Genomic DNA, 224,287 nt, shown 5'->3' on the forward strand with positions numbered 1-224,287 from the left:
CGATCTTTTGGCAACAGCATACACAAAACCGCCGCCGGGAAAAGCGCCGCGATGCGCCGCCTCGCATGGCTGCTGGCATGGGCGGATTCCCGCCTGCCCCGGCGGGGCTTGCGGCCCGCCCGTCCGCCGCGTTATCAGATATGCCCAACAGCCCAAGACAAAGGACAGACAATGGCAGGTTCCGTCAACAAGGTGATCCTGATCGGCAATCTGGGTCAGGACCCTGAAATCCGCAGCTTCCAGAATGGCGGCAAGGTGGCGAATCTGCGCGTGGCCACCTCCGAGACCTGGAAAGACCGCAACACCGGCGAACGCCGCGAACGCACCGAATGGCACCGCGTGGCCATCATGTCCGAAGGGCTGGTGAATGTGGTCGAGCGATTCCTGAAAAAAGGCAGCAAGGTCTATCTGGAAGGCCAGCTTGAAACCCGCAAATGGCAGGACCAGTCCGGTCAGGACCGTTATACGACCGAAATCGTGCTGCGCGGTTTCAACAGCGCGCTGGTCATGCTTGATGGCCGAGGCGAAGGTGGCGGCGGCAGCGGGTCGCGCGGCGGCCAGTCTGGCGGCTATGGCGACAATTTCGGCGGCGGCGATTACGGCAGCCCCTCGGGCGGTCAGCAAAGCGGCGCAAGCCGCGCCGATTTCGACGACGATATCCCGTTCTGATCACCGCAATCTGATCACTGCAAAAGGGGCGCCCGGTGCGCCCCTTTTCACCCTGACGGGCCTCTTCGTTGCGCAAATACCCCGGGGTCCGGGGCAGCGCCCCGGATCAGCCCAGCAGACGCCCTTTCAGGGAATTGGGCGCGCTTTCCAAAATCTCGACCCGCACCAGATCACCGATCTGTGCCTGTGGCGCCTCGACAAACACCGAATGCAGGTAATCCGACTTGCCGACCATCTGCCCCGGCAGGCGGCCCGGTTTTTCGAACAACACCCCCAGACGGCGCCCGACCATGCTTTCCTGCGCCGCGCGCTGCTGACGCGACAGCAGCGCCTGCAATTCCTGTAACCGCGCATCGGCCACGGCATCCGCAACCCCGTCACGATCCGCCGCCGGGGTGCCCGGACGCGGCGAATATTTGAAACTGAACGCGGTGCCAAAGCCCACCTGTTCAATCAGGCGCAGCGTATCGGCATGGTCGGCATCGGTTTCGCCCGGAAAGCCGACGATGAAATCGCTGGTCAGCAAAATGTCAGGCCGCGCCGCCCTGATGCGGTCGATCAGCCGCAGGTAATCGGCGGCGGTATGCTTGCGGTTCATTGCCTTCAGAATGCGGTCCGACCCCGATTGCACCGGCAGATGCAGATAGGGCATCAGCTTGGGCTCGTCACCATGCGCGGCAATCAGGTCATCGGCCATGTCATTGGGGTGACTGGTGGTATAGCGAATGCGGTCCAGCCCCTCGATCGCCGCCAGCTGCCGGATCAGGCGGCCAAAGCCCCATTCGCCGCCTTCCGGTCCCTGCCCGTGCCAGCCATTGACGTTCTGCCCCAGCAAGGTGATCTCGCGCACGCCGCGCGCCACCAGATCGCGGGCCTCGCGCAGAATGCGGTCGACGGGGCGGCTGACCTCGGCGCCGCGGGTATAGGGCACGACGCAAAAGGCGCAGAACTTGTCACAGCCCTCTTGCACGGTCAGAAACGCGGCGGGGGCGCGGCGGGTGGCCTTGGACTGGGGCAGATGCTCGAACTTGTCATCGGCGGGGAATTCGGTCAGCACCTTCGGGCCGTCACCGCGCGCCATCGCCGGCAACCGGTGATACACCTGTGGCCCCACCACCAGATCGACCAGCGGCATCCGGTTGACGATTTCCTGACCCTCGGCCTGCGCCACGCAACCGGCCACGGCGATTTTCAGATCCGGCTTTTCGGCCTTCAGCGGTTTCAGCCGGCCAAGGTCGGAATACAGCTTTTCCGCCGCTTTCTCTCGGATGTGACAGGTGTTCAGCAACACCATATCGGCCTGCGCCTGATCATCGGTCAGCACATACCCTTCGGCGCCCATGGCCTCGGCCATGCGCTCGCTGTCATAGACGTTCATCTGGCAACCATAGGTCTTGATGAACAGCTTTTTCGGGCCGCTTGCATCCGTCATCTTGCGCCTTTCCGGGTGGGTTGGCGGGGCTTTTAACGCAAAGCGGATGCAAAGCAAAGCCACCCTGCCCTTCATCCTGGCCCAAATATCCCGGGGGTCCGGGGGCTGCCCCTGGGGGGGATCGGAATAAATTGGAATGGTGAGCCCTCGATGAATTTGAATGGGTGATCGGGCTCATCATGCGAAGCGCCGTAAATGTGGGCGATCCTGACTGGCGGCGATTTTGGCGCTGATCGCAAGAGCGGAACAAATTGCGTTTGAATATCGCCGCTCGATGGCCGCGATCTGCCAAACCTGGACGCAATGCGTCACCATTCGTGCATAGAGGCCACGACGCGACCGATGATATCGACCTCCTCGGTTGGGCCGATGTCCACCGCGCGCACCTGGCGTGGCGGGTAAATCGTGTTGTTGCTGATCAAGGCAATCGTCTCTCGGTCGATGCGCTGCATGTTCTTCACCACCAACTCCTCGCCCAGGCGCAAAACATAGGTGTTGCCATCGGTGGGATCGGTCTGGGCGCGGTCGATCAAGATCAGATCGCCAGCGGAAAGACGGGGTTCCATGCTGTCGCCGCGCACTTCGATCACGTTGAGCATCTTGTGATCCAGGTGCCGCCGCTTGATCCATTTCAGGCTGAATGCATAGTAGCTGACATCGAGATAATCGCCCGCGATAGCCCCTGGGCCAGCCGATGCGGAAACAGTGTATCTCGGAATTGGAACAAATTGGGAGACCGTTTCGGCCTCATCCGGGTTGCTCGACCCCACCCCAAAAAACCAATTTGGCTCGATCCCAAATGTGCCTATTAGAGACGAGACGAACGAGAAAGATGGCTCTTTGCGCCCCGTCTCGATGCTCGCAAGGTAACTTCGACTGACCTCCATCTGATCGGCAAACTCTTGTTGTGAAAGGTTTTTGTTTGACCTGATGAGCCGCACGCGCTCACCGAATTCAGAAATTGTTTTCATAGGGCACACTTTTGGCTTGACTTGTTTTCTTGGGTAACAATACATTGTTGCTATAGGGCACAACAAGATGTTGCTACAGGAGACAATATGCCAGTCAAAAACAAAATGTTCCAGCCCGGACTTGTCCTTTATGAGGTTGTCCTTGGGGCTTTCAAGGCGAGCGGCACACCCTTCGAGCAGTGGTGCAAAGCCAATGATATCAGCGGAAACACGGCGCGGAACGCCCTCAAGGGCGTTTATACTGGCCCGACCGGGCAGGAGGTTCTTGATCGCCTGATCGAAGGCGCTGGTGCCGATGTGGTCGAGGTGGCCTACCGGGCGCGCATCGCCCGCCATGCTGAGCAGCTCAAGGGCGCGGCGGCATGATCGGGCGGCAAAAGCAATTCGAGGTGGCGCAGCGCGCCGCCGCCGAGGAGGCCCTGCGCGGCCTGTCCGACAAGGACAAGGTGCATTTCGCGCTCAAGCTGATCCTTGACACCACGGACGGGCAAGCGGCTGGCGCGCTGTCTTTCGCGGCCAACCGGATCACCGAGCACGCACATATCCTCATGCGCGAAGCCTTTGAGCGGGAGTGCGGATGATGCGCGTGATCCCGGATCATATCGAGAATGCCTCATTCGAGGCCCATATGGCGGCGGCGGAAAAGATCGCGGCGGCGCTGGGCGTCGAGCGGGCCAAGCCGGGCGATGTGGCCCTGGCATTGGCGCATGCCTATGGCGAGGCGCTTGGCCTCTACGCCATGACGGGTGCCGCGAGCGATCAGCTTGAGGCGCTGGGCCGTGCGGCCTTGCGCGCCACGCAAGGCATGGTGTCGCGCATCCAGGCAAGCGATTGCGAGGGATCGGCATGAGCGCGCCCCAGGTGACAGTGGCCCGAGAGGGATCTGGCTGGATCGTCCGTAAAGACGGGGAAAAGGTCTATGGAGCCGTGAGCGCGCGCTGGCGCGCCGAGGAGGCCCGTGACCGGATCGAGCGTGAGGCGCGCCGCAAGCGCCACCCCTGCATCACCTGTGGCGACATTTTCACAAGCGACGGGCCGGGCAACCGCATGTGCGGGAAGTGCCGGGCCAATTCAACCGCGATCTTCGATGGGGCGGTGTGATGGCTGGGAAGGTGCGGGTTCATCCGAGGGCATATGAGCTTTTGGCTCACAACGTCCACGCGCGCGTTGATAACACGATGCGGGATGTGATCGGCATCAAGCCGACGAATGAGATGGTTGCCGAGGTTCTCGCCGATGCGCTGGGATATGCGCTGGCGATGTGTGCCCTGGATCGTATCGACCAGGCGAGCCTCGATCAAATCTCAGCCCGCACCCCGGAATACTACCGAAAAACACTCGCACCATTCTTCGAGCGGATGGGGGGATGAAATGGGGCAGGTTTTGAGGAAAGAGCAAGATTTTTCGGCGAGAACCGACCTTGCGTTAGCGATGCAGGACAATGTGCCTAACGCAAAGGCAAACGCAACACTAACGCAAGACGATTTGTGGATTTCGAGCGCGGCTCTTTCGGAGTTGGCTGGATGCCCCCTGAGGACCGCGCAGCATGCCCTAAAGGTCCGCAAATTTGATGGCGATGAGGTAACCGTCAAAACGGTCTCCTCGAATGTTGGGCGTGGCGGCAAGATGCTGTTGGTCTTGGTCGATAGCCTTTCCGATGATTTGCGCGAGCGGTGGTATGCCCAGCATGGGATCAAGCTGCATGAGAAGGTGGACCCGGAAACGGGCGAGGTGCGCCATGTCCCAGATGAGAATTTCCAACACGATGCGGATTTCGAGGAGCGGCACCGCCTGGCCGAATGGCGGCGCGATCTGATCAAGCCCGTCACCCGCCTCCCTAAAGGATCGGCGGATCGCGCGGCGCTGATCAAAGAGCTGGCCGAGGTGACCCACCGTTTCCCCAATGGTGAGCGCAAGGCAGTTACGCCCCAGACCCTCTATAACTGGGTGAAGGCCTATGAGAGCGATGGCACCTATGGCCTTATGCGCAAGCGCCGCTCTGACACCGGGGCCAAGCGCACGGGCATCACGCGCGCCTGGGATGGCTTCTTTGCCCCGCATATTGATGAGACCACGCATAATGATGTGGCCGATGAGATCACCCGCTATATCCGCTCGCTCTGGGGTGCCGGTGAGCGTGGCTGGCGCTCGATCTCGGAGAAATCTACCACCAAGCTGATCGAGCTTTCGCGCGATCTGCGCGTGGTGGCCTTTGATGCGCTGGAGCTGGGGCGGTGTGGTGACACGGCACGGGCGGGCACACAATTCGGGCTTTGCCACATCAATCGCCGCATGATCAAGAAGCACCGCGAATACAAGATCATCGCGGTGCAGGCCAAGGATAACGCGACCTTCCAGGATCGCTACATGCCCTCGGTGCGCCGCGACTATGGCAACCTCTTGCCGCGCGAGATCGTGGTGGGTGACGTTCACCCAGTCGATATCATGATGCGCCGCCCCGATGGCACGGTGGTCTATCCCAAGGCGATTGCCTGGTATGATGTGGCCACCAATGAGATGCACATGACCTTTGTGCTCCTGGAGCCCAAGGAAGGCATCCGGCGCGAGCATGTGGCCCAGAGCTTCCAGGCGATGGTGGAGGAATGGGGCCTGCCTCAGATGCTCTATCTCGACAACGGGAGCGAGTATTCCTGGGATGCCATGATCGGCGGATTCACCCAGCTCTCGAAGCTGACCGGCGGCGGGATCAAGGTGTTCGATCTGGATGGCAACCCCGAGGTTGCGGCCCGCGTGGCCGAGGGCCGTGAGGCGGTTGCGCGGTCGCGTCCCTATAACGCGAAGGGCAAGCCGGGTATCGAGGGTGCATTCGGTAACCTGGAGCAAGTCTTTTTCGCAACGATCCCCGGCTGGACCGCTGGCGACCGGATGGCCAAGAAAACCCATGCAAAGGGCAAGGACCCGATTGCCTTCCCAGGCGATGCGCGGGCCTTCCTGGATGAGGCCGGGCGGGCGCTGGATTGGTATCATAAGCGGCCCCAGCACGGGAAGCTCAAGGGCCAGAGCCCTAATGAGGCGCTGCGCGGGTTTATCGATCAGGGCTGGGGCAAGACCGTGCTTTCGCGCCCTGAGGTGCTGGCGCTGGCCTTTGCCGAGGTGGTGGAGCGGGTGCCGGATCGTGGCCGGGTGAGCTACACCCCACGGCGCGGCGAGACGCTCTATTTCTACCACGATGATCTCTTGGGGATTGATCGCCGGATCATCCTGCGCGTGCCCGCCTTCAACCCTGAATTCGTGTTCTGTTTCGACGGCGATGAGCTGATCTGCCAGGCTTTCCCCGAGCGTGCCTTTGGCGTGTTCGATCCGCGTGGGGCCGAGGAGGTCAACCGCCGTGGCAAGGCTTTCCGCCGCCAGATCGCCGAGAAGAAACGCCATGTCGCACTCCTCAGCCTGACCGAGGAGACCGAGCGTCACATCGCCCACATGCCTGATGCACCCGAGGCCCCCGTCGCGGCGGTAGTGGATGCCGGGATCATCGACCGGATGGCCCGCCTGGCGGGCGAGGAGCGCAAGCAGGCGCTCGCCGAGGCCGAGGATTGCAAGAAGCGCCAGGCGGCGCAGCAATGGAAAACCGGCCCGGTGAAGGCCTTGGAAAACTTCAAGTTTGCGGAGGAAGAGCATGACGATTGAATTTGTGGAAACGGCAATGGCGGGCCAGGCGCGCCAGATGTGCGAGGCGGTGATCGCCGCGCCGCGCTATAGCCGCCTTGGTCAACTCACGGGCGATCCTGGCACCGGCAAGACCGCCGCCACCAACTGGCTGGCCAAGGAGATGGGCGCGATCCGCGTGGAAGCCTGGGCCGGGATGAAGGAAAAGACCCTCCTCCAGGAGCTTGCCTATCAGTTCAACAAGGCCGGGCATTCCATCGATGAGAGCGGCACCTCGAACACGCTGATCCAGCGGCTCATCCGGCTCGCGCCAGAAGGCCAGCTCATCATTGTGGATGAGGCTAATCACCTGAAATGGCCCGCCCTGGAGATGCTGCGCTCGATCTCGGATATCGGCGGCGCGGGGCTTGTGATCGCGGGCACCGACCTTCTGGCCAAGAAGTTCACTCACCCGCAAATCCGGGTGTTTCTGGAGCAATTCCGCCAGCGCGTCGGCACCAAGAAGGTGGTGATGCAGCCGGTGACCGAACCCGCCGAGCTTGCCGCCTATGTGCTGGCCCCGCGTTTCGGCCAGATCACCAAGACCAGCGCCAAGGCCTTCCTGCGCAAGACGGGCGGCAACTGGCGTTTCGCGGTCGCGCTCTCGGATGCCTGCGCCCGCCTCATGGAAAACGAGGGGATCACCCAGCTCGATGAGCGGGTGGTTGAAACCGCCGCCGCCTGGATGGCGGGGCAAAGCTAGAGACCCGGTGACGGGCAGGAGGTCGAGCATGGAACAAGAAACCGCAATCGAGATCACGCCAGACACGGTGCTTGCCGTGCTGCGCACGCTGGAGGGCCGCGAGGCGGGCCTGCGCGTGGGTGAGCTGGTGGAGGTGATTACCGGCGAGGAGAGCACGCCCCAGCTTGAGCGGCACCTGCGCCATGTGGTCACCGAGCTGCGCATGCGCGGCCATCCCGCCTGCGCCACCCCCGATGATGGCTATTTCTGGGGCGTCACGCCCGAGGAGGTCTGGGACACGGTGCGCAACCTGACCCGGCGCTCGCTCACCGGCCTCACCCAGGCCAGCCGCATGACGGGCCGCACCGTCCAGGAGCTTGCCGGTCAACTGCAACTGGAGCTGGAGGAGGCTCAATATGAGTGAGGCCCCCTTCACCTATGACCTTTCGGCCAGCGGTGGCCCCGAGCGGATCACCATCGATGAGCTCACCCGCCTGGCGGTGCGCGCCAAGAGCAAGGTCAAAGCCTCGGCGCGCGGCTGGTCGATGCTGAGCCAGATCGAGGTGCTCGCCCTGGCCTGGTTTGCCGATCTGTTTCTGGAGGATGGCGAGCTTGGCCCGTCGCCCCCCGCAAAACCCGAACCCGCAGTGATTTCAAACGTCTGAAAAGGAGAAACCAATGGCGTCACGCAAGATGAAAACCCAGGGCACCAATGTGCCGGTGCCGCAAGACGATAGCGAGGCCCGCGAGGCGATCCGCGAGATCGGCGACCTCAACCGCGAGGTGCTACGCATCGAGGCTGAGATGAATGACAAGATCGCGGCCCTCCAGGAGGAATATGGTGCGCGGGTGGCCCCGCTGCGCGAGAGCGCCACGGCCAAGATCGAAGGGCTGCGCATGTTCGCCGAGGTCAACCGTGATCGGCTGACCCGTGGCGGCAAGGTCAAATTCCACAAGTTCGCAACCGGCGAGATTTCCTGGCGGCTGCGCCCGGCCAAGGTGACGATCCGGGGCAAGGATGCCGTGATCGAAGCGATCAAGGCCGCACGCCTGGGCAAGAAGTTCCTGCGCGTCAAAGAGGACATCAACAAGGAAGCCATGCTCGAAGATCGCGCCACGGCGGCGGCTCTCGCGGGTGTGACCATTGGCTCGGATGGGGAGGATTTCCTGGTGGAACCCTTCGAGACCGAGCTGAAAGAGGCCTCCTGAGGCCATCAACCAAGGCCCGAAAACGGGCGTTTTCAAAGAGGAAGAAACCATGACCAAAGCTGAATTGATCAAGGCACTTGCCGAGGAATGCACCACCGCCGCCGGGGCGGCTGAAAGCCTCCTGGATGGGCTGGCCCGCGTCACCTCGAAAGAGCTTGGCGAAGGCGGTGAGGTGACCATCCCCGGTATCGCCAAGCTGACCACCAAGGAGCGCGCCGCCCGCAAGGGCCGCAATCCCGGCACGGGCGAGGAGATCGATATCCCCGCCAAGACGGTGGTGAATGTGAAGGTGCTCAAGGCCCTGGCTGATCACGTCGCCTGATCGATGAGTTGGCGGCGGGTATGGCAGCACCCGCCGCCCGCCGCCGCGCTGAGCAGACACTCAACTCCTCCCGAGTGGGCGCGGCGGCATCAACCCAAGGAGATAGGAAAATGGCAGAGATCGAGATCAGGACAACGGGCGAGTTGATCGTCAATCTGGAGGTGGTTGGCCGCATTACCTGGGCCAAGCCGCTGATCGAAAGCGAGATTGCGGGCCTCTATGACGATCACGGGTATGGCTATGATGAGTGGGGTGATCCCTTCGATTGCTCCCCATGCGATGAAAAGGACGATCTCCTTAAGGACATCGAGGATGCCGTTGGTCGCGTGCAGAGGTTGCTCGGCGATGTGAGCGAGCGATTGGACGGGATGGGCCTTTCCGATGGGCTGACACGTCAACGGGTGATCGAAGCCCAGGGCGTTCTCAAAGGCCTGGAGTTCTCGGTATGACGCCCGCATTTGTCGCTCCAGATCAGATTGCCCAAGTAGCAGGGCTCACCGAAAAGCATGTGCGCCGCATGATCGCCCGCGCCCAGGGCGCAGGCCCCTACGTCTCGCAAGAGTGGTTTGGCAAGCGCCTGCGCATTGTCACCGGGGAATGCGGCCCCGAGGTCGAATTCACCACGCTCCCCGATCACATCCGCGAGGCTTTTGTGATGCTCGACCAAGAAGAGCTCCCGCTACCCCCCCTGTGACCATTTTAATTTTGAATGAGCCATCGCCCCCGATTTTGCACTGAGACCGAGACCGAAAATGACCAATTCCAAGACATCCCCCAAGCGCCGCAACAGCGATCTGGCCATGATCCACATCGCCGCCAAGCGGCTTTTCGGTGATGTCTCCAAGGGGGGCGATGGCCGGGACGCCTATGAGGACTGGCTGGAGCGCCTTTCTGGCAAGAGATCGGCGGGAAAACTCACCACGCCCGAGCGGATCGACCTGATCAAGCGGTTGCGCCGTGATGGCCTGATCCCCGAGCGCGAGCGCGGCGGGATCGGCCAGAGCAAAGATGGGGCCGAGCGCCCCACCTCGGCCCAGTGGGCCAAGCTCGGCGGGCTTGCGCGCTCGATGGGCTGGGAGAAGGGCCTGGAGGATGCGCGCCTGCGCTCTTTCGTGACCCGCACCGCCAAGGTGCATTCCACCCGCTTCATCACCCGCGCCCAGGCGAGCAAGGTGATCATGGGCTTGGAGGAATGGGTGCGCCAGCGCGAGGCCAACCTGGAAGGGGGCCGCGATGCAGTGTCCTAAATGCGGCGGGCGCGGCTATTGCTACGCGACCAAGCCCAACGGCACCGTCAAACAACGATACCGGCAATGCCGGATTTGCGGGCATCGCTTCTCCACCTGGGAAGAGATCGAAAACCGTGACCTGCGCGGATATGAAACGAAACCGCAGGAGCAAGACATATTCGCGGAAAATCCAGAAAAGGCAAAGGGTTGATGCGTGATGAGGTGACCGAGCGTGTAGCGGCACCCGCTGCACAAGCGCCCGCCGGGATCGGCCACAACGGTGGCCCAAGGGTGGAGCCTTTCGGGCTGCGCGCCGCCTGGTTGAGGTTCGCAAACGAGCTGGAGCTGCGCCGCCTGGCCAAGCTCCACATGAGGATCGAGCGCCGCAAGCGCGGCATCGAGGACCTGGTGGCCGAGCGCAGGCTGATCATGAACAGGTGTATCCGCCGGATGCGCCGCGCCGAGGGGAAGGATTGACGGGAATGCCCAAGTTGACCATAGCAGAGGAGGCCATCACCACGGTCCTGCGCCGCCGCCTGGCGCGCTCGGTGGTGATCAAGGATGCCAAGGCCTGGGAGGAGCTCTATGGCCAGCTCCAGACCGCCATGAGCAACGCCTGGAGCGATGCCATGCGGGAGGGGATCGCCAATGCCCTGGACCGCCTGCGCGATCTCGGCCCTGGCCGCTTCTCGCGGGAGGATGGTGCGGCGATCCTGCGCGTGCTTGAGGGATCGGTGGGGGCCGAGGCGATCCGCGCGGCCATGCGCGAGCCGGTGGTCAACCTGACCGATGCGCTTTTCCGGCTGGGCGGCGAGGAGGTTGGCCAGGCCACGGGAGTGGCCATCGCCTTTATGCGGCCCGATCTCGATGCGCTCGATATCCTGAAATCCGGCAACCTGTATTGGGTAGGCAATAGCTGGAACATCCACACCCAAAACCTCTTTGCCAAGGCGCTGGAGGACTATTTCACGGAAGGCATGACGCGCGAGGGCTTGACCCAGCGTTTCGCCGAGGACTTCGCGGGGCTCACGGAACGTGGCCAGGTGTATTGGGAGATGCTTGCCGATCACACCGCCACCAAAACCCGCGAGATGGGGCGCGTGTCTGGATATGAGCGTGCGGGGATCACGCGCGTCCAGGTGCGCGCCCAGCTCGATGATAAGACCACACGGATTTGCCGCCATATGCACGGGCGGATCATCGAGGTGGCCAAGATGCGCGCCCAGCGCGATGCCTATCTGGAGGCGGTGAGCCGCCGCAACGAGCCCGCCGCCCGCGCGGCCTGGGAGATGCACGGAGCTGGCACCGATTTCGCGGGCACGCCCACCTCGAAGCTGGGCAAGGGCACCGCCAGCCCGCCCTATCATTTCCGGTGCCGCACCATCACGGTGGCCTATTTCGGGAGCGGTGATAGCGATATTGACCGCTGGACCGTGGCCGCGTATGACCGCGAGCCCCTGAGCCGCAAGGATGTGGGTGCGCTGATCGAGCGCGCCAGATCGGCAAGCTGGCCGCATACCAAGGTGGTGCGCGGCCATTTCCGAAAGCACCAGGCCCGGCTTGGGATCGAGACCCAAGAGGCTTTCAGCGCCTCGGCCATCGATCTCATCCGGCGCGGGGATCGGGATGTATATCTCTCGGTGCGCAGGGGGGCGCTCAACGCCACCTTTGTGCGGCCCATGTCGAGCATCGACAAGGGGGCCGAGGGCTACATTGTGACCGCTGTGGACCTGGCCGAGAACAAGATCACCTCGCACCATTGGCGGCGCAATCTGGAGACCACCGGGGATGAGGTGCCCGCGCTGAAACAACCCGCAAGAGGACTGAGAAAATGGCTTACACGCTGACAGGCATTGACCCGCTGGGGCACGCAATCATCGCCACGGGCGCATCGATCAAGGATCGGGTGCTCTCCTGCTATGACACCATCGGCGATCCCGATTTCGATCTGTCGCGCGATGAGGTGCTGCACATCCGCTCGGCCCTGGAGCTGGCCCGCGATCAGCTTACGCCCGATCAGCAAGCCGAGCTTGATGAGATCGATGCCTATTGGCGCGCCAATGCCAAGGACTTCAACGCGGATTTCGGCGTGTTCCATTTCCAGGAGGACAAGCATGCGGCCCTCAAGGGCTTCATCGAGGATGAGCATGGAGAGGCCCCGCCGATCCCGCGCGGCCACTGGTGGTGGCGTCCCATCGAGGAAGGTGCAAACTGATCCACGTTGGAATCAGTTAGGAGGTAAATATGAAGTATTTGGCGATTTGCACTTGGATTGTTGGCGCAACGGCGGCGCAGGCAGACGATGCGGCAACGTGGATGTGCCTCTTTGAAAGGGTGCCGGTTGCGGTGGTGGAGCCATCCAACATGATTGCCGAGAAGAAGATGCGGGCACAGATCACCAACAACCTCGGATTTTCGCTCAACAAGGTGGCGGTTGATTTCTCGATGTCGTCGGAAACTTCGGGTGAGAGGCACGAGGAAAGCATAGTCTTTCCATTCCCGGCCCCGCTGATGCCAGGTGAGAGCCGTGAGGTCGTGGCGTATTTCGTGATGAACCCCGAAGAAGTTTCGGCCTTCAATCATCCTGACCTTTTCGCGCAGGCTGCGACAGCGAACGTCCTGGATGGCGCGGATCGACGCATGGTCCTGCGCGAGAATATCGGGCCATCGTTTCAGGTTTTCTGGCCTTTTCAGCCGAAATCGCCCGAAGTCTGCGAGTGATGCGTGGACCAAAATAAATTAGAATGACTTGACCCGAATTGCCTTTTGGCGCATCTCTGGGGTGTCGAAAGCGGGCCTTAAGCAGCTTGCAACGACCACTGACCTGTAGGCGGATGCGCCCCGTGAAGGCGACTTCATTGAGGACTTCCGGGGGCCGCGCGCGCATGTCCAGGGCGAAAGCCTAAAGGCGCGTGGGCATCGTCCTACAGCGATGTGCTTAACCCCCGGAGGGCTGATGCCCTCCCGCACTGTAGGAGAGCACCATGAACGCTTTGACGTTCCACGATACATCCATAACCATCATCGACCGAGGCGGCACACCCTGGATGCCCGGCCCGGAGATCGGCGCGGCGCTCGGATACGAAGACCCTGCTGCCTCGCTGCTGCGGGTCTACGCCCGAAACAAGACTGAATTCACACCGGAGATGACCTGCACGGTTAAATTGACCGCCCAGGGTCAGCGCCGCACCGTGCGCGTCTTCTCCCCGCGCGGAGCACTCCTGTTGGCGATGCACGCCAACACTGAGCGCGCGGTGGCCTTCCGCGCCTGGGTGCTCGATATCCTGGAAGGCAAGACGCCCTTGCCGGGGCGGGCGGATCGGCTGACGCAGATCACCGAGGCGCTTTTGGTGGCGCGGCCCCGGTGGGAGCGGCACCTGTTCTACGCCGCCAAGGACCTGACCCATGCCGAGATCGCGCGGATCGAGGGCATCTCGCCCTCGGCGGTCACGCTGGACGCGCGCGAGCTGCGCCGCCTCGGCCTTCTGGACCGGGTGGCCAAAGGCCCGCGCGCACCGGGCCGGATCGCGCAAGAGCGCCGCGCGCAACTTCTGGGCGATGGAGGTGCGGCATGAAGGATCACGAGAAACAGGACGCCGTGAACGAGGCGCGCGCCATGCTGGCGGGGTTGCTCGACCTCTTGGCCGACACCCGCCCGCGCACCGAGGTGCCCGCCGAGGGGCTTTATGCGCTCTTGTCCTGCATCGAGGCCAAGCTGAGATGCGCGGCTGAATAGCGGCGTGAATAATTTGCGGTGAGAATTGGAAAAGGCCCCTGACGCCGGGCCTTTTCACTTATCGGCTTTGCCATCGAGCTTGCGCTCGATCCGCTCCAGTGAGCGGGTGATCCGGTCCATGCTTTCCTCATGGTGCTTGTCCTGCATCTCCTGTTTCGTCTCCAGGATTGCCACGCGGCCCTTGAGGTGGAACCATTGCGCGACCAGGCCAATGGCCATGCCGCCCCAGGTGAGGATATCTTTGAGGCTCACCTCCATCACACCACCCCCTTGATCAGGCGGCGCGTAGCTGCGCGGATCGCGCCGATCCGCACGGCGGCGAACATGATGCCACGCCAGAGCTCGGGCATGCCCAGCACGCCGAGGGCCTCGAAAAACACGGCATCGCACTTGGCCCGCGTGTAGCGCCCGCTCTCCAGCATCCAATCATGCAGCGCCGCCGCCTGGATGTAATCTGGGTGCGCCATCGGCACGAGCATGCGGAACGGAAGCGGCACTGAGGCCCCATCGAATTGGAACCCATCCGGCACCTCGATCACATCTTGCGGGGCATCGAGGCTCCCGACCGCATAGCGGAAACCCTCTATCACCTCCCAGCGGGGGCGCTGGAAGCCAGGCGGGAGAAGCCGCACCAGGCCGGTTGCGGTGTTCGGCACGGCCATGATGATGAGACGATCTGTAAAGCTAGACATCACGCCCCTCCCTCATCGGCGCAGGGCGCGCAGGGCACCCACACCAGAGCCAACATAGAAGAGCCAGCGGATCATATCACCCGCCCATTCCTGCATTTGCGGGGTGGGCAGATCGGCCACCGACCAGGAGAAGCCAAAGACACTATCGAGAATGACCGCCGACCACCAAAGCGCCAGCGGCACAATGAAGAGACCCGCGAACACCCAGAACCACGGGAATGCCAGCTTGGCCTTGTTGTAATCGGCCATGATCTGGGCCTCTTTCACGGCCTCGCGCGCCAGCGCCACGGTGGTTTCGGACTTGAGCCGCTCGCGGTCGTTTTCGAGCTCGGCCCGCCGCTCCATGTGATCGAGGGCCTTCTCGACCACGCCGCCAAAACCGAGCTTGACCAGGAATGCGATAATACCAGCCATCACCGCACCCCATCCGCCCAGTGTTTCAGCCGCTCGCGGAACACCACGATCCCGGCGATCACGATCACCGCGCCGCCAATGATGATGGCGGTCTGGACGGCTTCCGACTGACCGCCAAACCAGCCCGCGCCCACCACGCCAGAAGCGCCAACCCATTGGGCGATCTGGGCAATGAGGGTTTTCGACTGGGCAGGCGTTTGCCGGGGTGGCGAGCCATCGCGCCGGTCATTGATCACGGGCGGCGCATCTTCGATCCCATAACCCTCGGCGAGGAGCGCCTCCTCATATTCGCGGGCGATCTCGGCGATGGCGGCGGCTTTGTCGGTGCCGTTGATGATGCGCCGAGCGCCACGGTAATTCGAGCTCTGGAGCGTGATGTAATCGGCCAGCTTCTTGCCTGTAAACCAGCCATCGCGCGCGCCGATCACCAGGATTTCAGCCGAGATTTCGGGCTCCATCACCTTATCGGGATCGGTGGTCAGATCGATGCCAAGCTCGGCACCGGCCTTGTGATAGTTGCGCTCCCAGGTAAGTTGGACAAAGCCCCGGCCATACCAGGGGAAATAGCGCAGGTTGTTCTTGCGCCAATCCTCGGAGAGCCAAAAGGCCTCGCGCACCGGCTCCATCGTGCGGGCGGTTTCCCAGTATGCCGTGGCCAGCACATAGGCGGCTTGGTTGCGCAACAGGCCATACCGCATGCAAGCCGTCACGATCAGCTTGGTGTGGCCGAGTTCAAAATCGACTTTCATGAGAAGCCTCCATTGAAAGGGCTGCGCCGGGATCGGCGCAGCGTTGAGGTTGGCGATCAGGCGGTGAGATCGCTCAGGATGAAGGCCTGGAGCCGCAGGATGTGAGACGCATGGTCTTTCATCTTGGTGGCCGCATTGCCGGTGAAAGCGTAGCGGCGCAGCCGCCAGGCAAGGAAATCGGTGGTGAGCTCGCCCTCGGACTGGCGGTCGAGCGCCTTGCCCACGCTGGCCTCGATCTTCTCGGGATCGGCATCGATGCCGAGCTTGCCGAGAAGGCGCTGCGCGAGGTCCTGGCCCTGGGCCACGGCGCAATCGAACGCGGCCACGGCGAGCGGTGCCGGGAGTTGATCGCAGCCCATGCCATCCCAGATCGCGCGCGCCTCGGCGGGCTCGGAGCTGGTGCCGGTGAGGCAAAACTGCGCCGCCTGATCGAAGATCGTGGCCTCGCCCTGGGCTTGGGTTTCCGGTGCGGCCTGCGCGGCGGCATCCGTAGCGGGGGACTTGGCATCCTCAGCCGGTGCCGTGGTTTCCTGCGCCTTGGCCTCATCGGCCTTGGTCGTGGTTTCGGTGGCCTTGGCCGAGGTTTTCGCGTCCTCGGTGGCCTTTTGGGTCTTGCTTTTTGCCATGATCGATATCCTTTCTTGGCTCATTCAAAAACAAAGTGTTCCGCCTATTGGCGGCGCACGCTCAGCCCACGGGCGCGCAGCGCCTGCGCGAGCTCATCGGCCACCTCCTGGCCAACCTCAGGCGCGAGAAAATCTAATCCCTCGCGCTCCAAGTCCTCGACGGCGCGCGCGAGCCAGGGATTGCCTTTGCGTGCCGGTTGATTGACGGATTTCACGGGGTGGCGGGCACCCTTCCAGGCCAGCGCCTTCTTGCGCTTTGGCTTGATCGTGATCGCGGGTCGCCCATCGTGAACGGCGCGCGCATAGGGCGTATTCGCCGAGAGGATCGCATCGGTGGTGCCCGATGGCTCGACAACATGCGCCTTGCGCAGATCGCCCTTGTCGAACGGCACGTTGCCCTGGCGCGTGGCGATCTCGCGCAGCTTCTCGGCGATCTGGAGCGTCCAGCGTTGCAGGGGCAGGCTCATCGCAGCACCTCCACCCCGAGGCCGCTTGCCCCGCCGCCCGGTTTCGCCCGGCCATCGGCGGCAAGCGCCACGGCCCAGAAGAGATCGCCATGCCCATCATCGCTGCGCTCGGCGTCATACTTGATCGAGGTGCCGCTGGTGAGCTTCTGGATCGAGTGAAGCTGCGCCAGAACATCGGGATCATTGGGCAACAGGAGGCGGCGCTCCTCGGCCAGCTTGAGCATGTTGAGCGCCAGCTTGGCCTTGCGCTGCGCGGAAAACCACACCCCCTCGAAACGCTCGGGCGCGGCCTTGTGGAGCTCCTCGGCGAGCTGCATGCCGAGGCCGGTCTTATCCACCTTCCAGCTCTCGATATCGAAGCGGCCATCGACCTCATGGATGCGCGCTTTCTGAGCATCGAATGGGAGGCCCTTGTGCATCTCATGGTGGATCAGCGCGTAGCGATCCTTCCACTTGGCGCGCTCATGCTCCTGGCCAACCAGGGCAATCGCGGTGCGGTCGTTGATCCGGCCCACGTCAACGCCGCCACGCAAGCGGGCAAAGTTGGCAGGGATGATCGCCTCGGTGGTGAGCGAGTGCAGGAGCTCCCAGGACAGGAGCGCCGAGCCGTTTTCGGCCCATTGGCATTCGTAAAACATCGCCCAGCTCTCGCTATCGAAGAGCATGCGCAGTTCATCGAGGCCACCTGGAAGGGGCATGCCTTGGGCGATGGCATCCTCGATGGTGATGGTCTTGCGCCACCAGTGATCGTGCTTGTTCTTGTGGTTGGTGGCGATCTCCCAGAAGAGCGAGCCGGGCAGGAAGGGCGTGGAGAATACCGTGACGCGGCCCCCGATGGCCGTGATCGAGGGGATCACCGCCGCCCAGAGCATGCGCTGATTGCGCACCCAGGCAAACTCATCGAGCCAGACATCGCCGGGCCAGCCCTGGGCGGTGCGGAAGTTGGTGGAGACCGCGACGATATCGGCCCCCATCACAGTGATTTTGTTGGCCTTGTCCTCCTCCAGGAGCACATCGAGGCGCGCCGCATGGTGGCGCACATAGCCGAGGATGATCTGCGCCTGGCGCTCGGAGGCCGAGACCACGATTTGCGGGCGTCCCGCCATCGCACCGAGAAGCACCGCCAGCCCAACCACATAGGAAAACCCGATCTGGCGGGCCTTGAGGATGATGCGGAAACGCTCTTCGCTTTCCAGGAATTCGACCTGGTAGCCATAGAGCCCATAATCGGGATCGAGCACGCGGGCGAGCGCCTCGGTCGATACGGCATTCGCCACGATGGGGCGCGGCTTGGGCTTGGGCGCGGCCTTCCTGAGCCGCTCCAGAGCCTTGGTAAGCATGGCCAAGCGTTGCGCCTGGGCGTTGCTGGGGTTCTTCGCCCGGCTCAGCCGAAAGATTTGTTCTTCCAGGCCGATGGTGGTTTCGCGCCGCTTGCGCAGCTCGCTCATCCACTCGCCGCGCTCGATCCAATGGCGCACCGTGCGTGGGCTGCATCCGATCCGGGCGGCGATTTCGGTGGAGCTGTCGCCCGCCAGGAATTCAAGATAGGCTTGCTCGCGCTGTGCCTCGGTGTATTTGGCAGGTCGCCCGCGCCCTCTGGATGCCCCTGAGCGACTCTGTGCTGGCCGCTGAATGGCCTTCTCGCCTTTTTTGGTGTCAGGGTAGCCGGAAGAGCCTTTCGGCCCTCTACGGCCCTCTCCTGCGCCGTTTTGATCCTTGGGGTGCTTCGCCATTGCCGCTCAGCCCCTCAGGAACGAGCCAGGAGCGCCGCAAGCGCCTGGATCGTGGTGGCGGGTGCCGAGCGGGCAATCGGCTCTCCTGCGCCCTCTGAGGGGCTTCCAGAGAGGTTGGCGAGGGCGGGCAGGAGCGCGCGGGCCTCTTCTTGGGTGACGATACCCGCCTGCACCAGCTCGGGCAGGTTCTCGGCATCGTCTTTGGGAGGGGTGAGGTCGAGCGGGCGGAATGCCACCTGACCCTCGGTGAGACCCGCATCGGGATCACCGGGAGCGAGACCCAGCTCCTTGAGGAGCGGGCGCAACTGGTCAAGCATCCGCCGCCGCTTGGGCTTGAGCGTGAGGTGCTCGAAAATGAAAAGCTGGCCAGAAACCTCGCCGCCGCCGCCGAGCTGACCCGCCGACATGATCCCGAGGATGCGCGGCGGGGTGCCGTGCGCCACGGGGATGCGGTCGCGGGCGGCATCGATCAGCTTGAGGAAATCGCCATCCTTCACATCCGCCGTGAGCTTGTCGATGGTGATCTCACCCTCTTCGCCGGATGTGAGGATGAGCGTGCGGTGGGCATTGTCCATGCCTTGGAAGTCGTTGCGGAAAAACTCGCGGATCGCCTCTTTCTGCGCGGCGCTCGGCGTCACGCCCTTGAAGGTGATGGCGTATTCCGGGATTGCGTTGTTCTTGAAAAACGAGGCGTTGTAGCGGGTGGCCGCATAGGCCAACTCCAGCATGCCCGCCGCGCCGATCCAGGTTGGCATCGCGTAGTGCCGCCCCTCGGGGCAAAGCTCCTTGAGATGCACGATCTCGCGGGCGTTGAAACGGATTTTTTGGGTGTCGCCATCGGCCCTGGGCACGCGCTGGAGAAAGCCCTCGCGCAGGCGGCTCATGGTCACCGCTGGCAGGCGGCGCAGCCCGATGATGCGCTCGCCATCGCTGGAGCGGATCACCTGGAGGAAGGCGTTGCCGTAGGTTTCGAGGTCAAGCCCGAGCTGGGTGAAAAGCTCAGTCGCGCCCGTATCGCAAAGCTCCTCGATCTTGGAAGCCTCGCCCAGGAGGCCACCGCCAAAGGCGCTCTCGGCCTTCACATGGATGGCCCGGCTATGTTCGGAGCTGGCGCGATAGAGCTTGGCCAGGGCGCGCGGCTCGATGGGCCAGAGATATTCGCCATCGAGCCCGGTATCGGCGCGCGCGCTTAGGAGCCCGTCGATGTCGGATTTCTGGACTGTAACGGTGACCGCCTCGGCGGCACTCTGGGGGGCTCTTTGGTGCTCATGCCCCAAGAGATACAGGGCAAAAATCTGGGGCGATATTCCCCTAAGCCTTTGAAAGTTTACTTATAAACCAGAAGGCCGCACCCCATCTTTCACCACCAGGATCGATCAGGCAAGAGTGATTTCAACACGTCACTCAACAGCCCTGGAGCCGATCCTTTGGCCAAGCTCAAAGACCTTTCCGTTAGCTTCCTTTCGCTGGTCAAAACCCCTGCGACCGGCAAGGGCCTGACCTTGAAATCCGCCAAGGCGGGCGAGCGCGCCGCGACCTTCGAGATCATCAAAACCGATGATGAGCTTATGCGCGCCTATGGCATCGTCTACGCCCCCGATCAGGAGGATGCGCATGGCGACACCGCCGATGCCGCCACGATCCGAAAGGCGCAGGCCGAATTCATGCGCGAGGGGCGGCTCCAGAACATCGACACCGAACATTCCTTCACCGCCGAGATGGCTTTCGTGGCCGAGAGCTGGCTGGTGCGCAAGGATGATGCCCTTTTCCCCGGTGAACCCGAGGGGGCCTGGGCCGTGGGCATCCAAATCGGCGATCCCGATCTCTGGAAGCAACTGAAATCCGGCGAGCTGACCGGTATCTCCCTGGCTGGGATCGCTCGCATGGAGCCTGAGCCGGATGATCCGGCCAACCCTCGGTATACCGAGAAAACCAAAGACGCCGCGCCTGGCTGGGTCGAGCGTTTGATCAAGGCGCTGACCGGCGCACACCCCCAAGAACCCATCGAGGAGACTGACATGGACAAAGAAGCAGTCCAGGAGATCGTGCGCGACACGCTCAAGAGCGAGCTGGGCGATGCGATCAAGGATGCCCTGAAATCCGCAGGCGTGGGCGGCACCGCCGATCCTGCGCCCGCACCGGCACCCGCCGCCGATCCGGCCCCTGCGCCTGAGGCGGATAGCGGTGAAACCGACATCGAAAAGGCCATCGCCAAGGGCTTCACCGCCCTGGAAGGCAAGATCGATGACAAGATCACCAAGGCCCTCGCCAAGGGCGTGACCGAAACCGACCCGAACACGGGCACCGCCGAGGAGAGCTTCGCATGATCATCACCCTGAAATCCGGCCAGCGCATGCAAGATTTCATTGCGCTCGCCAAGGGGCTCATCGAGCCCGAGGACCTGCGCAACGGTGGCGGGCTGAAAGCCCAGGAAGCCGCCAAGCTGATCACCATGCTTTTTGCTGACCCCTTCCTCACGAAGGTCACCACGATCCGCATGAGCCGCCTGACGCGCGATGTGGATGTGATGGATATCGCGCGCCGCCAGCTTGTGCGCGTGCCGCAAGGCCAGGAGCCCGTTGATGGCGATCTGACAGGTGCGGGCGAGTTCGGCTGCAAGCTGACCGCGCTCGATGTCCAGCTCTTCGCCTCGCTCACGCTCGATTTCCTGCGCGAGAACAAGGACAACCCCAACCTCCAGAAAGAGGTGGAGACCGGCTTCAACACCCGTCTAGGCAACGATATCGTCGATCTGGGCTTCAACGGCGTGGCCGATGATGCCGCTGGAGCGGATCGAGCGGCCAAGTTCATCCGGCTCAACAAGGGCTGGCTCCAGATCATGCGTGATGCCGCCAATACGCCTAAGGTCGATATCGATCCGGCGCTCAATGGCTGGATCGCCTCGCTCAAGACGATCATGGAGGCCGCAGATGATCGCGTGCGGGCAACCTCTTCCTTCATCATGAACGAAGCGGATGCCGATGCTTACGCTGAGGAAATCAACGCGCCGGTCACCGGCTCCGAGGTCCAGAGCAACAGCCCGGCCCGCCGTTTCCGGGGCAAGACCATCGAGACGCATCCGATGGTGCCGCAAGGCTCGGTCGCGTTCACGCCGATGGCCAACCTGGTCTATGGCCTGAACACCGATATCCGGCGTGATCGTGCGTATCACTCGCGCAAGCGGGCGCTCGAATACACCTTCGATATGGCTTTCGATTTCGAGGTTGCGGTGAAGCAATTTGCCGTGCTCGGCGAGTAAGCGAGGGCGCGGGCGTGAGCATCACACCGGATGAAATCAGGGCCTATGCCAACCTCCCTCAGGAGGTGCCGGAAACCCTGTTTTCCAAGCACATCGAGATTGCCCAGCGCGATCTCGCCCGTGCCACCGGCATCGATGCCGCGCCCGATGGCCTCGATGAGCAATGGGCCGAGGCGCTCACCGTGCGCGCCTTGGCCAGCGCCTTTCCCTGGCTCAACACCTTCGCGCTCGATGGCGCGGCCAAGGTGGGGCGGCTTGAGGGATCGGTCGAATACCGCTTCCTCGATGCCGATGAGGTTGAGGAGAAGGTCAAGAATTTGAACGCCCGTTTCGAGGAGCTGGTGAGCGTGCTCACCCCCGCCGATCCGGGTGAAACCCCGCCCGATGAGGCGAGCCTCGGCTCGCTCTCGATGATGTCAGTCTGAGGATCACCATGCGCCTGCGCACCCGCTTTGCCGCCGAGATGCAATCCCGCCTCATCGCCTCGCTTCCCGAGGTGGTTGAGACCGTTTGGGATGCCCAGGCGGTTGTGGTCGCGGTCGAGCAAATCAAGTTCACCTCGGCGGGTGGCATCGAGGGCGATTGGGAGCGCAAGGCCACGCTCACGGGTGTGGTGCGCGCCGAGCTGCGCGCCGATGAGATCGATGCGCTGGAGGTCGAGCCGCTGATTGCCAACCTGGTGGCCGCGCCCGTGCATTTCGGCTTTGATGCCGAGACGCCGCTGGAAGACCTCAGCGAAAAAGCCCGTTTCGTGCTGGCCGATTGGCGCGATGTGATCCGCGATACCCAGGTTGCGAGCGCCCTGCGCTTCACCGTCGAGGCCACGATTGCCGCCCATGCCGGGCCTGGCGTGCGCCCTGATCTCCTGATCAGCCAAGCGCCAGAAATCGGCCCCGATCACGCGGGTGCCTACACCTCGGTCACGGGGGATGCGGCATGAGCGATTTCGACACCAATGAGAATGACCGCCGCCTCGGCAACATCGCCCAGATGGGCGTGGTCGAGGAGGTCAACTATGCCAACCCGCCCAAGGCGCGCGTGCGGATCGGTGAGCTTCTCACCGGCTGGATGCGCATGGGCACCCGACGCGCGGGCGATGCGCATGAGAGCTGGGGCTATAGCGTTGGCGAGGAGGTGCTGGTGGTTTCGACCTCGGGCGAGTTTCGCAATGGCGCGATTGTCTGCGCCCTGGCCAATGGCAAAAACCCCGCCCAGGCGGCGGATGGTGTTTTCAAGACCGTCTATCCGGGCGGTGTCGAGATCACGATCAGCGGCGGCAACGTCGATATTACCGCGCCGGGCAATGTCACCGTCAATGGTGATGTGATCGCCGATGGGATCAGCCTCAAGACCCACATTCATCCCGAAAGCATTGGCAGTGTCACGGGAGCGCCGCAATGAGTTTCACCGGCCTCAACTTGACCAATGGGCGCGCCGTGAGCGGGCTCGATCATCTGCGCCAATCGGTGCGGGATATCCTGATCACGCCCATCGGATCGCGCGTCATGCGCCGCGATTACGGCTCGGGCCTGGCCGATCTGATCGACCAGAACCTCACGCCCCTCACGCTGGCCCAGATTTACGCGGCCTCGGTCGATGCGTTGCGCAAGTGGGAGCCCCGCCTGCGCGTCACCCGTGTCCAGGCTGAGGCCCTGCCCGAGGAAATGGAGGATGGTCGCCTCTCGATCACGGTGGATGGCATCTACCTGCCCGAGGGCCGCGAGATCACGCTCGATGGGGTGGTGCTATGAGCTTCACCGCGATCAATCTCACCCGGCTCCCCGCGCCCCAGATCATCGAGCAGCCGGATTTCGAGACGATCTTTGCCGCCCGCAAGGCCCGGCTGATCGAGCTTGCCCAAGAGTTTGGCGATGCCGCCTATGTGGCCGCACTCGCCGCCGCGCTGGAGCTGGAGAGCGAGCCCCTGGTGCATCTCCTACAGGAAGATAGCTACCGCGAGCTCCTCTTGCGCGCCGCTGTCCAGGATGCAGGCAAGGGCAACCTTCTGGCCTTTGCTGAGAGGGCCATGCTTGACCATCTCGCCGCCTTCTATGGCGTTGCGCGCCAGGTGATCCAGGAGGCGGATGCCAGCGTGAGCCCGCCTATCGAGGAGGTGCTGGAGGATGATGAGCGCCTGCGCGCCCGCGTCCAGCTCGCCCCCGAGGGCTTCACCACCGCAGGCTCCATCGGCTCCTATACCTTCTGGGCGCTTTCCGCGTCTCCCCTGGTCAAGGATGTGGCGGTGCTGGAGGGCATGCCGCCCGGCGAGGTCCATGTTGCCGTGCTTTCGACCGAAGGCGATGGCACTGCCGATGCAGCTCTGATCCAAGATGTGGCGGCTGCGCTCAATGCCGAAGATGTGCGCCCGCTGTGCGATACGGTGGTGGTGCAGAGCGCCGCTGTTGTGCCCTACCAGATCGAAGCTGCTTTGACCTTCTACAATGGTCCGGATGGCGCCGTGGTGCTCGCCGCTGCGCAGGCTGCGATTGAGACCTATGTGGCCGATCATCACCGCCTCGGGCACGATATCACGCTCTCGGGCATCTTTGCCGCCCTCCACCAGGAAGGGGTGCAAAAGGTCACCTTGGCCGCCCCGGCCACTGATCTTGTGATCGGCCAGGGCGAGGCCGGATATTGCACCGGCATCACCCTGGCCGATGGGGGCCGCGATGTTTGATTTTGCCACCCTTCTGCCGCCCAACGCGACCGACCAGACCCGCGCCCTTGAGGTGATCATGGCCGAGCGCGAGATCGGCCTAGAGAGGGCCATCGAGACGCTTTGGAACCCGTGGACCTGCCCCGAGCGACACCTGCCTTGGCTGGCCTGGGCGCTGTCGGTCGATGAGTGGGATGCAAGCTGGCCGGTTGAAACCAAGCGGGCGGTTATCGCCTCCTCGATCGAGGTGCATCGCAAGAAAGGCACCGTGTCCTCGATCCGCCGCGCTCTTGCCGCTGCGGGCTATGGCGGCGCGGTCATTCTGGAGGGCCGCTATTCCAACGCGCATGACGGATCGCTCCGCTTCGATGGCACGGAGGCTTACGGCGGGCCGGATCACTGGGCCGAGTTCCTGCCGCACAACGGAGCTTTCTCTTACGACGCGAGCGAAGACCACGGCGGGCCGGATCACTGGGCCGAGTATCGGGTGCGCCTGCCGCGTCCGATCAGCATTGCCCAATCAAAAACGCTGCGCCGTATCCTGGCCAACGTGGCCCCCGCGCGCTGCCGCCTGAAACGCCTCTATTTCACCGAGGTGGCTCACCTCTTTGACCGCGCCATCGCCCACGATGGCACCTATTCCTATGGAGCTGCATAATGGCTGACCTTCCCGAAAGCGCCGATTGGGTGGATGGCATCTACCAGATCGAAACCACCGATCCCGTGGTGGGTGGCCCGCCGAACCTCGCCCTTGGTCAGGGTATCTCGAATGTGCAGGCGCAACAGCTCGCGCAGCGCACTAGCTACCTCAAGAGCGCCATCAACGGCCTTGGAGGCGAGGCCGGTGGTGTCCCCGGTGCAGACCTAGACGCGCTCACCGGCTCCGGGGCCTATCGCATCGCCATCGGTGATAACGCGAGTCCGGCTTCCACATATGAGGGGGCTTTGCAACACGTCGAGGGCGCGAACGGGATCGCGTGGCAGGTCGCGTTCATGTCCAATGGGCGCAGCTATACACGCCACCGCACAGACGCCACGCCGACATGGACGGCGTGGGCGCTGGCGTGGAGCGAGGCGAGCGCAACGTTCAGCGCGGGGCTTTCTGGTTATCAGATTTTCCCGAGCGGGTTGATCATGCAGTGGGGCCAGCTTGGCACCTCTGGCGGAGTCGGGCAGGTCACCTTCCCTATCGCCTTCCCGAATGTTTGCCGGGTGGTGGTTGTGGGAGACAACGCAAACTCCACTGATCTCACCAATGTCCATATCTCGTCCCAGGGGGACCGGACCAATACCGGCGTCAAGCTTTACGCTCTCAAGCCCGATGGGTCACCGGTGGCATCGGTCGTTCAATACGTCGCAATCGGAGACTAAGAACATGAAAAAAGCGCATTACGACGAAGGCGGGCGCATCGTCGGTTTCTACGATCCTGCAATCCATGCCGACATCCCGGCTCCGGTCGTGGACATCCCGGACGATGCCTGGGCGGGGCATACTGGTGGCACGCAGGTTTACCATGTTGACCTGAGCGGTGCCGCGCCCGCTGTCGCGCCTTACATTCCGCCGCCACCCAGCCGCGAAGATCAGCGGCGGAGCGCGCTTGCAAAAATCGATGCCGAACATGCCCGCTATTTGCGCGCGCTGACGGGTGGCGCGACCATCGAGGAGCGTGACACCTGGAAGCCGAAAGAAGAGGCCTCCCGCGCTTTCGAGGCAGGCACCGCCACGCCTGGCCAAGCGGCCATGCTCGCCGCCGAGGCCGATGGCGGCGGCATCACAGAGGCCGAGCTGGCCGCGAAGATCATCGCCAAAGCAGACGCCTTTCTCGCGCTGATCGGTGTCGCCGCCGGTCTGCGAGCCAAGGCTCGCGCCGCCATCATGGCCGCAACCGATGAGGCCGTGCCTCTCGACCAGGTGAGCGGCCAGATCACCGCCGCCTTCACCCAGCTTGACGCGGATGCCAAAGCGGCGGTCGCGCAGTTCACCAACGAAACCCAAGACCCCAGCTCCTGAAAGGAGGCAAGACATGCCTGAGCAATTTCTCCACGGCGTCGAGGTTGTCGAGATCGACACCGGCACGCGCCCCATTCGCACCGTGCGCTCCTCGGTCATTGGCCTGGTGGGCACCGCCCCCGACGCCGATGCCGACAAGTTCCCGCTCAACAAGCCTGTTCTGATCGCAGGAAAACGCAGCGAAGCGGCTGGCCTGGGTGACGCTGGCACCCTCATGCCCGCCATCGATGATATCTTCGATCAGGCCGGGGCCATCGTGGTTGTCGTGCGCGTCGAAGAGGGCATCGATGATGCCGCAACGCTTTCCAACGTGATCGGCGGCACCGATGCGATCACCGGCCTGCCCGAGGGGCTCCAGGTGCTCCTTACCGCCGAGAGCGAGCTGGGCGTTGCCCCGCGCATCCTGGTGGTGCCCGAGTTCTCCCAGGAGCAAGCGGTGGTGGCCGATCTGATCTCGATTGCGACCAAGCTGCGCGCCGTGATCATCGCCGATGGCCCGAATTCCAACGATGCCGACGCCATCGCCTACCGCGACAATTTCGGCTCGGATCGCATCTACCTGGTCGATCCCTGGGTGAAGGTCTGGGATACCGTGACCTCCACCGAGATCATCCGCCCGGCCTCGGCCCGCGTGGCGGGTGTGATCGCCAAATCGGATGCCGAGCGCGGCTTCTGGCATTCGCCGTCCAACCGGCTGATCGATGGTATCCTGGGCACCGCCCGGCCCATCGATTTCACCCTGGGCGATGCGACCTCGCGCGCGAACATCCTCAATGAGAACGAGGTCACCACGATCATCCAGCGTGATGGCTATCGTCTCTGGGGCAATCGCACGCTCAGCGCCGATCCCAAGTGGGCTTTCCTCAAGCGCCGCCGGATCGCCGACATGATCAACGAAAGCATCATGCAGGCGCATTTCTGGGCAGTGGACCGCAATGCGGATCGCACCTATTTCGAGGATGTGATCGAAGGCGTAAACGCCTACGGGCGGCGCATGATCACCGTGGGTGCGCTGGTGGGCTTCAAATGCTGGGCCGATCCCGATCTCAACACCCCCGAGGCACTCGAAGCGGGCCAGGTCTATTTCGACTATGATTGGGTCGAAACGCCCACCGCCGAGCACATCACTTTCCGCTCCATGATCAACAACGGCTACCTCTCCGAGGTCCTGCCTAACGCGGCCTAAGGAGGGCTTTCACGATGCGTGATCTTCTGAAATTCATGAATGGCTTTGTCGATGGCTACGGTTATGCCGGTGTCATTTCGGCGGCTGAGGTGCCCAAGATCGAGGTGGCCACCCGCGAATTCAACGCGGCGGGTATGGCTGGCCCCATCGAGGTGCGTATGGCGCGCCTGGCCAATGCGCTGATGGCCAAGCTCACTTTCGAGGGCTTCGATCCGCACCTCTATGAGACCCTCGACATTACCGAGGGCGCTCTGATCCCGTTCACCATCAAGGGCTCGACCGAGGATGGCGACGGGGCCACCCACGCGCACAACATCAAGATGCGCGGTTTCCTCAAGGTCCTCGATGAGGGTGAGTGGAAGGATGGCGAGGGCGTGCCGCTCAAGCTCGATATGAGCCTGCGCTACTACAAGCGCGAGCGCGATGGGGTGGAGCTCTTCGAGATCGACCAGGAGAACATGGTATTCCGCGTGCGCGACAATGACCTCCTGGCGCAACACCGCACCAATATCGCGCGCTGAGGAGGGCTGAGACATGGCACATAGCGAAACCATCACCCTGCAATACCCCTTCACCTTCGAGGGCGAGGAGATCACCGAGATCACCATCCGCCGCCCGAAAATGCGCGACATGAAAAAGGCCCAGAAGCACAAGGACGACATGGAGAAATCCATTCACATGATCGCCGATCTGGCCGAGGTGTCGCCCAAGCTGGTGGAAGAGCTCGACACCGAGGACTTTGGCGCGGTGAGTGCCAAGGTGGGGGAGTTTATGGGCGCATCGGGGGAACAGACCCCGTAAGGCTGCGCCCGGTCGCCCTTTTCATGAGCCGCCATTTCCACTGGCAACCATCCGAGATCGATGAGTTGCCAGTGGAAGAGCTCCTCGAAACCTTCGAGGACGCCAAAACCTACCTTGAGAAAGAGCGAGAGAAGCGATGATCCCTACCGTTGGTGTCGATGTCCTGGTGAGCCTGGCCGACCGGCTCTCGGCACCGCTGAGGGATGCGGAAGCGACTATCGCACGCGCCTCGGAACGGATGAACCGCCGCCTCCAGCTCTCCATGAAGCTGGCGGGCGGTGGTGCCGCCGCAGCCGGGATCGCCTATGGCGCGCAACGCCTGGTCACCGGCTTCACCGATAGCATCCGAGAGGTCGAGCGCGCCAAGGGCGAGCTGGCCACGCTGGGCGTGCGCGATCTCGATGCCGTGGTGCAACGCGGCTATGAGATGCAGACCCAGCTTGCCGGGATCACGGCGGATGCCTTTGTGCGCGCCTCCTATGACATCAAGTCCGGGATCAGCTCGCTCACCGATCAGGGCGTGGCCGATATGACCGCCGCCGCCATGCTGGTGGCCAAGGCGACAAAGGGCCAGGCCGAGCAAATGACCTCGCTTTTTGCGACCTCATACGGGATCTTCAAAGACCAGTATGCGGCCATGAGCGATGCCGATTTCGGCAACATGTTCGGGGCTGCGCTTTCCGCCTCGGTGCAACAGTTCAAGACCGATGGCGCGGCGATGCAACAAGCCATCGAGACGGCTGGCGCGGGGGCGGTCAACCTCGGAATGCAAATGACCGAGCAGCTCACGCTCCTGGGCATGATGCAACAGCAAATGCAGGCCGGTGAGGCGGGCACAGCGCTGCGCGCTTTCGCGACCAATGCGGCTCGCGCGCATGAAAAATTCGGCGAGATGGCTGTCACCGCCGAGCGCCCGGTGCGCGTGCGCATCCTCGATGAGAATGGCCAACTTCGCGCGATGCCCGATATCCTGACCGATCTCAGGGCGCGCTATGGCGAGACCCTTGACGCCTTCGAGGCGGCTGAGATCAAGGATGCCTTTGGCACCGATGAAGCCATGAAAATGATCAACGCCCTCTATGGCCAGGAGGCGGCGGTGCGCGCCAATGCCGAGGCCCTGGGCGATGCGGCGGATCAGGGGGCCGCGTTCACCGAACAGATGGCCCGTGCCGCCGATAGCAACTGGGATGCGGCGATGGTGCTCCTTTCCCAGAAAATGGACGTGCTGCGCCAAAAGATCGGCGAGCGGCTTCTACCCGTGGTCGAGCGGCTCTTGCCGGTGATCGATGCGTTCATCGCCACCGCCTTTGACTGGATCGATGCCAACCCCGAGCTGGTCACCGGGATCGGTGCGGTGGTGGCGGGCCTGGGCGCGCTGGCGGCGATTGTGGCCCCCATCCTGATCGGCGCGGGCGCGCTGGTGAGCGGCTGGGCGATGATGAGCTATGGGGCAACGCGGCTCGGCCTTGCCGTGTTCAACGTGGGCAAATGGGTGGCCGGTGCGGGTCGCTGGCTTCTCTGGCTTGGTCGTCTGGTGCTGCCCCTGGTGGGCAAGGCGGTCATGTTCATCGGGCGCGCGCTGATCGCCAACCCCATCGGCGCGATCATCATGGGCATCGCGGGTGCAGCCTTCCTCATCTATAAATACTGGGAGCCGATTTCGGCCTTTTTCCAGGACCTTTGGGCGCAGGTTGTTGATGCCTTCGATGGCGCGGTGGACTGGATCACCAGTGCCGTGGATAGCGTGATCGGCTTTGACTGGGCCAGCCTTCTCACCCTCGATGGCCTGCGATCCGCCTGGAGCGCGGTCACCGGCTTCCTGGGCCGCGTGCTGGGCAACCTCTGGGATGCGCTCAGCCCGCTTGCCTGGTTTGGGATCGTGCGATCCGAGGACCTGGCAAACGCCTGGGCGGCGGTCACCAGCTTCATCACCGGCACCGCGCGCAAGCTCTGGGAGGGCATCACCAGCATCGAGTGGGGTAACCTTCTCACTCTCGATGGCCTGCGCGCGGCCTGGGCTGGCGTCGCTGGCTTTCTCGGCGGCGTGCTCGGCACGCTCTGGGATACGCTCAGCCCGCTATCCTGGGCCGGGATTGTCAAATCGGATGATCTTGCCGCCGCTTGGGCGGGGGTGACGGGTTTCATTACTGGCACCGCAAGCCAGGTTTGGGCGGGGATCACCGGGATCGATTGGGGCAACCTCCTCACGCTTGAGGGGCTGCGCACCGCTTGGAGCGGCGTCACCGGGTTCATCGGTGGTGTAGTGGGCGATCTCTGGGATGCACTCAGCCCGCTTTCATGGGCGGGCCTGGTCAATTCCGAGGACCTGAGCGCCGCATGGAACGCGGTGACGGGCTTTGTCTCGGGCACGGCGAGCAAGGTGTGGGATGGGATCACCAGCATCGAGTGGAGCGGTCTGGTCGATAGCGCAGCAATGTCGAGGGCTATCGATAGCCTGGTGGGTATTGTTGAGCGCGGCTGGGAGACCCTGGAGGGCATCTTTGATAGCATCATCGCCGCCGCCGCCGCCGTGGGCGAGAAGGTGGGCGAGGCCATCACGATTGCCATCGATGGTGCGCGCGCCGCGCTGGCCGCGCTGAGCGGTGATCGCGGTGTGGAGCGGATTTTCGGGCAGCTCGATGCCCTGGCCGAAAACGGCATCGGGCGAGACTTTGTGCAAGGTCAGGCGCTCACCGAGGCGCTGGAGGCTGAGCAAATCACCCTCGATGCTTACCGCCAGGCCCTCGCGGCGGTGGTCGAGGAAGGCGGGCGCTTTGCCGAGATCGCGCAACAGATGATCGATAAATCCGGCCAGCTCGACACCTTCAGCCTGCCCGAACCTCCCGCGCCGCAAATGCCGCCGATGGAGGATATCGATGCGGTATCGGCCAAGCTATCGGCGATCCAAGCCGCCGCCGCCGAGACCATCGCGGCGGTGCAATCCGCGATCAGCCAGATCGTGGGAATTGTCCAAGGCATCGATCTGACCACCGAGGGCGCGCGGATCGCGTCCTCCATCGCGGCGGGCATTCGCGCCCAGATCGGCGAGGTGCGCGCCGCCGCCGCCGCTATGAGCGCCGCGATCCGCAGCGCGCTCCCCGGCAACGCCAATGTCAACGTGGCCCTCTCGGGCGCGCCCGCGCCGGTCCAGGCGCGCGCCAGCGGCGGGTGGTATAAGCCCGGCTGGCTCTTGACCGGCGAGCAAGGCCCCGAGCTACGCTATGCCACCGAGGGCGGCTTCATCGCGCACAACCGCGCCCTGCGCGGCATGCTCGATATGGCCAGCCGCACCCGCGATCTGGTGAGTGGCATCGGCTTCGAGGGGCTGGGTACAAGCCCGGTGCCTGCGCTGGCCACCGTCGCGGCGGCGGCTGGACCCACCATGCAGCGCGGGCCGATCACGCTTTCGCCGCAATACAACATGCCCATGAGCTTCGAGAGGGGCGTGGATATGGATGAGGTGCGCAACACCGTGCGTCAGGAGCTCATCGCCGCCGAGGAGCGTGCGCAAGCCGATCTGAGGAGGCTCCTGCATGACTAAGGTGATGATGATGCTCGGGGCCTATCCCTTCATGCTGGACACCGCCGCCTATCAACAGCTCAAGCGCAGCTCGGAATATCGATGGAAAGAGCTTGACCGGATCGGGCGCAAGCCCGCCCAGCAATATGTAGGGCCTGGGGCCGATCAGATCACGCTCTCGGGTGAAATCCTGCCCCATTGGAAAGGCGGGCTTTATCAAGTGGACGCGATGCGCGCCCAGGCGGCGGGCGGCAAGCCTCTGGTGCTCCTGGAGGGCTATGGCGGTTTCGTGCTGGGCACCTGGGTGATCCTCAAGATCGAGGAAACCAAGAGCGAGCTCATGGGCGATGGGAGCCCGCGTGTGATCAACTTCTCCATGACGCTCAAGGAATATGGTGAGGATCAGGGTGGTATCGGTGGGCTCGGCCTCGCCTTGGCCGCGCTTTCAACATTGGCGAGGTTGGTATGAAATATCGCACCAAGGATGGCGATGTGCTCGATGCGATCTGCGCCAAGCATTATGGCGACACGCCGCACCAGGTGGAGGATGTGCTCGCCGCCAACCCCGGCCTTGCCGCCCTCGGCCCGGTGCTGCCCTCGGGGCTGATCATCAACTTGCCCGAGATCGAGGACACCGCGCAGGAGCGCCCCACAATCCGGCTATGGGATTGATCGCATGACACCTGATTTCAAAGTGATCGCCGCTGGCATCAACATCACACCCCAGATCAAGGATCGCCTCCTCAGTCTCACCGTGAGCGACGAGGCGGGCTTCAAGTCCGATCAGGTCGAGATCACCCTCGATGATCGGGATAACGCCATCGAGTTGCCCTTGCCTGGTGCGCCGCTGGTCGTGTTGATGGGGTATAAGGAGACATTCCTGGTGCCGATGGGCATCTACACCGCCGATGAGGTGGTGGCCAAAGGCCCGCCCGATACCGTCACGATCCGGGGTAAAGCCGCCAACCTGGGCGGATCGATCAAGGAGCAGAAAACCCGCAACTGGGATGAAAAGACCATCGAGGAGATCGTGAGCACCATCGCGGGCGAGCACGGGCTGGAGCCGAAGGTGGCCGAGGCCTATGCCGATTTCTTCTATGAGCACCTCGATCAGACCGATGAGAGCGATCTCAACTTCCTCATGCGGATCGCCAAGGAGCACGATGCGCTGGCCACGGTGAAGGGGCAGACACTCCTCTTTATAGGCAAGGGCGAGGGCAAGACCGCGAGCGGACTGCCCATGCTTCCCCTGCCCATCACCAGATCGGGCAAGCTCTCCTGGTCAATGACGCTTGCCACGCGCGGCGATTTCAGATCGGTCGAGGCCAACTGGCACAACGAAGAAACCGGGCAGAAAGAGAAGGTGACCGAGGGTGAAGGCTCGCCGATCAAGAAGCTGCGCCACACCTACGCCACCAAGGAAGAGGCCCAGCGCGCGGCCAAGGCCGAGCTCGACAAGATCAAGCGGGGCAACGACACCCTGAGCATGACGATGCCGGGTAACCCGCTGATCGCCGCCGAGGGTCAAATCCTCGCGCTCGGGTTTCGGATCGGGGTGGCGGGGCTATGGTCGATCACCAGCGCCAAGCACCAGATCGGGGGCGGTGGTTTCACCACATCGATTGAGACCGAGAAGCCCAAATCAGAGGTCAGCTAGACAAGCGAGCGGTTCAAAATTAAAACGATCACCAATCGAAAAAATTTTGGTCCGGTCCACCCCCCGTGACGCTGCGCTTCCCCGTTGAACACGGCGTCAGGGGCGTCTAGCCTGCCCGCATAACCGCACCCTGACAGGAGGTCATGCGATGAAAAACGAAAGCTGGTCCCAGCGCGCCGAAGAATATTCCATGTATGGGTTTACCGACCTGCCAAGCGTGCATCAGCGCGGCACGGTGGTCATCACCCATGGCGACGGCCCCTATATCGTCGATACCGACGGCAAACGGTATCTGGATGCCAATTCCGGGCTGTGGAACATGGTCGCCGGGTTCGACCACAAGGGTCTGGCAGATGCCGCCAAGGCGCAATATGACAAATTCCCCGGCTATCACGCGTTTTTCGGGCGCATGTCCGACCAGACGGTGCTGCTGTCGGAAAAGCTGATCGAGGTCAGTCCCTGGGATCGCGGCAAGGTATTTTACACCAATTCCGGGTCCGAGGCGAATGACACGCTGGTCAAGATGCTGTGGTTTCTGGCCCGGTCCGAGGGTCAGCCCCAGCGCCGCAAGATCCTGACCCGCGTCAATGCCTATCACGGTGTCACCGCGGTTTCGGCCAGCATGACCGGCAAACCCTATAACGAGGTTTTCGGCCTGCCCCTGCCGGGCTTTATCCACCTGACCTGCCCGCATTACTGGCGCTTTGGTCAGGACGGCGAGACCGAGGAACAGTTCACCCAGCGTCTGGCCCAAGAGCTTGAGGACACGATCACCCGCGAAGGCGCCGACACCATCGCCGCTTTCGTGGCCGAACCGGTCATGGGCGCGGGCGGGGTGATTCCCCCGTCCAAAGGGTATTTTCAGGCCATTCAGCCGATCCTGAAAAAACACGGTATCCCGCTGGTCTCGGACGAGGTGATCTGCGGCTTTGGGCGCACCGGCAACACCTGGGGCTGTGAAACCTATGGCTTTACGCCCGATGCGATCATCAGTTCCAAGGCGCTGACGGCGGGGTATTTCCCGATGGGTGCGGTGCTGCTGGGGCCGGATCTGTCCGACCGCATGGACCGCGCGGTCGAGGTGATCGAGGAATTCCCCCACGGCTTTACCGCCTCGGGGCATCCGGTCGGCTGCGCCATCGCGCTGAAGGCCATCGACGTGGTGATGAACGAGGGGCTGGCCGATAATGTCCGCCGCCTTGCCCCCCGGATGGAGGCCGGCCTGCGCGCCATCATGGAACGCAGCAACCATATCGGGGAATTGCGCGGCATCGGCTATATGTGGGCGCTTGAGGCCTGCCTTGACCCGGCCAGCAAAACCCCCTTCGACAGCAGCCTGTCGGTCAGCGAACGCATCGCCAATACCTGCACCGATCTGGGGCTGATCTGCCGCCCGCTGGGGCAGTCGGTGGTGCTGTGCCCGCCCTTCACCCTGACCGAGGCGCAGATGGACGAAATGTTCGACAAGCTGGAAACCGCCCTCAACAAGGTCTTTGCAGAGGTGGCATGACACCGCTGACGACCGGCCGGTCGCATTGACCCCGGCCGGTCGTCGCCTTAGCCGTAATGCCGGACCGGCGGCCCTGCCGCCGCGCGCCGGTTTTTAAAAATTTTTTATCAAGGGGATACACCACTTGAGCCGCCAGCACTCGACTGCCCGCCAGATCCTGCTGATTCTGGGAATGCATCGCAGCGGAACCTCGTTTCTGGCCGATTGCGCCGGGGCGCTGGGGTTTGCCCTGCCGCGCGACCGCGGCGGGCCCGCCCGCGACAATATTCATGGGCATTTCGAGCCGCAGGCACTGGTGGCGGTCAATGACCTGATCCTGTCCGGGCTTGGCAGCGGCTGGGACCGGCTGACGCCGATGCCACGGCTGGCGCCTGATGGCACGACCAAGACCCGGATGGCGCAGGCGCTGCGCGAATCTTACGGCGATGCCGACCGCATCGTGATGAAGGACCCGCGCCTGTCGCTGACCCTGCCGGTCTGGCAGCCGTGGTTCGACGAACGTGGCGACCGCCTGACCGCGCTGATCGCGCTGCGCGACCCGCGCGCGGTGGCCCGGTCGCTGGCGACCCGCGACGATTTCCTGCCCGATTACGCCATGGGCCTGTGGCTGTCGCATATGCTGGCCAGCCTTCAGGCAACGCAGGCGATGGACCGGCTGCTGGTGCCATTCCCCGACTGGATGCGCCAGCCCGCGCAGATGCTGGAACAGATCGCGGCGCTGACCGGGCTGCCCCTGCCCGCCGATGCCAGCCAGCAGGTCGCGGCGCGCTTTGACACCGACGCGGTCCATGCGCAGGGCGATGCCGATGGCCCGGCACCCGCAGGACCGCTGGGGGAACTGGCGATGACGGTGTATCGCGCGTTGCAGCGGGCTGGTGACAGCCTGCCGCCGCCCGCGCAACTGGCCGACTGGCAGGACCAGTTCCGCCAGCGCGCCGAGGCCGCCATCGGCGCCGAGGCCAGCCGCAAACTGGCCCTGGCCGATGCCCGCGCCGGTTTCGCCCGCCAGCAGGCCGAGCTGCGGCGCGAAACCAACCGTCTGGCCGAGGTCGTCGCCAGCCGCGACGATGACGCCCGCCACCTGCAAAACCAGATCGCCGCAACCGAGGCACAGCGCGATGCCCTGCAAAGCATGGCTGATGATCTGCGTGGGCAAAATGCCGATCTGATCCAGCATCTGTCCGGGGCCGAGGCGCAGCGGGATACGGCCATCAGCGCGCGCGATGCCCTGCAAACCGTGGCCGATGATCTGAACGACCAGAACAGTCGGCTGCAACAAACCCTGACCGACACGCAGGCACAGCACAGCGCACTGGCGCAGCAACTGACCGCGACCGAGGCGCAGCGGGACGAGATGACCGCCAAGGCCGACGATTTTCTGGCCGAATTCGAAACCGCGGTCCAGATTCTGGACCAGCGGCAGGCACAGCTTGACCAGATGGGTGAACATCTGGCGCAGCTTGAACAGCAAAACGATTTTCTGGCCGACAGGCTGCGGATTGAACGAATGACCATTCTGAAACCTCTTTATCGCCGCCTTTACGGCTTTGGCGGGCGGCAATTGCGCCGCGTCATGCCTGCCCCGCTGGTCGACCGCCTCAGGCGGCACCTGCCCGCGCCGGGCAGCATCCCGGCCCGGCTCAGCTTTACGCCGCCCGCCGTTTCCAGCGCGCCGCAGACCAGCTTTGCCGCCATTGCCCCGCGACAGGGCGACAAGCCCGATATTTTCGTGATGTCGATCATCAACTGGGATTTCCGCACCCAGCGGCCCCAGCATCTGGCCACCGAAATGGCCCGCGCCGGTCATCGCGTCTTTTACATCGAGATGGAGCGCGACCCCGGTCCCGGCACCGCACGCGAGGTCGCGCCGGGCGTTTATGTGCTGCGCCTGTCGGGGCGCGGGCTGCGTGACATTGCCAATTACAACGGCGTGGCGACCGCGCGGCAGGCGCGGATCTGGGTCGACGGATTCCACGATCTGGCCGACAGTATCGGCATCAGCCCGACCGCGCAGATCGTCGTCGAACACCCCTATTGGTGGCAATTCACCCGCCATCTGGCCCCGCGCTTTCAGATCGCCTTTGACTGTATGGACGATATCGCCGGGTTCTCGAACACCGAGCCGCATATCCTCGAGGCCGAGGCCGAACTGATCGCCAGGGCGGACAAGATGTTCGTCAGTTCGCAATATCTTCAGGACAAATACGGCCAAATCCGCGACGTGGTCATGGTGCGCAATGGCACCGATGTCAGCCATTTCCTGTCCGAGGATGACGGCACCCTGCCCGCCTTCCTGACCGGCAAACTGGCCGGGGACAAGATCCGCGTCGGCTATGTCGGGGCGATTGCCGAATGGTTCGACACCGATATGGTCGAACAGGTCGCCCGCGATAACCCCGATTTCGACATTCACCTGTGCGGGGCCGTCACCGCCGAGGCCCCGATGCGGCTGGACCGGGTCGACAATATTACCCTGCATGGGGAAATTCCCTATGGCGATGTGCCGGCCTTCCTGCGGGCGATGGATGTGCTGATCATCCCCTTCCAGCTGGTGCCGATCATCAAGGCCTGCGATCCGGTCAAGTTCTATGAATATGCCGCCGTGATGCGCCCGACCGTGGCCACCCCGATGCCGGAACTGGACCGTGCCGGCGATCTGGTGACACGCGCGGATGATGCGGCGGGCTTTGGCGCCGGCATTCGCGCCGCCGCGCAAAAGGCCCGCGACCCCGGCCATGGCGCGGCGCTGCGCCAATATGCGCTGGACAATGCCTGGTCCTTCCGCGCGGCGGATATGCTGACCGAACTGTGCCGCGAACCGCTGTTGTCGGTGGTCGTGCTGGCCTATGGCGCGGCCGATCTGACCATGGCAACGCTGCATTCGCTGCTGGGAAGGGGAAGCATCTATCCCAACCTCGAGGTCATCGTCTCGGATAACGGTTCAAGCGACGAAGCCATCGCGCAAATGCAGGATCTGGCCGCCCGCGACAGCCGGTTGCGGGTGATCCGTAATGACGACAATCTGGGGTTTGCGCGCGGAAACAATGTCGGCATCAAGGCGGCGCGGGGCGATTATGTGCTGTTGCTGAACAATGACACTTTCGTCGCCCCCGATGCGCTGTTGGCGATGGTGCGGCATCTGCAACGCAACCCCGAACTGGGGATTGTCGGGCCGATGACCAATAATATCGGCAACGAGGCCCGGATCGAGGTCGCCTATGCCGATATGGATCAGATGATCCACACCGCGCGGGCGCTGGCCACCGGCCATCGCGGCCAGTGGACGCCGATGCCGGTCGCGGCCTATTTCTGCGCCCTGTTCCGCAAGGCCGATCTGGACCGTATCGGCGATCTGCCGGTCGACTATGGCCGCGGCATGTTCGAGGATGACGACCACTGCGCCAGTTTCCGCGCCGCCGGGTTCGAGATCGCGCTGGCCGAAGACGCCTTTGTCCATCACCACCTGTCCGCGACCTTCAACGCCCTGCCCTCGGCGGAAAAACAGGCCCTGTTCGACCGCAACAAGGCTATTTTCGAAAGCCGCTGGGGGGCGTGGGTGCCGCATCGCTATCGCGACCGCCGCCCGCAAGCCAGCCTGCCCGACAAGTGACCGGCCTGACGCCCGGTCAATGACCCAAGCCAGCGAGGCCCTGCGCTATGACCAAGACCCGCCACGTCATCGTTCATTATCATATCTACAAGAATTCGGGGACGTCATTCGATCACGTTCTGGCCCACAGCTTCGGGGACCGGCATCAACTGTTTGACGGGCCGTTCCCGTTTTTTACCATCGGGCAGGACGAACTGGACACGATCATCCAGCGCCAGCCCCGGACACTGGCCTTCAGCTCGCACCAGATCGCGCTGCCGCAACCGACATCGCTGACCTATCGGCCCCTGGCGGCGGTGTTTCTGCGCAACCCGCTGCTGCGCATCGGCTCGATCTATCGGTTCAAGCGGCAAAGCGATGATGGCACCAGCACCTCGGATGCGGCGCGGCGGATGGATTTCGCGGAATGGATCGCGCATTGCTTTGCCTCGCCGCGCGAAATCGTGCATATTTCGAACGCGCAAACCCGGTTGCTGTCCCAGCCCTATGGCCGCCGCCCGCTGCGCCAGCGCAGCCCCGAGGGGATGGAATATGACCTCGACATGGCGCGGCGCAACCTCAGCAATGTGGAACTGTTGGGCCGGACCGAACAGTTCGAGGATGACGTCCGGCGCTTCAGCGATCTTCTGGCACCGTTAGGCCTGACGCTGCGCCTGCCCGACGATCTGCGCAAGAATGTCACCCAGGATGCGGACCTGCCGGTCGATGAACGCGTCGGGCGTCTGCTGGACCAGCTGGACCCGGCGCTGCGCCAGCAACTGATCAGCGCCAATTCCCAGGATCTGGCACTTTATGACCATGCCTGCCGGCTGATCGCAGCCAATCTGCCGGTCTGATCCCCGACCTGCCCCTTGGCCTGCCCCCGTGTGCCAGCCTACAGCGCGGGTTCTGGCCGCGCCTTACCCCCCGCCGCGCAGGGTCCAGCGGCGCTGACCGCTGCGGTCGCGGGCGGTGCTGATCAGCATCTGTCCGGGACGGTCGGGATCGGCGCGCAAAGCCACCGCCCCCGTCGCCCGCAAGGCCCGCGCATCCAGCAGATGACAAGGCGGCGCCGTCAGCGGCAGCACCTTGTCCGAGACCAGCACCACACCGGGCTGACACAATTCGACGGCCAATGCCTTGCCGCGGACACCGGTCAGATGGATCAGCCGCAGATCCGGTCCCAGATGCGCTGTGCGCTGATGGCGCGGCCCGTGCCAGCCCGGTCGCGCCGCCGCCTGCGCCTGATCTGCCGCGTCGCCATCCCCCTCAAGCCAGCGGGCCACGGCATAGCCCCCGCCCTTTGATTTGGAGGGCACCCGCAAACCGTCAGCGCCAAGCATGGCCACCGCATCGCCGGTGCCTGAAATCAGCACATGGGGGCGGTCATGTCCGGCCCAACCCAACAGCGCACAGGTCACCGCCAGCGCAGCCCCGGCGAATGCCGCGCGGCGCAGCGGGCCATTTGCCCGCCCCATGGTCAGCAGCAGCGGCACCAGCACCCCCAGCGCCAGCACTGGCACCACCCAGGCAGGCGGCGTGCGCACCATGCTGGTGGCACCATCCAGACCGGCAACGAAACCGGCCACCGCCAGCATCCAGCGCGTCCCCAGCCCCGCCACCCACAGCGCCGGTGCCGCCAGCCCCAGCGGCGCCAGCAGGGCCGCGATGACCCCGGCGGGCATGACAACGCTGCCCATGACCGGCACCGCCAGCAGGTTGGCCAGCAACCCGTAATGCGGCACCCGGCCAAAATGGGCGGCGGCAAAGGGCGCGGTCGCCAGCCCCGCCACCAGCGAGGTCAGCACCAGTATCGCCAGCGGGCGCAGCAGTGCCGGCAGGCGATGGCGCAGCGCCGGCCAGACCCGCGCCACGGTGATCAGCGCGATGGTTGCGGCAAAGCTCATCTGAAAGCCGGCCGAGACCAGCGTTTCGGGCGCAAATGCCAGAATCAGCACCGCCGCCAGGGCCACGCTGCGCAGCGAAATCGCCCGCCGGCCGGCGATAATGGCGCCAAGCATCACCGCCACCATGACAAACGCGCGATCCGTCGCCACCCCGCCACCCGACAGCCACAGATAGCCCGCCGCCGCGATCAGCGCGCCGATGGCCGCGCCATGATGGGCCGCCAGACGGCGTGGCGGCACATACCCGCCCCGGCGCAGCGCCAGCCCGGCCGCGACCAGAACCCAGCGCAGTCCCTGATAGGTAAACCCCGCCACCATCGCCATATGCAGCCCGGAAATCGACACGATATGATACAGGTTCGCGGCGCGCATGATCTGGTTGGTCACCTCAACAATGCCGCTGCGATCGCCGGTGAACAGCGCCGCCACCACCGCGCCGCTTTGCCCGCCAATGCTGTCGCGGATATGGGCCGCCGCCGCCATGCGCCAGCGATCCAGCACCGCCGCCGACCAGTCCGGCGCCGGGGCGACGGTCAGCACCGGCCCGCGGGTATAGCCAATGGCCCCCAGCCCCTGAAACCACGCATAGCGCCGAAAATCGAAGCCGCCGGGTTCCGAGGGGCCGGGTGGCGGCCCCAGATTTGCGGTCAGCATCACCCGCTGACCGGGCGGGGGCAATGCCTGCACCCCATGCGGCAGGCTGACCCGGACCAGATGCGGGCTGCGCTTGGGGTCCAGATCGCGCAGAACCACCTGATCCAGCACCAGCCGGATCTTGTCGCTTGCGGCGCGGTCAATCCCGGCCACCCGCCCCTCGACCGGGCCGTAATAGCGCCATTCCAGAACCGGTGCCGCCACCCGCGCCGCGCGCCAGCCCGCCAGCGCAAAGCCCGCGCCGCTCATCGCCACCGCCAGCGCAAAGGCCAGCATCAGGTCGGAAAAGCGCTGCCACCGCGCAGGCAGCCGCAGCCATAATAGCCCCGCCGCCAGCCCCGGCAGGGCCAGCCACAGCCCATCGCGCAGCCCCGGTTCGTAAGGCAGCGCCAGCCACAGCCCGATCCCCAGCCCCATCAGCACCGGCAGCCATAACAGCAAACCGGCCTGAAAGGCCGGGCGTGCAAACCCGCGCCGCCGCGCCACACCAGCCTGTCGTGCCGATGCCTGCCGGCCCATGCCCATCATCCGTGCGATTGCCACCGCTTGTCCTTGCGCCCTTGCTTGCGTATGCCTGCCTGACCATAGCGGCAGAGTCTTTCCAAAAGGTTAACGCCAGCCCGGCGCGCCGCGAAAAACCGATCTTTCTGCACAGGACCCGCCGATGTCTGACCCTGACCGCCCCACCCGTTCCGACACGCCCCGCCCGGACGGGGTCGTGACGCGGTTCGCGCCCTCGCCCACCGGTTATCTGCATATCGGCGGCGCGCGCACGGCGCTGTTCAACTGGCTGTTCGCGCGCGGTCGCGGCGGGAAATTCCTGCTGCGGATCGAGGATACCGACCGCGCCCGGTCCACCCCCGAGGCCACCGAGGCGATTCTGAAAGGGCTGGAATGGCTGGGTCTGGACTGGGATGGCGAACCGGTCAGCCAGTTCGCCCGCCGCGACCGCCACGCCGAGGTGGCCCGCCAGATGCTGGCCGATGGCAGCGCCTATAAGTGCTTTTCCACCCCTGAGGAGATCGAGACCTTCCGGGAAGCCGCCCGTGCCGAGGGACGCAGCACGCTGTTTGCCTCGCCCTGGCGCGACGCCGATCCGGCCAGCCTGCCTGATGCGCCCTTCGTCATTCGCCTGAAAGCCCCCCGCGATGGCGAGACGGTGATCGCGGATGCCGTGCAGGGGAATGTGCGGTTTCGCAACGATCAGCTGGACGATATGGTGCTGCTGCGCAGCGACGGCACGCCGACCTATATGCTGGCGGTGGTGGTCGATGATCACGATATGGGCGTCACCCATGTCATTCGCGGCGATGACCACCTGAACAATGCCGCGCGGCAGGTGCAGATCCTGCACGCGATGGGCTGGCCGGTGCCGGTTTACGCCCATATTCCGCTGATCCATGGCGAGGATGGCAAGAAACTGTCCAAGCGCCATGGCGCGGTCGGGCTGCATGATTATGCCGCGATGGGATACCCGGCCAGCGCAATGCGCAATTATCTGGCCCGCCTGGGCTGGAGCCATGGCGATGACGAGCTGTTTGACGACGCACAGGCGCAGGCGTGGTTCGGGCTGGAGGGGATCGGCAAGGCCCCGGCGCGGCTGGATTTCAAAAAGCTGGAACATGTCAGCAGCCACCATATCGGGGCCATGGCTGATGACGCGCTGTTGGCGGAACTGGCGGCCTTCCGCGCCGAGACCGGCCAGCCCGCGCTGACCCCGACCCAGACCGCGCGGCTGGCCCCGGCGCTGGCGGTGCTGAAGGAAAAGGCCCGCACCCTGCCCGCGCTGCTGGAACAGGCGCATTTCGCGCTGATCGACCGGCCGGTTCAGATTGATGAAAAAGCAGGCAAATCGCTGGATACTGTATCCCGTGGTATACTGAATGAATTGACGGAAAAGCTGGTTGGTGCTAACTGGACGCGACAAGAGCTGGAGGCGGCTGCGCAAGACGTGGCCGGGGCGCATGGTCTGGGACTTGGCAAGATCGCAGCACCGCTGCGCGCCGCGCTTGCGGGCCGAAGCTCGACCCCCAGTGTGTTCGACATGATGACGGCGCTTGGCCGCGAGGAAACCCTTGCGCGGCTGCGCGATCAGGCGGGCTGACCCCGCGACCCCAATCCCCCGGCAGACCGGGCAACAGGTGAGAAGGACATTTCATGGCCGACAAGACCGCAAAACTTTCCATCGACGGCAAAGACTATGACATGCCGGTGCTGTCCCCCACGGCGGGGCCGGATGTTGTCGACATTCGCAAACTGTATGCGCAGGCGGATGTGTTTACCTTCGACCCCGGCTTTACCTCGACCGCGTCCTGCGAATCGAAGATCACCTTCATCGACGGTGACAAGGGCGAGCTGTGGTATCGCGGCTATCCGATCGAGCAACTGGCCGAGAAATCGCATTACCTCGAAGTCTGCTATCTGCTGCTTTACGGTGAACTGCCGACCGCCGCGCAGATGGAAGATTTCGAAACCCGCGTGACCCGGCACACCATGGTGCATGAACAGATGCACAAATTTTTCAGCGGGTTCCGGCGCGATGCGCACCCGATGGCGACCATGGTCGGTGTGGTCGGGGCGATGTCGGCCTTTTATCACGATTCGGTCGATATCTCGGACCCGGTCCAGCGCGAGGTCGCCTCGATCCGGCTGATCGCCAAGCTGCCGACGATTGCGGCGATGGCGTATAAATATTCGGTCGGCCAGCCCTTCGTCTATCCGCGCAACGATCTGGATTACGCCTCGAACTTCCTGCATATGTGCTTCAGCGTCCCGGCCGAGCCATATCACGTCGATCCGGCGCTGGCCCGCGCGATGGACCGCATCTTTACCCTGCACGCCGATCACGAACAGAACGCCTCGACCAGCACTGTGCGTCTGGCCGGCTCGTCCGGGGCCAACCCGTTCGCCTGTATCGCCGCGGGCATCGCCTGTCTGTGGGGGCCTGCCCATGGCGGCGCCAACCAGGCCTGCCTGGAAATGCTGCGCGAGATCGGGTCGGTCGACCGCATCCCCGAATTCATCGCCCGCGCCAAGGACAAGAACGACCCGTTCCGCCTGATGGGCTTTGGCCACCGCGTTTACAAGAATTTCGACCCGCGCGCCAAGGTGATGAAGGAATCCGCCGACGAGGTGCTGGAGCTGTTGGGCGTGCATAACAACCCCACGCTGCAAGTCGCCAAGGAACTGGAAAAAATCGCGCTGGAAGATCCCTATTTCGTCGAGAAAAAGCTGTATCCCAACGTCGATTTCTATTCCGGCATCATTCTGGAAGCGATGGGCTTTCCGACCAGCATGTTCACCCCGATCTTTGCGCTGTCGCGCACCGTCGGCTGGATTTCGCAGTGGAAAGAAATGCTTGGCGATCCGCAAAACAAGATTGGCCGTCCGCGCCAGCTGTATATCGGGTCCAGGCGCCGCGACTATCTGGACGTCGAAAAGCGCTGAGAAAGGCGTTATGTCAGGGACAAGGGGGGCGCGTCTTCGCGCCCCTTTTTCCATCACTGCCCCGGATGCGGGCGCTCGCCAAGACAGAAGGACTGGATCATGAGCGAACAGAAACTGGCACTGGTCACCGGCGCTTCGCGCGGCTTGGGGGCGGCCATGGCCGAGGCGCTGGCGGCGCGGGGGTTTCACATTCTGGCCGTCGCCCGCACCTCGGGCGCGCTGGAGGAACTGGACGACCGCATCCGGCAGGCCGGTGGCAGTGCCACGCTGGCGCCGATGGATGTCACCAATCCCGAAGCGATGGTGCAGATGGCCAAATCGGTGGCCGAACGCTGGGGCGGGCTGGACCTGTGGGTTCACACCGCCATCCACGCCGCGCCGCTGACCCCGGTCGGGCATGTCGATGGCAAGGACTGGGAAAAATCGGTCAGCACCAATCTTGAGGCAACGCGAGGGCTGATCATGCTGCTGGACCCGCTGTTGCGGGCCAAATCGGGCCGGGCGATGTTTTTTGACGACCCGCGCGCCGGGCAGAAATTCTTCGCCAGCTATGGCGCGACCAAGGCCGGGCAGATGGCGCTGGCGCGCAGCTGGCAGGCCGAGGGCGCCAAGCTGGGACCGCAGGTCATTATCGCGGAACCCGCCGCCATGCCGACCGCAACGCGCGGGCGGTTTTTCCCCGGCGAGGACCGCAGCGCCCTGACCGATTGCCGTCACGAAGCCGCCCGTATTCTGACCGAAGCCGGGCTGTAAGCGGGCTGTAAATTCACATGCGCCGCGCTTGCGGGTGCGGCGCAAGGGGGCGCCGCCCCCTCGGGTCTGGCGACCCTCACCCCCGAGGTATTTCCGACAGGGGCGAGGGGAAACCGGGCTTATTTCCCCGATTTGCGCATATCCGGGTGCATTGAAGCCCCAAGGATATGTTCCGAGCGGTGAATGACATGGCCGGCGTGACCGACGATCAGCGGATCGGGCGGACAGGCGATTTCCGGGTCTTTGTCGGGATAGTCCAGCGAATTCAGGAAATGGCGCATACAGTTCAGCCGCGCGCGTTTCTTGTCATTCGACTTGACGATGGTCCAGGGCGCATCGGCGGTGTCGGTGTAAAAGAACATCGCCTCTTTCGCCTCGGTATAGTCGTCCCATTTATCAAGGCTGGCCAGGTCGATCGGTGACAGTTTCCAGCGTTTCAGCGGGTCGGTCTTGCGCGCCTCGAAGCGGCGGCGCTGTTCCTCGCGGGTGACCGAGAACCAGTATTTGTAAAGCCGGATGCCAGACCGCACCAGCATCTGTTCAACCTGCGGCGCCTGACGCATGAATTCCAGATATTCGGTGGGGGTGCAAAAGCCCATCACCCGTTCCACGCCGGCGCGGTTATACCAGCTGCGGTCGAAAAAGGTCATTTCGCCATTGGTTGGCAGATGCTCGATATAGCGCTGGAAATACCATTGGCCGCGTTCCTCTTCGCTGGGTTTGTTCAGCGCGACGACGCGGGCGAAACGCGGATTCAAATGTTCGGTATAGCGTTTGATCGTCCCGCCCTTGCCGGCGGCGTCGCGACCCTCGAACAGGATGACGAATTTCTGGCCGGTCTCCTGCGCCCATAACTGAACCTTCAGCAATTCGGCTTGCAGGCGGGCTTTCTCAAGCTCGTATCCGCGGCGGGCCATTTTGCGCGGATAGGGGTATTTGCCGCTTTCAAATGCCTGACGCACCTGATCGGCGGTCGGGTTGGGGAAATGTTTCAGGCCCGAAACCTCGGGCGGGGTCGCGCCGTCGGTCCTGGCGTCGGTCTTGTCAGTGGCGGGGTTTGCGGCACCGGCCTTGGCCGCAGGCGCAGAGGCATCCGCCGGTTTCTTTGCCGCAGCCGGCAGATCGGTCTGTTTGGCGATATCGTCCATGCGCATTTCCTTGTTTTTTCAGATCACTGCGTCAGTATGACACAATTGTGTCATTTGCGCATTGAGGCGGATCAAATTATCGCTGTTTTCCTGAACCGTCGCCGCGATTAAACTGGCCGCAACCGCTGTCAGGAAGGAAAAGCGATGCTGAAGATCCACGGTGTCACACGGTCGCGCGCCTCGCGTCTGGTCTGGTTGTGTCACGAAATCGGGCTGCCGTTTCAGCAGATCCCGGTCATTCAGGCCTATCGGCTGGCCGACCCGCTGGCCGCGGATGCACCGCTGAACACCCGCTCAGTGCGGTTTCTGGCGCTGTCTCCCGCCGGCGCCATCCCGGTGATCGAAGATGACGGTCTGGTGCTGTCGGAATCCATGGCCTGCACGCTGTATCTGGCGCGCAAGCACGGCGCGCCTTTCGGACCGCAAGATGCAGCCGAGGCCGCGCTGATGGATCAGTGGTCATTTTATGCCGCGACCTCGGTCGAGCCGGACGCCCTGACCATCCTGTTCTTGCATGAACGCGGTCAGGCTCAGAAAGGCGAGGATCAGGCGCTGGTCGCCAATGCCGCCGAACGTCTGGTCCGGCCCATGCAGGTGATCGAAGACCATCTGGCACAGCATGGCCATCCGGTCGGCGGGCGGTTCACCGTGGCCGATATCAACCTGGCCGAGGTGATCCGCTATGCCCAAGGCTATGCGCCGCTGATGACAGGTTTTCCCGCCACTCGCAGCTGGTTGCAGGATTGTCAGGCCCGGCCGGCATTCCAGAAAATGTGGATCACGCGTCTGGCCGAGCCAGAGTAACACCGCAAAAAAGGGGGCTTGCGGCCCCCTTTGCCGATGACTGGCACGGGCGCGGCAGGTCACATGCCGGAATACATGCCCTCATAGATTGGTTGCAGGGTCTCGACCTCGAACAGGCTGCTGACCGAGGTGCCGTTCCAGATATTCAGGATTGCCTGCGCAAACATCGGCGCGGTCGGCACGATACGGATATTGGGCGCATTGCGTACCGCGTCGGGCTGGTCGATGGAATCGGTGATGACCAGCGTTTTCATCACCGAATTGGTGATACGTTCCACCGCCGGACCCGACAGCACGCCATGGGTGATATAGGCGTGAACCTCGGTCGCGCCGTGATCGGACAGCAACTGCGCCGCCTTGCACAGCGTGCCGGCCGTGTCGCAAATGTCGTCCACGATGATGCAGGTCTTGCCCGATACATCACCGATCACCGTCATTTCCGCGATCTCGCCGGCCTTTTCGCGGCGCTTGTCGACGATGGCCATCGGCGCGCCGATCCGCTTGGCGATTTCACGCGCGCGGGCCACCCCGCCAACATCGGGCGAGACCACCATCACATCGTCCAGCCGGCCCTTGAAGTGATGCTGGATATCCAGCGAAAACACCGGCGCGGCATAAAGGTTATCAACCGGAATATCGAAAAAGCCCTGAATCTGTGTGGCGTGCAGATCAAGTGTCAGCACGCGGTCGACGCCCGCCTCGGTCAGCAGGTTGGCGACCAGCTTGGCGCTGATGGGGGTGCGGGCCTTGGCGCGGCGGTCCTGACGGGCATAGCCGAAATAAGGAATAACCGCCGTGATCCGCGCCGCCGAGGACCGGCGCAGCGCGTCGGTCATGATCAGCAGCTCCATCAGGTTGTCATTGGCCGGGTTCGAGGTCGACTGGACGATATACATATCCTCGCCGCGGACGTTTTCGTAAACCTCGACAAAGATTTCCTGATCGTTGAACCGTTCGACCCGCGCATCGACCAGCGCGACATTCATGCCGCGATGCATCGACATGCGTCGGGCGATGGAATTGGCCAGCGGCAGATTGGCATTGCCGGCAATCAGCTTGGGTTCGGTCATGGCGGGCATGGGGTGGTCCTTGCGTCGGATTCGGGCGATTGCACAGGCATTATCACCGCGTTAGCCTGCCCGCAAATCTTTGGGGACCGGTCATGGCGCATATCGACTATTATCTTGGCACAATCAGCCCATGGGCCTATCTGGCCGGGGCGCGTCTTGAGGAGATCGCCGCCCGGCATGGCGCCAGCATCACTTACAAGCCGCTGGATGCGCTGCAATTGTTCGACCGCACCGGCGGTGTGCGGCCCGCACAGCGCCACCCCGCGCGACAGGATTACCGGTTGCAGGAACTGGCGCGCTGGTCGGCGCATCTGGATATGGCCCTGAACCTGCGCCCGGCCTTTGCGCCGGTGAATATGGCGCCATCATCCTATGCGATCATCGCGGCGCAGGCCTCGGGCGGGGGGGATGTGGGCGCGCTGGTGCAGGGGTTTTTGCGCGCGGTCTGGGCCGAGGATCGCGATATTTCCGATGATGAGGTGATCCGCGATATTCTGTCCGCCACCGGGTTCGACCCGAAACTGGCCGATAGCGGGCTGTTCATCGGTGCCGAAACCTATGGCCGCAATCTGGAACAGGCGGTCGAGGCCGGGGTGTTCGGGGTGCCGTTTTATATTGTGCGCGACAGCGGCGAAAAATTCTGGGGACAGGACCGGCTGTCCTTTCTGGACGCCCATCTGGCCAGCCTGTAGGACCGCAGCATGAGCACCGATCTGAACATACGCCACTGGCCGGGCGACCCCGACCGCCCTGCCCTTGCGCTGCATTGCATGATGGGCACCGCCAGCTATTGGGGGCCGATCGCGGATCATCTGGGGGGGCGGGTCAGCCTGTCGGCCTTTGACTTTCCCGGCCATGGCCGCAGCCCCGACTGGCAGCCCGCGCCGGACGGGCCGGACTACCACACCGCCGCCACCCGCCTGACCGCGGCGCTGATTGACCGTCCACTGGACCTGATCGGCCACAGTTTCGGCGCCACCGTGGCCCTGCGCATTGCCGTGGCCGCCCCCGAGGCGGTGCGCAGCCTGACCCTGATCGAGCCGACCTTTTTCGCCGCCGCCCCCTCGCCCGAGGACGAGGCCCTGTCCGATCGCCTGCACGCGGCGCTGGATCGTGGCGACAATGAAGGCGCCGCCCGGATGTTTCTGGAAATCTGGGGCCAGATCCCGCTGGACCACCTGCCGCCGGTCATGCGCACCCGTGCCATTGCGCAGATGCCGCTGGTTTCGCTGACCCGTGATGTCATGGGCTATGACAGCGCCAATCTGCTGGGGCCGGGCCGGCTGGAGGCCGTGGACATGCCGGTGATGATGATCGCCGGGGCTGACAGCCCGCCCACGGTCGGACGCATTATTGACGCGCTGGCCGAACGCCTGCCCGATGTGGGGCGCGCCACGGTGCCGGATGCCGGCCACATGGTGCCAATCACCCACCCTGCCGAGGTCGCGGGCCTGATTGCGGTCAATCTGGACCGGTCCTAAAGATCCCAGTCGCCGTCGTGGATGGTTTCGCCAATGGCCAGCCAGTCCACACGGATGCGGGCGACGCGACTGTCGCCCCAGGTGCTGAACAGCAGGTCAAACCCCTGCGCGGTGACCTGTTCAACCGACAGATCGCCGCGCTGGTTGCAATCGCCCGCGCTGTCCCACATCGACACCCCGACATGCACAATGGGTGGCGACAAAAACGCTGTAGGAAAAACCACAGTCCTGCGGACCAGTCTTGGCCCGCTGCCTGCCCACATCGGGCCATCGGTCTCGAAATCGGAAAACAGGGTCTCGCGCCCGTTCTGGATACCGACAGCGCGATGCGAAAAGCGAAGCATGGGGGATGTCAGAAACTAGCCACAAACCGGAAATCAGACCGTGACTATGCGGCAATCCACCTGAATCCGTCAAGTGCTGCAAAAACAGGCATAAAATAAAAAGAAGCCCCGGAAAACTGCCGGGGCTTCTGTCAGGTTTTTCCGTCGATCAATCGGGCACCGAGGCCTGATTGGGGTCCAGCCCGATATGGGTGCCAAGGGCTTCCATATCGGCCAGCAGCTTGACGGCGGCTTCGACCGCGCCTTCGGCACCGGTCTTGTCCTGCGCGACCTTCTTCTGGCGATGGGCCTCGGTCATCATATCGTTAAAGACGTCCTGGGTCATTTCCGCGCGGGGATGGCCGCGCTCGGCCAGCAGGCTGACCGATTCCGCGTTGATCTCGGCGAAGCCGCCCGAGATTGCGAATTCGGTCGATTGACCCTGCGCGTCGACCACCACGACCAGACCCGGCCGCAGATTGACGATCTCGGCGGCATGGCCGGGCATGGCGGTCAGATCGCCTTCCGTGCCCGGCAGGCGCACCTCGCGCACCGGGACGGAGACAAGGCTCCGCTCCGGCGAGACGAGGTCGAACTGCATCGTGTCGGCCATATCGCCCCCTTACGCCGCGTCCGCGGCCAGCTTGGCGGCTTTGGCTTTCACCTCTTCGATGCCGCCGACCATATAGAAGGCCGCTTCGGGCAGGTGGTCATATTCACCAGCCACAACCGCCTTGAACGAGGCAATGGTGTCTTCCAGCGGCACCTGAACCCCGTCCGAGCCGGTGAACACCTTGGCCACGTCGAAGGGCTGGGACAGGAAACGCTGGATCTTGCGGGCGCGGGCCACGGTCAGCTTGTCCTCTTCCGACAGTTCGTCCATGCCAAGGATGGCGATGATGTCTTGCAGCGATTTGTATTTCTGCAAGATCCCCTGAACGTCGCGGGCAACCTGATAATGTTCCTCGCCCACAACACCGGGGTCGAGAATACGGCTGTTCGAGTCCAGCGGGTCCACAGCCGGATAGATCCCCAGCTCCGAGATGGCGCGCGACAGAACCGTCGTCGCGTCAAGGTGGGCAAAGGTCGTGGCCGGGGCCGGGTCGGTCAGGTCGTCGGCCGGAACGTAAACGGCCTGAATGGACGTGATCGAGCCATTCTTGGTCGAGGTAATGCGTTCCTGCATCGCGCCCATATCGGTGGCCAGCGTCGGCTGGTAACCCACGGCGGACGGGATACGACCCAGCAGCGCCGACACTTCCGAACCCGCCTGGGTAAAGCGGAAGATATTGTCGACAAAGAACAGAACGTCGGTCCCGGTCGAATCGCGGAACTGTTCGGCCAGCGTCAGACCGGTCAGGGCAACACGCATCCGCGCCCCCGGAGGTTCGTTCATCTGACCGTAAACAAGGGCCACCTGGCTTTCCGACAGGTTGTCCTCTTTGATAACGCCCGATTCCACCATTTCGTGATACAGGTCGTTGCCTTCGCGGGTCCGCTCACCCACACCGGCGAAGACCGAATAGCCCGAGTGCACCTTGGCGATGTTGTTGATCAGTTCCATGATCAGAACGGTTTTGCCGACGCCGGCACCCCCGAACAGACCGATTTTACCACCCTTGGAATAGGGCGCCAGCAGGTCGATAACCTTGATGCCGGTGACCAGAATTTCCGAGCTGGTGGCCTGCGCGGCGAAATCCGGCGCGGGCTGGTGGATGGCGCGGGTTTCGGTGCTTTCGACCGGGCCGCGTTCATCGACCGGTTCACCGACGACGTTCAGAATGCGCCCCAGCGTCGCGTCACCGACCGGCACGCTGATCGGCTTGCCGCTGTCGGTCACCGCGGTGCCACGGACCAGACCTTCGGTCGCGTCCATGGCGATGGTGCGCACGGTGTTTTCGCCAAGATGCTGCGCAACTTCCAGCACCAGTTTCTTGCCGTTGTTTTCGGTTTCCAGCGCGTTCAGAATCGCCGGAAGGTGGTCGTCGAACTGCACGTCGACAACGGCGCCGATCACCTGCGTGATTTTGCCTTTGGCCTCTGCCATGTGTCTACCCCTGCGTTAAGGTCAAAGCGCCTCGGCGCCCGAAATGATTTCAATAAGTTCCTTGGTGATCGCCGCCTGACGCGAGCGGTTATACTCGGTCGTGAGGCGGTCGATCATGTCGCCGGCATTGCGGGTGGCGTTGTCCATGGCGGACATGCGCGCGCCCTGCTCGCTGGCGGCGTTTTCCAACAGCGCCGCAAAGATCTGCGTGGCCACCGAACGCGGCAGCAGATCGGCCAGAATGGCCTCTTCGCCCGGCTCATAGTCGTAAAGCGACGAGGCACCAGCCCCCTCGCCTTCCGGGACCACGGCGGGGATGATCTGTTGCGCGGTCGGGATCTGGCTGATCACCGATTCAAAGCGGTTGAAGAAGATCGTCGCCACATCGAACCCGCCTTCCATAAAGCGGGTCAGGATGTCATCCGCGATCGAGCGCGCATTGTCGTAACCGATGCGCTTGACCTCGGACAGGTTGACATGGCTGACGAATGCCTGCGCGAAATCGCGCTTCAGCTGTTCGCGGCCCTTCTTGCCGACGGTCAGGATGGTGACCTCTTTGCCCTGACCGCGCAGGCGTTCGGCATGTTGCCGCGCCAGCTTGACGATCGAGCTGTTAAAGCCACCGGCCAGACCACGTTCCGCCGTCATCACGACCAGCAGGTGACGGTGATCGTCGCCCGTGCCGGCCAGCAGGCGCGGCGCGTTGTCCGAACCCGCCGCCGATGCCGTCAGCCCCGCCATCACCGCATTCATGCGTTCGGCATAGGGGCGCGCGGCCTCCGCCGCCTCTTGCGCGCGGCGCAATTTGGCGGCGGCGACCATTTGCATCGCCTTGGTGATCTTCCGCGTGTTCTTGACGCTTCCGATCCGGTTTTTCAGATCCTTAAGGCTCGGCATGTTTTGCCCCCCTTAAGCGTAGGTTTTGGCGTAGGCGTCCAGAACCGACTTCAGCTTGTCCTCGGCCTCGCCCTTGATCTTGGGGTCGTCCTTGGTCAGCCAGTCCAGCACATCCTGATGCTGGTTGCGCAGGAAGGCCAGCAGGCCCTGTTCCCATTTGCCGACCTGATTGACCGGGATCGCGTCCAGATAACCATGCGTCCCGGCATAGATCACCATGACGATTTCGGCATTGGTCAGCGGCGCATATTGCGGCTGTTTCATCAGCTCGGTCAGGCGGGCGCCACGGTTCAGCAGCTTTTGCGTCGCGGCATCAAGGTCCGAGCCGAACTGCGCAAAGGCGGCCATTTCGCGATACTGCGCCAGTTCCAGCTTGACCGGACCCGCAACCGATTTCATCGCGTTGGTTTGTGCCGATGACCCCACGCGCGACACCGACAGACCGGTGTTCACAGCCGGGCGGATACCCTGGAAGAACAGGTCGGTTTCCAGGAAGATCTGGCCATCGGTGATCGAAATCACGTTGGTCGGAATATAGGCCGACACGTCACCCGCCTGGGTTTCGATGATCGGCAGCGCGGTCAGCGACCCGGCACCGAAATCTTCGTTCAGCTTGGCCGACCGTTCCAGCAGGCGCGAATGCAGATAGAACACGTCACCCGGATAGGCTTCACGCCCGGGCGGACGGCGCAGCAGCAGCGACATCTGGCGGTAAGCCACGGCCTGTTTGGACAGGTCGTCATAGATGATCAGCGCATCTTTGCCGTTGTCGCGGAAATATTCGGCCATCGCCGTCGCGGCATAGGGGGCCAGATATTGCATCGGCGCCGGTTCCGAGGCGGTGGCGGCGATCACGGTCGTATAGGCCATGGCGCCGGTTTCTTCCAGCTTCTTCACCAGCTGCGCCACGGTCGAACGCTTTTGACCCACGGCGACATAGAAGCAGTGAAGGGTTTTCATCCCGTCATCTTCGCGACCGTTATAGTTCTGCTGGTTCAGGATGGTGTCCAGCGCAATCGCGGTCTTGCCGGTCTGGCGGTCACCGATGATCAGCTCGCGCTGGCCGCGGCCAACGGGGATCATGGCGTCAACCGATTTCAGACCGGTCGCCATCGGTTCATGCACCGATTTGCGCGGCATGATGCCGGGGGCCTTGACGTCGGCCACGCGGCGCTCGGTCGCGTTGATCGGGCCTTTGCCGTCGATCGGGTTCCCCAGCGCGTCAACGACGCGACCCAGCAGTTCCGGGCCGGCGGGCACGTCCACGATGGACCGGGTGCGCTTGACGGTGTCGCCTTCCTTGATGCTGCGGTCGTCACCGAAGATCACGACGCCGACATTGTCGGTTTCAAGGTTCAGCACCATCCCGCGGATACCGCCGGGGAATTCGACCATCTCACCGGCCTGAACGCTGTCGAGACCATAGACACGGGCAATACCGTCGCCAACCGACAGCACCTGACCGACCTCGGCCACCTCGGCCTCCTGGCCGAAATTCTTGATCTGATCCTTGAGGATCGCCGAAATTTCGGCTGCCTGGATTCCCATTATCCGACCTCTTTCATAGCATTCTGAAGGGACGCGAGCCGCGAACGGATCGAGCTGTCGATCATCTGCGAGCCCATTTTCACGATCATGCCGCCGATGAGGCTGTCATCGACGCGGGTGTTCAGTTTGACCGTCTTGCCGGATTTCTCGGCCAGCGTATTGGTCAGGCGCTGTTTCTGATCCGCCGTCAGTTCGACCGCGCTGGTCACATCCGCCGTCACCTCGCCGCGCTCATCGGCGATCAGGCCGCGCAGCTTTGCCACCAGTTGCGGCAGCGTGAACAGGCGGCGGTTCTGCGCCATCAGCGCCAGCGTATTGGCCAGCACCTGTGACAGCCCCATCTTGCCGGCAATCGCGGCGATGGCCTGACCCTGGGCATCACGGGACAAGACCGGTGACCCGATCATCGCACGCAGATCGGCGCTGTCATCCAGCGCACGGGCCAGATCGTCGACCTGTGCGGACAACGTATCCAGATCCCCGGATTCCTTGGCGATGTCGAAAACGGCTTGCGCGTAACGCCCGGCGATATTTGCGGAAATCGAAGCGGAGTTTGCCACGGTCATCCTTCCGGTTAGCGCGAAGCCCCGCTGGCGGGCCGTCCTGTCGGGGCGGTCAGTCGCGGGGCGGTTGGACGAAAGGGCGAACCCTTCCGAAATCTGTGCGGTGTCTAGCAGGTGATGACGGGCCTCGCAACCGCCTTGATCACGGAAATGAAAGCGCTGCGGCGCTTTGGGAACATTCTAGCGCTAACGCCGTGACGCCGGGGCAGATCGCGGCGCGGCGGCGCGCGGATCAGGGCTGTGGCGGCACCCGGATCACCGCGTCACGGCGCAGGGATTCGCCCCGCAGCGGCTGGGACGCGTGGGGGTTCAGATGGCCCGCCGCGCCGGGGCGCGCCAGCCCGCCAAGCACCGCCGCCGGGTTGGGCAGCGACATGCGCAGACCCGGCCCGACCGGGGCGCGCAGCTGTTTGCTGGCCTCGGTCAGGACCACCCCGGCCACCAGCACCTGAGAGATACGCGCGCCGGTGCGTTCCCACCACGCCGCCGTGCGCAGCCAGAACCGCCGGTCCGAGGGCGGCACATACAGCGCCGCGCCCTGCGCCTCGGTCACGAAACCGGCGCGGCGCAACTGGGTTTCCAGCTGGCCCGCGGTATAGCTGCGGCCATAGCCAAAGGGCGTGGTATCGGCCCGCGCCCACAGCCCCGCCCGGTTGGGCGCCATCACCACCAGCCGCCCGCCCGGTCCCAGCACCCGCCAGGCCTCGGCCAGCAGGGCGTCGGGGTGGTCCGCGACCTCCAGCCCGTGCAACAGCACCAGCCGGTCGACGCTGCCGGTGTCCAGCGGCCAGGCGGTTTCATCGCACAGCACCGCGTGATTGGGCGCCCCGGCTGGCCAGCCCATCACCCCTTGCGGCCCCGGCATCAGCCCGGTGACCCGCCGCGCATGGGCCAGATATGGCCGCAGCAGCGGCACCGGAAACCCAAAGCCCGCCACGGTCATCCCCGCCGTGCCCTCGGCCGGCCACAGCGCGGTCAGCCGCTCGCGCAGCGCCCGCTGAACCACCCGCCCCAGCGCCCGCTGGTAATAAAAGCGCCGCAGCTCGATCACGTCCTGATGCATGGCTTTCCCCTGCTTTGCCCCTGTGCGGCGAAAGGCACCGCCCGGCCGCTTGCACCCCCGCCCGCTTTGCGGCACCCCTTAGGGTAATGCGGCAACGGGAGGAATGCCAATGGCTCTGGAACTGGTTTCGGTGCGCTGCCTGTCAGATAACTATGCCTGGCTGATCCACGGCCCCGGCGGCACCGCGCTGATCGACGCGCCCGAGGCCGACCCGGTGCTGGCCGCGCTGGCGGAACGCGGCTGGTCGCTGGACCATATCGCGCTGACCCACCATCATCACGATCACGTTCAGGCCGCCCCCCGGCTGGTGGCCGCCACCGGCGCGCAGGTGATCGGGGCGGCGGCCGATGCCCACCGCCTGCCGCCGCTGGATCTGGCGGTGCGGCCGGGTGACAGCGTGGCGCTGGCCGGGCATCCGGCACAGGTGATCGACGTGTCGGGCCACACCATCGGGCATATTGCCTTTTACCTGCCGCAGGACGGGCTGGCGATGACTGGCGACAGCCTGATGGCCATGGGTTGTGGGCGCCTGTTCGAGGGCGACGCCGACACCATGTGGGCCAGCCTGTCGCGGCTGAACGCCCTGCCCGCCGATACCCTGATCTGTTCCGGGCATGATTACTGTGCGACAAACGCGGCCTTTGCGCTTTCGGTCGAAGCTGATAATCAGGCCATCAGCCAGCGCCTGCACAGCGGCCAGCCCTGTGCGCCTGCCACCCTTGCCCAGGAACGTCAGACCAACCCGTTTTTGCGCGTCGCCGCCCTGCGGCCCGCATTGGGCATGGCGGGCGCATCCGATGCCAGCGTTTTCGCCCGTCTGCGCCAGATGAAGGACGATTTCTGATGCCTTGAAATCCGCAGGCCCGGTGAACACCTATGACACAAACCGGATCGGGTTAACCAATTCTTCAGGAATTGGTGCCATAAAGACCCCAGTCCGCCCCGAAGGAGAAGATGCCCGTGCCGTCCTTTTCGACCTCTCTGGAACAGGCCATCCACGCCGCGCTTGCGCTGGCGAATGAACATCACCACGAACTGGCAACGCTGGAACACCTGCTGCTGGCCCTGACCGAGGAACCGGATGCGGTGCGCGTCATGCGCGCCTGCGATGTCGATCTGGCGGAATTGCGCCGGATGCTGGGTGATTTCATCGAGGATGATCTGTCCACGCTGGTCACCGATATCGACGGGCACGAGGCCGTGCCAACCGCCGCGTTCCAGCGGGTGATCCAGCGCGCGGCGATCCATGTCCAAAGCTCGGGCCGGTCCGAGGTGACGGGCGCGAATGTGCTGGTTGCGATCTTTGCCGAACGCGAATCGAACGCGGCGTTTTTCCTGAACGAACTGGACATGACGCGCTATGACGCGGTGAATTTCATCGCCCATGGCGTCGCCAAGAATGCCGATTTCAACGAAAACCGGGTTGTTGAAGGGACCGAGGCCGGCACCCACAGCACCGCCGAGGCGCCGCCCGAAAAGGGCGAATCGGCGCTGGCGAAATATTGCGTCGACCTTAACCAGAAGGCGGCCGAGGGTGATGTGGACCCGCTGATCGGCCGCACCGCCGAGGTTGAGCGCTGCATTCAGGTTCTGTGCCGCCGGCGCAAGAACAACCCGTTGCTGGTGGGCGACCCCGGCGTCGGTAAAACTGCCATTGCCGAAGGGCTGGCCCTGAAAATCACCCGTGGCGAAACCCCCGAGGTGCTGAAAGGCGCCACCATCTTTTCGCTGGATATGGGGGCGCTGCTGGCTGGCACCCGTTATCGCGGCGATTTCGAGGAACGGCTGAAAGCCGTGGTGAAAGAACTGGAAAGGCACCCCGACGCCATTTTGTTCATCGACGAAATCCACACCGTGATCGGGGCCGGGGCGACGTCGAGCGGGGCGATGGATGCCTCGAACCTGCTGAAACCGGCCTTGGCGGGCGGCAAGCTGCGCTGCATGGGGTCGACCACCTACAAGGAATTCCGTCAGCATTTCGAAAAGGACCGCGCCCTGTCGCGCCGGTTCCAGAAGATTGATGTGAACGAACCCTCGGTCCCCGATGCGATCAAGATCCTGATGGGGCTGAAACCGCATTTCGAGGCGCATCACGAATTGCGTTATACCAATGACGCGATCAGGACAGCGGTTGAACTGGCCGCGCGCTATGTCAACGATCGCAAGCTGCCCGACAGCGCCATCGACGTGATCGACGAGGCCGGGGCCGCACAGCATCTGCTGCCCGAAAGCCGTCGCCGCAAGACCATTTCCCCGCGCGAGATCGAGGATGTGGTCGCCAAGATTGCCCGCATCCCACCCAAGCAGGTCAGCAAGGACGACACCGAAATGCTGCGCGATCTGGACGCCACGCTGAAACGGGTGGTGTTCGGGCAGGATCAGGCGATTGACGCGCTGGCCTCCGCGATCAAACTGGCCCGCGCCGGTCTGCGCGAACCGGAAAAGCCCATCGGCAATTACCTGTTTGCCGGTCCCACCGGCGTCGGCAAGACCGAGGTCGCCAAACAACTGGCCGATACGCTGGGTGTGGAACTGCTGCGCTTTGACATGTCGGAATATATGGAAAAGCACGCGGTCAGCCGGCTGATCGGGGCGCCGCCCGGATATGTCGGCTTCGATCAGGGCGGGCTTTTGACCGATGGTGTCGACCAGCATCCGCATTGTGTCCTGCTGCTGGACGAGATCGAGAAAGCGCATCCCGATGTGTTCAATATCCTGTTGCAGGTGATGGATAACGGCAAGCTGACCGATCACAACGGCAAACAGGTCGATTTCCGCAATGTGATCCTGATCATGACCTCGAATGCCGGGGCTGCGGATCAGGCCCGCGCTGCCATCGGCTTTGGCCGCGACCGCCGCGAGGGCGAGGATACGGCCGCCATTGAGCGCACTTTCACCCCCGAATTCCGCAACCGTCTGGACGCGATCATCAGCTTTGCCCCGCTGTCGCGCGAGGTGATTGTTCAGGTGGTGGAAAAATTCGTCCTGCAACTGGAAGCACAGCTGATCGACCGCAATGTCCATATCGAGCTTTCACCCCAGGCCGCCGAATGGCTGGCCGGGCGCGGTTACGACGACAAGATGGGCGCCCGCCCGCTTGGCCGGGTCATTCAGGAGGTGATCAAGAAACCGCTGGCCGAGGAATTGCTGTTTGGGCGACTGACCAAAGGCGGCGTGGTGCGGGTGCGCATCGCAGACGACAAGCCGGTCTTTGACATCGAAGGCCCCGAGGCGCTGAAACTGTCGCGCAGTAAGCCACGCCTGCTGACCGCTGACTGACCCCGGATGCCCGCCTGCGCGAAGTCACCGCAGGCGGGCATTTACCACGGTGGACAGCACGGCGCGTGGTGGTGGGGTGCCACCAACGCAGTAATCAGTGCCGGGGGGTTGCGGCGCGGCAGGCCAGTTTCGTCCGGGTCAGGTTGGGCCGCATGGCTGGTGTCGTCGGCGCACGACATCTCGGCACTCTCTTTTAACCGACAGCGCGCTGGGGATACGCGCCCAAGGGCTGTGGCCCATCTGTTGAGGCGGTTTCAGACTGTCTTTTGCGGGCCTTCCTTGGGCGGGTCGTGCTGTGGGCGGCATTTCACGCACAACACCTGAATAACGCCGTGGGTGATCGGACTGATCTTGGACTGTTCTGCCCAAACTGGCTCTTGCGCTGCGGGGCTTGAACAGTCTGAGGACCAACGCCAACGCCAGACCTTACCCAAGATTGCGCGCCTTTAACCTGATATAACAGCCCAATCGCGGGCTTTCACAGCTTCGCCTGATTTTGATCCCACAGGGCGCGCGGTCAAAGGGTCAAGCGCGATTTATAGAGCATGGGCAGCTTTTCATGGCATAAATCGGATGCTTGCCGCTAATCGTCGGGGACAAGACAAGATAGGCTCAAGGATTGCGCATCCTTATCAGGACAAGGCAGTCGCGCGACGCAGTGACCGTGCAGCAATCATATTTCCCAATCTTTCTGCGCCGGAGAGCACATCCTTGATGTAAGTTCTGCGCAACCGTCAGAGAACTTCATGAAGACACAGCCTGCGGTCTGTAAAATATTACTACAGAACAGCACGCTAACACGAATGCTTAATCCAAAGAATTAACTTGACGAACGCCAGTCTTCACAGAAGGCTCCATCCCACCGCAGGTGCCAACCTGCACCTGTCGCCGCCCATGGCGGCACCGAAGCGGCCACCTAGCGGAACAGCACCAGGGCGCCGGGCGACCAAGCCAGACGCGTGGGTGCGCCGACCTCCAGCACGTCGCGGCCAAAGACATTGCGCATCGAAATCCGCACCGGCTTGTCCACCCCGTCCAGACGCACGTCGTAATAGGTCATGTCGCCGTAATACACCACCTCGTCAATGACGCCGGGGGTTTCGCGGTCCGGCGCGGGCTGGCCGGGCGCCAGCATGGTCAGGGCCTCGGGGCGAAAGCCCACGACCACGCCGCTGTCATCATCGGCGCGGCTGACCTGACCGCTGGGAATATCGACCTGCCCCAGCCCCGCCACCTGGGCGCGCAGACCATCGGGCGTTTCGCTGAGGACATTGGCCGGCAGAAAGTTCATCACCCCGATGAAGTCGGCCACCTTGCGGCTGTTGGGGCGGGAATACAGGGCCTCGGGGTAGTCAAGCTGCGCGATCTGGCCCTCGAACATTACCGCGATGCGGTCGGACATGACCAGCGCCTCTTCCTGATCATGGGTGACCAGAACGAAGGTGATGCCGACCTGACGTTGCAGCTTGATCAGTTCGACCTGCATCTGTTCGCGCATCTTGCGATCCAGCGCGGACAGCGGTTCGTCCAGCAACAGCACCTTGGGTTTCAGGATCAGCGCGCGCGCCAGCGCGACCCGCTGGCGCTGACCGCCCGACAGCGCATGGGCGGCGCGGTGACCGTAGCCTTTCAGCCCGACCATCGCCAGCGCCTGTTCCACGGCCTCGGCCTTTTCCGCCTTGGACCGCGGATCACGGCGCAGCCCGAAGCCGACATTTTCGGCCACGGTCAGATGCGGAAAGATCGCATAGGACTGAAACACCATATTGGTCGGGCGGCGGTTCGCGGAAACCCCGGCCATGTCCTTGCCGTCGATCAGCACCACGCCCGAGGAAATGGTTTCGAACCCGGCGATGGTGCGCAGCAGCGTTGTTTTTCCGCAGCCGGACGGTCCCAGCAGCGAAAAGAACTCGCCCTCGCGGATGGTGGCGTTGATGCCGCGTAGCGCGTGGTAATCGCCGTAATATTTATGAACATCACGCAGCCCGATCATCGGGCGGGCGGCGTCAAGCTCGGCCCAACGGGTGGCGGCTGGGGCTTTGCGGGGGGTGGTCACAGGAAGCCTCCGGTGTCTTTCTGGCCGGTGCGGGCGATACCGCGGCGGCGGGCATATTCAGCGATGGTCAGCAACAGGATCGACATCGCCACCAGAACCGTTCCCAGCGCCATGATGACGGGAATGGATTTGGGGAAACGCAACTGGCTGAAAATATAGGTGGGCAGGGTCGGTTCATTCCCGGCCAGGAAAAAGGCGATGATGAATTCATCCAGCGAAATCGTAAAGGAAATCAGCATCGAGGAGATAATCCCCGGCATGACCAGCGGCAGAACGACCAGCCGGAACGCCGACCATTTGCTTTCGCCAAGGTCATAGGCGGCCTCTTCCAGCGAACGGTCGAGGCTGCCAAAAGCGGTGGACAGAACGGTGATCGCATAGGGCATACACAGCAAAGTGTGGCCCAGAATGACCGTCAGCACCGACAGCCTGACACCAATCCCCAGCAGAACCGTCAGCAGCGAGACCGAGATGATGATCTCGGGCAGGACCAGCGGCAGCATGATCAGCCCCATGATCGGCCGCTTGCCGGGAAAGTCGAACCGGGTGCTGGCGCGCGCGGTAAAAATCCCCAGACAGGTTGCAAAGATGGCCGAGCTGAAAGCGATGATCAGCGAATTGGTCACCGCGCGGCGCAGCGTGGCATTGCCCGCCATCTGGCCGAACCATTCGGTGGTAAAACCTTTCAGCGGAAAGGCCACGATTGTGCCGTCATTGAAGGCAAAGATCGGCAACAGCAGGATCGGCGCATACAGAAACAGCAGATACGCCAGCGCATAGATTTTCAGCCCCCCGCCCCTCATTGCCGCACCTTCAGGAAACGACGGTTGAGGAAGACGAAGATCAGGCTGATCACCGCAACGATGGACAGGGCGGTGACCGCAATGGCCGACCCCAGCGGTTTGTTGTCGATATCCAGCATCTGCGCCTGAATCAGGTTGGCGATCATCGGGATCTTGCCGCCGCCGATCAGGGTGGGCGTGACGTAATCACCAATGGTCGGGATGAACACGATCAGCACCGCTGCCACCACCCCCGGCATGGCCAGCGGCAGCGTCACCCGCCAAAAGGTCATCGCCCGGCTTTCGCCAAGGTCGCGCCCGGCCTCCAGCAGCGAGCGGTCGATCTTTTCCAGCGCGACGAAGATCGGCAGGATGGCAAAGGGCGCATAGGCATGGGCCAGCGTCAGCACGATGGAATTGGTGTTATACAGCAGAAAGGTCAGCGGCTGTTCGATCACCCCCAGCGATTTCAGCCCGCTGTTAATGACGCCGTTATAGCCAAGGATCACCTTCCACAGAAACACCCGGATCAGATAGCTGGTCCAGAACGGAATGGTGATCAGAAACAGCCACAGGGCCTTGCGCTGGGGCGTAACCACGAAGGATAGGAAATAGGCCACCGGAAAGGCCAGCGCCACGGTCACCAGCGTGACCGCCATCGCCACCCCCAGTGAACGCAGCATCACCGTGCGAAAGATCGGGTCACGGGCCACGGCGGCATAGTTTTCCAGCGTAAATTCGCGGATGATCGTCAGATAGCCGTCCTTGAAAAAGGAAAAGGCCAGAATCGTCAGCAAGGGCGCGGCCAGCATCAGCACGGTATAGATCAGCGGCGGCGCGATCAGCGCCAGCCCCGACCGGGCCTCGGGTCCCAAACCTGTTGTGGCCATCCGCCCCTTCCCCGTGATGCCGTCTTGCGCGGCGATGATGGCACTGGCTGTGCCCTTTCGCCGCAGATTAGGCGCAGCGCGCCGATTTGGAAAGGCTGGTTCTGCGGCCCCGATCCTGATTTTTTTACCCGCCGCCCGGACAGCGCAATAGACAGCCCCGGATCGTCATGCCAATCTGCCCGCCATCGCGGGCGCGCGCGACCGTGCCCTGTCCAACGGAGGAGACAAAGACATGACAGATAACCGCAAGATGGACCGCCGGTCCTTTCTGACCCGCGCATCGGTGGGCGGGGCGTCGGCGGCGGCGGCAACCGCGCTGGCGGCACCGGCACTTGCACAGGAAAACCCCGGCGTGACCTGGCGCATGGCCTCGTCCTTCCCGAAATCGCTGGACACCATCTATGGCGGTGCCGAGGATCTGTCCAAGCGCGTCAGCGAGGCCACCGACGGCAAGTTCACCATTCAGGTCTTTGCCGGCGGCGAGATCGTCCCCGGTCTGGGCGCCATTGACGCAGCTGGTGACGGCACCGTCGAATCGGCGCATTCGGTGGGCTATTACAACTGGGGCAAGGACCCGGCCTTTGCCTGTGGTGCCGACCTGCCCTTCGCGTTAAGCGCACGCGCCAAGAACGCCTATAATTATTTCGGCGGCGGCATTGAAATCTATAATGAATTTCTGGACAAGTATAACCTTGTCTGCCGTCCGGGCGGCAATACCGGGGCGCAGATGGGCGGCTGGTTCCGCAAGGAAATCAACACGGTTGCCGACCTGAAGGGGCTGAAATTCCGCATTGCCGGTCTGGCCGGGCGGGTGATGGAAAAACTGGGTGTGGTCCCGCAACAGCTGGCCGGTGGCGACATCTATCCGGCGCTGGAAAAAGGCACCATCGACGGCACCGAATTCGTCGGTCCCTATGACGATGAAAAGCTGGGTTTCCAGAAGGTTGCGCCCTATTATTACTATCCCGGTTTCTGGGAGGGCGGCCCCTCGGTCGGGTTCTTCTTCAACAAGGCCAAGTATAACGAGCTGCCGGCCCATTATCAGGCGCTGCTGAACACCGCCTGCCAGTCGGTCGACCAGAACATGCTGGCCGAATATGACTATAAGAACCCCGCCGCGCTGAAACGTCTGGTCGGCACCGGCGCGCAGCTGCGCCCGTTCAGCCAGGAAATCATGTCGGCCGCTTTCGATGCCTCGAACGAGGTCTATGCCGAATTGTCGGCGGAAAACGAATGGTTCAAGAAAATGTACGAGGCCATGCTGGAATACCGCAATGACTGGTATCTGTATGCGCAGACCTCGGAATACACCTTTGACACATTCATGATGATCCAGCAGCGGGCCGGCAAGCTGGCACCGCAAAAGGGCTGACCGGCCTGACCGTCAACACCGCCGCTGCCCCCGCCGGGGCAGCGGTTTTTTCTTGCGCCGCCCTGCGTGCAGTTCCACAAAAAGGGGGCCGCGACCGGCCCGGCACCGGGCCTGATGACCCGCGAAGGAGGAGTTCAGGATCATGACCAAAACCACATTGCCACGCCGCAGTTTTCTGACAACAGCCGGTTTGGGCGGCCTTGGGGCCGCCACGCTGGCCGCCCCGGCGCTGGCACAGGCGCGACCCCAGATCCGCTGGCGAATGCAGTCGGCCTATCCCAAGACGCTGGATTCGCTGTGGAGCGGGACCGATTTCTTTGTCAAAACCATTGCCGATGCCACCGATGGCCGGATCGAGATCCAGCCCTTTGCCGCTGGCGAAATCGTCCCCGGTCCCAATGCCACCGACGCCGTAGTCGATGGCACGGTCGAGATGGCCTTTGGCCCGACCTATTACAGCTGGGGCAAGAACCCGGCCTTCGCTTTGGGGACGGCCTCGCCCTTTACGCTGTCGGCGCGGGCGATGATGGCCTATAACTGGGAGGCCGGGGGCAATGAGCGTTTCAACGACTTTCTGGCCAAGCACGGTGTCTATGCCCTGCCCGGCGGCAATACCGGGGCACAGATGGGTGGATGGTTCCGCAAGGAAATCAACACGCTGGACGATATGAAGGGCCTCAAGTTCCGGGTCGGCGGCTTTGCCGGCAAGGTGCTGGAACGGCTTGGCGTGGTGCCGCAACAGATCGCGGCGGGCGATATCTATCCCTCGCTGGAAAAGGGCACCATCGACGCGGCGGAATGGGTTGGGCCGTATGACGACCTCAAGCTGGGTCTGGTCAAGGTCGCGCCCTATTACTATTACCCCGGCTGGTGGGAAGGCGGATCGTCGGCGCATATTCAGTTTTCGCTGGATAAATGGAACGCGCTGGACGAGGCCGACCAGAACCTGATGGCCGCGGTGGCCCGCGCGACCGACAGCAAGGTGATGCAGTTCTATGACTCGCACAACCCTGCCGCCTTGCAGGAACTGGCCAATCAGGGCGCGCAGCTGCGGCCCTTCAGCCAGGAAATCCTGGATGCCTGCTATCAGACCTCGCAGCAGGTCTATGCCGAGATGTCCGAGGCGAACGAAGATTTCCGCAATATCTGGGACGGGATCACCGAATTCCGGCGCAGCAGCTATCTGTGGGCGCAACTGTCGGAATATACCTATGACACATTCATGATGATCCAGCAGCGCAACGGCAAGCTGTAAGACCCGCCGCGCGAAAGCGGTCATCTGAAAGGGGCGGCGCCATCGGCACCGCCCCTTTCGCATTCCTGTCCGGTCAGTTGCCGCCCAGACCCGGCGGCGGGCCGTCAAACCCCATCGCAGGGGCCGACGGCGCCGGGGCTGGCGTGGCAGGTGCCGACGATGCGGGGGCCGACGCGCCGCCGATCTGGGGCGGGCCGGACAGCGCATTGCCAAGCCCCGCATCCAGACCGCCCGCAGCCGGGGCCTGACCGCCCGCCGGGGCCGCGCCAAAGGGCGACAGGCCGCCGCCAAGGCTGCCGAAGCCGCCCGCATCGCCGCCAAAGCCGCCGGGGATCTCGATTTTGACCTCGGACATATCCACCGGCTTGCCCTTGTAATGCATGACCATGCCGGGGAAGGCCATGACCACCGCGATCATCGCGATCTGGATGAACACGAAGGGCACCGCCCCCCAATAGATCTGGCTGGTCTTGACCGGCTGCATGACCTGCCCGGTCACCTTGTCAACATAAGGCGCCTTGGGCGCGACCGAGCGCAGGAAGAACAGCGAGAACCCGAACGGCGGATGCATAAAGCTGGTCTGCATGTTCACGCCCAGAATGACACCAAACCAGATCAGGTCGATCCCCAGGCTTTCGGCAGCCGGGGCCAGCAGCGGAACGATGATAAAGGCCAGCTCGAAAAAGTCGAGGAAGAAGGCCAGAAAGAACACCAGCACCGATACCGCGATCAGGAAGCCATATTCCCCCCCCGGCAGCGAAGTCAGCAAATGTTCCACCCAGATATGCCCGTTGACCCCGTAAAAGGTCAGCGAAAACACCCGCGCCCCGATCAGGATGAACATCACAAAGGCCGACAGCCGGGTCGTTGCGGCCAGCGCCTGACGCACCACATCCAGCGACAGCCGCCCCTTGACCGCCGACAGGATCAGCGCGCCGACAGCGCCCATCGCCCCGCCCTCGGTCGGGGTGGCGACGCCAAGGAAGATTGTCCCCAGCACAAGGAAGATCAGCGCCAGCGGCGGGATCAGCACGATGATGACCTGCTGCGCCAGACGCGACATCAGGTTCAGCCGCAGCGATTTGTCCAGCAGCGCCACGACATAGATAAAGCTGACGCCCATCGCCGCGGCCAGAATGTCGGCATCCTTGCCATGGCTGGGATGCAGCCATTTCCACCCGGCATAAGCCACGCCAAAGCCCACCGCCAGCGCCACGAACAGCGAGGTCACGCCCGACCCCAGCGTGCGCGCCTCGGGCGGCAGCGCCGGCAGGCGTTCCGGCTTGAGGATGGTCATCACGAAGATATAGCCAAGATAGATCCCGGTCAGCACCAGACCGGGGATCAGCGCGCCCTTGTACATATCGCCCACAGACCGGCCCAACTGGTCGGCCAGCACGATCAGCACCAGCGAGGGCGGAATGATCTGCGCCAGCGTCCCCGAGGCCGCAATTGCCCCCGAGGCAATGCGCCGGTCATAGCCATAGCGCAGCATGATCGGCAGCGAGATCAGGCCCATCGCAATGACCGAGGCCGCCACCACACCCGTGGTCGCCGCCAGCAGCGCGCCGACGATGATCACCGCATAGGCCAGACCGCCGCGCACCGGGCCGAACAGCTGGCCGATCGTGTCCAGCAGATCCTCGGCCATGCCGGATTTTTCCAGCACGATGCCCATGAAGGTAAAGAAGGGAATGGCCAGCAATGTCTCGTTCGACATCACCCCCCACAGCCGTTCCGGCATGGCGTTCAGCAACGGCCATGACAGGTTGATGCTGCCGCCCGACAGCGGTGCCAGTTCGACCCCGATGATAAAGAACAAAAGCCCGTTCGCCGCCAGCGCAAAGGCCACCGGATAGCCGAACAGCAAGAACAGGATCAGCGAAACGAACATGATCGGCGCCATGTTCTGCGCGATAAGTTCCATGATCATGTGCGCGTCCCCCGGTTGCGGTCGGGTCCGTTATGGTCCAGCGGATGGTCGATGGCCTCGTCCGTGACCGGGTGGTCGGGGCTTGCGAAACCGGCCTCGGACAACAGCCCATCGTCCACATCCAGCGGCGTGTGCTGGCCGTGGAACGGGTGCGGGTCCTCGATCAGGCCGCGCATCACCGCGATTTTCTTGATGATTTCCGACAGCGCCTGCGCAGCCAGTTGCAAAAACCCGATCAGCAGCAGGATCTTGGCCGGCCACAGCATCAGCCCGCCGGCATTCATCGACATCTCGCCATTGCGGACCGACCGCGACACCCAGGGGATCAGGTAATAGATCATCAGCAAAACGAAGGGGGTCAGAAACAGCAGATGCCCGATCAGGTCGATCCAGTGCTGGACCCGCCGCGACCATGCCCCATACAGGATGTCGATGCGGATATGTTCGTTTTCTTTCAGCGTGTAAGCCGCCGCCAGCAGGAAGGCGCCGCCATACAGATACCATTGCAGTTCCAGCCACGCATTGGACGAGGTGTTCAGCGTCTTGCGGATGATCGCATTGCCAGCGCTGACCAGCACCGCAATCAGGATCAGCCAGGACACCGCCTTGCCAATGATGGTGTTGACGCGGTCGATGCCGCGCGACAGGGCCAGAAGGCCGCTCATTGTGTTTCCTCCCTTTATCTTGTGCGACAGGCGTTTCATGCTGCCGCATGATGGCCTTGCCGGGGACCGGGACCACGGCCCGCAACCCGACAGGCCAGATTTCGGGGTATCGGTCATTGAGGTTTGAGGGTCAAGGCGGTTGACGCGTCTCAGCCGGGTCACAGCCCTGCCATGGCTGACAAAAACGCGGTTTCCGCGGTCAGGCAGATGCAGCCCAGAACATCACCGGTCTGGCCGCCAAGCCGACGCCATGCCAGCCCCGCAACCGACAGCGCCGCCAAGGCTGCGGGAACCAGCGCCAGCAGCCCCGTCACACCGCATCCGGCCAGCACCCCGGTCAGGGCCAGCCCGACCGCCAGCAGCGCCGCCAGCGGCGGCACCGGTCCCGCCCCCTGCCCCAGCCCGTCATGCCGCGCCGGCGGCATCGCCATCAGCGCCAGCCCCATCAGCGCCCGCCCTGTCATCGCCGCCCCGATCAGCGCCGCCACCGGCACCGCGGTTCCGGCCAGCGCGGTCAGGCGAATGGCAAAAACCGCGATCAGCGCCACGGTGCCAAAGCTGCCGATGCGGGAATCGCGCATGATCGCCAGCCGCGCGGCGCGATCGCGACCGCCAAAGGAATCGGCGAAATCGGCGGTCGCGTCCTCGTGCAGCGCACCGGTCAGCGCGCTTAGGCCCGCCAGCGTCAGTGCCGCCGCCAGCAGCGGCGGCAACCCGGCCAGCAACGGCAGCGCCGCCGGCACAGCCACCGCCAGCCCCGCCAGCGGAAAGGCCCAGACCGCCGGTCCCAGCGTCAGAACCCGCGCCGGCAAGAACCGGCCAAGCGGCAGAACGGTCAGGAAAACCATTGCCAGAACAAGGTTTTGAAAGGCGTTTTTCAGAACCTGCATCAGCCCGCGTCGATGCCCGCCTCGGCAAAGCTGGCCATGCCATTGTGACAGGCCAGCGCCGCGCGCAGGATCAGCAGCGCCACCGCCGCCCCCGATCCTTCGCCAAGCCGCATATCCAGATCAAGCACCGGCTGTCGGCCAAGTGCTGCGACCAGCCTGTGATGCCCCGGCTCGGCGCTGCGATGGCCGATCAGGCAGTGATCCAGCGCCTGCGCATCGTCGCGCAACAGCACACTGGCCGCCGCCGTGCAGATAAACCCGTCCAGCAGCACCGGAATGCCCGCCTCGCGCGCGGCCTGAACCGCGCCACAGATCGCCGCCTGTTCGCGCCCGCCAAAGGCCATCAGCGTGCTCAGCGTGTCGCTGGGGGCGTGCCGCGCCAGCCCGGCCTCGACCGCAGCGATCTTGCGCAGCAGGGTGTCGTCGTCAGCCCCGGTTCCCGGCCCGACCCAGTCACCCGCGCGGCCCCCGAAACAGGCCGCCGCCAGGGCCGCCGCGACGGTGGAATTGCCAATCCCCATTTCGCCAAGCACCACCACATCGGCCCTGGGGTCGACCGCCTGCGCGCCGCGTGCCATGGCATCGCGCACCGCGTCTGCGGTCATCGCCGGGCCTTGGGTGAAATCGCCGGTGGGCTGGTCCAGATCCAGCGCGATCACCGACAGATCGGCCCCGGCCTGTGCGCAAAGCTGGTTAATCGCCGCCCCGCCTGCGGCGAAATTGGCGACCATCGCCGCTGTCACCTCGGGCGGATAGGGGTTGACCCCCTGCGCCACCACCCCGTGATTACCGGCAAAGATCAGCGCCTGCGCGGTGTCGATCCGGGGGCGGTCGCGGCCCTGCCAGCCGGCCATGAACACGGCCAGATCCTCGAGCCGCCCCAGCGATCCGGGGGGTTTGGTCAGGCTGTTCTGGCGGCTGCGGGCGGCCTCGGCGGCGGCGTGGTTGAACGTGGTCATGGAAATTCCCCTTTGGTCGGTTTGACCTGCAATGGCTGACCGGCAACCGCCAGCCAGACCTGATCGGCAATGGCCGCCACGCGCTGATTCATCCGGCCATGATCGTCGCGAAACCGGCGCGCCAGCGCATTGTCAGGCACGATCCCCTGCCCCAGTTCATTGCTGACCAGAATGACCGGCGCCTGCTGGTGCTGCAACGCGGCCAGCAGCCCCGGCAGGTCGGGCGGTTCGGGCAGGTGATTCGTCATCCACAGCGTCAGACAGTCGATCAGCCGCGCCGGGCCGCCGGGACGGTCGGTGGCGGCCAGCGCGGCGGGCAGGTCGCGCGGTGCCTCGTGCGTGTCCCAGCCGCTGCCGCGATCCTGACGGTGGGTTGCAATACGGGCGGCCATTTCCGCGTCCCATGGCTGCGCCGTGGCGATATAGACCGGCCGCCCCGGCCCCCCGTAATGGCAGGCCAGCCGTTCAGCGATTGCCGTCTTGCCCGAGCGTGCCCCCCCGGTCACCAGAATGATGCGCGTGTTGCGGTCCATGCCGGTTCATCCCACAGCGCGCGCCAAAGGAAAAGCCGCCCCGTGCCATTCCCCGCGATCAGGGTTAATCTGCCACGACCCACAGACCGGAGGTCCCCGATGCTGCGCGCCGCGCTGATTGCCCTTTTGCTGATCGCTGCCCCGGCCCGTGCCGCCGATCCGGTCAGCGCCGGTGATGATGTGTTGCGCATCGGGCTGCGCGGGCCGCTGTTGCAGCGCGATCCGCAACTGGCCAGTTCGCCGGATGAAGGGGTAGTGATACGGGCACTGTATCGCGGGCTGATGCGCGACGATGCGCGGGGCCTGCCGGTGCCCGATCTGGTGCAGGAAATCGACAGCGCCGCCGACGGGCTGACCCACCGCCTGCGGCTGGGGGCGGCGCACTGGTCCGATGGCCGCCCGGTCACCGCCACCGATGCCGTGGCCAGCCTGCGGCGGCTGGCCGACGCGGCGCTGGCCTCGCCGCACCGGCATCTTTTGGCGGATCTGGCGCTGGCGCAGGCCGGGGCGGTGCTGGCGGGCGATCTGCCGCCCGATGCGCTGGGGGTGCAGGCGCAGGGCGATGACCTGCTGGTGCTGACCACCACCCGGCCCGTGCCTGATCTGGCTGCGCTGCTGGCGCATCCGGCGCTGGCACCGCTGCCCGCCCATGCGCCGGGGGATTGGGGCGTAACCTCTGGCCCTTATCGGGTCGATGCCGGGGCGGCGGGGGTGACGCTGCGGCTGATCCGGGCGCCGGGGGCCGACCCAGCCATGCCCGCGGTGATCGAGGCCCACAGCCCGACCGACTGGCCCGCCGCCATCGACGCCTTTGCCGCTGGCGGGTTTGACATCCTGCCCCTGCCCGGCGCGCATCTGGCCGCCGCGCGCGCCCGCTTTGGCGCGCAGGCGGTGTCGGTGCCGCTGGCCTGCACCTGGGGCTATGTGGTGAACCTGACCGACAGCGCCCCGCCCGCCCTGCGCGACCCGGCGATCCGGCGGGCCTTGTCGCTGGCGCTGGACCGGCGACAGATCATCGACACCGTTCTGGGGGACGGCCAGCAACCGGCCTTGGGCTGGGTTCCGCCCGCGCTGGCGCCCGCTGCCGTGGCGGCGGCGGATGCAGACCGCCCGCAGGCCGAACGCATGGCCGAGGCAGAACAGATCCTTGCCGATGCGGGTTATGACGCGGAACGGCCGCTGTTGCTGCGGGTGGCCAGCCATACCGACCCCGATGCGCGCCGCCTGCTGGATGCGCTGCAATATTACTGGCGCCCGCTGAATGTCATCGTCCGCGCCGACGAGGTTGGCTGGGACGCCCATGCCCGGCGGGTCGCGGCGGGCGATTTCGGGCTGGCCAGTTTCGGCTGGTGCGCGGACTGGCGTGACGCGGCGGCATTCCAGCAGGTCTTTGGGCCGGATGGCGCCGATCCGGGCGGGTTTGCCAACCCCGATTACCGCGCCCTGCTGGCGCTGGCCCAGACCCGGCAAGGCCCGTCCCGCGCCGCGGCCCAAAGCGCCGCCAATGCGGTTCTGGACCGTGAATTGCCGGTGATCGCGCTGTTTCATTATGCCGCGCCGGTGCTGGTCAGCGACCGGGTGCGCGGCTTTGCCACATCGAACCCGATGGGGCGCTGGTATCCACAGGACATCCGTCTGGCCCCCCAATAATGCCGCGCTGCGGCGGGAAAGGCCGCTTTACGCGCGCAGCGTTTTGATTAACCTGCCCGCCATGACGGTGCTGCGACACCGACCACCAACATGGAGGATGGTCAATGACCAAGCTGTTTCTGACAACCGCGCTGACCTGCGCGCTGGCCCTGCCCGCGCTGGCCGCCACCCCCGCCGAGGGCGAGAAGCTGGCCGACAAGCAGGAGCTCAACTTCTGGCTGCTGGATGCCATCAAGACGCTGGACCCGCAGAAAAACACCGATGCCGATGGCTCGGACGTGCTGCGCCAGCTGTTCGAAGGGCTGATGAACGAGGACGCCAGGGGCGCCATGGTGCCGGGGCTTGCAGAACGCCATGAGGTCAGTGACGACAAGCTGACCTATACCTTCCATCTGCGCGATGCCAAATGGTCGAATGGCGACCCGGTCACCGCCGGGGATGTGGTCTTTGGCTGGCGCCGTCTGGCCGACCCGGCCACGGCCAGCGAATATGCCTGGTTCATCGAGCTGATGAATGTCGAAAATGCCAGCGACATCGTGAAGGGCGAAAAAACCCCTGACCAGCTGGGGATAAAAGCCGTTGACGATAAAACGATCGAGGTCCGGCTGACCAAACCCACCCCCTATTTCCTGAAAACGCTGGCCCACCCAAGCACCTTCCCGGTGCCGCAAAAGGTGGTCGAGGAATTGGGCGACAAATGGACCCAGCCCGGCAATCTGGTCGGCAATGGCGCGTTCAAGCTGGACAAGCATGACCTTGGCGTTCAGCTGGTGATGTCGAAAAACGACAATTACTGGGATGCCGAACACACCATCCTGACCAAACTGACCGCCACCACCGTCAATGACCAAAGCATCGCCCTGACCCGTTATAGCGCCGGCGAACTGGACTGGATCAGCCAGTTGCCCGCCGGGCAATACCCGCGCCTGAAAGAGGAACGCCCCGATGAGGCGCATTCCACCCCATGGGCCTGTTCTTATGCCTATCTGTTCAACCTGTCCGACAAAGGCCCCGAGGCGCTGAAGGATCTGCGCGTGCGTCAGGCGCTGGCCTATGCGGTTGACCGCGACGTAATGGTGGACAAGGTGCTGCAAGGCGGCCAGAAGCCGGCCTATTGGTGGACGCATTGGGCGATCGAGGGGTTCGAGGCGCCCGATCCCGAATTCGGCCACTGGACCCAGGCCGAGCGGGTCGAAAAAGCCAAGGCCCTGCTGGCCGAGGCCGGTTACGGCCCCGACAAGCCGCTGAAGCTGTCGATCCAGTATAACACCAGCGAGGACCACAAAAAGCTGGCCGTCGCGGTTCAGCAGTTCTGGAAACAGATCGGCGTTGATGTCGAGCTGAAGAATTACGAATGGAAGGTGCATACCGACCGTCTGCAAAATCAGGATTTCGAAGTCGCGCGTTACGCATGGTGCGCCGATTACAACGAACCTTCGACCTTCCTCGATTATTTCCGCACCGATGGCTATAACAACGGCAAGTGGTCGAATGCCGAATTCGACAAGCTGCTGAATGATGCCAAGACCGCCGAAAACCCGGCCGATCTGTATAAAAAGGCCGAGGAAATCCTGATCGGTGATATGGCCCTTGTGCCGGCCTATCACTATGCCCGCGCGCAGATCTTCAAAGCCGACCTGCGCGGCATCCCGCTGGAAAACGTGATGAACGACTGGTACGCGAAAGACATCTATCGCGTGGCCGAATAACCGGTCGGTCCGGGAAAAATACCGGGGGGCGGGTTGCCTGCCCCCCGGTTTTCGGTCATTAACCCTGACCTTCAGGCACCTGCTTCGGGAACCCGCTTATGTTCGGCTTTATCCTGCGAAGGCTTGCCGTCGCCATTCCGACGCTGCTTTTGCTGATCGTCTTTTCCTTTCTTCTGATGCATCTGGCCCCCGGCGGGCCATTCACCCAGGAACGCGAGATTCCGGCGCAGGTTCTGGCCAACCTGAACGCGAAATACGGCCTGAACGACCCGCTGTGGCAACAGATCGGCAATTATATCTGGGGCATCGTCGCGCATTTCGATTTCGGCCCCAGCTTTGTCTATCCTGACCGCAGCGTGAACCAGATCATTGCCGCGGGCTTTCCGGTGACGCTGACCTATGGCGGTATCTCATTCATGCTGGCGGTGGTCGTCGGGGTGTTTCTGGGGGTCGTGGCGGCGATCCGGCATAACAGCTGGCTGGATTATCTGGCGGTCGGCATCTCGATCGGGGCGCAGGTGCTGCCCAATTTCGTGATGGCACCGCTGTTGGTGCTGGTGTTCACGCTGTGGCTGCACTGGCTGCCCGGCGGCGGCTGGGGCGGGGGCCAGTGGCAATATATCGTCATGCCGGTGATCGCGCTTGCGACCAGCTATATGGCCTCGATCGCGCGGATCACCCGGTCGTCGATGCTTGAGGTGCTTGGCTCGAACCACATCCGCACGGCGCGCGCCAAGGGGATGCCGGAACACAAGGTGATCCTGCGCCATGCCCTGAAACCCGCGATGCTGCCGGTGATTTCCTATCTGGGACCGGCCTTTGTCAGCATGATCACCGGGTCGGTGGTGATCGACATGTATTTCTCGACCGGGGGGATCGGCAAATCCTTTGTCGATTCGGCGCTGAACCGCGATTATGCGGTGATGATGGGGGTGACCATCCTTGTCGGGGCGCTGACCATTCTGTTCAACCTTATCGTCGATGTGCTGTATGCATGGATCGACCCCAAAATCCGGTATTGATGCGATGATCGAGCAAGAGAAAATGCAGTCTCTGGCCGCGCGCATGGCCGAAAACGAGGTCAGGGGCCGCAGCCCGTGGGCCGATGCGCGCAAACGCTTTTTGCGCAACAAGGCGGCGATGGCGGGGCTGTTGATCCTGCTGCTGGTGGCGCTGTTCGCGGCCTTCGGCAACCAGTTCGCGGTCTGGTCGAACGAGGAAATCGACTTTAACGTCATGGGGTCCGCCGCGACCATGGGAATGCCCTCGGTCGAAAACGGGCATTATTTCGGCACTGACGATCTGGGCCGCGACCTGTTTGCGCGCACCGTTCAGGCCACGCAGGTGTCGCTGATGGTGGGTGTTGTCGGCGCGGCCATCGCGGTGATTGTCGGCACGCTTTACGGCGCGACGGCGGGCTATGTCGGCGGGCGCACCGACCAGGTCATGATGCGCACCGTCGATATCCTGATGTCGATCCCCTATATGTTCGTGCTGATCCTGCTGCTGGTGATGTTTGGCCGGTCCATCGCGATGCTGTTTCTGGGCATCGGGCTGATTTCATGGCTGGATATGTCGCGGATCGTGCGCGGCCAGACCCTGACCCTGAAAAACCGCGAATTCATCGAGGCCGCCCGCGCCATCGGCGTGCCCACCTGGAAGATCATCCTGCGCCATATCGTGCCCAACCTGCTGGGGGTGGTCGCGGTCTATGCCACGCTGCTGGTGCCGCTGATGATCCTGACCGAAAGCTTTATCAGCTTTCTGGGGCTGGGGGTGCAGGAACCGCTGACCTCGTGGGGGGCGCTGATCTCGGAAGGGGCGCGCACGATCAGCTTTGGCACCCAGTGGCAACTGGCCTTCCCGCTGTTCTTCTTTGTCATCACATTATTTGGGTTCTTCTTCGTGGGCGATGGCCTGCGCGATGCCCTTGACCCGAAGGATCGCTGACATGGCCCTGCTGGAAATCACCGATCTGAACGTGCGCTTTTCAACCAATGACGGTGAGGTTCACGCCGTCAACAGCCTGAACCTGACGATGGAATCCGGCGACACGCTGGGGATCGTCGGGGAAAGCGGCTCGGGCAAGTCGCAGCTGGCCTTTTCGATCATGGGGCTTTTGGCGCGCAATGGCCGGGCCAGCGGCTCGGTCCGGTTTGACGGGCAGGAAATCCTGAATGCCAAACCGCGGGTCATGAACCGGATCAGGGCGGAAAAGATCGCGATGATCTTTCAGGACCCGATGACCAGCCTGAACCCCTATATGCGGGTCGCGGACCAGATGGCCGAGGTGCTGACCCTGCACAAGGGCATGTCCCGACGCGACGCCGTGGCGGAATCGGTGCGGATGCTGGACGCGGTCAAGATCCCCGATGCAAAGGGGCGCGTGCGGCTGTATCCGCATGAATTCTCGGGCGGGATGCGGCAGCGGGTGATGATCGCGATGGCGCTGCTGTGCCGGCCACAACTGCTGATCGCGGATGAACCGACCACCGCGCTGGACGTGACGGTGCAGGCGCAGATCATGCAGCTGCTGGCCGACCTTCAGGCGGAATTCGGCATGGCGATGATGCTGATCACCCATGATCTTGGGGTGGTGGCCGGGTCGTGCCGGTCGGTCACGGTGATGTATGGCGGACGCATTCGCGAAACCGGGCCGGTGCATCCGATCTTTGCCGAACCGGCGCATCCCTATACCCAGGGCTTGCTGGCGGCGATCCCGCGGGTGGACCAGAAGGGCGACAAGCTGTCGGCCATTCCCGGCAGCCCGCCCAATATGTCGAACCCGCCCAAGGGCTGTGCCTATGAACCCCGCTGCGCCTATCGCTTTGGTGAATGCGCCACGGGCCGCCCGGCGCTGACCGAATTCGCACCGGGCCGCAGCCGCGCCTGCTTTGCCGCGCTGGCCGATGTTCAGGCGGGTCGTCACCGCGTCCGGCTGGCCGATGAAGAGGCCGCCGCCGTGCAGGAAGGCGAAGCCACCATCCCCGAACGCCGCCCCCACCTGCCGCAGGCCGCCATGGGTGGCGCCGGCATGGCCGCAACGACCGAGGCCGAACATGACTGATCCGCTGCTTGACGTGCATGACCTGCGCGTGACCTTCCGCATCCGCCGCGAGGGCGACATGCCCTGGACACAACCGCGCCAGCTGTTCGCTGTGGGCGGCGTCGATTTCAGCCTGAACCCCGGGGAAACGCTGGGGATCGTGGGCGAATCCGGGTCTGGCAAATCGACACTGGCGCGGGCGCTGATCGGGCTGGCCCCGGCCGAGGGGCGGGCGCAGTGGATCGACGGCGCCGACCTGCTGGCGCTGACGCCGCGCCAGATGATGAAATATCGCAGCGACATCCAGATGGTGTTTCAGGACCCGCTGGCCAGCCTGAACCCGCGCATGACCGTGGGCCAGATCATCGCCGAGCCGCTGAAGACCCACCACCCCGGCCTGTCGCGCGCCCAGATCCGCAGCCGCGTCAAGGACATGATGGACCGGGTCGGCCTGCTGCCCAACCAGATCAACCGCTATCCGCATGAATTTTCCGGCGGCCAGTGCCAGCGGATCGGCATCGCCCGCGCGCTGATCGTCCAGCCCCGGCTGGTGATCTGCGACGAACCGGTTTCGGCGCTGGATGTCTCGATTCAGGCGCAGGTGATCAACCTGCTGTCCGACCTGCAACGCGATCTGGGGCTGGCGCTGATCTTTATCGCCCATGACCTGTCGGTGGTGAAACATATCAGCGACCGGGTGATGGTGCTGTATCTGGGCAAGGTGATGGAAATCGGGCCGGTCGAGGCGCTGTATGACCGCCCGCAGCACCCCTATACCCAGGCCCTGCTGTCGGCCGTGCCGATCCCCGACCCCGTGCGCGAGGCCGAAAAGACCACGGTGCCGCTGGCGGGTGATTTGCCCTCGCCGCTGGCGCCGCCCTCGGGATGTGTGTTCCGCACCCGCTGCCCCCGCGCCCAAAGCCGCTGCGCGTCCGAGGTGCCGGCCCTGAGCGGTGATGATCACCGCATCGCCTGCCATTTCCCCGGCCCGCTGACCGAACCGGAAATCGCCCGCGCCCAAGGCACCTGACCAGCACTTCCCCTGCCACCGGCACCGCCCGAAACGGTGCCGGGGCACGGGGTGCCGCCCTTTCACCTTGGTCCAAATATCCCCGCCGGAGGCCCCCGCAAAAGCCCGCGCGACATCAGCGGCGGCGCGGGGCGGTCAGAACAGACCCTCGATCTCGCCATCCGCGTTCAGGCCGATGCGCGTCGCCGCCGGATGGCGCGGCAGACCGGGCATGGTCATGATATCGCCGCAAATCGCCACCACAAAGCCCGCCCCGGCTGACAGGCGCAGATCGCGCAATGGCACGATATGCCCGCTTGGCGCCCCCAGCAGCGCCGGATCGGCGGAAAAACTGTAGGGCGTCTTGGCCATGCAAACCGGCAGATCGCCAAAACCGGCCTCTTCCCAGCGGGTCAGCTGGTCGCGCATCGCTTGGCTGGCCTCGACCCCGGCGGCGCCGTAAATGTCGCGGGCAATGGTATTGATCTTGTCCCACAGCGACATCGAATCGGGGTAAAGCGGACCGAATTCGGCGCTGCCACCCTTGACCAGATCGACCACGGCATGGGCCAGATCCTCGGCCCCGGCGCCGCCCTCGGCCCAATGGCGACAGACGATGGCCTGCACCCCCATGGCGGCGCACTCCTCGGTCAGGGCGGCCAGTTCGGCATCGGTATCGGCATCGAAATGGTTGATCGCCACCACCACCGGCAGGCCAAAGCGGCGCATATTGGCGACATGACGCCCCAGATTGGCACAGCCCTCGCGCAGGGCGGCGACATTTTCCTGCGCCAGATCGCTGCGGGCCATGCCGCCATTCATTTTCAGCGCCCGCAGCGTGGCCACGATCACCACCGCATCGGGCGACAGCCCCGCCTTGCGGCATTTGATATTCAGGAATTTCTCGGCCCCCAGATCGGCACCGAATCCGGCCTCGGTCACTACATAATCGCCGGTCGCCAGCGCCGTGCGGGTGGCGATCACGCTGTTGCAGCCATGGGCGATATTGGCGAACGGCCCGCCATGGACCAGCGCCGGGTTGTTTTCCAGTGTCTGCACCAGATTGGGCTGCAAGGCGTCGCGCAGCAGCACCGTCATCGCCCCCTCGGCCCCCAGATCGGCGGCGGTGATGGCCGCGCGGTCGCGGTCATAGCCGACGATGATCCGCCCCAGCCGCGCCTGAAGGTCGGCCAGATCCTCGGCCAGACACAGGATCGCCATCACTTCCGAGGCGACGGTGATGTCAAAACCGCCCTCGCGCGGGGTGCCATGGGCCGGACCGCCAAGCCCCAGAACCACCTGCCGCAAGGCGCGGTCATTCATATCCATCACCCGGCGCCAGGTGACGCGGCGGGTATCGAACCCCAGCGCATTGCCCCAGTGAATGTGATTGTCGATCATCGCCGCCAGCAGGTTATGAGCGCTGGTGATGGCGTGAAAATCGCCGGTGAAATGCAGGTTCATATCCTCCATCGGGATGACCTGCGCATGTCCGCCCCCGGCCGCGCCGCCCTTCATGCCGAAATTCGGCCCCAGACTGGCCTCGCGCAGGCAGATCACCGCGCGCTTGCCGATCCGGTTCAGCGCGTCGCCAAGACCGACGGTGGTGGTGGTCTTGCCCTCGCCGGCGGGGGTCGGGTTGATCGCGGTCACCAGAACCAGCCGCCCCTGCGCCGCACCGCGCCGGGCCGCGACCGCCTGATGGGTGATCTTGGCCTTGTCATGGCCATAGGGCAAAATCTCGGTCGCGGACAGCCCCAGCCGGGCGGCGACCTCGGTTATGGGGCGCTTATGGGCGGCGCGGGCGATCTCGATATCGGTGGGCAAGCAAACCTCCTGTCATGGGTGGGGGCCGTGCCGCCTAGCGCAGCCTTGGCACATCCGCCGCCCCTGACGCCGCCGCCACGAAAGCCCGGATCAGCGCCGGGTCCTTGACACCGGGGGCGCGCTCGACGCCCGAGCTGACATCGACCGCCGGCGCAGCGGTCAGGCGGATGGCCTGGGCAACATTGTCCGGGGTCAGCCCCCCGGCCAGCATCCAGGGTTTCAGCCATTTGCGCCCGACCAGCAGACGCCAGTCAAACGCCACGCCGTTGCCGCCGGGCAGCGCGGTATCCTTTGGCGGCTTGGCATCGACCAGCAACTGATCGGCCACAAGACCGTAATCCCATAACGCGTCCAGATCCTGCGGGCCGCTGACGCCCACCGCCTTCATCACCGGAAGGCCGAACCGCGCCTTGACCGCCGCCACGCGCGCCGGGGATTCGGTGCCGTGCATCTGGATCATGTCCAGCGCCACATGGTCCAGAACCGATGCCAGAAAATCGTCATCAGCATTCACGAACAGCCCCACCCGCATCACGCCGGGTGGCACGCGCAGCGCAAGCGCCGCAGCACTGTCAGTGGTTATGGCGCGCGGCGATTTGGCGAAAAACACGAAGCCCAAGTAACGCGCCCCAGCCTGAACCGCCTTATCCACATCATCCGGGGTGGTCAGGCCGCAGATCTTGACGATGCTCACGCCGCCCCCGGATCAGCGCGACGGCGCGGGCAGCGCGGCACCCTGCGGGGCCGGGGCGGCAGGCGATGACGGCAGCGCCGCAGCACCGGCTGTGGTGGGCGCGCGCTGGGGTTCGGGGGCATCAAGAATGGCCAGCACCTCGTCGCGGGGGGCGGCATGGGTCTGGCGCAGATGCCCGACCTCGTTTTCCAGACTGGCGACACGATGGGCGCGGCGGTTCGATTCGCTGCGCAGCCGCGCCTCGCGCAGGTATTCCCACACCAAGCCGGTCACCAGACCCAGCGCGATGCCCAGAAACACCACCAGAAACAGCGGCATCGTCAGCGACCACTGGCCACCCAGATATTTGCCGAATTGCGCCGGGAACAGGTTCACCGTCACCATGCCGCGATTGGCCAGCGCAACCAGAACCAGCACCACGGCCAGACTCAGAACCAGAACCACGCGAATAATGCGCATCGGACCCCCCTTGCGGATATCGACCCGTTTTAGCCCTGTTCTTCCAGTCCGTTCAACCGGTCACGCAGCAATTTGCCGGTTTTGAAGAAGGGGACGTGCTTTTCCTCGACCGAGACCGTCTCGCCGGTGCGGGGGTTGCGGCCCTGACGGGCATCGCGCTTTTTGACCGAAAAGGCGCCAAAGCCGCGCAGCTCGACCCGGTCGCCCCGCGCCATGGCGTCGATGATTTCTTCGAACACCGTGTTGACGATTTTTTCAACATCGCGCTGGAACAGATGCGGGTTTTCCTCGGCGATTTTCTGAATCAATTCGGAACGGATCATTCTTTCCTCACGGGCAAAGGCCGGACATCAGGTGGGACCGGACAGCAGGGAATGCGCCGATCCGGCTGCAAGTTCAACAAGAAACGCACGAGTTTTGAAAAGGTTGCAAGAAAATTTGTCGGAATACCACAGGGCGGAATGAAAACCGCCCCCGCAAAAGCTGCGGGGGCGGAAAACCGCTTATGCGGGGTGCGGATCAGTTCTTGCTTTTCAGCGCCGCACCCAGAATGTCACCCAGCGAGGCACCCGAGTCCGAGCTGCCATACTGTTCGACGGCTTCTTTTTCCTCGGCGATTTCGCGCGCCTTGATCGACAGGCCCAGACGACGGGTCTTGGTGTCGATATTGGTCACGCGGACATCGACCTTGTCGCCAACGCCGAAACGCTCGGGGCGCTGGTCCTGACGGTCGCGGGCCAGATCGCTGCGGCGGATGAACGACTTGACGCCGTTATATTCCACTTCGATCCCGCCATCTTCGATCGCGGTGACCTCGACGGTGATGACATCGCCACGCTTGACGCCGTCAACGGCCTCGACCATGGCGTCGTTTTCCAGCGCCTTGATCGACAGGCTGATACGCTCTTTCTCGGTGTCGACTTCCTGAACGACGGCCTTGACCATGTCGCCCTTGCGGAAGTCCTGAATCGCGTCCTCGCCACGGGTGTCCCAGGAAATGTCGGACAGGTGGACCATGCCGTCGATATCGCCGTCCAGACCAACGAACAGACCGAATTCGGTGATGTTCTTGACCTCGCCTTCGATGACGGTGCCGGCCGGGTGGGTCTCGGCAAAGACCTCCCACGGGTTGCGCATGGTCTGTTTCAGACCCAGCGACACGCGGCGCTTGGCTTCGTCGATTTCCAGAACCATGACGTCAACCTCTTGCGAGGTCGAGACGATCTTGCCCGGATGGACGTTCTTCTTGGTCCAGGACATTTCCGACACATGGACCAGACCTTCGACGCCCGGCTCCAGTTCGACGAAGGCGCCATAGTCGGTGATGTTGGTCACGCGACCCGAATGGACCGAGCTGATCGGGAACTTGCCGGCAACCGTATCCCACGGGTCGGCCTGAAGCTGTTTCATGCCCAGGCTGATGCGGTGGCTGTCCTTGTTGATCTTGATGACCTGAACCTTGACGGTTTCACCGATCGCCAGAATCTCGGACGGGTGGTTGACGCGGCGCCAGGCCATGTCGGTGACATGCAGCAGGCCGTCAACGCCACCCAGATCAACGAAGGCACCGTATTCGGTGATGTTCTTGACCACACCATCGACGGTCTGACCTTCGGACAGGTTGGCGATAACCTCGGCGCGCTGTTCGGCGCGGCTTTCTTCCAGAATGGCGCGGCGCGACACAACGATATTGCCACGGCGGCGGTCCATTTTCAGGATCTGGAAGGGCTGTTTCAGACCCATCAGCGGGCCGGCATCACGCACCGGGCGCACATCGACCTGGCTGCCCGGCAGGAAGGCCACGGCGCCACCCAGATCAACGGTAAAGCCGCCCTTGACGCGACCAAAGATGGCGCCTTCGACGCGCTCTTCCGCAGCATAGGCTTTTTCCAGACGATCCCAGGCTTCTTCGCGGCGGGCTTTCTCGCGCGAGATGGAGGCCTCGCCGCGGGCGTTTTCGACGCGGTCCAGATAGACCTCGACTTCGTCGCCGACGGCCAGTTTGGCTTCTTCACCGGGATTTGCGAATTCTTTCAGATCAACGCGGCCTTCCATTTTATAGCCGACGTCGATGATGGCCTGGCCCGCCTCGATGGCGATGACCTTGCCTTTCACAACCGAACCTTCGTTCGGGGTATCAATTTCGAGGCTTTCGTTCAGCAGCGCCTCGAACTCTGCCATGCTTGCGTTTTGCGCCATGTGGCTTTCAGTTCCTTTACAGTGGTTTTCCGGCCTGACGGTTGGCTCCGCCGGTCTTTTGTGGGCGTCGGATAAGCGCAAAGGGTCGCGGCGTGTGGCGCCGGACCCCTGATATGGCGGTCTGTTCTGACCATGTCGCGTCATCGGACGCTGGCCCTATACGCCGGAAAGCGCGCAAAAGCAAGGCCAAACCCCGCCCCACGCGCCACGGTCGCGCGGTTTTACGCCGCCCCGTCCCGTGCCGCCTGCACCAGCGCAATCGCCTGTTCGACGGCCTGTCCGATGCTTAAATCCGTGGTGTCGATCAACACCGCGTCCCCGGCGGGCCGCAGGGGCGCGGTGGCGCGGGCGGCATCGCGGGCATCGCGTTCACGCAGCTCGGCCAGCGTCGAGGCCGCATCCACCCCCAGTTCGGCAGCGCGGCGTTGGGCGCGGACCGCATCGCTGGCGGTGACATACAGCTTGACCGGCGCGTTCGGGCAGATGACCGTGCCAATATCGCGCCCGTCCAGAATGGCGCCGGGTTCCTGGGTGGCAAAACGGCGCTGAAAGGCGATCAGCGCCGCGCGCACCTCGGGGATGGCGGCCACGCGGCTGGCGGCCTGCCCGGCGGCATTGCTGCGCAGATCGTCCCGCGCCAGATCGGCGGGTGTCAGCCCCTGCGCCGCCGCCACCGGGTCGCCCCCCTTGGCCCCGGTGGCGCGATACAAAAGGCCGGTATCAAGATGATGAAAGCCGAAATGCGCCGCCAATGCGCGCGAAATGGTTCCTTTGCCCGCCGCGGCGGGCCCGTCAATGGCAATGGTAAAGGACATGGTGCTTTCCGTCAGACGATATGGGCCTCGGTATAGGGGCGCCCCTGCGCCACCCTTGCCACGGAAAGCGCCGAAAGGTCCAGCGTCTGCCAGTCGCCATGCAGCACCAGTTCGGCAATTCCCCGCCCGACCGCCGGTGCCTGTTGCAGCCCGTGCCCGGAAAACCCGTTGGCGTGAAAGAAATTGTTCAGCTGCGGGTTCAGCCCCAGCAGCGCGTTCTGATCAAAGCTGTTATAGGCGTAATGCCCCACCCACCAGCGCGCGATCCGGGCACAGTCAAAGCCCTCGGCGCGGTTATACAGGGCGGGCCAGACGGCATCCTCGAACAGTTGATGATCAGGGTCGAAATCGTCGGCATCGCAGGGGCCGTCGGTCGCCGGAACCGTCGCCGCGATCCAGTGCTGATGTTCCGGGCGGAAATAGATGCCGGAATGATCGACGACCAGCGGCGCATCCGGGTGGCGGGCATTGGGCGCGTCGATGACAAAAACGGTGCGCTTGCGCGGCTCGACGGGCAGGTCCAGATCCATGCTGCGCATCAGCATCCCGGCGCGGGTGCCCGCGGCATTCACGAATTGCCCGGCATAGATGCGCTGACCGCTTTCCAGCACCGCCGCCATGACCCGCCGTCCGTCGCGTTCGAACCCCAACACCCGGTCGCGCAGGAAAGTCACGCCCGCCGCCCGCGCCGCATTGCGCAGCCCCGACAGCAGGCCCATATTGTCGAACCATCCCTCGTCACGCGTGCCCCAGCTGCCGGCGACGATATCGTCGGTGTTCATCCACGGAAACTGTTGCGCGATCTGGGCCGCCGTCAGCACCTGCGTGGCCGCCCCCAGCCCGCGCTGCATCTGCGCCAGCGTTTCCAGCATCGCAGCGCCGGTTTCGCTGCCGGTCAGGAACAGATAGCCGTTTTCGCGCAGACCAAGGTCGGGCACCCCGCCAGAGGGCCCGGTCTGCCCGGCGAAATCACGAATGAAATCAACGCCGAACCGGCTGATCTGCACATTGGTCGGGTCGCTGAACTGCGACCGGATCGAGGCCACGGACAGCGCGGTCGAACTGGTGGCATAGCTGGGGTCAGGCTCGACCACGGTGATGTTCAGCGCCGGGTCCATCCGCGACAGCCAGAACGCCACCGAAGACCCCATGACCGCACCGCCCGCAATCAGCACATCCGTCATTGCCCGCCCCCCTTCAGACCAGAAGCGAAGCCTAACAAAACCGCGCGCCAAGAAAAGACCCAACAGATATGCAAATGCCGGCCCCATGGGGACCGGCATCGGCAGATGTCATGAAATGCGGGGATCAGTTGCCGCCAAGGGTCTTGGCAACCTCGGCCGCGAAATCCTCTTCTTTCTTTTCGACGCCTTCACCGACCTCGACACGGGCATAGCCGGTCACTTCGATACCAGCCTCTTTCGCGGCCTGGGCAACGGTGATGTCGGGATTGATGACGAATTTCTGACCCAGCAGGGTCACTTCTTCAAAGAACTTCGCCATGCGGCCCTGGATCATCTTTTCGATCACCGCTTCGGGCTTGCCCGATTCGCGGGCCTGCTCGGTCAGGACGGCTTTCTCACGCTCGACCAGCGCCGGGTCCAGATCGGCCTCGGCCAGCGAGGCCGGGTTGGTCGCCGCGATATGCATCGCGATCTGTTTGCCGACCTCTTGCGCCTTTTGCGCATCGCCTTTCAGCGCCACCAGAACGCCGATCTTGCCCATGCCTTCGGTCGCGGCATTGTGGACATAGCTGACGATAGTGTCCCCTTCCAGAACATGCATCCGGCGCAGAGTCATGTTTTCGCCGATACGGGCGATGGCGTCGGTCAGCACGTCCTCGACCGGGGTGCCGTTCAGATGGGTGGCTTTCAGAACCTCGACCGATTCGCCGGTTTCCAGCGCAACTTCGGCGATCTCGCGGACCAGTTTCTGGAAGTCGGCATTCTTGGCAACAAAGTCGGTTTCCGAGTTCAGCTCGATCGCGACGCCACGGCCATCGCGGACAGCCACGCCCACCAGACCTTCGGCGGCGACACGGTCCGATTTCTTGGCCGCCTTGGCCAGACCCTTGGTGCGCAGCCAGTCGATCGCGGCTTCCATGTCACCATCGGTTTCGGTCAGGGCCTTCTTGGCATCCATCATGCCCGCGCCGGTCTTTTCGCGCAGATCCTTCACCATGCTTGCGGTAATAGCCATGGGATTGTCCTTCTGTCCTATACGGGGTCAGGCGGGGCTTATCCCCGCCTGATGACATTTCGGTAAAACCGGCCAGACCGGCCGGTTCGCCGGATCAGGCTTCGGCGGCGGCCTCTTCCAGCTCTTCCTGCGGGGCCTCTTCCAGCGCACCCAGGTCGACACCGGCGGCACCCATCTGGGCCGACATCCCGTCCAGCGCCGCGCGGGCCGCCAGATCGCAATACAGCGCGATGGCACGGGCCGCATCGTCATTGCCCGGAATGATGTAATCCACACCCTCGGGCGAGCAGTTGGTATCGACCACGGCCACGACCGGGATGCCCAGTTTGCGCGCCTCGGCGATGGCCAGATCTTCCTTGTTGACGTCGATCACGAACAGCAGGTCCGGAAGGCCGCCCATTTCGCGGATACCGCCCAGGCTGGCTTGCAGCTTGGCCTGCTCGCGTTCCATGCCCAAACGCTCTTTCTTGGTCAGGCCCTCGGCGCCGGTGGCCATTTGCTCGTCCAGGGCTTTCAGGCGGCTGATCGACTGGGAAACGGTTTTCCAGTTGGTCAGCGTGCCACCCAGCCAGCGGTGATTCATATAGAACTGCGCCGATTTTTCAGCCGCGTCCGAGATCGCCTTTTGCGCTTGACGCTTGGTGCCGACGAACAGCACACGACCGCCCTTGGCCACCGTGTCGCGCACGACCTGCAGCGCCTGTTCCAGCATCGGAACGGTCTGGGTCAGGTCGACGATGTGAATGCCGTTGCGGTCGCCATAGATATACTGACCCATGCGCGGGTTCCAGCGCTGGGTCTGGTGACCATAGTGAACGCCAGCTTCCAGCAGCTGACGCATGGTGAAATCGGGAAGCGCCATGTCATGTTCCTTTCCGGTTTGCGCCTTGGCGGGCCTTTCAGGGGTAATCCCCCAACCGGTGGACCGTTTCGGGATGTCTCCCCGATCGGCCCGAACCCGCCTGTGAAGTGCGCGTCCCTTAACAGCCCCCGCCCCTGCCCGCAAGACCGTCTGGCGGCCAAATCATTCGCATTTTCAGCATCTATTTCCCCGATCAGGGCGAAATTGGGCAAAAAACGCACGGCTATAAACCGAATCTTAAGAAAGCTGGGCCATACCGGGAACAAGATTTGTGAACAAGGACAAGTGACGATGTGTTCCCAACAGACGATGCCCGCCGCAGCGGCGATCACCCTGCCCGCCCGCGTTGACCTGACGGCGGTGCGCGACCTTGGCGGCGATTTTCTGGACCATGACGGGCAAAATCTGCGGGTCGATGCCTCGGCCGTGCAGCATCTGGGCGGGCTGGGGCTGCAATTGCTGATGGCTGCGGCTGGGCAATGGCGTCAGCGACAGCTTGGCTTTCAGGTCAATCCGCGCTCGGACAATTTCGACCGCGCGCTGGCGGATTTCGGCGTCAGCCTCGACATGCTTGAAAACCGGGGGCCTGCATGAGCCATCATATCCTTGCCGTGGATGACAGCCGCACGATTCGTGACATGCTGCGCCTGACGCTGACCGGTGCGGGCATGACCGTGACCACCGCCGATGACGGTCAGGACGGTCTTGAAAAGCTTGAGGGGCTGACACCGGACGCGATCATATCCGACATCAATATGCCGCGTCTGGACGGGTTCGGCTTCATCGAAGCGGTGCGCCGCATCGACCATTTGCGGGCAACCCCGATCTTGGTGCTGACCACTGAAAGTGCCGCTGAACTGCGCGCCCGCGCCCGCGCCGCCGGCGCGACGGGCTGGGTGGTCAAGCCCTTCGACCCGCAAAAGCTGGTCGAGACGCTGAATCTGGTGATTACCTGAAAGGGGGATGTACGATGACTGATCCCATGGCCGAAATCAAGGTTTCGTTCTTTATCGAGTGTGACGAACTGCTCGAGGGGCTGCAAGACGGGCTGACCGTATTGCAGGACAGCCCGGAAGATGACGATACCATCAATGCGGTCTTTCGTGCCGTGCACTCTATCAAGGGCGGTGCCGGGGCATTTGGCCTCGACGCGCTGGTCGGGTTCGCCCACCGGTTTGAAACCGCGCTGGATGCGCTGCGCTCGGGCAAGGCCGAGGTGACGCCGGACCTGGTCGCCCTTCTGTTTCGCGGGGCGGATCTGTTGCAGGACCATGTCATCGCAGCCCGCGACGACAGCGCCTCGCCCGAAGGGGCCGAATCCCTGCTCCAGGATCTGGAGGCGCAACTGGGTATCTGTGCTGAAACCGAAGAACCCGAGGAAATCAGCTTTCAGCCAAGCGGGCTGTCTCTGGACCTCGACTTTGGCGGGATGGATGACGACCCCGCACCGCTTGCAGAGGGTCCCGGCGGCTGGATGATCCGTTTCCGCCCGCTTCCCGGTTTCTACGAAAGCGGCAACGAGGCGCAGAATCAATTGCGCGCCCTGTGCAAACTTGGGCCGGCCCTTGTCACCTGCCATCCGCCACAGCTGTCTCTCGACCCTGATCAGTGCGAGGTGCCTCGGCTGGAATGGCAGATCCGACTTGGCGGGCAGGTCTCAAGTGAACAGATCGAAGCGATCTTCGATTTTGTGATTGATGTCTGCGAACTCGATATCAGCCCTGCGGACCCGCCAGATGGGCCGGATGGACTGCGTGAACCCCAGGAAATCTCAGCCGGACAGGATCTGACGATCGAAAAGCCCCCCGCGCCAGACGAAGACGCATCCGCGCAGATATGTGAACAGCCGGTTCAAATGTGCGAAACGGATCAGGCTGAAGCGGATGTGGATGGGCCCGCGCCAGATCATCCGACCACGGCCACTCCGCCGCGTCCCGTTGCGGACGCCGCAAAGGCACCTGCAAAGCCTGCCGGCGACGCATCCGCTGCGCGCCCGGCCTCAGCCACGGTTCGCGTTGATCTCGAACGCATCGACCGTTTGGTCAACCTTGTCGGAGAGCTGGTTATCAATCAGGCCATGCTGGCGCAAAGCGTGACCGATGCCGGCATGGATGCAACCCCGGCGGTGGTACATGGGCTGGACGAATTCATGAACCTGACCCGCGATATTCAGGACAGCGTCATGATGATCCGTGCCCAGCCTGTCAAATCGCTGTTCCAGCGTATGTCCCGCATCGTGCGCGAGGCATCGGCTGCGGTGGGTAAAGATGTTCGTCTGGTCACGAAAGGCGAAAACACCGAAATTGACAAGACCGTTATTGAGCGTCTTCTCGATCCGCTGACCCACATGATCCGCAACGCCGTCGATCATGGTCTGGAAAGCCCGACTGACCGGCAAAAGACCGAAAAGAACCCAACCGGGACCATCACCCTGTCGGCATCCCATCGCGCGGGGCGGGTTTTGATCGAAATCCGCGACGATGGTCAGGGTATCAACCGCGAACGCGTTTTCAACATTGCCGTTCAACGTGGGTTGATCGACCCCGACGCCCAATTGACCGAGTCCGAGATCGACGGCCTGCTTTTCCTGCCAGGTTTTTCGACCGCGTCCGAGGTCTCGGCCCTGTCCGGTCGCGGCGTAGGCATGGATGTTGTCAAAAGTGCGATCACATCAATCGGCGGCAAGATTTCGATCAGCAGCGAACGCGGAAAAGGAACATCTTTCCTTATTTCCCTGCCGCTTACACTGGCGGTTCTGGACGGCATGGTCATCAAGGCCGCCGACCAGACGCTGGTGCTGCCCATCTCGTCCATCGTCGAGACATCGACCCTCGCGGATCACAAGCAAGAACGTGTCGGCCCCTCAACAACCGTTATTCGTCTCCGTGGGGAAATTCTGCCATTGATCGACCTTGCAGACAGTCTGGGTTTCATCCGTCACAACCGGCAAAGCGCGCCTGGCATTGTTTTGCTGACCAGTTCGGATGACGGAAACCGACGCGCGTTTATCGTCGATTCGATCCTCGATCAGCGACAGGTCGTCATCAAGGGCCTCGGCGACCACTTCACCCATATTCCCGGGGTCTCGGGTGCGACCATCCTTGGCGATGGACAGATAGCCCTGATCCTCGACCCCTCGGACCTGACGCCCGCCAACAGCGCGCGCCGACCTAAAAATCACATGCTTGCGGGAGAATGCGCATGAACATGATCACTGATACGGATTCGGCGGAAACCGAACTGCTGTCTTTTCGCCTTGGCGACCAGGAATATTGCATCGACATCATGAGCGTACGCGAAATCCGCGGTTGGTCACCGGCCACGCCCGTTCCCTACGCCCCCCCTCATCTGTGCGGGGTCATCAACCTGCGTGGCACAGTCATGCCGGTCATCGACCTGTCGCTGCGCTTGGGCATGTCACCTGTCGAGGCAAACGAAACCTCGGTCATTGTCATTGTCAGCGTCCGCAATCATGCCGTCGGGCTGATCGTGGATGCCGTTTCAGACATCATCTCAGTCCCGACAGCAGGGCTCAGCATGCCGGCAGAAATGACCGCTGAAATTCATTCCGACTATCTCAGTGCATTGACCTTGGTCGATGACCGGATGGTTCGGGTTCTTAATCTGGAAACCGTGGTTCCCAAAGCAGCGGAGCGCGCATGAACACCCATCCTGTACCCAGTATTGACCCTTCGGCGGACCGGCTGCGTCAATTGATCGAACGTGAATCCGGTATCCGGCTGATGCCAGACAAGACCGCGCTTTTGCGTGCCAGGCTGGGAAAGCGGCTGCGCAGTCTGGGACTGACGACGCTGGCAGAATATGCGGATTATGTCAGCGACCCGCGCAATCGGGATGAAATCGGTGCCTTACTGTCGGCGATCACTACAAATCACACCGCCTTCTTTCGGGAATCGCACCATTTCACGACCTTGCGTGAGGATGCTTTGAAACATGCCGAAGCCAGCGCGGCCCCCTATCGGGTATGGTCCGCCGGGTGCTCGACTGGGCAGGAACCTTACAGTGCCGCAATGGCATTGAATGCCGCCAGCGGTCCGAACCGCCTGTCTTTCCGGATTTTCGCCTCGGATATCGACAAGGCAGCTTTGGCTGTCGCGAAGGCAGGGACTTATGAAGCCAAAGACATGACTGGCGTACCGCCAGACATGCGCCAACGGCATTTCAAAGCAGATGGCGATCAGTTCAGGATTGATGACAAAATCCGCGCTTTTGTCGAATTCGAACAGTCGAATTTGCATGCCGCCTGGACAGCACGCCCTGCCTTTGATGCCATCTTCTGTCGTAACGTGGTGATTTATTTCGACAGACAGGCACAAACCCGCCTGTGGCAGAGAATCTGTGACCGGCTCAAGCCCGGGGGGCTGTTGTTTATCGGCCATTCAGAAACCATCCCGCCAGAACTGCGCAGCAGGCTGGAACCGCTGGAAACCACGACATTTCGCCGTATCGCGAGCTGAAAGGATAAAAAATGGGAATCAAGGACAAGCTGAAGGTCATGGTGGTTGACGATATGTCGACCAGCCGTGGGCTGCTGGTTCAATCGCTTGAAAACATGGGTATTTCCCAAGTCAGATCAGCGGGTCACGCATCAGAAGCCTTGGGGGAACTGGGGCAGCGACCGGCGCATCTGGTCATCTCGGACCTCAACATGCCAGACATTGATGGGCTGCAATTTCTGGAACGCATCCGCACAGACCCAAAACTGAAAGGCATGGGATTCATCCTGATCACCGGACGGGCTGATGCCGACATCGTCACGCGCGGGAAAAGGCTGGGAATGAACAATTTCATCAAGAAGCCGTTTACCCCTGCCGACCTGAAGGCCTGTATCGAAGCTGTGACGGGGCGCCTGTGATGTCCTCGACCGGGGATATCGCGGCGGTGTCGGGTGCCATGCGTGCCATGGCCGATGAGATGCGGGTCATGGCACAAATGGTCAACAGCCTTCAGCATATCTGGCTGGAGGGAATGGAAGATGGGCACAAGGTCTCGATCAAGGAAAAGATCATTGCAGGACAGTCCCTTGATTACCTATCCCAGAATCTTGAACAGCTTTCCCGGATCACCGCTCAGGTGCCTTCAGATTGCACAAGCAGTGAGGGTCTGGTTGCCGCGCTGGGGGCCGGCCTGAATGAGATCACGCTGATTAGCGCAGCCAAGCGTCTTGGCTGGGGGACAGCAGCCGACATGCCGCATCCGCATCAAATGGGCGATCCGGAGTTGTTCTGATGATGTGAATTCGGTCGCCATTTGTGCCACTATTCCTTATGTCCTCTGCGCAATGTGATTTTATTGGTCATCCGTTTGCCGGCTTATGAGGGAAATGTGGATATCGGTTGTCTCCAGCATTGCGGGGACGTTCTTACAAACCCAGAAATGCAGCGGGGGATAGGCTTCAATCAGCGCAGCAAAGAATGTCAGAGGAGGCAAAGCAACGCGCCCAGAAGGTGGCCTGCCTGCGCGCAAGCTGACCTTAGGCAGATCTCGGAAACAACACACCGCGCGATGGCTGATTTCAGCGGATCAAAATGGGTTTCAGCGCTTTGCCATCGCCTTTTCCATCGTCTTGGCGGTCGAAGCGCGCCTTGGCGGGACTCCCATTGGGTCAAAGGGCCGCGTGACGGTGCTTCAGTCCCCGGTCACCGCATCACGAAAGCAAGCGGCCAGTTCGGGGGGCAGCGAAAACTGCGTCAGCGCAATCTGGCGTGCCGGTGCCGACATTTTGCGCGCGGTCTTGGCAACGATCCGATGCAGCTTATCGGGGCTTTGGCTGGGGGCAAAACCGGACATATAGTGGCGCATGAAGGTAAAGCAGGCAACATCCTCAAGCGCCTGAACCAAGGGGTCGCTTTTGATCCCTTCTTTGCGCAACATGCGGCCGGCATGTTCGACGGTTTCGGCATCATAACCGGCGTCGCGCATCAGCCCCATGACCCGTTGCGCGTGGCGCTGCGCCTGCGCGCGCCGCCAGTGCAGATACCCGGCGCGGCCTTTGGGGAAATCGTGGCGCGGCAGGGTCCAGCGTTCGATATGCTGGCCACGGCAGGCAATTGCCAGCGCATCGGGGGCATCGGGGTGAAGGGCCTGTTGCTCGGCCGTCATGCGCTGGCCGTAAAGCAGCTCGACCGCGACGCCGTCATGGTGTCGCGGGTCTTGGGAATTGGCGGCATCAATGGCCGCAAATACGGCTTGCCGGCGCGTCATTTCGCCCATGCTTTCCCCCTGTCTTCGGCCACCAGTTCGCGCAGCAGGCCGATATCCTCGATCACCGCGGTGGTGGTTTCGATGCTGACACCGTGATCGCGCAGTCGGGCAAAGGCCCGCGACAGGCTTTCCGGTTTCATCCCCAGATGGCCGGCAATCAGCGTCTTGTTATAGGGCAGATGCACCACACAGCGGCCGGTGCTGTCGATCGGCGCCAGATCGGTCAGGAATTCAGCCACGCGCTGGACCCCGGATCGCGCCTTCAACTGTTCGACCTGACCGACAAGCTGTTGCAAATGCACGAAACTGGCGCTGATAATGCCGATGGCCAGTTGCGGGTCGTCGGTGATGGCCTGACGCAGGCGGCTGCCCTTGATCCGCAGCAGCCTTCCATCGGTGATCGCCTCGGCCGAGACCGGATAGGGCAGGTCGCGCAGGGCCACGGCCTCGCCGAAACTGCGGCCCCGCGCCATGATGCTGACCACGGCTTCGGCGCCGCTGGGGGGCATGCGATACAGCTTCACCCAGCCGTCGATGATGATATAAAGTGCGCGCGCCGGTTCGCCCTGAATGAACAGGGTCTCGCCGGCGCTGACCTCGCGGATCGAGGCGCCATCAAGAATACGTTCGCAAAGCGCATCTGACAGCGTGCAGAACAGGCTGCTTTTCTTGACGGCAGAGATCAGATCAGGGGTCATACAGGTGGTCTTTCCAAGGCTTATGGTTCAATCTGTCACATATCGCCGCTGATGGAAAGACGCGATGACAGGGGTGTGGCCTGACGGCGCTGATTGGGCTAACAGGCAGGAAAACATGGGGATTGCATGGGCTGGACCGAATTCATCGCCGCGTTTGCCACTTTCCTTCTGGCGCATATGATCCCGTCGCGCCGCACCTTGCGCGCGCGGCTGGTCGCGCGCCTGGGCGAAACCGGGTTCATGCTGGCCTATTCGCTGTTATCTGCGCTGCTGCTGGCCTGGGTGATCGTCGCGGCGGGGCGGGCGCCATATGTGCCGCTGTGGGACTGGGCGACATGGCAGTTGCGGGTCCCGCAGATCGGGGTGCTGATCGCCTGTCTGCTGGTGGCCTTGGCACTGGGGCAGCCCAACCCGTTTTCACTGGGCGGGGCACGGAATGCGGATTTCGATCCCTCCCGCCCCGGTGTTTTGCGGCTGACCCGGCACCCGCTGATGCTGGCGCTGGCGATCTGGGGCGCGGCGCATATCGTGCCCAATGGCGATCTGGCCCATGTCATCATGTTCGGCAGCTTTACCGCCTTTGCGCTGGCCGGGATGGTCCTGCTGGACCGGCGCAACAAGCGGCGGCTGGGTCCACAATGGGAGGCGCTGCGCACCGCCCTTGCGACAACGCCGCGCCGGCCGCACCTGCCCGGCAGGCGGCGTGCCGACCTGATGCGGGTGCTGGCCGGGCTGGCGGTCTGGGCCGTGCTGTTGCTGTTGCACCGCCCGGTTCTGGGGGTCAGCCCGTATTAAGCCAGCCGCGCCGCGCCCCCCCCCCCTGCCCGCAATGTCACGAAACCGTTTCCCGATTGGCATGGCCTTCCGCGACCGGGTCTGTATGATCCGGGTCGCGCGCACAGACAGCAGCTGAATGTCGGAGGAACGCCTTGCCAGTCCCCAGCGCCAGGATCATCGCGGTTCGCGGACCGGTGGTCGATTTCCGGGCCGGGGGCGTGCTGCCTGACATTCACGACGCCGTGATTGCCGATCCCGACGGCGTGGCGGTCCTGTGCGAGGTGCAGGCCCATCTGGGACCGGACCGGTTCCGCGCCATCGCCCTGCAACCCACGCAGGGCCTGTCGCGACAAATGGTGGCGCATCTGACCGGCGGCCCGATCACCGTGCCCGTCGGTCCCGCCACGCTTGGCCGGTTGCTGGATGTCAGCGGCCGCCCCGGCGATGGCGGCCCCGACCTGCCCCCGGCCACACCGCGCCGGCCCATCCATCACCCGCCGCCGGCGCTTGGCGACCGCCGCGGCGATATCCGCATTTTCAGCACCGGGATCAAGGTGCTGGACCTGCTGGCGCCGCTGGCACAGGGTGGTAAGGCGGCGATGTTTGGCGGCGCCGGCGTTGGCAAGACGGTGCTGGTGACCGAACTGATCCACGCCATGGTGACCGCTTATGACGGGGTGTCGGTCTTTGCCGGTATTGGCGAGCGCTCGCGCGAGGGGCACGAGATGCTGCACGACATGCGCGGCTATGGCGTGCTGGACCGCACGGTGCTGGTCTATGGCCAGATGAACGAATCGCCCGGCGCGCGCTGGCGGGTGCCGCTGACCGCGCTGACCATGGCCGAACATATCCGCGACGCCGAGGGCCGCAATGTGCTGCTGATGATGGATAACGTGTTTCGCTTTGTGCAGGCCGGGGCCGAGGTCTCGGGGCTGCTGGGACGGATGCCGTCGCGGGTGGGCTATCAGCCGACGCTGGAAACCGAAGTTGCGGCGCTTCAGGAACGCATCACCTCTGCCGGGCGGGCCGCCGTTACCGCGATCGAGGCGGTCTATGTCCCCGCCGATGATTTCACCGACCCCGCCGTGGCCGCCCTCAGCAGCCACATGGACAGCGCCGTGGTGCTGTCGCGCGATCTGGCGGCGCAGGGCATTTATCCGGCGGTGGACCCGTTGCGCACCACCTCGTCGCTGCTGGACCCGGCGATTGTCGGCGCCGAACATGCCCGCACCGCCGCCGATCTGCGCGAACTGATCCAGCATTACGACGAATTGCGCGACGTCATCGCCCTGCTGGGCGTCGAGGAACTGGGCCGCGAGGAACAGCTGATGGTTGCCCGCGCCCGCCGCCTGCAACGGTTCATGACCCAGCCGTTCTTTGTCGCCGCCGCCTTCAGCGGGATCGAGGGGCGCAGCGTGCCGGTCGAACAGACCATCGCCGGCTGCCGCGCCATCCTGTCGGGGGAATGCGATGACTGGGACGAGGCCTCGCTTTACATGACTGGCACCCTGGACGAGGCCCGCGCCCGCGAACAGGCCCGCCGCGCGGGGCAAACGGCATGAGCGGCCTGTCACTGACCATCACCACCCCGCTGACCGTCGCATTGCGGGCGGGCGGTCTGGCCGCGCTGCGGGCCGAGGATGCCAGCGGCAGCTTTGGCCTGCTGCAGGGTCACGCCGATTTCCTGACCGTGATTGAGGCCGGCGTGCTGCGCTGGCGGGCGGCTGACGGGCCGTGGCGCTTTGCCGCGCTGCGCGGCGGGGTGATGACCGTCACCGGCGGCCAGCGCGTCGACATTGCCTGCCGCGAGGCCATTCTTGCCGATGATCTGGCCGGGCTGGAGGCCCGCGTCGCCCGCGCCCGCGCCGATCAGGACGACGCCGCCCGGCAGGTGCGCACCCATGACACCCAGTTGCATGCCCGCGCCATTCGCCGGATGATGATGCAATTGTCGCCCTCGGGCGATACGCTGGGGCTGACCACCGGGGCCGAGCCATGACCAAAGACCGCACCCAGGCCGCCGCCCGCCGCGCCGAGCGCCGCGCGCAGGAGGCCCGCGACAACCCCGAACCCTCGCTTGCACGCCGGTTTGGCCAGATCGGGGTTCTGGGCTGGATCATCGTCGGCCCCACGCTGCTGGGGCTGCTGGGGGGGCGCTGGCTGGACCTCCGGCTTGGCAGCGGCATCATGCTGGCCGCGGCCGGGCTGATGCTGGGGGCCGGGCTGGGCCTGTGGCTGGCGATCCGATGGATGGGCCAGCAATGACCGGCGCGGTGCTGATCCCCGGCCTTGCATGGGCCGTTCTGGCGGGGCTGGCGGGGTTTGCCGCCGGCTGGCTGCATTTCGCCAGCCTTGCGCAGGTGACACGGCTTTTCATGCAGGGACGGCTGGCGGCGGTGTGGTTGCAACTGGCGCGGCTGGCGCTGTTGGCGGGGGTGCTGTTTTTATGCGCCCGCGGCGGTGCGCCGATGCTGATCGCCGCCGCGACCGGTCTGGCGCTGGCCCGGCTGCTGGTGCTGCGCCGCGCCGCGCGGCAGGCATCCGCACCTGAAACACCGGCTGCACCGACAGGGGGGCGGCAATGATCGACAGCCCGCTGATGACATCGGCTGCCTTCAGCCTTGGGCCGCTCAGCATCAGCTGGACTGTGGTGACAACCTGGGCGATCATGGCGGCGCTGAGCCTTGCCGCATGGGCCATCACCCGCCGGGTCCGCCTGCGCCCCGGCCCGGTCCAGGCGGTGGCCGAACTGCTGGTCAGCACCCTCGATTCCGAGATCCGTGCCACCGTCCCCGGCGATCCCGCCCGCTTTCGCGCCCTGATCGGCACCTTCCTGATCTTTGTTCTGGTCGCCAACTGGTCCAGCCTGATCCCCGGCGTCCAGCCGCCGACCGCGCATCTGGAAACCGATGCGGCGCTGGCCGCGATCGTGTTCGTTTCGGGCGTGGTCTGGGGCATCCGCGCGCAGGGGCCTGGCGGCTGGCTGGCCAGTTTCGCGCGCCCCAGCTGGGTGATGATCCCACTGAACCTAGTCGAACAGATCACCCGCCATTTCAGCCTGACCGTGCGCCTGTTCGGCAATGTCATGTCCGGCGTATTCGTGATCGGCATTATCGGCATGTTGGCAGGACTGCTGGTGCCGGTGCCGCTGATGGCGCTGGATATGCTGACCGGCGCGGTTCAGGCCTATATCTTTGCCACGCTGGCGCTGGTGTTCATCGGATCGGCCGTCAGCGGCCATGACAGCGACCCAGATCCCGACCCAGATCCCGACCCCGCCCCAGATCCCGTCCCTGACACGCCCCAACAGAAAGGACCAAAGGCATGACCGACCTGATCCAGATTGTCAGCATCTTTTCCGCCGCGCTGACCGTCGGGCTTGGAGCCATCGGCCCGGCGCTGGCCGAAGGCCGCGCGGTGGCCTCGGCCATGGATGCGCTGGCCCGCCAGCCCGAGGCCGCAGGCACCATTTCGCGCACCCTGTTCGTGGGTCTGGCGATGATCGAAACCACCGCGATCTATTGCCTTGTGATCGCCCTTCTGCTGCTGTTTGCCAACCCGTTCGTGGCATGAGCTTCGACTGGACCACCTTTGCGCTGCAACTGATCAACGTCCTGATCCTGCTGGCGATCTTGCGGCATTTCCTGTTCCGCCCGATCGCCGCGATCATCGCGCAGCGGCAGGCACAGACGCAGGCGGCGCTGGATCAGGCCGCGCAGGCCCGCCAGGAGGCCGAGGCCGCCACCGCCGCCGCGCAGGCCGAAGCACAGGCCAATGCCAGCGCCCGCGCCGCCCTGCTGACCCGCGCCCAGGCCGAGGCACAGGCCGCGCGACAAGCCCTGCTGGCCAAAGCCCGGGACGAGGCCACCCGCATCATCGCCGAGGGCCGCGCCCTGCGCCAGCGCGAGGACACCGCCGCACAGGCGCTGGCGCTGGACCGCGCCCGCGATCTGGCCGGTGACATCGCCCGCCGGGTGCTGGCGGCACAGCCGGCAACGCTGTCGGGCTGGCTGGACCGGCTGACCGGGGCGCTGGCGGGTATGGACCCGGCGGCGCGGGCCGCGCTGCTGGATGGCGACGATCTGCGGCTGATCAGCGCCGCGCCGCTGACCGCGCAAGACCGCAGCGCCGCGCTGGCCGCGTTGCACCCATTCGGCGCCACCCCGCGCCCCGACAGCGACCCGGCACTGATCGCGGGGGTGGAACTGCGGTCGGGTAATGCGGTGCTGCGTAATTCGCTGGCCCATGACCTTGACCAGATCGCAAAGGCGATGCGCGATGCCCCCCAGTCCTGACCACCCCGCCGCCGCCGACAGCCCCGCAGGCGCCAACACCACCGCCGACCCCGCGCGCGAGGCCCTGCGCCAGCGCATCGACCACGCCACGCTTGGTCCCGAAGCGGCCGAATGCGGCAGCGTGGTCAGCATTTCGGACGGGCTGGCAACGGTGTCGGGCCTGCCCGGCGCCGGGCTGAACGAGGTGCTGATCTTTGGCGGGACCACCCGTGGCTTTGTCCTGACCCTGGAAGAGGACCGCCTGCACGCCGCCTTTCTGGACCCGGCCAGCCATATCACCGCAGGAACGGGCGTGACGCGCAGCGGTCAGGTGCTGTCGGTGCCGGTCGGGCCGGGCCTGCTGGGGCGGGTGCTGGACCCGCTGGGACGCCCGCTGGACGACGCCCCCCCGCCCGACGCCACCCGCACCCTGCCCGCCGAACGCCCCGCCCCTGCCATTATCGACCGCGATTTCGTCAGCCAGCCGGTCCAGACCGGCATTCTGGTCATCGACGCGCTGTTCGCCATCGGTCGCGGCCAGCGCGAACTGATCATCGGGGAACGCCAGACCGGCAAGACCGCACTGGCCGTCGATACCATCGTCAATCAGGCCGATGGCGACATGATCTGTATCTATGTGGCCATCGGCCAGCGCATTGGCGCCGTGCAGCGGGTGATCGACGCGGTGCGCCGGCACGGGGCGCCCGAACGCACCATCTTTGTCGTGGCCGAGGCAGCTGCCGAACCGGGGCTGCGCTGGCTGGCGCCCTTTGCCGCCACCAGCATGGCGGAATGGTTCCGCGATCAGGGCCAGCATGTGCTGATCGTCTATGACGACCTGACCAAACATGCCGCGACCCATCGCGAACTGGCGCTGCTGTCGCGCCAGCCACCGGGACGCGAGGCCTATCCGGGCGACATCTTCTATCTGCACGCGCGGCTTCTGGAACGCGCGGCGCGGCTGTCGCCGGAACGAGGCGGCGGCTCGCTGACCGCGCTGCCGATTGCCGAGATCGAGGCCGGGAACCTGTCGGCCTATATCCCGACCAACCTGATCTCCATCTCGGACGGGCAGCTGGTGACATCGGCGGGGCTGTTCGCCGCCAATCAGCGCCCGGCGATTGATGTCGGGCTGTCTGTCAGCCGTGTGGGCGGCAAGGCACAGGCCGCCGCGATGAAGGCCGTGGCCGGGCGGCTGCGGCTGGATTACGCGCAATATCTGGAAATGAAGATGTTTTCCCGCTTTGGCGGCTTTGCTGACGAGGGCATGAAGACCCGGATGATCCGCGGCGAACGCATTGCCGCGCTGCTGGCGCAGGACCGGCTGTCGCCATTGTCACCGGCATGTCAGGTGGCGCTGCTGGCCGGGCTGGCGGCGGGGCGGCTGGACGCGCTGAACCCCGCGCATCTGCCGGCGCTGAAGGCGGCGCTGCCGGCGGTTCTGGCGGGCAATCCGGCGCTGGAGGGGCTGCGCCGCGACGGCACGCTGGACGATGCCACCCGCGCCGAGCTGCTGGCGGCGCTGGACAGCGTCATAGCGACCCTGCCGGCATGAGCACCCGCCCCGAACAGATCCAGCGCCGCTTGTCCGGGCTTGACGATATCGGTCAGGTGGTCGGTGCGCTGCGGGCCATGGCCTCGGGGAATGCGGCGGCGGCGCGGGGGGCGATGCAGGCGGTGCGGCATTATCAGGCGACGATCCAGCAGGCGCTGCTGCGGGTGCTGCCCGCGCCGCTGGTCTGTGCGCAGGGGCCGGGTCTGGTGCTGGTCATCGGCGCGGCGCAGGGCTTTTCGGGGGGCTATCCCGCCAGCATCGCCGCCGCCGCGCAAACCGCCGCAGAAACCGGTGCCGGGCTGATGGTTCTGGGCCAGCGCAGCCTGTCGATGCTGCCGCCCGCCACCCGCGCCCGCATTCTTTACAGCGCCGCCCTGCCCGCGCATCTGGCGCAGGTGCCGGCGCTGGCCAGCCGCATCACCGACCAGCTGGACGCGCTTGGCGCCCGCCATCCCGGCCCGGTCATGCTGGTGGCGGGGCGCGACCTGCCCGGTCAGCCGGTCCAGACCCGCCGCCTGTGGCCACCCGAGGCCAGCCCCCCCGCGACCGGCCCGCAGCCGCTGACCAACCTGTGCCCCAACGCCCTGACCGGTGCGCTGCTGACCGAGGCGCTGTTTGCCAGCGTGGCGCTGGCGCTGACGGAAAGTTACCGGGCCGAAAATCAGGCCCGGTTCGAGGCCATGGCCCGCGCCCAGACGCATCTGCGCGACAAGCGCACCGCCGTGCTGCGCGATTTCCAGCAGGCCCGGCAAGAGCAAATGACCACCGAGATGATCGAGCTGAGCCGCAACACCCCCGACACCTGACCCGCCCGCCCTGTCACAGCCATGCCACGGTGCCCCCCGCCCCGGCGCCGCGTCACGCGGGCGCAATTTCCGCTTGCACCCGCCCGCGCCGGACGCTATTGAACGCGCCATCGCGGGTGTAGCTCAATGGTAGAGCAGAAGCTTCCCAAGCTTACGACGAGGGTTCGATTCCCTTCACCCGCTCCAATCCCCATCTGATATTTTACGCATTGACGACAGGCCGGTCAGGCGCGTGGCGCCGTGGGTTTCATCAGGTTTATGATGAGGTTTAAGGTATCCGGGGCACGTTGCGGAACGGGCCTGCCTGAAGCTGATCTATGAACGCCACCTTCGAATCCCGCACGACGGTTCCCGATCCGGCGGTATCCCGAATGGTGCTGCCGTCCAGCCGATGGCCCCGGTCATGCAAGCGGAAGCGCCGCGATGCGATCAGGCCGATCACCCGCCAAGCCAGAAAGACCGGGCGCGGCCTGACCCGACCGCGCCCGTTCAGCCCTGTTACCCGCGCGATTCCGATTTCAGCGTTCGGATCTGATCGGCGGTGATATAGCCGCTGGCGCGCATATTGTGATCGCCCTGCCAGCGGGAGATGGCGCGGCGGGTATTGGCGCCGAACACCCCGTCGGTGCCCTTGGTGTCATAGCCCAGAAGGGTCAGCCGCAACTGGATCTCGCGCCGCTCGGTCGCGTTCAGCGACAGCAGGCGTTCCTCGACCGCGTCGTCGCCGGCGTCAGCGGCGGGGCGGGTTTCGCTGGCGGGTTTGCCCTGCGCCTGCGCCGCAATGCGCGAGACCTGCGGCCCGGTGACATATCCCGTGGCGGCAAAGCCCTGCGCGCGCTGCCAGCGCCCGATCGCGCCGCGCGTCGCACTGCCCCACAGGCCATCCGCGACCCCGGTATCGTAACCGATGCGGGTCAGCTGCTTTTGCAGCGTCACGCGCTGGCTGCGGGTCAGGCCGATGGCGGCCTCGGCCTGCGCGGCGCTGGCGCGACTGCCGGTGGCGGGGGTCTGGGGCTGGGGCTTGGCCCCCAGACGGGTCAGGGCCTGTTGCGCATTGCCGCGATACAGGCCCTTGGGAAAGCGGTTCAGGTAATCGCGATAGGCCTTGATGGTGTTGGCGCGCTGCGCCTCGGCAAAGGCGGCCTTGTCCATTTCCTGGTTCAGCAGGCCCTGCGCCACGCCGCCGATGATCTTGCCAAGGTCGTTATCGGCCTGTGCGGCAGGGGTCAGGGCCAGACTGGCCCCCAGCACGGCGGGAATAAGGAAAAAGCGGGTCATTGTCGTCTCCTGCAAGGGGGTCGTGAGGGGGCGTGGTTGCCGCCCCCCGGTTTGGCCCCCGATCCGGGAAGACAAGTCCCAACCGGGGGCTTTGGTTGCCATGCCCCCGCAGATGGGCGGTTTTTCGCACAGCGCGGCGGCATCCGCCGGGGGTCACGGCCATCGTGATGCCGCCACAAGGCCGCTTGCGCCCGGACGCGCCACATCGCAAGCTGCGCCAACATGTCGCAGCCGCGGCGTGGTCAAACAAGGAAAGGCCGGCCATGTCCGATCTGATCGTGCTGTTCGTGGCCGGGTTTCTGGGCGGGATGCTGAACACCGTTGCGGGGGGTGGCACCTTCATCACCTTTCCGGCGCTGGTCTTTACCGGCCTGCCCGAACTGATGGCCAATGCAAGCTCTACCGTGGCCGGATTGCCGGGCTATCTGGCCGGGGCAGTAGGGTTCCGGCGCGAAATTCTGCGGCTGGACCGGGCACTGCTGTTGCGGCTGACCGGGCTGACCATGCTGGGGGGCGCGGTTGGGTCGGGGCTATTGCTGATCTCCTCGAACGCGGCCTTTACCGTGCTGGTGCCCTTCCTGCTGCTGGCGGCCACCGGGGTGTTCCTGTGGGGCGACAAGCTGCGGGCGCGGGCGTCGCAATGGCGGCGCGGGGTGCAGGCTTTTGGGGCGGGCACGCTGATGCCGATGGCGATCTATGGCGGTTATTTCAATGGCGGGCTGGGGATCGTGCTGCTGGCGCTGTTCGCGCTGTGGGGCCGCACCGACCTGCACGAGATGAACGGCCTGAAAACATGGCTCAGCTTTGCGCTGTCGGTGATCAGCTGCGTGATTTTCAGCATCGGCGGGCTGGTGGCCTGGGGACCGGCGCTGGTGATGATGCTGGGAACGGTCAGCGGCGGCTATCTGGGGGCGCCGCTGGCCCGGCGCATTCCACGACCGGTATTGCGCGGCTTGATCGCGCTGGTCGGATTGGGCATGACGGCGGTATTCTTCCAACGGCTTTTCTTGTGAAAGGAACCCCCATGTCCGACATTACCCGCCTTGATCCCGGCCCCCGGATGAGCCAGGCCGTCATCCATAACGGCCTGATCTGGCTGGCCGGTCAGGTTGCCAAACCCGGCGACAGCGTCACCGAACAGACCCGCGCCGTGCTGGACCAGATCGACGCCCTTCTGGCACAGGCGGGCAGCGACAAGACCCGCATCCTGTCGGCCACGATCTGGATGGCCGATATGGCCGATTTCGCGGAAATGAACGCAGTCTGGGATGCTTGGGTGCCGCAGGGCGCAACCCCGGCCCGCGCCACCGGCGAGGCAAAACTGGCCACCCCGGCTTACAAGGTCGAGATCATCGTGACCGCGGCTCAGGCCTGACCGCGCCGCGCCAGATACCCAAGAACCGAGCGCGCCGCGCGCAAGCCCGGCGCCTCGCCCCCGCGCCCCAGCCGGTTCATCGTCAGCTGTGCCGCCATTGCCTGCGCCTGACGCGCGGCGGGGTCGTCCAGCAGCCGCGACAGCGCCTGTGCCAGCACCGTTGGGGTGCAGTCGGGGCCGATATATTCCGGCACCGCGCGGGTGTCGCTGACCAGATTGACCAGCGTCACGGTGTCGACCTTCAGCATCGCCTGCACGATCACCCGCGTCAGCCATGCCGCGTCATATCCGATCACCATCGGCACATCATTGGCCGCCAGTTCCAGACTGACCGTGCCGCTGGCCGCCAGCGCCAGATCGGCGGCGGCAAAGGCCGCGCGTTTGTCTGCGGCATCCTGCACCAGCACCGGCACCAGCGGCCAGTCCGCCGCCAGCCCGGCCACCGCCTGCGCCAGATGCGGCACCACCGGCACCACCACCCGCAGACCCGGATGGCGGTCGCGCAACAGCCCCGCCGCAGCCCCGAAGCGGGGGCCAAGCCGCGTGACCTCGCCCCGGCGCGAACCGGGCAGCAGCATCAGCAGCGGCGTGTCGGCATCCATGCCATGCGCGGCGCGAAACGCTGCCGCCTGCGCGGCATCGGCGCGCGCCTCGCTGACCACCGGATGGCCAACGAAATCGCAGCTCAGGCCTGCGGCCTGCATCAGCGGCGGCTCGAACGGCAGGATCGCCAGCACATGGTCGATCACCCGCGCCATCCTGGCCGCCCGCCCCGACCGCCATGCCCAGACCGAGGGCGCAACATAATGCACCGTCGGCGCATCCGGCCACTGGTCGCGCACCAGACGGGCAACGCGCAGGCCGAAATCGGGGCTGTCGATGGTGATCAGCACATCGGGCCGCGTTGCCAGCACCGCCTGCGCGCATTGGCGGATGCGGCGTTTCAGGGACCGGTATTTGGGCAAGATTTCGGCCAGACCCATGACCGACAATTCGGCCATTGGAAAGCGGCTGACCAGCCCCTGCTGCTGCATCAGCGGGCCGCCCACACCGTCGAAACCGACCCCGGCGCACAGGCTGCGCAGCCCCTCCATCAGCGCCGCCCCAAGCCTGTCGCCCGAGGCTTCGCCCGCGATCAGAAACACCCGCATTACCCCGGCCCCTGGCCGCGCGCCCACAGGAAAAGACCCGCCTCATGCGCGGCCTGAACGGTTTGCGCGCGGCGCAGCATCACCACCTGACCGGCGGCCCAGGCAATGCCCGACAGGCCGGCCCGCGCCGCCTGTGCCACGGTGTCGGGACCGATCGCGGGCATGTCGATACGCATATCCTGCCCCGGCTTGGGGGCCTTGAACAGCACCCCACCCCTGCTGTTGCCACCCCTGTGGGTGGCGATGAAATCCAGCATCGCGGCGGTTCCGGGCAGGGTCTCGATGGCCAGACACAGCCCGCCGGCCACCACCGCGCCCTGACCGATATCCAGCGGCCCGGTGACCGACAGAATATCTGCGGCGCGGGCGGCGTCGGCCTCGTCACGGGGGGTCGGGCTGCCGGCCAGCACACCCGCACCGGGGATCAGGTCGGCGGCCAGATCGGAAAGACCCAGCACATGCAGGCCCCATTCCTCGAAGATGGCGATCACCTCGCGCAGGGCGGCGTCGTCGCCTGACTGCATGGCCATGGCGATGCGCGGCACCAGCGTGGCGGTTTTGGGGTCAAACGCCTCGGGGTTCAGGGCCGGCCGCGTCACCGCCCCGGCAAAGACCACCCGGCGGATGCCCGCGCCCACCAGCCCGTCCAGAAACGGCACCAGCCGTTCCAGACGGAAATCCTGAACCCCCGGCAGATCGGGGGCGAAACCCGCCAGCGCACAGATCCGCGCCTGCGGATGGCGGGCGGCCAGTTCGGCGGGCAGGTCGCCCTGACCGGCAATGATGGCCAGATCGCTCATGCCGGGTGCGGCCCAAGGAAGGACCGGTCGGACGGCCCAAGGATAAAGTCCAGCACCTCGCGCACCCGCGGGGTCAGGTCGGGCTGGTCAGCGATCTGGCGCGCGCTGTCGCGAAACCGCCCCTGCCCCAGCACCGCCAGCACATCGCGCAGCGCGGCAATATCGGCGCGGCTGGCGCCATGACGCTTCAGCCCGACAAGGTTCAGCCCGTCCAGATGCCCGCGCGGCCCCTGCACAAGCCCGTAAGGGATCACATCCGCCGTCACCATCGTCACCGCGCCGATCATCGCACCGCGCCCGATGCGCACGAACTGATGCACCCCGGACAGACCGCCGACGATCACGTCATCACCCAGCACGCAATGCCCGGCAATGGCCACGTTATTGACCAGAATGACCCGGTCCCCGATCTGACAGTCATGGGCGACATGGCTGCCCGCCATGAACAGCCCGTCATCGCCAACGCGGGTGACACCGCCGCCGCCCTGTGTGCCGGGGTTCATGGTGACATATTCGCGGATGCGGTTGCGGGCGCCGATTTCCAGCCGCGTATCCTCGCCCCGGAACTTGAGGTCCTGGGGAACCTCACCGATGCAGGCAAAGGGAAAGATCGTGGTCTGGGGACCGATGCCGGTATCGCCGGTGATGACGACATGCGATTTCAGCACCGCGCCATCCCCCAGACGCACCTGCGGGCCGACAACGCAGAACGGCCCGATCTGCACGCCCTGCCCGATCTGTGCCCCCGGTTCGATGACCGCCGAGGGGTGGATGACGGTTTCAGCCATCGGTTTTCAGATCCATCATCGCGGTAAATTCGGCCTCGGCGGCCAGTTGGCCATCGACGGTGGCGCGGCCCTCGAATTTCCAGATCTTGCCGCCGCTGCGTTTGGCCGTGACATGCAGTTCCAGCACATCGCCCGGCACCACCATGCGGCGGAACTTGGCCTTGTCGATGCCCATGAAATAGGTCAGCAGCGGCTTGTCGATAATATCCATGCTGATGCCGACCAGCACGGCAGATGCCTGGGCCATGGCCTCGACGATGGTGACGCCGGGCATGATCGGCATTTCCGGGAAATGGCCCTGAAAATGCGGCTCGTTCACGGTGACATTCTTGACGCCGACGGCGCTTTCGAAAGGCACGATGTCGCGCACCTTGTCGATCAGCAAAAACGGATAGCGATGCGGAATGATCCGCTTGATCAGGCTGATGTCGGCTTCGGTATAGGGGGCGGGATTGCGGGTCTGTTCGGCCATGATCCGTCCTTTTTGGCTTTTGATCGGGTTAGCAACGCCCGGCCCGGATGGCAAGCGCGGCCCGACGCAGCGTCACCCGGCACGGGCCGTCACGGCGCATCCCCGCCCGCGCCGCAAGACGTTTACCGCTGACGCATCGCCGCCGAAAAGTCAGCTTTTGCCAGCCGCGTGGCTGTTCCGCCTGCCGCAAGGGGTCAGCCGGCCCCGGACAGGTCAGCCGACGATCTGCCAGCCCCTTCCAGGTTTCAGCCACCGCATATATCCCGGCCCGGGCCAGCTGGCGCGAAACCCCGCCTCAACGCCCGTCATAGCCGCGCCAGCGCATCGCCCGGCCCCGGCCCTCGGCCAGCCATCCGGCCAGCGCCGCCCCCGCGATCAACAGCAGCCACAGCCCGTCCGGCAACAGCGGCCGCCGCCCGGTCGCGCCCTGCCGCGCGGCATCGCGCGGGGTAATCGCGATCCAGTCACCGCCCACGCCGCGCCCATGCGCCCGCCGCCCCGGTGCGACCTGCCGGATCCGGGGCATCCCGTCCGACAGCGCCAGCACCGCCCCGCCGGTGGCCTGTGCCAGCGGGGCCATGGCCGCGCCATCGGCCAGCGTTTGGGCATATTCGCGCGGCGCCGCCGGTCCCAGCACCACCACCCGGTCCAGATCGCCCTGCCGCAGCCGGTACAGCCCCGGCGCGGGCGCGGTCCAGTCGGCCTGAAAGCGGCCCTCGGCCACCCGCGCCAGCCGCAGGTGCCGGGTGCTGCCATCGGGGGCAGTGATGGTCACCGGCCCGGCATGGTCGGCCAGCGTGCGCCGGGTGACGCGCAGCACCAGCCCGTCACCGGGGGTGTCAAGGGACAGGGCCTCTTCCTCAAGCTCGGTTTCCTGCATCGACCAATGCGCGATACGGCGCAGCAATTCCAGCTGCGGGCCGCCGCCCTCGAAGCCGCGATCCCACAGCCAGACCTGATCGCTGGCCAGCATCGCCACCCGGCCCTTGCCAGCGCGCGACAAGATCAGCAGCGGCGCGCCCGCGCCATCCGACATCACCACCTGCGCCCCGGCCCGCGCCGTCACCGCCACCCGCCGCAGCCAGCGCCCCCAGCTGGCGGGCTGGTCTGGCGTGCCCGCCCCCGGCAGCCCCGCCGTCACCGGGTGGCGCCGCCCGGCGGCGGTCAGCACCGGACGGAAGGGCGCATCCACCACCTGCCCCGAGGGCTGTGCCGGCAGGATCGCCCCAAGCGGCGACAGGTTCAGCCCCTCGACCGTGGCCATTTCCGGGCCGCCCGCGACCAGCACCGCCCCGCCATCGCGGACATAGCGGGTGATGCGGTCGAAATAATCCGGTGGCAGGATGCCGCGCACGCGATAGCGGTCAAAGATGATCAGGTCGAAATCGTCGATCCGCTGCATGAACAGGTCATCCACCGGAAACGGGATCAGCGCCATTTCATCCACCGGCACGCCATCGCCGCGATCAGGCGGGCGCAGAATGGTGAAATGGATCAGGTCCACCGCCGGGTCCGATTTCAGCAGGTTGCGCCATGTCCGTTCCCCGGCATGGGGCTGGCCCGAAACCAGCAGCACCCGCAGCCGGTCGCGCACCCCCTGAATGGTGATCGCGGCGGCATCGTTGCGCGCGGTCAGTTGCGGCGGCGAGGCCTGCGGCACCGTCATCTGGATGGCGACCACATTCGGGCCGCCGTGGTCCGGCGTCACGCGCAGCGCCAGCGGCTGGCCGGGCAGCGCCTGAACCTGCCGCGCCGGTCCGCCATCGACGGTAACGCTTAACGTCACCGGCTGACCGGCCAGCGCCGGGGGAACAGCCCCCTGATCCTGAACCCGCAGCCGCAGGGTCACTGGCTGGCCGATCAGGCCAAAGCCCGGGGCCTCGTCCACCACCAGCCGCCGGTCCCAGTCGCCGGGCCGACCGGTCAGCAACAGGTGAAACGGCGCCGGCAGGGTTTGCGGCAGCGCGCCCGCATCATGCAGCCGCCCGTCGCTGACCGCGATCACCCCGGCCAGCCGCACCGAAGGTTCCGCCGCCACCGCCTTCGCAATGGCCGCCCCCAGCAGGGTGCCGTCCGGGTCGTCGCCCACCGTCACCCGGCGCAGATCGGCATCGGGCAGCGCCTGCGTGATCGTCGCCACCGCCGCGTCCATTTGCGCCGCCCGCCCCGGCAGGCGCTGGCTGGCGCTGCGGTCCTCGGCCAGAATCACGATATCGCGCAGCGGCTGGCGGGCGGCCTGTTCCAGCGCCGGTCCCGACAGCGCCGCCGCCACCAGCGCCAGCGCCAGCCCGCGCCACGGCCAGCCGCGAAGCCCGCGCCAGAATGCCAGCGCCGCCACCAGCAGCGCCAGCCCCGCCACCAGCGCCAGCCCCCAGACCGGCAGCGCCGGGTCAAAGACCAGCCGGGTCATGGCGCGCCCCCCGGTGTCGCATCCACGACCGGCCCGCCCCTATCCGGCCCATCCGGCGCTGCACCGTCCCCGGACGCAGCCCCGGCCCGCCCTTCGGCCCGCAGCCGGTCCAGCAGCGCGGGCACATGGACCTGATCGGATTTGTAATTTCCGGTCAGCACATACATCACCAGATTGATGCCAAATCGAAACGCCATCTCGCGCTGGTGTTCGCCCTCAAGCCCGCGCCCCACCACCACCAGCGGCAGGCCGCGATCATCGACGGCCCAGGCATCGGCCCAGGCATTGCCGCCGATCAGCACCGGCGAGACCCCGTCATTGAGGTCACGAAACGGCGCCCCGTCCCGGCGGTCCAGATGGCGCGGGGCCTCGGCCCAAAGCGGCGCATCGGCAAAGCGGCCCGGAAAGCCCTGCAACAGGTAAAAGCTGCGGGTCAGCACATGATCGCCCGGCACCGGCGCCAGCGGCGGCACATCCAGCGGCGCGGCCAGCGCCTGCAAGGCGGCCTGTTGGTCGGGGCCGCCAAGCCCCGCCAGATCGCCATCGCGGGTGTCAAACAGGATCACGCCGCCACGCTGCAAAAACCGGTTCAGCCGCAGATAGGCGCGGAAATCCGGCACCGGCTGATCCGGCGTTACCGGCCAATACAGCAGCGTCAGCAGCGACAGATCATCCACCTCAAGATCCACGGCCACGGGGTCGCCAGGGTCCACGGCACTGCGCATTGCCAGCGTATCCGACAAGCCGCGCAGCCCGCGATAAGACATCTCGTCAAGCCCGGCATCGCCGGTCTGGACAAAGGCCAGCGCGAATTGCCCCGCCGCCGCCACCAGACGCGGGTCTGGCTGGTCCGGGGTCGGGTCATCGGCACCAAGACCGTCCCCCGCCGGATCACCAGCCATCTCGGGGGCCGGTTCGCTGCCGGGGCTTGCGGCGGGGCGGGTCAGCCCGGTCTGCGGCGGGGCGGGCTGTGCCTGCGCGCCGGGGACCGGAAGCGTGACCAACAGCACCAACAGCGCCGCCATGCGACCCCCGCGCAGCCGGGGGCGCCAGCCACCACCGCGCCCGCCTTGCCGCCCGCCCCGGTGCAGGGCCGCGCTGGCCAGCAGGTCCACCACCAGCAGCACCGCCATCGCGGCCAGCAGCCACGGGCGCAGCGCCACCCCGCTGGCGCGGCTGGCGTGGCGGATCTGCGCCCCCGGCCAGTCGGCACGGACCAGTTCAGTCCCCGCATTCAGCGCCAGCCGCCGCTGACCCGCGGCATAGATCCCCGCCGGTCGCCCCGGTCCCGCACCCGCCGCCAGATCAGCCGCCCGCACCGGCGCAATGGCAGTGGGGGGCCGGGGCTGGCCAAAGCCATCCAGCACGGTTTCGGCCTGCCACAGCCCGGCATCACCCGGTTGCGCCGCCGCGCCCTGCCCGCGCCGGGCGCTGGCCACCAGCCGGTCCAGCATCTGCACGAACACCCCGGAAATCGGCAGCCCCGACCAGTCGGGATTGGCGGTGACGTGAAACAGCACCACCTGCCCCTGCCCCTGAACCCGCCGCGTCACCAGCGGCGTGCGGTCCGACAGGGCGGCAAGGACATGGCCGGCCAGATCGGGCGCGGGTTCGGGCATCAGCTGTGCGCGCACCTGAACCTCGGGCGGGGCGGACAGACCGGCAAACACGCCCTGCGGGTCAAACGGCGCCAGCCCGCGCGGGTCGCCCCAGCTTAGCGCGCCGCCAATGTCGCGGCCACCGGGGCGCAGCGTGACCGGCATCAGCGGCTCGGCCGACAGGTCGGGGTCAGCGGCCAGCACCGGCCCGGCAAAGCGGATCAGCAGCCCCCCCGCCGAGACCCAGTCGCCAAGCGCCCCGGCCTGTGCGCCGACCGGTTCATCCACAAGCACGATCACGTCAGGCGCGGCGCGCAGCACATCGGCCAGCCCGCCCTCGATCAGGTCGGTGGCGGGGGCCAGCGCCTGACGCAGGTAATGCAGCGGCGACAACAGCGCCTGTGCCTCGTCGCCACGGGCATCGCCCACCAAGGCCAGCTTGCGCCGCCGCACCCGGTCATCGGCCAGCACCACCGCCCCGGCAGACGCCACCCCTTTCAGCGCAAAGCGGCTGATCCGGTTGCGCAATTCCGGTGGCAGGTCGATCGGCACCGCGGCCATTCGAATGCCGTCACGGGTCTGCGCCGGACCCGGTGGCAGGTCAGCCAGCGGACGCAGAATGCCCTGCGGGTCGGGACCGATGGCCTGAACCACCGGAGCCGCCCCCACCGGCCAGACCAGACGCAGCGCCCCGCCATCCGGCGCCCCCGGCATCAGGGCCGGGGCAGGCAAGGCGGGCGGCACGACCGTCACATCCCCGCGCGCGCGCAGCGCCGCCAGCCAGTCGGCACGGCCCGGATGATCCACCCCATCGCTGACCCACAGCGTGTCAAGCGCCGCCGGCAACCCCGCCAGCGCCGCCTGCGGATCGGGCGGATAGGCCGTGGCCCATGGCTGGGGCTGCGCGGCGGCGGCGCGGGCGATCAGCGCCTCGGGCGTGCCGGTCACCAGCGCGTCGGGACCGCCATCGGCCAGCAACAGCCCAACCGCCCGCCCCGGACCCGCCGCCCCGCGCAGGGCGCGCAGGGCCTGCCCCCGCGCCAGATCCCAGCCCGGCGCCGCCGCCCAACCGGCATCCAGCACCACCATCAGCGGGCGGGGGCTGCGGGCCTCGGTCAGGGGGCGCCAGACCGGCCCGGCAAAGGCCAGAATCGCCAGCCCCAGCGCCGCGCAACGCAGCAGCATCAGCCACAGCGGCGTGCGCCGGGCCTGCGGATGCGGGTCGGTCAGCCCGGCCAGCAAAGCCGTGGCCGGAAAGACGATGCGGCGCGGGGCCGGTGGCGTGGCCCGCAGGATCAGCCACAGCAGCGGCAGCGCCAGCCCGGCCAGCAACAGCCATGGCGCGGTCAGTCCAAGCGGGCCAAGAACCAGCATCAGACCTCCAGCGCGGCGGCCATGCGGGCAAGCGCCGGGGCCGGGTCGGATTGCGTGTCATGCTGTTCAAACCGCCAGCCACAGCGCGCCGCCAGATCGCGCAGGTTGTCGCGGCGCTGCGCCAACCGCGCCAGATAAGCCGCGCGCAGCCCCCCGGCATCCCGCGTCAGACGCGCTGGTCCATCAGGTCCGGCACCGGCGAAATGGATATGGCCCTGAAAGGGAAAGCTGTCCTCGTCCGGGTCAGTGACCTGAACCAGCAGACCGGTCAGCCCTGACCTTGCAGCAGATTCAAGGAAATCCGTGTAAACAGCCACATCATCGAAGAAATCTGAAAACAGGACCAGATGCGATCCGGGACGCAGACCGGCATCGGCACCGGGGCGCAGCGCGGTGCCGGGGATCAGCCCCGCCGCCAGCCGCGTCGCCTGCGCCGCCCCGCCGCGTGGCGGCTGCCCCAGCGCCGCGACCCGTTCACCGCCGCGCAGCAACACCAGCCCCAGCGCCAGCGCCAGCAACGCCGCCCGGTCGCGCTTGGTCGGGCGCCCCGGCCCGCCGCGCCAGTCCATGCCCGGCGCCGGGTCCAGCCACAGCGCGGCGCTTTGGGCCTGCTGTGCCTCGCGGTCGCGCACGAAGCGGGCGTCGGAACGGGCGCTGCGGCGCCAGTCGATGCTGCGGGCGCTGTCGCCGGGGGCCGCCGGGCGGTATTGCCAGAAATCCTCGCCGCTGCCGGCGCGGCGCATCCCATGCGCGCCGGGGGCCAGCACCGCCGCCAGCCGTTCCGCCGCCAAAAGCAGCGCCGGCAGGCCAGCGGCCAGCGCCTCGGCCCGCGGGCGCAGATCGGGGGCGGGCTGGGTCATGCCGCGGCCAGTTGCGGTTGCAGCGCCAGCAGCCGGGCGATCACCGCCCCGACACTGTCGCCGCGCGCCCGCGCCGCAAAGCCAAGCGCCATGCGGTGGCGCAGCACCGGCGCGGCCATGGCGGCCACGTCATCCAGCGTCGCCGCAAAGCGGCCATTCAGCGCCGCCCGCGCCCGCGTCACCAGCATCAGCGCCTGCGCCGCGCGCGGCCCCGGTCCCCAGACCAGCATATCGGACAGCCAGTCGGGGGCCTCGGGGGCGCCGGGCCGGGCGGCGCGCACCAGATCGAGGATCGCCGCCACCACGTCCTCGCCCACCGGCATCTGGCGGATCAGCCGCTGCGCATCCAGCAGCCCCTGCGCGTCAAACACCGTATGGGCCTGCCCCAGCCCGGCACCGGTGGTGGCCAGCAGGATGTCGCGTTCGGTGTCGCGGTCGGGATAGCCGACCTCGACCTGCAACAGGAAGCGGTCCAGCTGTGCCTCGGGCAGCGGATAGGTGCCTTCCTGTTCGATCGGGTTCTGGGTCGCCAGCACATGAAACGGTCGCCCCAGCGGGCGGTGCTGACCGGCGACGGTGACCTGCCCTTCCTGCATCGCCTGCAACAGCGCCGACTGGGTGCGGGGGCTGGCGCGGTTGATCTCGTCCGCCATCAGCAGGCGGGTAAAGACCGGCCCCTCGACAAAGCGGAAATGGCGGCGGCCCTGATCGTCGCTGTCCAGCACCTCGGAGCCAAGAATATCGGCGGGCATCAGGTCGGGGGTGAACTGGATGCGCGCCTGATCCAGACCCAGAACCGTGGCCAGCGTGTCGACCAGCATGGTCTTGCCAAGCCCCGGCTGACCGACCAGCAGCGCGTGCCCGCCCGACAGGATGGCCGCCAGCACCTGTTCGACCACGTCATGCTGACCGACAAAGCGCTGTTCGACGCTGGCGCGGGCCCTGGCCAGCCGGGCGGTCAGCGTTTGCACTTGGTTAACCAGATTCGCATCCACCGGCATGACAAGACCCTTGTTTTGCGTTATCAGCAGCATAATCGACCAAAGAAAGCGCCGCCACAACCGATGGGCCAGAAAGACGACAGCCACGGGGCCGATCCCGCCGCCCCCCCGCGCAATATGATGCAGGATATCGCCGATGCCACCGGCGATAGCCGCCTGCGCGGGCCGGCGCCGGTGCATCTGTGGAACCCGCCCTATTGCGGCGAAATGGATCTTGAGATCCGCCCCGATGGCAGCTGGGTGCATGAGGGCACGCCGATTGGCCGCCCCGCGCTGGTGCGCCTGTTCGCCAGCGTCCTCAAGCGCGAGGGGGATCGGTTCTTTCTGGTCACGCCGGTGGAAAAGCTGGGAATCCGGGTCATCGACGCGCCGTTTCTGGCCATTGACGCCGATATTACCCCGGATTGCATCACCCTGACCACGAATGTGGACGACCGCGTGACCGCCGGGCCGGACAACCCGATCCGCGTCGCCACCGGGGATGATGGCACCCCGCGCCCCTATGTCATGGTGCGCGCGGGACTTGAGGCACTGATCGACCGCAAGAGCTTTTACCGCCTGGCCGATGCCGCGGCACCGGGGCCGGACGGGCGCATCGGCGTGACCTCGCAAGGTTGTTTCTTCGCGCTGGAGGGGGGGTAATGGCCCGTTTTGCCGCGAATCTGACCATGCTGTTCACCGAACGGCCGATGATGGACCGCTTTGCCGCCGCCCGCGCCGCCGGGTTTCAGGGGGTCGAGGTTCTGTTCCCCTATGATCTGCCGGCGCGCGATCTGGCAAAGGCGGCCCGCAAGGCCGGGGTCGAACTCGTGCTGATGAACACGCCGCCGCCGAACTGGGCCGGCGGGCCGCGCGGCTTTGCTGCCATTCCCGGCGGGGGCGAACGGTTCCGCCACGATTTTGCCCGCGCGCTGCAATTCGCGCAGGTGCTTCACGCCCGCCATATTCACGTCATGGCCGGTCGCGCCGAGGGGGCGGCAGCCCATACCGCCATGGTGGCCAATCTGCGTTGGGCCTGTGACCGCGCCCCCCATGCCAGCCTGACGATCGAGCCGCTGAATCAGACCGATATGCCGGGTTATTTCCTGTCCGATTTCGACCTTGCCGCCCAGATCATCGCAGAGGTCGGGCGCCCCAATCTGGGGCTGCAATTCGACGCCTACCACTGTCACCTGATCAATGGCGATGTGCTGGGGACATGGGCCCGCCACGCCGCGCTGGTGCGCCATATCCAGATCGCCGGCGCGCCGCTGCGCCATGAACCGCAGGACAGCGATATCGACTATGCGGCGTTTTTCCGGGCTGTCGATGCGGCGGGCTATCGCGGCTGGGTATCGGCGGAATATACGCCGCGCACCAATACCGCCGCCGGGCTGCGCTGGCTGCGTCAGCAAAACGACGATATGGCACAATCGCGCCCCGGGTCGGGAACCGGGCCGCTCGCAACTTCGTTACCGTGACGAAGGCCAGAACCGGCCGATGCATGGTTAACAAGGAGTATGTCATGAATTCGATTATCTATCTGGTGGGGCTTGTCGTCGTCGTCCTGTTCATCCTTGGGGTGCTGGGGCTGCGTTAAGCCGGTCACCAGACCGCGAAAAGGGGCGCCCGTGGCGCCCTTTTTTCATATCTTGGCTGGTCTTTTTGCCGCATCCGCGTTAGGGGGGCGCCAATCTCTGAAAAAGGCGCGCTTATGGACATTCGCAATATCGCGATCATCGCCCACGTTGACCACGGCAAAACCACGATGGTCGACCAGCTTCTGAAGCAATCCGGCAGCTTCCGTGAAAATCAGGCCGTCGCGGAACGCGCGATGGACAGCAACGATCTGGAACGCGAACGCGGCATTACCATTCTGGCCAAGGCGACCTCGGTCGAATGGAAAGGCACCCGCATCAACATCGTCGACACCCCCGGCCACGCCGATTTCGGCGGCGAGGTCGAACGCATCCTGTCGATGGTGGATGGCGTCTGCCTGCTGGTCGATGCCGCCGAAGGCCCGATGCCGCAGACGAAATTCGTTACCTCCAAGGCGCTGGCGCTGGGTCTGCGCCCGATCGTGGTGCTGAACAAGGTCGACAAGCCCGCCGCCGACCCCGACAATGCCCTGAACGAGGTGTTCGACCTGTTCGCCAATCTGGGCGCAAATGACGAACAGCTTGATTTCCCCCATCTTTACGCCAGCGGCATTGGCGGTTGGGCGGACGAGGCGCTGGACGGCCCGCGCAAGGACCTGTCGGCGCTGTTCGACATGATCCTGACCCATGTGCAGCCGCCCAAACAGATCCAGCACAAGGACGAACCGTTCCGGATGCTGGCCGTCACCCTTGGCGCGGATAACTTCCTTGGCCGGATGCTGACCGGTCGCGTCGAATCCGGCACCGCGCGGGCCGGCGATACCGTCAAGGCGCTGTCGCGCAATGGCGAGCGGATCGAACAGTTCCGCATCAGCAAGGTTCTGGCCTTTCGCGGCCTGACCCAGCAGCCCATTGAAGAGGCCGTGGCAGGCGATATCGTGACGCTGGCGGGGATGGCCAAGGCCACCGTGGCCGACACCATCTGCGCCCCCGAGGTCGAGACCGCGCTGGACGCACAGCCCATCGACCCGCCCACCATCAGCGTGACCTTCGGCATCAACGATTCGCCGCTGGCCGGGCGTGATGGCAGCAAGGTCCAGTCCCGCGTCATCCGCGAGCGGCTGATGAAAGAGGCCGAATCCAACGTCGCCATCAAGGTCGAGGACACCCCCGGCGGCGAGGCTTTCGTCGTCAGTGGCCGCGGCGAATTGCAGATGGGCGTGCTGATCGAGAACATGCGCCGCGAGGGGTTCGAGCTGTCGATTTCCCGCCCCCGCGTGATCTTCCGCGAGGAAGACGGCCAGCGCATGGAGCCGGTGGAAGAGGTCATCATCGACGTCGACGATGAATATACCGGCGCGGTCATTGAAAAGCTGACCGGCGACCGCAAGGGCGACCTGGTCGAGATGAAGCCCGCCGGTCACGGCAAGACCCGCATCGTGGCGCATGTGCCCTCGCGCGGGCTGATCGGCTATCACGGCGAATTCATGACCGACACCCGCGGCAACGGGGTGCTGAACCGCATCTTCCACGGCTGGACCCCTTACAAGGGTGCCATTCAGGGCCGCCGTCAGGGCGTTCTGATCAGCATGGAGGACGGCGAATCGGTCGCCTATGCGCTGTGGAACCTGGAAGAGCGCGGCAAGATGTTCATCGGCGCGCAGGAAAAGGTCTATCAGGGCATGATCATCGGGGAACATTCCCGCGATAACGACCTGGAGGTGAACCCGCTGAAGGGCAAAAAGCTGACCAACGTGCGGGCATCGGGCACGGACGAGGCCGTCCGCCTGACCCCGCCCGTCCGCATGAGCCTTGAGGAATCCATCGCCTATATCGACGATGACGAACTGGTCGAGGTGACGCCCAAACACATCCGGCTGCGCAAGCGCCATCTGGACCCGCATGAACGTAAACGCGCGGCCCGCGCCGAGGGCTGAAACCATCTATTGACGACACGCCCTGCGGGTATCGTATGATACTCGCAGGCTTTTTTATTGGTAACGGGGATATGGACAGCGACCTGTCGACCGGCACACAGGCCGGGAATCACTTTAACCGTCTGATCGAGGCCGCGGCTGACCTGATCTCAGGCGGCAATCTGACCTGCTTTCCGACGATGGCCGTGATTGCCGAACGCGCCGGGTTGACCGAGGCCCGCGCGGTCGAGCTGTTCAGCAACAGCGAAAACCTGCTGAACACCGTCGCGCAGCAGGGGATGATCCGCCTGAACGATATCTCGACCCGGATGACCGCGCGGGTTCCCGCCGGCGACCTGATCGGTCAGGTCGAGGCGCTGTCCCTCAGCTATCTGATATGGTCGGTGGAAAATCCCGGCCTGTTCGTTCTGGTCAGCCAGCGCAATATCTCGGATATTTCTGCGGCAGGGCGATGTGGAACGCTATGACGAGGGGATTCGCCTGCTGCTGACGCGGCTGCTGGTTCGGGCGCGTGAACAGGGGCTGTTGCCGCCGCAGACCGATATCAATCGCAAATTACTGGCGTTGCGCAGCATGTTATACGGTCTGGCGCGGATGCATCTGGACCGGCATTTGCTGAACTGGATGCCACAGGATGCCGATATCACCCAGATGCTGACCGATACGGTGCGCGATTTCGTGCGTCACGACACATTCCGCGACGCCGACACGACGCGCCCCGGCTGAACCACGCCCGGCAGGCAAAACCGTCAGGGCAAGGCACGAAAAAGGGGCACCCAGCGGGTGCCCCTTTGGCATCTGCTGCGGGCATTGCCGCCGCCTTCAGCCCATGCGTTCGCTGACATATTCGCCGGGGCTGGCGGGAAAGACCACAGTGCGGCTGGCATTCAGGAACACCCGGTGGTGAATATGGGCATGGATGGCGCGGGCCAGCACCTGTGCCTCGACATCGCGGCCAAGGGTGACGTAATCGGCCGCCGATTGGGCATGGGTCACGCGCACCGTGTCCTGTTCGATGATCGGTCCTTCATCCAGATCGGCGGTGACATAATGCGCCGTCGCGCCGATCAGCTTGACCCCGCGTTCATAGGCCTGCTTATACGGATTCGCCCCTTTGAAACTGGGCAGGAAGGAATGGTGGATATTGATGATCCGCCCCGACATGCGCGCGCACAGCTTGTCTGACAGGATCTGCATGTAACGCGCCAGCACCACCAGTTCGGTGCCGGTTTCCTCGACCACCTGCATCAGCCGGGCCTCGGCCTCGGGCTTGTTGTCGCGGGTGACCTTGATGTGGTGGAAGGGGATGTCGTGATTGACCACCAGTTTCTGATAGGTCAGGTGATTGGACACCACACCGACAATGTCGACCGGCAAGGCCCCGATCTTCCAGCGATACAGCAGGTCGTTCAGACAGTGGCCGAAATTCGACACCATCAGCAGCACCTTCATCCGCGCGCCGGCATCATGCAGCGCCCAATCCATGCCAAAGCTTTCGGCGGTGGGACCGAAGGCGCGGCGCAGCTGATCACCACCCGCCCCCTGTTCCGAGGTAAAGCTGACGCGCATGAAAAAGCGCCGGCTTTCCATATCGTCGAACTGGGCGCTGTCGGTAATATTGCACCCCTGCTCGGCCAGAAACCCCGATATGGCGGCAACGATCCCGCGCTGGGTGGCGCAGGTGATGGTCAGGACGAAATCCGACATCGGGACCTCAGATCTGTTTGACCGGCAGGTTAACGACCAGCCCGTCCAGATCGGCGGTGACCTTGATCTGGCAGGTCAGGCGCGAGGTCGCGGGATCGGGCTGATAGGCGAAATCCAGCATATCCTCTTCCATCGGGTCTTTGGCCGGCAGCCGGTCAACCCATTCGGGCGCCACATAGACATGGCAGGTCGAGCACGCACAGGCGCCGCCGCAATCGGCATCAATGCCGGGCACGCCATTGTCGCGCGCGCCTTCCATCACCGTCATGCCGGGCGCGACATCGACCTCGTGCTTGGTGCCGTTATGTTCGATATAAATGATCTTGGCCATATTGGTTCCCCTTGCTTTGCGTCAGATAGGCCATCACGGCGGGCAGGAAAACCCCCCGCGAGGCGATGAAAAAACCGGGCGATCATGACGACCGCCCGGCAGGCAGACCCGGTTCACGGCGGAACCGGTCAGGATTGGCTGTTATTTGTCCCCGTCAACCGGCAGGGCCAGGAAATGCGGCTCGCCATTGCGGCGGATCAGCAGCAGCACCGATTTGCGCCCGGCCTTGCGGGCTTCGTCAATGCGGTCCTGCACATCTTTCAGGCTGGCGACCGGCTGTTGCCCGGCCTCGGTGATCAGGTCACCCGCGGCCAGCCCCTTGTCAGCGGCCACGCCATCGGGGGCGACCTCGCGCACGACCAGACCGGTGGTGCCGGGGGCAATGCCCATCTGATCGGCCATTTCGGGGGTCAGGGGCGTCAGGGTCATACCCAGCAGATCGCCCCTGGCGTTGCCATTGCCAGCCCCCGAACCGGCATCGTCGGTGCCTTCGGCCAGTTCGCGACGCCCCAGCGTGACCTTCAGCGTTTCGGTCTTGCCATTGCGCAGCACAGTCAGGTCCACCGCCTGCCCGACCGGTGCATCGGCCACCCGGCGCACCAGATCGCGGGTATCCTTGACCTCGCCGCCGTCAAAGCTGGTGATGACATCACCGGCCTTGATCCCGGCTTCCAGCGCCGGGCCGGTGGGCACATCGGTGACCATCGCTCCCTGCCCGCCATCAATGCCCAAGGCGTCGGCCATATCCGGGGTCACGTTCTGGATCTTGACCCCCAGCCAGCCGCGCCGGGTTTCGCCAAACTGGCTTAGCTGGTCGACCACCTTGCTGACCACATTCGAGGCCATGGAAAATCCGATCCCGATACTGCCGCCATTTGGTGACAGGATGGCGGTGTTCACGCCTACGACCTCGCCGTTCATGTTAAACAGCGGGCCGCCGGAATTGCCGCGATTGATGGCGGCATCGGTTTGCAGATAATCGTCATAAGTGCCCGACAATTCGCGGTTGCGCGCCGAGATGATCCCCGAGCTGGCCGAAAAGCCCTGCCCCAGCGGGTTCCCCAGCGCCAGCACCCAATCGCCCACGCGGGCGCGGTCACTGTCACCGAACTTGACAAAGGGCAGGTCCGTGCCCTCGACCTTCAGCAGCGCGATGTCGGTTTTGGGGTCGGTGCCGATCACCTTGGCCGGACGCTTGCCGCCATCCTTGAATTCGATCTCGATCTCGTCCGCGCCGTCGATGACGTGGTTATTGGTCACGATATAGCCATCGGCCGAAATCACAAAGCCCGACCCCAGCGCATTCGACCGCTGCTGGGTCATCGGTCCGCCCTGCCCGTCGCGGCCCTGCGGCATTCCGGGAAAGCCGAAATCGCGGAACAGATCACCGAAGGGGCTGTTTTCGGGAAAGCCGGGGAACGGGCTGGCCGGGGTCGAAACCACCGATGTGGTGGTGATATTGACCACCGCCGGGCTGACCTGTTCGACCAGATCGGCAAAACTGTCGGGCATCACCTGTGCGCGCTTGGCCGGGGTGTCGGGGGCCGACAGCGGCGCATTGCGGTTGGCGGCGCCGGGGGCATCCGTCACCGGGGCGGCCTGCTGTGCGGCCAGCGGGGCGGCAGCCAGCGCCAGCGCCAGCGACGACACCGTCAACAGGTGGCGCGGCGACAGAAGACGGGGGGTGGGAAAGCTCATCTGATCGTCCTTTGCGTTCGGGGTCCGTGGCCAGGCCCGGCCACGGGGACAACATGCTTGATATGAAAAGGATTTCGGCCCGCGTTGCAAGAAATCCACGCTCGCGCGTGATGAACTGATCGTGACTGGCAAAACCGGGTCTGGCAAGAGTTTGCCGATGAAAAACGGGGCGCGGACCCGCAGATCCGCGCCCCGTTCGTGAGGACCGTCACAACCGCGCGATTACTGCGCGGGGACCGGGGCGTCGGGAATCGGGTCCGTCGCGGCCTCGGGTTCGGTTTCGGATGCGGCGGCGTCGGGCTGTGCCCCGGCACCCTGCGCGTTGCCCTTGCCGGTATCGGCATCCGGTGCCGCTGGCGCTGGCGCCGGGTTGGCGCGGTCGCCGCCATCGCTGCGCAGATAGTCAAAGAATTCGCCCTCGGGGGCGATGACAAGCTGCGAATTGCCCGGCTGCAAGGCCCGCTCGTACGAGGTCATTGACCGCGTGAAGGCAAAGAATTCCGGGTCGCGCCCAAAGGCCTCGGCATAGATGGCGTTGCGGCGGGCATCGGCCTCGCCGCGCACGACCTCGGCCTTTTTGCGCGCTTCCGAGGTCAGCTCGACCACGGTGCGGTCGGCGCTGGCGCGGATGCGCTGCGCGGCCTCGCCACCACGGGCGATTTCGTCGGCGGCCTCACGCTCGCGCTCGGCTTTCATGCGGGCATAGGTGGCTGACAGGTTCTGCTTAGGCAGGTCGGTGCGGGTCAGGCGCACGTCGATGATATCGACCCCAAGGTTGGCGGCGTTCTTGCGCGCCTCGTCGCGGATCTGGTTCATCAGCGCGGTGCGGTCATCCGACAGCACAGCGGTCGAGGGCACGGTGCCCAGAACCTCGCGGATGGCGTTGTTCAGGATCGGCTCCAGCCGGTTCATCGCGGTGTCGATCCCGCCGGACCCGACGGCGCGGCGGAACTGGACCGTGTCGGCAATGCGCCAGCGGGCAAAGGCGTCCACGATCAGGCGACGGTCGTCCAGCGGTGTGACCTCTTGCGAGTCGCGCGTCGACAGGCCCAGAATCCGGTCGTCATAACGCGCCACCTGATCCAGAAACGGCACCTTGAAGCCCAGCCCCGGTTCGGTGCGCACATCGACCACCCGGCCAAGCCGCAACACCAGCGCCTTTTCACGCTCGTCCACGATATAGACCGAGGACAGCCCGACCACGAAAGCCGCGACCACCGCCGGAAGGGCAAAGGCAGCAAGGGTTCGTTTTGCGTTCGCCATGTTATTTGCCCTCCACGGTTTTTTGACTGCTGCGCAGCTGGTCCAGCGGCAGATAGGGCACCACGCCGGTGCCGTTCTGGCCCTCGCCAAGGATGACCTTATCGACGCCACCCAGAACTTTTTCCATGGTTTCCAGATACATGCGGCGGCGCGTCACCTCGGGTGCCTTGACATATTCATCATAGACCGAGTTAAAGCGCGCGGCCTCGCCTTCGGCGCCGTTGACGGCCTGCGCGCGATAGGCTTCGGCCTGTTCGACCACGGATGCGGCCTCGCCGCGGGCGGCGGCCAGAACCCGGTTGGCATAGGCGTCGGCCTCTTTGGTCAGCCGGTCGCGTTCTTGTTGCGCGGCCTGCACCTCGCGGAAGGCGTCGATCACCTCGCTTGGCGGGTCGGCGCGGTCAAGGTTGACGCGAACCACGTTGATCCCGGACTGATAGCTGTCCAGCGTGGCCTGAACACTGGCCTTCAGGTCATTGCCAATGGCGCCACGGTCGCGGTTCAGGATCGGGGCCAGTTCAGAACGCGCGATAATGTCGCGCATCGACGATTCCGCCACGGCGCGGATGGTGTCGCGCGGATCGGCCAGATTGAACAGGTATTTTTCCGGGTCCGAGATATTCCAGACCACCTGATATTCCATATCGACGATGTTCTGGTCGCGGGTCAGCATCAGCCCGTTATCGGCGGTGCCGTTGCGACCGGTGCCGATCTCGGTCACGCGTTCATCGGTGACGGGCACGATTTCAGCGGTCACGAATGGCCAAGGGGCAAAATTGAGGCCCTCGTCACCAACGCCGATCGCCTCTCCGAACAGGAATTCGACGCTTTTTTCGTTGGTCTGGACGCGGTAAAAGCTGACAAAAGCCCACAGGCCGATCAGCACCAGCGCGATAATGCCCCAGCTGCCGCGCCCAAGCTGCGGCAACTGGCCGCCCGGCTGGGACCCGCGCCCGCCGCCCGAGCCACCCTTGCCGCCCATCAGAACGCGCAGGCGTTCCTGACCCTTGCGCATCAGATCCTCGATCTCGGGGGATTGTTCGCCGCGCGGGCCTTGCGGACGCGGTGCGCCCGGCTTGCCCCAGGGCTGGTTGCCCCCTTCGGGGCGCTTGTCGCCACCCCGGTCATCCCCACCGCTGCCACCGCCCCAGGGGCCTTGATTAGCCATGCGTTCCGCCTTTTTCTTGCCACTTCACGTCAGGGTGAAAACTGGGGTCGCAGGCCCGAAAGTCAAGCCCGCGCGTGCCCTAAACCTGTCAGCGCCCGGACCTGTCAGGCCCGCACCCGCCTTGGCCCAGAGCGTTCCGGCCCGAATCTGTCAGGCCAATCCTCTTCGGCCCGCCAGCTGCCACACCGGGCCAGCCCTCAGCCGATGCGGCGGCTGGGGCTGCGCATGGTCACCAGTTCCTCGGCCAGCGTGGGATGCACGGCGCAGGTGGCGTCGAAATCCTCTTTCGTGGCGCCCATGCCGATGGCCACCGCCGCCAGCTGGATCATCTCGCCGGCTTCGGGACCGAAGATGTGGCACCCCAGCACTTTGCGGCTGTCGACCGCGACCAGCAGCTTCATCTGAACCCGCGCCTCGGACCCGGCAAACAGGGTGCGCATCGGGCGGAAGGCGGTCTGAAACACCTCGACCGGGCCGGTCTGCGCGGCCTCCTCCTCGGTCAGGCCGACGGTCGCCAGCTCGAACGGGCGGGTATAGACGGCGCTGGCGATCAGGCTGTGATCAACCTTGCGCGGGGTGGCGCCAAAGATGGTATCGGCAAAGGCGTGACCCTCGCGGATGGCGACCGGGGTCAGGTTCACCCGGTCGGTGACATCGCCCACCGCAAAGATGGAGGGAATATTGGTCTGGGAATAATCATCGACAATGACCTGCCCCTTGTCCCCCAGCCGGACCCCGGCCTGTTCCAGCCCCAGCCCCTTGGTATAGGGTGACCGTCCGGTGGCAAAGAACACCGCGTCATGGTCGGTGCTGTCGCCGTCGCGGTAATGGGCGCGGATGCCGGTATCGGTCTTTTCCAGCCGGGTGATGACCGTGCCGCAGCGCAGATCGACGCCGATGCCGCGAATCTGCTGGGTCACGGCATCGCGCCCGTCCTGATCAAAGCCGCGCAGCAGGCTGTCGCCGCGATAGGACAGCGTCACCGCCGACCCCAGCCCGTTCAGGATGGTGGCATATTCGCAGGCGATGAACCCGCCCCCCACCACCAGCGCGCGCGCGGGCATTTCGGGCAGATCGAACAGATCGTCCGAGATCAGCCCCAGTTCCTCGCCCTCGATGCCGGGCAGTTGCGGGCGGCCACCGACCGCGACCAGAATATGTTTGGCGCTGTGGCGGCTGCCATCGGCCAGTTCGACCGTGTGGGGGTCAACGACCATGGCGCGCTGTTTGAACAGCACCCCGCCTGCGGCCTCGTAATTGCGGGTATAAGCGGCCTCGAGCCGCGACAATTCGGTATGCAGCCTGGCGCGGAAGGCGGGCCAGTCAAAACTGCCCATCTGCGCCGACCAGCCATAGCCCCGCGCCAAACCCACCAGTTCCGGCGCTTCCGAGGCAAAGATCATCAGCTTTTTGGGCACGCAGCCGCGAATGACACAGGTGCCGCCCATGCGGCTTTCCTCGGCCAGGGCGACGCGGGCGCCGTGCTGTGCGGAAATGCGCGCCGCGCGCACCCCGCCCGAGCCGCCGCCAATCACGAACAGGTCGAAATCGAAGCTCATGCCACATCCTCTGCTGTCAGTTCCGTCACCGTGCCATCGGCATGACCGATCAGCGCCAGACGGCAGATATTCAGAAACAGCCCGTTTTCAACCACGCCCGGCAGTTCGTTCAGCGCTGCGGCCAGATCATGGGGATAGGGAATTTCCTCTAGCGCGAGGTCAAGGATGACATTGCCCTCGTCGGTGCGCATCACCTTGTCGTCGCGCCGGCGCAGCAGGATCGGGCGCTGGGTCAGGTCGAACCGGTCCAGCACCCGGCCAATCAGCGTCTTGGTGGTTTCCCAGCCAAAGGGGATCACCTCGACCGGCAGGTGAAAGGCGCCAAGGGTGTCGACGACCTTGTCCTGATCCGCGATCACCACCATCCGGTCCGAGGCCCGCGCCACGATCTTTTCGCGCAGCAAGGCGCCGCCGCCGCCCTTGATCAGGTTCAGGTCGGGGTCGATCTCATCCGCGCCGTCGATGGTCAGGTCCAGCCAGCCGATATCGTCCAGCGCCTCGACCGTCAGGCCAAGGCTGGTGGCCAGATCGGCCGTGACCTCGGAGGTGGCGGCGCAGCGCAGATTCAGCCCCTCGTCACGGGCGCGTTCGGCCAGACGGCGGACCATGAATGCCGCGGTCGAGCCGGTGCCAAGCCCAAGGCGCATCCCGTCTTGGACCAGCGCAACAGCGGCGCGGGCGGCGGCATCCTTGCAGGCCTCAGATGGGGTCAGGTCGGTCATGGCGATATTCCTGTGATGGCAGTGGGGTCACGGGCTGTATAACCGCGCCTGCGGCCAAGGGACAGGGCCAGTTGGGCACAGCCCGGTGGTGTGGCGTGGCGGGTGGGCCAAAGGGGGCCTGTGCGGCCCCCTCGGCGCGGGGCGCGCCTCACCCCCGCAAGGTATTTGTGACAGGCGCGAAGCGGGGTAAAGCCGTGGGCTGGCCATGCTGCGCGGCTTGGGTTAGCAGGGGCGTATGACACAGGATTATTCCGATATCGGCGTGATCGTCACCGCCGCGGGCAAAGGTCTGCGGGCCGGTGGCGGGGTTGCCAAGCAGTGGCAGTTGCTGGCCGGTCAGCCGGTGTTGGCGCGTTCGGTCGCGGCATTCGCGGGCTTTGGCCGGGTCGTCGTCGTCGTGCCTGCCGCCGATCTGGCGCAGGCGGCGGCGCTGTTTGGCGGTGGCGTCGTGCTGGTGGCTGGCGGCGAGACCCGGTCCGACAGCGTGCGCGCCGGGCTGGAGGCGCTGGAAAACGCCGGTTTGCGCCATGTGCTGATCCATGACGGGGCGCGGCCGCTGGTCCCGGCCGCCGTGATCGCGGGTGTCGTGTCGGCCCTGCGCGGCGGCGCGCGGGCAGCGGCGCCGGGGCTGGCGGTCAGCGATGCGCTGTGGCGCGGGGCGGATGGGGTGGTCACCGGGTTTGCGGCGCGCGACGGGCTGTTTCGGGCGCAGACCCCGCAGGGCTTTGCGCTGGCCGATATTCTGGCTGCGCATCGCGCCCATCCCACAGGGGCCGCCGATGATGTGGAACTGGCCCATCGCAGCGGACTGGCGGTGGCCATCACCCCCGGCTGCGAGGATAATCTGAAAATCACCTGGCCCGGCGATCTGGCGCGGGCCGGACGGTTATTGGCCGCAAAGGAGGGCGCGATGGATATTCGCCTTGGAAACGGTTTCGATGTTCATGCCTTCGGGGATGGCGATCACGTCATGCTGTGCGGGGTGCGGGTGGCACATTCGCGCGGGCTGGCCGGGCATTCCGATGCCGATGTCGGGATGCACGCGCTGACCGATGCGATTTATGGCGCGCTGGCGGCGGGCGATATCGGGCGGCATTTCCCGCCATCCGACCCGCAATGGAAGGGCGCGGACAGCGCGGTGTTTCTGGCCCATGCCGCGCAGATGGCCCGCGACAAGGGCTTTGCGCTTGGCAATGCCGATGTCACCCTGATCTGCGAACAGCCCAAGATCGGTCCCCATGCACAGGCCATGGCCGCGCGGCTGGCGCAGATCATCGGCACCGATATCGGCCGGATCAGCGTCAAGGCCACCACATCCGAGCGGCTTGGCTTTACCGGGCGCGAGGAAGGCATCGCCGCGCTGGCCACCGCCACCCTGATCGGGGGGGCGTGATGGACCGGCTTTTGGCGACGTGGTTCGGGATTGGCTGGCTGAAGCCCGCATCCGGCACATGGGGCAGCGCGGCAGCGGTGCTGCTGGCGCTGGGGCTTTACCGGCTGGGGCATGTCTGGCTGTTGGCCGCGGCAACGCTGGCGGTGACGCTGGCGGGGTTTTGGGCGGTGCGGCGCTATACCGCTGCGATGACCGACAAGGACCGCAGCGAGATCGTGATTGACGAGGTCGCGGGCCAGTGGCTGGCGCTGTGCTTCCCCGCCGCCGGGTTCTGGATGGCCGGGCTGGGGGTGACGCAGTTTCCCTATCCGGGCTGGGTCGCGGCATTCGTGTTTTTCCGCCTGTTCGACATCTGGAAGCCGTGGCTGGTGGGCGCGGCCGACCGGCGCGGTGACGCCGATGGGGTGATGATCGACGATCTGTGGGCGGGGCTGTTTGCCGGGATCGCCACGCTTGCCGCCGCCGCTTTCGCGCATCTGGTGGTGATGGCATGAGCACGGGCGATTTCATCCTGCCGCCCTCGGGCCTCGCGCGGGATGTGCTGGCGCGGGCACGGCAGCAGGGCGTCACCATCGCCACTGCCGAAAGCTGCACCGGGGGGTTGATCGCGGCGGCGCTGACCGCCGTGGCCGGGTCGTCTGACGTGGTCGATCGCGGCTTTGTCACCTATTCCAACGCCGCCAAGCAGGACATGCTGGACGTGCGCGCCGCCACCCTGACCGCCTTTGGCGCGGTCAGCGAACAGGTCGCCGCCGAAATGGCGCAGGGCGCGCGCGACCGATCCGGCGCGGCGCTGGCGGTGTCGGTCACCGGCATCGCCGGGCCGGGCGGGTCAGGGCATAAACCCGAAGGCAGGGTCTGTTTCGGGCTGGCCTCAGCGGCGGGGCTGCACACCGAAACGGTCGAGTTCGGCGCCATTGGCCGCGACAGGGTACGCGCCGCCACGGTTGCCCATGCCCTGCAATTGTTGCGCGGGACGCTGGATCACAGCGCGTCCAGAAAGGCCTGAACCTCGGCCTCGGTCGTTGCCCAGGAACTGACCAGCCGCAGCGTCCCCTGCCCCGCATCATCGCCCGGTTGCGGCCAGTCGGCGGCCCGCAGCCCGGCACCGCGCAAACGCGCGATCAGCGGGCGCGGCAGGGTCACAAAGACCTCGTTCGCCTGCACCGGGGCCAGCGGCGCATGGCCCGCACGCACCAGCCCCCGCGCCAGACCGGCGGCCATCTGATTGGCCTGCCCGGCCAGCCGCAGCCACAGCCCGTCATTCAGATAGGCCAGCATCTGTGCGGCCAGAAACCGGTGCTTGGACCACAAATGCCCCGCCCGCATCCGCCGAAAGCGAAAATCGCGGGCCTGATCGGGGTTGAAAAAGATCACCGCCTCAAGCGCCATGCAGCCATTCTTGGTCGCGCCAAAGCTGACGGCATCCACGCCCGCCCGCCATGTCAGATCGGCCGGGCTGGCGCCGGTCGCGACAACCGCATTGGCAAAACGCGCCCCGTCCAGATGCACCGACAGCCCCGCCTGATGCGCCAGCGCGGTCAGCGCGGTCAGGCGCGCGGGGTCGTAAACCGTGCCCCATTCCGTCGCATTGGTCAGCGACAGCACAGCATTCACGCCGTCATGTTCGTCCTGCTGGGGATGCCCGACCAGCGCCTGTGCCAGCGTTTCAGGCAGGATGCGGCCATGCGGGCCGGGCAGCAGCGTCATCTGTGCGCCCCCCGCCATCCATTGCGGACCGCCGGATTCGCTGGTCTCGATATGGGCGGTGTCGTGGCAGAAGATCCGCCCCCAAGGCGGGCACAGCGACGATATCGCCAGCCCGTTCGCCCCCGTCCCCGAGGCGACCAGAAACACCTGCGCCTGCGGGGCCTCGAACAGGTCGCGCAGCCGGTCATGGGCCTGCGCCGTCAGCCGGTCATGCCCGTAAGAGGCCACATGCCCGTCATTGGCCGCCAGCAGCGCCGCCATAATATCGGGGTGAACGCCGGCGCAATTGTCAGAGGCGAAATTCATATCAAGACCTTTTCAACGCGATTTCAATTGCTTCAGGACAGATCCTCGATCGCGTAATCCTGCCAGTCGGCCTCCGGGACGGTCAGTTCACTGATCGTCCAGCCCTGAACCGAGGCCCCGGCCCGGTGGATGGCATCGCGATCGCCGCTGATCAGGTGGTGCCAGCCGAACAGCGGCTTACCCTCGGCCCGCAGGCGATAGGCACAGCTGCGCGGCAGCCAATACCGGATCTCGGCCAGCTTTTCCGGCGTCAGCACCACGCATTCGGGGACATAGCGGTGCCGGTCGGGGTAAGACATGCACTGACAGCTGGTCCCGTCCAGCAAGCGACAGGCAATGCGGGTGAATTCCAGCTCGCCCGTGTCTTCGTATTCCAGCTTGTTCAGACAGCATTTGCCGCAGCCGTCGCATAACGCCTCCCATTCGGGGCGGGTCAGATCGGCCAGTGGCAATTCCCAGAACCGGGGCCGCATCACAGCCCCGACAGAATGGCACGGGCCTGCGCGCTGTCGCGGTCCATCTGCGCGATCAGCGCATCGACGCCGTCAAAGCGCAATTCCGGGCGCAGGAAATCGACCAGCGCCACCGACAGGTGCTGGCCATACAGATCGCCGCTGAAACCGAACAGGTGGGTTTCCAGATTGGGGGTGTTTTCCCCGAACATGGGCCGCACCCCAAGGCTGGCCACGCCCTGATAGCCCCCCGCATCCGGCCCGGTCAGCACATCGACCAGCACCGCATACACCCCCAGCCGCGGCAGATGCAGCCCGTCCAGCGCCATATTCGCGGTCGGATAACCCAGATCGCGGCCACGTTTGGCGCCATGCAGCACCGCGCCCTCGATCCGGTGCCAGTGACCCAGCATCCGCTCGGCCTCGCGCGGGGTGCCGTCGGACAGCGCCTGCCGGATCGCGGTCGAGGACACCCGCGTCTGGCCCTGCTGCATCAGCGGCGCGATGGTGACGCCAAACCCCATCTGGCGCCCCAGATCGGCCAGCGTCTGCGCATTGCCCGCGCGGCCCTTGCCGAACAGGAAATCGCCACCGACGGTGACATGGACGACACCAAGCCCGTCTACCAGCACCTGACGGGCAAAATCATCCGGGGTCAGCCCGGCCAGCACCGGGCCAAAGGGCAGTTCATACAGGTGACCCACCCCCAGACGGGCCAGCCGGTTGGCGCGGGCCTCGGCATTCATCAGCCGGAAAGGCGGGGCATCGGGGGCAAAGAACTGGCGCGGATGCGGTTCAAAGGTCACCACCCCCAGCGGCGCATCCGCCGCCGCGCGCGCCGCGTCAATCACCGAGCGGTGCCCCAGATGCACGCCGTCGAAATTGCCCATGGCAACGCTGGCGCCACGGGCGCTGGCGGGCAGTCCGGTCCAGTCGGTGTGGATATGCAAGGCAACGCCCCCCTTGGGGGCCGTGCCCCTGTCAGTCCAGCTTGTCAGTCCAGCTTGCGGCTTGGGGCCAGCACGACCGCCTCGCCTTTCAGGACGACCGTATCGCCCACAAGACAGCGTGTTGCAAGGGTTACGCGGCGCCTGGACAGGTCGATCATCTCGACGCGCACCTCGGCGCGGACGACCTCTCCGGGGCGGACGGGGGCCATGAATTTCAGCGTCTGACCCAGATAGATGGTGCCGTGACCGGGCAGTTGTTCCCCGATCACCGCGCTGATCAGCCCGGCGGTCAGCATCCCATGGGCGATGCGCCCCTCGAACATGGTGTCGCGGGCGTAGTCCTCGTCCAGATGGACCGGGTTGCGGTCGGTCGAGACCTCCGCGAACATTTCAATATCGCGGTCCGTCACCTCTTTTGTGACATGCCGGACCATGCCGATTTCCAGATCTTCCAACCAGATCGTGCCGCGCGGAAAATTGTCCAGCATCATTCGTGCCCCCTGATGGCCTTTGACATGCTGCATAGCAGCAAAAAAGGCACCTGGCAAGAAAAGAACTGAAAACGACGCGTTCGCGTCAGAAAATTGCGCACGGCTTTGCGGTGGTTGCCGCCCGGCCTCAGCGCAGGCGGCCCATGGTCCAGGTCGGGTTTTCCTGATGCATGGCCAGAAATTCGGCCAGACGGTCGGGATTGGGGTTTTCGACGTCATGGCCCATCGCCTCGGCGGCCAGACCGCCGGTGATGAACAGCGAATCAATCCCCTCGCCTGCGGCGCCGGGAATATCGGTGATAATGCCGTCGCCCACCGCCAGATAACGCGCATCGGGCCGGGCGTTCAGCTTGCGCCGCGCTAAGTCATAAATCGGCGGATGCGGCTTGCCGAAATACAGCGCCTCGCCGCCGATTTCCTGATACAGCGCGGCAATCGCCCCGGCGCAATAGATCCGGCGGTCCCCCAGATCGACCACGATATCGGGGTTTGCGCACAGCATTTTCAGCCCGCGTTCCCGCGCCAGCATCAGCCGGGCGCGGTAATCCTCGGGGGTTTCGGTATCTTCGTCGAAGGGGCCGGTGCAGACGATGCCATCGGCCTGATCGAAGGCAACGCGCGCGACATCGGCGCGGCCCTGCCATTCGGCGGGGATTTCGGTGAAAAAGCCGTCATCCTTGGACGGTCCCAGATGCCAGACGTTGCGGCCCACGACACCCGCGAACATGGCATCCTGCGCGGCATCGCCGGAACTGACCACCAGATCCCAGGCATCGCGGGGCACCCCCATGCGGTCAAGTTGCGCAATGACAAAGCTGGCCGGGCGCGGGGCGTTGGTCAGCAGCACCACCTGCCCGCCCCCGGCGCGGAACGCCTGCAAGGCCGCCACAGCGGCGGGATAGGCCTCGCGGCCATTATGCAGACAGCCCCACAGATCGCAAAACAGCAAGTCATATTGCGCCGCAATCCGGGACAGGTTCTGGATAATCTGCGTCATGGGGAGCCTCAGGCAATGGGGTCGGGGGTCGGGCGCCGGAAACCGGGTCGGGCGTCGCGGGGCGGAAACAGCAGGGCGCGGCGCGCAGGCCGCGCCTTTCGTCACCCCGCCACGACAGCCGTGACGGGGCAAGCCATGGGCGGATCAGACCGCCAGATTCGGGATGATCTGCTTTTTGCGGCTGACGATCCCCGGCAGAACCACGGTGTCGCCGGACACGGTGACGCCAAAGCTTTTTTCCGCCACCTCACCGATCCACGGGTTCGGCACCAGCAGCGTGGCCTGTTCGTTCAGGATGTCGACGATGAACAGCAGCACCTCGTCGGCGCCATCGTCGCCCGCGACCTTGGGCATCGCCGCCATCAGCGCATCCTTGCGCGCCAGCACGATCTGCGGCGCGGTGGTTTCCAGCACCGAAACCCGCAGCTTCTTGCCACCCAGTTCGTATTCCTTGCTGTCCATGCGCAGCAGCGCCTCTTCCGAGAAGGCCGAGACATCGGATTTCGCGGCGAACATCTCGGCCGCATAAGCGGGGATCGAGACGCCCATATCCGCCGCCAGCTTTTCCGCCACGGCGCGGTCATGCGGGGTGGTGGTGGGGCTGCGGAATTCCAGCGTGTCCGACAGGATGCAGGTCAGCATCAGCCCTTTGATTTCGCGCGGCGCACGCGACAGGTCATCACCGATCAGGTCATGCATGATGGTCGCCGTGCAGGCCACCGGACGAACGGTAATGTTGATCGGGCTGCGGGTTTTCAGGCCACCGGCCAGCATGTGGTGGTCGATGATTTCCAGAATCTCGGCATCGTTGACGCTGGGGGGCAGCTCGCCGGGGTTGTTGGTGTCGACGATGACGACCTTGTCGCCGGCGGCCACGTCGCTGATGATCTCGGGCTTGTCCAGACCCCAGTGCGACAGCATCCAGTTGGCTTCGGTATTGGGTTCACCCAGCAGCACCGGACGCGCCGGTTGCTTGCGGATTTCGGTCAGATACCAAGCCCAGATGATGGGCGAGCCGGTCGAGTCGGTGTCGGGGGATTTGTGGCCAAAAACCTGAATCATCGGGCATTCCTCTTTGGGCAGTGTGGTCAGACTGGTCTGACCGGCTTCTAGCGGCGACGCGCCGGAAAGTCCATCAGCCGCCAGGCCCGGCGGCGACATTCACCGCCAGCGCCAGAATGACGGTGTTATAGAAAAACGACACGATCGCGTGCAACAATGTCGCCCGCCGCATCCGGGTGCTGCGCAGATCCACATCCGCCGTCTGCGCGGTCATGCCGATGGTAAAGCTGTAATACAGAAAGTCCCAGATCCCCGGACGGGCGGTCGCGGGGCCGAAATCCAGCGGCGCACAGGCGGTGCTGTCGTCGCGCCCATACCACAGCCCGGCGTAATGAAAGGCCAGCACCGTGTGCAGCACCGCCCATCCCAGCGGCACCGAGACCAGCGCCAGCGCCGGCGTCAGCACCGCGCCGGGCACAGGGTCGCTGGTGATGCGCAAAATGGCAAACAGGCTGGTGCCGATGGCGGCCAGCGCCAGCGCGACGATCAGGCTGATGCCTTCGTCCTCGTCCGGGCTATAGCGCAGGGTATCGCTGGTGACATGCGGGATATGCAGCGCAATCGCGGCCAGAAAGGTGGCAAAGAACAGGTCCGACCCGATCAGCAGCCGCAGCGCCAGACCGCCCTGCGGCACCAGCAGCGCGGCCAGCAGCCCGGTGCCAAAAGCGATCAGAAAGCGGATATGCCGCCGCCCCGACCGCCGCAGCCACGCGCCATGCCTCATCACCGCCCTGCCGTGGTCATGGCCTGTCCGCATCCAGCGCGGTAATGCGCCAGCCCCGCGCGGCCAGCAGGTTCAGCACGCCCGCCTCGCCCGGCAGATGCAGCGCCCCAAACGCCGCGACCACACCCTTGTCACGCCCCGCTGCCGCCAGCGCCGCCTGTTCCAGCGGTTCGATCCAGTCGGCATTGCGCGCATCCATCATCCGCGCTTTGGCCAGCGCCGCCTGTTCATCGACCTCGGCCCGGTCCAGCCCGCTGTGGCGATAGGCATCCTGAATGCCAAATTCCCAGATCGTCCAGATCTGGCCGCGGAAATAGGCCTCGGCCAGCGTGACGGCGAAATCATCGGCATTGACCGCCGAGGCCAGCGCCGCCTGCATCATCGCGATCTGCTGATCCGGGGTCAGATCGGCAAACAGGGTAAACAGGGTGTCCCATGGCTCCAGCGCGCGAATCGGAACCCCTGCTGCCTGCGCCGCGGCGACCAGTCGGCCATCAAGGCCCGAATCGGTCCCCTCGGCCTGGATCTGGCGCAGCGCGCAAGGCGCGATCCCCAGCATCATCGACACATACCAGGGGCGCATCCGCGACACCATGAACGGGGGCATTCCGCGCGCCTGCATGGCGGCGGCAAGGTCGTCCCAGACCGGTTCGGGCAGACGTTCGGGCAGGGTCGGGCCGGTCGGGTCCATCATCAGCGTCGGGTCATCGGCCAGCGCGCGGGTCAGGCGGGCCTGTTCATCGGGACCGGCCTCGACCAGCAGCGCGTCTGCATCGGCCAGCACCGGGGCAAAACGCGCCAGCGTGGCGGCGTGGCGCGCATCGGGAAAGTGATAGGTGCCGATGATGGTCATGCGCGCGCCGTCGCGTTCGGCCTGCCAGAAGCGACCCTGATGATAGGGCACGTCGCGCACCACCGCCGCCAGCGCCGCACGCTGATCCGCTGGCAGCGCCGCGATCAGGTCGCGGCCCTGGCAAAAAGCGGTCGTGCCCCCTGCCCGATCATCCGCTGTCGGGGCGGCACCGGCAGCGGCCCCACTGACCCCGGCATCGGCCCCTGCATCGGCGCCGGTCCTGGCCGATGCCGGCGGCACCGCCATGCACAGCGTGACCGCCAGCGCCGTCAAAAGCTTTGCCCCCATGGCCATGACAAACCCCTTCCGGTCAGTTAAGTGTCACGACGATGCCACAGCCCCGCCGCCAAGGCCAGCACCGGCGGTTTGGCGCGCGGCATGAAAAACGCCCTCACGCCCCCGTTGACAGCGCGCCGGTGCCTGCCTATCTCGGCGTTACTGGCACTCGGGCGACCCGAGTGCCAACGACACTGCAACCTGAAACACCGGAGTGTTCAAAATGGCATTCACCCCGCTGCATGACCGCGTTCTGGTCCGTCGCGTCGAATCCGACGAAAAGACCAAGGGCGGCCTGATCATCCCCGACAGCGCCAAGGAAAAACCCGCCGAGGGCGAAGTCGTCGCCGTTGGCGAAGGCGCGCGCAAGGATTCGGGCGAACTGATCGCGCCCGCCGTCAAGGCCGGCGACCGCGTTCTGTTCGGCAAATGGTCGGGCACCGAAGTCACCCTGGACGGTGAAGAGCTGCTGATCATGAAAGAAAGCGACATCATGGGTATCATCGGCTGATCGCCGGGCCCATGACCTCGCTTTAATTTCAATCTGTTATCAGGAGGCCTGACATGGCTGCCAAAGAAGTCAAGTTTAACACCGACGCCCGCGACCGGATGCTGAAAGGCGTCAACATCCTGGCCGACGCCGTCAAGGTCACGCTGGGTCCGAAGGGCCGCAACGTGGTGATCGAGAAATCCTTCGGCGCCCCGCGCATCACCAAGGACGGTGTGTCGGTTGCCAAGGAAATCGAACTGGCCGATAAGTTCGAAAACATGGGCGCGCAGATGGTCCGCGAAGTCGCCTCGCGCACCAATGACGAGGCCGGTGACGGCACCACCACCGCCACCGTTCTGGCCCAGGCCATCGTTCGCGAAGGCATGAAAGCCGTCGCCGCCGGGATGAACCCGATGGACCTCAAGCGCGGCATCGACGTGGCCACCGCCAAGGTCGTCGCGGCGATCAAAGCCGCCGCCCGTCCGGTGAACGACACCGCCGAAGTGGCGCAGGTCGGCACCATCTCGGCCAATGGTGAAGCCTTCATCGGTCAGCAGATCGCTGAGGCCATGCAGAAGGTCGGCAACGAGGGTGTGATCACCGTCGAAGAAAACAAAGGCATGGAAACCGAAGTCGAAGTCGTCGAAGGGATGCAGTTCGACCGCGGCTATCTGTCGCCCTATTTCGTCACCAACCCGGACAAGATGATCGCCGAACTGGAAGACGGCCTGATCCTGCTGCACGAGAAAAAGTTGTCCTCGCTGCAACCGATGGTGCCGCTGCTGGAAGCCGTGATCCAGTCGGGCAAGCCGCTGCTGATCATCGCCGAGGATGTCGAGGGCGAAGCCCTGGCCACACTGGTTGTCAACAAACTGCGCGGCGGCCTCAAAATCGCTGCGGTCAAGGCGCCGGGCTTTGGTGACCGTCGCAAGGCCATGCTGCAGGACATCGCCATCCTGACCGGCGGTCAGGTCATCAGCGAAGATCTGGGCATGAAGCTGGAAAACGTCACCATCGACATGCTGGGGACGGCCAAGAAAATCTCGATCAACAAGGACAACACCACCATCGTGGACGGTGCCGGCGACAAAGCCGAGATCGAGGCCCGCGTGGCGCAGATCCGTCAGCAGATCGAGGAAACCACCAGCGATTACGACAAAGAAAAGCTGCAGGAACGCGTGGCCAAACTGGCCGGCGGTGTTGCCGTGATCCGCGTCGGCGGCATGACCGAAGTCGAGGTGAAAGAGCGTAAAGACCGCGTCGATGACGCGCTGAACGCGACCCGCGCTGCCGTTCAGGAAGGCGTGGTTGTCGGCGGTGGCGTCGCGCTGGTTCAGGGCGGCAAGGATCTGGAAGGTCTGAAAGGCGAAAACGCCGATCAGGACGCCGGGATCGCCATCGTCCGCCGCGCGCTGGAAGCGCCGCTGCGTCAGATCGCTGAAAACGCCGGTGTCGACGGTGCCGTCGTGGCGGGCAAGATCCGTGAATCGGGCGACAAGAACTTTGGTTTCAACGCGCAAACCGAAGAATATGGCGACCTGTTCAAATTCGGCGTGATCGACCCGGCCAAGGTGACCCGCACCGCGCTGGAAGACGCGGCCTCGGTCGCCAGCCTGCTGATCACCACCGAAGCCATGATCGCTGAAAAACCCGAACCCAAAGGCGCCGCTGGCGGTGCTGACATGGGCGGCATGGGTGGTATGGGCGGCATGGGCGGCATGATGTAATCATCCGCCGATCCGTCGCAGCCGATGCGACAATCGGGAAAGGGCATCCTGCGGGGTGCCCTTTTTCTTTGGCCATTTTCTTTTGGCGGCCTAGGCACAGCCAAACCGCTGGTCCCCGCCCTGACATGAACCCTGATATGAAAAATGCGCGCCATTTTCCGGGCGCGCATTTACGAAATATCAAGGTTTTTGCGTCAGCCTGACAGGGCCTGTTATGGAAAAGGCCCGTTTTGACCTGTTTCGCGCGTCTTCTTGCCAGCCTGCTGTGCCTGCCGCGTGTCACGCGGCAGGTCTGGCCGGTGCTGCCGGGTGGCTCAGGCTGCGACGCGCCATTGCGGGAACGGATCGGGCAGGCTGTCGGCCTGCTGTTCCTCGGCCTCGGTCAGCTGTGCCGCATCCAGCGCCGCACAGATCGCGGCCTGATCCATCCCTGCGCCAATGAACACCAGCTCTTGCCGGCGGTCGCCATAGGGTTCCTGCCAGTTCGCCATGATGTGGCTTTGCGCCTCGGGGTGGTCCGGCCAGCGGCTTTGCGGGACCGAGGCCCACCACCGCCCCAGCGGCACCACGGCACTGATCGCCCCGGCAAGGCTGTATTCCGCCACCCATTCCGGGCGGCTGCCCAACCAGAAATGCCCCTTGGCCCGGATAACCCCCGGCAGGTTGCCATTCAGCAGGGCATGGATGCGCTGCGGATGAAACGGCTTGCGCGCGCGATAGACAAAAGAACTGACGCCATATTCCTCGGTCTCGGGAACATGGTCGGCAAAGCCATACAGCTCCTTGGCCCAGGTCGGGTGCAGATGGGCGCGGTCGAAATCGAACAGCCCGGTGTCGAAAATATCGCTATGCTCGACCTGACCGTAATCGGTCTCGATCAGACGGGCATCGGGGTTCAGGCTGACAATGATCTTGCGGGCCGCGTCCAGCTTTTCGGGACCGGCGGCGCTGATCTTGTTCAGCACGATGACATCGGCAAATTCGATCTGGTCGACCAGCAGGTTAACCAGCGTGCGGTCATCGCCCTCGCCTGCGGTTTCCCCGCGATCCTCAAGGAAATCGTGGCTGGAAAAATCGTTCAGCAGGCTGGCGGCATCGACGACGGTCACCATGGTGTCCAGCCGGGCAATATCGGACAGGCTGTCGTCGTTTTCATCGCGGAATTCGAAGCTGGCGGCCACGGGCAGCGGTTCGGCAATGCCGGTGGATTCGATCAGAAGATAGTCAAAGCGCCCCTCATCGGCCAGCCGCCGCACCTCGGTCAGCAGGTCCTCACGCAGGGTGCAGCAAATGCAGCCATTGGTCAGTTCGACCAGCTTTTCCTCGGCATGGCTCAACTCGGCACCGCCGGCCCGGATCAGGTCGGCGTCGATGTTGACCTCGGACATATCGTTGACGATCACCGCCACACGGCGGCCGCTGCGGTTGTTCAGGGCGTTGTTCAGCAGGGTCGTCTTGCCGGCCCCCAGAAAGCCGGAAAGCACCGTGACGGGAAGGCGGGTATCGGAAACTGGCATCGCTGTCTCGCTTCGCTGGAAAGGAAGCGGCAGTTATATTATAACAAAACCACCCAAACAAGCCTGTCCTTCACAGCAAAGCTCACAAGCCCGCCGCCCTGCCCGGCCAGCGTCACGGCGAACAGTGCCATGGCAGGTCAAACGCAGGACAGCAACAGGCCCCCCGGCCCGACCAGACATGCTGGCAGCCAGGGCCCGGAGGGGTCAGGTTCTGACCACAGCTTCAAGGCCCATGGCCTTGCACAGCGCCTGAAAGCGGGCGTCGGCCACCTCGCCGAACAGGTTGTGGCCGATGCGCGACAATTGCAGCACCAACTGGCCGTCATCGCGATTCAGTTTCAGCCGCCCGGCCTCGGACGGGTCCTTGATCGCGAACATGGCCCCAAACCGCATGGCGCGGCCCAGAATTTCGGCCTCCAGCTGCTGGGTTTCCGACAGCAGGGTGAAAATCGTGCCCATCACACTGTCCGAGGCGCGGCTGCTTTTATAGCGATGCACCAGCGCCAGCCCCAGAAACACCCGCTCGGGATGGGACAGGGCGGCCATATTGGCGCGGGTGACATTGTCAAAACAGGCCTCGGCGCGATAGTCGGGATGCGCACGCCAGGTCGTGTCATGCAACAGGCAGGCCGCACGGATCAGCCGGTCGCGCGCCGCACCGGCATCGGGGAAAAGCGGCATCAGAAAATGATACAGCTTCTTGCCGAAACCCGGCATCCGCGCCATCTGTCGTTCGGCAAAGCGCGCCGCCTCAAGCAGCGGGTCGCGGTGACGCAATTCGCCGGGCATCTGTTCATACAACAGCCCTTCGCGGATGCCATAAGACGACACCGCCAGTTCACGCGGCGCGAAACTGTCCATCAACTGGCGCAGCACCATCCCGGCCAGCGGGACCAGCTCCATCCGGGTGGCGGAAATGCTGGCTTTCTTGCGCAATTCGGCAAGGTCGCTGGCGGCAATCCAGTCGGTGGTCGCCGTCACCGCTTCGGCATCCATGCGGTATTCATGCAGCACCGTCATCGGATAGCTGCGCCGTTCCATGTCCAGCCGCGCGATGGCCCGCCACGACCCGCCCACCAGATAGATGCGGTCATGGTCGGTGCCCATCTGTTCGGCCAGACCGGACATGACCTTGCGGATATGCTTGCGGATGCCGGCCTCGCCGCCCTTGACCTGTTGCAGGCGGAACGGCCCCAACTGGCTGGTAACACGTTTGCCGACCTTGCCGCCCTGCACCACCGCCAGCTCCATCGAGTTGCCGCCGATATCGCAGACCAGCCCCTTTGCGTCTGGCCAGCCCAACAACACGCCCTGTGCCGACAGCCGGGCCTCTTCCTGACCGTCAATCACCCACAGCTTCAGCCCGGTTTCCTTTTCCACCCGCTTGCGCCAGTCGGGGCCGTCCTCGGCCTCGCGGACGGCGGCGGTGGCGACACAGGTCAGCGGCTTGATATTCATCCCCTCGGCCAGCGCGGCAAAGCGTTTCAGCGCCGCCAGCCCGCGTTCGGCACCTTCAGGGTTCAGCCGCCCGGTGCTGGCCAGCCCCGAGCCAAGCCCCGCCATCACCTTTTCGTTGTAGAAATAGGCCGGGCTGCGGGCGGCGCCATCAAACACCACCATGCGGATGCTGTTGGATCCGACATCGACCACCCCCACCCGCGACAAGGCCCGCGCCGAGGCGCTTTCGAACAGGGAACGGCCGAATGGCTCGATACTCTTGCCGGTGGCGGTCAGGATTCCGTTCATGGCGGCTCCGTCATGGGGCGTGAGCGTCGGGGCAGGACTGGCCTGCCCGACAGTGATGGGTCAATCGGGCGCGTGGGTCAATGCCGGAACATCCGCCGCCCCCGCCGAACCACGGCCCGACAATGAGGGGTTTTCCATGAAAAAGCGGTGACAATTGAACAGATCGTCCTTACCCGCCGGCAGATAGCGCAGATAGCGGCCATCGGGTTGCAGCAACCAGCTTTGCGCCTCGTCGGCCATATTGGCGGCCATGATCTGGCTGGTGATCTGGGCCTTGACGGTTTCGTTATGGCATTCGATCAGCGTCTCGACCCGGCGGTTCAGGTTGCGCCCCATCCAGTCGGCGGAACTGATGAACACCCGCGCCTTGCCCGAGGGCAGCGCGTGGCCATTACCAAAACACACGATACGGCTGTGTTCCAGAAACCGGCCGACGATAGATTTTACCCGAATATTCTCGGACAATCCATTGATTCCTGGCCTGATTCCGCAAATGCCACGCACCACCAGCTCGATCCTGACCCCGGCGGCGGATGCGGCATACAGCGCCTCGATCACCTCGTGCTCGATCAGGCTGTTCATCTTGGCCCAGATATGTCCGGGACGGCCCTGCCGGGCCAGTTCGGCCTCGCGCCGGATCATGTCCAGCAGCTTGTCCTTCAGCCCGTCCGGAGAGATGGACAGGTTTTCCAGACCCTCGGGCTGGACATAGCCGGACAGGAAATTGAACACCCGCGTCGCATCGCGCCCCAGCGCCGGGTCGCAGGTGAACAGCGACAGGTCGGTATAGATGCGCGCGGTGATCGGGTGGTAATTGCCCGTGCCGAAATGCGAATAGGTCACCAGCCGGTCGCCCTCGCGCCGGACCACGCTGCTGATTTTGGCATGGGTTTTGTAATTCACGAAGCCATAGACGACATGCGCCCCGGCGCGTTCCAGACGCCGCGACTGGCGAATATTGGCGGCCTCGTCGAAACGGGCCTTCAGTTCGACCAGCGCGGTCACCGATTTGCCGGCCTCGGCCGCCTCGCACAGGGCGTCGACGATGGGGCTGTCCTTGCTGGTGCGATACAGCGTCTGCTTGATGGCCAGCACATCGGGGTCGCGCGCGGCCTGTGCCAGAAACCGCACCACCATGTCGAATGTCTCATACGGGTGGTGCAGCAGCATGTCCTTCTGGCTGATCGCGGCGAACATATCGCCGTCGTAATCCTGCACCCGTTCCGGCACGCGCGGGGTGAAGGCCGGCCATTGCAGGTCGCGGCGGCTGTCCAGCACCAGCTCCTTGAGGTCAGCAACCCCCAGCATCCCCGAGACCTCGACCACCTCGTCAGGGTCAACCACCAGTTCATGCATGATCAGCCGGCGCAACTGGTCGGGGGCGCCCGCCGTGATCTTCAGCCGGATAACGCTGCCGCGGCGGCGGCGTTTCAGCGCGGTTTCGAATTCGCGCACCAGATCCTCGGCCTCTTCCTCGACCTCCAGATCGCTGTCGCGCAGCACCCGGAAGGCACAATGCCCGGTTTCGCGATAGCCGGGAAACAGGATCGGCAGATGCATCAGCAACAGCTCTTCCAGAGGCAGGAAACGCTGACCGCCGGGCAGCACGATAAAGCGCTGAATCTGGGCCGGGATCGGCAGCAGCGCCTTCATCGCCCGGCCGTCGCTGGCGCGCGCCAGTTCAAGCGCCAGTGAAAAGCCGGTATTGGGGATGAAGGGGAAGGGATGCGCCGGGTCGATGGCCAGCGGCGACAGCACCGGCAGCACCTGTTCGTGGAAATGCCGGCGCAGAAAGGCCTGCTCGGCCTCCAGCACATCGTCGCGGGTCAGGATGGTGATGTCCTGCTGTTCCATCTCGGCCCGCAGGCGGTTCCAGACCGCTTGCTGCGCGCTCATCAGGCGGCGGGCATCGGCGTTGATCAGGGTCAGCTGTTCCGCCGGCGTCCTGCCATCATCCGAAGGGGTGGCGCTGCCCTCGCGCACCAGTTCGCGCAGACCGGCCACACGAACGGTATAGAATTCGTCCAGATTGGTGGCGCTGATCGACAAAAAGCGCAGTCGTTCCAGCAGTGGCACGCGCGGGTTGCGGGCCTCGTCCAGGACCCGCCAGTTAAAGGACAGCCAGGACAGTTCACGGTTGAAAAACCGCGCCGCGCCTTCGGGCGGGCCATCGGGCAGGTCCTGGGGGGCGGGAAAAGGGGTGGACAGGAAATCGGCTTGGGTCATGGCAGGAACCGGGGCTTGGGGGCGTCGGTGATCGTCGTCGCCGGTTATGTCGTCTGGGTCGTCAGGTTGTCCAGCGTTTCCGCCGCCAGCGCGCGGGTGACGGGGCGGCGGTCGGACAGGGCGCGCGCATCCATCGCCGTGACCAGCCGCCGCGCCAGCCCAAGGTCGCGGTCCATGCGCAGGGCCAGCCAGTCGATGACCGCGGGCGGCGCCGCCATCTGACGGTCGGCAAACAGCTTGACCAGAACCGCCTGCAACAGCGCCTCGTCCGGGGGGCCAAGCCGCAGCTGCGCCATCGAATCCATGCGCGAGCGCAGATCGGGCAGCACCAGCCCCCAGTCGCGCGGCGCACTGCGCGCCGTCAGCAGCAACAGCCCGTCGCGCTGACCGGCCATGTTCCACAGGTGAAACAGCGCCTGTTCGGCGCCCGCGGCCCCGCCGGCACGGTGGGCATCCTCGACCACCAGCGCGGCGCCCTCGGGCATCAGGTCGTCCAGCGATTCGGGGCGCAGGGCGCGGGCCTGGATGCGGCGGGCGCCGTTTTCCGCCGACCAGAAAGCCGCCAGATGCGACTTGCCCGCGCCTTCCGGCCCGATCAGCAGCATCCGCCCCTGCGGCCAGCCCTGCGGCGCATCCAGCGCCGCCAGCACATCGGCATTGGCGGCGGTGACCAGAAAATCGGCCCGTCCCAGCGCCGGCGGCGTCGTCAGATCAAAGGTCAGTTGTCGCGCCACGCATCACCCGCCGGTCGTTTGCGGCCCGCCATCACCGGCATCCGGCCCGTCCTGCGCGCTGTGCATCTGCGCAACCACGCGGTTATGCACCTGCTGCGCCTGCGCGCGCTCGGCCTGAAGGGTGCCGCGCGGGACCAGTTCCACCAGCGTCGGCTGGGGCGGTGGCGGCGGCACCGCGCGCCCGGTATACAGCGGGCTTTCCTTGTATTGGGCGATGAAAAAGCGCACCAGCACCCCCAGCGCCGCCGAAACCGGCACTGCGACCAGCATACCGACAAAGCCGAACAGCGTGCCAAAAACCGACAGCGCCAGAATCAGCCAGACCGGGTGCAGATTGACCGAACCGCCGACAAGGTTGGGGGTCAGGATATTCCCCTCCATCGCTTGTCCCAGCAAAAAGATCGCGGCCACGGCGCCGATCCAGACCGGGTCGTCCCAGAAGGTAAAGGCCGCAATCCCGATCGAGGACACCCCCCCGATCAGCGCCCCGACATAGGGAATGAAGCTGAGCGTCGCCGCCAGACAGCCGATCAGCACCGCGTAAGGCAGCCCCACCGCCAGCAGCCCCCCGGAATAAAACACCGCCAGAATCAGAATCACCGTGCCCTGCCCGCGCACAAATCCCGACAGCGCCTTGTCGATATCGCGCGCCACCCGGCGGATGGTCGGGGCATGTTCGCGCGGCAGCAATTCGTCAACATGCGCCACCATCCGGTCCCAGTCCAGCAACAGGTAAAAGGCAATCACCGGGATCAGCACCAGATTGACCATGACGCCGACGAAACTGCCAAGCGATCCGGCGACGGTCGACATGATCTGGCCGCCGCTTTCGCTGATTTTTGTGCCCAGACTGGACAGCGCGGTGCGGATGGTGCCGCCCTCGGGCATCAGGCCGGGGAACTGGCGTTGCGCGAAACCCTGCAACTGGTCGATCATGCCGGGGGCGTTTTCGATCAGCTGGCTGCCCTGCCGGATCACCGTTGGCACCAGCCACAGCATCGCCAGCACGAACAGCACCACCACCACCAGCGTGATCACCGCCACCGCCAGTATCCGGCTGAGGCCCAGACGTTCCAGCCGGTCGGCCACCGGGTCCAGAAAATAGGCAATCGCGGCGCCCATGATGAAGGGCATCAGCACCGCGCCAAGCCCCCACAGCGCCACCAGCAGCACGATTCCCGCGCCGCCCCACCACCATGCCTGTTTCGCCGGGCTGATCCTCATGCGCTGTCCTTTCGCCTGACCGCATCCACGGTCGCCTTGAGGGGTGTTTTGCGCATGAAACGGGGGCTGGTGCAACCATCAGCCGCGCGCGGCGCTTGCGCGGAGGCGGGCGATCCTCTAGGCGACAAGGCAGAAACTGCCAAAGGTTCCGCCCATGCGCCTGTCCCGCTATTTCCTGCCCGTCCTGAAGGAAACCCCCGCCGATGCCCAGATCGCCAGCCACCGGCTGATGCTGCGTGCCGGCATGATCAAGCAAGCCAGCGCCGGGATCTATTCCTGGCTGCCGCTGGGGTATAAGGTGCTGCGGCGCATCGAAACCATCGTGCATCAGGAACAGGCCCGCGCCGGTCACATTCCGCTGTTGATGCCGACGCTGCAATCGGCCGATCTGTGGCGCGAATCCGGTCGCTATGACGATTATGGCGAGGAAATGCTGCGCGTCACCGACCGCCACAAGCGCGACATGCTGTATGGTCCCACGAACGAGGAACAGATCACCGACATCTTCCGCGCCCATGTCAACAGCTATAAGGATCTGCCGCTGACGCTGTATCAGATCCAGTGGAAATTCCGCGACGAGATCCGCCCCCGTTTCGGGGTCATGCGGGGCCGGGAATTCCTGATGAAGGACGGCTATAATTTCGACCTGACCCGCGAGGACGCGCTGCACGCCTATAACCGGCATCTGGTCAGCTATCTGCGCACCTATGAACGCATGGGCCTGCAAGCGATCCCGATGCGCGCCGACAGCGGCCCCATCGGCGGCGAGGACACGCATGAATTTCTGGTGCTGGCCGAAACCGGCGAATCCGAGGTGTTTTACGACAGCGAAATCACTGATCTGAAATTCGGTGACCGTCAGATCGACTATGACGACCGCGACCAATGTCAGGCGGTGCTGGCCGAGTTCACCTCGCGCTATGCCCGCACCGACGAAACCCATGACGCCGCGCTGTTCGACGCCATCCCCGAGGACCGCCGCCGCGTCGCCCGTGGCATTGAGGTCGGCCAGATCTTCTATTTCGGCACCAAATATTCCGAACCGATGGGCGCCACCGTGGTCACCGCCGATGGCAGCCGCGTGCCGGTTCACATGGGCAGCCACGGCATCGGCGTCTCGCGCCTGCTGGGGGCCATCATCGAGGCCAATCACGACGACAAGGGCATTATCTGGCCCGAAGGCGTGACCCCGTTCCATGTCGGTATCGTGAACCTGAAACAGGGCGATGCCGGCACTGACAGCGCCTGCGAGGCCCTGTATGCCGAACTGAAGGCCAAGGGGCTGGATGCGCTTTATGACGACCGCAACGACCGCGCGGGCGCGAAATTCGCCACCATGGACCTGATCGGCCTGCCCTGGCGCATCACCGTCGGCCCGCGCGGGCTGGCCAATAATCTGGTTGAACTGACCGACCGGCGCAGCGGTGTTGCAACCGAAATGTCCCCCGCTGATGCCATCGCGCGTCTGGCCGAAATCTATGCCCCGGTCTTTGCGGCGGAATATCGCTGACCCCGGCCTGCCCGCCCCGCGCCACCGTCAGACCGGCGCGGGCGGCCCCCATGGCGCCTGGGTATTTGGACAACGAAGAAACCAGCGGCTCGCGAAAGCCTGCTACCTCGCTTCTGTCTGAAATACCTTCCGGGGGTGAATGGCCGCAGGCCAGAGGGGGCGCGAGCGCCCCCTTTCGCCACCCGCAGCCTCAGCCGCGGCTGTCCTGCAAGACCGCGCGCAACAGATCCGGCGGCACCGCGTCGGTGACAAAAGCCGCGCCGATGCCGCGTGCCAGCACAAAGCGCAACTTGCCATCCTTGACCTTCTTGTCCTGCGCCATCATCGCGACCAGCGTTTCGGTATCGGGCAAATCGCCCGGCACATCGGCCAGCCGCGCCGGCAGCGCCATGTCGCGCAGATGCGCCACCACGCGCGAGGGCGCCTCCTGGCTGCACAGCCCCATCCGCGCCGACAGATCGAAGGCCAGCGCACAGCCAATGGCCACGCCCTCGCCATGCAGCAGGCGGTCGCCATAGCCGGTGGCCGATTCCAGCACATGGCCGAATGTGTGGCCCAGATTCAGCAGCGCCCGGTCGCCCTGTTCGGTTTCGTCGCGTTCCACGATGCGGGCTTTCATGGTTACGGCATGGGTAACGGCGTGGCGGCGCAGCGTCTCGTTTGCGGCCAGCGCGGGGGCGTTGATTTCCAGCCAGTCGAAAAACCCCGCATCCCCCAGCAGGCCGTATTTCACCACCTCGCCATATCCGGCGCGGAAATCGCGCGGGGCAAGGGTGGTCAGCACATCGGTATCGGCCAGCACCAACGTCGGCTGATGAAACGCGCCGATCAGGTTCTTGCCGGCGGGGCTGTTGATGCCGGTCTTGCCGCCGACGCTGCTGTCGACCTGCGCCAGCAGGCTGGTGGGGATCTGCACGAACCGCACCCCGCGGCGCAGGATGGCGCTGGCGAAACCGACCAGATCCCCGATCACCCCGCCGCCGAAAGCGACCACCAGATCGCCGCGTTCGACCTTTTGATCCAGCAGCCATTCGACAGTGCGGGTCAGGTGCGGCCAGCTTTTGGTGGCCTCGCCTGCGGGCAGGGTCAGCGAGACGGAATCGACCCCGTCAGCGGCCAGCCCCGCGCGCAGCGTGTCCAGATGCAGCGCCGCCACGGTTTCGTCGCTGATAATCGCCACCCGCTTGCGCCCGGTCAGCGGCGCGATGTGACGCCCGGCGCTGGCGACCAGCCCCGGCCCGATGCGCACGTCATAGGCGCGCGCCCCCAGATCGACATGGACGGTTTCAAATGCGGTCATCGGAAAAACCTCTTTCAGGGGTGCCGGAAAAATAGCCGGGGCGGGACTGGCTGACGATGCGGATAACACGCTGTGCGGTGCCCTCGACCGTGTCGCCCGCCATGCCCGGCACGACCAGATCGGCACGGGCATAGACCGGGCGGCGCTGTGCCAGCAGCCGGTCCAGCGTGCCGCGCGGATCTTCGGTCAGCAACAGCGGCCGCGTCGGCCTGGCCCGCACCCGTTCCCACAGCGTATCGGCATCGACATCCAGCCATACCGCCAGACCGTGTTCGCGGATCATCGCGCGGTTGCGCGGCTGCAACCACGCCCCGCCCCCGGTCGAGATGACCTGCGGGCCGGTGCTCAGCAGCCGCGCCAGCACCTGCGATTCGCGGTCGCGAAAGAACGCCTCGCCATCGCGGGCGAAAATTTCGGAAATGGTCATGGCGGCGGCGCGCTCGATCTCGGTATCGGCATCGGTATGGGGCAGGCCAAGCTGGCGCGCGATCTCGTGGCCGACGGCGGATTTGCCCGCCCCCATCATTCCGATCAGCACCAGGTTTCCCTGCATTTCCTGCCCTCCGCGCATCTGTCGTGGCGTGACCGGCCGATCCGGGGCGGACCGGCGCGGGGATTTGCCAGCGGGTGACTTGATGGCGTGATCTTTCCGAAAATGCCATATATATTCCGCATGACCCGGCAACAGACCGGACAGAAAGGGCAGACTCGATGCGGTTGATCAAGATTTTGGTGGGGTTGCTGGTGCTGGCTTTCGCCGGGCTGGCGGGATACGCCTATTTCGGGGACATGGCGCCCCGGACCCGCGAAATGCGCCAGCCCGTGGCGCTGGACCTTGACGCGCCCGCCGCGGCTGCGGCCCGCGACGAACACACCACCCCCGCCCCCCAGACCGAACCGGAAGCGCCCGCGGATGCCGCCACGCTGGACTGATCCCCTGCCCCGGATCGCCGGGCTGGCCCTGACCGTGGGGCTGCTGGCCGCGCCGGTGCGGGCTGAACCGCCGCTGGTGGCCTCGGACTGGCTATCGGGCAGTCTGGCCGTGCCGCGCGAAAGCTCGGCCTGGCGGCCCGGTGACGGGGTGCCAGCCGATGCGCGCCCGCCCGGCCCGCGCCCTCAGGCCGTGGCCCGCAGCGGCGCGGCGGGTGATGTGCTGGTCACGCGGCTGGGGGCGGGCGATCCCGATGCCACCGGCACGGTACCGCCGCGCAAGCTGGGGCTGCCGGCCGATCTGTGGGGGCGGACCCCGGCGCCCGATCTGGCCCGCGCCATCGCCGCCACCGACCCGCGCCTGCCGGTGCTGCGCGGCCTGTTGCGACAGCTGCTGCTGACCCAGTTCCGCGCCGCGCCGGTCAGCGACCTTGCCGATCAGGGCAAGCTGCATCTGGCCCGCGTCGACGGGCTGCTGGACATGGCCGCGCTGGCACAGGCCCGCGCCCTGATCGAGGTCGCAGGCACCCCCGATGCTGACCGTTTCCGCCGCCTGTTCGACATCGCCCTGATCGAGGGGCGCGAACAGCAGGCCTGCAAGATGATGGACGCCACCCCCGGCATTGCCCCCAGCTTTCAGGCGCGGGTCTATTGTCTGGCGATGGGGGGCGATTGGGCGGCGGCGTCGACGGTGTTTTATGCCGCCGATGCGCTGGGGCTGATTGACCGCCAGATGGCACCGCTGCTGGCGCATTTTCTGGATGACAGCCTTGTCGACCAACCCGGCAGCCTGACGGCACCGCGACCGGTGACGCCGCTGGCCTTTCGCATCCTCGAGGCTATCGGCCAGCCGCTGCCAACCACCGGCCTGCCGCTGGCCATGGCCCATGCCGACCTGCGCGCGAATGGCGGCTGGAAGGCCCGGCTTGAGGCCGCCGAGCGTCTGGCCCGCGTCGGCGCACTGGAGGCCGCGACCCTGCGCGCGATCTATACCGAGCAAAAGCCCGCCGCGTCGGGCGGGGTCTGGGACCGGGCGGCGGCCTTGCAGGCGCTGGATCTGGCCCTGACCGGGGGCGATCCCGACCGCATCGCCACCGCATTGGCCGAGGCCAGCGCACATTTTGCCAGCGCCGGGCTGGCCGACGCTTTGGCCGCGATGATCGCACCCGACCTGCCCCCGGCGCTGACCGGCACCGGGACCGCAACGGGCACCGGCGGTGACAGCGGTGCCCCCGATGACGCGGCGATGCTGCGGCTGTGGGCCGGGCTGCCCGTCACCCCGACGGATGCAGCGCTGGCCGAACTGGCCGTGATGGCGGCCCATCGCCGCCTGCCCCCGCGCGCAGATCCCCCGCCCACCCCGTCCCTGCTGCCCGAGGCCCTGGCCGAGGGGCTGACCGACGCCGCCCGCGATGCCGCCCAACCCGACCCCGACCAGCGCGGCGCCGCCCTGCTGGCCGCGATCAGCGACACCGACGCGGCGCTGGCGGGCGATCTGACCCGTGGCGCGCGCGGGCTGGCGGTGCTGCGGGCGCTGGGGCTTGAGGAACAGGCATGGCTGGCGGCGGTGCAGATCGCGCTGTGGCCGCGCCTGTCCCCGGACGGGCGGCCCTGATGCCGGAAGGGGGCGACAGAACCGGCAGGGCCGATGGCCCCGGCGCGGGCGACGGGCGACGGATTTCGGCCTTTCTGGACGCGCAGGCGGCCGAGGCCGGGGCGGCGCGCAACACCCTGCTGGCCTATGGCCGCGACCTGCGCGATCTGCGCGACTGGCTGGCCGGGCGCGGCGCGGGGTTGTTGTCGATGGATCGCGACCTGATCGAGGATTACCTGAGCGATTGCGACGCGCAGGGCCTGTCGCGGGCAACGCGGGCGCGGCGGCTGTCGGCCATTCGCCAGTTCACCCGCTTTGCGCTGGACGAAAACTGGCGCACCGATGACCCTGCCGGGCGCATTACCGGGCCGGGGCGCGCGCGGCGCCTGCCCGGCACGCTGGATCACGACCAGATCGGTGCGCTGATCGACGCGCTGCCCCGCACCGGGCGCGACACCACCGACCGCTTGCGCAACCGCGCCCTGTTCGAGCTGCTTTACGCCACCGGCCTGCGGGTCAGCGAACTGGTGACGCTGCCGGTCGCGGCCTGCCGGGGCGATCCGCAGCTTTTGCTGGTGCGGGGCAAGGGCGGCAAGGAACGCATGGTGCCGCTGTCCGGCCCCGCCCGCAGCGCGCTGGCCGACTGGCTGGACCACCGCGACAGTGCCGCCGCCGACAGCCGTCTGGGGCGGCTGCTGGCGGGCAAGGCGGGGCGGTTCCTGTTCCCCTCGGCGGCGCGGGACGGACACCTGACGCGGCAGGGATATGCGCTGATCCTGAAGGATCTGGCGCTGGCGGCGGGGATCGACCCGGCGCGGGTGACGCCGCATGTTATCCGCCACGCCTTTGCCACCCATCTGCTGGAAGGCGGTGCCGATCTGCGCGCCATCCAAAGCCTGCTGGGACATGCCGACCTTGGCACGACCGAGATTTATACCCATGTGCTGGATGCGCGGATGCGCGATCTGGTGCTGACCCATCACCCGCTGGCGCAGCCCGCGCCCCCACCCCTGAAACAAGACGACTGACCGATGCTGGCCTTTCTGACCTCTGCCCTTGCCCAAACCGCCGATGCCACCGCGCCTGTCCCCGCCACCGGGGGGATGGATACCGGCTTCTGGATCACCGCCGCCGCGATTGCGGGGTTGCTGGGGCTGTCGGCCTTCTTTTCCGGGTCAGAGACCGCGCTGACAGCGGCCAGCCGGTCCAAGCTGCGCGCCCGCGCCGACAAGGGCGACCGCACCGCGCAGGCGGCGCTGGATGTGACCACGGACGGCGAACGGCTGATCGGGGCGATCCTGCTTGGCAATAACGTCGCCAATATCCTGTCGGCCAGTCTGGCCACGGCGCTGTTCACCCGCGCCTTCGGGTCGGGCGGGGTGGCGCTGGCGACGCTGGTGATGACCGTGCTGGTGCTGATCTTTGCCGAGGTGCTGCCCAAGACCTATGCCATTATCTCGCCCGAGAATGTCAGCCGTCTGGTTGCCCGCCCGATCCGGGTGCTGATCCGGCTGTTATCGCCGGTGGTGGTGGTCGTTCAGACCATCGTGCGCAGCATTCTGGCGCTGTTCGGCCTGCGCACCGATGCCGATCACAGCCTGTTTTCCGTGCAAGAGGAAATCGCCGGCGCGCTGGCCATCGGTCACAGTGCCGGGGCCGTCCACAAAGAGGACCGCGACCGCCTGCTGGGGGCGCTGGATCTGGGCAACCGCACGGTCGAGGAGATCATGCTGCACCGCTCTCAGATCCAGATGATCGACGCCGAACTGCCGCCGCAACAGATCCTGGACGCGGTGCTGTCCAGCCCGCATACCCGGCTGCCCGTCTATCGCGGCGAGCGTGAAAACGTCATCGGGGTCATCCACGCCAAGGACCTGTTGCGCGGCGTCAACCGCGCCCTGCGCGATGGCGGCGGGGTCGGGGCGCTGCGCCATTTCGATGTCCTCAGCATCGCGATGCCGCCCTATTTCGTGCCCGACACCACCGCGCTGGACGAACAGATGCGCGAATTCCTGAAACGCCGCAGCCATTTCGCGCTGGTCATCGACGAATATGGCGCGCTGCGCGGGCTGATCACGCTTGAGGATATTCTTGAGGAAATCGTCGGTGAAATCGCGGATGAACATGACACCGGCGACGAACCCGGCCTGACGCCTTCGGCCAATGGCGATTACATCGTGGACGGGGCAATGACCATCCGCGACCTGAACCGGGCGATGGATTGGGCGCTGCCGGATGAAGAGGCAAATACCGTGGCCGGTCTGGTCATTCACATGGCCCAGTCGATCCCGACACAGGGTCAGGTGTTCAGCTTTCACGGCTATCGGTTCGAGGTCGTCACCCGGCGCGAAAACCGCATCACCCGGCTGCGAATCCGCCCGCTGGCCAGCCCCGCCCCCGAGGATTAAGCCGCAACGCCGCCCCAGCCCCGGCGCCCCGTTACCCAGTTGCGAATGGTGCTGAAATATCCAATGCCATCCGGCCCGGCATCCCGATCGCGGCTTGCGCGGCCCCGAACGTCAGGCGATGGCCTGCTGCCCACCATCCACCGTGGTTGTGGTGCGCCGCCCACCGGGGCCTGTGATATTCCCCACCGACCGGAACCGGGCGATCAGAACCGCGCCGGATGGCAAAGTATCCGGCACAGCCCGGATCGCGCCGCCTGCGCACAGCCAGCCCGCGCATCCGCCGCCTGCTGCCGCCGCAACAACGACCTGCACCGCCCGTCGCCTACACCCCGCCAGCCCGCGCCGCAGCCGCCCCGGCGCCACGACCCGAACCCACCGTCCCCGCTGCGCTGTGCCGGGCGGCGTGTCAGGCCGGCGGCAGCAGGCGGCGGATGCGGCGCGATTTGCGGGTCACAAGGGCGCTGTCGGGCAGGATGGTCTGCGCCTCGGCCAGATGGCGGCGCATCCGCACCACCTGTCCGGCCTGCGCGGCGCGGGTGGCGGCGGACAGATGCAACAGCACATTATCGGGCGCCGCGGCCAGCGCGCGGTCCATGAAGCCCTTGCCAAGCGCGTCATTGCCCGACCGGAACGCGCAATCGGCCAGCCGCTTGGCGGTCAGCGCGACTTCATGCGCGGGGGCTGTATCCTCCAGCCAGTGCAGCACGGCATAGGCCCGCCGGAAACGCCCGTTCAGCCGCAGCACCGCCGCCAGAAACCCCATGCGGCGCAGCATATCCGCACCATTCCCGTCAGGGCCGGGCCAGTCAGAAGGCGGCCAGTCAGGGGGCGGCCAGTCGGGGGGCGGATCACCCGCGACAATGGCCTGTTCCAGCGCCGCCGCCTGCGGCCCCAGCGGGCGGATCTTGCCCCACAGGTCGGGGCTGCCGCGCAGGGCGTTGCGATGGGCGTCATTGTCCAGCAATTCCTCCCAATCGGTCAGCAGCACCCAGACCGGCAGCGATGGCGGAGGGTCGGCGCCCGGCGTGCCAGCGGCCGGCATGTCGGGGGGGGATGCGTCGGGTTCGTGGGTATCGGGTTTTGGCGTATCGGATTTTGGCGTATCTGGGGATGCGCCATGCGTGGCCGGGGCAGCGGCCATCAGCGCCGCCAGTTCCGGCGCCAGCATCAGCGCCCGTGCCGCCATGCCCCCCGCCATCACCACCTGCCAGCCCAGATGCGGCATCACCGCGCTGTCCTGCGCCCGGCCCCGGAACAGCTGGTTCAGAAAATCGGCCTCGGGGCTGTCAGCCGCAGTGGGGCGGGCGGGCGCAGCGGCGGGGTCTGGACCGCCAGCCAGTGCCGCCGCCCCCGGCAGGGCCAGCGCGCGGGTCAGGGTCAGCACCTGTTCGCATTCCGACCGGTCGCGCCGCCGCATCTGCGGATGCGCCAGCCCCTGCGCCGCCAGTTCCGCCGCCCGCCCGGCCATCCCCGCGCCCTGCGCCGCCACCGCCAGCGCACGGTAAAGAAAGGGGAAGCGGTCGGGCATTTCGGGGCGCTGCGCAAACAGGTCCAGCAGCGCTGGCACCCGCCCGGCGCTGACCGCATGGCTGGCCGCATATTGCACCGATTGCGCCAGATCGCCGGGCGCGAAAAAGCTGTCGGGGCGGTCGATCACCCGTGTCAGCAGCGCGTCGAACGCCGCGTGCCGCGCCGGTTCGGGCAAGGCTGCGGGCAGCGGCGCGACCTCGGCCGCGCCCATGACCTCGGCGGCGCGGGAAAAGGCGCTTTGGGCCGGGGCGCCGATCAGCCGGCACCCCGCCATCAGCAGCATTTCCGCCAGATCCACCTCGGCCCGGTCCAGCGTGCCAAGGTCGACCAGATCACCCACCGGCACGATGCGCGCATCGCCCTGCGCCAGATGCCGCACCGCGTCGGGCGTGTCGGAAAAGGCAATCACCGGGCCATCGACCTGGGCCACGAAGGCGCGGAAAAATTCATCGGGCAGGTATTTGGTGGGCCAGCTGCTCAGCGACCATGGCAGGGCGTCCAGAATATCGCCGCGCCGGACATGGATGGCAAAGGGCCGCCCCGGCCCCCAGCGCCGCGCCAGCGCCGCGCGCGCCCCCCCGAGCGCGCTGCGCAATGCCGGCGCCAGATCAATCGCGGCGGACAGATCGGCCATCTGGCGGGCGACGCTGGCGGTGTCCTCGTCCATCACGCGGTCGACCGACAGGTTGGAATCGGTCCAGAAGCCCTGCCCGTCGCGCAGCGCCGCGCGCAGCCCGCCAAGGTTCAGCCCCTTGGACAGCGCCGGGTAAAACCCCCGCCCGGTCAGGTCCGGGGCGGCACTGACGATGCGCAGGTGGCGGGCAACGTAACCGGCGCTGAAAAACCGCGTCGGATCGGCCAGTTCGGGATAGGGACCATCCGGCTGGGACAGCCAGCAAAACCGCCCCTCGGTGCCGGTCAGCGCGGCAAAACGCTGCACATTCAGCATCGCGATCAGCCGCGCCCCGATCCGGTCCTGACGGTATCCGATGATGGCGGGGGCGATCTGCGGCACGCGGCGGCATCCCTTTGGCTGACGGCCCGCCGACCCTAGCCGCGCCCGCTGCGGCTTGCAACCACGGCCCGCGCCACCTATCAGACGGTCAAAGCCTAATGATCCCTTTGCTACGAATCCCCGAGGACCAGATGGATATCCAAGCCCTGCGCCACGCGCATCCCGACCACTGGAACCTTGCCAGCGCCATTCGCGTGCTGGCCATGGACGCCGTTCAGGCCGCCAACAGCGGCCACCCCGGTATGCCGATGGGCATGGCCGATGTGGCCACGGTGCTGTTCCGCAACCACCTGAAATTCGACGCATCCGCCCCGGACTGGTTCGACCGCGACCGTTTCGTGCTGTCGGCGGGGCATGGCTCTATGCTGATCTATGCGCTGCTGCATCTGACCGGCTATCAGGACATGACGCTGGACCAGATCCGTAATTTCCGCCAATGGGGCGCGATCACTGCGGGCCACCCCGAATACGGCCATGTCAAAGGGGTCGAGACCACCACCGGCCCGCTGGGTCAGGGCATTGCCACCGCGGTCGGCATGGCCATCGCGGAAGAGGCCATGCGCGCCCAACACGGTGCCGAACTGTGCGACCACCGCACCTGGGTCATCGCCGGTGACGGCTGCCTGATGGAGGGGATCAGCCAGGAGGCCATCGCTTTGGCCGGGCACCTGAAGCTGAAAAACCTGATCGTGCTGTGGGATGATAACGACATCACCATCGACGGGCGCGTGTCGCTGTCTGACAGCACCGACCAGACCGCCCGGTTCGAGGCCTCGGGCTGGCGGGTGCTGGCCTGTGACGGCCACGACCCCGCCGATATCGACCGCGCGCTGACGGCGGCGAAATCGGGTCAGGACGACAAGCCGGTTCTGGTCGCCTGCAAAACCATCATCGGCTTTGGCGCACCCAACAAGGCCGACAGCTCGGGCGCACATGGCTCGCCGCTGGGGGATGCCGAGATCGAGGCCACCCGCGCCGTCTATGGCTGGACCCACCCGGCCTTTGTCATCCCGTCCCAGATCAAGTCCGAATGGGAAGAAATCGGCGCACGCGGCGCGCAGGACCGCAGCGCATGGGAAGGCCGCCTGAACGCGCTGGACGATGCCGCCCGTGACGCCTTCCGCCAGCGCATCGGCACCGCCGCCAACCCGCATCTGGCCCCCACCATCGCCGCGTTCAAGGAACAGGCCGTCGCGGCCAAGCACAAGGTCGCCACCCGCAAGGCCAGCGAAATGGTGCTTGAGGTGCTGAACCCGGTGATGCCCGAAACCTTCGGCGGCTCGGCCGACCTGACCGGGTCGAACAACACCAAGACCGGCGATCTGGGGATCTTTTCGGCGGAAAACCGCACGGGCCGTTACCTGCATTACGGCATCCGCGAACATGGCATGGCGGCGGCGATGAACGGGATCTGGCTGCATGGCGGCTTCCGCCCCTATGGCGGCACCTTCATGGCCTTTACCGATTACGCCCGCGGCGCAATGCGCCTGTCGGCGCTGATGGGGCTGCCGGTGGTCTATGTCATGACCCATGACAGCATCGGTCTGGGCGAGGACGGCCCCACCCACCAGCCGGTCGAACACCTGACCATCTCGCGCGCGACGCCCAACACGCTGGTGCTGCGCCCCGCCGATGTGGTCGAAACCGCCGAAGCATGGGAAATCGCGCTGTCGCAGACCGGCACGCCCTCGGTCATGGCGCTGTCGCGCCAGAACCTGCCGGCGCTGCGGGTCAAGGACAGCACGGAAAACCTGTCGGCCAGGGGCGCTTATATTCTGCGCGAAGCCAGCGCCACGCCCAAGGCCATCCTGATGGCCACCGGGTCCGAGGTCGAGATCGCCGTCACCGCCCGCGAGGCGCTGGAAGCGGCGGGCATTCCGACCCGCGTCGTCTCGGTCCCCTCGATGGAACTGTTCCGCGCCCAGATCCCGGCCTATCGCGAACAGGTGCTGCCCGCCGGCCCGGTCCGCGTCGCGGTCGAGGCCGCCGTGCGGATGCCGTGGGACTGGCTGCTGATGGGCGAGCGCGGCAGCGCCGAAACCTCGGCTTTCGTCGGCATGGACAGCTTTGGCGCCTCGGCCCCGGCGCCGGAACTTTATCGCCAGTTCGGCATCACTGCCGAGGCCGTGACCGACAAGGTCAAGGCGCTGATCTGATGCTGCGGGATGCCTCCGGCCGGGGTATTGCCGCAACGAAGAAACCCGGTGCGCTGGCGCTTCTTCGTTGCCCAAATACCCTGTCACTGGCATCCCGGCCCATAACCTGCGGCGGGGCGGCGTGATGCGCGCCCTGCCACGCGCCTTCGCGCTGATGAAACAGCGCATATCCGGCGGCCAGGACCAGCAAGGGCTGGGAATTCTGATGCTGCTGGCGGCGGTGTTCGCCTTTACCCTGATGGACGCGACCGGCAAATACCTGACGCAAAACTATGCCCCGCTTCAGGTGGTCTGGGCGCGTTATGCGGGCAATTTCGTCATTGTGCTGGTGCTGCTGGCGCCACGCCTGCCGCGGGTGGCGCGCAGCCGGCATCCGGGGCTGCAACTGGGGCGGGGGCTGACCCAGATCGCCTCGATCGGGCTGTTCTTTACCGCGCTGCAATTCATCGGCTTGGCCGAAGCCACGGCGATCATGGATATCAACCCGGTGCTGATCACCCTTGGCGCGGCGCTGTTTCTGGGTGAACGCATCGGCATCCGCCGCATCTTGGGGATCGCTGCGGCGATGGCGGGGGCGATGATCATCATCCGTCCCGGCGCCGGGGTGTTTCAGCCCGCGGCTTTGTTGCCGCTGATGGCGGCCTGCACCTATGCCGCCGGGGCGGTAATGACCCGGATGGTGCGCGGCGATTCTACCGCGACCTCGGTGCTGTGGTCGGTCAGTTTCGGCACACTGGCGACATCTGTCGTCGTGCCTTTCGTCTGGCAGCCCATTGCCGCGCATGACCTTTGGGCCTTTGTGCTGATCGGCGCTTTGGGCACCATTGCGCAGGCGCTGCTGATCAAGGCATTCAGCATGGCCGAGGCCGCCGCCGTCGCGCCCTTTGGCTATACCGGACTGTTATGGGCGGGGCTGTGGGGGTGGCTGTTCTGGGGCACAGTGCCAGATCTGTGGACGATTATCGGCGCGGTGATTATCGTGATCGCGGGGCTGTATGTCTGGTCGCGCGAGGCGGCCGCGATGCGCGCGGCGCGGCGCACGGAACAGGCCCGCAGGACTGACACCAGAACCGGATCATAATGCGCGAACAGGACGATACCGAAACCCCGCCGCTTGGCGACCGCATTGCCAATATCGGCTTTCTGGCGGTGATGGGCGTGGCGCGGTTGCTGCCCTATCCCCGGCGCGTGGCCTCGGTCGGGTGGTTCTTTGCCCATGTTCTGGCCCCTCTGGCCGGCTGGCGACGGCGCATTCGCGACAATCTGGCGCTGGCCCGGCCCGACCTGACCGCGCCAGAGATCCACGCCCTGACCCGCGCAGTGCCTGACAATGCCGGGCGGTCGCTGGCCGAGATCTATTCCGCCGCCGAATTTACCCGCCGCATCCACGACGCCGACCCGCTGGAGGGGCCGGGGCTGGCGCTGCTGGGGGATGCTGCCGAACAGGGGCGTCCGGTCATTCTGGCCTGCGCGCATTTCGGCAATTACGACGCCATGCGCGCGGCGCTGTCGGGGCGCGGCTGGCCGGTCGGGGCGCTGTATCGGCCCATGAATAACGAAGCCTTCAACCGCCATTACATCCCCGCGATCAGCGCCATTGCCGAGCCGCTGTTTCCGCGCGGGCGGGCCGGGTTCGCGGCGATGATCCGGTTCCTGCGCGGCGGCGGCTTTCTGGCGCTTGGCTTTGACCAGTATGACAAGCACGGGGCCGAATTGCGGTTTTTCGACCTGCCCAGCAAGACGGTGCTGACGCCTGCGGAACTGGCGCTGCGTTATGACGCGCTGCTGGTGCCGATTGCGGGCATCCGCCAGCCTGACGGTCTGGGGTTTCGCGTCCATGTCGGGATGCCGGTCCCCCATGACAAGCCCGAGGCGATGATGCAGGCGCTGAATGACGATCTGGAGGCCCTGATACGGCGCCATATGGACCAGTGGTTCTGGGTCCACCGGCGCTGGAAAAACCTGTAAACGCATCAGGATTGGCGCCGCTGCCCTGACACTGTATGCAGCGCAGACCGGTGCGGGCAGCAACGGCAGGACCGGTCGCCCTGCCTGTGTCGCGCCCCAGGGGATCAGGCGGTCGGTGCCGGGGGCCGGGTCTCAGCCGGTTTCGACCACCTGCACCGCGCCATTGCGCGCCGATAATGCGATTTCGCCCTGTGCCAGCCGCAGCGCGTCACGACCGAAAACCTCGGCCCGCCAGCCTGCCAGCATCGGCAGGTCGCGCTGCCCCGCCGCCAGCGCATCCAGATCCGAGGCCGAGGCGATCAGCTTGGGCGCCACGCCCGCGGCATCGGCCTTGGCCTTCAGCAGCACGCGCAACAGATCGGCAAGCGCGCCGTCCTTGGGGGCGCCGGGTGCCTCGGGCTGGGTCTTGGGCAGGTCGGTGCTGTCCTGACCGGCCTTGACGGCGGCCAGAATACCGGCGGCGATATCGCCCTTGCGGGCCTCGCGCAGCAGCAGGCGCGAGCGGCCCAGATCGGCCTCGGACGCGGGTTTGGTCGAGGCCAGTTCGATCAGCGCGTCATCCTTGAACACACGCGAACGGGGGATGTCGCGGCGTTGGGCGTAATCTTCGCGAAACCGCGCCAGTTCGCGCACAATCGCCAGAAAGCGCGGCGCGGTCGACCGGGTGCGCACCCGCAGCCATGCCTCGTCGGGGCGGGTGACATAGGTGTCGGGGCTTTCCAGCACGCCGATTTCCTCGGCCAGCCATGCGGCGCGTCCGGTCTGGTTCAGCTGATCGCGCAGAAATTCATAGATCGCCCGCAAATGCGTGACATCGGCCAGCGCATATTCCAGCTGTGCCGCCGACAGCGGCCGCCGCGACCAGTCGGTAAAGCGCGAGGATTTGTCCAGCGACTGGCGCACGATCTTGCGCACCAGCGTTTCATAGCCGACCTGTTCGCCAAAGCCGCAGACCATCGCCGCAACCTGGGTGTCAAACAGCGGCTTGGGGAAGATCCCGGCATCATGGAAAAAGATCTCAAGATCCTGACGCGCGGCGTGGAACACCTTGACCGTGCCTTCATGGGCGAACAGGTCGTAAAGCGGCGCCAGCGACAGCCCATCGGCCAGCGGATCGACCAGCACCGCCGGTCCCCCCTCGGCCTTGCCCCCCGAGGCCGGGGGCAGCGCCATCTGGATCAGGCACAGCTTGGAATAATAGCTGCGTTCGCGCAGAAATTCGGTGTCGACGGTGACATAGGGGGCGGTCTTGGCCTGCGCGCAAAAGGCGGCAAGATCTTCGGTGCGGGTCAGAAGGGTCGGACTGGCGGACATAAGCGGGCTTTCCTGAAAACCATGGGCGGGGCATCCGCCAACCCCCATGGCTTACGCTCTGTCCGGCGAAATGACCACTGCACCGGCCCCTTCGCGCCCCGCAACAGCGCGAATCTGTGTCGCAAAAGCGTCGCCTGCGCCGGCCGCAAGCCCCGCCCCCGCGCAAATGCGGGGGGCGGGACCGGTCTTTCGCTGTCAGAACGTATAGCTGACCGAGGCATTTACCGTCCGCCCCGGTGCCGGCTGGTTCACCAGCGACAGCGGGTCGGTATAGAACCGGTCAAACAGGTTCTGGACCCCGATTTCGGCCTGAAGCCCATCGCTGACCTTATATTCGGCAAAGGCGTCGACGATGGTATGCGGCTTCCAGTCGATCTTGGTGATATAGTCGGACATGCCGCTGCCGGTGGAATCGCCGTGGCCGATGGCCCGGCGCGAGACATGGCTGATACGCCCGCCCACCGTCAGCCGGTCATCCATCAGCTTTTGCGTCAGCGTCAGGTCGACCGAATATTCGGGCGGGATCTGGTTGGTGGCATAATCGGCGTAAAGCGATTTTTCCTCGCAGGTGTCGGCGGTGCGGCAGAACTGGACCTTGGTATAGTAATTGGCCGCCAGTTCAGCGGTAAAGCCGCCGCGGCTGTAGCTGCCGTTCAGTTCGACCCCCTGGAACGTGGCCTTGTGCTGGTTGAACAGCCGCATCTGGTAATCCTTCTGGACCCATTCGCGGGTGATAAAGCCGTCGATTTCGGTATGGAAAGCCCCCAGCTTCAGCAACGCCTGATCGTCCTGCGACAACAGCCCGGCCCGGCGCAGATTGGCGCCGATCTCGACACTGCGGGACCGTTCGTGATGCAGGTCGGCATCGCTTTTTACAAAACCCGCATCAATCGACAGCAGGCCCGGCGCCCGCGCGCGGCTGGTGACATTGGCATACAGATCGGCATCCGGCGTCAGCGCATAGGTCGCGCCGATGCTGCCCGACCACATATCGCCGCTGCGGGTGCGCCCGTAATAGGGCCGCGAGAAGGAACTGACCCGCGAGGTGTCAGACCGGTCATGGGTGTGGTAATGTTCAAACCGCAGCCCGCCGCGCAGGGTCAGCCGGTCGCTGGCCGTCCAGTCGGCATCGACATACAGCCCGGCGGTTTCGCTGACCGCGTCAGGCAGGTTGGTCGGCATCCAATAGCCTTTGGGGTCGCGGCGTGGTTCCTGGTCCTCGTGGTGCCAGAACAGCCCGGATTTCACCGTCAGCGCCCGGTCGGCCAGCGTCATCCGCGCGGTATTGGTGACATCCAGCCCAAAGCGCTTGTTGATCTGACGATAGCGGTAATCCGGCGGCGTGTTCGGGTCGCGGTTCCAGCCATAGCGGTCGGGCGTGCGCAGGTCCAGCCGGGTGCCCCACAGCCGGGCCTGAAGGTCGAACAGGCCAGTGTCGGCGGGCCGCCAGCCATAGGTCAGCGAGGCGCTGTCCAGCCCCATGCCAAAGCGATAGGGCTGCTGGACCGATCGCACCCCGTCATGGACCAGCAACGAGGCCAGCCGGTCGCCCGCTTCGCTGCGCATCCCGTTATAAGTCAGCAGCAGGGAATGACCGGCGCCGAAATCATAGCCCAGTTTCATCAGCGCCGAGGACACGCGGGACGAGGTATTGGGCACCACCTCGCCGGCGCGGAAGGTGCTGTCGCCGCGATTGGTGGCATAGCCAAAGGGGTATTCGGTGCAACTGCCCCAGGACGTGCACAGCTTCGTCGGCCCGTCCGATTCGAACCGCGCCGCCGGGCCGTTTGTGCCGGCATGGTAATTGCCCTGATCGCGATGGCTGAACCCCAGCAGCGCGTTGAACCCGCCCTGCCGCCACGCGCCGATAATGCTGCCGTAACCGCTGCTGGGTTGAAACAGCGCCGGGCGGTCCAGACCGCGCGGATCGCCGCTGATCTGGGGCGCGGCATTTGGCGAATTTCTCACCTCATAGCCCGCCTTATAGCCGGTGATCGGGGTAGAGGTATTATTGGTGAACCCGCCCTTGACGCGCAGGCCCCAGTTGCGGCCTTCGGGGATGATGTCATCGGCGGACAGGGTGCGCATGGCGACACTGCCGCCGATGCCGGCACTGGAAATATCGGCGCCTTTGCTGATCTCGACCCCGGCCAGAAAATCAGGGTCGACATAGCTGCGGTTCGACAGCCCCTGATAGCCCTGATAGATGGTCATATTGTTGGACATGCCATCCACGGTGGTCTCGATCCGGCCCATGCCCTGAAGGCCGCGGATATTGACGTCGATGGCGCCCCCGGCATTGCGCGCCTCGCCCGAGCGCACGCCCGGCACGCCGCGAAAGATGTCGGCGGGGCTTTGGCCGCGGAAATGGCTGATGGTTTCGGCGTCGATCCGGTCGCTGGCGCGTGACTGATCGTAAATCCCGGCCTTGCCCGACCGGTGCCTGAGGGTGATTTCATCCAGAACCAGATCGCCGGTCGCGGAAAACCCGGCCGGTTCGGCGGTGGCTGTCTGGGTCAGACACAGCACCAGCCCCATCGTGGTGGTGATCCGCAATGCCGACAAAAGCGCCTGAGAACGCATTGATACCTCGTGTTGTAAGGGAAAGCGACAGAACACATCTGGATCGCGCCAGGGGCGCTGTCTGAACGGCCTGCGTCTTTGCAAGAGGCGCCTTCTTAGCCCCCGGATCGCGAACGTCAATGTTAAAATCCGATTATTATTGTCGAAAATAGCGGATGTTGCAGGCAGGTGCCCCCCCGCCCCGACCGGCAACCACGCCGCACCCGCGCCTCACGCAACTGTCAGGAACGGGGCGGGCGCGGCGCGCGTTGGGGCGGCAACACCGTTCTGTCTGTTTGTAAAAGGTGAAAGCCCTGCCATGACCACTGTTTTCCGCTCGACCACCGCGCTTGCCGTGATCCTGTCCCTTGGCCTGCCAACACTGGCGCAGGCGCAACAGCCGCTGATCATCGACGGCAAACCCGTCACCGCACCCCCCGAAGACGCCGCCCCCGAAGCGGCCGCCACCAGCCCCGAGGCGCTGGCCGCGAAGCTGGCCAAGAAAGCCGGGGGCGAGGCCGAAAAGGCCGAACAGCAGGCTGAAAAAGCCGCAGAAAAAGCCCAGAAGGCGCTGGAGGCAAAACCCGAAGCCCCAACTGAGCCTGCCCCCGCCGCTGACAAGGGCGCCGCCAAGACCGCCCCGGACGCTGCGCAGGACCAGTCGTCCCCCCGCCAGCCCGCTGATCAGCAGCCGGCTGAGAAAACCGCCCCGGACCAAGCCGGCGCTGACACAGCCCCGGCTGATCAGCCCGCCGATGACCCCGCCACCGACAGCGCTTCGGCCCCCGCCCAACAGCCGCCTGCGCCAGAAAAGACGGCTGACCCGGCCCCCCAACCCAAGGCCCCCAAGGCCGATGCTGGCAAGGACAGCCCGCAGCCGAAAGCAGAAAAGCCAGCCCCGACCGCCGATGCGCAGGGCGCGGGCAATGCGGACCAGCCCGCAGCGCAAGGAACGCCCACACCGGACGCTGCCCCGGCTGCGGCACCCGATGACAGCGCCGATCGCGCCGGTCAGGAAACAGCAACACCTGCCGCCTCCGCGCCCGACAGCGCCGCGCCCGACATCCCCACGCCTGACAGTGCGGCCAAAGACGTTCCGGCCAAAGACGTTCCGGCCAAAGACAGCGCCGCCAAAGACAGCGCCACGAAACAGGATACCGCCCCGACCGAGGCCGAATTGCGTGACGCGCTGAAAAAGGCGGTGACGGGTCAGGATGTCACCCCGCAACCGGCCCCCGCCAATGATGGCAGCGTGACCGACACGCCCGAGGCCAGCGCCGCCCCCACCGCCGCCGCCGAAGAAGCCGCCAAGGGCGCCGACCCCGCCGCCGCTGCCGCGCTGGCCGCGGTGACCGCTGCGCAAGACGGCACTTCCGCGCAAACCGGCACCGACCCCAAAGTCACCACCGAAACCGTGACCAAGGACAGCGCCCGGTCCTCGTCCGAGGAATTTGACACCAGCCTGAGGGATGCGCTGGCCAAGGCCACAACCGGCGCCGTGGCCCCGGCCGCCGACAAGAAGGATGACAAAAAGGACGATCTGGCCAAGGCGGCGCTGATCGGGCTGGGGGCGCTGGCCGTGGGGCACATGATGTCGAACCAGCGTCAGGTCACCATGAACACCGGCGACCGGGTGATCGTCACCCGCCCCGATGGCAGCCAGGAGGTGATCAAGGATGACATGGCCCTGCTGCGCCAGCCCGGTGCCAGCGTCACGACCGAGACCTTCGATGACGGCTCGACCCGGACCATTGTCCAGCGCGAGGATGGCTCGCAGGTGGTGACCATCCGCGATGCCGATCTGCGGGTGCTGCGGCGCACGCTGGTGGCGGCGGATGGCACCAGCACGCAGCTGATCGACGACACCGCCAGGGTTGCCCCGGTTACGGTCGGCGACCTGCCCCCGGCGGCGCGTCCGCAACCGGTCTCGATCTCGGACGAGGCTGCCCTGCGCGAGGCCCTGCGCCGCGAGGCCGCCATTGACCGCCGCTTCAGCCTTGGGCAGATCCGCAATATCGCGCAGGTGCGCGCGCTGGTGGCCCCGGTCGATATCGACGCGATCACCTTTGACACCGCCTCGGCGGCGATCAGCCCCGATCAGGCCCGGCAATTGTCGACGCTTGGCAAGGTGATCAGCGACGCCATCCGCGAAAACCCGCAGGAATTGTTCCTGATCGAGGGCTATACCGACGCCGTGGGCGATGCGGGTTATAACCTTGCGCTGTCGGACCGGCGGGCGGAAACCGTGGCGCTGGCGCTGTCGGAATATTTCGCCGTGCCGCCGGAAAACATGGTCGTGCAGGGCTATGGCGAACAGTTCCTGAAGGTGCGCACCGATGCCGATGAACGCCGCAACCGCCGCGTCGCCGTGCGCCGCATCACCGATCTGGTGGCGCGCGACTGAGCTGACCGCAACTGCTGCGAAAAGGGGCCGAAAGGCCCCTTTTTTTGTGCCGCAACCCGTGGTTTCGTGGTCCCGGCCCAACACAGGTGCCCACATCTTTCCACCGGTTCCCCGTTCGAGGCCGCCGCAGGCTATTCCCGCGCGGTGGTCAGCGGCAACCGCTGCCATGTCGCCGGAACCACCGGCTATGACGATGCCCGCATGACCATGCCGCCCGACGTGGTGCAGCAGGCGCGCAATGCGCTGGCAACCATCGCCCAGACGCTGCAACAGGCCGGGTTCGGAATGGATGATGTGGTGCGGGCGTGCTATATCGTGACCGACCGCGCCCATGTCGCCCCGGTCTTTGCCGTGCTGGCCCAGGTCTTTGCCGATATCCGCCCCGCCGCCACCATGATCATCGCCGGGCTGATCGAACCCGACATGAAGGTCGGGATCGAGGACACCGCCGAACGCGGCTGACCGGCCTTGCACCGCCCGCCCCCCTGCTCTAGGCTGACAGGGTCTGAGAACCGGCGGGGTCAGCCGCCCCGCCAAGATGCCGGATAACAGGACGATCCGGCGGACCTCGTCCGCTTCCGGCGCAGGCACTGGCTGATTTTCTGGCGCATTGGCGCGGGAAAACAGGTCTGTGCGGGTTCGTCTGACAGGTTTTCTGCGCCTTCGTGCCAACCGGGCATTGAACAGGGGCACAGACCACATGACCAGCCGCAGCCAGCGCCACCCCGACCGTCGCAATCGCGGCCCGGCCTGTGCATCGCAATGCCCGTCCCATGACACCCAAATCACCCAAGGAAAGGCTTGCAGATGACCCAGGAACCGTCACCCAAACACCCCCCGAATCCCCGCTCCCATCCCCGGCCCCGGCGCCTGCTGGCATGGCTGGCCCCGTCGCTGATCGCAGTCACGGTGCTGGCCCTGCCCGCAGTGTCACGGGCCGATACCCTGCTTGAGGATGCCGTCAGCTTCGGCGGCAGTATCTTCCACCTTCAGACCGGCGTGCCGGGCCTTGTCATCGCCGCCATCCGCGACGGCGACACCGCCATCGCCGGCTTTGGCGAGACACAACGCGGCAATGGTCAACAGCCCGATGGCGATACGGTGCTGCGCATCGGCTCGATCACCAAGGTCTTCACCGGCCAGATGCTGGCCCATGCCGCCACCCGCGCCGAGGCCCGCATGACCGACCCCATCGCCCCCTATCTGCAAGGCGATCTGGCCACGGCAATGCAGGACCAGCCCCCCATTCGTTTCATCGACCTGGTCACCCATTCCGGCGGATTGCCGCGCGAATTGCCGCGCCAGCCGGGACCGGATGGCGACCCTTATGCTACACTGACCCACGCCGCCTTCGCGGACTGGCTGCGACAGAACCGGCTGGACTATCCGCCCGGACAGGCCATTGCCTATTCCAATTTCGGGTTTGACCTGCTGGCCGCCGCCCTGTCAGGCGCGGGGCAGGACGACTATACCACACTGGTGCAGCAGCGGCTGCTGGACCCGCTGGGGCTGACCGATACGCGTTTCGCACTGACCCCCGACATGGCGGGACGGCTGATGACCGGCCATGCCCCGGACGGCAGCGCCCTGCCCGACATTCCCTCGGGCGTTGCAAATGCCGGCTCGGGCGGGCTGCGCAGCACAGCGCGCGACATGCTGCGCTGGATGGCGTGGCACCTGTCAGATTACGGCCCCGACCCAGAGGTTCGCTTGCTGGACCATGCCGCCTATGTCAGCCGCGCCGGAAAGCGGATGGTGCTGTCAATGGACGAATCGGGCCGGATGGATGAAATGGGCCTTGGCTGGGTGGTGATGTATCCGCATGACCGGCAGCCGCGCATCCTGCAAAAAGCCGGCGCCCTGCAAGGCCAGATGTCGCTGGTGATGCTGGCCCCCGACCGGAAAGCCGGGGTTTTCGTCAGCATCAACCAATATGATTTCGCCGCCGCCTATGCGATGGCGGGCTTTGCCGCGGGCCTGCTGGACGAAATCACCACCGATTGAGGGGCAGGCACAGGCCAGACCTGCGTCTTCGTTGTAAAAATACCCCCGCCGGAGGCGGTCCGGCGGGGGAAATCAGGGCGCATCCTGACGGCGGCGCACGGTCAGATGACCTCAGAGGATCTGGACGCTGTATTTTTCGATCACGGTATTGGCCAGCAGCTTTTCGCACATCTGCGCGACCTCGGCCTCGGCGGCGGCGGCATCGGTGGCGGCCAGATCCAGCTCGATCACCTTGCCCTGCCGCACCCCGGACACGCCGTCAAAGCCCAGACCGGCCAGCGCGTGGCGGATGGCCTCGCCCTGCGGGTCCAGAACGCCGTCCTTCAACATGATGGTGACACGAGCCTTCATCGCGGCGTCCTTTCAGTTAATCAGCGTGGGCTTGTTGATGGTCGCGGTGTTTTCGGGCATCAGGCCCAGACGCCGCGCGACCTCGGTATAGGCGTCGGTCAGGTTGCCCAGATCGCGGCGGAACACGTCCTTGTCCAGCTTTTCCCCGGTCTTGACGTCCCACAGCCGACAGCTGTCGGGGCTGATTTCATCGGCAACGATCAGGCGCATGAAATCGCCATCCCAGACGCGGCCGATCTCGATCTTGAAGTCGATCAGCTTGATGCCGACGCCATAGAACACGCCCGACAGGAAATCATTCACCCGCAGGGCCAGCGACACGATATCGTCCAGATCCTGCTGATTGGCCCAACCGAAGGCGATGATATATTCCTCGGACACCATCGGGTCGCCCAATTCGTCGTTCTTGAAGGAATATTCGACGATCGGACGCGGCAGCGCGGTGCCTTCCTCTAGCCCCAGCCGCTTGGCAATGGACCCGGCGGCGAAATTGCGCACGATGACCTCAAGCGGCACGATCTCGACCTGGCGGATCAGCTGCTCGCGCATATTGATGCGGCGGATGAAATGGTTGGGCACGCCGATATTGGTCAGGCCCTGCATGAAAAATTCGGACAGGCGGTTATTCAGCACGCCCTTGCCCTCGATCACGGCTTTTTTCTGCGCGTTGAAGGCGGTGGCGTCGTCCTTGAAATATTGCACCAGCGTGCCCGGCTCGGTGCCTTCATACAGGATCTTGGCCTTACCCTCATAGATTTTCTTGCGCCTCGGTGCCATATCGTCCCCGCCTTGATGCACGCTCTGGTTTCTTCCAGCCTATAGGGCAAGGGGCCAGCGCGGGCAATGGGCAGCCTTCGGGCTTGCGATCAGGCGCGCGGATGGTCATATGGTTAACAAACCCTACAGGAGGCCCCCATGACCACCTTTGACGACCGCGAAGCCGCTTACGAAAACAAATTCGCCCATGACGCCGAGATGCGTTTCAGGGCCGATGCCCGCCGCAACCGCCTGTTGGGCGATTGGGCCGCAGCCCTGTTGGGCAAGACCGGCGAGGATGCCCGCGCCTATGCCCTGACCGTGGTCAGCGCCGATTTCGAAGAACCGGGCGACGAGGATGTCTTCCGCAAGCTGGCTGCCGATCTGGAAGGCAAGGCCGATGCCGCCACCATCCGCGCCAAGATGGCCGAAATGCGCGAGGTCGCCCGCAAGGAAGTGCTGGAACAGGCCTGAACCGCCCCGCCTGCCGCGGGTGCCGCGCCGGGGTATTTGGGCAACGAAGAAATGACAGGACAGGTCAGGCCGGGGCGGCAGCAAGCGCCTCGGCCTTGCTGTATCTGGCCCACATGGTCAGACCGCGCGTCAGGTTCAGCACCATCAGCGCCGCCCACAGCCCGTGATTGCCCCACAGGAGCGGCAGCACCAGCAAAGCCGGCAGATAGGCCAGCACCGACCAGATCATCGCCACCCGCATGTCGCGCGTCATCGTGGCGCCGATAAAGATGCCGTCCAGCATCCAGCTGGCAATTCCGATCAGCGGCGCGACGACCAGCCAGGGCAGCACCTGACGGGCGGCGGCGCGGATCTCGGGGGCGGTGGTCAGCAGGTCGATGATCGCCCCGCCCGCCACTGCAAAGACCAGCGTCAGCAGGACCGCCCCAGCCACGCCCCATTGGCTGGTCAGCACCGCCGCGCGGCGCAGGCGGTCGGGCCGGCGCGCACCCACGGCCTGCCCCACCAGTGCCTCGGCGGCGAAGGCAAAGCCGTCCAGCGCATAGGCGGTGATTTCCAGAAACTGCACCAGCACCTGATTCGCCGCCAGCGTCACATCGCCCTGCGCCGCGCCCATGAACAAAAAGGTGGTAAAGCTGGCCTGCAACAGCACCGAACGCAGCATGATATCGCCATTGACCCGCGCCAGCCGGGTCATTTCGGGCCGGGTCCACAGCCGCGCCCCTTGCCGGTGCAGGGCCGCCGACAGCACATGCCGGGCCAGATACAGCCCCAGCGCCAGCCCGGCATATTCCGCGATCAATGTCGCCAACGCGACGCCTTGCACCCCCCAGCCAAGCCTGATGACGAAGGCCAGATCCAGCGCGATATTTGTGCCGGTCATCAGCACTTGCAGCGCCAGCACCGCACCGGCGCGTTCCGCCGCGATCAGCCAGCCGGTCAGCGCATAGACGGCAATCGCCGCCGGGGCGCCCCAGATGCGGATGGTCAGGTAATCGCGGGCCAGATCCTCGACCGCGTCCGAGGCCGGGGCCAGCCGGAAGGCCAGCCAGATCAGCGGCACCTGAAGCAGGATCATCGCCAGCCCCGCCGCCGCCGCGATACCCAGCGCGCGCGCCAGATGCGCCCCCGCCCCGGCATGGTCGCCCGCCCCCATGCTTTGCGCCACCAGCCCCGAGGTGCCCATGCGCAGGAACCCGAAGATCCAATAGACCGAGGCCAGCAGCACCGCACCAATGCCCACCGCGCCAATCGGCACCGGATCGCCCATCTGGCCGACCACGCCGGTATCGACCGCGCCCAGAATCGGGATCGTCGCATTCGACAGCACGATGGGCAGCGCGATGGCCAGCACCCGGCGATGGGTCAGCGGCGCCGCCGGGGCGGGCACCGGCGCGGTCATCGGCACGGATCAGTCATTGGGCGGCATCAGGAAGTGCCCGGTGGCCTGCGCGAACAGGCGGGCGCGGTTATCCTGCCAGGCCTCGACATGGACGCTGGCATAGCGCCGCCCCGATCGCACCACCCGCGCCCGCGCATAGGAATCGCGCGGCAGCCCCGAACGCAGATAGTCGATGGTAAAATCGATGGTCTTGGGCAGGCGTGGCAGGCTGTCGGGCTGGCTGGCCCCGGGGGTGATGCGCCCGGCTTCAAGGTCGTCCCACATCGCCGTCCAGGACAGTTCGATAATCGCCGCCGTTTCCAGAAACGCCGCCGTCACCCCGCCATGGATCGCGCGCAGGAACGGGTTGCCGATCAGCTTTTCATCAAAGGGCAGGATGCCGGTCAGTTCATCGCCGCGGCGGTCAAAGTGAATCCCCAGCCAGCGGGTATAGGGCACCCCGGCCACCAGCGCGGCCAGCGCCCCGTCGCGGCGCGACTTGATCTGCGAAAGCGGTTCGTTGCGGTCAGCCATCAGATCTGTCCCACGGTAAAGGTGCCGGTTGCGGTGGCGACGGGGCGTGATTCGTCCTCGTCCAGCGCGGTGGCGCGCACAAACGCGACCGAGCGCGTGACGTGATAGCATTCGGCCTGCGCCAGAATGCGATGCCCCGGCGTCGCCGCCCGCATATAGTCGATGCGCAGGTCAATGGTGGCGGTGGCCGACATCACCCGCGGATGCCCCATCACCGCCGCCCCGCAACAGGTATCCATCAGCGCCGACACCGCCCCGCCATGAACCACGCCGCTGCGCGGATCACCGACCAGATTGGGGTGATAGGGCATCTCGATCTCGGCCCGGCCATCACCGATCTGGCGGATGGTCAGCCCCAGCGCGCGGGCATGGGGGATGGCCTCGATGAACTGGCGGGCGATGGTTTCGGTGTCCGAGCCCTGGCGCAGGGCCTCGGCGATCGACGTTTGCAGGCTTTCGGTCATGGGCGGGCCTTTGCTGGCAACGGGTGGCGCGGCCCCTGATGCGCCCCCCGCAGATGCGGGCAGGCGCATGGGGCCGCTTTGGCCGCGACCATGCCGCAACTGACCCTGTGCCCGCAAGATGCAAGCGCAGGCTGCCGCGCCCGGTGGTCGGGCTTTGCTGTCCGGGCCTGCCCGCTTGCGGCGCGCGCGCGCGGGCGGCATAATCGGGCGCAAGGATGCGACAGCGGGGACAGCGATGCAGGAAGACGGTTACCTCAGCTTCAAGGAGATGTGCGCACGTTTCGACGTGACGCCCCGGACGCTGCGCTATTACGAATATATTGAGCTTCTCAGCCCCCGCAAAGAAGGCCGTTCGCGCTTTTACGGGCCGCGTGAAACCGCGCGCATGACCCTGATCCTGCGTGGCCGGCGGTTTGGATTCAGCCTTGAAGAAATCCGGCAATGGCTGGAAATCTATGAACAGAAAGGCACCCGTGAACAATATTCGGTCTGGGTCGATCTGGCCGACCGTCAGCTGGACACCCTGACCCGGCAGCGCGCCGAACTGGATGACACCATTGCTGATCTGCGGGCGCTGCGTGATGAAACCGACGGGCTGTTGAAGGCCATGCCGGAAAAAGGTGGCGCGTGACCGCATCCACGCTGGTTCTGGCGCTTGATTACGCCAGCGTGATCATCTTTGCCCTGACCGGCGCGCTGGTGGCCAGCCGGGGCCAGCTGGATCTGGTGGGTTTTATCTTTTTCGCCACGCTGACCGGGGTCGGCGGCGGGACGCTGCGCGATCTGGTGCTGGGGCGCGCCCCGGTCTTCTGGGTCGAGCGCCCGGAACTGATCGTGCTGACCGCGCTGTCGGCGGTGGTGGTGTTTCTGACCGCGCATCTGCTGGAAAGCCGCTATCGGGCGCTGCTGTGGCTGGATGCCTGCGCGCTGGCGGTGGCGGTGCCTGCGGGGGTGGGCATCGCGCAGGCCAGCGGCGCGGGACCGGTGATCGTGGTGACGATGGGGGTAATGACCGGCAGTTTCGGCGGCCTGATGCGCGACGTTGTCAGTAACGAGGTGCCGCTGATCCTGCGTCAGGGCGAGCTGTATATTACCGCCGCTTTCGGCGGCGCGCTGGCGGCGGAACTGGCGCGCGGCCTTGGCCTGCCCCGCAACGAGGCCCTGCTGGCCTGTGCCGCGATGGTGCTGGTGCTGCGCGGCGGCAGCCTGATCTGGGGCTGGAAATTGCCGGTCTACAAGCCGCATCCGCCCCGCACCGGCCCGCCCCAGCCGTGAAAAGACGGGGCTGACACTGCGGCCATGACAGGCCGGCCCCGCCCCATTGACGGCGGATGATCCATGCGCGCCCACCGGCATTCGCCCCGGCATTCCATTGCGCCTGTCACACATCCCCTGCCGCAGCCGCGCCCAGTCTGCGCCGCACGCCTGCCCCCTGCCGCGCCAGCCTGTCCCATGCGGCCCCGCCCCGCTTTGGCAAAAGCCCGCATCCGTGACGCAGCGTTTCGTTTACCTTCGCGTCAACCCGTGGCTATAGTCAGTTCAGGGACGCGAGCGATGGGAGGATCACACGCGATGAGGGATGCACAGCCTGAACAGGACAGCGAGGGTCGCATGACCATTCGCCAGATGTGCGATCTGTTCGGCGTCACCCCCCGCACGCTGCGATTCTATGAATCGCGCGAGCTGATCTCGCCCGAGCGCAAGGGCCAGCACCGCCTGTATGACCGGCGCGACCGGGCGCGGCTGACGCTGATCCTGCGCGGCAAGCGCTTTGGCTTCAGCCTTGAAGAAATCCGCCAGTTGCTGGACCTGTACGAGCCGGGCCGCCGCAACCGCGCCCAGATCCGCGCCACGCTGACGGCAGGGCGCGAACGGCTGGCGCTGATGGAATCGCAACATGCCGAACTGGCACTGGCGATCACCGATCTGCGCAACCAGATCAACGAGGCTGAAACCCGCCTGACCCAGATGCCCGACGAGGCCTGACACACCCCGCCCGCGGCGCCCGGACGGGTGGCGCAGGCTTTCCTTCATCCGATCACCGCCCACCGGGATCACAGACACAGGACCGAGACATGACCATTTACAACGCCCCCGTCCGTGACATGCAGTTCCTTCTGCACGATGTGCTGGACATCACCGCGCAATCCCTGCCCGGTTATGACGATCTGGACCGCGACACCACCGCCGCCATTCTGGAAGAGGCCGGCAAGATCTCGACCGACGTGCTGGCGCCGCTGAACATTGTGGGCGATCAGCAGGGCTGCACGCTGGAAAACGGTGTGGTCAGCACGCCCAAGGGCTTTAAGGACGCGTTCGAGGCGATGAAACAGGGCGGCTGGACCGGTCTGGACTGCCACCCCGAATATGGCGGTCAGGGGATGCCCTATGTCATCGGGCTGGCCACCGGCGAGATGTTCAGCGCCTCGAACATCGCTTTTACCATGTATCAGGGCCTGACCCATGGCGCCTATTCCGCCATCCACGCCCATGGCACGGATGAACAGAAACAGACCTATCTGCCGAAAATGGTGTCCTGCGACTGGACCGGCACCATGAACCTGACCGAGCCGCATTGCGGCACCGATCTGGGGATGCTGCGCACCAAGGCCGAGCCGCAGGATGATGGCAGTTATCTGATCACCGGGCAGAAAATCTTTATCTCGGCAGGCGATCACGACCTGTCGGATAACGTCATCCATCTGGTGCTGGCCAAGGCGCCGGGCGGCGGCGAGGGCACCAAGGGCATCAGCCTGTTCATCGTGCCGAAATTCCTGGTCAATGCCGATGGCAGCCTTGGCGATCGCAATGCCGTCTCGGTGGGCAATCTGGAAGAAAAGATGGGCATCCACGGCAATGCCACCTGCGTCATGAATTATGACGGCGCCAGGGGCTGGCTGCTGGGTGACCTGCATAAAGGGATGCGCGCCATGTTCACGATGATGAACGAGGCACGGATGGGCGTCGGCCTGCAAGGCTATGCCGTGGCGGATACCGCCTATCAGAACGCTGTCGCCTATGCCAAGGACCGCCTTCAGGGCCGGGCCGTGGCCGGGGCCGAGAACCCCTCGGGACCGGCTGACCCGATCATCGTGCACCCCGATATCCGCCGCAACCTGATGGACCAGAAATCGCTGGTCGAGGGGATGCGCGCGCTGGCTTTCTGGGGCGCCAACCTGATTGATCAGGCCCATCACGGCGACAAGGATGCCGAGGGGCTGATCTCGCTGCTGACGCCGGTGATCAAGGGTTTCATGACCGACAAGGGTTTTGAAGTCGCGGTCAACGCACAGCAGGTCTATGGCGGCCACGGCTATATCGAAGAATGGGGCATGTCGCAATTTGTCCGCGATGCCCGCATCACCATGATCTATGAGGGCGCGAACGGCATTCAGGCGCTGGATCTGGTCGGCCGCAAGCTGGCACAGGACGGCGGCAAGCATGTCATGGCCTTCTTCGACATGGTGAAAACCTTCATCAGGGAAAACGAAGGCAACGAGGCGCTGAAGGCCGATTTCCTTGACCCGCTGAAAGCCGCCTCAAAGGATCTTCAGGCGGCGGGGATGTTCTTCATGCAAAACGGCATGACCAACCCCAATGCGGCGCTGTCGGGCAGCTATGATTTCATGCATCTGTTCGGTCACACCGTGCTTGGCCTGATGTGGGGCCGCATGGCGGTGGCGGCGCAAAAGGCGCTGGATGAGGGCGCCGGCGATGCGGCCTTTTATGAAACCAAGCTGGCCACCGGGCGCTATTACATGGCCCGCCAGCTGCCGATGACCGCGACCCATCTGGCGCGGATCACCTCGGGCGCGGACGCCGTCATGGCGCTGGCCGAGGATCAGTTCTGATCCCGCGCCGACAGGATACGGGGAGGGGCCGGATCATGGGTATTTCCACAACGAAGAAACGGAAATGCGCCCCGGCCCCTTCCGCCGCTACAGCGGATCAGGTTGTTCACCCAGCGACCGGGGCGGCTTCCTCGTTGGCGGTCATTGGCTCCCCAGCCTGTACCGCACTGACAGGTTTGCCACGAACTGATTAACATACCGTTGACGGGCGCGGAAAAATTCCGGGCTTCTTCGTTGTCCAAATACCCATGCGGAGGAGAGGTTTAAGATGGCGGCGGAACTGTTTTGCTTTGGCGAATCCGGCAATGCCTATAAGGCGGCGCTGACGCTGGAACTGGCGGGGGCCGACTGGCGCCCGGTCAAGGTCGATTTCTTTGGCGGCCAGACCCGTAGCCCGGATTACCGCGCCCTCAATGAAATGGGCGAGGTTCCGGTCTATCGCGAAGGCGATCTGGTGCTGACGCAATCGGCGGTGATTCAGCTGCATGTGGCCGGCCAGACAGGGCGGTTTGGCGGCAGCGACCGCAACGAGGTGCTGCGCTGGCTGTTCTGGGACAACCACAAGCTGTCCTCGGTCGCGGGCAGCACGCGGTTTCTGGCCAATTTCATCCCCGCGGCCAAGCGCCCGCAGCCGGTGATCGACTTTCAGCAGGCGCGGCTGCGCGATGCATTCAAGGTGCTGGACCGGCATCTGCAAGCCCGCGACTGGGTGGCAGACAGCGCGCCCACCATCGCGGATTTCGCGCTGTGCGGGTACCTGTATTACCCCGAACCTTTCGGTTTCGACCGTGCCGAATGGTCCCATATCGACGCCTGGCTGGACCGCATCAGCGCCCTGCCCGGCTGGAAACACCCTTATGATTTGATGCCCGGCCATCCGTCGGACCGGGCCTGACAGGAGGAAACATGACCGAAGCCTATATTTACGACGCCGCCCGCACGCCGCGCGGCAAGGGCCGCAAGGATGGCAGCCTGCATGAAGTCACCTCGCTGGCGCTGTCGGCGCGTCTGCTGAGCGCCGTCAAGGAACGCAACGGCCTTGAGGGCCACGCGGTCGAGGATGTGATCTGGGGCAATGTCACGCAGGTCATGGAACAGGGCGGTTGTCTGGCGCGCAGCGCGGTTCTGGCCTCGGATCTGGATGAACGCATCCCCGGCCTGTCGATCAACCGCTTCTGCGCCAGCGGGATGGAGGCCGTCAATCTGGCCGCCAATCAGGTCAAGGGCGGCGCGGGCAAGGCCTATATCGCCGGCGGTGTGGAAATGATGGGCCGCGTGGCCATGGGCAGCGACGGGGCGGCGATTGCCGTTGACCCCAGCCTTGCCATGGAAAGCTATTTCGTGCCGCAGGGGATCTCGGCCGATATCATCGCCACCGAATATGGCTTTACCCGTGAACAGGCCGATGCGCTGGCCGTTGAATCGCAGCGTCGCGCCGCGCTGGCATGGCAGGAAAACCGCTTTGCCAAATCCATCGTGCCGGTGCTTGACCAGAACGGCCTGACCATTCTGGACCGCGACGAATATATGCGCCCCGGCACCACGATCGAAGATCTGGCGAAACTGAAAGCCAGCTTTGCCGAGATGGGTCAGGTCATGCCCGGTTTCGACAAGATCGCGATGATGAAATATCCGCATCTGTCCGCGATCAACCACATCCACCACGCTGGCAACAGTTCGGGGATCGTGGATGGGGCGGCGGCTGTGCTGGTCGGCAACAAGGAATTCGGTGAACAGTTCGGCCTGAAACCCCGCGCCCGCATCCGCGCCACCGCCAAGATCGGCACCGATCCCACCATCATGCTGACCGGCCCGGTTCCGGTGACCGAAAAGATCCTGCGCGACAGCGGCATGTCCATCAGCGACATCGACCTGTTCGAGGTCAACGAGGCCTTCGCCGCCGTGGTGCTGCGTTTCATGCAGGCCTTTGACGTCAGCGCCGACAAGGTCAATGTCAATGGCGGCGCGATGGCCATGGGCCACCCGCTTGGCGCGACCGGCGCGATCATCATCGGCACCCTGCTGGACGAGCTGGAGCGTCAGGACAAACAGGTCGGCCTTGCCACCCTGTGCATCGCGTCCGGCATGGGCGCCGCCACCATCATCGAGCGCGTGTAAGGAAGGGACAGGACATGACCGATTTCACCATGAAGAAAGACGCCGACGGCGTCGCGATCATCACCTGGGATCTGCCCGGCAAGTCGATGAATGTGCTGACCGAGGCCGGCACCCAGGAACTGAACGACCTGATCGACGACGCGCTGGCCGATGATGCCGTCAAGGGCATCGTCATCACTTCGGGCAAGCCCGATTTCGCCGCGGGCATGGACCTGAATGTCATTGCGGGCATGAAGGAAAAGGGCGGCGCGCAGGGTGTGTTCGACGGCGTGATGGCGCTGCACAAGCTGCTGCGCAAGATCGAACGTGCGGGCATGGACCCCAAGACCAACAAGGGCGGCAAGCCCATCGCGGCCGCCCTGCCCGGCACGGCGCTGGGGATTGGGCTGGAACTGCCGCTGGCGACGCATCGCATCTTTGCCGCCGACAACCCCAAGGCCAAGATCGGCCTGCCCGAAATCAAGGTCGGCATCTTCCCCGGCGCGGGCGGCACCACCCGCATTTCGCGCCTGATCGGGGCGATGGCGGCGGCGCCGATCCTGCTGCAAGGCCAGATGCTGAGCGTGCAGAAAGCCAGGGGTAACGGCATTATCCACGAAATCGTTGCCGATCCGGTGGCCGCGGCGCGCGACTGGGTGCTGAATGCCAAGGACGCCGATCTGGTCAAACCCTGGGATCAGAAGGGCTATAAGATGCCCGGCGGCGCGCCCTATCACCCGGCGGGTTTCATGACCTTTGTCGGCGCCAATGCGATGGTCAACGGCCAGACCATGGGCGTTTATCCGGCGGCCAAGGCGATGCTGTCGGCCATCTATGAGGGCGCGCTGGTCGATTTCGACAACGCCCTTAAGATCGAGGCCCGCTGGTTCACCAAAGTGCTGATGAACCCGTCCTCGGGCGCGATGATCCGCAGCCTGTTTCTGAACAAGGAAGCGCTGGAAAAAGGCGCCAACCGCCCGCAGCAGCCCGACCAGACCGTTAAGAAAGTCGGCATTCTGGGGGCCGGCATGATGGGTGCGGGCATCGCCTATGTCAGCGCCAATGCCGGGATCGAGGTGGTGCTGATCGACGCCAGACAGGAATCGGCGGATAAGGGCAAAGCCTATTCCGAGGGGATTCTGGACAAGGGCATCGCCAAGGGCAAAGTGACCGAGGACAAGAAAGCACAGGTTCTGGGCCGCATCACCGCCACCACCGATTATGCCGCGCTTGAGGGCTGTGACCTGATCGTCGAGGCCGTGTTCGAGGATACCGGCGTCAAGGCGCAGGTCACCGCGCAGGCCGAGGCCGAGATCCCGCAGGACGCGATCTTTGCCACCAACACCTCGACCCTGCCGATCACCGAACTGGCCAAGGCGTCCAAACGCCCCGAACAGTTCATCGGCATCCACTTCTTCAGCCCGGTCGACAAGATGCTGCTGGTCGAGATCATCAAGGGCAAGCAGACCGGCGACCGCGCCGTGGCCAAGGCGCTGGATTTCGTGCGCCAGATCCGCAAGACCCCGATCGTGGTCAATGACGCGCGCTTCTTCTATGCCAACCGCTGCATCATCCCCTATATCAACGAAGGCATCCGCATGGTGGCCGAAGGGGTGAACCCGGTGCTGATCGAACAGGCGGCCCGGCTGATGGGGATGCCGCTGGGTCCGCTGCAACTGGTCGATGAAACCAGCATCGACCTGGGGGTCAAGATCGCCAAGGCCACCCGCGCGGCGATGGGCGATGCCTATCCCGATGGCGCGGTCGACGAGGTGGTGTTCTGGATGGCCGACAAGGGCCGTCTGGGGCGCAAGGCCAATGCCGGTTTTTATGCCTATGACGACAAGGGCAAGCGTCAGGGCCTGTGGGATGGTCTGGCCGGTCAATACCCGGTCGCCAAGGACCAGCCGACGCTAGAAGAGGTCCAGAACCGGCTGTATTTCGCACAGGTGCTGGAGGCCGTGCGCGCCTTTGAACAGGGTGTTCTGGAAGACATCCGCGAAGGCGATGTCGGTGCCATCCTTGGCTGGGGCTTTGCGCCGTGGTCGGGCGGGCCGTTCAGCTGGCTGGACATTCTGGGTGCCGAAAAGGCCGTCGCCATCACCGAGGATCTGACCGCGCGCCATGGCGAACGCTTCCAGACCCCCGACCTGCTGCGCGATCTGGCCCGGACCGGCCAGACCTTCTATGGCCGTTATGGCAGCGGCAAAAAGGCCGCCTGAGGCCACGCCACGCTGTGACACAACAGGTTCGGGCCGGGGGGCAACACCCCCGGCCCTTGCCATGGCGGCGGGGAACTTTCCCCCAAACATCCCGTTGATCCGGCGACAGATTGGCCTATGCTGCGGCCAGTCCCGTAACCAGCTCAGGGAAATGACATGACCACCGAAACCCAGGCCCGCGCCCAAGCCGCGCTGAAGGATATCGAAGACGTGACCGCGTTGGTGCTGCCCGAACCGGCGGGCGATGTCGTCCCCCTGACCCAGGCCGACCCCATCCATGCCGAGGCCATCCGCAAGCGCATGTCGGAAATCGACATCCGCGACACCGGCTCGGTCGTGCGCTTCGGGGCCGGGGCACAGTCGAAATTGCAGGAAATCAGCCAGTCGATGCTGGCCGATGTCAAAAACAAGGATGTCGGCCCCGCGGGCGAAAGCCTGCGCAATATCGTCACCACCATCCGCGGCTTTTCGGTCAGCGAACTGGATGTGCGCCGCGAACGGTCGTGGTGGGAACGCCTGCTGGGGCGGGCCGCGCCCTTTGCCCGTTTCGTCGCCAATTACGAAGAGGTCCAGACCCAGATCGACAAGATCACCATGGATCTGGAAAAGCACGAACAGGTGCTGCTGAAAGACATCAAATCGCTGGATGTGCTGTATGAACGCACGCTGGAATTTTACGACGAACTGGCGCTGTATATCGCCGCGGGCGAGGCCAAGCTGGTCGAACTGGACAACAGCACCATCCCCGCCAAACAGGCGCAGCTAAACGAAACCGCATCCGATGCGCAGGTGCTTGAGGCACAGGAACTGCGTGATCTGCGCGGGATGCGCGACGATCTGGAACGCCGGGTCCATGACCTGAAACTGACCCGTCAGGTGACGATGCAGTCGCTGCCCTCGATCCGGCTGGTGCAGGAAAACGACAAATCGCTGGTCACCAAGATCAACAGCACGCTGGTCAACACCGTGCCGCTGTGGGAAACCCAGCTGGCGCAGGCCGTCACCATCCAACGCAGCGCCGAGGCCGCCCGCGCCGTCAAGGGCGCGACCGACCTGACCAACGACCTGCTGACCGCGAATGCGAAAAACCTGCGCGACGCCAACGCCCAGATCCGCACCGAGATCGAGCGCGGCGTATTCGACATCGAGGCCGTGCGCACCGCCAATGCCGAACTGATCGCCACGATCGAGGACAGCCTGCGCATTGCCGATGAAGGCAAGGCCCGCCGCGCCGCCGCCGAAGAGGATTTGCAGCGGATGGAAACCGAACTGCGCGACACGCTGGCCGCTGCGCGCGCGCCGCGGGGCTGACCAACAGGCAGGTGACCCGCCGTGAGCATTGCTGATTTTTCCGGCACCGCCCGCCCCGCCTTGCGCGGGGTGGGCCTTTTCATGGCGCTGGGGCTGGTGCTGGCCGTGGCGGCCTGTTCGGCTGGCCCGTCAACCCGGTCCGCGCCGCCCACCGCCGCGCCCCGGCAGGCGGCCCCGTCTGTGTCACGCTCGGCCCTGCCACGGCCCCGGCCCCAGACCGCCGCGCTGCGCAAAAGCCGCGCCGATGCCGCGCGCGACCGCGACGGGGCCGCGCCCGGCCCGGCCAGTCAGGCCGTCGCCGCTTATCTGCGCAAGGTCGAATCCAGCCTGTTGTCGCGCGGCCTTTTGCGCGCCGACCGCAGCCCCGCCGACGCCCCCATCACCGCCGACAGCCTGACCCGCGATTTCATCGAGATCGCGCTTTACGACGAATACACGCGCGAGGGGGATAATCTGGTCGCCCGGTCCCGGCCCGCGCCCCTGCGGCGCTGGCACGACCCGGTGCGGATGCAGATCGTCTTTGGCGACAGCATCGACAGCGCCAGCCGCAGCCGTGACAGCGCGATGATCGCGGGCTTTGCCAACCGCCTGTCCGAGGTTTCCGGGCATCCGGTGTCAATGACCGGCGCAAACGGCAATTTCCTTGTGCTGGTCCTGACCGAGGATGAACGCCGCGCCTTCGGCCCCCGCCTGTCGCGGCTGGTGCCGGGCATCCCTGACGCCGATATTCACGCCATCCGCGACCTGAACCCGCAGAATTACTGTTCCGCCTTTGCCTATTCGCGCGGCAGCGACCCGGTTTACAGTCAGGTCGTGGCGCTGATCCGGGCCGAACTGCCCCAGCGCCTGCGCCTGTCCTGCATCCACGAGGAACTGGCACAGGGCATGGGGCTGGCCAATGACAGCCCCCGCGCCCGGCCCTCGATCTTCAACGATGACGAGGAATTCGCCCTGCTGACGCTGCATGATGAAATGCTGCTGAAAATCCTGTATGATCCGCGCCTGAAACCGGGCATGAACGCGGCACAGGCCCGCCCCGTCGTCAACCAGATCGCGCGTGAACTGGTCGGCAATTAAGCACCGGAACCCACGACCCGGTTCGCGGCTTGAACCGGTGACGCATCCAACAGGAGGCCCCCCGAATGGCGCTTTTCGATTTCATCAGCGGCGAATTCATCGACGTGATCGCCTGGACCGACGACACCCGCGACACCATGGTCTGGCGGTTCGAAACCCGTGGCAATGCCATCAAATACGGCGCGAAACTGACCGTGCGCGAGGGGCAGGCCGCCGTGTTTGTCCATGAAGGCCAGATCGCGGACGTGTTCGGTCCCGGCCTGTATATGCTGGAAACCAACAACCTGCCGGTGCTGACCCGGCTGCAACACTGGGATCACGGCTTTCGCAGCCCGTTCAAATCGGAAATCTATTTCGTCAACACCACCCGTTTCAACGACCTGAAATGGGGCACCCGCAACCCGATCATCGCCCGCGACCCGGAATTTGGCCCGGTGCGGCTGCGCGCCTTTGGCACCTATTCGATGCGCGTCACCGACCCGGCGCGGTTCATGGCCGAAATCGTCGGCACCGACGGCGAATTCACCCGTGACGAGATCAGCTTTCAGTTGCGCAACGTGATCGTGCAGGAATTTTCCCGGATGATCGCGGGCAGCGGCATCCCGGTTCTGGACATGGCCGCCAATACCGACCAGTTGGGCAAGATGGTGGCCAAGGCGATTGCCCCCACGGTCGCCCAATACGGCCTGACCATCCCGGAATTTTACATCGAAAACATCAGCCTGCCCGATCAGGTCGAACAGATGCTGGACAAGCGCACCAGCATCGGCATCGTCGGTGATCTGGACCGTTTCACCCAATATGCCACCGCCGAGGCGGTGATGACCGGTGCCGCACAGCCGGGCGGCGGCGGCATTGCGCAGGGCATGGGCGCCGGGATTGGCGCGGCAATGGGCATGAACATGGCCCGCCAGATGGGCCAGCCTCAGGGCGGCGCAGGTGCCGCGCCGCAGGGTGGTTATACCGGCCCGTGGGGCAGCGCCCCCGCCAGCGCCAGCCCGGTGCCGCCGCCGCTGCCGCAATCGGAACGGGTCTGGCATGTGGCGCGTGACGGCCAGGCCGATGGTCCCTATGGCCGCGCGCATCTGGGGCGGCTGGTCCGCGATGGCAGTTTCAGCCGTGAAACGCTGGTCTGGACACCGGGGCAGGACGGCTGGAAACCCGCGGACGAGGTTGACGAGCTGGCGCAACTGTTCACCATCGCGCCGCCGCCCCCGCCGCTGCCCTGACGCTTCATCCCCGCGGCCCCGCCAGTCGGTGCGACATCATACCGGTGCGGCGGGCTGCGGGGTATCGCCCCTGCCCCCTTTGCCAGCGGATCTGCCATGCCCACGCCCCCCAGCGAATACCGCTTTCCCTGCGACAGTTGCGGGGCCAGCCTGCGCTTTACGCCGGGTCAGGATGCGCTTGGCTGTCCATGGTGCGGGCATGTCCAGCACATTTCGCCGGGGGCGGCGCGCGCCCCGGCGCGGCAGGACGGGGGCGGCGCCGAAGGTGACGACCGCCTGCTGGACCAGCCCGGCACTGGCCGCGCCCTGCAATGGGACGCACAGCACAAGGCCCCGGAACTGGTGGAAATTCCGCTGGAACGCGGCTTGCGTCTGGATGCCAGCAGCGAGATTGCCCACAGCATCCGCACCCTGTCCTGCCCCAATTGCGGCGCACGGATGGAAATCGACGGTCCCACCCATGCCACCGACTGTCCGTTCTGTGCCACGCCGGTGGTCACCGATACCGGTCCCACCCGTCAGATCAAGCCACAGGGCGTCCTGCCCTTCGTTCTGTCCGAGGATCAGGCCCGCCGCGCGATGGAGGACTGGCTAGGGCGGCTGTGGTTTGCGCCTTCGGGGCTGGTGGCCTATGCCCGGCGCGGGCGGCGGCTGACCGGGGTCTATTCCCCCTTCTGGACCTTCGACGCCCGGACCGACAGCGCCTATGCCGGGCAGCGCGGCGATTATTATTACGAAACCGTCTATGTCACGCGCGAGGTCAATGGCCGCAGCCAGCGCGTGCCCCAGCAGGTGCGGCGCACCCGCTGGCGGGCGGTGCAGGGCCGGGTGGCGCGGCGGTTCAACGATGTGCTGGTGCTGGCCTCGACCGCGCTGCCCCGGCGGCTGACCGATGGGCTGACGCCGTGGGATCTGTCGCATCTGACCCGCTATGACCCGCAATATCTGGCTGGCTTCACCGCCGAGGGCTATACCGTGGCGCTGTCGGATGGTCATGGCATCGCGCGCCAGGAAATGGCCGGGGTGATCGCGATGGATGTGCGCCGCGATATTGGCGGCGACGAACAGCGCATCGACCAGATCCAGACCCGCCACAGCGCCGAGACCTTCAAGCATATCCTGCTGCCGGTCTGGATGGCGGCCTATAAATATAACGGCAAAAGCTATCGCTTCGTGGTCAATGGCCAAAGCGGGCAGGTGCAGGGCGAACGCCCCTATTCGGCATGGAAAATCGCGCTGGCGGTGATTGCGGCGCTGGTGGTGCTGGCGGTGCTGATGCTGGTGGCACAACAATCAGGGCAGTTTCAGACCGGCGGTGGCGGCGGGCTTGGCGGGCTGGTCCCGGCGGGCGGTTACGTCATTCAGGGCTATTAGCGGGGCGCGGCCATGATCCTGTGCGCGGGGGAAGCGCTGATCGACATGGTGGCGCAGGACGGGCTGTTCCGGCCCCTGCCCGGCGGCGCGGTCTGTAACACCGCCGTGGCGCTGGGGCGGCTGGGGGTGCCGACCGGCTATCTGTGGCCGGTCTCGACCGATGAATTCGGCGCCATGCTGCTGGACTGGCTGGCCGGGGCCGGTGTCGATACCACCCTGTGCCCGCGCCCCGACCGGCCCACCACGCTGGCTTTTGTCAGCCTGTCGGGCGGTGACGCGCGCTATCGTTTTTATGACGAGGGCAGCGCCGGGCGGCTGTTTGCGCCGCGCGATCTGCCCGACCCGCTGCCTGCGGATGCGCAGGCGCTGTTCATCGGCGGCATCAGTCTGGTCCCCGACCCTTGCGGCGCCACGATCGGGGAACTGGCCGCCCGCGCCCGCCCGCAGATGCCGGTGGTGATCGACCCCAATATCCGGCCCTTTTTCATCCCCGACCGCACCGCTTTTCTGGCCCGGCTGGACCGGCTGTTTGCGCTGGCCGATCTGGTCAAACTGTCCGGCGACGATCTGGACTGGATCTGCCCCGGCACTGCCCCCGGGGATGCCATCGCGCGCATCCTGTCACGCGGGCCGCGCGCAGTGTTTCTGACCGGCGGCGCCCGTGGCGCGCAGCTTTATACGGCGCAGGGGGTGACACAGGCCCCGGCGCATCCGGCACATGTGGCCGACACGATCGGCGCGGGTGACAGCTTTAACGCCGGGCTGCTGGCGGGTCTGGCCCGCGACGGGCTGTTGTCGCGCGAGGGGCTGGCGGGTCTGGACCACGACCGGCTGGCGCGGGCGATGGATCTGGGGCTGCGTGCGGCGGCTGTCACCGTTTCGCGCTGCGGGGCGAACCCGCCATGGGCGTCCGAGCTGGGGCTTTAAGCGCGGCAAAAGGCCCGCCCGCAATGCGGACAGGCCGGGGAAAGGCGCCGGGGAATGTGGCCGGGCGCATCAGGCCGGGCGGGCCGGTTATTTCGCCGCTTCGACCTTTTTGACCACCTCGTCATACAGGGTCAGGTAATTCGCCGGCAGGTTATGGGCGATGCCCTGATGGCAGTCGATGCAGGTCATGCCCTGATCAATCGCCCGCTGGTGGTTCTGCGCGGCGCGGTTTTCCTGAAGGGTAAAGTCCATATATTCGAATTTGTGACAGTTGCGACACTCGCGCGAGTCGGTCTTTTTCATCGCTGTCCAGACGCTTTGCGCCATTTTGGGGCGGTGTTCGGCAAACAGTTCCGGCGTCGCGATATAGCCGGTCAGGTGGTGATACACCTCTTTCGAGGCCTGCACCTTGCGGATCACCTTGTGAATCCAGTCCTTGGGAACGTGACAATCGGGACAGGTCGCGCGCACCCCGGAATGGTTGGTCTGGTGAACGCTGCCCTGATATTCGGCGTAAACATTATCCTTCATCTCGTGGCAGGTGATGCAGAACGATTCCTTGTTCGTCATCTCCATCCCCCAGTTGAAGCCGCCCCAGAACAGCACGCCCAGAACAAAGCCCACAATCAGCAGCCCCCCCAGCGACCATGCCGCTGTCGGTGACCAGAACCAGTTCCACAGCCGGCGCAGGCGACCGGGGCGCGGGTTTTTTTCGCTGCTCATTCCTGACCCCCTTTCTTACTGGCTGGCCGATGGCGTGAAGGTGTTGTCCACCAGCGCCGGGGCATCGACCTGCGGGACGTGGCACTGGGTGCAGAACCAGCGCGTGCCGGCGACCTGATCCAGCTGGTTGCCGTCGCGGTCCAGATAATGGGTCATCGACAGGGTCGGCGCATTGCGCGCCCCGGCATTGGACCAGTCATGGCAGGCCAGACACTGGTTGGCATTGCGGTCGATCTGGTAATTGTCGATCTGGTGCGGCACCAGCGGCGGCTGCTGGCGGTAATTGCGCGGCATCCGGCCCTCGCGCTGGTGAAAGACCTCGTTCACGGGGACGCTGTCATCGGGGGCCGCGGCGCGCAGCGACGAGACATCGCCCGCATTATCGGCCAGCGCGGCCCCCGCAGTCAGGCCAAGGGCGGCAATCAGGGGAAGGATGCATTTCATGTCATTGCTCCGTTCTTGTCGGGGGCAGGTTGGGGCTGGGACGGGGCGGGCACAGGGCGCAGCCGCGCGTCGAAACGATGGGTAAAGTTGAAAACATCGACCGAGCATACGTCGATGCAGCGGCCACAATTGGTGCAGTCGGGCGACAGGATCAGCGGGGTCTGGGTGCCTTTGCCGCGCAGCGCCGGGGTGATGACATGCATTTCCGGGCAGACCGCGAAGCAATCCATGCAATCGTCACAGGCATCGCGGCGCGCGGCACTGACGCGCAGCAACGCGCCCTGCCCCAGACAGCCGTAAAACGCCCCGACCGGGCACAGATGCCCGCACCAGCCGCGCCGCGAGATCACCAGATCGAACACGAACACCGCCAGCACAAAGGCCCAGGCAAAGCCCATGCCAAAGATCAGCCCCCGATGCAGCATAGAGATCGGGTTGACGAATTCCCACGCAATGGTGCCGCTGATGGCGCTGACGGCCAGCACCATCGCCATCACCCACAGCCGGGTCTGGCGTTTGGGCTGCCAGCCTTTGGGCAGGTCCAGCCGCTCATGCAGCCAATGCGCGGCATCGGCTACCGGGTTGATCGGGCAGACCCATGAACAATAGACCCGCCCGCCAATCGCGGCATAGACACCCGCCACGATCAGCGCCCCGGTCAGCCCGACCAGTTCCGGCCAGTGCCGCGCCGCCAGCGATTGTAACAGCACGAACGGGTCGGTCAGCGGCAGCACATCCAGCGTCATTGACCCGGTCAGGTTGCCCTTGACCCACCAGATCCCGAACCACGGTCCCATCAGGAACAGCGACAGGAAAAACATCTGCGACAGCCGGCGCAGGATCAGGAAACGATGCGCCATCAGCCAGCCCTTGGCGGCAATGGCTTCCTGCCCGACCGGGGCTTTGGTGGTCGGTTTCATGGTCTGGCCCCCGGAAGTTTCATCACCGGTTCAAAATCGGCGACAGTGCCGCCATCGCCCGGCATCGGCGCCAGACCGGGCGCGGCACCGGGTGGGGTTGCGGGCGCGGGCACGGGGTCGGGCATCCGGTCGGGCAGATCCTCGATCCCCTCGACCACGGGTGCGCCTTTGCGGGCCTGTTCTTCCCAGCCCAGACGGTAATGCCCGGCCCCTTCGGCGCGGGCGATGCGGGTGGGCAGCACCTTGATCGCGGCCTCGGGCAGCACGCAGGATTTCTCGCATTTGCCGCAGCCGGTGCATTTATCGGCGTGAACCGTGGGAATAAAGGCGGCATGGTGCCCCGATCGCGCGTTATGCTGAAGCTCCAGCGTGATGGCCTCGTCGATCACCGGGCAGACGCGATAGCAGACATCGCAGCGCAGCCCCAGAAAGTTCAGGCAGTGTTCCTGATCAATCAGCACGGCCGTGCCCATCGTGGCCTGCGTGATGTCGGTCAGGTCATGGTCCAGCGCCCCGGTCGGACAGGCGGCAACGCAGGGAATATCCTCGCACATTTCGCAGGGAATATCGCGGGCGGTGAAAAACGGCGTGCCGGTCGCCACCGCATCGACCCCCAGTTCCGCCAGCTTCAGCGTGTCATAGGGGCAATCGCGCACGCATAAGCCGCAGCGAATGCAGGCGGACAGGAAATCGCCCTCATCCGCCAGCGCACCGGGCGGGCGGATGGCCTGCGCCGGCAGGGCGCGCGCGTCACGCGACAGCGCCGCAATCGCCATGCCCGCCAGCGAACAGCCCGCCACGCCACGCGCGGCATCCTGCAAAAAGCGGCGGCGGTTCATGGGGCTGGCGTGCTGGCGCGGGGCTGGCATGGCTGGCGGTCCTGTGACAGGGGGTGGCGGGGGAACGGGTCAGGCCCGTTCCACCTTGACGGCACATTTCTTAAAGTCGGTTTCCTTGGAAATCGGGCAGGTCGCATCCAGCGTCAGCAGGTTGGTCAGCTGGGTTTCATCGAACCACGGCATGAACACCAGCCCGCGCGGCGGCTTGTTGCGGCCACGGGTTTCGACGCGGGACCGCAATTCGCCCCGCCGCGAGGTCACGACGATTTCCTGCCCGCGCCGCAAACCGCGATCGGCGGCATCCTGCGGATGCATGAAGATCACCGCGTTCGGGAAGGCCCGGTGCAGTTCCGGCACCCGCTGGGTCATCGACCCGGAATGCCAGTGTTCCAGCACCCGCCCGGTGCAGAACCACAGGTCGAATTCGCTGTCGGGGCTTTCTGCCGCCGGTTCGTAAGGGGCAAAGATGATCCAGGCGCGGCCATCGGGCTTGCCGTAAAAGCTGACCTCCTGCCCCGGTTTGACATAGGGGTCATAGCCCTCGCGGAAGCGATACAGTGTTTCCTTGCCATCGACCACCGGCCAGCGCAGGCCGCGCGCCTTGTGATAGGTGTCAAAGGGCGCAAGGTCATGGCCATGGCCGCGGCCAAAGCTGGCATATTCCTCGAACAGGCCCTTTTGCAGGTAAAAGCCGAAATCGCGCGATTCCGCGTTATTGAACCCCTCGGCGGTCTGATCCAGCGGGAATTTATCCACGCTGCCATTGGCAAACAGCACCTCATACAGGGTTTTTCCGCGCAATTCGGGCTTTTTGGCCAGCAATTCCTGGGGCCAGACTTCATCCGTGGTAAAGCGCTTGGAAAATTCGACCACCTGCCAGACATCTGACCGGGCCTCGCCGGGGGCATCGACCTGTTGACGCCAGAACTGGGTGCGGCGTTCGGCATTGCCGTAAGCGCCCTCTTTTTCCACCCACATTGCCGTCGGCAGCACCAGATCGGCGGCCATTGCGGTCACCGTCGGGTAAGGGTCAGACACGGTGATGAAGTTTTCCGGGTTGCGATAGCCGGGCAGACCCTCTTCGTTCATGTTCGGCGCGGCTTGCAGGTTGTTGGTGCATTGCACCCAATAGGCGTTCAGCTTGCCATCCTTCAGCATCCGGTGCTGCAACACGGCGTGATAACCGGGCTTGTCGGGAATGGTGCCTTCGGGCAGACCCCAGGTCTTTTCACAGATCGCCCGGTGTTCGGGATTGGTGACCACCATATCCGCAGGCAAGCGGTGCGAGAACGTCCCCACCTCGCGCGCGGTGCCACAGGCCGAGGGCTGGCCGGTCAGCGAAAACGGGCTGTTGCCGGGTTCGGAAATCTTGCCGACCAGCAGATGCACGTTATAGCACAGGCTGTTGACCCATGACCCGCGCGTGTGCTGGTTGAAGCCCATGGTCCACAGCGACATCACCTTGCGATCGGGGTCGGCATATTGTTTGGCCAGCGCCTCCAGCCGGTCGGCCGGCACGCCGGACAGGGCCGAGACCTTTTCAACCGTATAATCGGCCACGGCGGCCTTGTATTCCTCGAAGCTCATATCCGACATCTCGCCGGAACCGGCATTGGCGGCGGCTTCCTCAAGCGGATGTTCGGGGCGCAGGCCATAGCCGATATCGGTCGCTGTGCGTTTGAACAGGGCGTGTTTATTGACGAAATCCCAGTTCACCGCATCGTTCTGGATGATGTAATTGGCAATATAGTTCAGGATCGCCAGATCGGTCTGGGGTTTGAAAACCAGCGCATTATCGGCCAGCTCGAAGCTGCGATGTTCAAAGGTCGACAGCACATGCACCTGACAGCCCTCGCGGGTCAGCCGGGTATCGGTCAGACGCGACCACAGGATCGGGTGCATCTCGGCCATGTTGCTGCCCCACAGCACGAAAGTGTCGGCCTTTTCCAGATCGTCATAACAGCCCATCGGCTCGTCAATGCCGAAGGTGCGCATGAACCCCGCCACAGCCGAGGCCATGCAGTGGCGCGCATTGGGGTCGATATTGTTCGACCGCATCCCGGCCTTCATGAACTTGGCCCCGGCATAGCCTTCCCACAGCGTCCACTGACCGGACCCGAACATGCCCACGGCGGTCGGTCCCTTGGCCTTCAGCGCCTGTTTCCATTTCTGCGCCATGATGTCGAACGCCTCGTCCCAGGACACCGGCTCGAATTCGCCATTCTTGTCATAGACGCCGTTGCGCTTGCGCAGCAGCGGCGTGGTCAGGCGGTCCCTGCCATACATGATCTTGGACAGGAAATAGCCCTTGATACAGTTCAGGCCCCGGTTGACCGGCGCATCGGGGTCGCCCTGCGTGGCCACGACACGGCCATCCTTGGTGCCGACCAGCACCGAACAACCGGTGCCGCAGAACCGGCACACGGCCTTGTCCCAGCGGATGTCATCTGCCTGCCGGGTCTGCGCCAGCGCCCCATTGGGCAGCGCAATCCCCGCAGCCGAGGCGGTCGCGGCGGCAGCCGTGGCCTTCAGGATGGAACGGCGGGTGGTGTCAAGTGTCATGGCTGTCGTCTCCGATGGCTGTGGAGCAGAGGTAAGGGGGGTGTCAGGCGGCCGGCGCGGCCTGACCGTCATGGTCTTCGAAGGAATGATAGGTCAGCGTGACGGCGATCACGCCGGGCAATTGGTGGATCTGCATGATGCGGTCATGGGCGGGGATGCCGGGGCTGTCCTCGACCGTGACCACCAGCTGGCCATTGTGGTCGCGGGCGTGCAGCTCGACCCCGTCCAGCGCCGCGGCGTGCAACGCCACCGCATCGGCCTTGTCGGGGCGGCACTGGACCAGAATGCCACAGATATTGGTCAGCATGGGTTTGCCTCCTGAAAGGGTGACGGGGCGACGGGGCGCGGCGCGGCCAGCAATGTGATCGCGCCTTCGGGACAGGCCCCGATACAGGCCATGCAGCCGGTGCAATCGGCCTGTGAAAGCTGCGGCAGGCTGCGCCCGCCCGGTTGCGGACGAAAGCGGATGGCACGGGGTTCGCACATATCCTCGCAGGCGCGGCAGGTGATGCCCTGCTGGTGCAGGCAGCCTTCCCCCAGCGCCGCCCGCCACGGCCAGCCGCCATCCGCCACCAGCGCCCCGGTGGTGCAGGCGGTGACGCAATCGCCGCAAAATACGCATTCCCCGGCATGGGCGTCGATCACCGCCAGCCCGTCGCCATCGCGGCGGATAATGTCCTGCCCACAGGCGGCGGCGCAATCGCCGCAACCGGTGCAGGCCTGCAAAAAGGCGGCCTCAGGCAATGCCCCAAAGGGCCGGGGCCTGGCCGGTCGCGCCCGAAAGCGCCCGCGCAAAAAGGCGCGGCGCTGCGGGGCTTGGGTGGTCAGTCTGTGCGGGTCAGTGTCCATATCTGCGCAATGCGCCGCTGCACGTCCCGGTGCATTGACGCAAGTCAAGCGCTAACAAAATTTTACAGCCCGGGTGGCGATGCGCTGGCCCGCTGGCGGGCGGGCGGTCTGGTGGGGCATCCGCAGGTCGGGCAGGCACAACAGCGCCGCCATCATCACGTCACGCAGGCCCGACAGGACCGTCGGGGCATCGCCGCCTGTTCAGCGCCCCCCAAAAAAAGGTCACCTGCATCTGTTGCTTGCTGCGGCTTGCGCGATGCCCTTGCTGTGCCGAAGATTACGGGCGGGGCGCCGCCCCCCGGTGGACACGAGGTCGCGGGGCATCCGCCGCTTGGGCGCTGCATTGCGCGCGGCCTCAGGCGCCGGGGTCATCGCCCGCTGACAGGGCCTCGAAGCCCGCGCGCTGACGGGCGGTCCAGCGCAGATACATTCGCTGACCGGATTCGGTGCTTTCCTCGCGCTCGACCACGCCGGCGGCGTGCAGCCACGCCCGGCGGCGGCCATCCTGAAACGGCAGCACCAGCACCGCCTGTTCGCGCGGCTCGTTCAGCACCTCGGCCAGTGCCGCGTCGATGGCGGCGACCAGATCGTCCAGCCCCTCGGCGGTCAGGGCGCTGACCGCCTGCACGCCATGGGTGCGCGCATCCTTGCGGCGCAGCGCGGCGCGGGTGTCCTCGGACAGCGCGTCGATCTTGTTCCACACCTCGATCAGGGGGACGTCATCCTCGACCCCCAGACCTTCCAGAATTTCACCGACATCGGCGGCCTGTTCCTCGGTCTCGGGGTGGGAAATATCGCGCACATGCAGGATCAGGTCGGCTTCCAGAACCTCCTCCAGCGTGGCGCGGAAGGCCGCCACCAGCTCATGCGGGAGGTCCGAGATAAACCCCACCGTATCCGACAGGATGATCTTGCGCCCGGTCTGCGCCCCATCCGCAGACGGCAGGCGGATCGCCCGCATCGTCGGGTCCAGCGTCGCAAACAGCATGTCCTTGGCCAGCACCTCGGCCCCGGTCAGGCGGTTAAACAGCGTCGATTTCCCCGCGTTGGTATAGCCCACCAGCGCCACGATCGGGTAAGGCACCTTGGCCCGCGCGGCGCGGTGCAGGCTGCGGGTCTTGACCACGCGTTCCAGCTGGCGGCGCAGGCGGGTCATCTGTTCGTCAATGGCGCGGCGGTCGGCCTCGATCTGGGTTTCGCCGGGACCGCCGACAAAACCCAGACCACCGCGCTGACGCTCGAGGTGGGTCCAGGCGCGCACCAGCCGCGTGCGCTGATAGGCCAGCGCCGCCAGTTCCACCTGCAACACCCCCTCGCGGGTGCGGGCGCGGTCGGCGAAAATCTCAAGGATCAGGCCGGTGCGGTCCAGAATCTTGACGTCCCACGCCTTTTCCAGATTGCGCTGCTGAACCGGGGTCACGGGGCCGTCGATCAGCACCAGTTCCGCCCCCTCGCCCCCCGCAGCGGCCCGCAACGCGGCGCCGACCTCGTCCAGCTTGCCGGTCGAAAACAGGGTGCCGGGCGCGGGCTTGCGCAACCGCACCACCTGCGCGCCCACGATATCAATCGCGGGCAGCGCCTCGGCCAGTGCCACGGCCTCGGCCAGTGCATGTTCGGGGTCGCGCCGCTGCGCACGGCGATCGCCGCCAAGGTCGGGATGCAGGACAAAGGCCCGCGTCGGCCGCGCGCGCGTGCTGTGCGGGTCGCGGGGCTGTGTCAGGTCACGCGGATCGGATGCGGTCAATCAGTCCTCGCCTTCATACAGGCTGATGGGCTGGCCCGGCATGATGGTGGAAATCGCGTGTTTATAGACCAGCTGCGACTGGCCATCGCGGCGCAGCAGCACACAGAAATTGTCGAACCAGGTGATGACCCCCTGCAACTTGACGCCGTTGATCAGAAAGATCGTCACCGGCACCTTGGCCTTGCGCACATGGTTCAGAAAGGCGTCCTGAAGGTTCTGCTTGTCACCGGCCATCTGGCACCATCCCGAGATCGTTGTTTTTTCCGTTACCCAACATCTAGGTCCAAGCCGCGCCCGGTGCAAGCCGATGCCCGCAAAGCCGGTTAAAATGCCGCTAACGCCGCCAGAAATCGGGGCTGAACAGCGCCAGAATGGCCAGTGTTTCCAGCCGCCCGACGATCATCGTCGCGGCCAGCACCGCCTTGGTGAAATCGGGCAGGCCGGCCCATCCGTCCCACGGCGCCCCGGCAATGCCGGCACTGCCCTGAAAGCTGGGGGTCAGGGGGATGGTCCCGGCCAGTTGCCCGGTATTGGTCAGCGCCGCGATCGACAGGATGGTAGCGCTTTCGAATTCGATCCGGTGGATCGACACCAGCGCCACCGTCACCGCGATGGACACCGCAAACAGCATGAAAAAGATGAAGGCCAGATAGGCGCCTTCGCGCCGCAGCCGCCGCGCCATGCGCCCGCCCCCGGCGATGGAATGGGGGTGGATCATGCGCTCCAGCTCGCGCTCGCCATGGCGGGCCAGCGCATAGACCCGCAACAGCTTGACCCCGCCCGCCGTGGTGGCCACGCCGCCGCCCATGATCGCCAGCCCCGCCAACAGCAGCCCCGGCGAGGAAAAGCCCGACCAGCTGCGCGCGCCCTGCCAGTCGACGCTGCTCCAGCCGGTGGTGGTCAGATAGGACAGCGCGTTGAACAGCCCGCCCCAGGCCGCCGCCGCCGCATCGCGCAACGGCGCCAACAGCCCGCCCGACACGCCGGGCGCGGCGGTGCCAACCTCGATCGCGCCCAGAAAATGTCGCCCGAACAGCACCAGCGCCACCAGCGCCACGATGGTCAGCCCCAGCCGCAATTCCGGGTCGTCACGCAGCTGTTCGGTGGCCTTCAGCTCGCCCCCGCCGGGCCAGAAGCGCCGCGACAGCGCCGGGATCAGGAACAGAAAGATCACCACCTCGCCGCCGACGCCGCTGAACTGGCCCGCCGGTCCCGCCACCGGCGCGATGCCGCTGGTCGACAGCGTCCCCATCGCCCGGCACAGCGCCACCAGCGCGGGATCGCCAAGCATCATCAGCACCACCCACAACACCAGCGTCAGCCCGCCATAAACCGGCAGCACCCGCCCCGCCGAACGGATCAGCCGCTGGGTCGGATCGGGCAGCGCCACACCCTGCCCCGGCTGCACCAGATGCGGGCGCCGGGCCTCGGGGGCGGGGCCGGGTGTGGCCAGCCGCTCGAACTGGCCATGCCGCACATAGGGAGAGGAGATGATCTCGAACCCGCCGACCCGCAGCGGCGCTAGAATGGCAATGGCCGAAACCAGAATGAACAGCCCGCCCATCCAGCCCACCATCGCCCGCCACAAATGCAGCGGCGCCGCCAGCAGATCGGCGGCATACAGCGTCGCGCCGGTGGTGGTCAGGCAGGACACCATTTCCCACCACGCATTCAGCAGCCCGGTATCGGGCAGAGATTCCGCGAAAGGCACCGCCATCATCAGCGGCAGAATGGTCACCGCCCCCAGCATCGCCATCAGCGTGCCGCGCGCCTGCGACCCCGCCGGATTGGCCGACACCGCCAGCCCCACCATGCCGCCAAGGATCAGAAAGATCAGCCCGGAATGCAGGAACGCACGGGCAATGTGATGCTGGTGCAGCACCAGGGCGTAACCCGCAGGGATCAGCATCGCCGCCGATGCAAACAGCATCAGCACCACCAGCAGCGGCAGGCGCGACAGGACCGCCATCAGAAAAAGTCGATGGCCACGTGCAGCAGCCGGTCCAGTTCGGGGACATCCGCGCTCAGCGCGAAAACGACGATCACGTCACCATCCTCGATGCGTGTCCCGCCGGTGGGCTTGACCAGACGGTTGCCCTTCATCACCGCGCCGACCAGAACCCCTTCGGGAAAGTCGATATCGCGGATCATCCGCCCGGCGATCTGGGTGGTGGACAGCACCTGCGCCTCGATCACCTCGGCCTCGGCATCGCCGATGGAATAGACATCGCGCACCCGGCCATGGCGGACATGGCGCAGAATGGTCGACACCGTGGTCGCGCGCGGGTTGATATAGGCATCGACGTCCAGCGCCTCCATCAGCGGCACCAGCGAGGGGTCGTTAATCAGCGCAATCGCCATCCCCGCCCCGGCCTGCTTGGCCCGGACCGAGGCAAGGATATTGGTCTTGTCATCATCGGTCAGCACCAGAACCGCATCGGCGCTTGGCACGGCGGCCTCTTCCAGCAGATCGACCGCCAGACCGTCGCCATTCAGCACGATGGTGCGTTCCAGCGCATCGGCGGCAAATTCGGCACGGGCGCGGTCACGTTCGATGATCTTGGCGCGCACCCGCTGCGGCTGGCTTTCCAAGACCTGCGCCACCGACAGCCCGACATTGCCGCCGCCAATGATCACCACCCGTTCCTGCCGCTCGGCCGGTTTGCCAAAGATTTCCAGCGTGCGCGCCACATCCGGCGTATGGGTGAAAATATAGATCTGATCGCCCGCGAACAGCTGGTCCCCCGGCTCGGGCGCGAACAGCCGCCCCTCGCGGCGCACCCCGACCACCACCGCGCTGAGCGAGGAAAACAGCTCGTTCAGTTGCCGCAGCGGCGTGTTCAGCGCCGGACAATCGGCCTCCAGCGCGATGCCAAGCAGTTGCAGCCGCCCGTCAAGAAAGCTTTCCGCATCAAAGGTCGAGGGCGCCGACAAACGCTGCAACGCCGCTTTCGCGACCTCCCGCTCGGGGCTGATCACCACGTCGATGGGCAGATGGTCGGTGCGATACAGATCGGAATAAATCGCATCCAGATAAGCGCTGGACCGCAGCCGCGCGATCTTGCGCGGCACCTGAAATACCGAATGCGCGACCTGACAGGTGACCATGTTCACCTCGTCCGAATGGGTGGCGGCGATCAGCAGGTCGCAATCGCGCGCCCCCGCCCGGTCCAGCACATCGGGATGGCTGGCAAAACCCGTCACCCCCTGCACGTCCAGAACGTCATTGGCCCGCCGGATCAGTTCGGCATTATTGTCGATGATGGTGACGTCATTGCGCTCGCCCGACAGATGCCGCGCGATCTGCCAGCCGACCTGACCCGCCCCGCAAATGATGATCTTCATGCCACCCCCGGCCCGTTTCACCTGTCACAGGCTTAGGCAATCCGCGCCGCAAGGCCAAGACCGATCTTCATCGCGGCCCTGGGTGGCGGGGTGGTCCGGGTATTTGGGCAACGAAGAAGCCCGCCCGCACCCTCGCGCCTGTCCCAAATACCTCGGGGTGAGGGCCGCAGGCCCGAGGGGCAGCGCCCCTGCCCCCACAGCCACGGCACCGGCGTTATTTGCCGCTTACCTCATCCTCGGCCCGGATGCCGCCGACCACGCCAAGCGATTTCAGCTTGCGGTGCAGGGCGCTGCGCTCCATGCCGACGAATTGGGCGGTGCGGCTGATATTGCCGCCAAAACGTTCGATCTGGGTCAGCAGATATTCGCGTTCGAACATCTCGCGCGCCTCGCGCAGGGCCAGTGCGGTAATGGCCGGGCCAAGGGCCAGCCCCTCGCCGTGGCCGCTGCCGCCGGTCTGGGCCTCCAGCTCGGCGGGCTGGACCGGGCCGCTGTCCTCGGCCAGAATCAGCACGCGCTCGATCATGTTGCGCAATTGCCGGATGTTGCCGGGCCATTTCATCGCCTGCAGGGCGGCCAGTGTCTCTTCGGGCAGGTCGCGCGGGGTCAGACCCTGCGACTGTGCGAACCAGGCCACGAAATGATCGGCCAGCGCCGGAATATCGTCGCGCCGTTCCGCCAGCGAGGGCACCGCCACCGGCACCACGTTCAGCCGGTCATACAGTTCCTGACGGAAACGACCGGCCTCGATCTCGACCGCCAGATCGCGGTTGGTCGAGGACACCACCCGCAGATCGACACGCACCTTGTCGGTGCCGCCGGCGCGGGTGAATTGCTGTTCGGTCAGCACCCGCAGGATCTTGGGCTGGGTTCCCAGGGGCATGTCGGCCACTTCGTCGAAATAGATCACGCCGTTATGGGCCTGTTCCAGCAGCCCTTTTTCCACCCCGCGTTCGGGGGTTTCGCGCCCGAACAAAACCTCTTCCATGCGTTCGGGTTCGATGGTGGCGCAGGGCACGGTGACAAAGGGCGCGTCGGCGCGCGGGCTGTGGGCATGGACATAGCGCGCCGCCAGTTCCTTGCCGGTCCCCGGCTCGCCGGTCAGCATCACCCGGCCATTCGACTTGGCCACCTTGTCCAACTGGTCGCGCAGCCGGCGGAAGGGGGCTGATGCGCCGATCATCTCGACCCCGCCATTGCCCTGACGCCGCAGATCGCTGTTTTCACGGCGCAGGCGGCTGGTTTCCATCGCCCGGTTGATCACCACCATCAGCTGGTCGATGTTGAAGGGCTTTTCGATAAAGTCATAGGCCCCCTGCTTGATCGCCGCCACGGCGATCTCGATATTGCCATGCCCCGAGATGATCACCACCGGCACCGAGGGGTTGTCGCGCTTGACCTGTTTCAGGATGTCGATCCCGTCCATGCGCGAATCCTTCAGCCAGATATCAAGGATCATCAGCGCCGGCTCGGCCGCGTTCAGCGCCGCGATGGCCTCGTCGGCATTGGCCGCCAGACGGGTGGCAAAGCCCTCGTCCTGCAAGATATCGGCAATCAGTTCGCGGATGTCGCGTTCGTCATCGACAATCAGAATATCGCTCATCTTGTGGTCCGTTCGTCCTGCTCGGTCATGGTTTATGGGGCGCGCGCGGCTGGCGCACCGGGTGGCGTTCGCGTGGCAGCACAAGCCGCGCCATCGCGCCGCGCTTGCCGTGAATGGGTTCGGGGGCATCGGTCAGGGTCAGGCTGCCGCCATGTTCTTCGACGATCTTTTTACAGATCGGCAGGCCCAGACCGGTGCCGGTGGATTTCAGCGTCACATAGGGGTCAAACAGACGCGAGCGGTCCTCGGGCAGGCCGATGCCGTTCTCGATCACGGTGATGACCACGCTGTCAGGGTCGGCCAGCAGGCGCACCCGGATTTCGGGATTCCAGCCATCATTTGGATTTTCTGAATATTCTTCAACCGCTTCGCCTGCATTCTTTAACAGGTTTGTGAAAACCTGCCCCATCATCCCCGCATCGGCATCGACGATGACCGGCTGATCGGGCAGATCCACCAACAACGCCCCGCCAAGCGCATCCTGTTGCAGCAGCGCGGCTTCCCGCAGCAGCGCCGCAATATCGGTTTCCTTGCGGTCGGGTTCGGGCATCCGGGCAAAGCGGCTGAATTCATCGACGATGCGGCGCAGATCGCCGGTCTGGCGGATGATGACATCGACGTAACTGTCCAGCGCTTCGCGGTTTTCACCGGCCAGTGGGCCGAATTTGCGCCGCAGCCGTTCCGCCGACAACTGGATCGGCGTCAGCGGGTTCTTGATTTCATGCGCGACGCGGCGGGCGACATCGCCCCAGGCCGCCATGCGCTGTGCGCTGACCAGTTCGGTCACATCGTCAAAGGCCACGACATAACCCGCCACCTGCCCGGCCTCGTCCTGACGCCGGGCCATGCGCACCAGCAGGCTTTCCATCCGGCCTTCGCGGGTCAGGCGGACCTCGTCCTGCACGGTTTCGGTGACGCCGCCGGCCAGCTTGTCGAACAGCGCCGCAAATTCCGGCACCACCAGCCGCAGCGGCGCGTCGATATCGCGCGCCGGGTCCAGCCCCAAAAGCCGCGTGGCCGAGCGGTTCAGAAAGTCGATCTCGCCAGCGGCATCCAGCCCCACCACGCCCGAGGTGACCGAGGTCAGCACGCTGTCAAACAGCCGCCGCTGTTCATCGGACAGGCGATAGCTTTCGACCAGTTCGGCGCGCTGCTGTTTCAGCTGGCGGGTCATGCGGTTGAAGCTGGCGCCAAGGGTCTGGATCTCGTCCCCGGTGTCGGGTTCGACGATCTGCACGTCCAGATCGCCCGCGCCCACGCGTTCCGACGCGGCGGCCATCTGCCCGATGGGACGCGACAGACGTTCGGCAAACCACAGCCCCAGCCAGATGGCCGCCGCCACCAAAAGCAGCGCAAACCCCAGATAAAGCAGTGAAAATTCGAACAGAACCTTGCCGCGGGTGCGCTCAAGCTGTTGGTATTGGCCCACCGTGGCGCGGGTGTCGTCCAACAGCCCCAACAGGTCGCCATCCACATCGCGGGTGACATATAACAGCCGGTCAACCAGCGGGTCCAGCGGCACCAGCGCGCGGAAGGCGTTGTTTTGCCAGTCCTCGATCAGCAGCAACCCGTCACGGCGCGCGGTGGTGATCTGGGCCGGCGTCGGCTGGTCATACCAGAACAGATAGCTGCGATCGCCGCGCGCGCGAATATGGCCGCCGCCGTCGATGACATAGGCCTCGCGCAGGCCGCGCTGGATCTGGCCCTGCCCGCTGACCAGCAATTGCCGGATCACCCCGTCATCCAGCAGCGGATTGCCCTGCCCGGCATCCGACAGCACCAGCGCCAGCGCGCGGGCGTCATCAGACAGGTCCTGGCGGTGTTCTTCCTGATAGGCCTCGGCCGCGTCCAGCGAGGTCGCGACCACCTGCTGCACCCGGCTGGAAAACCAACCCTCCAGCCCGATGCTGACGGTCAGCCCGGCAAACAGCGCCACCAGCACCGTCGGCACCAGCGCCAGCATGGTAAAGATCGACACCAGCCGCAGATGCAGCCGCGACCCGGCCTGCGATTTGCGCCGTTCCGCGACCATCCGCGCCAGCCGCGCGCCCACCAGCCCGCCAAGCACGATGACATAGATCAGGTCAGCCAGAAACACCAACCGCAGCGCGGTGCTGGCGGTGGATTCGCCCAAAGGCCCCATGACGGCAAAGGTCAGCCCGGCCAGCACCGGTCCCAGCACCACCAGCCCCAGCGTCGCGGCATTCTGGACGCGCCGCACCCGGCGCAGCCGCGCCAGCCGTTCCCAACTTCGCCGTGACAGTGTCCCCGCCACCCGATGCCCCCAAAGCCTGCGCGGTTCGCCCGCGTCGCTGTTGCCCGAACGCGACGATCCGCACCCGGCCTGTGGCGGTTTTACATCAGTTTGCGGCGCCGTGTCACCTCGATATTCAGCCCGTTCAGCTTCTTGCGCAGCGTATTGCGGTTGATCCCCAGCATTTCAGCACAGCGCAACTGGTTGCCGCCGGTGGCATCCATGGCCAGATCCAGCAGCGGACGCTCGACCTCGGCGATCACCCGGTCATACAGGCCGGGGGCGGGCAATTCCCCGTCCAGCAGGTCGAAATAGCGCCGCAGATGCGCCTCGACCGCCGCCGACAGGCTGGCCCCGGCGCGCGCATCCGCGACCGGCGCGGCACCCGCAGCCGGCAGCGCCGGGGAAGATTCGTCCAGCGCAGCGCCGATCTCGGGCGCGGTAATGGCCCCGGCCTGCGCGGTGACCGCCAGCCGCCGCATCAGGTTTTCCAGCTCGCGCACATTGCCGGGAAAGGGATGGGCGCGGATCGCGGCCTCGGCCTCGGGGGTCAGGCTGCGCTCGGGCAGGCCCTGCGCGCCGGCACGGGCCAGCAGGTGACGGGCCAGCGCCGGAATATCCTCGACCCGGCGGCGCAGCGGCGGCACCGCCAGCACCACCCCGGCCAGCCGGTAATACAGATCGGCCCGCAGCCGCCCCGCCGCGACATCGGCCTGCGGGTCCGGCCCGGCGGTCGCCACCACGCGCGGCGCCCGTCCCGGCCCGCGGGCGGCGATGGCCTCCCAATCCTCGAACAGGCCGACCAGCCGCGCCTGCGCCCCGGCATCCAGCCCGGCGGCATCCTCGATCACCAGCGTGCCGCCCGCCATGCCGCGCGCCAACCGGGCCATCGCCTCGGGACCGGCATCATGCGCGGTCAGGATCGCCAGCGGCTTGTCGCGGCGGTCGGAAAAATCATGCAGGCTGCGCGCCACCAGCGAACGCCCCGACCCGGCCTCGCCGCTGACCAGCACCGGCAGATCGGCATTCAGCACCCGCGCCACCGACCGAAACAGCGCCTGCATCACCGGCGCATGGCCGATCAGCGGCAGATCGCCGGTCGCGGGCAGCGGGGCCGCGTCAGCGGCGGCATCCGGCCCGGGGGGCGCTGCGGGGCCGCGCCGTTCCAGCGCCGCCCGCACCCGCGCCATCAGATCGGGCAGGTCGAAAGGCTTGGGCAGATAGTCAAAGGCATCAGCCTCGGTCGCGCGGATGGTGGTGACGATGGTGTTTTGCGCCGAAATCACGATCACCGGCAGGTCAGGCCGCGCCTTGCGGATGGCGGGGATCATGTCGATGCCATTGCCATCAGGCATGATGACATCGCTGACCACCACATCGCCGCGCCCCTCACCGACCCATTTCATCAGTTGGGCCAGACTGCCGGTGGCATGAACCCGACAGCCGGCGCGGGTCAGCGCCTGGGTCAGAACGGTGCGGATGGTGCGGTCGTCATCGGCGATCAGAACGGTGCCGTCCATGATGGTTCCTTATGCTTTGGGCAGCGACAGGCGAAACAGGGTGCGGCCGGGGCGCGAATCAAGCCGCAGCCAGGCGTCGTGGTCGGTGGCAATCTTGCTGACCAGCGCCAGCCCCAGCCCGGTGCCGTTTTCCCGGCCCGAGATGAAGGGCGCGAAAACCTGATCAGCAATCGCATCGGGGATGCCGGAGCCGTCATCCTCGACCTCGATCTGAAGCGGCAGCGGCGTGGCATCGGCGGGGTGGCGGATGGTGCTGTCGTAATGGCTGCGGATGCGGATGGTGCCGGCGCCACGCGGATCGCCGGGGCCGCGCCCGTCACGGGCCAGCGCCTCGGCGGCATTGCGCAAAAGGTTCAGCACCAGTTGCACGATGCGGTCGCCATCGACCAGCGCCAGCGGCAGCGAGGGGTCGTAATCGGTCACCACCTGCGGCCCGCCCGGACCGGGGCGCGCCAGTTCGAAACTTTGCCGCGCGCGGTCCAGAACATCGTGAATATTGACCGCCGCCCGCAGCGGGGCCGAGGTGTCGCCAAAGCGTTCCACCTGATCCAGCAGCGCCACCACGCGGCGGCTTTCAGCCACGATCAGATCGGCAAGGTCGCGATCCTGCGGCGACAACCCGTCAGCCAGCAATTGCGCCGCGCCGCGAATACCGGCCAGCGGGTTCTTGATTTCATGCGCCAGCATTTCCGCCATGCCGATGGCGGCGCGGGCGGCATGGCGGTGGCGGCCCTGCCCCAGCCGCGCCGGATCGGCGGGCTGGATGACCAGCTGCGCCCCCTCATCCGCCAGCCGCGACAGATACACCCCGGCGCGGCGCATCTCATACCCTCCGGCGCGGTCCCCGATTTCCCAGATCAGGCCGTCGCGAAACACCGTGTCGCCAGTCAGCTGCGCCAGCATTTGCGGCAACAGCGGGTCGACGCGCAACCGCGCCAGCAGGCCGGGGTCGTTCAGCGCCAGCCCGCGCACCGACCGCCCCGAGACATTCAGCCACAATTCCGCCGCATCGTTCAGCGCCGCGATCCGCTCCCGCGCGTCAAAGCGCAGCGCCGGCAGCGGCAGCGCCTGCCACGCCCCGGCATCGCCCGCCGTCGCGCCGGGTCGGGTCGTGCCGCTGCTCATGCTGCGCCCCTTTGGGCGGTGGGTTCGGGCGTGGGCCCGGCCACCGCGCCGGGGGCGTCGGCAAAGACCTGCGCGATCAGGCGCAGCGCCTGTTCCGGGCTGTCGGCGCGAAACAGCGCATCACGCGCGCCCGCCCCGGCACCGGCCTGATCGGCATACCAGCCCAAATGCTTGCGCGCCACGCGCAGCCCCACCGCGATGCCGTAATGCGACAGCATGTCGTCGTAATGGGTCGCGACCGCATCGGCCAGCGCCGCGCCGCGCGGAATATCGGGGGCCGGGGTGCCATACAGCGCATGGGCGATCCCGGCCAGCCGCCAGGGCGCACCTTGCGCGCCGCGCCCGACCATCACCGCATCCGCGCCGCTGTCGCGCAGGGCGGCGCGGGCGCTGTCGGCATCGACAATATCGCCATTGGCCACCAGCGGCAGTTCGGGCACCGCCTGACGCACCGCGCGGATCGCCCGCCAATCGGCCCGGCCCTTGTAAAACTGTGCCCGCGTGCGGCCATGCACGGTCAGCATCGCCACCCCGGCATCGGCGGCACGACGCGCCAGTTCCGGCGCATTGCGGCTGTCATCGTCCCAGCCAAGCCGCATTTTCAGCGTCACCGGCAGGTCGCCTGCCTGCCGCGCGGCCTGCACCGTGGCCTCGATCAGGGTCAGCGCGTGGTCCAGATCGCGCATCAGCGCCGCCCCGGACAGACCGCCCGTCACCTTCTTGGCCGGGCAGCCCATATTGATGTCGATGATCCGCGCCCCCATGCCCGAGACGATGCGGGTGGTATGTGCCATCGCCCCGGCCTCGCGCCCGGCGATCTGGACGCTGACCGGCAGTCCGCCGCCGACCATCGCCCTGGCCCGCACCGCCGCCCGGGTCGAGGGGCGCGGGGTGACCATCTCGGTGCTGGCGACCATTTCCGAGACCACCAGCCCGGCCCCGTGCCGCGCCACCGCGCGCCGGAACGGCAGATCGGTAATGCCCGCCATCGGCGCCAGAAACACCGGCGGGTCCAGCACCATATCGGCAAGTCTGATCGGATTGGCTTGGGTCATGTTGTGGTCCTAGGATGGCGCGACGCGGGCGAACAGCAGCCGCCCGGCTTGTGCTGTGAAAATCGTCACGTTAACGGCGATATTGCCCGATTTGCGCGCTGTCTGCACAATAAATGTGCAATTCGCAATCTTCGCCGCCGCGTCATCCCCCGCTGGCCGTGCCGGCAAAGCCCGGCTAACCTTGCGGCAAGGACGCACCGCCAGATCGGTGCGCAGGGGAGGTGTGATGTTTCTGTCGGTATTCGATATTTTCAAGGTCGGGATCGGCCCGTCATCGTCGCATACGATGGGACCGATGCTGGCGGCGGCGCGGTTTCTGGACCGGCTGCGCGCGGCGCCGTTTACCGCGCATGGCCTGCGCGCCAGCCTGCATGGCAGTCTGGCCTTTACCGGCAAGGGCCATGCCACCGACCGCGCGGTGATTCTGGGGCTTGCCGGGCTGTCGCCCGAGACCATGGACCGCGACAAGGCCGAGGCCCTGCTGGCCGCCAATCGTGACAGCGGTCAGCTGCACCCGCCGGGCCTGCCGACCCTCGGCTTTGACCCGGCCCGCGACCTGCGCTTTGACCATGACCGCACCCTGCCCGGCCATGCCAATGGCATGGTGCTGTCGGCCCATGACGCGCAGGGCGATGTGATCCTGTCCGAGACCTATTATTCCATCGGCGGCGGCTTTGTGCTGACCGCGGACGAGCTGGCGGCGCGCGGCGACGAGACCCGGACCGAGGCCGGGCCGGACGTGCCGTTTCCCTTTGCCAGTGCCGCGCAGATGCTGACCATGGCGCAGGCCAGCGGCAAAACCATCGCGCAGATGAAATTCGCCAATGAATGCCGCCAGCGCAAGGACAGCGATATCCGCGACGGGCTGGACCGGGTCTGGCAGGTGATGCGCGACTGCATGGATCGCGGTCTTGGCACCGGGGGCACCCTGCCCGGCGGGCTTGGGGTGCGGCGGCGGGCAGCGGCGATCCATGACAGCCTGCTGCGCGAACGCGGCATGAACCTGACCGCGCCGCATATCATCAATGACTGGATGTCGGTCTATGCCATGGCCGTGAACGAGGAAAACGCCGCTGGCGGACAAGTGGTCACCGCGCCCACCAATGGCGCCGCCGGGGTGGTGCCGGCGGTGATCCGCTATTGGCTGGACCATGTGCCCGGCGCCAGCGCCGACCGGCTGGGGGATTTCCTGCTGACCGCCGCCGCGATCGGCGGGCTGATCAAGCATAATGCCAGCATATCAGGCGCCGAATGCGGCTGTCAGGCCGAGGTCGGGTCAGCCAGCGCCATGGCTGCGGCGGGGCTGGCAGCGGTGCTGGGGGCGACACCTGAACAGGTTGAAAACGCGGCGGAAATCGCGCTGGAACATCATCTGGGCATGACCTGCGACCCGGTCAGGGGGCTGGTGCAGGTGCCCTGCATCGAACGCAATGGCCTTGGCGCGATCAAGGCTGTTTCCGCCGCCAGTCTGGCACTGCGCGGGGATGGCCAGCATTTCGTGCCGCTGGATGCCGCGATTGAAACCATGCGCCAGACCGGTCGCGATATGTCCGAGAAATACAAGGAAACCTCGCTGGGGGGGCTGGCGGTGAACGTGCCCAATTGCTGATCGGGGCTGTTGATCAGAAAGACGCGCATTAACCGGATATCAAGGATTTCGTGTCACGAAGGGGCATCTGTCACGCGAATCATTTGTCATGTCCCTGCATCCCACACCGACCCCTGCCCCACGCCCCGTCCCGGCCCGCACCCCGCAAAGGACGGGACAAGCACCTGACCGGCCAGCTGCGGCGCAGCCCCCGCCGTGACCGCCGGACAGTGCGGGATCAGTGGCGGCCTGTTGGTTTGCTGCCTGTCTGGCGGCTTGCCCCGGCCTTGCCCGATGGTCTAGGCAGGATGTGACGTGATCTGAAAAAAATCAGGGTTCCGAAACATGAAACTTCGTCTGGCCGTGCTGGCCCTGCTGCCCATGACCCTTGCCGCCTGTGACGAGGCCGCGATGAAAGACTTTCAGGCCTCGCTGGGGCTGACCAACCGCGATGCCGCCGCCGTGGCCGCCGCACAGCCCCCGGCCAAACCGCAACCGCCAGCGGTGTCGCCGCTGGAACAGCCCATCGAACTGGCCGGGGGCAGCCAAAGCCTGCGCGCCACCGCACAGGCCGCGACCGTCGATCTGACCCGCTTTACCGCCAGTGGCACCGAAAAGGTCTGGACCGTGGATGTGGCGGGCGACAAGGCGACGTATCGGCGCCCGGATGCGAAAGCCGCCACCATCAGCCTGCGCCGCATCGTCTATGCTGGTGGGGCGGAATTTGTTGGCGTGTTTGGCGGGGCGCCCTTTACCATCCGCGTTTCGGCTGGCGAATGCGCCGGGCCGGATGGCAAGACCTGGCCGCTGACCGCCAAATTGCGCAGCGGCAGCACCCATCTGGCTGGTTGTGCCAGACCCACCGCCACAACCACAACGGAAAAGGACGCGAAAACAGCGGCCAAGTCCTGATTGCTGATCGCGGCGGCGCAGCGCGGAAACCCGCGCATGTGCCGCAGGCGCCGCCTTTGCGCTGGTCTGACCGACAGGCAGCGGCTAACATGCGGGCAAATCAGACGAGGGATATATCCGATGCGCCGTTCCCCCCGCTATCGCCTGCTGATGGCCACCACCCTGCCTGCGGCCCTGTTCGTGATTTCGGGGGCGGGGTCAGCCGGTCCGCTGATCGGTCAGGGACGCAACACCTATGGGATGCCGGGCGCCATCGACACCCCCACCGCCGAGGTTTATCCCGACGCGACGCTGGGGGCGGCCACCAACAAAAGCGATTACGCACAGCGCAACAACCTGATCTTTCAGGCCGCGCCGCAGCTGACCGTCGGCCTGCGCTATTCCAAGGTGGACGGGATCGACCAGCGTCTGGGCTATCTGTGGGATCGCAGTTTCGATGCCCATTATCAGGTCTTTGGCGAACAGGGCTGGCGTCCGGCGGTTGCCGTCGGCCTGCGCGATTTCATCGGGACCGGCCTGTATTCGGGTGAATATATCGTCGCCACCAAATCGCTGACCCCCGATATCCGGGTCAGCGCCGGGATCGGCTGGGGCCGGCTGGCTGGCAAGGCCCGCCCGATCGAATATGGCGATGAGGGTGGCAAGCTGAACAGCAGCGACTGGTTCCGTGGCGGCGCCAAACCCTTTGGTTCGATCACCTGGCAGGCGACGGATCGCCTCAGCTTTGCGGCGGAATATGCCAATGATAAATACACGCTTGAGGAAGAACAGGGCATCGACGCCCCTGACAGCCATCTGAACCTTGGCGTGACCTATCGTCTGGGCGAGGCGTATCAGATTTCGGCCTATACGATTGGCGGCAAAACCTTCGGCGCGCAGTTCAGTTTTGCGCTGAACCCGCGACAGTCCCCCTATCCGTCGGGGCTGGAGCCCGCACCGGCCCCGGTGCGCCCGCGCCCCGCCCCCGCCGCCGACCCCGAGGGCTGGTCGGGCCACTGGCACAGCGACCCCAGCGCGCAGCCCGCCATTCAGACCGCCCTGGCTGCGGCGCTGAAAAAGGACGGTCAGGTGCTGGAATCCATGTCGCTTGGCCCGCAGCGCGCCGAGATCCGCATCGACAACCGCCGCTATGTTCAGCAGGCCGAGGCCGTGGGCCGTGCCGCGCGGCTGATGACCCGTGCCCTGCCCCCCTCGGTCGAGACGCTGGTTATCACCAATCTGCGCAACGGCGTGCCGGTCAGTTCCGTCACCCTGCGCCGCAGCGATGTCGAGCGGCTGGAAAACACCGCTGCCGCCCATATCGCCGCCCGCGCCACGATCACCGACGCCCCCGCCCGCGCGGCGGGGCTGGTGGCGGCGGACGGGGTCTATCCGCGGCTGCGCTGGTCGCTGAAACCTTATCTGTCCACCTCGATCTTCGACCCTGAGGAGCCGTTCCGTTACGAGGTCGGCGCATCGCTGAGCGGTTCTTACGAATTCACGCCCGGCCTGTTTGTCGATGGCGAATTGCGCCAGCGCGTGGCCGGCAATCTTGGCAAGGACAGCGAGCATAAAGAACCGACCAGCAAATATATCGTGCGCTCGGACAGCTGGAAATATTCCGGCCAGACCGCGCCGGTCATCCGGCGGCTGGCGGTGACCTATAACACCAAGCTCAGCGACAATCTGTATGGTCAGGTGTCCGCCGGGATGCTGGAACATATGTATGGCGGCCTGCATGGCGAGGTGCTGTGGAAGCCCGTCAACAGCCGTCTGGCCATCGGGGCCGAGCTGTCGCGGGTCAAAAAACGCAGCCCCGAACAGCTGTTCGAATTCGAGGATTACGAGACCACAACCGGCTTTGTCACCGCCTATTACGATTTCGGCGGCGGCTATGTCGGCAGCATCGCGGCGGGTCAGTTTCTGGCCAAAGACAAGGGTGTCAGCGTCGGTCTGGACCGCGAATTTGCCAATGGCTGGAAGCTGGGGGCCTTCGCGACCAAGACCGACATGTCCGCCGAGGAATTTGGCGAGGGATCGTTCGACAAGGGTATCCGTCTGTCGATCCCGCTGGGATGGGCGACCGGGCAGCCATCGAAGGCGACGGTCGGTCAGGAAACCCGGTCGCTGACCCGCGATGGCGGGGCGCGTCTGGACCTGCCCAACAGGCTGTATGACACCGTGCGTCCCAATGATGCCGGGAAACTGTATGAAGGCTGGGGGAAATTCTGGCGATGACGGGGCACAGCATGACAGGCGGCATGGCAGGGGCACAGCGGATGGCGGTTCAGGGCGAAATGACGGCAGGTCACGGCAAGGCGCTGCCGCGCGCTGTGACCGGCGCGGCGCTGGTGGCGGCGATGCTGCTGGCTGGCTGTGGCAATGACCGCGATGGCGCGGGCAGTCTGGTCCAGATCGCTGGCGCTGCGCGACAGGCCGTGGCCGGGATCGGCGGTGACAAGAACACCCCCGCCCAACCCGCTGATACGCCACAGGCGATGGCGGCGCGCGCATTGCAGGCCAATCCCGGCCCGCTGATCATGGCGGGGCTGGAAAGCATGGGCACGACGCAGGTCATGGCGCTGACCGGTCAGAATGGTGCCATGCGCACCTATATGACGCCCTCGGAACAGGCGCTGATCTTGCGTGACGGGATGCTGGTTGGAACCAAAGGTCTGGGCAATGACCTGTCCGTGGCCGAGGCTGACAATTCGGCCGCCCTGATCCGCGCCCGGCGCAGCGGGCAGGCACAGCGGGTAATGCGCTTTATCAGTGGCGATGGCGTCGAACGGCCGCTGCCGATCAATTGCAGCATCGCCCCCGGTCCCAAGCCCGGCACCATGGTCGAGGATTGCACGGGCAACGGGGTGGCGTTCCAGAACAGCTATCTGGTGCAGGGCGGCGCAATTCCGGTTTCGCGGCAATGGGTTGGCCCGGCATTGGGCTATGTCACCATTCAGGTGCTGCGGCCCTGATCGCGCGGCCCAGACGGGGGCACGCCCGCTGCTGGTGTCGGACATCAGGATGCGGCCTGCCCACCCTTTTGCGGGCGCGTGAAACGGCGGCGGGGTGCGCTTAACCCTTGGGCATATCCGGCAGGCCGGCATACCTGGGTGCCTTGTCGATGCTGTCGGTCCAGTCGGCGCGGCTGGCAAAGCAGATATGCGCGGCGGGGCGGATGCTGACCGGGCTGTCAAGTGACCCGGCGGGCACCATGAGCGGGCCGGATGGGGTGATCAGACTGGGCAGCGCCGACCCGCATGTGACGCAAAAACTTTTGACATGCCGGGTTTGCGGCAGACGGAACATCCGGACATTATCCTGCCCTTTCAGCCACAGAATGCGCGCAGTGTCGGAAAACAGGTTGGCCGCATGGGCCGCGCCGGTATCCTTGCGGCAGCGGCTGCAATGGCACAGGAAGAAATGGTCAAACAGCCCCTGAATGCGAAACCGGACGGCGCCGCACAGACAGCTGCCTGATGCCATATCTTTCATGTCACATCCCTTTCTTCCGCTTGGCGGCCACGGGCGCAACACCTGATGACCGCCTGTCAGATTCGCTGGCAATGCCGTTGGGCGCGGCCTTGGGCCAGCTTGCCTGACATCAGCCCGATTCTGCCCTCGGCCTGCGCTGTGCGAAAGCCCTGCCAGCCTGGGCCCGGTTTGCGGCGGATCCCCCGGCAGAAGGACGATCAGCGCCGGATTCGACCACAGCGCATATGAAAAAAGGGCCGAGGCAAAGCCTCGACCCCCTTCAGAACAGCCCGTAAGGGCAAATTCTTACGAGTCGTCGTTGTCCGAAGCGACAGCAGCGATCACGCCCAGCAGCAGCAGGGCGGGAACGACCAGACCGGCGTTCGAGGAAGCCGGTTTGGTGTCGACGACGACGGGCTCGACGTCAACGACGGGGGCAACATAGCCACCGGCCAGGGCGGTCGAGGCGGACAGGCCGAGGGCGGCGACGAAGGTAGCAAACTTGGTCATGATCATGCTCCGTACAGTGCTAGTGAAAGCTGCCATTCCTGACAGCATCGCAGCGACAGTCGCACAAAGCCGGGACAAATAAAAGCGGTTCGCTTCGTTTCCCATGAGGCGTTGCGCCACTGTTGCATATTGGACAACAAAACCCGGAAGCGGCGGTTCCGACCGGGCCGACAGAACCGGTAAGGCGTTGCAAATATGCGACTATTGCCCTGTCTGCGGGGTGAATTGCGGGGCTATTCGGGCTTGCCCGCGCAGGCCGAACACAGACCGACAGATTCGAAACTGCTGCGTTCCACCGTAAAGCCCAGACCCTGCGCCAGTTCGGCCATCATGGCGCGGACCTGATGGGCGTCGGCCTCGGCCACGGTGTTGCAGTTGCGACAGATCAGGAAGGCCGGGGCATGGCTGTGATCGGGCGAGGTGCAGGCGGTAAAGGCGTTCAGCCGCTGAATGCGATGCGCCAGCCCGTGTTCGACCAGAAAATCCAGCGCGCGATAGACCACCGGCGGCTGTTTGCCGAACCCGTCCTGCGCCAGCCGGTCCAGCACCTCGTAGGCGCCCATGGCGCGATGCGCCTCAAGCAGGATTTCCAGCGTGCGCCGCCGCACCGGGGTCAGCCGCGCGCCCTGCCGTGCCAGCAATGCCTCGGCGGTTTGCATGGATTGGGTGATGCAGGCGCCGTGGTCATGTTCGTGAAAAACCGATGCCTGATCCATGCCGTTGCCCGTTGCCTGCCCTGTCGGGTGATGTGAATGCCGTCCTGACCGGACCGTCATAACCTAGACGCTGTGCACGGCTGCAGCAAGGCGCGTGGCGGTGTGGCTGTCGGTTGCGGCCCGAATCGAGGCGCGGGCGGCAGGCGGAAATGCGCGCAGACTGGCGGCACCGGGGCGCCCACCCTTTGCGGAACCTGACGTAACTTGTTGAAATTACGAACGTCTATTCGCCAGAAGGCAGATCGCAAAAAACCCGACTCTTTTTCTTTGACATTACCCAGAAAAAGAGTCAGTTATGGGGTCACCAGCAGGAAACCCGATGGGAGACGCATCATGACCGCCCTCAACCCGACCGATTTCACCCGTCCCGGCACGCATCCGCTGTCATCGCTGCCCCAGCATGATGCACAGCGCCTGACCGCCGGTGGCAATCAGGCGCTGATCATGCTGAACGATCAGGTTTATCAGCTGCGCATCACCCGCGCCGGAAAGCTGATCCTGACCAAGTAATCAGCCTTTGGGGGTGCGGGGTTTGCGCGGGCCGCCTTGCGGCCTGTCGCCACGCGGCTTGTGACCGCCGAACCCGCCTTTCCGATCCGGCTGGCCCTTGCCCGGTTCCCGACGGGCGGGGCCAAAGCCGGTGTTGCGACCGGCAGGCTTGTCCATTCCCGAACGGCCCGAATGCTGCGGACGGGATTTTCCCTCCTCGTTGCCGCGCTTGCCGAAAGCCTGCCGGTCGCCCTTGCCCTGATGCGATTTGAGCCCTGACGCGCGATCGCCATCGCGGCGTTCGCCGTAAGGCTTGCGGTCCCCATCACGGCGTTCGCCGTAGGGTTTACGGTCGCCATCACGGCGTTCACCGTAAGGCTTGCGGTCGCCATCACGGCGTTCGCCGTAGGGTTTACGGTCGCCATCACGGCGTTCACCGTAAGGCTTGCGGTCGCCATCGCGGCGTTCACCGTAGGGTTTGCGGTCACCATCACGGCGTTCACCGTAAGGCTTGCGGTCGCCATCGCGGCGTTCACCGTAGGGTTTGCGGTCGCCGTCCCGCCGTTCACCGTAGGGTTTACGATCACCATCGCGACGTTCGCCATAGGGTTTACGATCACCATCGCGACGTTCGCCATAGGGTTTGCGGTCGCCATCACGGCGTTCACCATAGGGTTTGCGGTCGCCATCGCGACGTTCGCCATAAGGCTTCTTGTCGAACGGCTTGCGGTCGCCGTCGCGGGGGGCGTCGTCACGGCGGTGGCGGGGCTTTCGGGGGGCATTGGCGTCGCGCGGGCCGTCAAAGCGGGGCTTGTCGAAGCCGGGCTTTCCAAAACGGGGCTTGTCGAAACCGCCACGACCGGCGCCGTTGCGGTCGCGGTTATCACGGTCACGGCCTTGGTCGTCACGCGGGGCGCGGTCACGGGGCGCGCCGCCACGGTCGCGGCCAAAGCCGCCGCGCGCCGGGCGATCGCCGCGCGCGCCATCCTCGGCGCCACGGGCGCGGAAGCCGCGTTCGCGGGGGGCGTCCTCGGCCTCGCCGGTCAGCAGGCCGCCAAGCTGGTCGCGCAGGACCCGGCGCTTGACTTCACGGACCTCGTTTTCCTCCATCCCGGTCAGTTTGAAGGGACCATAGCCGACGCGGATCAGCCGGTTCACCACCAGCCCGACATGGGCCATGGCGCGGCGGATTTCGCGGTTCTTACCCTCGCGCAGGCCAACGGTCAGCCAGGCATTCGCGCCTTGCTGGCTGTCGAGGCGGATCTCCATCGGCTGGAAATCCTCGCCGTCGATGGTGGCGCCGCGACGCAGCGGGTCGAAGGTCAGGTCATTGGGGCGGCCATTGACGCGCACCCGATAGCGGCGCAGCCAGCCGGTGGTCGGCAGTTCAAGCCGGCGCTTAAGCTCTCCATCATTGGTCAGCAGCAAAAGCCCCTCGGAATTGAGGTCAAGCCGGCCCACCGACATCACCCGCGGCAGGTCGCGCGGCAAGGCGTCGAACACGGTCTGGCGGCCCTTTTCATCGGCCTCGGAGGTGACCAGCCCGGTGGGTTTGTAATACAGCCACAGCCGGGTGTCCTGAGGTTCCTCCATCGGTTTGCCGTCGATGCGGACCTTGTCGGCGGGGGTGATGTCCAGCGCCGGGCTGTCGATTTTCTGGCCGTTCACGGTGACGCGGCCTTCCATGATCATGCGCTCGGCCTCGCGGCGGCTGGCCACGCCGGACCGCGCCATCGCCTTGGCAATGCGTTCGCCGGTCTTGGCCTCGGGTGCGGCAGCGGCGGGGGCATCGGTGGCACACTGTTCGGGCTGGTCGGGTTCGGGCTGGGGCTGTTCGGCCCGGGCCTGTTGAACCTGCGCCGGTTCGGAATGGGCCTGTTCAGGCTGGTCCTGCCGGGGGCTGTCCAGTTCGGGCTGTTCGGATTTCGGGGTTTCGGGGGTCTCGGTCATGCGATTCTCTCCTGCGCATCGCTGCGGTGGCAAAGGGCGGCGTCTAGACCCAACGCAGCACAAAGGAAAGCGGTTCTTGCAGGCGGCGGAATTTGGCGCGAAAAAGCGCCATGACATTCATCAGCCATATGCCACAGGCGCTGGAACAGGCCCGCGCTGCCGCCCGCCGTGGTGAAGTGCCGGTGGGCGCGGTGATCACCGATCCGCAGGGCCGCGTTGTCGCCGCCGCCGGCAACCGCACACGCGAACTGGCCGACCCCACCGCCCATGCCGAGATTCTGGCCATTCGTGACGCCTGTCGCGCGCTGGGGTCGGAACGGCTGGTCGGGCACCGGCTGTGGGTGACGCTGGAACCCTGCCCGATGTGCGCCGCCGCCATCGCCGCCGCCCGCATCGCGGTGTTGTATTACGGGGCCGATGACCGGCGCATGGGCGGGGTGGTGCATGGGGCGCGGGTGTTTGCCCATCCGCAATGCCACCACCGTCCCGAGGTTCACGACGGGTTATGCGCCGCCGAAGCGCAGGCCCTGTTGCGCGACTTTTTTGAAAGCCGGCGGTGACGCGCTGGCGCTGCGGGTGGCGGGACAGGGGCGCTGCCCCTCGGGGCCTGCGGCCCCTCACCCCGAGGTATTTCGGACAGGGGCGAGGGCGCCGGGCTTGCCTGTGGCGGGGGTTGTGCCTATAGAGGCCGGGACGCGGGTGTAGCTCAATGGTAGAGCAGCAGCCTTCCAAGCTGAATACGTGGGTTCGATTCCCATCACCCGCTCCACCTTCTTTTCCTGTCGGGGTTTCGCATCTGGCGCGGGCGGGTTGTGCCGGCGGGTGGGCGTGCCTATCTTCTGGCGCGAACGGGGAAAGGAATGATCATGTCCCAGGGCGCCATGCGGCGATTGTCTTTCTGGCTGCTGATGCTGCTGACGCTGTATGCGTCGCTGTCCGGCGCGGCGTAGGGGGCGGTCATGGCCAAGCGTTTTTCCGGTCGCTATTCGCCCGACGGGCGCGGTGGCGATCTGCGCCCCGAAGCGGCGCCGCGGCTGCCGCAGGTGCCGCGCCACCCCTATGAATCGCGCACCACATGGGTCACCGTCATGGCCAGCCCGTTTCTGCTGGGGGCGTTTTTTCAGGGACCGGTGGGGCTGGTGACCAGTCTGGCGGGCTTTGGTATACTGGCCGCGGGCATGTGGCTGACCCGCGAGGGACTGAAGGCCGAGGCGGCCTATGACGCCCGCCCGGTGGCGCGGCGCCCGGCCATCCCGCGCAAGCTGTTTGGTGGCATTCTGACCGGGTTGGGGCTGGCGGTTGGCGCGGCGGAACCGGGGGCGCTGGCCGGGGCGGGGCTGATCGGCTTTGCCGGGGCGGTGCTGCACTGGTTGTCGTTCGGGCCGGACCCGATGTGCGACAAGGGCATGGAAGGCGTGGATGCGTTCCAGCAGGACCGGGTGGCCCGCATCATCACCGAGGCCGAGACTTATTTAAGCGGGATGCGCGATGCGATTCTGCGCACCAATGACCGCCGGCTTGAGGCCCGCGTGGCCATGTTCGCCGCTACCGCGCGCGAATTGTTCCATCAGGTCGAAAAAGACCCCGGCGATCTGGCCGCCGCGCGGCGGTATCTGGGCGTTTATCTGATGGGGGCGCGCGATGCGACGGTGAAATTCGCTGATCTGTATGCGCAGACCCATGATGCGCGCGCGCGGGCCGATTACGAATCGCTGCTGACCGATCTGGAGGCCAATTTCACCCAACGCACCCGCAGCCTGATCGAATCGGGACGCAGTGACCTTGATATCGAAATCGAGGTCCTGCGCGAGCGTCTGGCCCGCGAGGGCGTCCGCCCCCCAAGCGACCCCCTGGCCGACAGCGATCATGCCGCCGAAACCGCCCCCAGGGCCTTGCCGCAATTGCGCGGGCAGACCATCGACAGCCTGTTGCGCGCGACCCAGAAGCAGCGCCGGGACTGACGCCTGCAATGCCGCGTTTTGCCCTGCTGATCGAATATGATGGCGGCCCTTTTGCCGGCTGGCAGGCGCAGGCCGACCAGCCCAGTGTACAGGGCGCGATCGAGGCCGCGCTGGCCCGGCTGGACCCCGGTTTTGCACGCGGCGCGCGCATTGCCGCCGCCGGGCGCACCGATGCCGGGGTTCACGCCACGGGCCAGGTGGCGACGGCGGATCTGGACCGCGACTGGGACGAATTCCGGCTGGCCGAGGCGCTGAACTGGCACCTCAAGCCCGCGCCGGTGGCGGTGCTGGCGGCGCGGCGGGTGGCGGATGATTTCCACGCCCGGTTTTCCGCGACCGAGCGGCGCTATCTGTTCCGGCTGATCCAGCGCCGCGCCCCCGCCACGCTGGAGGCCGGGCGCGTCTGGCAGGTGCGCAACGAATTGTCGCTGGATGCAATGCAGGCTGGCGCGCGGCATCTGCTGGGTCAGCATGATTTCACCACGTTCCGCAGCAGCATCTGTCAGGCGCAAAGCCCGGTCAAAACGCTGGACGCGCTGGCGATCAGCCGCCACGACACCCCGTTCGGGGCCGAATACCGCTTTACCCTGCGGGCGCGGTCGTTTCTGCACAATCAGGTCCGGTCCATCGTCGGGACGCTGGAACGGGTGGGTGCCGGGTCGTGGCCGCCCGGGCGCGTCGCCAGCGCCCTTGCCGCGCGCGACCGTGCCGCCTGCGGTCCGGTGTGCCCGCCGCAGGGGCTGTATCTGACGGGTGTGGGCTATCCCGAGGACCCGTTCGGGGCGTGACCCCTGATGCCCTGCCCCTCAGCGGGTCGGCTTGCGGCGGCGGATACGTTCATCGCGGCGGGTCAGCACGATCTTGACCGTGTGCCAGATCACCCACAAATCCAGCAGCAACGTGCGCTGGCGCTGATAGATCAGGTCGATGCGCAGCTTGGCCGGCAGGCAGCGGCGGTAATAGGCGGCCTCGGTCGCCTCGGGGGTTTTGCAGCGCGACATGATGCGGTCTTCGTGGCGGTGATAGATCAGCGTCGCCAGACCGGTCACACCGGGGCGGCTTTTCAGCACCTGACCGTAAAGCGCTGGGAAGCGTTCGACGAATTCGCGCATGGGCGGGCGCGGTCCGACAAAGCTCATGTCGCCGCGCAGGATGTTCCAGATCTGCGGCAATTCGTCGATGCGGGTGCGGCGCAGAAACCTGCCGATGCGGGTGATGCGCCAGTGCTTGTGGGCGCCGGTCGCGCCGCGGTCGGGCTGGTCATCGGTGACGGGGGCCATGCTGCGCAGTTTGTATTGGGTAAAGGCGACACCGGGGGCGGACATGCGTTCGGCCCGGTAAAAGACCGGCCGGCCCTGCACGATCAGCAGCACCACCGCCATCACCACGATCACCAGACCCAAGGGCAGCAGCAACACCAGCGCCAGCAGCAGATCGGTCAGGCGCTTGCTGATGGTCATGCCGATGCGCGCCCCAATGCGCGGCTGTGTGGGCGCACGGCGCCCCGCGACCGGCCCTTGCGACGGGTCGGCCAGGCCGGCATCGCGCAGGACGGCGTAATCCTGCGCCTTGGCCGTGCTGCGGCTGAACCAGTCATTCTGCAAGGCCAATTTTTCCCCTCCGCCACGGGCAAGTGTCGGTTATATAAGGCGCTTAACCCTGTTTAGCCTGCTTAACAAACCCATTCTTGGCAGGGTTGCATCTTCGGCAATATCTTGCGCAACCGTGGCGGAAAGGTCACTGTGGCGGCAAAGGGGGTGTCATGCGCAAGTTTCTGGTCCTTCTCGATGACAGCCGCGAATGTCTGAACGCGATGCGCTTTGCCGCAATGCGCGCGGCCAGCACGCAGGGCGGGGTGGTGATCCTGTCGGTGATCGCCCCGGACGAGATCCAGCACGGCTTCGGTGTGGCCGATGTCATGCGCGCCGAGGCGCAAGAACGAATCGAAGCCCATTTCGAGGTCTTTGCCAAATGGATGCGCGCCCGCCCCGGCATCGAACCCGAACTGGTCATCCGCGAGGGCGACGCGGCCACCGAATTGCTGGCGCTGTTGCAGGACGATCCCGGCATCGGTGTGGTGGTGCTGGGGGCCTCGGGTGACAGCAGCGGGCCGGGACCGGTCATTACCCGCCTGCTGCGCGAGATCGGCGGGCTGCCCTGCCCCATCACCATCGTTCCCGCCGAAATCAGCAAGGAACGGCTGGAACGCATCACCTGACCGGGCCGCCCATCCGCCAGCGCCGCCGCCCCCGCCTGCCGATACGGCCGCAGCCGGTGATCACAGCCCGCCTGTCGGGGCGCGGTTTTCTTGACCTGCGCCCCATTGCAGCCCATATCTGCCGCCAAAGGAGCCCGCACCATGTTCATCCAGACCGAAACCACCCCGAACCCCGCCACGCTGAAATTCCTGCCCGGCCAGACCGTGCTGGATGGCGCCACCGCCGACTTCCCCGAGGCCGGGGCGGCCAGCGCCTCGCCGCTGGCGACGCGCATCTTTGCCGTCAGGGGCGTCAGCGGGGTGTTTCTGGGGACCGATTTCATCACGGTCACCAAGGCCGATGACGCGGAATGGGACCATCTGAAACCCTCGGTTCTTGGCGCTATCATGGAACATTTCCAATCCGGCGCCCCCGCGATCGAGGGCGCACAGGCGGCCAGCGGCGGCCATGCCGACCACAGCGGCGAGGATGCGGAAATCGTCAGCCAGATCAAGGAATTGCTGGACACGCGGGTGCGCCCGGCGGTGGCCCAGGACGGCGGCGACATTACCTTTCACGGCTTTGATCGCGGCATCGTCTATCTGCATATGCAGGGGGCCTGCGCGGGCTGCCCGTCCTCGACCCTGACGCTGAAAATGGGGATCGAGAACCTGCTGCGCCATTACATCCCCGAGGTGATCGAGGTGCGTCCCGTTGCCTGACGGACTGATCCTTGGCTTTGACTGTTCGGCCGCGCATTGCGCGGCCGCTTTGCTTGCGCCCGACGGGCAGCTGCTGGCGGCCCGGCACGATGCAATGGCCAGGGGGCAGGCCGAACATCTGATGCCGATGCTGGCCGGGTTGCTGGACGGGGCCGGGGCCGGTTGGGGCGATGTCGGGCGAATCGGCGTCGGCACCGGACCGGGCAATTTCACCGGCATCCGCATTGCCGTGGCCGCCGCGCGCGGGCTGGCGCTGGCGCTGGGATGCCCCGCCATTGGCATTGCCGTGCCGCAGGCGGTGGCGCTGGGGGCGGGCAGGCCCTGCCGGGTTGTGCTGCCGGGGCGTCAGGGGCAGGTGATCTGGCAGGATTTCGATGCCAGCGGCCCCATCCCTGTCGCGCAGACCCCCATCGCGCAGGCCACCGAAACCGCCCTGCCCCCCGGCCCGCCGCCGCTGACCCAGCCCGCCTTTGCGCTGGCCGAGGCGATTGCCCGGCTGGCGCTGGCCCATGGCGATGCGCCGGCCCCGCGTCCGGCGCCGATTTACCTGCGCCCCGCCGATGCGGCACCGGCGCGCGACCGTGGCCCGGTGATGCTGGGGGCCGCGCCGTGACCCCCCAACAGATGGCGGCGCTGCACGCGGCCTGTTTCAGCCGCCCCCCACCCTGGGACGCGGCGGCCATCGCGGCGGTTCTGGACACGCGCGGCAGCTTTGTGCTGGACCGGCCGCAGGGCTTTCTGATTGGCCGCGTCATCGCGGACGAGGCCGAATTGCTGACCCTTGCCGTCGATCCACCGGCACGGCGGCAGGGGGTGGCGCGGGCGCTGTGCGACGAATTCGCGCGCCACGCCGCCAAGCAGGGCGCGGTTACCGCCTTTCTGGAGGTCGCCTCGGACAACCTGCCCGCGCAGGCGCTGTATGCCGGTCTGGGCTGGCAGGGCTGCGGGCGGCGGCGCGATTACTATGCGCCGGGGGTGGATGCGCTGGTGCTGCGCCGGGTGCTGCACAAGGTCGCGAAACTGTCCCAAGAATCAGGTTGACCGCTTGGTGACATTCTTTCCAAATGGGGCGATAAAAGCCCAAAACAGGCCCGCTGCGGCCATATCTCTGACGGGAGTTCCGAAATGTCCATGATGAAAACCCTGCTGGGGGGCGCTGCCGCGCTGGCGCTGTCTTCGGTCGCGGCGCTGGCCGATCCGGCGCTGATCTTTGACCTTGGCGGCAAGTTCGACAAATCCTTCAACGAGGCCGCCTATACCGGCGCCAAACGCTGGGTGGATGAAACCGGCGGCAAATACAAAGAACTGGAAATGCAGTCCGAGGCACAGCGCGAACAAGCCCTGCGCCGTCTGGCCGAAACCGGCGCCAACCCCATCGTGATGACCGGATTTGCCTTCAGCGAGGTGCTGGCCAAGGTCGCGGGCGATTACCCCGACACCAAATTCGTCATTATCGACGCCGTGGTCGAACAGCCCAATGTCCAGTCGATCATCTTTGACGAACCGGCGGGCAGCTATCTGGCCGGTATTCTGGCGGTGATGGCGTCGAAAACCCAGACCGTGGGCTTTATCGGCGGCATGGACGTTCCGCTGATTCACAAGTTCCAGTGCGGCTATGCGCAGGGCATCAAGGCCGCCAACCCCGAGGCGCGGCTGATCACCAACTTTACCGGCACCACCCCGACCGCGTGGAACGACCCGGTCAAGGGTGGCGAGCTGGCCAAGGCGCAGAAATCGCAGGGCGCGGATGTGATCTTTGCCGCTGCGGGCGGCACCGGCATCGGGGTTTTGCAGGCCGCCGCGGACGAGGGCATCCTGTCCATCGGTGTCGACAGCAACCAGAACCACCTGCATCCGGGCAAGGTGCTGACCTCGATGGTCAAGGCCGTGGATGTGGCGGTTTACGATGTCTTCCAGCAGGGCGAGGCGGTGGAACCCGGCCTCAAGGTCATGTCGCTGGCCAATGACGGTGTGCGGCTGGCGATGGATGACAATAACAAACCCCTGATCACCCCCGAGATGGAGGCCGCGATCACCGCCGCCGCCGACAAGATCAAATCGGGCGAGGTCAAGGTGCATGACTATATGACCGACAATAACTGCCCGGTGAACTGATGACGGCTGCGGCCATGACGACTGCGGGGGTGCGGGACGCAAGTTCCGCACCTCTCGCCATTGAATTGCGCGGAATTTCCAAGGCGTTTGGGGCGGTTCAGGCGAATCGCGACATCGACCTTGCGGTTCCGCGTGGCACCATCCACGGCATTATCGGTGAAAACGGCGCCGGCAAATCGACCCTGATGTCGATCCTTTACGGGTTCTATCGCCCCGATTCCGGGGAAATCCGTATCGGCGGCAGCCCGATCACCATCAGCGACAGCCAGACCGCCATTCGCGCCGGCATCGGCATGGTGTTTCAGCATTTCAAGCTGGTGCGCAATTTCACCGTGCTGGAAAACGTGATTCTGGGGGCCGAGGATGGCGGGCTGTTACGCCCCTCGCTGGCGCGCGCCCGGACCGAACTGAAAAAGCTGGCCGATGAATACGGGCTGCATGTCGACCCCGATGCGATGATCGACGAATTGTCGGTCGGCCACCAGCAGCGGGTCGAGATTTTGAAGGCGCTGTATCGCAAGGCCGATATCCTGATTCTGGACGAGCCGACCGGGGTGCTGACCCCGGCCGAGGCCGACCATTTGTTCCGCATCCTGCGCGGCCTGCGCGACGAGGGCAAAACCATCATCCTGATCACCCACAAGCTGCGCGAGATCATGGAAATCACCGATCAGGTCAGCGTCATGCGGCGCGGCCAGATGGTCGCATCGGTCACCACCGCGCAAACCAGCCCGACCGAGCTTGCGGAACTGATGGTCGGACGCAAGGTATTGTTGTCGGTCGACAAATCGCCCGCGAAACCCGGCGAACCGGTGTTGCAGATTGACAATCTGCGCATGGTTGATGCCGACCGCGTGGAACGTCTGCGCGGCATCGGCCTGACCATCCGCAAAGGCGAGATTCTGGGCATTGCCGGGGTGTCCGGCAACGGCCAGACGCAGTTGCTGGAAATCCTTGGCGGCTATCCCGAAAAGGGCGCGCGGGTCAGTGGCTCGGTGCGGCTGAACGGGCAGGAACTGGACCTCAGCGGGTTGAAATCCGACGCCGCCAGCCGCCGCGCGCGCGGCATTGGCCACGTCCCCGAGGACCGGCAGGCCGAGGGCCTGATCATGGATTTCAGCGCCTGGGAAAACATGGCCTTCGGCTATCACCGCCGCGCCGAATATCAGCGTGGTCCGCTGATGGACAATGCCGCCATCCGCGATGACACCGCCGCCAAAATGGACCGCTTTGACGTGCGCCCGCCCAACCCGGACCTGCCCGCCAAAAGCTTTTCCGGCGGCAACCAGCAAAAAATCATCGTCGCCCGAGAGATCGAGCGTCACCCCGACCTTCTGCTGGTCGGCCAGCCCACGCGCGGCGTCGATATCGGCGCGATAGAATTCATCCACAAACAGATCGTCGCGCTGCGCGATGCCGGTGCCGCGATCCTGCTGGTCAGTGTCGAGCTGGACGAGATCATGTCCCTGTCCGACCGCATCGCGGTGATGTTCGATGGCCGCATCATGGGCGAACGCCTGCCGCAGGATACCAGCACCGGCGAATTGGGGCTGCTGATGGCCGGGGTCGACCCCGCCAGCCATGACGCCAGCGCGGGCATTCCGCCTAAACAGGGCCAGCCCGGTGCCGGCCAGCCCGCAAAACCCGAACCGCCGCAAGGGGTGATCTGATGGACAAGATGCCGAAATGGGCGGATGTGGTGCTGACTCCGCTGATCTCTCTGCTGCTGGCCTTTGCCATCTCGGCGCTGGTGATTCTGGCGATCGGGGAAAGCCCGGTCGCGGCGCTGAAGGTGATGATCGAGGGCGCGCTGGGGTCCAGCTATGGCTGGGGGTTCACGCTGTATTACACCACCAATTTCATCTTTACCGGGCTGGCCGTCGCTGTCGCCTATCACGCCGGGCTGTTCAATATCGGCGGCGAGGGGCAGGCCGCGATGGGCGGGCTTGGCGTGGCGCTGGTCTGCCTGTTCATCCCGTGGCCGCACTGGTCGCTGGCGCTGCTTGGCGGCGCGGCGGGGGCGGCGCTGTTTGGGGCATTGTGGGCCTTGATCCCGGCCTGGCTGCAGGCCCGGCGCGGCAGCCATATCGT

The 224,287-nt window shown here is 65.4% G+C and carries 224 protein-coding genes and 2 tRNA genes (1 of these 226 only partly in view); 127 read left to right on the top strand and 99 right to left on the bottom strand.

All coding sequences use genetic code 11. The annotated features are described in order from the left end of the window. The first annotated feature begins 171 nt into the window (after positions 1-171). The gene (gene ssb, locus ACFXP9_RS06950; protein WP_397207143.1) at positions 172-669 is read left to right on the top strand and encodes a single-stranded DNA-binding protein; all 498 of its coding nucleotides are present in this window, start codon (positions 172-174) and stop codon (positions 667-669) included. 106 nt (positions 670-775) lie between these two features. Here the strand turns inward: ssb and miaB are convergent, their stop codons facing one another. Continuing rightward, the gene (gene miaB, locus ACFXP9_RS06955) at positions 776-2,101 is read right to left on the bottom strand and encodes a tRNA (N6-isopentenyl adenosine(37)-C2)-methylthiotransferase MiaB (RefSeq protein ID WP_397207141.1); all 1,326 of its coding nucleotides are present in this window, start codon (positions 2,099-2,101) and stop codon (positions 776-778) included. Positions 2,102-2,409: 308 nt separating this feature from the next. After that, complete coding sequence (locus ACFXP9_RS06960) at positions 2,410-3,072, bottom strand: XRE family transcriptional regulator (RefSeq protein WP_397210107.1); 663 nt, start codon at positions 3,070-3,072, stop codon at positions 2,410-2,412. Between the two features lie 87 nt (positions 3,073-3,159). Between ACFXP9_RS06960 and ACFXP9_RS06965 the strand changes: the two genes are divergently transcribed. From ACFXP9_RS06965 to ACFXP9_RS07060, 20 genes are all read left to right on the top strand, one after another. After that, on the top strand, positions 3,160-3,438 hold the full coding sequence (locus ACFXP9_RS06965) for a hypothetical protein (protein ID WP_397207136.1): 279 nt from the start codon (positions 3,160-3,162) through the stop codon (positions 3,436-3,438). Further along, positions 3,435-3,653, top strand: coding sequence for a hypothetical protein (locus tag ACFXP9_RS06970; protein ID WP_397207134.1), 219 nt, complete (start codon positions 3,435-3,437; stop codon positions 3,651-3,653). The genes ACFXP9_RS06965 and ACFXP9_RS06970 overlap by 4 nt, the downstream gene beginning before the upstream one ends. Continuing rightward, the gene (locus tag ACFXP9_RS06975) at positions 3,650-3,922 is read left to right on the top strand and encodes a hypothetical protein (protein WP_397207132.1); all 273 of its coding nucleotides are present in this window, start codon (positions 3,650-3,652) and stop codon (positions 3,920-3,922) included. Before ACFXP9_RS06970 ends, ACFXP9_RS06975 begins: the two co-directional genes overlap by 4 nt. Then, a complete protein-coding gene (locus tag ACFXP9_RS06980; RefSeq protein WP_397210109.1) occupies positions 3,919-4,173 on the top strand; it encodes a hypothetical protein in 255 nt (84 codons plus the stop codon). Before ACFXP9_RS06975 ends, ACFXP9_RS06980 begins: the two co-directional genes overlap by 4 nt. Then, positions 4,173-4,442, top strand: coding sequence for a hypothetical protein (locus ACFXP9_RS06985; RefSeq protein ID WP_397207128.1), 270 nt, complete (start codon positions 4,173-4,175; stop codon positions 4,440-4,442). The genes ACFXP9_RS06980 and ACFXP9_RS06985 overlap by 1 nt, the downstream gene beginning before the upstream one ends. 1 nt (position 4,443) lies before the next feature. Further along, positions 4,444-6,720 carry a hypothetical protein gene (locus ACFXP9_RS06990; RefSeq protein ID WP_397207126.1) on the top strand — a complete coding sequence of 759 codons (2,277 nt, stop codon included), beginning with the start codon at positions 4,444-4,446 and terminating at the stop codon, positions 6,718-6,720. Next, a complete protein-coding gene (locus ACFXP9_RS06995; RefSeq protein WP_397207124.1) occupies positions 6,710-7,441 on the top strand; it encodes an AAA family ATPase in 732 nt (243 codons plus the stop codon). The genes ACFXP9_RS06990 and ACFXP9_RS06995 overlap by 11 nt, the downstream gene beginning before the upstream one ends. A gap of 28 nt (positions 7,442-7,469) precedes the next feature. Beyond that, positions 7,470-7,844, top strand: coding sequence for a hypothetical protein (locus tag ACFXP9_RS07000; RefSeq protein ID WP_397207122.1), 375 nt, complete (start codon positions 7,470-7,472; stop codon positions 7,842-7,844). Further along, positions 7,837-8,085 (top strand): hypothetical protein, encoded by a 249-nt coding sequence (locus ACFXP9_RS07005; RefSeq protein WP_397207120.1) that lies wholly within the window; start codon positions 7,837-7,839, stop codon positions 8,083-8,085. Before ACFXP9_RS07000 ends, ACFXP9_RS07005 begins: the two co-directional genes overlap by 8 nt. A 13-nt stretch (positions 8,086-8,098) precedes the next feature. Further along, on the top strand, positions 8,099-8,629 hold the full coding sequence (locus ACFXP9_RS07010; RefSeq protein WP_397207117.1) for a host-nuclease inhibitor Gam family protein: 531 nt from the start codon (positions 8,099-8,101) through the stop codon (positions 8,627-8,629). 49 nt (positions 8,630-8,678) lie between these two features. Next, positions 8,679-8,951, top strand: coding sequence for an HU family DNA-binding protein (locus ACFXP9_RS07015; protein ID WP_397207115.1), 273 nt, complete (start codon positions 8,679-8,681; stop codon positions 8,949-8,951). A 110-nt stretch (positions 8,952-9,061) separates the two neighbouring features. Continuing rightward, positions 9,062-9,400 (top strand): hypothetical protein, encoded by a 339-nt coding sequence (locus tag ACFXP9_RS07020; RefSeq protein ID WP_397207113.1) that lies wholly within the window; start codon positions 9,062-9,064, stop codon positions 9,398-9,400. Then, complete coding sequence (locus ACFXP9_RS07025; RefSeq protein WP_397207111.1) at positions 9,397-9,645, top strand: hypothetical protein; 249 nt, start codon at positions 9,397-9,399, stop codon at positions 9,643-9,645. Before ACFXP9_RS07020 ends, ACFXP9_RS07025 begins: the two co-directional genes overlap by 4 nt. A 58-nt stretch (positions 9,646-9,703) precedes the next feature. Beyond that, positions 9,704-10,198: a regulatory protein GemA gene (locus ACFXP9_RS07030; protein ID WP_397207109.1), complete on the top strand. Its 495-nt coding sequence runs from the start codon at positions 9,704-9,706 to the stop codon at positions 10,196-10,198. Positions 10,199-10,390: 192 nt separating this feature from the next. Beyond that, on the top strand, positions 10,391-10,657 hold the full coding sequence (locus ACFXP9_RS07035) for a hypothetical protein (protein WP_397207108.1): 267 nt from the start codon (positions 10,391-10,393) through the stop codon (positions 10,655-10,657). 5 nt (positions 10,658-10,662) lie between these two features. After that, complete coding sequence (locus tag ACFXP9_RS07040; RefSeq protein WP_397207106.1) at positions 10,663-12,027, top strand: hypothetical protein; 1,365 nt, start codon at positions 10,663-10,665, stop codon at positions 12,025-12,027. Next, positions 12,012-12,395, top strand: a complete 384-nt coding sequence (locus ACFXP9_RS07045) for a hypothetical protein (protein WP_397210111.1) — start codon at positions 12,012-12,014, stop codon at positions 12,393-12,395. Before ACFXP9_RS07040 ends, ACFXP9_RS07045 begins: the two co-directional genes overlap by 16 nt. Before the next feature lie 29 nt (positions 12,396-12,424). Then, positions 12,425-12,901 (top strand): hypothetical protein, encoded by a 477-nt coding sequence (locus ACFXP9_RS07050; protein ID WP_397207102.1) that lies wholly within the window; start codon positions 12,425-12,427, stop codon positions 12,899-12,901. 263 nt (positions 12,902-13,164) lie between these two features. After that, a complete protein-coding gene (locus tag ACFXP9_RS07055) occupies positions 13,165-13,755 on the top strand; it encodes a BRO-N domain-containing protein (RefSeq protein WP_397207100.1) in 591 nt (196 codons plus the stop codon). Further along, on the top strand, positions 13,752-13,916 hold the full coding sequence (locus ACFXP9_RS07060; RefSeq protein ID WP_397207098.1) for a hypothetical protein: 165 nt from the start codon (positions 13,752-13,754) through the stop codon (positions 13,914-13,916). Before ACFXP9_RS07055 ends, ACFXP9_RS07060 begins: the two co-directional genes overlap by 4 nt. Before the next feature lie 54 nt (positions 13,917-13,970). Here ACFXP9_RS07060 and ACFXP9_RS07065 read toward each other — a convergent pair whose 3' ends face one another. Genes ACFXP9_RS07065 through ACFXP9_RS07100 form a run of 8 tightly spaced genes read right to left on the bottom strand, consistent with a single transcriptional unit; the run spans position 13,971 to position 19,874 of the window. Continuing rightward, positions 13,971-14,174 (bottom strand): hypothetical protein, encoded by a 204-nt coding sequence (locus ACFXP9_RS07065; protein WP_397207096.1) that lies wholly within the window; start codon positions 14,172-14,174, stop codon positions 13,971-13,973. Further along, the gene (locus ACFXP9_RS07070) at positions 14,174-14,608 is read right to left on the bottom strand and encodes a DUF1353 domain-containing protein (RefSeq protein WP_397207094.1); all 435 of its coding nucleotides are present in this window, start codon (positions 14,606-14,608) and stop codon (positions 14,174-14,176) included. The genes ACFXP9_RS07065 and ACFXP9_RS07070 overlap by 1 nt, the downstream gene beginning before the upstream one ends. A 12-nt stretch (positions 14,609-14,620) precedes the next feature. Beyond that, positions 14,621-15,022: a hypothetical protein gene (locus ACFXP9_RS07075; RefSeq protein WP_397207092.1), complete on the bottom strand. Its 402-nt coding sequence runs from the start codon at positions 15,020-15,022 to the stop codon at positions 14,621-14,623. After that, positions 15,022-15,771 (bottom strand): glycoside hydrolase family 19 protein, encoded by a 750-nt coding sequence (locus tag ACFXP9_RS07080; RefSeq protein WP_397207090.1) that lies wholly within the window; start codon positions 15,769-15,771, stop codon positions 15,022-15,024. The genes ACFXP9_RS07075 and ACFXP9_RS07080 overlap by 1 nt, the downstream gene beginning before the upstream one ends. A 56-nt stretch (positions 15,772-15,827) precedes the next feature. Further along, positions 15,828-16,397, bottom strand: a complete 570-nt coding sequence (locus tag ACFXP9_RS07085) for a lysozyme family protein (RefSeq protein ID WP_397207088.1) — start codon at positions 16,395-16,397, stop codon at positions 15,828-15,830. A 44-nt stretch (positions 16,398-16,441) separates the two neighbouring features. Beyond that, on the bottom strand, positions 16,442-16,864 hold the full coding sequence (locus tag ACFXP9_RS07090; RefSeq protein WP_397207086.1) for a hypothetical protein: 423 nt from the start codon (positions 16,862-16,864) through the stop codon (positions 16,442-16,444). Next, the gene (locus tag ACFXP9_RS07095) at positions 16,861-18,597 is read right to left on the bottom strand and encodes a terminase large subunit domain-containing protein (protein ID WP_397207084.1); all 1,737 of its coding nucleotides are present in this window, start codon (positions 18,595-18,597) and stop codon (positions 16,861-16,863) included. Before ACFXP9_RS07095 ends, ACFXP9_RS07090 begins: the two co-directional genes overlap by 4 nt. Positions 18,598-18,611: 14 nt before the next feature. Then, positions 18,612-19,874: a phage portal protein gene (locus ACFXP9_RS07100; RefSeq protein WP_397210113.1), complete on the bottom strand. Its 1,263-nt coding sequence runs from the start codon at positions 19,872-19,874 to the stop codon at positions 18,612-18,614. 150 nt (positions 19,875-20,024) lie between these two features. Between ACFXP9_RS07100 and ACFXP9_RS07105 the strand changes: the two genes are divergently transcribed. From ACFXP9_RS07105 to ACFXP9_RS07200, 20 genes are all read left to right on the top strand, one after another. After that, complete coding sequence (locus ACFXP9_RS07105) at positions 20,025-20,924, top strand: XkdF-like putative serine protease domain-containing protein (RefSeq protein WP_397207080.1); 900 nt, start codon at positions 20,025-20,027, stop codon at positions 20,922-20,924. Further along, the gene (locus ACFXP9_RS07110) at positions 20,921-21,856 is read left to right on the top strand and encodes a phage major capsid protein, P2 family (RefSeq protein ID WP_397207078.1); all 936 of its coding nucleotides are present in this window, start codon (positions 20,921-20,923) and stop codon (positions 21,854-21,856) included. The genes ACFXP9_RS07105 and ACFXP9_RS07110 overlap by 4 nt, the downstream gene beginning before the upstream one ends. Before the next feature lie 14 nt (positions 21,857-21,870). Further along, a complete protein-coding gene (locus ACFXP9_RS07115; RefSeq protein ID WP_397207076.1) occupies positions 21,871-22,281 on the top strand; it encodes a hypothetical protein in 411 nt (136 codons plus the stop codon). Positions 22,282-22,289: 8 nt separating this feature from the next. Further along, positions 22,290-22,796, top strand: a complete 507-nt coding sequence (locus tag ACFXP9_RS07120; RefSeq protein WP_397207074.1) for a hypothetical protein — start codon at positions 22,290-22,292, stop codon at positions 22,794-22,796. Continuing rightward, the gene (locus ACFXP9_RS07125; protein WP_397207072.1) at positions 22,793-23,257 is read left to right on the top strand and encodes a phage baseplate assembly protein V; all 465 of its coding nucleotides are present in this window, start codon (positions 22,793-22,795) and stop codon (positions 23,255-23,257) included. The genes ACFXP9_RS07120 and ACFXP9_RS07125 overlap by 4 nt, the downstream gene beginning before the upstream one ends. Further along, positions 23,254-23,607 (top strand): GPW/gp25 family protein, encoded by a 354-nt coding sequence (locus ACFXP9_RS07130; protein ID WP_397207070.1) that lies wholly within the window; start codon positions 23,254-23,256, stop codon positions 23,605-23,607. Before ACFXP9_RS07125 ends, ACFXP9_RS07130 begins: the two co-directional genes overlap by 4 nt. Next, complete coding sequence (locus ACFXP9_RS07135; protein WP_397207068.1) at positions 23,604-24,533, top strand: baseplate assembly protein; 930 nt, start codon at positions 23,604-23,606, stop codon at positions 24,531-24,533. Before ACFXP9_RS07130 ends, ACFXP9_RS07135 begins: the two co-directional genes overlap by 4 nt. Continuing rightward, entirely contained in the window at positions 24,526-25,170 is a 645-nt protein-coding gene (locus ACFXP9_RS07140) for a phage tail protein I (protein ID WP_397210115.1), read from the top strand. Before ACFXP9_RS07135 ends, ACFXP9_RS07140 begins: the two co-directional genes overlap by 8 nt. Further along, entirely contained in the window at positions 25,170-25,883 is a 714-nt protein-coding gene (locus ACFXP9_RS07145) for a pyocin knob domain-containing protein (RefSeq protein ID WP_397207064.1), read from the top strand. The genes ACFXP9_RS07140 and ACFXP9_RS07145 overlap by 1 nt, the downstream gene beginning before the upstream one ends. 4 nt (positions 25,884-25,887) lie before the next feature. Continuing rightward, entirely contained in the window at positions 25,888-26,523 is a 636-nt protein-coding gene (locus tag ACFXP9_RS07150) for a hypothetical protein (protein ID WP_397207062.1), read from the top strand. Positions 26,524-26,536: 13 nt separating this feature from the next. Then, complete coding sequence (locus ACFXP9_RS07155) at positions 26,537-27,709, top strand: phage tail sheath subtilisin-like domain-containing protein (protein WP_397207060.1); 1,173 nt, start codon at positions 26,537-26,539, stop codon at positions 27,707-27,709. Between the two features lie 14 nt (positions 27,710-27,723). Continuing rightward, positions 27,724-28,230, top strand: a complete 507-nt coding sequence (locus ACFXP9_RS07160) for a phage major tail tube protein (protein ID WP_397207058.1) — start codon at positions 27,724-27,726, stop codon at positions 28,228-28,230. A gap of 13 nt (positions 28,231-28,243) precedes the next feature. Beyond that, on the top strand, positions 28,244-28,510 hold the full coding sequence (locus ACFXP9_RS07165) for a phage tail assembly protein (protein WP_397210117.1): 267 nt from the start codon (positions 28,244-28,246) through the stop codon (positions 28,508-28,510). 136 nt (positions 28,511-28,646) lie between these two features. Next, on the top strand, positions 28,647-32,051 hold the full coding sequence (locus tag ACFXP9_RS07170; RefSeq protein WP_397207054.1) for a phage tail tape measure protein: 3,405 nt from the start codon (positions 28,647-28,649) through the stop codon (positions 32,049-32,051). Beyond that, on the top strand, positions 32,044-32,499 hold the full coding sequence (locus tag ACFXP9_RS07175; protein ID WP_397207052.1) for a phage tail protein: 456 nt from the start codon (positions 32,044-32,046) through the stop codon (positions 32,497-32,499). Before ACFXP9_RS07170 ends, ACFXP9_RS07175 begins: the two co-directional genes overlap by 8 nt. Next, on the top strand, positions 32,496-32,702 hold the full coding sequence (locus ACFXP9_RS07180; RefSeq protein WP_397207050.1) for a tail protein X: 207 nt from the start codon (positions 32,496-32,498) through the stop codon (positions 32,700-32,702). The genes ACFXP9_RS07175 and ACFXP9_RS07180 overlap by 4 nt, the downstream gene beginning before the upstream one ends. A gap of 4 nt (positions 32,703-32,706) precedes the next feature. Next, entirely contained in the window at positions 32,707-33,687 is a 981-nt protein-coding gene (locus tag ACFXP9_RS07185) for a contractile injection system protein, VgrG/Pvc8 family (RefSeq protein WP_397207048.1), read from the top strand. Between the two features lie 148 nt (positions 33,688-33,835). Beyond that, the gene (locus tag ACFXP9_RS07190) at positions 33,836-35,197 is read left to right on the top strand and encodes an aminotransferase (RefSeq protein WP_397207046.1); all 1,362 of its coding nucleotides are present in this window, start codon (positions 33,836-33,838) and stop codon (positions 35,195-35,197) included. A gap of 124 nt (positions 35,198-35,321) precedes the next feature. Further along, positions 35,322-38,807: a glycosyltransferase gene (locus ACFXP9_RS07195; protein WP_397207044.1), complete on the top strand. Its 3,486-nt coding sequence runs from the start codon at positions 35,322-35,324 to the stop codon at positions 38,805-38,807. 47 nt (positions 38,808-38,854) lie between these two features. Then, complete coding sequence (locus tag ACFXP9_RS07200; protein WP_397207042.1) at positions 38,855-39,643, top strand: sulfotransferase family 2 domain-containing protein; 789 nt, start codon at positions 38,855-38,857, stop codon at positions 39,641-39,643. A 63-nt stretch (positions 39,644-39,706) separates the two neighbouring features. On the opposite strand, the gene ACFXP9_RS07205 is transcribed toward ACFXP9_RS07200, so the two are convergent. After that, positions 39,707-41,890, bottom strand: a complete 2,184-nt coding sequence (locus tag ACFXP9_RS07205; protein ID WP_397210119.1) for a ComEC/Rec2 family competence protein — start codon at positions 41,888-41,890, stop codon at positions 39,707-39,709. Between the two features lie 121 nt (positions 41,891-42,011). Between ACFXP9_RS07205 and gltX the strand changes: the two genes are divergently transcribed. From gltX to ACFXP9_RS07220, 3 genes are all read left to right on the top strand, one after another. Next, the gene (gene gltX / locus ACFXP9_RS07210) at positions 42,012-43,451 is read left to right on the top strand and encodes a glutamate--tRNA ligase (protein ID WP_397210122.1); all 1,440 of its coding nucleotides are present in this window, start codon (positions 42,012-42,014) and stop codon (positions 43,449-43,451) included. 53 nt (positions 43,452-43,504) lie between these two features. Continuing rightward, positions 43,505-44,794 carry a citrate synthase gene (gltA, locus tag ACFXP9_RS07215; protein ID WP_397207036.1) on the top strand — a complete coding sequence of 430 codons (1,290 nt, stop codon included), beginning with the start codon at positions 43,505-43,507 and terminating at the stop codon, positions 44,792-44,794. 99 nt (positions 44,795-44,893) lie between these two features. After that, positions 44,894-45,547: an SDR family NAD(P)-dependent oxidoreductase gene (locus tag ACFXP9_RS07220; RefSeq protein WP_397207034.1), complete on the top strand. Its 654-nt coding sequence runs from the start codon at positions 44,894-44,896 to the stop codon at positions 45,545-45,547. Between the two features lie 119 nt (positions 45,548-45,666). On the opposite strand, the gene ppk2 is transcribed toward ACFXP9_RS07220, so the two are convergent. Further along, positions 45,667-46,695: a polyphosphate kinase 2 gene (gene ppk2 / locus ACFXP9_RS07225; protein WP_397207032.1), complete on the bottom strand. Its 1,029-nt coding sequence runs from the start codon at positions 46,693-46,695 to the stop codon at positions 45,667-45,669. Between the two features lie 144 nt (positions 46,696-46,839). Between ppk2 and ACFXP9_RS07230 the strand changes: the two genes are divergently transcribed. Then, a complete protein-coding gene (locus ACFXP9_RS07230) occupies positions 46,840-47,499 on the top strand; it encodes a glutathione S-transferase family protein (protein ID WP_397207030.1) in 660 nt (219 codons plus the stop codon). Between the two features lie 59 nt (positions 47,500-47,558). Here ACFXP9_RS07230 and ACFXP9_RS07235 read toward each other — a convergent pair whose 3' ends face one another. After that, positions 47,559-48,578 carry a ribose-phosphate pyrophosphokinase gene (locus ACFXP9_RS07235; protein ID WP_397207028.1) on the bottom strand — a complete coding sequence of 340 codons (1,020 nt, stop codon included), beginning with the start codon at positions 48,576-48,578 and terminating at the stop codon, positions 47,559-47,561. Positions 48,579-48,661: 83 nt separating this feature from the next. Here ACFXP9_RS07235 and ACFXP9_RS07240 point away from each other — a divergent pair, with 83 nt between their 5' ends. Continuing rightward, positions 48,662-49,261, top strand: a complete 600-nt coding sequence (locus ACFXP9_RS07240; RefSeq protein ID WP_397207026.1) for a 2-hydroxychromene-2-carboxylate isomerase — start codon at positions 48,662-48,664, stop codon at positions 49,259-49,261. Between the two features lie 9 nt (positions 49,262-49,270). Then, on the top strand, positions 49,271-50,050 hold the full coding sequence (locus ACFXP9_RS07245) for an alpha/beta fold hydrolase (RefSeq protein WP_397207024.1): 780 nt from the start codon (positions 49,271-49,273) through the stop codon (positions 50,048-50,050). Here the strand turns inward: ACFXP9_RS07245 and ACFXP9_RS07250 are convergent. From ACFXP9_RS07250 to ACFXP9_RS07280, 7 genes are all read right to left on the bottom strand, one after another. Next, a complete protein-coding gene (locus tag ACFXP9_RS07250; RefSeq protein WP_397207022.1) occupies positions 50,047-50,394 on the bottom strand; it encodes an H-type lectin domain-containing protein in 348 nt (115 codons plus the stop codon). The genes ACFXP9_RS07245 and ACFXP9_RS07250 overlap by 4 nt on opposite strands. A 148-nt stretch (positions 50,395-50,542) precedes the next feature. Next, the gene (locus ACFXP9_RS07255; protein WP_397207020.1) at positions 50,543-50,986 is read right to left on the bottom strand and encodes a F0F1 ATP synthase subunit epsilon; all 444 of its coding nucleotides are present in this window, start codon (positions 50,984-50,986) and stop codon (positions 50,543-50,545) included. A gap of 9 nt (positions 50,987-50,995) precedes the next feature. Next, the gene (gene atpD / locus ACFXP9_RS07260; protein ID WP_397207018.1) at positions 50,996-52,420 is read right to left on the bottom strand and encodes a F0F1 ATP synthase subunit beta; all 1,425 of its coding nucleotides are present in this window, start codon (positions 52,418-52,420) and stop codon (positions 50,996-50,998) included. Positions 52,421-52,441: 21 nt separating this feature from the next. Further along, positions 52,442-53,317 (bottom strand): F0F1 ATP synthase subunit gamma, encoded by an 876-nt coding sequence (locus ACFXP9_RS07265; protein ID WP_397207016.1) that lies wholly within the window; start codon positions 53,315-53,317, stop codon positions 52,442-52,444. Between the two features lie 12 nt (positions 53,318-53,329). Continuing rightward, a complete protein-coding gene (gene atpA / locus ACFXP9_RS07270) occupies positions 53,330-54,865 on the bottom strand; it encodes a F0F1 ATP synthase subunit alpha (RefSeq protein WP_397210124.1) in 1,536 nt (511 codons plus the stop codon). After that, positions 54,865-55,431 carry a F0F1 ATP synthase subunit delta gene (locus ACFXP9_RS07275; RefSeq protein WP_397207012.1) on the bottom strand — a complete coding sequence of 189 codons (567 nt, stop codon included), beginning with the start codon at positions 55,429-55,431 and terminating at the stop codon, positions 54,865-54,867. Before ACFXP9_RS07275 ends, atpA begins: the two co-directional genes overlap by 1 nt. Before the next feature lie 229 nt (positions 55,432-55,660). Next, positions 55,661-56,491: a class I SAM-dependent methyltransferase gene (locus ACFXP9_RS07280; RefSeq protein WP_397207010.1), complete on the bottom strand. Its 831-nt coding sequence runs from the start codon at positions 56,489-56,491 to the stop codon at positions 55,661-55,663. Between the two features lie 109 nt (positions 56,492-56,600). Between ACFXP9_RS07280 and gloB the strand changes: the two genes are divergently transcribed. Further along, positions 56,601-57,335 carry a hydroxyacylglutathione hydrolase gene (gene gloB / locus ACFXP9_RS07285; RefSeq protein WP_397207008.1) on the top strand — a complete coding sequence of 245 codons (735 nt, stop codon included), beginning with the start codon at positions 56,601-56,603 and terminating at the stop codon, positions 57,333-57,335. A gap of 116 nt (positions 57,336-57,451) precedes the next feature. Next, positions 57,452-59,770 carry an ATP-dependent Clp protease ATP-binding subunit ClpA gene (gene clpA, locus ACFXP9_RS07290; protein WP_397207440.1) on the top strand — a complete coding sequence of 773 codons (2,319 nt, stop codon included), beginning with the start codon at positions 57,452-57,454 and terminating at the stop codon, positions 59,768-59,770. Between the two features lie 916 nt (positions 59,771-60,686). Here clpA and ACFXP9_RS07295 read toward each other — a convergent pair. Genes ACFXP9_RS07295 through ACFXP9_RS07305 form a run of 3 tightly spaced genes read right to left on the bottom strand, consistent with a single transcriptional unit; the run spans position 60,687 to position 63,498 of the window. Continuing rightward, on the bottom strand, positions 60,687-61,763 hold the full coding sequence (locus tag ACFXP9_RS07295) for an ABC transporter ATP-binding protein (RefSeq protein WP_397207438.1): 1,077 nt from the start codon (positions 61,761-61,763) through the stop codon (positions 60,687-60,689). Positions 61,764-61,822: 59 nt separating this feature from the next. Beyond that, entirely contained in the window at positions 61,823-62,629 is an 807-nt protein-coding gene (locus ACFXP9_RS07300; RefSeq protein ID WP_397207006.1) for an ABC transporter permease, read from the bottom strand. Continuing rightward, on the bottom strand, positions 62,626-63,498 hold the full coding sequence (locus ACFXP9_RS07305) for an ABC transporter permease (RefSeq protein ID WP_397207004.1): 873 nt from the start codon (positions 63,496-63,498) through the stop codon (positions 62,626-62,628). The genes ACFXP9_RS07300 and ACFXP9_RS07305 overlap by 4 nt, the downstream gene beginning before the upstream one ends. A 250-nt stretch (positions 63,499-63,748) precedes the next feature. Between ACFXP9_RS07305 and ACFXP9_RS07310 the strand changes: the two genes are divergently transcribed. Beyond that, on the top strand, positions 63,749-64,870 hold the full coding sequence (locus ACFXP9_RS07310; protein ID WP_397207436.1) for a TRAP transporter substrate-binding protein: 1,122 nt from the start codon (positions 63,749-63,751) through the stop codon (positions 64,868-64,870). Positions 64,871-65,027: 157 nt separating this feature from the next. Next, on the top strand, positions 65,028-66,125 hold the full coding sequence (locus ACFXP9_RS07315; RefSeq protein ID WP_397207434.1) for a TRAP transporter substrate-binding protein: 1,098 nt from the start codon (positions 65,028-65,030) through the stop codon (positions 66,123-66,125). 73 nt (positions 66,126-66,198) lie between these two features. Here the strand turns inward: ACFXP9_RS07315 and ACFXP9_RS07320 are convergent, their stop codons facing one another. From ACFXP9_RS07320 to cobU, 5 genes are all read right to left on the bottom strand, one after another. Further along, positions 66,199-68,055: a TRAP transporter large permease gene (locus ACFXP9_RS07320; protein ID WP_397207432.1), complete on the bottom strand. Its 1,857-nt coding sequence runs from the start codon at positions 68,053-68,055 to the stop codon at positions 66,199-66,201. Continuing rightward, positions 68,055-68,723, bottom strand: a complete 669-nt coding sequence (locus tag ACFXP9_RS07325; protein WP_397207002.1) for a TRAP transporter small permease subunit — start codon at positions 68,721-68,723, stop codon at positions 68,055-68,057. The genes ACFXP9_RS07320 and ACFXP9_RS07325 overlap by 1 nt, the downstream gene beginning before the upstream one ends. Positions 68,724-68,881: 158 nt before the next feature. Beyond that, complete coding sequence (locus tag ACFXP9_RS07330; RefSeq protein WP_397207000.1) at positions 68,882-69,613, bottom strand: adenosylcobinamide-GDP ribazoletransferase; 732 nt, start codon at positions 69,611-69,613, stop codon at positions 68,882-68,884. Continuing rightward, positions 69,613-70,572, bottom strand: coding sequence for a nicotinate-nucleotide--dimethylbenzimidazole phosphoribosyltransferase (gene cobT / locus ACFXP9_RS07335; RefSeq protein ID WP_397206998.1), 960 nt, complete (start codon positions 70,570-70,572; stop codon positions 69,613-69,615). The genes ACFXP9_RS07330 and cobT overlap by 1 nt, the downstream gene beginning before the upstream one ends. Further along, positions 70,569-71,105 carry a bifunctional adenosylcobinamide kinase/adenosylcobinamide-phosphate guanylyltransferase gene (cobU, locus tag ACFXP9_RS07340; protein WP_397206996.1) on the bottom strand — a complete coding sequence of 179 codons (537 nt, stop codon included), beginning with the start codon at positions 71,103-71,105 and terminating at the stop codon, positions 70,569-70,571. The genes cobT and cobU overlap by 4 nt, the downstream gene beginning before the upstream one ends. A gap of 99 nt (positions 71,106-71,204) precedes the next feature. Between cobU and ACFXP9_RS07345 the strand changes: the two genes are divergently transcribed. From ACFXP9_RS07345 to ACFXP9_RS07370, 6 genes are all read left to right on the top strand, one after another. Then, entirely contained in the window at positions 71,205-72,755 is a 1,551-nt protein-coding gene (locus tag ACFXP9_RS07345; protein ID WP_397206994.1) for an ABC transporter substrate-binding protein, read from the top strand. A 104-nt stretch (positions 72,756-72,859) separates the two neighbouring features. After that, positions 72,860-74,464 carry a peptide ABC transporter substrate-binding protein gene (locus tag ACFXP9_RS07350; RefSeq protein ID WP_397206992.1) on the top strand — a complete coding sequence of 535 codons (1,605 nt, stop codon included), beginning with the start codon at positions 72,860-72,862 and terminating at the stop codon, positions 74,462-74,464. A 98-nt stretch (positions 74,465-74,562) separates the two neighbouring features. Further along, on the top strand, positions 74,563-75,486 hold the full coding sequence (oppB, locus tag ACFXP9_RS07355; protein ID WP_397206990.1) for an oligopeptide ABC transporter permease OppB: 924 nt from the start codon (positions 74,563-74,565) through the stop codon (positions 75,484-75,486). Between the two features lie 4 nt (positions 75,487-75,490). Then, positions 75,491-76,414: an ABC transporter permease subunit gene (locus ACFXP9_RS07360; RefSeq protein ID WP_397206988.1), complete on the top strand. Its 924-nt coding sequence runs from the start codon at positions 75,491-75,493 to the stop codon at positions 76,412-76,414. 1 nt (position 76,415) lies between these two features. After that, complete coding sequence (locus ACFXP9_RS07365) at positions 76,416-77,531, top strand: oligopeptide/dipeptide ABC transporter ATP-binding protein (protein WP_397206986.1); 1,116 nt, start codon at positions 76,416-76,418, stop codon at positions 77,529-77,531. Continuing rightward, positions 77,524-78,540 carry an ABC transporter ATP-binding protein gene (locus ACFXP9_RS07370; RefSeq protein ID WP_397206984.1) on the top strand — a complete coding sequence of 339 codons (1,017 nt, stop codon included), beginning with the start codon at positions 77,524-77,526 and terminating at the stop codon, positions 78,538-78,540. The genes ACFXP9_RS07365 and ACFXP9_RS07370 overlap by 8 nt, the downstream gene beginning before the upstream one ends. 135 nt (positions 78,541-78,675) lie before the next feature. Here the strand turns inward: ACFXP9_RS07370 and ACFXP9_RS07375 are convergent, their stop codons facing one another. The 9 genes from ACFXP9_RS07375 to rpsB form a co-directional block, all read right to left on the bottom strand. After that, entirely contained in the window at positions 78,676-80,346 is a 1,671-nt protein-coding gene (locus ACFXP9_RS07375) for a formate--tetrahydrofolate ligase (RefSeq protein ID WP_397206982.1), read from the bottom strand. Between the two features lie 34 nt (positions 80,347-80,380). Next, positions 80,381-81,040, bottom strand: a complete 660-nt coding sequence (locus ACFXP9_RS07380; protein WP_397206980.1) for a phosphoribosylanthranilate isomerase — start codon at positions 81,038-81,040, stop codon at positions 80,381-80,383. 12 nt (positions 81,041-81,052) lie between these two features. After that, on the bottom strand, positions 81,053-81,499 hold the full coding sequence (locus tag ACFXP9_RS07385; protein ID WP_397206978.1) for a LapA family protein: 447 nt from the start codon (positions 81,497-81,499) through the stop codon (positions 81,053-81,055). Between the two features lie 29 nt (positions 81,500-81,528). Then, a complete protein-coding gene (gene ihfB / locus ACFXP9_RS07390; RefSeq protein WP_397206976.1) occupies positions 81,529-81,822 on the bottom strand; it encodes an integration host factor subunit beta in 294 nt (97 codons plus the stop codon). Positions 81,823-82,018: 196 nt separating this feature from the next. Then, positions 82,019-83,698, bottom strand: coding sequence for a 30S ribosomal protein S1 (gene rpsA / locus ACFXP9_RS07395; protein ID WP_397206972.1), 1,680 nt, complete (start codon positions 83,696-83,698; stop codon positions 82,019-82,021). 221 nt (positions 83,699-83,919) lie between these two features. Continuing rightward, positions 83,920-84,513, bottom strand: a complete 594-nt coding sequence (locus tag ACFXP9_RS07400; protein WP_397206970.1) for a (d)CMP kinase — start codon at positions 84,511-84,513, stop codon at positions 83,920-83,922. 11 nt (positions 84,514-84,524) lie between these two features. Continuing rightward, the gene (locus ACFXP9_RS07405; protein WP_397206968.1) at positions 84,525-85,697 is read right to left on the bottom strand and encodes an NAD(P)/FAD-dependent oxidoreductase; all 1,173 of its coding nucleotides are present in this window, start codon (positions 85,695-85,697) and stop codon (positions 84,525-84,527) included. Between the two features lie 124 nt (positions 85,698-85,821). Continuing rightward, positions 85,822-86,712, bottom strand: a complete 891-nt coding sequence (gene tsf, locus ACFXP9_RS07410) for a translation elongation factor Ts (RefSeq protein WP_397206966.1) — start codon at positions 86,710-86,712, stop codon at positions 85,822-85,824. Between the two features lie 94 nt (positions 86,713-86,806). After that, positions 86,807-87,574, bottom strand: a complete 768-nt coding sequence (gene rpsB, locus ACFXP9_RS07415) for a 30S ribosomal protein S2 (RefSeq protein ID WP_397206964.1) — start codon at positions 87,572-87,574, stop codon at positions 86,807-86,809. 291 nt (positions 87,575-87,865) lie between these two features. On the opposite strand from rpsB, the gene ACFXP9_RS07420 reads away from it, so the two are divergent. The 7 genes from ACFXP9_RS07420 to ACFXP9_RS07450 are packed head-to-tail and all read left to right on the top strand — an operon-like array spanning position 87,866 to position 92,824. Beyond that, complete coding sequence (locus tag ACFXP9_RS07420) at positions 87,866-88,168, top strand: STAS domain-containing protein (protein WP_397206962.1); 303 nt, start codon at positions 87,866-87,868, stop codon at positions 88,166-88,168. Continuing rightward, entirely contained in the window at positions 88,165-88,530 is a 366-nt protein-coding gene (locus ACFXP9_RS07425; protein ID WP_397206960.1) for a response regulator, read from the top strand. Before ACFXP9_RS07420 ends, ACFXP9_RS07425 begins: the two co-directional genes overlap by 4 nt. A 14-nt stretch (positions 88,531-88,544) precedes the next feature. Further along, positions 88,545-90,779 carry a chemotaxis protein CheA gene (locus ACFXP9_RS07430; RefSeq protein WP_397206958.1) on the top strand — a complete coding sequence of 745 codons (2,235 nt, stop codon included), beginning with the start codon at positions 88,545-88,547 and terminating at the stop codon, positions 90,777-90,779. Further along, positions 90,776-91,237, top strand: a complete 462-nt coding sequence (locus ACFXP9_RS07435) for a chemotaxis protein CheW (RefSeq protein WP_397206956.1) — start codon at positions 90,776-90,778, stop codon at positions 91,235-91,237. Before ACFXP9_RS07430 ends, ACFXP9_RS07435 begins: the two co-directional genes overlap by 4 nt. Beyond that, a complete protein-coding gene (locus tag ACFXP9_RS07440; protein ID WP_397206954.1) occupies positions 91,234-92,052 on the top strand; it encodes a CheR family methyltransferase in 819 nt (272 codons plus the stop codon). Before ACFXP9_RS07435 ends, ACFXP9_RS07440 begins: the two co-directional genes overlap by 4 nt. Positions 92,053-92,063: 11 nt before the next feature. Beyond that, entirely contained in the window at positions 92,064-92,450 is a 387-nt protein-coding gene (locus ACFXP9_RS07445; protein ID WP_397206952.1) for a response regulator, read from the top strand. Further along, on the top strand, positions 92,450-92,824 hold the full coding sequence (locus tag ACFXP9_RS07450; RefSeq protein WP_397206950.1) for a hypothetical protein: 375 nt from the start codon (positions 92,450-92,452) through the stop codon (positions 92,822-92,824). Before ACFXP9_RS07445 ends, ACFXP9_RS07450 begins: the two co-directional genes overlap by 1 nt. 399 nt (positions 92,825-93,223) lie before the next feature. On the opposite strand, the gene ACFXP9_RS07455 is transcribed toward ACFXP9_RS07450, so the two are convergent. Further along, a complete protein-coding gene (locus tag ACFXP9_RS07455) occupies positions 93,224-93,799 on the bottom strand; it encodes a DUF4202 domain-containing protein (protein ID WP_397207431.1) in 576 nt (191 codons plus the stop codon). Further along, complete coding sequence (locus ACFXP9_RS07460) at positions 93,796-94,497, bottom strand: Crp/Fnr family transcriptional regulator (RefSeq protein ID WP_397210126.1); 702 nt, start codon at positions 94,495-94,497, stop codon at positions 93,796-93,798. Before ACFXP9_RS07460 ends, ACFXP9_RS07455 begins: the two co-directional genes overlap by 4 nt. Before the next feature lie 126 nt (positions 94,498-94,623). Here ACFXP9_RS07460 and ACFXP9_RS07465 point away from each other — a divergent pair, with 126 nt between their 5' ends. From ACFXP9_RS07465 to ACFXP9_RS07515, 11 genes are all read left to right on the top strand, one after another. Then, positions 94,624-95,292 carry an NnrU family protein gene (locus tag ACFXP9_RS07465; RefSeq protein WP_397206946.1) on the top strand — a complete coding sequence of 223 codons (669 nt, stop codon included), beginning with the start codon at positions 94,624-94,626 and terminating at the stop codon, positions 95,290-95,292. A 134-nt stretch (positions 95,293-95,426) separates the two neighbouring features. Further along, positions 95,427-96,836 carry a F0F1 ATP synthase subunit beta gene (gene atpD / locus ACFXP9_RS07470; protein ID WP_397206944.1) on the top strand — a complete coding sequence of 470 codons (1,410 nt, stop codon included), beginning with the start codon at positions 95,427-95,429 and terminating at the stop codon, positions 96,834-96,836. Beyond that, positions 96,833-97,273, top strand: a complete 441-nt coding sequence (locus ACFXP9_RS07475; protein ID WP_397206942.1) for a F0F1 ATP synthase subunit epsilon — start codon at positions 96,833-96,835, stop codon at positions 97,271-97,273. Before atpD (ACFXP9_RS07470) ends, ACFXP9_RS07475 begins: the two co-directional genes overlap by 4 nt. Beyond that, positions 97,270-97,539 carry an AtpZ/AtpI family protein gene (locus tag ACFXP9_RS07480; RefSeq protein ID WP_397206940.1) on the top strand — a complete coding sequence of 90 codons (270 nt, stop codon included), beginning with the start codon at positions 97,270-97,272 and terminating at the stop codon, positions 97,537-97,539. Before ACFXP9_RS07475 ends, ACFXP9_RS07480 begins: the two co-directional genes overlap by 4 nt. Then, positions 97,521-97,859, top strand: a complete 339-nt coding sequence (locus ACFXP9_RS07485) for an N-ATPase subunit AtpR (RefSeq protein WP_397206938.1) — start codon at positions 97,521-97,523, stop codon at positions 97,857-97,859. The genes ACFXP9_RS07480 and ACFXP9_RS07485 overlap by 19 nt, the downstream gene beginning before the upstream one ends. Further along, positions 97,856-98,602 (top strand): F0F1 ATP synthase subunit A, encoded by a 747-nt coding sequence (locus tag ACFXP9_RS07490; RefSeq protein ID WP_397206937.1) that lies wholly within the window; start codon positions 97,856-97,858, stop codon positions 98,600-98,602. Before ACFXP9_RS07485 ends, ACFXP9_RS07490 begins: the two co-directional genes overlap by 4 nt. Beyond that, positions 98,599-98,847, top strand: a complete 249-nt coding sequence (locus ACFXP9_RS07495) for a F0F1 ATP synthase subunit C (RefSeq protein ID WP_397206935.1) — start codon at positions 98,599-98,601, stop codon at positions 98,845-98,847. The genes ACFXP9_RS07490 and ACFXP9_RS07495 overlap by 4 nt, the downstream gene beginning before the upstream one ends. Next, entirely contained in the window at positions 98,844-99,569 is a 726-nt protein-coding gene (locus ACFXP9_RS07500) for a F0F1 ATP synthase subunit B family protein (RefSeq protein ID WP_397206933.1), read from the top strand. Before ACFXP9_RS07495 ends, ACFXP9_RS07500 begins: the two co-directional genes overlap by 4 nt. Next, on the top strand, positions 99,553-101,103 hold the full coding sequence (locus ACFXP9_RS07505) for a F0F1 ATP synthase subunit alpha (protein ID WP_397206931.1): 1,551 nt from the start codon (positions 99,553-99,555) through the stop codon (positions 101,101-101,103). The genes ACFXP9_RS07500 and ACFXP9_RS07505 overlap by 17 nt, the downstream gene beginning before the upstream one ends. Beyond that, complete coding sequence (locus ACFXP9_RS07510; RefSeq protein WP_397206929.1) at positions 101,100-101,909, top strand: F0F1 ATP synthase subunit gamma; 810 nt, start codon at positions 101,100-101,102, stop codon at positions 101,907-101,909. The genes ACFXP9_RS07505 and ACFXP9_RS07510 overlap by 4 nt, the downstream gene beginning before the upstream one ends. 112 nt (positions 101,910-102,021) lie before the next feature. After that, positions 102,022-102,095 (top strand) — tRNA-Gly (locus ACFXP9_RS07515). Positions 102,096-102,407: 312 nt separating this feature from the next. Here the strand turns inward: ACFXP9_RS07515 and ACFXP9_RS07520 are convergent. Then, positions 102,408-103,187, bottom strand: coding sequence for a peptidoglycan-binding domain-containing protein (locus ACFXP9_RS07520; RefSeq protein ID WP_397206927.1), 780 nt, complete (start codon positions 103,185-103,187; stop codon positions 102,408-102,410). A 263-nt stretch (positions 103,188-103,450) separates the two neighbouring features. On the opposite strand from ACFXP9_RS07520, the gene ACFXP9_RS07525 reads away from it, so the two are divergent. Both ACFXP9_RS07525 and ACFXP9_RS07530 read left to right on the top strand, forming a co-directional pair. After that, the gene (locus ACFXP9_RS07525; RefSeq protein ID WP_397206925.1) at positions 103,451-104,200 is read left to right on the top strand and encodes a sulfite exporter TauE/SafE family protein; all 750 of its coding nucleotides are present in this window, start codon (positions 103,451-103,453) and stop codon (positions 104,198-104,200) included. 11 nt (positions 104,201-104,211) lie between these two features. After that, positions 104,212-104,562, top strand: coding sequence for a RidA family protein (locus tag ACFXP9_RS07530; RefSeq protein ID WP_397206923.1), 351 nt, complete (start codon positions 104,212-104,214; stop codon positions 104,560-104,562). On the opposite strand, the gene lpxB is transcribed toward ACFXP9_RS07530, so the two are convergent. The 8 genes from lpxB to ACFXP9_RS07570 all read right to left on the bottom strand — a co-directional run bounded on the left by lpxB (position 104,553) and on the right by ACFXP9_RS07570 (position 115,016). After that, the gene (gene lpxB / locus ACFXP9_RS07535; protein ID WP_397206921.1) at positions 104,553-105,713 is read right to left on the bottom strand and encodes a lipid-A-disaccharide synthase; all 1,161 of its coding nucleotides are present in this window, start codon (positions 105,711-105,713) and stop codon (positions 104,553-104,555) included. The two genes, ACFXP9_RS07530 and lpxB, sit on opposite strands and share 10 nt — an antisense overlap. Beyond that, complete coding sequence (locus ACFXP9_RS07540; RefSeq protein WP_397206919.1) at positions 105,713-106,513, bottom strand: LpxI family protein; 801 nt, start codon at positions 106,511-106,513, stop codon at positions 105,713-105,715. The genes lpxB and ACFXP9_RS07540 overlap by 1 nt, the downstream gene beginning before the upstream one ends. Further along, the gene (gene lpxA, locus ACFXP9_RS07545; RefSeq protein ID WP_397206917.1) at positions 106,510-107,301 is read right to left on the bottom strand and encodes an acyl-ACP--UDP-N-acetylglucosamine O-acyltransferase; all 792 of its coding nucleotides are present in this window, start codon (positions 107,299-107,301) and stop codon (positions 106,510-106,512) included. Before lpxA ends, ACFXP9_RS07540 begins: the two co-directional genes overlap by 4 nt. Beyond that, positions 107,294-107,773, bottom strand: coding sequence for a 3-hydroxyacyl-ACP dehydratase FabZ (fabZ, locus tag ACFXP9_RS07550; protein ID WP_397206915.1), 480 nt, complete (start codon positions 107,771-107,773; stop codon positions 107,294-107,296). The genes lpxA and fabZ overlap by 8 nt, the downstream gene beginning before the upstream one ends. Positions 107,774-108,068: 295 nt before the next feature. Further along, positions 108,069-110,183: a hypothetical protein gene (locus ACFXP9_RS07555; protein ID WP_397206913.1), complete on the bottom strand. Its 2,115-nt coding sequence runs from the start codon at positions 110,181-110,183 to the stop codon at positions 108,069-108,071. Beyond that, positions 110,180-113,155: a DUF4159 domain-containing protein gene (locus ACFXP9_RS07560; RefSeq protein WP_397206911.1), complete on the bottom strand. Its 2,976-nt coding sequence runs from the start codon at positions 113,153-113,155 to the stop codon at positions 110,180-110,182. The genes ACFXP9_RS07555 and ACFXP9_RS07560 overlap by 4 nt, the downstream gene beginning before the upstream one ends. Next, the gene (locus tag ACFXP9_RS07565) at positions 113,155-114,015 is read right to left on the bottom strand and encodes a DUF58 domain-containing protein (RefSeq protein ID WP_397206909.1); all 861 of its coding nucleotides are present in this window, start codon (positions 114,013-114,015) and stop codon (positions 113,155-113,157) included. The genes ACFXP9_RS07560 and ACFXP9_RS07565 overlap by 1 nt, the downstream gene beginning before the upstream one ends. Further along, positions 114,012-115,016: an AAA family ATPase gene (locus tag ACFXP9_RS07570; RefSeq protein WP_397206907.1), complete on the bottom strand. Its 1,005-nt coding sequence runs from the start codon at positions 115,014-115,016 to the stop codon at positions 114,012-114,014. Before ACFXP9_RS07570 ends, ACFXP9_RS07565 begins: the two co-directional genes overlap by 4 nt. 117 nt (positions 115,017-115,133) lie before the next feature. Between ACFXP9_RS07570 and ACFXP9_RS07575 the strand changes: the two genes are divergently transcribed. The 5 genes from ACFXP9_RS07575 to ACFXP9_RS07595 all read left to right on the top strand — a co-directional run bounded on the left by ACFXP9_RS07575 (position 115,134) and on the right by ACFXP9_RS07595 (position 119,256). Further along, positions 115,134-115,658 carry a DUF1285 domain-containing protein gene (locus ACFXP9_RS07575; RefSeq protein WP_397210152.1) on the top strand — a complete coding sequence of 175 codons (525 nt, stop codon included), beginning with the start codon at positions 115,134-115,136 and terminating at the stop codon, positions 115,656-115,658. Next, positions 115,658-116,476, top strand: coding sequence for a hydroxypyruvate isomerase family protein (locus ACFXP9_RS07580; protein ID WP_397210128.1), 819 nt, complete (start codon positions 115,658-115,660; stop codon positions 116,474-116,476). Before ACFXP9_RS07575 ends, ACFXP9_RS07580 begins: the two co-directional genes overlap by 1 nt. A 233-nt stretch (positions 116,477-116,709) precedes the next feature. Further along, complete coding sequence (gene typA, locus ACFXP9_RS07585) at positions 116,710-118,530, top strand: translational GTPase TypA (protein WP_397206904.1); 1,821 nt, start codon at positions 116,710-116,712, stop codon at positions 118,528-118,530. A gap of 71 nt (positions 118,531-118,601) precedes the next feature. Next, positions 118,602-118,997 carry a hypothetical protein gene (locus ACFXP9_RS07590; protein ID WP_397210130.1) on the top strand — a complete coding sequence of 132 codons (396 nt, stop codon included), beginning with the start codon at positions 118,602-118,604 and terminating at the stop codon, positions 118,995-118,997. Further along, positions 118,984-119,256 carry a hypothetical protein gene (locus tag ACFXP9_RS07595; RefSeq protein WP_397210132.1) on the top strand — a complete coding sequence of 91 codons (273 nt, stop codon included), beginning with the start codon at positions 118,984-118,986 and terminating at the stop codon, positions 119,254-119,256. Before ACFXP9_RS07590 ends, ACFXP9_RS07595 begins: the two co-directional genes overlap by 14 nt. Before the next feature lie 96 nt (positions 119,257-119,352). Here the strand turns inward: ACFXP9_RS07595 and purU are convergent, their stop codons facing one another. The 7 genes from purU to rpiA form a co-directional block, all read right to left on the bottom strand. Continuing rightward, a complete protein-coding gene (gene purU, locus ACFXP9_RS07600; RefSeq protein WP_397206900.1) occupies positions 119,353-120,237 on the bottom strand; it encodes a formyltetrahydrofolate deformylase in 885 nt (294 codons plus the stop codon). Between the two features lie 7 nt (positions 120,238-120,244). Next, positions 120,245-120,568 (bottom strand): 2Fe-2S iron-sulfur cluster-binding protein, encoded by a 324-nt coding sequence (locus ACFXP9_RS07605; RefSeq protein ID WP_397206898.1) that lies wholly within the window; start codon positions 120,566-120,568, stop codon positions 120,245-120,247. A 141-nt stretch (positions 120,569-120,709) separates the two neighbouring features. Further along, entirely contained in the window at positions 120,710-122,266 is a 1,557-nt protein-coding gene (locus ACFXP9_RS07610) for a DegQ family serine endoprotease (RefSeq protein WP_397206896.1), read from the bottom strand. Between the two features lie 222 nt (positions 122,267-122,488). Next, positions 122,489-123,529: a protease modulator HflC gene (hflC, locus tag ACFXP9_RS07615; RefSeq protein ID WP_397206894.1), complete on the bottom strand. Its 1,041-nt coding sequence runs from the start codon at positions 123,527-123,529 to the stop codon at positions 122,489-122,491. A gap of 1 nt (position 123,530) precedes the next feature. After that, the gene (hflK, locus tag ACFXP9_RS07620; protein ID WP_397206892.1) at positions 123,531-124,697 is read right to left on the bottom strand and encodes an FtsH protease activity modulator HflK; all 1,167 of its coding nucleotides are present in this window, start codon (positions 124,695-124,697) and stop codon (positions 123,531-123,533) included. Positions 124,698-124,894: 197 nt separating this feature from the next. Then, positions 124,895-126,256 (bottom strand): glutathione-disulfide reductase, encoded by a 1,362-nt coding sequence (gene gorA / locus ACFXP9_RS07625; protein WP_397206890.1) that lies wholly within the window; start codon positions 126,254-126,256, stop codon positions 124,895-124,897. Then, the gene (gene rpiA / locus ACFXP9_RS07630; protein ID WP_397206888.1) at positions 126,253-126,978 is read right to left on the bottom strand and encodes a ribose-5-phosphate isomerase RpiA; all 726 of its coding nucleotides are present in this window, start codon (positions 126,976-126,978) and stop codon (positions 126,253-126,255) included. Before rpiA ends, gorA begins: the two co-directional genes overlap by 4 nt. A gap of 235 nt (positions 126,979-127,213) precedes the next feature. Here rpiA and ispF point away from each other — a divergent pair, with 235 nt between their 5' ends. Genes ispF through ACFXP9_RS07645 form a run of 3 tightly spaced genes read left to right on the top strand, consistent with a single transcriptional unit; the run spans position 127,214 to position 129,380 of the window. Continuing rightward, positions 127,214-128,371, top strand: a complete 1,158-nt coding sequence (gene ispF, locus ACFXP9_RS07635; RefSeq protein WP_397206886.1) for a 2-C-methyl-D-erythritol 2,4-cyclodiphosphate synthase — start codon at positions 127,214-127,216, stop codon at positions 128,369-128,371. Next, positions 128,371-128,865, top strand: coding sequence for a phosphatidylglycerophosphatase A family protein (locus ACFXP9_RS07640; RefSeq protein WP_397206884.1), 495 nt, complete (start codon positions 128,371-128,373; stop codon positions 128,863-128,865). Before ispF ends, ACFXP9_RS07640 begins: the two co-directional genes overlap by 1 nt. Beyond that, positions 128,862-129,380, top strand: a complete 519-nt coding sequence (locus ACFXP9_RS07645; protein ID WP_397206882.1) for a CinA family protein — start codon at positions 128,862-128,864, stop codon at positions 129,378-129,380. The genes ACFXP9_RS07640 and ACFXP9_RS07645 overlap by 4 nt, the downstream gene beginning before the upstream one ends. On the opposite strand, the gene ACFXP9_RS07650 is transcribed toward ACFXP9_RS07645, so the two are convergent. The 8 genes from ACFXP9_RS07650 to ACFXP9_RS07685 form a co-directional block, all read right to left on the bottom strand. Further along, complete coding sequence (locus ACFXP9_RS07650; protein ID WP_397206880.1) at positions 129,356-130,387, bottom strand: threonine aldolase family protein; 1,032 nt, start codon at positions 130,385-130,387, stop codon at positions 129,356-129,358. The genes ACFXP9_RS07645 and ACFXP9_RS07650 overlap by 25 nt on opposite strands. A gap of 32 nt (positions 130,388-130,419) precedes the next feature. Next, a complete protein-coding gene (locus ACFXP9_RS07655) occupies positions 130,420-130,860 on the bottom strand; it encodes a YcgN family cysteine cluster protein (RefSeq protein ID WP_397206878.1) in 441 nt (146 codons plus the stop codon). Further along, a complete protein-coding gene (locus ACFXP9_RS07660; protein ID WP_397206876.1) occupies positions 130,860-131,789 on the bottom strand; it encodes a bifunctional riboflavin kinase/FAD synthetase in 930 nt (309 codons plus the stop codon). Before ACFXP9_RS07660 ends, ACFXP9_RS07655 begins: the two co-directional genes overlap by 1 nt. Before the next feature lie 44 nt (positions 131,790-131,833). Continuing rightward, on the bottom strand, positions 131,834-132,277 hold the full coding sequence (locus ACFXP9_RS07665; protein ID WP_397207429.1) for a MaoC family dehydratase: 444 nt from the start codon (positions 132,275-132,277) through the stop codon (positions 131,834-131,836). Positions 132,278-132,407: 130 nt separating this feature from the next. Then, complete coding sequence (locus ACFXP9_RS07670) at positions 132,408-133,277, bottom strand: TIGR01459 family HAD-type hydrolase (RefSeq protein WP_397206874.1); 870 nt, start codon at positions 133,275-133,277, stop codon at positions 132,408-132,410. A 144-nt stretch (positions 133,278-133,421) separates the two neighbouring features. After that, complete coding sequence (locus ACFXP9_RS07675; RefSeq protein WP_397206872.1) at positions 133,422-134,339, bottom strand: manganese-dependent inorganic pyrophosphatase; 918 nt, start codon at positions 134,337-134,339, stop codon at positions 133,422-133,424. Positions 134,340-134,412: 73 nt separating this feature from the next. Continuing rightward, on the bottom strand, positions 134,413-135,063 hold the full coding sequence (locus tag ACFXP9_RS07680; RefSeq protein ID WP_397206870.1) for a DUF1345 domain-containing protein: 651 nt from the start codon (positions 135,061-135,063) through the stop codon (positions 134,413-134,415). Between the two features lie 16 nt (positions 135,064-135,079). Next, a complete protein-coding gene (locus tag ACFXP9_RS07685) occupies positions 135,080-136,210 on the bottom strand; it encodes a TraB/GumN family protein (RefSeq protein ID WP_397206868.1) in 1,131 nt (376 codons plus the stop codon). A 205-nt stretch (positions 136,211-136,415) separates the two neighbouring features. Here ACFXP9_RS07685 and ACFXP9_RS07690 point away from each other — a divergent pair, with 205 nt between their 5' ends. Further along, positions 136,416-136,703 (top strand): co-chaperone GroES, encoded by a 288-nt coding sequence (locus ACFXP9_RS07690; RefSeq protein ID WP_397206866.1) that lies wholly within the window; start codon positions 136,416-136,418, stop codon positions 136,701-136,703. 53 nt (positions 136,704-136,756) lie between these two features. Continuing rightward, positions 136,757-138,409, top strand: a complete 1,653-nt coding sequence (gene groL / locus ACFXP9_RS07695) for a chaperonin GroEL (RefSeq protein ID WP_397206864.1) — start codon at positions 136,757-136,759, stop codon at positions 138,407-138,409. A 314-nt stretch (positions 138,410-138,723) separates the two neighbouring features. Here groL and ACFXP9_RS07700 read toward each other — a convergent pair whose 3' ends face one another. The 5 genes from ACFXP9_RS07700 to ACFXP9_RS07720 all read right to left on the bottom strand — a co-directional run bounded on the left by ACFXP9_RS07700 (position 138,724) and on the right by ACFXP9_RS07720 (position 145,856). Continuing rightward, a complete protein-coding gene (locus ACFXP9_RS07700; RefSeq protein WP_397206862.1) occupies positions 138,724-139,926 on the bottom strand; it encodes a GTP-binding protein in 1,203 nt (400 codons plus the stop codon). A gap of 204 nt (positions 139,927-140,130) precedes the next feature. Then, positions 140,131-141,672, bottom strand: a complete 1,542-nt coding sequence (locus ACFXP9_RS07705; protein ID WP_397206860.1) for a Ppx/GppA family phosphatase — start codon at positions 141,670-141,672, stop codon at positions 140,131-140,133. A 60-nt stretch (positions 141,673-141,732) separates the two neighbouring features. After that, entirely contained in the window at positions 141,733-143,898 is a 2,166-nt protein-coding gene (locus tag ACFXP9_RS07710; RefSeq protein ID WP_397206858.1) for an RNA degradosome polyphosphate kinase, read from the bottom strand. Positions 143,899-143,942: 44 nt separating this feature from the next. Then, positions 143,943-144,632, bottom strand: a complete 690-nt coding sequence (locus tag ACFXP9_RS07715; RefSeq protein ID WP_397206856.1) for a P-loop NTPase family protein — start codon at positions 144,630-144,632, stop codon at positions 143,943-143,945. Between the two features lie 3 nt (positions 144,633-144,635). Next, entirely contained in the window at positions 144,636-145,856 is a 1,221-nt protein-coding gene (locus ACFXP9_RS07720) for an AI-2E family transporter (RefSeq protein ID WP_397206854.1), read from the bottom strand. Between the two features lie 154 nt (positions 145,857-146,010). On the opposite strand from ACFXP9_RS07720, the gene proS reads away from it, so the two are divergent. Next, positions 146,011-147,366, top strand: a complete 1,356-nt coding sequence (gene proS, locus ACFXP9_RS07725) for a proline--tRNA ligase (protein WP_397206852.1) — start codon at positions 146,011-146,013, stop codon at positions 147,364-147,366. Between the two features lie 190 nt (positions 147,367-147,556). On the opposite strand, the gene aroB is transcribed toward proS, so the two are convergent. Continuing rightward, a complete protein-coding gene (aroB, locus tag ACFXP9_RS07730) occupies positions 147,557-148,666 on the bottom strand; it encodes a 3-dehydroquinate synthase (RefSeq protein WP_397206850.1) in 1,110 nt (369 codons plus the stop codon). Beyond that, positions 148,653-149,219, bottom strand: a complete 567-nt coding sequence (locus ACFXP9_RS07735) for a shikimate kinase (RefSeq protein ID WP_397206848.1) — start codon at positions 149,217-149,219, stop codon at positions 148,653-148,655. Before ACFXP9_RS07735 ends, aroB begins: the two co-directional genes overlap by 14 nt. A 158-nt stretch (positions 149,220-149,377) precedes the next feature. Here ACFXP9_RS07735 and ACFXP9_RS07740 point away from each other — a divergent pair, with 158 nt between their 5' ends. From ACFXP9_RS07740 to ACFXP9_RS07755, 4 genes are all read left to right on the top strand, one after another. Further along, complete coding sequence (locus tag ACFXP9_RS07740; RefSeq protein WP_397206846.1) at positions 149,378-149,599, top strand: hypothetical protein; 222 nt, start codon at positions 149,378-149,380, stop codon at positions 149,597-149,599. Beyond that, the gene (locus ACFXP9_RS07745; RefSeq protein WP_397206844.1) at positions 149,580-151,211 is read left to right on the top strand and encodes a hypothetical protein; all 1,632 of its coding nucleotides are present in this window, start codon (positions 149,580-149,582) and stop codon (positions 151,209-151,211) included. The genes ACFXP9_RS07740 and ACFXP9_RS07745 overlap by 20 nt, the downstream gene beginning before the upstream one ends. Continuing rightward, entirely contained in the window at positions 151,211-152,218 is a 1,008-nt protein-coding gene (locus tag ACFXP9_RS07750) for a tyrosine recombinase (protein ID WP_397206842.1), read from the top strand. Before ACFXP9_RS07745 ends, ACFXP9_RS07750 begins: the two co-directional genes overlap by 1 nt. Before the next feature lie 75 nt (positions 152,219-152,293). Continuing rightward, on the top strand, positions 152,294-153,598 hold the full coding sequence (locus ACFXP9_RS07755; RefSeq protein WP_397207427.1) for an HlyC/CorC family transporter: 1,305 nt from the start codon (positions 152,294-152,296) through the stop codon (positions 153,596-153,598). A 406-nt stretch (positions 153,599-154,004) separates the two neighbouring features. Here ACFXP9_RS07755 and ACFXP9_RS07760 read toward each other — a convergent pair whose 3' ends face one another. Then, a complete protein-coding gene (locus ACFXP9_RS07760; RefSeq protein WP_397206840.1) occupies positions 154,005-156,143 on the bottom strand; it encodes a hypothetical protein in 2,139 nt (712 codons plus the stop codon). 131 nt (positions 156,144-156,274) lie between these two features. On the opposite strand from ACFXP9_RS07760, the gene tkt reads away from it, so the two are divergent. The 3 genes from tkt (at position 156,275) to ACFXP9_RS07775 (ending at position 160,267) form a co-directional block, all read left to right on the top strand. After that, the gene (tkt, locus tag ACFXP9_RS07765; RefSeq protein WP_397206838.1) at positions 156,275-158,299 is read left to right on the top strand and encodes a transketolase; all 2,025 of its coding nucleotides are present in this window, start codon (positions 156,275-156,277) and stop codon (positions 158,297-158,299) included. A gap of 124 nt (positions 158,300-158,423) precedes the next feature. Next, positions 158,424-159,380 (top strand): DMT family transporter, encoded by a 957-nt coding sequence (locus tag ACFXP9_RS07770; RefSeq protein ID WP_397206837.1) that lies wholly within the window; start codon positions 158,424-158,426, stop codon positions 159,378-159,380. Next, positions 159,380-160,267: a lysophospholipid acyltransferase family protein gene (locus ACFXP9_RS07775; RefSeq protein ID WP_397206835.1), complete on the top strand. Its 888-nt coding sequence runs from the start codon at positions 159,380-159,382 to the stop codon at positions 160,265-160,267. Before ACFXP9_RS07770 ends, ACFXP9_RS07775 begins: the two co-directional genes overlap by 1 nt. A 132-nt stretch (positions 160,268-160,399) precedes the next feature. Here the strand turns inward: ACFXP9_RS07775 and rnd are convergent, their stop codons facing one another. Further along, the gene (rnd, locus tag ACFXP9_RS07780; protein WP_397206833.1) at positions 160,400-161,581 is read right to left on the bottom strand and encodes a ribonuclease D; all 1,182 of its coding nucleotides are present in this window, start codon (positions 161,579-161,581) and stop codon (positions 160,400-160,402) included. A gap of 195 nt (positions 161,582-161,776) precedes the next feature. Continuing rightward, positions 161,777-164,164 (bottom strand): TonB-dependent receptor domain-containing protein, encoded by a 2,388-nt coding sequence (locus tag ACFXP9_RS07785; protein ID WP_397206831.1) that lies wholly within the window; start codon positions 164,162-164,164, stop codon positions 161,777-161,779. A gap of 298 nt (positions 164,165-164,462) precedes the next feature. On the opposite strand from ACFXP9_RS07785, the gene ACFXP9_RS07790 reads away from it, so the two are divergent. From ACFXP9_RS07790 to ampH, 3 genes are all read left to right on the top strand, one after another. Beyond that, positions 164,463-166,547 carry an OmpA family protein gene (locus tag ACFXP9_RS07790; protein WP_397206829.1) on the top strand — a complete coding sequence of 695 codons (2,085 nt, stop codon included), beginning with the start codon at positions 164,463-164,465 and terminating at the stop codon, positions 166,545-166,547. 66 nt (positions 166,548-166,613) lie between these two features. Beyond that, on the top strand, positions 166,614-167,009 hold the full coding sequence (locus tag ACFXP9_RS07795) for a RidA family protein (RefSeq protein WP_397206827.1): 396 nt from the start codon (positions 166,614-166,616) through the stop codon (positions 167,007-167,009). Between the two features lie 345 nt (positions 167,010-167,354). After that, on the top strand, positions 167,355-168,551 hold the full coding sequence (ampH, locus tag ACFXP9_RS07800) for a D-alanyl-D-alanine-carboxypeptidase/endopeptidase AmpH (RefSeq protein WP_397206825.1): 1,197 nt from the start codon (positions 167,355-167,357) through the stop codon (positions 168,549-168,551). Positions 168,552-168,662: 111 nt separating this feature from the next. On the opposite strand, the gene purS is transcribed toward ampH, so the two are convergent. Further along, positions 168,663-168,902, bottom strand: coding sequence for a phosphoribosylformylglycinamidine synthase subunit PurS (gene purS / locus ACFXP9_RS07805; protein ID WP_397206823.1), 240 nt, complete (start codon positions 168,900-168,902; stop codon positions 168,663-168,665). A gap of 12 nt (positions 168,903-168,914) precedes the next feature. Then, entirely contained in the window at positions 168,915-169,679 is a 765-nt protein-coding gene (gene purC / locus ACFXP9_RS07810; protein ID WP_397206821.1) for a phosphoribosylaminoimidazolesuccinocarboxamide synthase, read from the bottom strand. Between the two features lie 138 nt (positions 169,680-169,817). On the opposite strand from purC, the gene ACFXP9_RS07815 reads away from it, so the two are divergent. Continuing rightward, on the top strand, positions 169,818-170,132 hold the full coding sequence (locus ACFXP9_RS07815; protein WP_397206819.1) for a DUF1476 domain-containing protein: 315 nt from the start codon (positions 169,818-169,820) through the stop codon (positions 170,130-170,132). Between the two features lie 64 nt (positions 170,133-170,196). Here the strand turns inward: ACFXP9_RS07815 and ACFXP9_RS07820 are convergent, their stop codons facing one another. Genes ACFXP9_RS07820 through ACFXP9_RS07830 form a run of 3 tightly spaced genes read right to left on the bottom strand, consistent with a single transcriptional unit; the run spans position 170,197 to position 172,511 of the window. Then, positions 170,197-171,534 carry an MATE family efflux transporter gene (locus ACFXP9_RS07820; RefSeq protein ID WP_397207425.1) on the bottom strand — a complete coding sequence of 446 codons (1,338 nt, stop codon included), beginning with the start codon at positions 171,532-171,534 and terminating at the stop codon, positions 170,197-170,199. A gap of 9 nt (positions 171,535-171,543) precedes the next feature. Then, positions 171,544-172,047 (bottom strand): PaaI family thioesterase, encoded by a 504-nt coding sequence (locus tag ACFXP9_RS07825; protein WP_397206817.1) that lies wholly within the window; start codon positions 172,045-172,047, stop codon positions 171,544-171,546. Then, complete coding sequence (locus ACFXP9_RS07830) at positions 172,047-172,511, bottom strand: PaaI family thioesterase (RefSeq protein WP_397206815.1); 465 nt, start codon at positions 172,509-172,511, stop codon at positions 172,047-172,049. Before ACFXP9_RS07830 ends, ACFXP9_RS07825 begins: the two co-directional genes overlap by 1 nt. 235 nt (positions 172,512-172,746) lie before the next feature. Between ACFXP9_RS07830 and ACFXP9_RS07835 the strand changes: the two genes are divergently transcribed. From ACFXP9_RS07835 to ACFXP9_RS07890, 12 genes are all read left to right on the top strand, one after another. Further along, entirely contained in the window at positions 172,747-173,142 is a 396-nt protein-coding gene (locus ACFXP9_RS07835) for a MerR family transcriptional regulator (protein ID WP_397206813.1), read from the top strand. Next, the gene (locus ACFXP9_RS07840; RefSeq protein ID WP_397206811.1) at positions 173,139-173,786 is read left to right on the top strand and encodes a trimeric intracellular cation channel family protein; all 648 of its coding nucleotides are present in this window, start codon (positions 173,139-173,141) and stop codon (positions 173,784-173,786) included. Before ACFXP9_RS07835 ends, ACFXP9_RS07840 begins: the two co-directional genes overlap by 4 nt. Before the next feature lie 297 nt (positions 173,787-174,083). Continuing rightward, the gene (locus ACFXP9_RS07845; protein WP_397206809.1) at positions 174,084-174,497 is read left to right on the top strand and encodes a MerR family transcriptional regulator; all 414 of its coding nucleotides are present in this window, start codon (positions 174,084-174,086) and stop codon (positions 174,495-174,497) included. 89 nt (positions 174,498-174,586) lie between these two features. Further along, complete coding sequence (locus ACFXP9_RS07850) at positions 174,587-176,362, top strand: acyl-CoA dehydrogenase C-terminal domain-containing protein (protein ID WP_397206807.1); 1,776 nt, start codon at positions 174,587-174,589, stop codon at positions 176,360-176,362. A gap of 268 nt (positions 176,363-176,630) precedes the next feature. Continuing rightward, the gene (locus ACFXP9_RS07855) at positions 176,631-177,257 is read left to right on the top strand and encodes a glutathione S-transferase family protein (RefSeq protein ID WP_397206805.1); all 627 of its coding nucleotides are present in this window, start codon (positions 176,631-176,633) and stop codon (positions 177,255-177,257) included. A gap of 11 nt (positions 177,258-177,268) precedes the next feature. Continuing rightward, positions 177,269-178,480 carry an acetyl-CoA C-acetyltransferase gene (locus ACFXP9_RS07860; RefSeq protein ID WP_397206803.1) on the top strand — a complete coding sequence of 404 codons (1,212 nt, stop codon included), beginning with the start codon at positions 177,269-177,271 and terminating at the stop codon, positions 178,478-178,480. A 14-nt stretch (positions 178,481-178,494) separates the two neighbouring features. After that, entirely contained in the window at positions 178,495-180,681 is a 2,187-nt protein-coding gene (locus tag ACFXP9_RS07865; protein ID WP_397206801.1) for a 3-hydroxyacyl-CoA dehydrogenase NAD-binding domain-containing protein, read from the top strand. Positions 180,682-180,837: 156 nt separating this feature from the next. After that, positions 180,838-181,992: a toxic anion resistance protein gene (locus ACFXP9_RS07870; protein WP_397206799.1), complete on the top strand. Its 1,155-nt coding sequence runs from the start codon at positions 180,838-180,840 to the stop codon at positions 181,990-181,992. A gap of 21 nt (positions 181,993-182,013) precedes the next feature. After that, positions 182,014-183,069, top strand: a complete 1,056-nt coding sequence (locus ACFXP9_RS07875; protein ID WP_397206797.1) for a DUF2927 domain-containing protein — start codon at positions 182,014-182,016, stop codon at positions 183,067-183,069. 65 nt (positions 183,070-183,134) lie between these two features. After that, the gene (locus ACFXP9_RS07880; protein WP_397206795.1) at positions 183,135-184,298 is read left to right on the top strand and encodes an SPFH domain-containing protein; all 1,164 of its coding nucleotides are present in this window, start codon (positions 183,135-183,137) and stop codon (positions 184,296-184,298) included. Positions 184,299-184,394: 96 nt separating this feature from the next. Beyond that, positions 184,395-185,672, top strand: coding sequence for a TFIIB-type zinc ribbon-containing protein (locus tag ACFXP9_RS07885; protein WP_397206793.1), 1,278 nt, complete (start codon positions 184,395-184,397; stop codon positions 185,670-185,672). 12 nt (positions 185,673-185,684) lie between these two features. Continuing rightward, positions 185,685-186,599 carry a carbohydrate kinase family protein gene (locus ACFXP9_RS07890; protein WP_397206791.1) on the top strand — a complete coding sequence of 305 codons (915 nt, stop codon included), beginning with the start codon at positions 185,685-185,687 and terminating at the stop codon, positions 186,597-186,599. A gap of 87 nt (positions 186,600-186,686) precedes the next feature. On the opposite strand, the gene ACFXP9_RS07895 is transcribed toward ACFXP9_RS07890, so the two are convergent. The 16 genes from ACFXP9_RS07895 to dusB all read right to left on the bottom strand — a co-directional run bounded on the left by ACFXP9_RS07895 (position 186,687) and on the right by dusB (position 205,582). Continuing rightward, positions 186,687-187,322 carry a NapC/NirT family cytochrome c gene (locus ACFXP9_RS07895; RefSeq protein ID WP_397206789.1) on the bottom strand — a complete coding sequence of 212 codons (636 nt, stop codon included), beginning with the start codon at positions 187,320-187,322 and terminating at the stop codon, positions 186,687-186,689. Positions 187,323-187,337: 15 nt separating this feature from the next. Beyond that, complete coding sequence (locus tag ACFXP9_RS07900) at positions 187,338-187,766, bottom strand: nitrate reductase cytochrome c-type subunit (RefSeq protein ID WP_397206787.1); 429 nt, start codon at positions 187,764-187,766, stop codon at positions 187,338-187,340. Beyond that, complete coding sequence (napH, locus tag ACFXP9_RS07905; protein ID WP_397206785.1) at positions 187,763-188,686, bottom strand: quinol dehydrogenase ferredoxin subunit NapH; 924 nt, start codon at positions 188,684-188,686, stop codon at positions 187,763-187,765. Before napH ends, ACFXP9_RS07900 begins: the two co-directional genes overlap by 4 nt. Continuing rightward, a complete protein-coding gene (gene napG, locus ACFXP9_RS07910) occupies positions 188,683-189,555 on the bottom strand; it encodes a ferredoxin-type protein NapG (protein ID WP_397206783.1) in 873 nt (290 codons plus the stop codon). Before napG ends, napH begins: the two co-directional genes overlap by 4 nt. A gap of 39 nt (positions 189,556-189,594) precedes the next feature. Then, on the bottom strand, positions 189,595-192,087 hold the full coding sequence (napA, locus tag ACFXP9_RS07915) for a nitrate reductase catalytic subunit NapA (RefSeq protein WP_397210134.1): 2,493 nt from the start codon (positions 192,085-192,087) through the stop codon (positions 189,595-189,597). Positions 192,088-192,130: 43 nt separating this feature from the next. Next, positions 192,131-192,394 carry a chaperone NapD gene (locus ACFXP9_RS07920; RefSeq protein WP_397206781.1) on the bottom strand — a complete coding sequence of 88 codons (264 nt, stop codon included), beginning with the start codon at positions 192,392-192,394 and terminating at the stop codon, positions 192,131-192,133. After that, the gene (locus tag ACFXP9_RS07925; protein WP_397206779.1) at positions 192,388-192,813 is read right to left on the bottom strand and encodes a ferredoxin-type protein NapF; all 426 of its coding nucleotides are present in this window, start codon (positions 192,811-192,813) and stop codon (positions 192,388-192,390) included. The genes ACFXP9_RS07920 and ACFXP9_RS07925 overlap by 7 nt, the downstream gene beginning before the upstream one ends. A gap of 478 nt (positions 192,814-193,291) precedes the next feature. Beyond that, complete coding sequence (gene hflX, locus ACFXP9_RS07930) at positions 193,292-194,680, bottom strand: GTPase HflX (RefSeq protein WP_397206777.1); 1,389 nt, start codon at positions 194,678-194,680, stop codon at positions 193,292-193,294. After that, positions 194,681-194,914, bottom strand: coding sequence for an RNA chaperone Hfq (gene hfq, locus ACFXP9_RS07935; protein ID WP_020949330.1), 234 nt, complete (start codon positions 194,912-194,914; stop codon positions 194,681-194,683). A 100-nt stretch (positions 194,915-195,014) separates the two neighbouring features. After that, the gene (locus ACFXP9_RS07940; RefSeq protein WP_397206775.1) at positions 195,015-196,649 is read right to left on the bottom strand and encodes a TrkH family potassium uptake protein; all 1,635 of its coding nucleotides are present in this window, start codon (positions 196,647-196,649) and stop codon (positions 195,015-195,017) included. Beyond that, positions 196,649-198,025 carry a Trk system potassium transporter TrkA gene (gene trkA / locus ACFXP9_RS07945; RefSeq protein WP_397206773.1) on the bottom strand — a complete coding sequence of 459 codons (1,377 nt, stop codon included), beginning with the start codon at positions 198,023-198,025 and terminating at the stop codon, positions 196,649-196,651. The genes ACFXP9_RS07940 and trkA overlap by 1 nt, the downstream gene beginning before the upstream one ends. Before the next feature lie 214 nt (positions 198,026-198,239). Continuing rightward, the gene (gene ntrX / locus ACFXP9_RS07950; protein WP_397206771.1) at positions 198,240-199,628 is read right to left on the bottom strand and encodes a nitrogen assimilation response regulator NtrX; all 1,389 of its coding nucleotides are present in this window, start codon (positions 199,626-199,628) and stop codon (positions 198,240-198,242) included. Positions 199,629-199,653: 25 nt separating this feature from the next. Beyond that, entirely contained in the window at positions 199,654-201,903 is a 2,250-nt protein-coding gene (locus ACFXP9_RS07955; RefSeq protein WP_397210136.1) for a sensor histidine kinase NtrY-like, read from the bottom strand. A gap of 80 nt (positions 201,904-201,983) precedes the next feature. Beyond that, positions 201,984-203,402 (bottom strand): response regulator, encoded by a 1,419-nt coding sequence (locus ACFXP9_RS07960; RefSeq protein ID WP_397206767.1) that lies wholly within the window; start codon positions 203,400-203,402, stop codon positions 201,984-201,986. Positions 203,403-203,411: 9 nt separating this feature from the next. Next, a complete protein-coding gene (locus ACFXP9_RS07965) occupies positions 203,412-204,527 on the bottom strand; it encodes a nitrogen regulation protein NR(II) (protein WP_397210138.1) in 1,116 nt (371 codons plus the stop codon). Next, positions 204,524-205,582, bottom strand: a complete 1,059-nt coding sequence (gene dusB, locus ACFXP9_RS07970) for a tRNA dihydrouridine synthase DusB (protein WP_397206763.1) — start codon at positions 205,580-205,582, stop codon at positions 204,524-204,526. The genes ACFXP9_RS07965 and dusB overlap by 4 nt, the downstream gene beginning before the upstream one ends. Positions 205,583-205,808: 226 nt before the next feature. Here dusB and ACFXP9_RS07975 point away from each other — a divergent pair, with 226 nt between their 5' ends. The 4 genes from ACFXP9_RS07975 to ACFXP9_RS07990 all read left to right on the top strand — a co-directional run bounded on the left by ACFXP9_RS07975 (position 205,809) and on the right by ACFXP9_RS07990 (position 211,036). Next, positions 205,809-207,191, top strand: coding sequence for an L-serine ammonia-lyase (locus ACFXP9_RS07975; RefSeq protein ID WP_397206761.1), 1,383 nt, complete (start codon positions 205,809-205,811; stop codon positions 207,189-207,191). A gap of 324 nt (positions 207,192-207,515) precedes the next feature. Continuing rightward, the gene (locus ACFXP9_RS07980) at positions 207,516-208,082 is read left to right on the top strand and encodes a hypothetical protein (protein ID WP_397206759.1); all 567 of its coding nucleotides are present in this window, start codon (positions 207,516-207,518) and stop codon (positions 208,080-208,082) included. A gap of 120 nt (positions 208,083-208,202) precedes the next feature. Next, complete coding sequence (locus tag ACFXP9_RS07985; RefSeq protein ID WP_397206757.1) at positions 208,203-210,299, top strand: YjbH domain-containing protein; 2,097 nt, start codon at positions 208,203-208,205, stop codon at positions 210,297-210,299. Positions 210,300-210,310: 11 nt separating this feature from the next. After that, positions 210,311-211,036 carry a YjbF family lipoprotein gene (locus ACFXP9_RS07990; protein WP_397206755.1) on the top strand — a complete coding sequence of 242 codons (726 nt, stop codon included), beginning with the start codon at positions 210,311-210,313 and terminating at the stop codon, positions 211,034-211,036. 100 nt (positions 211,037-211,136) lie between these two features. Here ACFXP9_RS07990 and ACFXP9_RS07995 read toward each other — a convergent pair whose 3' ends face one another. The 3 genes from ACFXP9_RS07995 to ACFXP9_RS08005 all read right to left on the bottom strand — a co-directional run bounded on the left by ACFXP9_RS07995 (position 211,137) and on the right by ACFXP9_RS08005 (position 212,761). After that, positions 211,137-211,556, bottom strand: a complete 420-nt coding sequence (locus tag ACFXP9_RS07995; protein ID WP_397206753.1) for a GFA family protein — start codon at positions 211,554-211,556, stop codon at positions 211,137-211,139. A 285-nt stretch (positions 211,557-211,841) separates the two neighbouring features. Further along, positions 211,842-212,045 (bottom strand): hypothetical protein, encoded by a 204-nt coding sequence (locus tag ACFXP9_RS08000; RefSeq protein ID WP_397206751.1) that lies wholly within the window; start codon positions 212,043-212,045, stop codon positions 211,842-211,844. A 233-nt stretch (positions 212,046-212,278) separates the two neighbouring features. Continuing rightward, positions 212,279-212,761: a Fur family transcriptional regulator gene (locus ACFXP9_RS08005; protein ID WP_397206749.1), complete on the bottom strand. Its 483-nt coding sequence runs from the start codon at positions 212,759-212,761 to the stop codon at positions 212,279-212,281. Between the two features lie 333 nt (positions 212,762-213,094). Here ACFXP9_RS08005 and hemP point away from each other — a divergent pair, with 333 nt between their 5' ends. Continuing rightward, the gene (gene hemP, locus ACFXP9_RS08010) at positions 213,095-213,271 is read left to right on the top strand and encodes a hemin uptake protein HemP (protein WP_397206747.1); all 177 of its coding nucleotides are present in this window, start codon (positions 213,095-213,097) and stop codon (positions 213,269-213,271) included. Here hemP and ACFXP9_RS08015 read toward each other — a convergent pair whose 3' ends face one another. Then, a complete protein-coding gene (locus ACFXP9_RS08015; protein WP_397210140.1) occupies positions 213,272-215,200 on the bottom strand; it encodes a pseudouridine synthase in 1,929 nt (642 codons plus the stop codon). Between the two features lie 110 nt (positions 215,201-215,310). Between ACFXP9_RS08015 and ACFXP9_RS08020 the strand changes: the two genes are divergently transcribed. The 4 genes from ACFXP9_RS08020 to truA all read left to right on the top strand — a co-directional run bounded on the left by ACFXP9_RS08020 (position 215,311) and on the right by truA (position 217,949). Further along, positions 215,311-215,760 (top strand): nucleoside deaminase, encoded by a 450-nt coding sequence (locus ACFXP9_RS08020; protein WP_397206743.1) that lies wholly within the window; start codon positions 215,311-215,313, stop codon positions 215,758-215,760. Positions 215,761-215,895: 135 nt separating this feature from the next. Then, a tRNA-Gly gene (locus ACFXP9_RS08025) sits at positions 215,896-215,969 on the top strand. Between the two features lie 190 nt (positions 215,970-216,159). Then, positions 216,160-217,161 (top strand): 5-bromo-4-chloroindolyl phosphate hydrolysis family protein, encoded by a 1,002-nt coding sequence (locus ACFXP9_RS08030; RefSeq protein ID WP_397206741.1) that lies wholly within the window; start codon positions 216,160-216,162, stop codon positions 217,159-217,161. A gap of 8 nt (positions 217,162-217,169) precedes the next feature. Next, positions 217,170-217,949 (top strand): tRNA pseudouridine(38-40) synthase TruA, encoded by a 780-nt coding sequence (gene truA, locus ACFXP9_RS08035; protein ID WP_397206739.1) that lies wholly within the window; start codon positions 217,170-217,172, stop codon positions 217,947-217,949. A gap of 18 nt (positions 217,950-217,967) precedes the next feature. Here truA and ACFXP9_RS08040 read toward each other — a convergent pair whose 3' ends face one another. Further along, the gene (locus ACFXP9_RS08040; protein WP_397206737.1) at positions 217,968-218,771 is read right to left on the bottom strand and encodes a sugar transferase; all 804 of its coding nucleotides are present in this window, start codon (positions 218,769-218,771) and stop codon (positions 217,968-217,970) included. A 152-nt stretch (positions 218,772-218,923) separates the two neighbouring features. Here ACFXP9_RS08040 and ACFXP9_RS08045 point away from each other — a divergent pair, with 152 nt between their 5' ends. The 7 genes from ACFXP9_RS08045 to ACFXP9_RS08075 all read left to right on the top strand — a co-directional run. Further along, on the top strand, positions 218,924-219,379 hold the full coding sequence (locus ACFXP9_RS08045) for a universal stress protein (RefSeq protein WP_397206735.1): 456 nt from the start codon (positions 218,924-218,926) through the stop codon (positions 219,377-219,379). Positions 219,380-219,520: 141 nt separating this feature from the next. Then, entirely contained in the window at positions 219,521-220,081 is a 561-nt protein-coding gene (locus tag ACFXP9_RS08050; RefSeq protein ID WP_397206733.1) for a NifU family protein, read from the top strand. Next, the gene (gene tsaB / locus ACFXP9_RS08055; RefSeq protein ID WP_397206731.1) at positions 220,074-220,694 is read left to right on the top strand and encodes a tRNA (adenosine(37)-N6)-threonylcarbamoyltransferase complex dimerization subunit type 1 TsaB; all 621 of its coding nucleotides are present in this window, start codon (positions 220,074-220,076) and stop codon (positions 220,692-220,694) included. Before ACFXP9_RS08050 ends, tsaB begins: the two co-directional genes overlap by 8 nt. After that, positions 220,691-221,122 carry a GNAT family N-acetyltransferase gene (locus ACFXP9_RS08060; RefSeq protein WP_397206729.1) on the top strand — a complete coding sequence of 144 codons (432 nt, stop codon included), beginning with the start codon at positions 220,691-220,693 and terminating at the stop codon, positions 221,120-221,122. The genes tsaB and ACFXP9_RS08060 overlap by 4 nt, the downstream gene beginning before the upstream one ends. Before the next feature lie 84 nt (positions 221,123-221,206). After that, positions 221,207-222,196 (top strand): BMP family lipoprotein, encoded by a 990-nt coding sequence (locus ACFXP9_RS08065; protein WP_397206727.1) that lies wholly within the window; start codon positions 221,207-221,209, stop codon positions 222,194-222,196. A gap of 14 nt (positions 222,197-222,210) precedes the next feature. Then, a complete protein-coding gene (locus ACFXP9_RS08070; protein ID WP_397206725.1) occupies positions 222,211-223,866 on the top strand; it encodes an ABC transporter ATP-binding protein in 1,656 nt (551 codons plus the stop codon). After that, positions 223,866-224,287, top strand: the 5' end (the start) of a protein-coding gene (locus ACFXP9_RS08075) for an ABC transporter permease (protein WP_397206723.1). 679 nt of this gene lie beyond the right edge of the window; the window shows 422 of its 1,101 coding nt (coding positions 1-422); it begins with the start codon at positions 223,866-223,868; the stop codon falls past the right edge of the window. The genes ACFXP9_RS08070 and ACFXP9_RS08075 overlap by 1 nt, the downstream gene beginning before the upstream one ends.

The organism is Paracoccus jiaweipingae (assembly GCF_044335505.1).
Lineage (GTDB): Bacteria > Pseudomonadota > Alphaproteobacteria > Rhodobacterales > Rhodobacteraceae > Paracoccus.

Excerpts from the sequence above, each read along its gene's own strand:
- trkA (WP_397206773.1), bottom strand. The coding sequence starts at position 198,025 with ATGAAGATCATCATTTGCGGGGCGGGTCAGGTCGGCTGGCAGATCGCG.
- ACFXP9_RS07700 (WP_397206862.1), bottom strand. The coding sequence starts at position 139,926 with ATGCCAGTTTCCGATACCCGCCTTCCCGTCACGGTGCTTTCCGGCTTT.
- ACFXP9_RS07055 (WP_397207100.1), top strand. The coding sequence starts at position 13,165 with ATGAACGCTTTGACGTTCCACGATACATCCATAACCATCATCGACCGA.
- ssb (WP_397207143.1), top strand. The coding sequence starts at position 172 with ATGGCAGGTTCCGTCAACAAGGTGATCCTGATCGGCAATCTGGGTCAG.
- purS (WP_397206823.1), bottom strand. The coding sequence starts at position 168,902 with ATGAAGGCTCGTGTCACCATCATGTTGAAGGACGGCGTTCTGGACCCG.
- ACFXP9_RS07705 (WP_397206860.1), bottom strand. The coding sequence starts at position 141,672 with ATGAACGGAATCCTGACCGCCACCGGCAAGAGTATCGAGCCATTCGGC.
- ACFXP9_RS07150 (WP_397207062.1), top strand. The coding sequence starts at position 25,888 with ATGAAAAAAGCGCATTACGACGAAGGCGGGCGCATCGTCGGTTTCTAC.
- ACFXP9_RS07020 (WP_397207113.1), top strand. The coding sequence starts at position 9,062 with ATGGCAGAGATCGAGATCAGGACAACGGGCGAGTTGATCGTCAATCTG.
- dusB (WP_397206763.1), bottom strand. The coding sequence starts at position 205,582 with ATGACCCAAGCCAATCCGATCAGACTTGCCGATATGGTGCTGGACCCG.
- ACFXP9_RS07255 (WP_397207020.1), bottom strand. The coding sequence starts at position 50,986 with ATGGCCGACACGATGCAGTTCGACCTCGTCTCGCCGGAGCGGAGCCTT.
- ACFXP9_RS07785 (WP_397206831.1), bottom strand. The coding sequence starts at position 164,164 with ATGCGTTCTCAGGCGCTTTTGTCGGCATTGCGGATCACCACCACGATG.
- fabZ (WP_397206915.1), bottom strand. The coding sequence starts at position 107,773 with ATGGCCGAACAGACCCGCAATCCCGCCCCCTATACCGAAGCCGACATC.
- ACFXP9_RS08045 (WP_397206735.1), top strand. The coding sequence starts at position 218,924 with ATGCGCAAGTTTCTGGTCCTTCTCGATGACAGCCGCGAATGTCTGAAC.
- ACFXP9_RS07830 (WP_397206815.1), bottom strand. The coding sequence starts at position 172,511 with ATGACCGAAAGCCTGCAAACGTCGATCGCCGAGGCCCTGCGCCAGGGC.
- ACFXP9_RS07360 (WP_397206988.1), top strand. The coding sequence starts at position 75,491 with ATGATCGAGCAAGAGAAAATGCAGTCTCTGGCCGCGCGCATGGCCGAA.
- ACFXP9_RS06970 (WP_397207134.1), top strand. The coding sequence starts at position 3,435 with ATGATCGGGCGGCAAAAGCAATTCGAGGTGGCGCAGCGCGCCGCCGCC.
- tsf (WP_397206966.1), bottom strand. The coding sequence starts at position 86,712 with ATGGCTATTACCGCAAGCATGGTGAAGGATCTGCGCGAAAAGACCGGC.
- ACFXP9_RS07350 (WP_397206992.1), top strand. The coding sequence starts at position 72,860 with ATGACCAAGCTGTTTCTGACAACCGCGCTGACCTGCGCGCTGGCCCTG.
- ACFXP9_RS07075 (WP_397207092.1), bottom strand. The coding sequence starts at position 15,022 with ATGGCTGGTATTATCGCATTCCTGGTCAAGCTCGGTTTTGGCGGCGTG.
- ACFXP9_RS07420 (WP_397206962.1), top strand. The coding sequence starts at position 87,866 with ATGTGTTCCCAACAGACGATGCCCGCCGCAGCGGCGATCACCCTGCCC.
- ACFXP9_RS07125 (WP_397207072.1), top strand. The coding sequence starts at position 22,793 with ATGAGCGATTTCGACACCAATGAGAATGACCGCCGCCTCGGCAACATC.
- ACFXP9_RS07070 (WP_397207094.1), bottom strand. The coding sequence starts at position 14,608 with ATGTCTAGCTTTACAGATCGTCTCATCATCATGGCCGTGCCGAACACC.
- ACFXP9_RS08000 (WP_397206751.1), bottom strand. The coding sequence starts at position 212,045 with ATGACCAAGTTTGCTACCTTCGTCGCCGCCCTCGGCCTGTCCGCCTCG.
- ACFXP9_RS07130 (WP_397207070.1), top strand. The coding sequence starts at position 23,254 with ATGAGTTTCACCGGCCTCAACTTGACCAATGGGCGCGCCGTGAGCGGG.
- ACFXP9_RS07475 (WP_397206942.1), top strand. The coding sequence starts at position 96,833 with ATGAGCGGCCTGTCACTGACCATCACCACCCCGCTGACCGTCGCATTG.
- ACFXP9_RS07440 (WP_397206954.1), top strand. The coding sequence starts at position 91,234 with ATGAACACCCATCCTGTACCCAGTATTGACCCTTCGGCGGACCGGCTG.
- ACFXP9_RS07720 (WP_397206854.1), bottom strand. The coding sequence starts at position 145,856 with ATGAGGATCAGCCCGGCGAAACAGGCATGGTGGTGGGGCGGCGCGGGA.
- ACFXP9_RS07555 (WP_397206913.1), bottom strand. The coding sequence starts at position 110,183 with ATGACCCGGCTGGTCTTTGACCCGGCGCTGCCGGTCTGGGGGCTGGCG.
- ACFXP9_RS07220 (WP_397207034.1), top strand. The coding sequence starts at position 44,894 with ATGAGCGAACAGAAACTGGCACTGGTCACCGGCGCTTCGCGCGGCTTG.
- ACFXP9_RS07135 (WP_397207068.1), top strand. The coding sequence starts at position 23,604 with ATGAGCTTCACCGCGATCAATCTCACCCGGCTCCCCGCGCCCCAGATC.
- gltA (WP_397207036.1), top strand. The coding sequence starts at position 43,505 with ATGGCCGACAAGACCGCAAAACTTTCCATCGACGGCAAAGACTATGAC.
- ACFXP9_RS07015 (WP_397207115.1), top strand. The coding sequence starts at position 8,679 with ATGACCAAAGCTGAATTGATCAAGGCACTTGCCGAGGAATGCACCACC.
- ACFXP9_RS07645 (WP_397206882.1), top strand. The coding sequence starts at position 128,862 with ATGAGCACGGGCGATTTCATCCTGCCGCCCTCGGGCCTCGCGCGGGAT.
- ACFXP9_RS07985 (WP_397206757.1), top strand. The coding sequence starts at position 208,203 with ATGCGCCGTTCCCCCCGCTATCGCCTGCTGATGGCCACCACCCTGCCT.
- atpA (WP_397210124.1), bottom strand. The coding sequence starts at position 54,865 with ATGGGAATCCAGGCAGCCGAAATTTCGGCGATCCTCAAGGATCAGATC.
- ACFXP9_RS07865 (WP_397206801.1), top strand. The coding sequence starts at position 178,495 with ATGACCGATTTCACCATGAAGAAAGACGCCGACGGCGTCGCGATCATC.
- ACFXP9_RS07980 (WP_397206759.1), top strand. The coding sequence starts at position 207,516 with ATGAAACTTCGTCTGGCCGTGCTGGCCCTGCTGCCCATGACCCTTGCC.
- ACFXP9_RS07025 (WP_397207111.1), top strand. The coding sequence starts at position 9,397 with ATGACGCCCGCATTTGTCGCTCCAGATCAGATTGCCCAAGTAGCAGGG.
- ACFXP9_RS07745 (WP_397206844.1), top strand. The coding sequence starts at position 149,580 with ATGCCGCCACGCTGGACTGATCCCCTGCCCCGGATCGCCGGGCTGGCC.
- ACFXP9_RS07685 (WP_397206868.1), bottom strand. The coding sequence starts at position 136,210 with ATGGCCATGGGGGCAAAGCTTTTGACGGCGCTGGCGGTCACGCTGTGC.
- ACFXP9_RS07250 (WP_397207022.1), bottom strand. The coding sequence starts at position 50,394 with ATGCTTCGCTTTTCGCATCGCGCTGTCGGTATCCAGAACGGGCGCGAG.
- ACFXP9_RS07435 (WP_397206956.1), top strand. The coding sequence starts at position 90,776 with ATGAACATGATCACTGATACGGATTCGGCGGAAACCGAACTGCTGTCT.
- ACFXP9_RS07370 (WP_397206984.1), top strand. The coding sequence starts at position 77,524 with ATGACTGATCCGCTGCTTGACGTGCATGACCTGCGCGTGACCTTCCGC.
- cobT (WP_397206998.1), bottom strand. The coding sequence starts at position 70,572 with ATGACCACGTTCAACCACGCCGCCGCCGAGGCCGCCCGCAGCCGCCAG.
- hemP (WP_397206747.1), top strand. The coding sequence starts at position 213,095 with ATGACCGCCCTCAACCCGACCGATTTCACCCGTCCCGGCACGCATCCG.
- ACFXP9_RS07245 (WP_397207024.1), top strand. The coding sequence starts at position 49,271 with ATGAGCACCGATCTGAACATACGCCACTGGCCGGGCGACCCCGACCGC.
- ACFXP9_RS07920 (WP_397206781.1), bottom strand. The coding sequence starts at position 192,394 with ATGCTGACCAATATCTGTGGCATTCTGGTCCAGTGCCGCCCCGACAAG.
- ACFXP9_RS07815 (WP_397206819.1), top strand. The coding sequence starts at position 169,818 with ATGACCACCTTTGACGACCGCGAAGCCGCTTACGAAAACAAATTCGCC.
- ACFXP9_RS07465 (WP_397206946.1), top strand. The coding sequence starts at position 94,624 with ATGGGCTGGACCGAATTCATCGCCGCGTTTGCCACTTTCCTTCTGGCG.
- miaB (WP_397207141.1), bottom strand. The coding sequence starts at position 2,101 with ATGACGGATGCAAGCGGCCCGAAAAAGCTGTTCATCAAGACCTATGGT.
- ACFXP9_RS07790 (WP_397206829.1), top strand. The coding sequence starts at position 164,463 with ATGACCACTGTTTTCCGCTCGACCACCGCGCTTGCCGTGATCCTGTCC.
- ACFXP9_RS08030 (WP_397206741.1), top strand. The coding sequence starts at position 216,160 with ATGGCCAAGCGTTTTTCCGGTCGCTATTCGCCCGACGGGCGCGGTGGC.
- ACFXP9_RS07570 (WP_397206907.1), bottom strand. The coding sequence starts at position 115,016 with ATGCCGGTGGATGCGAATCTGGTTAACCAAGTGCAAACGCTGACCGCC.
- ACFXP9_RS07045 (WP_397210111.1), top strand. The coding sequence starts at position 12,012 with ATGGCTTACACGCTGACAGGCATTGACCCGCTGGGGCACGCAATCATC.
- ACFXP9_RS07365 (WP_397206986.1), top strand. The coding sequence starts at position 76,416 with ATGGCCCTGCTGGAAATCACCGATCTGAACGTGCGCTTTTCAACCAAT.
- ACFXP9_RS07240 (WP_397207026.1), top strand. The coding sequence starts at position 48,662 with ATGGCGCATATCGACTATTATCTTGGCACAATCAGCCCATGGGCCTAT.
- aroB (WP_397206850.1), bottom strand. The coding sequence starts at position 148,666 with ATGACCGCATTTGAAACCGTCCATGTCGATCTGGGGGCGCGCGCCTAT.
- ACFXP9_RS07090 (WP_397207086.1), bottom strand. The coding sequence starts at position 16,864 with ATGAGCCTGCCCCTGCAACGCTGGACGCTCCAGATCGCCGAGAAGCTG.
- ACFXP9_RS07900 (WP_397206787.1), bottom strand. The coding sequence starts at position 187,766 with ATGAAATGCATCCTTCCCCTGATTGCCGCCCTTGGCCTGACTGCGGGG.
- ACFXP9_RS06980 (WP_397210109.1), top strand. The coding sequence starts at position 3,919 with ATGAGCGCGCCCCAGGTGACAGTGGCCCGAGAGGGATCTGGCTGGATC.
- ACFXP9_RS06975 (WP_397207132.1), top strand. The coding sequence starts at position 3,650 with ATGATGCGCGTGATCCCGGATCATATCGAGAATGCCTCATTCGAGGCC.
- ACFXP9_RS07640 (WP_397206884.1), top strand. The coding sequence starts at position 128,371 with ATGGACCGGCTTTTGGCGACGTGGTTCGGGATTGGCTGGCTGAAGCCC.
- ntrX (WP_397206771.1), bottom strand. The coding sequence starts at position 199,628 with ATGAGCGATATTCTGATTGTCGATGACGAACGCGACATCCGCGAACTG.
- napG (WP_397206783.1), bottom strand. The coding sequence starts at position 189,555 with ATGCCAGCCCCGCGCCAGCACGCCAGCCCCATGAACCGCCGCCGCTTT.
- atpD (WP_397207018.1), bottom strand. The coding sequence starts at position 52,420 with ATGGCAGAGGCCAAAGGCAAAATCACGCAGGTGATCGGCGCCGTTGTC.
- ACFXP9_RS07995 (WP_397206753.1), bottom strand. The coding sequence starts at position 211,556 with ATGAAAGATATGGCATCAGGCAGCTGTCTGTGCGGCGCCGTCCGGTTT.
- lpxA (WP_397206917.1), bottom strand. The coding sequence starts at position 107,301 with ATGGCTGAAACCGTCATCCACCCCTCGGCGGTCATCGAACCGGGGGCA.
- rpiA (WP_397206888.1), bottom strand. The coding sequence starts at position 126,978 with ATGACCGACCTGACCCCATCTGAGGCCTGCAAGGATGCCGCCGCCCGC.
- ppk2 (WP_397207032.1), bottom strand. The coding sequence starts at position 46,695 with ATGGACGATATCGCCAAACAGACCGATCTGCCGGCTGCGGCAAAGAAA.
- ACFXP9_RS07575 (WP_397210152.1), top strand. The coding sequence starts at position 115,134 with ATGATGCAGGATATCGCCGATGCCACCGGCGATAGCCGCCTGCGCGGG.
- ACFXP9_RS07405 (WP_397206968.1), bottom strand. The coding sequence starts at position 85,697 with ATGACGGATGTGCTGATTGCGGGCGGTGCGGTCATGGGGTCTTCGGTG.
- ACFXP9_RS07230 (WP_397207030.1), top strand. The coding sequence starts at position 46,840 with ATGCTGAAGATCCACGGTGTCACACGGTCGCGCGCCTCGCGTCTGGTC.
- ACFXP9_RS07565 (WP_397206909.1), bottom strand. The coding sequence starts at position 114,015 with ATGACCCAGCCCGCCCCCGATCTGCGCCCGCGGGCCGAGGCGCTGGCC.
- ACFXP9_RS07885 (WP_397206793.1), top strand. The coding sequence starts at position 184,395 with ATGCCCACGCCCCCCAGCGAATACCGCTTTCCCTGCGACAGTTGCGGG.
- ACFXP9_RS06960 (WP_397210107.1), bottom strand. The coding sequence starts at position 3,072 with ATGAAAACAATTTCTGAATTCGGTGAGCGCGTGCGGCTCATCAGGTCA.
- ACFXP9_RS07295 (WP_397207438.1), bottom strand. The coding sequence starts at position 61,763 with ATGATCGGGCTGCGTGATGTTCATAAATATTACGGCGATTACCACGCG.
- purC (WP_397206821.1), bottom strand. The coding sequence starts at position 169,679 with ATGGCACCGAGGCGCAAGAAAATCTATGAGGGTAAGGCCAAGATCCTG.
- napA (WP_397210134.1), bottom strand. The coding sequence starts at position 192,087 with ATGACACTTGACACCACCCGCCGTTCCATCCTGAAGGCCACGGCTGCC.
- ACFXP9_RS07235 (WP_397207028.1), bottom strand. The coding sequence starts at position 48,578 with ATGCCCGCCATGACCGAACCCAAGCTGATTGCCGGCAATGCCAATCTG.
- ACFXP9_RS07490 (WP_397206937.1), top strand. The coding sequence starts at position 97,856 with ATGATCGACAGCCCGCTGATGACATCGGCTGCCTTCAGCCTTGGGCCG.
- ACFXP9_RS07580 (WP_397210128.1), top strand. The coding sequence starts at position 115,658 with ATGGCCCGTTTTGCCGCGAATCTGACCATGCTGTTCACCGAACGGCCG.
- ACFXP9_RS07505 (WP_397206931.1), top strand. The coding sequence starts at position 99,553 with ATGCCCCCCAGTCCTGACCACCCCGCCGCCGCCGACAGCCCCGCAGGC.
- ACFXP9_RS07750 (WP_397206842.1), top strand. The coding sequence starts at position 151,211 with ATGCCGGAAGGGGGCGACAGAACCGGCAGGGCCGATGGCCCCGGCGCG.
- ACFXP9_RS07530 (WP_397206923.1), top strand. The coding sequence starts at position 104,212 with ATGTCCGACATTACCCGCCTTGATCCCGGCCCCCGGATGAGCCAGGCC.
- ACFXP9_RS07485 (WP_397206938.1), top strand. The coding sequence starts at position 97,521 with ATGGATGGGCCAGCAATGACCGGCGCGGTGCTGATCCCCGGCCTTGCA.
- hflK (WP_397206892.1), bottom strand. The coding sequence starts at position 124,697 with ATGGCTAATCAAGGCCCCTGGGGCGGTGGCAGCGGTGGGGATGACCGG.
- ACFXP9_RS07080 (WP_397207090.1), bottom strand. The coding sequence starts at position 15,771 with ATGAAAGTCGATTTTGAACTCGGCCACACCAAGCTGATCGTGACGGCT.
- groL (WP_397206864.1), top strand. The coding sequence starts at position 136,757 with ATGGCTGCCAAAGAAGTCAAGTTTAACACCGACGCCCGCGACCGGATG.
- ACFXP9_RS07095 (WP_397207084.1), bottom strand. The coding sequence starts at position 18,597 with ATGGCGAAGCACCCCAAGGATCAAAACGGCGCAGGAGAGGGCCGTAGA.
- ACFXP9_RS07065 (WP_397207096.1), bottom strand. The coding sequence starts at position 14,174 with ATGGAGGTGAGCCTCAAAGATATCCTCACCTGGGGCGGCATGGCCATT.
- gloB (WP_397207008.1), top strand. The coding sequence starts at position 56,601 with ATGGCTCTGGAACTGGTTTCGGTGCGCTGCCTGTCAGATAACTATGCC.
- ACFXP9_RS07525 (WP_397206925.1), top strand. The coding sequence starts at position 103,451 with ATGTCCGATCTGATCGTGCTGTTCGTGGCCGGGTTTCTGGGCGGGATG.
- ACFXP9_RS07740 (WP_397206846.1), top strand. The coding sequence starts at position 149,378 with ATGCGGTTGATCAAGATTTTGGTGGGGTTGCTGGTGCTGGCTTTCGCC.
- ACFXP9_RS07820 (WP_397207425.1), bottom strand. The coding sequence starts at position 171,534 with ATGACCGCGCCGGTGCCCGCCCCGGCGGCGCCGCTGACCCATCGCCGG.
- ACFXP9_RS07345 (WP_397206994.1), top strand. The coding sequence starts at position 71,205 with ATGCTGCGCGCCGCGCTGATTGCCCTTTTGCTGATCGCTGCCCCGGCC.
- truA (WP_397206739.1), top strand. The coding sequence starts at position 217,170 with ATGCCGCGTTTTGCCCTGCTGATCGAATATGATGGCGGCCCTTTTGCC.
- ACFXP9_RS07610 (WP_397206896.1), bottom strand. The coding sequence starts at position 122,266 with ATGAGCTTTCCCACCCCCCGTCTTCTGTCGCCGCGCCACCTGTTGACG.
- ACFXP9_RS07975 (WP_397206761.1), top strand. The coding sequence starts at position 205,809 with ATGTTTCTGTCGGTATTCGATATTTTCAAGGTCGGGATCGGCCCGTCA.
- ACFXP9_RS07040 (WP_397207106.1), top strand. The coding sequence starts at position 10,663 with ATGCCCAAGTTGACCATAGCAGAGGAGGCCATCACCACGGTCCTGCGC.
- hflC (WP_397206894.1), bottom strand. The coding sequence starts at position 123,529 with ATGGCGAACGCAAAACGAACCCTTGCTGCCTTTGCCCTTCCGGCGGTG.
- ACFXP9_RS07310 (WP_397207436.1), top strand. The coding sequence starts at position 63,749 with ATGGACCGCCGGTCCTTTCTGACCCGCGCATCGGTGGGCGGGGCGTCG.
- ACFXP9_RS07520 (WP_397206927.1), bottom strand. The coding sequence starts at position 103,187 with ATGACCCGCTTTTTCCTTATTCCCGCCGTGCTGGGGGCCAGTCTGGCC.
- ACFXP9_RS07965 (WP_397210138.1), bottom strand. The coding sequence starts at position 204,527 with ATGAGCAGCGGCACGACCCGACCCGGCGCGACGGCGGGCGATGCCGGG.
- ACFXP9_RS07110 (WP_397207078.1), top strand. The coding sequence starts at position 20,921 with ATGATCATCACCCTGAAATCCGGCCAGCGCATGCAAGATTTCATTGCG.
- ACFXP9_RS07175 (WP_397207052.1), top strand. The coding sequence starts at position 32,044 with ATGACTAAGGTGATGATGATGCTCGGGGCCTATCCCTTCATGCTGGAC.
- ACFXP9_RS07185 (WP_397207048.1), top strand. The coding sequence starts at position 32,707 with ATGACACCTGATTTCAAAGTGATCGCCGCTGGCATCAACATCACACCC.
- ACFXP9_RS07860 (WP_397206803.1), top strand. The coding sequence starts at position 177,269 with ATGACCGAAGCCTATATTTACGACGCCGCCCGCACGCCGCGCGGCAAG.
- cobU (WP_397206996.1), bottom strand. The coding sequence starts at position 71,105 with ATGGACCGCAACACGCGCATCATTCTGGTGACCGGGGGGGCACGCTCG.
- ACFXP9_RS07005 (WP_397207120.1), top strand. The coding sequence starts at position 7,837 with ATGAGTGAGGCCCCCTTCACCTATGACCTTTCGGCCAGCGGTGGCCCC.
- ACFXP9_RS07170 (WP_397207054.1), top strand. The coding sequence starts at position 28,647 with ATGATCCCTACCGTTGGTGTCGATGTCCTGGTGAGCCTGGCCGACCGG.
- ACFXP9_RS07665 (WP_397207429.1), bottom strand. The coding sequence starts at position 132,277 with ATGCTGGACAATTTTCCGCGCGGCACGATCTGGTTGGAAGATCTGGAA.
- ACFXP9_RS07155 (WP_397207060.1), top strand. The coding sequence starts at position 26,537 with ATGCCTGAGCAATTTCTCCACGGCGTCGAGGTTGTCGAGATCGACACC.
- ACFXP9_RS07680 (WP_397206870.1), bottom strand. The coding sequence starts at position 135,063 with ATGAGGCATGGCGCGTGGCTGCGGCGGTCGGGGCGGCGGCATATCCGC.
- ACFXP9_RS07850 (WP_397206807.1), top strand. The coding sequence starts at position 174,587 with ATGACCATTTACAACGCCCCCGTCCGTGACATGCAGTTCCTTCTGCAC.
- ACFXP9_RS07325 (WP_397207002.1), bottom strand. The coding sequence starts at position 68,723 with ATGAGCGGCCTTCTGGCCCTGTCGCGCGGCATCGACCGCGTCAACACC.
- hfq (WP_020949330.1), bottom strand. The coding sequence starts at position 194,914 with ATGGCCGGTGACAAGCAGAACCTTCAGGACGCCTTTCTGAACCATGTG.
- ACFXP9_RS07670 (WP_397206874.1), bottom strand. The coding sequence starts at position 133,277 with ATGACGCAGATTATCCAGAACCTGTCCCGGATTGCGGCGCAATATGAC.
- ACFXP9_RS07675 (WP_397206872.1), bottom strand. The coding sequence starts at position 134,339 with ATGATTCAGGTTTTTGGCCACAAATCCCCCGACACCGACTCGACCGGC.
- ACFXP9_RS06985 (WP_397207128.1), top strand. The coding sequence starts at position 4,173 with ATGGCTGGGAAGGTGCGGGTTCATCCGAGGGCATATGAGCTTTTGGCT.
- oppB (WP_397206990.1), top strand. The coding sequence starts at position 74,563 with ATGTTCGGCTTTATCCTGCGAAGGCTTGCCGTCGCCATTCCGACGCTG.
- ihfB (WP_397206976.1), bottom strand. The coding sequence starts at position 81,822 with ATGATCCGTTCCGAATTGATTCAGAAAATCGCCGAGGAAAACCCGCAT.
- ACFXP9_RS07560 (WP_397206911.1), bottom strand. The coding sequence starts at position 113,155 with ATGCTGGTTCTTGGCCCGCTTGGACTGACCGCGCCATGGCTGTTGCTG.
- ACFXP9_RS07085 (WP_397207088.1), bottom strand. The coding sequence starts at position 16,397 with ATGGCAAAAAGCAAGACCCAAAAGGCCACCGAGGACGCGAAAACCTCG.
- ACFXP9_RS07890 (WP_397206791.1), top strand. The coding sequence starts at position 185,685 with ATGATCCTGTGCGCGGGGGAAGCGCTGATCGACATGGTGGCGCAGGAC.
- ACFXP9_RS07655 (WP_397206878.1), bottom strand. The coding sequence starts at position 130,860 with ATGCGGCCCCGGTTCTGGGAATTGCCACTGGCCGATCTGACCCGCCCC.
- ampH (WP_397206825.1), top strand. The coding sequence starts at position 167,355 with ATGACCCAGGAACCGTCACCCAAACACCCCCCGAATCCCCGCTCCCAT.
- ACFXP9_RS08065 (WP_397206727.1), top strand. The coding sequence starts at position 221,207 with ATGTCCATGATGAAAACCCTGCTGGGGGGCGCTGCCGCGCTGGCGCTG.
- ispF (WP_397206886.1), top strand. The coding sequence starts at position 127,214 with ATGACACAGGATTATTCCGATATCGGCGTGATCGTCACCGCCGCGGGC.
- rnd (WP_397206833.1), bottom strand. The coding sequence starts at position 161,581 with ATGTCCGCCAGTCCGACCCTTCTGACCCGCACCGAAGATCTTGCCGCC.
- ACFXP9_RS07190 (WP_397207046.1), top strand. The coding sequence starts at position 33,836 with ATGAAAAACGAAAGCTGGTCCCAGCGCGCCGAAGAATATTCCATGTAT.
- ACFXP9_RS07010 (WP_397207117.1), top strand. The coding sequence starts at position 8,099 with ATGGCGTCACGCAAGATGAAAACCCAGGGCACCAATGTGCCGGTGCCG.
- ACFXP9_RS07050 (WP_397207102.1), top strand. The coding sequence starts at position 12,425 with ATGAAGTATTTGGCGATTTGCACTTGGATTGTTGGCGCAACGGCGGCG.
- rpsB (WP_397206964.1), bottom strand. The coding sequence starts at position 87,574 with ATGGCGCTTCCCGATTTCACCATGCGTCAGCTGCTGGAAGCTGGCGTT.
- ACFXP9_RS07035 (WP_397207108.1), top strand. The coding sequence starts at position 10,391 with ATGCGTGATGAGGTGACCGAGCGTGTAGCGGCACCCGCTGCACAAGCG.
- ACFXP9_RS07960 (WP_397206767.1), bottom strand. The coding sequence starts at position 203,402 with ATGGACGGCACCGTTCTGATCGCCGATGACGACCGCACCATCCGCACC.
- ACFXP9_RS07480 (WP_397206940.1), top strand. The coding sequence starts at position 97,270 with ATGACCAAAGACCGCACCCAGGCCGCCGCCCGCCGCGCCGAGCGCCGC.
- ACFXP9_RS07835 (WP_397206813.1), top strand. The coding sequence starts at position 172,747 with ATGCAGGAAGACGGTTACCTCAGCTTCAAGGAGATGTGCGCACGTTTC.
- ACFXP9_RS08005 (WP_397206749.1), bottom strand. The coding sequence starts at position 212,761 with ATGGATCAGGCATCGGTTTTTCACGAACATGACCACGGCGCCTGCATC.
- ACFXP9_RS07605 (WP_397206898.1), bottom strand. The coding sequence starts at position 120,568 with ATGGCCAAGATCATTTATATCGAACATAACGGCACCAAGCACGAGGTC.
- ACFXP9_RS07510 (WP_397206929.1), top strand. The coding sequence starts at position 101,100 with ATGAGCACCCGCCCCGAACAGATCCAGCGCCGCTTGTCCGGGCTTGAC.
- ACFXP9_RS06965 (WP_397207136.1), top strand. The coding sequence starts at position 3,160 with ATGCCAGTCAAAAACAAAATGTTCCAGCCCGGACTTGTCCTTTATGAG.
- ACFXP9_RS07880 (WP_397206795.1), top strand. The coding sequence starts at position 183,135 with ATGGCGCTTTTCGATTTCATCAGCGGCGAATTCATCGACGTGATCGCC.
- ACFXP9_RS07430 (WP_397206958.1), top strand. The coding sequence starts at position 88,545 with ATGACTGATCCCATGGCCGAAATCAAGGTTTCGTTCTTTATCGAGTGT.
- ACFXP9_RS08070 (WP_397206725.1), top strand. The coding sequence starts at position 222,211 with ATGACGACTGCGGGGGTGCGGGACGCAAGTTCCGCACCTCTCGCCATT.
- ACFXP9_RS07450 (WP_397206950.1), top strand. The coding sequence starts at position 92,450 with ATGTCCTCGACCGGGGATATCGCGGCGGTGTCGGGTGCCATGCGTGCC.
- napH (WP_397206785.1), bottom strand. The coding sequence starts at position 188,686 with ATGAAACCGACCACCAAAGCCCCGGTCGGGCAGGAAGCCATTGCCGCC.
- proS (WP_397206852.1), top strand. The coding sequence starts at position 146,011 with ATGCGCCTGTCCCGCTATTTCCTGCCCGTCCTGAAGGAAACCCCCGCC.
- ACFXP9_RS07755 (WP_397207427.1), top strand. The coding sequence starts at position 152,294 with ATGGATACCGGCTTCTGGATCACCGCCGCCGCGATTGCGGGGTTGCTG.
- ACFXP9_RS07300 (WP_397207006.1), bottom strand. The coding sequence starts at position 62,629 with ATGAGGGGCGGGGGGCTGAAAATCTATGCGCTGGCGTATCTGCTGTTT.
- tkt (WP_397206838.1), top strand. The coding sequence starts at position 156,275 with ATGGATATCCAAGCCCTGCGCCACGCGCATCCCGACCACTGGAACCTT.
- lpxB (WP_397206921.1), bottom strand. The coding sequence starts at position 105,713 with ATGCGGGTGTTTCTGATCGCGGGCGAAGCCTCGGGCGACAGGCTTGGG.
- ACFXP9_RS07845 (WP_397206809.1), top strand. The coding sequence starts at position 174,084 with ATGAGGGATGCACAGCCTGAACAGGACAGCGAGGGTCGCATGACCATT.
- purU (WP_397206900.1), bottom strand. The coding sequence starts at position 120,237 with ATGTCGGATTTCGTCCTGACCATCACCTGCGCCACCCAGCGCGGGATC.
- ACFXP9_RS07385 (WP_397206978.1), bottom strand. The coding sequence starts at position 81,499 with ATGCGCATTATTCGCGTGGTTCTGGTTCTGAGTCTGGCCGTGGTGCTG.
- ACFXP9_RS07940 (WP_397206775.1), bottom strand. The coding sequence starts at position 196,649 with ATGGCGGTCCTGTCGCGCCTGCCGCTGCTGGTGGTGCTGATGCTGTTT.
- ACFXP9_RS07460 (WP_397210126.1), bottom strand. The coding sequence starts at position 94,497 with ATGACCCCTGATCTGATCTCTGCCGTCAAGAAAAGCAGCCTGTTCTGC.
- ACFXP9_RS07030 (WP_397207109.1), top strand. The coding sequence starts at position 9,704 with ATGACCAATTCCAAGACATCCCCCAAGCGCCGCAACAGCGATCTGGCC.
- ACFXP9_RS07770 (WP_397206837.1), top strand. The coding sequence starts at position 158,424 with ATGCGCGCCCTGCCACGCGCCTTCGCGCTGATGAAACAGCGCATATCC.
- ACFXP9_RS07455 (WP_397207431.1), bottom strand. The coding sequence starts at position 93,799 with ATGACGCGCCGGCAAGCCGTATTTGCGGCCATTGATGCCGCCAATTCC.
- ACFXP9_RS07500 (WP_397206933.1), top strand. The coding sequence starts at position 98,844 with ATGAGCTTCGACTGGACCACCTTTGCGCTGCAACTGATCAACGTCCTG.
- ACFXP9_RS07000 (WP_397207122.1), top strand. The coding sequence starts at position 7,470 with ATGGAACAAGAAACCGCAATCGAGATCACGCCAGACACGGTGCTTGCC.
- ACFXP9_RS07425 (WP_397206960.1), top strand. The coding sequence starts at position 88,165 with ATGAGCCATCATATCCTTGCCGTGGATGACAGCCGCACGATTCGTGAC.
- ACFXP9_RS07650 (WP_397206880.1), bottom strand. The coding sequence starts at position 130,387 with ATGAATTTCGCCTCTGACAATTGCGCCGGCGTTCACCCCGATATTATG.
- ACFXP9_RS07160 (WP_397207058.1), top strand. The coding sequence starts at position 27,724 with ATGCGTGATCTTCTGAAATTCATGAATGGCTTTGTCGATGGCTACGGT.
- typA (WP_397206904.1), top strand. The coding sequence starts at position 116,710 with ATGGACATTCGCAATATCGCGATCATCGCCCACGTTGACCACGGCAAA.
- ACFXP9_RS07180 (WP_397207050.1), top strand. The coding sequence starts at position 32,496 with ATGAAATATCGCACCAAGGATGGCGATGTGCTCGATGCGATCTGCGCC.
- ACFXP9_RS07590 (WP_397210130.1), top strand. The coding sequence starts at position 118,602 with ATGGACAGCGACCTGTCGACCGGCACACAGGCCGGGAATCACTTTAAC.
- ACFXP9_RS07280 (WP_397207010.1), bottom strand. The coding sequence starts at position 56,491 with ATGCATCAGGACGTGATCGAGCTGCGGCGCTTTTATTACCAGCGGGCG.
- ACFXP9_RS07710 (WP_397206858.1), bottom strand. The coding sequence starts at position 143,898 with ATGACCCAAGCCGATTTCCTGTCCACCCCTTTTCCCGCCCCCCAGGAC.
- rpsA (WP_397206972.1), bottom strand. The coding sequence starts at position 83,698 with ATGGCGCAAAACGCAAGCATGGCAGAGTTCGAGGCGCTGCTGAACGAA.
- ACFXP9_RS08050 (WP_397206733.1), top strand. The coding sequence starts at position 219,521 with ATGTTCATCCAGACCGAAACCACCCCGAACCCCGCCACGCTGAAATTC.
- ACFXP9_RS07145 (WP_397207064.1), top strand. The coding sequence starts at position 25,170 with ATGGCTGACCTTCCCGAAAGCGCCGATTGGGTGGATGGCATCTACCAG.
- gltX (WP_397210122.1), top strand. The coding sequence starts at position 42,012 with ATGTCTGACCCTGACCGCCCCACCCGTTCCGACACGCCCCGCCCGGAC.
- ACFXP9_RS07265 (WP_397207016.1), bottom strand. The coding sequence starts at position 53,317 with ATGCCGAGCCTTAAGGATCTGAAAAACCGGATCGGAAGCGTCAAGAAC.
- ACFXP9_RS07870 (WP_397206799.1), top strand. The coding sequence starts at position 180,838 with ATGACCACCGAAACCCAGGCCCGCGCCCAAGCCGCGCTGAAGGATATC.
- ACFXP9_RS07825 (WP_397206817.1), bottom strand. The coding sequence starts at position 172,047 with ATGGCTGACCGCAACGAACCGCTTTCGCAGATCAAGTCGCGCCGCGAC.
- ACFXP9_RS07140 (WP_397210115.1), top strand. The coding sequence starts at position 24,526 with ATGTTTGATTTTGCCACCCTTCTGCCGCCCAACGCGACCGACCAGACC.
- ACFXP9_RS07275 (WP_397207012.1), bottom strand. The coding sequence starts at position 55,431 with ATGACCGTGGCAAACTCCGCTTCGATTTCCGCAAATATCGCCGGGCGT.
- ACFXP9_RS07735 (WP_397206848.1), bottom strand. The coding sequence starts at position 149,219 with ATGCAGGGAAACCTGGTGCTGATCGGAATGATGGGGGCGGGCAAATCC.
- ACFXP9_RS07690 (WP_397206866.1), top strand. The coding sequence starts at position 136,416 with ATGGCATTCACCCCGCTGCATGACCGCGTTCTGGTCCGTCGCGTCGAA.
- ACFXP9_RS07305 (WP_397207004.1), bottom strand. The coding sequence starts at position 63,498 with ATGGCCACAACAGGTTTGGGACCCGAGGCCCGGTCGGGGCTGGCGCTG.
- ACFXP9_RS06990 (WP_397207126.1), top strand. The coding sequence starts at position 4,444 with ATGGGGCAGGTTTTGAGGAAAGAGCAAGATTTTTCGGCGAGAACCGAC.
- ACFXP9_RS07120 (WP_397207074.1), top strand. The coding sequence starts at position 22,290 with ATGCGCCTGCGCACCCGCTTTGCCGCCGAGATGCAATCCCGCCTCATC.
- ACFXP9_RS08015 (WP_397210140.1), bottom strand. The coding sequence starts at position 215,200 with ATGACCGAGACCCCCGAAACCCCGAAATCCGAACAGCCCGAACTGGAC.
- ACFXP9_RS07540 (WP_397206919.1), bottom strand. The coding sequence starts at position 106,513 with ATGAGCGATCTGGCCATCATTGCCGGTCAGGGCGACCTGCCCGCCGAA.
- gorA (WP_397206890.1), bottom strand. The coding sequence starts at position 126,256 with ATGAGCTTCGATTTCGACCTGTTCGTGATTGGCGGCGGCTCGGGCGGG.
- ACFXP9_RS07400 (WP_397206970.1), bottom strand. The coding sequence starts at position 84,513 with ATGTCCTTTACCATTGCCATTGACGGGCCCGCCGCGGCGGGCAAAGGA.
- ACFXP9_RS07990 (WP_397206755.1), top strand. The coding sequence starts at position 210,311 with ATGACAGGCGGCATGGCAGGGGCACAGCGGATGGCGGTTCAGGGCGAA.
- ACFXP9_RS07165 (WP_397210117.1), top strand. The coding sequence starts at position 28,244 with ATGGCACATAGCGAAACCATCACCCTGCAATACCCCTTCACCTTCGAG.
- ACFXP9_RS07495 (WP_397206935.1), top strand. The coding sequence starts at position 98,599 with ATGACCGACCTGATCCAGATTGTCAGCATCTTTTCCGCCGCGCTGACC.
- ACFXP9_RS06995 (WP_397207124.1), top strand. The coding sequence starts at position 6,710 with ATGACGATTGAATTTGTGGAAACGGCAATGGCGGGCCAGGCGCGCCAG.
- ACFXP9_RS07895 (WP_397206789.1), bottom strand. The coding sequence starts at position 187,322 with ATGAGCAGCGAAAAAAACCCGCGCCCCGGTCGCCTGCGCCGGCTGTGG.
- ACFXP9_RS08020 (WP_397206743.1), top strand. The coding sequence starts at position 215,311 with ATGACATTCATCAGCCATATGCCACAGGCGCTGGAACAGGCCCGCGCT.
- ACFXP9_RS07775 (WP_397206835.1), top strand. The coding sequence starts at position 159,380 with ATGCGCGAACAGGACGATACCGAAACCCCGCCGCTTGGCGACCGCATT.
- ACFXP9_RS07330 (WP_397207000.1), bottom strand. The coding sequence starts at position 69,613 with ATGCAGGTTCTGAAAAACGCCTTTCAAAACCTTGTTCTGGCAATGGTT.
- ACFXP9_RS07060 (WP_397207098.1), top strand. The coding sequence starts at position 13,752 with ATGAAGGATCACGAGAAACAGGACGCCGTGAACGAGGCGCGCGCCATG.
- ACFXP9_RS07855 (WP_397206805.1), top strand. The coding sequence starts at position 176,631 with ATGGCGGCGGAACTGTTTTGCTTTGGCGAATCCGGCAATGCCTATAAG.
- ACFXP9_RS07200 (WP_397207042.1), top strand. The coding sequence starts at position 38,855 with ATGACCAAGACCCGCCACGTCATCGTTCATTATCATATCTACAAGAAT.
- ACFXP9_RS07445 (WP_397206952.1), top strand. The coding sequence starts at position 92,064 with ATGGGAATCAAGGACAAGCTGAAGGTCATGGTGGTTGACGATATGTCG.